The organism is Pseudarthrobacter sp. P1 (assembly GCF_050156935.1).
In the GTDB taxonomy this organism is placed as follows: Bacteria; Actinomycetota; Actinomycetes; order Actinomycetales; family Micrococcaceae; genus Specibacter.
In genome coordinates, this window is the sequence record NZ_CP189584.1 from 3,853,172 (window position 1) to 4,083,052 (window position 229,881).

The following is a 229,881-nucleotide window of genomic DNA, read 5'->3' on the forward strand; positions in this document are numbered from 1 at the left end:
GACCTGGCCCTGGTAGACGATGTCGCCCGTGTAGGTGCCGTAGGGGTACACGCCGGAGAGGACCTTCATCAGGGTGGACTTGCCGGCGCCGTTCTCGCCGCAAATGGCGTGGATCTCCTCGGCCCGGACGGCCAGGGATACATCGGCCAAGGCCTTGACCCCGGGGAACTCCTTGGTGATCGAACGCATCTCCAGAATCACTGGGTGGCTGGACGTCATGGGGTACTTCGCCTCCAAAACTGACTTCGTTGTCTGGCGGGGTGCCGCCGGAGCTTTCGGCGCAGGTGCTGTGACTTGCACAACTCCGGGCCTGAAAAAAGTAAACGCGAGTTGGAGCGTTGGCGTCAAGTCTTGAACGCAACAACTAGATAACGAGATGATTAACTTCTGCGGATCCCCTGTTGCCGGAACACCAGCGACGCCGCGCCGAGGGCCTCGGCGCGGTCGCCCATGGAGGACATCACCAGCGTGGTGCTTTCGCCCACCACAGGCACCGTGTGGCGGAGCAGGCCGCGCCGGATCGGGTCCAGGAAGATGTCGCCCAGCTCGGCCAATGGGCCGCCGACGACTATGACTTCGGGGTTGATCAGGTTGGCCACATTGCCGATGGCGCGCCCAATGGCCATGCCGGCGTCCTCGATGACCCGCAGGGTCGCCGAGTCCCGCGCCAGCGCCTGGGCGACGATCTCGGTGGTGCCGATGGGTTCGGGGGCGCCCCGGCTGAGCAGCTCGATCATGATCGCCGTCGTCGCCACGGTCTCCAGGCAGCCGCGGTTTCCGCAGCGGCAGACCAGGCCGTGTTCATTGATGGTGGCGTGGCCGATTTCCCCCGTCACGCCGACGAAGCCGTAGTACGGAGCGCCATTGAGGATCAGCCCGGCCCCGATGCCGCTGCCGATCTTGAGGAACATTAGATTGCCGACCCCCGCGTGGGGTCCCCAGGTCACCTGGGCCAGTGCACCCAAATTGGCGTCATTGTCCACGAAAACCGGAAGATCCAGCGCCTCTTCCAATCTGTCCAGCAGGTTGATGCCCACCCATTCGGGCAGGATGGCGCCCTGGACAACCGTGCCGGTGCGGCTGTCGATGGGCCCGGGAATTCCGGCACCCGCTCCGACAATGGACCGGCGCGGAATCTTCGCTTCCACCAGCAACCGTTCCAACAGGGCGGCGGCGGTGCTGATGCCCTCCTCGGCATGGTGCCCGAGGGGGAGTGGCGCGGATTCCTCGGCGACGATTTGGTGCCCAATGTTCGCCAGCACCACGCGGACGTGGGTGCGGCCGAAGTCGATGCCGATGGCAACGGCACCCTGGGTGTTCAAGGTGATCGACAGGGCGCGGCGCCCCGAACTGGTGGTGGGGCGCACCGTCACGAGGTCATCGGTGGCCATGCTCTTGACGATGTTGGACACGGTGGCCGTGGACAGGCCCGTGATGCGCGAGAGTTCGGCCTGGGTGGCGGGGCCGCCGGTGGCCAAGGCTTCGGTGATGCGTGCCCGGTTGAGCTGCCGAAGCGCCGATTGCGATCCGGGTTTCCCGAGTGAGATCTTCTTCGCGGATGAGACGTCGGTGGCCATAGAAAGTACATTGCACTAGTAGGTGGCTTGTCGTCAATAAGTTAACGCAAGCTGGACGCCTTGTGACCCACCGATTGACCCCAATTGCCTGGCGCGGGCGGCCGGCCTCCGGGGTCCAAGCCAGGGCCGGCGCCAGGGTCAGGCGGAGGTGTGGATTGCCCTGTGTTCGGCCGCGAGGGCGACGTAGCGGCTGGCGTTGCTGCGCACGCCGTCGATCTCTTCCGGGCCCAGGGCGCGGCGCACCTTGGCCGGGACCCCCGCCACCAGGGAACCGGGCGGAATGATGGAACCCTCCAGGACCACTGCGCCGCCAGCCACCAGCGATCCGGCGCCGATGACGGCACCGTTCATCACCGTGGCGCCCATGCCGATCAGGCAGTCGTCCTCCACGGTGCAGCCGTGGACCACGGCCCCGTGCCCCACGCTGACCCCGTTGCCGACGGTGGTGGGGAAGCCGGGGTCCGCATGCAGCACCACATTGTCCTGGAGGTTGGTGCCGGTGCCGACGCGGATGGCGGCGGTGTCGGCCCGGACCACCACGCCGTAGAAGGCGCTCGAGTCAGCGCCCAGCACCACATCGCCGATGAGGGTGGCGTTGGGCGCGAGGAAGGTGGTGGGGTCAACGGCGGGGGTGTGGTCCCCGAAGGGGATCTGCAGGCTCATGCACCGATCCTAGCGCCGGCGCCCGCTCCGGTCTGCGGGTCCCTCAACCCTTTACTTGAAGACGACGGTGCGGGTGCCGTCCAGCAGCACCCGGTGCTCGGCGTGCCACTGCACGGCCTGGGCCAGCGTGCGCGCCTCCACGTCGCGGCCCATGGCAACGAACTGCTCGGCCGAATGGCCGTGGTCCACGCGGATCACTTCCTGCTCGATGATGGGCCCCTCATCCAGGGCGGCGGTGACGTAGTGGGCGGTGGCGCCGATGATCTTCACGCCGCGGGCATGGGCCTGGTGGTACGGCTTGGCGCCCTTGAAGGAGGGCAGGAAGGAGTGGTGGATGTTGATGGCCTTGCCGGCCAGGTCGGTGCAGAGCGAATCCGAGAGCACCTGCATGTAGCGGGCCAGGACCACGAGTTCGACGTCGTGCTCCTCCACGAGTTCGCGCAGCGCGTCCTCCGCCTCCTGCTTCGTCGCGGGGGTGACGGGGATGTAGTAGAACGGGATGCTGTAGAACGCCGCCAGCTCGGCCAGGTCCTTGTGGTTGGAGACGATCGCGGGGATCTCGATGGGCAGCGTGCCCGAACGCTGCAGGAACAGCAGGTCGTTGAGGCAGTGCGCGGCCTTGGAGGCCAGGATCAGCGTGCGCACCGGCGCACCGGCGCGGTGCAGTTCCCACTTGAGCCCAAAGGCAGCGGCCACCGGCTCCAGGTGCGCGCGCAACTGGGTGAACGTCGTCGCCGTCTCCACCGCCACGCGCATGAAGAAGGTCCCGGTGGCGGGGTTCCCGTACTGCTGGGAATCGGTGATGTTGCAGCCGGCCTCCAGCAGCGATCCGGAGACGGCATGGACGATCCCGGGCCGGTCCGCGCAGGAGAGGGTCAGGACAAATCCGGTGGGGGCTGGGGCAGCTGCGTTCTCGATCACCCGCCCAACGTTACCGGGGGCCGGCCGGTCACTGCGCCCGCGGGGGCTGTAATAGAGTTAAAGGCGTTGCAACTGGCGTTAGGTGGGACACCACCGGGGAGCAGCACCAGGGAAGACCACGGATCGTACGCCTGGGCCGAGGGTCGCACAAGGAACTGTTGGACAGCCGCATTACGGCGTGTTGTCGCGCGCTGTGAAGGGCAGCCGTCCAACCGATAGCCTGACAAGTAGTAGTTTCAAAACCCCATCCAGGAGTCTGTAGTGTCTGCTAACCCCACCCAAACTGTGACCAATCTTCCGCTCGCAGAGCTGGATCCGGAAATTGCCGCCGTGCTGCGCGACGAGCTCGGCCGCCAGCGCGGAACCCTTGAAATGATCGCCTCGGAGAACTTCGCGCCCCGCGCCGTGCTCGAGGCCCAGGGCTCCGTGCTGACCAACAAGTACGCCGAGGGCTACCCGGGCCGCCGCTACTACGGCGGCTGCGAGTTCGTCGACGTCGCCGAGAACCTCGCCATCGAGCGGGTCAAGGCCCTCTTCGGCGCCGAGTACGCCAACGTCCAGCCGCACTCCGGCGCCCAGGCCAACGCCGCAGCGCTCGCCGCCATGATCACCCCCGGCGACAAGATCCTGGGCCTGTCCCTGGCCCACGGTGGCCACCTGACCCACGGCATGAAGCTGAACTTCTCCGGCAAGCTCTACAACGTCGCCGCCTACCAGGTGGAGCAGGACAACTTCCGCATCGACATGGACAAGCTGCGCGAGCAGGCCATCGCCGAGAAGCCCCAGGTCATCATCGCCGGCTGGTCCGCCTACCCGCGCCACCTGGACTTCGCCGCCTTCCGCTCCATCGCCGACGAGGTGGGGGCGCTGCTCTGGACCGACATGGCACACTTCGCCGGCCTGGTCGCCGCGGGCCTGCACCCGTCCCCGGTCCCGTACTCCGACGTCGTCACCTCCACGGTGCACAAGACGCTGGCCGGCCCGCGCTCCGGTGTGATCCTGGCCAAGCAGGAATGGGCCAAGAAGCTCAACTCCGCCGTCTTCCCGGGACAGCAGGGCGGCCCGCTCATGCACGTCATCGCCGCCAAGGCCGTGGCCTTCAAGGTTGCCGGTTCCGAGGAATTCAAGGAGCGCCAGGAGCGTGTCCTGGAAGGCGCCAAGATCATCGCCGAGCGCCTTAACGCCGCCGATGTTGCCGAGGCCGGCGTGTCCGTGCTGACCGGTGGCACCGATGTGCACCTGGTGCTCGTTGACCTGCGCAACTCCGCCCTGGACGGCCAGCAGGCCGAGGACCTCCTGCACTCCGTGGGCATCACCGTCAACCGCAACGCGGTGCCGTTCGACCCGCGCCCGCCGATGGTCACCTCCGGCCTGCGCATCGGCACCCCCGCCCTGGCCACCCGTGGCTTCGGTGCCGCGGAGTTCACCGAAGTTGCCGAGATCATCGCCGCCGCACTGAAGGCCGGTGCCGCCACCGACGTCGAGGCCCTGCGTGCCCGCGTGGACAAGCTGGCCAGCGACTTCGAGCTGTACCCCGGCCAGGAGCAGTGGTAGCCAGCATGTCTGAACCAACCATTGCGCAGGTTCTTGACGGCAAGGCCACAGCCGCTGCCATCAAGGCCGAGCTCAAGGAGCGCGTGGCGGTCCTGGCCGCCCGTGGAGTCACCCCCGGACTGGGAACCATCCTGGTAGGGGAGGACCCCGGCTCCAAGTGGTATGTGGGCGGCAAGCACAAGGACTGCGCCGAGGTGGGCATCACGTCCATCCGCCGCGACCTGCCCGAGGCCACCACGCAGGATGAACTTCTGGCGGTCATCGCCGAGCTCAATGCCAACGCGGAGTGCACGGGCTACATTGTCCAGCTGCCGCTGCCGGCGCACATTGACCAGAACGTGGTGCTCGAAGCCATGGACCCGGACAAGGATGCCGACGGACTGCACCCGATGAACCTGGGCCGCCTGGTGGCCAACGTCAACAAGCCGATGGCGTCCCCGCTGCCGTGCACGCCCAAGGGCTGTGTGGTGCTGCTGGAACGCCACGGGATCTCCCTGGCCGGCAAGCGCGTCCTGGTGGTCGGCCGCGGCGTGACCATCGGCCGCCCGATCGGGCTGCTGCTGACCCGCCGCGACATCAACGCCACGGTCATCCTGGCCCACACGGGCACCCGGGACCTGGCGGCGGAACTGCGCCAGGCCGACGTCGTGATCGCCGCGGCCGGCCAGGCGCACATGATCAAGGCGGCGGACCTGAAGCCGGGCGCCATTGTGCTCGACGTCGGCGTCTCCCGCGTCGACGATGGCAACGGCAAGGCCGTGGTCACCGGTGACGTGGAGCCCGCGGCCGCCGAGGTCGCCAGCTGGCTCTCGCCCAACCCGGGCGGCGTGGGTCCGATGACCCGCGCGATGCTGCTGGCCAACGTCGTCGAATCCGCCGAACGGGCCGCCGGCCTCTAGCCAGACTGCATCTGTGTGACAGCAAACGTCCCCATGACGCGTCATGGGGACGTTTGCTGTCACACAGTTGTCTCTACTCCCCGGGGAGTAGGCCCTCGTGCGCTGGAGAGGGGACGCGCGACGGCGGCGGGCGGGGTTACGCTGGCGTCCATGAGACGTCCGCGGCACGGCCCGCCCACCTACCTGGTGGCAGTCCTGGTGGCCATCATCGCCCTGGTGGGGACCCGTTTTGCCGCAGTCCACCAGCCGGGCGCCGAGCGCCTGGACCTGCTGGCCTACGCGCTGCTGTTGGCCGGCCCCGCACTGCTGCTGCTGCGCCGCCGGGCGCCGGAGGCCATGCTGGCCGGATCGCTGCTGGTCACGGGGCTGTACTTTGCCCGCGGCTACCCCTGGGGCCCGGTGGTGCTGGCCCTGGGGCTGGCCATTCTCTTTGCCTCCGCCGCCGGGCGCCGGGCCTTCACCTGGTCCGCCGCCGGTGCCGCAGTGTTGGCGGTGGCCGCCGCGGGGGTCCTGGCGGGCAGCGAAACCGCCGCCGTCCGGGCCGCCGCCGTCTGCGCGTGGCTGGTGGTCCTGGTGCTGCTGGGCGAGGGCGTGCGGGTGCGCCGGGAGCGGATGGCCGAGTTCCACCGCCGCCGGTTGGAGCACGAGCAGCGCTCCCGGGACGAGTACCGGCTGGCACTGGCCCGCGACATCCACGACGTCGTCGCCCACTCGCTCTCCTCCATCAACGTCCAGGCCGCCGTGGCCCTGCACCTGGCCGAGCGCGATCCCTCGGCCCTGAAACCGGCGCTGGAGGCCATCAAGACCGCCAGCAAGGATTCCCTCGACGAGGTGCGCCAGCTTCTGGGCGTGCTCCGGGAGGAGGCACCGCTGACCCCGTCGCTGCGGCTGGAACGGATCCCCGCGCTGGTGGCCGAGGCCCGGCGCGGCGGCATGGAGGTCTCGCTGGAGCGGACGGGCACGCCGGCCGGGCTCACCGAAGCGCAGGAGGGCGCCGTGTACCGAGTGGTCCAGGAAGCCCTGACCAACGCCGTGCGGCATTCGGGCGCGGCCCACGTGCGCGTTCGGCTGGTCCGCACGAAGCAGGGGTTGCGCGTGGACATCGACGACGACGGCGCCGGGCTGGGCGCGGCGGTCGAGGGCAACGGGCTGCGCGGCATGCGCGAACGGGCGGCGGGCGCCGGCGGCACGCTGGAGCTGCTCGCGCTCGATCCCGGCACGGGGGTGCGCCTGCACATCCCGCTGCCGGCCGGAATGCCGGGCGGAACACACGGAGGACCATCATGATCCGGATCCTGCTGGCGGATGACCAGACCCTGATCCGTGCCGGCTTCAAGGCCCTCCTGGACGCCGAGCCGGACATGGAGGTGGTGGCCCAGTGCGGCACCGGCCAGGACGCCGTCGCCTTGGCCCGGACGCACCGTCCCGACGTCGTCCTGATGGACATCCGGATGCCCGGCGGCGACGGGCTGCAGGCCAGCACGGCCATCCTGGCGGACCCGGCGCTGGCCGGCACCCGGATCATCATCCTGACCACCTTTGAGCTGGACGAGTACATCCTGGCCGCGGTCCGGGCCGGTGCCTCCGGCTTCCTGGTCAAGGACACCGAACCGGCCGAACTCATCCGCGCCATCAAGGTGGTGCACGACGGCGATGCCCTGCTCAGCCCGTCCGTGACCCGGCGGATGATGGCCGCGATGGCCGTGGCCACCGTGCGGCCGTTCACGGAGGGACCCCCGCCGCCCGGGCTGGCGGAGATCACCGGCCGCGAGCGCGAGGTGCTGGCGCTGGTGGGGGAGGGCCTGAACAACGCCGAGATCGCCGCGCGGCTGTTCATCACCCCGCTGACGGCCAAGACCCACGTCAGCCGGATCATGACCAAGCTGGCCGTGCGGGACAGGGCCCAGCTGGTGGTGCTGGCCTACGAGTCGGGGCTGGTGCGCCCGCGCTGGAACCCCTGAGGCGCTGGAACCCCTGACGCACTGGAACGGTGCAGCAGCAGGGCCTCCCGGGGGAGTAGCCCGGTCTTGGCAAGTGACTCCCGGCGGCGGACGCGGTTCCGGCGGCACAAGCCTCTACTGGAGATGTGGCCGAGAGCCGGCCCATATCGAAAGGTACGGAAAAGACCATGTTGACCACCATCACCGCATTGTCGGCCGGCAGCGCGCAGGCGCTTGCCCACGGACCCATGGGCTACGGCTGGCCGGGCCCCTGGTTCCTGCTGTTTCCACTGTTCTGGCTGATCATCATCGGCTTGTTTCTCTTCTTCGGCCGGCGCGGCTGGCGGCGCAACCACGAGTGGCACCAGAACCAGGGTGCCGAATCCGTGCTGCGCGAACGCTACGCCCGGGGCGAGATCGACGAGACCGAGTACCGCGCACGGCTGGAAGTGCTCCGCGCGGACCACAAGAAATAGCCCCGCGCTCCACCTACGTCCCGCAGACCTGAATCTGTGCGACAGTAGTTGTCCTTCTGGGGCCCCAGAGCGACAACTACTGTCGCACAGATGAAGTGGGAAATGGATTAGGGAAACCCCTTCTAGGAATCGAAGGCTTGTACTAGCCTAGTCCGGGTGTCCCTCCAAACCCGCGGATCCGCCGCCCCGCCCTATGTCATCTCGGCCCACAACCTGACCAAGCGCTATGGGGACTTCACCGCCGTCGACAACATTTCCTTTGACGTCCCGGCGGGGGAGTCCTTTGGCCTGCTGGGGCCCAACGGCGCCGGCAAATCCACCACCATGCGGATGATCGGCGGCGTCTCCCAGCGCTCCGGCGGCACGCTGAGCATCATGGGACTGGATCCGGAACAGCACGGCCCGGAGGTGCGCGCCCATCTGGGCGTGGTGCCGCAGCAGGACAACCTGGACGAGGAGCTCAAGGTCCGGGACAACCTGATCGTGTACGGGCGCTACTTCGGCCTGCCGATGAGCTATTTGCGGTCCAAGGCGGACGAGCTGCTGGAGTTTGCGCAGCTGACCGAGAAGGCCAACGCCAAAGTGGACGACCTCTCCGGCGGCATGAAGCGGCGCCTGACGATCGCGCGCTCTTTGGTGAACGATCCCAAGATCCTGCTGCTGGACGAGCCCACCACGGGCCTGGACCCGCAGGCGCGCCACATCCTCTGGGACCGGCTGTTCCGGCTCAAGGAGGCGGGCACCACGCTGATCCTCACCACGCACTACATGGACGAGGCCGAGCAGCTCTGCGACAGGCTCGTGGTGGTGGACAAGGGCAAGATCATGGCCGAGGGCTCCCCGGCGGCGCTGATCCGCCAGTACTCCACCCGCGAGGTGCTGGAGCTGCGCTTCGGCTCGGATCGCAACGCCACGGTGGCCGGGGAGCTCGGCGGGATCGGCGAGCGCGTGGAGACGCTGCCGGACCGGGTGCTGATCTACACCGGCGACGGCGAACGCGCCCTGGAGCGCGTCACCGAGCGCGGGCTCGCGCCGCTGACCTCGCTGGTGCGGCGCTCCTCGCTGGAGGACGTCTTCCTGCGCCTGACCGGAAGGAGCCTCGTTGACTAGCGTCCCGCGCCCCGCGGGCACCGGCGCCCCGGGCACCGGCACCCCGGACGGTGCGGCACCCGGGGCCGCTGTCGTCCTTCCCGTCCCGCTGACCCCGGCGGAATCCGCCGCCCGGGCCCGCCGGCTGGGCTCCTGGTACTTCGCCGAGCACACCCTGAAGGTGATGCGCGCCTATGCGGTGAGCGTGCTGCTGTACAGCATCGGCACGCCGCTGGCCTACCTCTTTGCCATGGGGGTGGGGATGGCGGCGCTGATCAACGCCAACGGCGCCGGATCCTTCGGCGGCGTCGGCTACCTGGCCTTCCTGGCGCCGGCGCTGGTGGCCTCCGCGGCCATGATGAGCGCCACCGGGGAATTCATGTTCCCCATCATGGATGGCTTCAAATGGCGCCGGACGTTTTACGGTCCGCACGCCTCCCCGCTCGCGCCCGGGCAGATTGCCGGCGGCCACATCATCGGGGTGACCATCCGCATCCTGGTGCCCACGGCCATTTATTTTGGCATTGTTGTGCTTTTTGGCGCCGCGCCGGGTCCATGGGCCTGGCTGAGCATCTTCACCGCCACGCTGTGTGCGCTCGCGTTCGGCCTGCCGCTGATGGCGTACGTGTCCACGCTGGCCAAGGACTCGGGCCAGTTTGCCGCCGTCCAGCGCTTTCTAGTCACCCCGCTGTTCCTGTTTTCCGGCACGTTCTTTCCGCTGGCCACGCTGCCCTGGTTCCTGCAGTGGATCGGCTGGCTGAGCCCGCTGTGGCACGCCACCGAGCTGGGCCGCGTGCTCAGCTACGGCTACGCCGAGCCCCTCTGGCTGAGCCTGCTGCACCTGGCCTACATGCTCGCGACGTCGGTGGCCGGCGCGGTGCTGGCCCGGCGGATCTTTGCCCGGAGAATGGGAGCATGAGCGCCGTGCAGACGTCCCAGGCGCAGCTGCGGGAGGGGTCTACCCGGCGCAGGCCGCTGGCCGGGCTGTACTCCGGCAATGCGCGGGCCGTGATTTCCCGTGGTCTGATGGCCACCAAGAGCACCAACGCGCTGGTGATGCTCAGCGGCTTCTTCGAGCCGGTGCTGTTCCTGCTCTCGATGGGGATCGGGCTGGGCGCGCTGGTGGGTTCCGTGGCGGGGCCCGACGGCGCCCCGATCAGCTATGCGGCCTACATCGCCCCGGCGCTGTTGGCCACCTCCGCGATGAACGGGGCAGTCTACGACTCCACCTGGAACGTCTTCTTCAAGATGAACTTCGCCAAGCTGTACCAAGGCATGCTCTACACCTCCCTGGGCCCGCTGGACGTGGCGCTGGGGGAGATCTTCCTGGCCCTGCTGCGCGGGCTGCTCTACGCCACCGGCTTCACCGCCGTCATGGGGATGATGGGACTGATCACCACGCCCTGGGCGCTGCTGATGATCCCGGCCTCGGTGGTGATCGCCTTCGGCTTTGCCAGCTTCGGGATGGCCATCACCTCGTTCATGAAGACGTTCCAGCAGATGGACTGGATCAACTTCGTGATGCTGCCGATGTTCCTGTTCTCCGCTACGTTCTATCCGCTCACCGTCTACCCCGGTCCCATCCAGTGGCTCATCCAGGCGATGCCACTGTGGCATGGGGTGGAACTGCTGCGCGGGCTCAGCGCCGGGATCCTCAGCCTGGGCATGCTCGGCCACGTGGCGTACTACGCCGTGATGATCGTGCTGGGCCTGGTGCTGACCACGGCGCGGCTGCGGAAATTGTTCCTGAAGTAGGGCGTTCGCCGCTGGTGGAAGCGCGTTGCGGGCGGCCCTGCGTTTGAGAGAATGGGGCCATGACTTCTCTTGGCACCGGCAAATCCTCCAAGCCCGCACGCTTCACCGGACTGGGCACCCTGGTCCTGGCCGTGGTGTTCCTGGTGGCGCTGGTTCTGGCCGCCAACAACAACTCGGTGCTGGGCTGGTTCATCGCCGTCGTGGCCCTGGGCTGGCTGGCGTTGTCCACGTTCGTCTACATCGGCGTGCACAAGGCCGCGCGCTTCGGTGCCGAGCAGGTGCGCCTGGCACAGGCCCAGCTGGCCCAGGCCAGCAGTGCCGCGGCCCCGGCTGGGCAGGGCACCACGCTGATCGACGACGGTGCCGCGTCGGTCCGCGACCTCAAGCTGGACCACAGCTTCAAGATCATCCAGGTCCAGGCGGGCGTCATCGCCGAGCAGCTGGGCAAGGACGCCGGCATGGTGGACCGTGCCCTGGAGACCATCCAGATCACCGCACACAATGGCCGCGGCATGATCAAAAAGGACGGCGACGCGCCCGGCACGGGAGAAACGCCGCGCAACGACGGCGGCGAGACCATCGCCGGCGTCGTCATCGACTAGCGTTGGCTGGTGTGCTGGCACGCCCGGCACAAGAGTTTGGCCCGGCCCGGCGTCCTCCCGACGGGCACGGATGGCGCGTGGCAACACGGTAAGGTGGAACAGGTGAGCATGGCTACCCAGAACGGTCATTTGCGGATTGCATCCGTCAACGTCAACGGCATTCGCGCCGCCTACAAGCGCGGCATGGCCCAGTGGCTTGCGGCGCGCGACGTCGACATCCTGTGCCTGCAGGAGGTCCGGGCGCCCGATGCCATCGTGCACGAGTTCCTGGGCGAGGACTGGCACATCCTGCACGCCGAGGCCGAGGCCAAGGGCCGTGCCGGCGCCGCCATCGCCACCCGCAAGGACCGCCTGCAGCCCACCGCCACCCGGGTGGGCATCGGCGAGGACTACTTCGCCACCTCCGGCCGCTGGGTCGAGGCGGACTATCTGGTCAAGAACGGCGACGGCGCCGCCAAGACCCTCACAGTGGTCAGCGCCTATGTGCACTCCGGCGAGGTGGACACGCCCAAACAGGTGGACAAGTACCGCTTCCTGGACACCATGGCCACCCGCCTGCCCGCGATGGCCGCGGCGAGCGACTATGCCCTGGTGGTGGGCGACCTCAACGTCGGCCACACCACCTTGGACATCAAGAACTGGAAGGGCAACGTCAAGCGCGCCGGCTTCCTGCCCGAGGAACGTGCCTACTTCGACCGCTTCTTTGGCGAGGAGATCGGCTACATGGATGTCGCCCGCCAGCTGGCCGGCGAGGTCGAGGGGCCGTACACCTGGTGGTCCTGGCGCGGAGCGGCGTTCGACAACAACACCGGTTGGCGCATCGACTACCACATGGCCAACCCGGCGCTGGCCGGCGCCGCCGTGTCCGCCGTCGTCGACCGGGCCGAGACCTGGGACACCCGCTTCTCCGACCACGCCCCGCTGGTGGTCGACTACCGGTTGTCGCCGGCCAATTAGCCACCGTCTTTTCCACCTCCTGACTGAAAGCACCCTTCCATGACTGCCGCACGCCAACGGATCCTCTCCGGAGCCAAGCCCACCGCCGATTCCCTGCACCTGGGAAACTACATTGGCGCGGTGCGGCAGTGGGTGGGCATGCAGGAGTCATACGATGCCGTGTTCTTCATCCCGGACATGCACGCCATCACGGTGGACTTCGACCCGGCCGCCCTGGCCACCCGGACCCGGACCGTCGCGGCGCAGTACATTGCCGCCGGCATCGATCCGGAAAAGGCCATCTTCTTTGTGCAGTCCCATGTGCCCGAGCACGCCGAGCTGGCCTGGGCGCTGAACTGCATCACCGGCTACGGCGAGGCCGCCCGGATGACCCAGTTCAAGGACAAGACCGCCAAGACCGGCTCCGACGCCGCCACGCTGGGGCTCTTTGCCTACCCGACGCTGATGGCCGCGGACATCCTGCTCTACCAGGCCGACCTGGTGCCGGTGGGCGAGGACCAGCGCCAGCACCTGGAGCTGACGCGCACCCTGGCGCACCGCTTCAACACCCGCTTCGGCGAGACCTTCACCGTGCCCGAGGCCACCATCTTGAAGGAAACGGCCAAGATCTACGATCTGCAGAACCCCACGGCCAAGATGTCCAAGACCGGGGAATCGCCCAACGGCATCATCCAGTTGCTGGAAGACCCCAAGATCGCGGCCAAGCGGATCAAGTCAGCGGTGACCGACGCCGGCACCGAGATCCGCTTCGACGCCGAGGCCAAGCCGGGCGTGTCCAACCTGCTCACCATCTACTCCACGCTGACCGGCCGCTCCATCGCCGAGCTGGAGGAGGCCTACGTGGGCAAGATGTACGGGCACCTGAAGGTGGACCTGGCCGAGGTCATGGTGGACTTCGTGACCCCGCTCCGGGACCGGACCAACGAGCTCATGGCGGACCCGGCCGAGCTGGACAGGCTGCTGGCCCGCGGCGCCGAGCGCGCCCGCACCATTGCCTCCGCCACCATGGACAACGTCTATGCCAAGATGGGCTTCCTGGCCCGGCCCGGCAGCCGCTAAAGCCCATGTGCACCGACGCCAGCACCACCCCAACACCCCGGACCGCCGACGGCGGTACGGTGTGCGTTGGCGTGGTGGTGGCGCTCGAGGAGCCGCTCGCCAGCGAGATCACCGCGTGGCGGCTCTCGTTCGGGGACGCGATGGCGGCCGTGATCCCGGCGCACATCACGTTGGTCACCACCACCCCGGCCGACGGGTGGGACGACACCACCGAGCACGTCCGGGCCGTGGCCCGCACGCAGCGGCCCTTCACGGTGACCCTGCGCGGCACCGAATCCTTCCGGCCCGTCTCCCCGGTGGTGTACCTGAAGGTGGAGGACGGCTACCAGGAGTGCGTGGAGCTGCACACCAGACTGCAGGCCGGCCCGCTGGCCCGGGACCTGCCCTTCGAGTTCCACCCGCACATCACTGTGGCCCACGACATCTCCGAGGCGGGGATGGATCTGGCCCAGCGCAAGCTCAAGGATTACCGCGCAGAATTCCGTGTCACGGGCATGGGGCTGTACGAGCATGATAGTTCTGGGGTATGGCAATTGAAGGAAGAGCTTAGCTTTGGCGGCGCGGATCAGGCCCCCGGCAGGGACGGCATCAATGCCGGCACCGACGGCACAGGCCCCGGCACCGACTGACCAGGCCCCGGCACCGACTGACCGGGCCGGGCTTCGCCGCGGCGTGCTGGCCAAACAGCGCGCCTACGGCCGGGCCCGCCGCGCCGCGGACGGCGCAGGCGGCGCAAGCGGCGCCGGCCTGGGCGGCCGCCTGGCCAAGGGAATGGCCTGGTGGGAATTCCAATCCGCCCGGGCCAACACAGTGCGCCCGCTGCGCGCCCTCAACCACTACAACCTGCGCCTCGGCCCACTGCTGGCCTCGGGCATTGGCATGGCCATGTTCTTCTCCATCACCTCGCTGCTGACCACCGGATTCTCCGTGGCGGCGCTGGCGCTGCGCACCAACCAGCGGCTGCTGGACGCCGTGGTCTCCAACATTTCCACCACCGTTCCCGGCCTGCTGGCCGTGGGTGGGCGGGAGGGGCTGGTGGATCCGGCCAGCCTGCTCGACCCGGCCGGGCTGGGCTGGACGGCCGCCATCGCACTCGCCGTGGGCGTGGTGGCCTCGATGGGCTGGATCGGTGCGGTGCGCGACGGGCTGCGGTCCATGTTCGGGCTGGCGCCGCTGCGGCGCAATCCGTTCGTGGCCAAGGCGGTGGACCTCGGTGTCCTGCTCCTGCTCGCCGTGGCGCTGCTGCTCAGCGCCGCCCTCACGCTGCTGCTGGGCGTGGCCCTTGACACGGTGGCGGAGCTGGCGGGGTTCGACGGCGGTGCGGCCGCGCCGCTGGGCTACGGGCTGGGCGTCCTGGCCGCCGCGGTGCTGAACTGGTGCACCGCCGCCATCCTGTTTTCCCTGGCGGCGCGGCTGGAGATCTCCCGGGCCGCCTTTTGGCAGGCCACGGGGCTGGCGGGGGCCGCGGCCACCGTCCTGCAGCTGCTCAGCGGCCTGTTGTTGGCCCGCGCCGGCGCCAACCCGGTGCTGGCCCCATTCGCCGTCGTCATCGGCCTGCTGCTCTGGTTCAACTTCCTCAGCCAGGCCTATCTGGGCGCGGCCGCCTGGGCCGCCGTCGGGGAGTCGGACGCCGCGGCCCTGGCACACAGCCGTCCCCGCCCCGGGCGGGCCCGGACCATCGCGCGCTAGCCAGCCAACTGTGGCGCGGTAGTTGCTCGAATGAGGCGTCATTCGAGCAACTACCGCGCCACAGTGATTAAACGACGACGGCGCCGGAGGCGGAGGAATCCTCCGCCTCCGGCGCCGTCGTACTCTTTGCCCAGTTGCGTACTAGATGCGGCGGCTGAGGATGGCCTGCTTGACCTCGGCGATGGCCTGGGTCACCTGGATGCCGCGGGGGCATGCTTCGGTGCAGTTGAAGGTGGTCCGGCAGCGCCAGACGCCTTCCTTGTCGTTGAGGATCTCCAGGCGCATGTCGCCGGCATCATCGCGGGAATCGAAGATGAAGCGGTGGGCGTTCACGATGGCGGCCGGGCCGAAGTACTGGCCGTCGGTCCAGAACACCGGGCAGGAGGAGGTGCAGGCGGCGCAGAGGATGCACTTGGTGGTGTCATCGAAGCGTTCGCGCTGCTCGGCGGACTGCAGTCGTTCCTTCGTGGGCTCGTGGCCCTTGTTGATCAGGAACGGCATGATCTCGCGGTAGGACTGGAAGAAGGGCTCCATGTCGACGATGAGGTCCTTCTCGACCGGCAGACCCTTGATGGGCTCGACGGTGATCGGCTTCTTCGTGTCCAGATCCTTCAGCAGCGTCTTGCAGGCCAGACGGTTGCGGCCGTTGATGCGCATGGCATCGGAGCCGCACACGCCGTGGGCGCAGGAGCGTCGGAAGGACAGCGAACCGTCGTGGTCCCACTTGATCTTGTGCAGGGCATCCAGGACACGGTCCGTGCCGTACATGGTCAGCTCGTAGTCCTCCCACTTGGCTTCCTCGGAAACCTCGGGGTTGTACCGGCGCACGCGCAAGGTGATGTTGAACGTGGGGATCTCGCCGCCACCGCCGCCAAGGTGGGCGGGCAGCTCAATCTTCGACGCCGGCTCGGGAGCAGTTTCTGCTGTTTCCACGGGGCTCATTAGTACTTCCTCACCATCGGCTCGTAGCGCGTAAAGACAACGGGCTTGGTGCCCAAACGGATGCCGGCGACGTTCTCCGCGGAACCGGCGGCTGTCACCGCATCATCCTTGTAGGCCATGGAATGCTTCATGAACTTCGCATCGTCGCGGTCCGGGAAGTCCTCGCGGTAGTGGCCGCCACGCGACTCCTCGCGGTGCAGGGCGGCAACTGTCATGACCTTGGCCAGTTCCAGCAGGAAGCCCAGTTCAACGGCCTCCAGCAGGTCCAGGTTGAAGCGCTTGCCCTTGTCCTGGACGGTGATGCGGGTGTAGCGCTCCTCGAGGGAGGCAATGTCGCCCAGCACCTGGTTCAGGGAGTCGGCCGTGCGGAACACCTGCATGTTGGCATCCATGGTGTCCTGCAGCTCCTTGCGGATGGCAGCGACCTTCTCACCGCCGTCGGAGGTGCGCACGTGCTCCAGCAGGGCGTTGGTGTAGTTCTCGGGATCCTCGGGCAGCTCGACGTAGTCCGCGCCCAGGGCGTACTCGGCGGCGGCAATGCCGGCGCGCTTGCCAAAGACGTTGATGTCCAGCAGCGAGTTGGTGCCCAGGCGGTTGGAGCCGTGCACCGACACGCAGGCCACCTCGCCGGCCGCGAACAGGCCCGGGATCACCGTGTCGTTGTCCTGGAGGACCTCGGTGGTGATGTTGGTGGGGATGCCGCCCATGGCGTAGTGCGCCGTCGGGAAGACCGGGACCGGCTCCGTGTACGGCTCCACACCCAGGTAGGTGCGGGCGAACTCGGTGATGTCCGGGAGCTTGGCGTCGATGTGCGCCGGCTCCAGGTGCGTGAGGTCGAGCAGGACATAGTCCTTGTTCGGACCGCAGCCGCGGCCTTCGCGGACCTCGTTCGCCATGGAACGGGCCACGATGTCGCGCGGGGCCAGGTCCTTGATGGTGGGGGCGTAGCGCTCCATGAAGCGCTCACCCTCGGAGTTGCGCAGGATCGCGCCCTCGCCGCGGGCGGCCTCGGAGAGCAGGATGCCCAGGCCGGCCAGACCGGTCGGGTGGAACTGGAAGAACTCCATGTCTTCCAGGGGGATGCCGCGGCGGAAGGCGATGCCCATGCCGTCACCGGTGAGGGTGTGGGCGTTGGAGGTGGTCTTGAAGACCTTGCCGGCTCCACCGGAGGCGAAGATGACGCTCTTGGCCTGGAAGACATGCAGCTCGCCGGAGGCGAGGTCGTAGGAGACGACGCCGGCCACGCGCTTTTGCAGGTAGGTGGTGCCGTCCTCGCGGGTGGCCTCTTCCTCGACGGTGAGGAGGTCCAACACGTAGTACTCGTTGTAGAACTCGACCTGGTGCTTGACGCAGTTTTGGTACAAGGTCTGCAGGATCATGTGGCCGGTGCGGTCCGCGGCGTAGCAGGCGCGGCGCACGGGCGCCTTGCCGTGGTCGCGGGTGTGGCCACCGAAGCGGCGCTGGTCGATGCGGCCTTCGGGCGTGCGGTTGAACGGCAGGCCCATCTTCTCCAGGTCCAGCACGGCGTCGATGGCCTCCTTGGCCATCACCTCCGCGGCGTCCTGGTCCACCAGGTAGTCGCCACCCTTGACGGTGTCAAAGGTGTGCCACTCCCAGTTGTCTTCCTCCACGTTCGCCAGCGCGGCGCACATGCCACCCTGGGCTGCGCCGGTGTGTGAACGGGTGGGGTAGAGCTTGGTCAATACAGCTGTGCGTGCGCGCTGGCCGGACTCGATGGCGGCACGCATGCCTGCGCCACCGGCCCCGACGATCACGACGTCGTATTTATGGACCTGCATACTGGATGCTCTTTCTCTCAAACTGCTCAAAAAAACTGTGGTTGCCTCGGGGGGGCTACGGTGCCTGGCAGAATCCGCCCGGCAGCGGGACGCCGCTGGCGTCCAGGGGGCACGGATCAAAGGTGAAGATCACCAGGGTGCCCAGGACAATGATCACGGCGGAGGCGATGTAGAGCACCGTCTTGAGCGTCATGCGGGTGCCGTCGCGCTCGGCGTAGTCATTGATGATGGTGCGCACGCCGTTGGTGCCGTGCAGGATGGCCAGCCAGAGCATGGCCAGGTCCCAGACCTGCCAGAAGGGGCTGGCCCACTTGCCGGCCACAAAGCCGAAGTCGATGGCATGGATGCCGTCGCCCACCATGAGGTTCACGAACAGGTGGCCGAAGATCAGCACCACCAGCACGACGCCGGAGAGGCGCATGAACAGCCAGGCGGCCATCTCGAAGTTGGAGCCCGAGCCCTTGTTGCGGTTGTACTTGACCTTGCCGCTGCGAGGTGCGGCGATGGAGTTGGCGCTCATGGCTAGTGCCCCCCTGTGATTGCAGAAAAGACAATGGAGAGGTGGCGGATCAGGAAGGGCACCATGGTCAGGGCCCAGAGGATCAGGACGCCCCAGAGCATCTGGCGCTGGTACTTGGGACCGCTCTTCCAGAAGTCGACCGCGATGATGCGCAGGCCGTTGAAGGCGTGGAAGACGATGGCCGCCACCAGGCCGGCCTCGCCCAATCCCATGACGGGGTTTTTATATGCCCCAATAACTGCTGTGTACGCCTCGGGGGACACGCGCACCAATGAGGTGTCCAGGACGTGCACCAACAAGAAAAAGAAAATCACTACACCGGTAACTCGGTGTCCCACCCAGGACCACATGCCTTCTCGGCCGCGGTACAGAGTGCCAGCTGGTTTTGTCGGCACTGAATAAACCTTCCTGCATCGTTGTGGCGCTAGCGTGGTTCCACGCAGTGGTTACGGACACAACGAGAGCACTCGTAGCTCAAGCCTAAACTTAGGCTTCGCTCACAGCATATTCAACTTAGGCGCTCCTTTCTCCGTGGGGCGGGTCACATCGGTGCAAATCCGCCCTATATTCCGCTGCATAGAGGGCCTAAAAGTTGGGCGGAAACGCCCGTGCCGGACGGAATGGAGGCCGGCGCCGGCGCCGCTGGTGAGGTGCCCCACGCCGCACGCGGACACAAGGTCCGGCCCGGTGTGTCCATTGGATAGAGTGGAAATGATGAATACTCAAGCAGCAGGATCTGCGCACACTCCCGAGGCCACCCCCCTGGAACGTTTCTACGCGGTCATTCCCGCCGGCGGAGTGGGCACGCGGCTGTGGCCACTGTCCCGGGCGGCCGCCCCCAAATTCCTGCACGATCTGACCAATTCCGGCAGCACACTGTTGCGCGCCACCTACGACCGGCTGGAACCGCTGGCCCATGAGCGCATCCTGATGGTCACCGGTGAGGCCCACAAAGAGGCCGTCTGCCGCCAGCTGCCCGAGGTCAAGGACACCGATCTGGTGCTCGAAAGCGAGCCGAAGGATTCCGCCGCCGCCATTGGCCTGGCCGCCGCCATCCTCTACCAGCGCGACCCGGAGATCATCATGGGCTCCTTTGCCGCCGACCAGGTGATCAGCCCCGACACCGCCTTCCAGGCCGCCGTCCGCGAGGCCATCTACACCGCGGCCACCGGCAAGATCGTCACCATCGGGATCAAGCCCACCCACCCCTCCACCGGGTTCGGCTACATCCGCACGGGCGAGCCGCTGGCCGTCGACGGCGCGCCGAGCGCACACGCCGTCGTCGAATTTGTCGAAAAGCCCAGCCTGGCCGTGGCCGAGGAATACCTGGCCAGCGGCCAATACAACTGGAACGCCGGCATGTTCGTGGCCCCGGTGGCCCTGCTGCTCAAGCACTTCTCGGCCAACGAACCCGAGCTCTACGCCGGTCTGGTGAAGATTGCCCAGGCCTGGGACACCCCGGAGCGCGACGTTGTCATGGCCGCCATCTGGCCGTCGCTGCCCAAGATCGCCATCGACTACGCGGTGGCCGAGCCCGCCGCCGACGCCGGCGATGTGGCAGTCATCCCCGGCACCTTCAGCTGGGACGACGTCGGAGACTTCGCCGCCATCGGCCGGCTGAACAGCGCCAGCGAGGTCGACGACGTCACGGTCCTGGGCGAGGGCGCGCGCGTCTTCACCGAGTCCGCCTCCGGCATCGTGGTCAGCGACACCAAGCGCGTCATCGCCCTGATCGGCATCCAGGACGTTGTCATTGTGGACACCCCGGACGCCCTGCTGGTGACCACCACCGCGCACGCCCAGCGCGTGAAGGCCGCCGTCGACCACCTCAAGGCCAAGGGCGAAACGGACGTACTGTAGCCCCTTTGCGGCAGGCACCGGCATTGGCGGCGTAACCGCGGGCCACCAATACCGGCCCGCGGCCGCTTCCTCGCTAAAGTTTGGTGTGTGCGAAATTACTCACAGGAATCCGAGCCCACCCGCCTGATTGGCCCCTGGCTGGAGCCCTTGCTGGCGGAGATGATCGAGTTCCGCCGGGATCTGCATGCCCATCCGGAGCTGTCGTTCCAGGAGTACCGGACCACCACCAAGATCTACGACCGGCTGGTGGATGCCGGGCTGAAGCCGCGCCGCCTCGAGGGCACGGGCGTCATTGTCGACGTCGGCGATGGTCCGATCGCCACCGCGCTGCGCGGGGACATCGACGCCCTGCCGATCATCGAGGAGACCGGGCTGCCCTACGCCTCGCGCAACCACGGCGTGACGCACGGCTGTGGCCACGACATCCACACGGCGGCCATGATGGGCATCGCCCTGGTGCTGGCAGCGATGCATGAGGATGCGCCGCTGGGCGCCACCATCCGGATCATTTTCCAGCCCGCCGAGGAGACCATGCCCGGCGGCGCGCTGTCCTGCATTGAGCAGGGGGCGTTGGAGGGCGTGCCGCGCATCATGGCCCTGCACTGCGATCCGCGCGTGGAGGTCGGCAAGATCGGCACCCGCATCGGCCCGATCACCAGCGCCTCGGACACCATCCGGATCGAGCTGTCCGGCCGCGGCGGCCACACCTCCCGGCCGCACCTGACCGAGGACCTGGTCTTCGCGCTGGCGCAGATCGCGATCAACGTCCCCGCCGTGCTCTCCCGCCGCGTGGATGTGCGCAGCGGCGTCTCCATGGTTTGGGGCCAGATCAGCGCCGGCTCCGCCCCGAATGCCATTCCGGGCAGCGGCGCCATGGCCGGCACCATGCGCTGCCTGGACCGCGATGCCTGGCACGCCGCCGGCGAACTCCTGGACGATGTGGTCCAGCAGGTGGCAGCGCCCTATGGCGTCGACGTCCATCTCGAGCACATCCGCGGCGTGCCGCCGGTGGTCAACTCCGAGCACGAGACGGCACTGATCGAGGCGGCGGCCCGCGCCGAACTGGGCGACAACGCCGTCGTGCTGGCCCCCCAGTCCATGGGCGGTGAGGACTTCGCCTGGTTCATGCAGGACATCCCCGGTGCGCTGATGCGCCTGGGCACGCATGTGCCCGGCGGGGAGGAATACGACCTGCACCGCGGCGACTACATCGTGGACGAACGTGCCCTGGCCCACGGCATCAAGGTCCTCGGCGCCGCCGCCCTGCGCGCTATCCGCGACGTCTAGCCCAACCCTGAAACCCAACTGGGGCGCTGTAACTGCACGGAATCCGCGGATTCCGTGCAGTTACAGCGCCCCAGTTGGGTTTTCTTTTGGGATGTAAGTTGTGCGCAATCTAATTGTGGGCTACAGTTGATCCATGACTGAACGGCAGGCTCTGAAAAAGCAGGTGTGCTTTGCGCTGTATTCGGCCTCGCGCGCCGCCACGGCGGTGTACCGGCCGCTGCTGGAGCAGCTGGGCGTGACCTATCCGCAGTACCTGGTGCTGATGCTGCTGTGGGAGGGCGACGGCGCCGCCGTCGGCGAGCTGGGGGAGGCCCTGGGCCTTGACTCCGGCACGCTGTCCCCGCTGCTGAAGCGGATGGAGGCCGCCGGGCTCCTGGAGCGCCGCCGCAGCGCGGCCGACGAGCGCCGGGTGGAAATCCACCTGACGGCCGACGGCGCCGCCCTGCGTGCGCGGGCCACCTCCGTGCCGTCGGCGCTGGCCGACGCAGCCGGACTGTCCCCGGACGAGCTGGCCGCATTCAACGCCACCCTGGCCAAGGTCACCGCGGCGCTGCACAGCGCCGCCGGCCACTAGACACGGCGCCGGCACCACATCGTCCCGGCACGCACCACCGTGCCCCGCCGGGTTTCCCAACCACTGTCTGACCAACCAAAGGAAGACTCATGAAGGTTCTCTACACCGCCACGGCCACCGCCACCGGCGACGGCCGCGACGGCACCGCCCGCAGCAGCGACGGCAAGCTGGCCGTCACGCTGGCCTCGCCCACCGAGCTCGGCGGCGACGGCCACGGCACCAACCCGGAGCAGCTCTTCGCCGCCGGCTACGCGGCCTGCTTCCACTCCGCCCTGCGCGTGGTGGCACGCCGCGCCAAGGCCGACGTCTCCGGCTCCACCGTCACGGCCGAGGTTGACCTCGGGGCGAATGCCACCGGCGGCTACGGCATCGGCGTCCGGATGGACATCGCCCTGCCGGCCCTGGACGGCACCGCTGCCGAAGCGCTGATCGAGGCCGCGCACCAGGTGTGCCCGTACTCCAACGCCACGCGCGGCAACATCGACGTCCAGCTCAACCTGGTGGGGGCAGCCGCATGAGCTCCGTTTCCAGCACCCTGCCCACCAGCACCCGCGAGATCCAGCTCGCCTCGCGCCCGCACGGCTGGCCCGTGCCGGAGGACTTCCGGCTGGCCGAATCCACCCTGCCCGAGCTGGCCGAGGGGCAGATCCTGGTCCGCAACGTGGCCATGAGCGTTGACCCGTACATGCGCGGCCGGATGAACGACACAAAGTCCTACAGCGCGCCGTTCGCCCTCGACGCCCCGCTCGACGGCGGTGCCGTGGGCGAGGTCATCGCCTCCCGCAGCCCCGAACGCGTCGTTGGCGACGTCGTCGTGCATTCCCTGGGCTGGCGCGACTACGCCGTGCTGCCGGCCGCGGCGAGCACCAAGGTCGACCCCACGCTGGCCGCACCCACCGCCTTCCTCGGCGCCCTGGGCATGACGGGACTGACGGCGTACGCCGGCCTGACCCAGGTGGCGGCCTTCAAATCCGGGGACACCGTGTTCGTCTCCGGTGCCGCCGGTGCCGTGGGCTCGCTGGTGGGCCAGATCGCCAAGAACCTCGGCGCCGCCCGGGTGATCGGCAGCGCCGGCTCGCCCGAGAAGGTGGAACGGCTGCTGGAGCTCGGCTTCGATGCCGCCTTCAACTACCACGACGGCGCCGCCAAGGACCTGCTCCAGGCGGCGCTGGGGGAGAGCGAGGGCATCGACGTCTACTTCGACAACGTCGGCGGCGAGCAGTTGGAGGCGGCCATTGGGCTGATGAACCGCCACGGCCGGATCGCCATGTGCGGTGCCATCAGCCAGTACAACAGCACCGAGGCCCCGGTCGGACCCCGGAACCTGGCGGCGGCGATCGGCAAGCAGCTGACGCTGCGCGGGTTCCTGGTGGGCTCCTACCAGCAGCTGGCCCCGGAGTTCTCGGCGGCGATGGCCGGCTGGCTGGCCGCGGGGATCATCACCTTCGACGAGACGGTGGTCCACGGGCTGGAAAACGCCCCGGCGGCCTTCATCGACCTGCTGCGCGGGGCCAACACCGGCAAGATGATCCTCACCCTGGGCTGACCGGGCGCGCCGGCCCCGGTCCAGGGGCCGGCGCAACGGGGGCCGGGGCATGGCCAGGTGGCCGCGCCCCGGCCCCCGTTGCGCCGCACTGTGTAACGAATTTCCAACGATAGACCTGTGATGCTAGCAACTGCCTACCAGCGGGTAGCAGCTGCGATGAGGGTGTTTCTATCGTCACGACCCGTCGAGGCATCGTGGCCCTGGCCGGGCCGCTCCTGGCTGCGGGCGTCTAGCTCTGTCTTTGGAGGAACCTTGAAGAACTCTCTGCGCAGCAACGCCAAGCGCGGCGCCACCCTAGGAACCATCGCCCTCGGCGCAACCGCTCTGCTGCTCAGCGGCTGTGGCGCCCCGCCTGCGCCGACGGGTTCGGGCACGGGCACGGCGAGCAGCTACCTCGGCTGCATCGTCTCGGACTCCGGTGGATTCGACGACCAGTCCTTCAACCAGTCCTCCTACGAGGGCCTGAAGAAGACCGTCACGGACCTGGGCATCCAGATGAAGCAGGCCGAGTCCAGCTCCACGGCCGACTTTGAGCCCAACCTGAACCAGATGGCCAATGCCGGCTGCAACCTCACCTTCACCGTGGGCTTCCTGCTCGCCGACGCCACCACCAAGGTGGCCACCGCCGATCCCAAGGCGCACTTCGCCATCATTGACGACAACTCCATCAAGCTGCCCAACGTCAAGCCCGTTGTCTACGACACGGCCCAGGCCGCGTTCATGGCCGGCTATGTGGCCGCGTCGCAGTCCAAGACCGGCAAGGTGGGCACCTTCGGTGGCGTCAACATCCCCACCGTGACCATCTTCATGGACGGTTTTGCCGACGGCGTGGCCTACTTCAACAAGCAGAAGGGCGCTTCCGTCCAGGTGCTGGGCTGGGACAAGGCGAGCCAGCAGGGCGTCTTCACCAACACCTTTGAGGTGGTCCAGGAAGGCACCAAGGCCACCAACAACCTGATCGGCGACGGCGCCGACGTCGTCATGCCGGTGGCCGGTCCGCTGGGCAAGGGAGCTGGCGACGCCGTGCTGGCCGCCAACGCCGCGGGCAAGTCCGTCAAGCTGGTCTGGGTCGACTCCGACGGCTTCCTGACCGCCCCGGCCTACAAGTCGGTCCTGCTGACCTCCGTCATCAAGACCATGGGCGAGGCCGTGGAAACCATCGTCAAGGACGACAAGGCCGGCAAGTTCGATCCCGCCCCCTACATCGGCACCCTGGCGAACGACGGCGTGCAGCTGGCACCGTTCCACGATCTTGACGCCTCCGTCAGCGCCGACACCAAGGCCGAGCTGGACACCATCAAGAAGGACATCATCTCCGGTGCACTGAAGGTCGAATCGGCAGCCAGCCCCAAATAGCGTCGGCGATTGCGCTCTGCGTCGCTGAACCGTGCGCCGCCCCTGCAGCCACACTGCGGGGGCGGCGCATGGCGGTTTAGGGCATATTTGTCCGCCGCACTCTGCTCCCCGGACGATCGTCACGCTAGGCTGACCGCACAGCCAGCATGACGGCGTCCGACACTTTCAAACAAGACGGGTTGATCTCTTGAAACTGGAACTCAAGGGCATCACCAAGAGCTTTGGCGCTCTGGTGGCCAACGACCACATTGACCTGGTGGTTGAATCGGGTGAAATCCATTCCCTGCTCGGCGAAAACGGCGCCGGCAAATCCACCCTGATGAACGTCCTGTACGGCCTCTACCAGCCCACCTCCGGTGAAATCCTCATCGACGGTACACCGCTCAAGCTCAGCGGCCCCTCCGATGCCATGGCCGCCGGCATTGGCATGGTGCACCAGCACTTAATGCTGGTGCCCGTCTTCACCGTGGCCGAGAACGTGGCCCTGGGCGGGGAGGCGGTGAAGTTTGGCGGTGTCCTGGACCTGGAGCAGACCCGGCGGAAGATCCGCGACATCTCCGCCCGCTACGGGTTCCACGTGGATCCGGACGCCCTGGTGGAGGACCTCCCCGTGGGCGTGCAGCAGCGCGTGGAAATCATCAAGGCGCTGGTGCGCAACGCCAAGATCCTGATCCTGGATGAGCCCACCGCCGTGCTCACCCCGCAGGAAACGGACGAGCTCATGGACATCATGGGCCAGCTCAAGGCCGCCGGCACCTCGATCGTGTTCATTTCGCACAAGCTGCGCGAGGTCAAGGCCGTCAGCGACCGCATCACGGTGATCCGCCGCGGCAAGGTGGTGGGCAGTGCGGAACCGTCCGCCTCCACCACCGACTTGGCCGCCATGATGGTGGGCCGCGCGGTCAGCCTGACCTTGGACAAGGCCGACGCCGTCCCCGGCGAGGCCACCTTCAAGGTGGCCAACCTGACGGTTTCCAACGACGCCGGAGCGGCGCTGGTGGACGATCTCACCTTCGCCGTGGCCAAGGGCGAGATCCTCGCCGTGGCCGGTGTGCAGGGCAATGGCCAGACGGAACTGACGGAGGCGGTGCTGGGGCTGCACAAGCATGTGCAGGGCTCCATCACCCTCGAGGGCAAGGAACTGGTGGGTAAGGGCGTGCGCGCCGTGCTCGACGCCGGCGTCGGCTTTGTGCCCGAGGACCGGCAGGTGGACGGCCTGGTGGAGAGCTTCTCCAACGCCGAAAACCTGGTCCTTGACCTGTACGGCACGAAGGAGTTTTCCTGCCGCGGCACCCTGAACCGGGCCGCCATCGCCAGGAACGCCGAGGCCAAGGTGGCCGAATTCGATGTCCGCACCCAGTCCGCGCAGGACCAGGTGGGCACCCTGTCCGGCGGAAACCAGCAAAAGGTGGTGCTGGCCCGCGAGCTCTCCCGGCCGCTGAAGCTCTTCATCGCCTCCCAGCCCACCCGCGGGGTGGACGTGGGGTCCATCGAGTTCCTGCACAAACGCATCGTGGCCGAGCGCGACGCCGGCACCCCCGTCATCATCGTCTCCACCGAACTGGACGAGGTGCTGGAACTGGCGGACCGCATCGCCGTGCTCTACGCGGGGAAGCTGATGGGCATTGTCCCCGGCAAGTCCTCGCGGGAGCTGCTGGGCCTGATGATGGCCGGGCTGAATGCCGACGACGCCGCCGCCCACCTCGCCGCGGCGGATACCCCCGCCGCAGGTGGGACCAGCACAGAGCGGGACCCAAGCACTGAAGAAGGAGAACCCGCATGAGCGGCGTGGATGTCAAGGAGGCGGCCAAGGCGCCCGGGCCCGAGCGGGAGGGCCGGCGGATTGTCCGCGAGATCATGAGCGGCAGCGCTGTGGTCTCGGTGCTCGCCGTCGTGGTTGCCCTGGTCATTGGCGGATTGCTGATCGCCTTCACCGATGTGCGCGTCACCGCGGCGTCGGGGTACTTTTTTGGCCGGCCGGGAGACTTCTTCTCGGCCGCCTGGGAGGCGGTCTCGCAGGCGTACGGCGCCCTGTGGCGGGGCGCCACCTACGATCCCACGGCGCGCAACTGGCTGGGCCAGCTGGGCATCTTCGAGACCCTGACCTTTGCCACGCCGTTGATCCTGTCCGGACTGGCCGTCACCCTGGCGTTCCGGGCGGGGCTGTTCAACATTGGCGCCAAGGGCCAGATCATCATGGGTGCGGTCTTTGCCGGCGCCGTGGGCTTCGGCATGGATCTGCCCCCGGTCATCCACCTGCTGGCTGTCATCATCGCCGGCGCGGTGGGCGGCGCCATTTGGGGCGGCATTGCCGGTGCGCTCAAGGCCAAGACCGGCGCGCACGAGGTCATCGTGACCATCATGCTCAACTACATTGCCGCCTCGCTGGTGCTGTACCTGCTCAAGAACCAGCTCAAGGCCCCGGGCAGCACCAACCCGATCAGCCCGCCCATGCACGATTCCGCGCTGTTCCCGCTGCTGCTTGGCCCGAACTTCCGGCTGCATGCCGGCTTTATCCTGGCGGTACTGGCGGTGCTGGCCGTGGCCTGGCTGCTCAACCGCTCCACGCTGGGCTTTGAGTTCCGTGCCATCGGTGCCAACCCCAGCGCCGCCCAGACCGCCGGCATGCTGGTCTCCCGCGGCTACATCCTGGTCATGCTCATCTCCGGTGCACTCTCCGGACTCGCCGGCGTTGCCCAACTGTCCGGAACCTCAAAGTCGCTTGATGCCGACATTGCCGGGAGCATCGGCTTTGATGCCATCACCGTGGCACTGCTGGGCCGGTCCACCCCCTGGGGGACGTTCTTCGCCGCCCTGCTCTTTGGTGCCTTCAAGGCCGGCGGCACCTCGATGGCCGTCAACGCCAACGTCTCCATCGACATCGTCCTGGTGGTCCAGTCGCTGATCGTGCTGTTCATCGCCGCGCCGCCGCTCATCCGGGCCATGTTCCGGATCAAGACCGCCAAGACTGAAGGAGCACGCGCATGAGCGCCCCAACAGTGGAAAAGGCCATCTCCACGGACCAGCTGGCCGTGCGCAGTTGGCGTGTGCCCATCCTGCTCGGTGTCCTGGCCGCGTTCGCCGTCCTGGTCTTTGGCATCCTGGGCCCCGACGGGCACGCCACGTTCCGCCTCTCCCAGGACAACGACGCCTGGCAGGTGCCCAACCTGGTGCTGCCGGTGAAGGTGTCCGGCTGGATCGCCGCCCTGGCGTACGCGGCCCTTGCCGTGCAGGTGTACCTGCAGACGAAGAACATCGGGCGCCCGGCCAAATGGGTCACCATGGCGTTCACGGTGGTGTTTGTCATTGGCCTGCTGGTGTGGATCATCGGCGGCACCAAAACCCAGAACATCACGGTGGTGGGATTGTTCACCGGCGCCATGCTGATCACCACGCCGCTGGTGTTCGGCTCGCTCTCGGGCGTGCTGGGCGAGCGGGCCGGCGTGGTGAACATTGCCATCGAAGGCCAGCTGCTGGCCGGTGCCTTCACCGCCGCCCTGGTCTCCTCGATGACCAACAACGCCTTCGCCGGACTGCTGGCGGCCGCCGTCGCCGGTGTCCTGGTGGCCGCCCTGCTGGCGGTCTTCAGCATCAAGTACCTGGTCAACCAGATCATCGTGGGCGTGGTGCTCAATGTGCTGGTCTCCGGCCTGACCGGCTTCCTGTTCGAGAAGATCATGAAGACGAAGGTCAACGGGGCCACCATCTACAACCAGCCGGCGCATCTGCCGGACCTGCCCATCCCGCTGCTGGTGCTGGTGGTAGGCATCTGGTACGGACTGTTCCGCACCCGCTGGGGGCTGCGCGTGCGCGCGGTGGGCGAGCACCCCAAGGCCGCCGACACCGTGGGCATCAACGTCAACCGGACCCGGTTCCTGAACGTGCTCGCCGGCGGCGCCGTCGCCGGCATCGGCGGGGCATCCTTCACCCTGGTGGCCGTGAGCAGCTTCAGCAGGGACATGACCGGCGGCCTGGGCTTCATCGCCCTGGCGGCATTGATCTTTGGCCGCTGGAACCCGATCGGCGCGGCCCTGGCGGCCCTGCTGTTCGGTGTCGCCGGCAACCTGCAAAGCATCCTCTCCCTCGCCGGCACCCCGATCGACGGGCAGTTCCTGGCCATGCTGCCGTATGCGCTGACCATTCTGGCCGTCTCCGGCTTTGTCGGGCGGGCCAAGGCCCCGGCCGCCGACGGCGAACCCTACGTGAAGGGCTGACGCCATGGCAGAGGTTGATTGGGAGCTGTTGGCGCGGCACGCGCAGGATGCCATGGGGCGCGCCTACGCACCCTATTCCTCCTTCCCCGTGGGGGCCGCGGCGCTGCTGGACGACGGGCGGATCGTCAGCGGCTGCAATGTGGAGAACGCCAGCTACGGGCTGACCCTGTGCGCCGAGTGCACGATGGTCGGTGCGCTGCAGATGGGCGGCGGCGGCAAGATTGCCGCCTTCTACTGCGTGGACGGCGCCGGCGCGGTGCTGATGCCGTGCGGGCGCTGCCGCCAGCTGCTGTATGAATTCCGCGCGCCGGGCATGGTCCTGATGACCAGCCACGGGGTGCGGACCATGGACGAGGTGCTGCCCGATGCCTTCGGTCCCGAACACTTGTAAGGACAATCCATGAGCGCTCCGGCAGAACAGTTCGACGCCGTGGACATGATCCGCACCAAGCGCGACCACGGCACCTTCAGCCAGGCCCAGATCGACTGGACCATCGACGCCTACACCCGCGGCGCCATTGCGGACGAGCAGATGGCCGCGCTGAACATGGCCATCCTGCTCAACGGCATGACCCGGCAGGAGATCTCCTGGTGGACCTCGGCCATGATCAATTCGGGGGAGCGGATGGACTTCTCGTCCCTGCGCACCCCGGCGGGCGCGGCCATGGCCACCACGGACAAGCACTCCACCGGCGGGGTGGGGGACAAGATCACCCTGCCGCTGGCGCCCCTGGTGGCGGTGTTCGGTGTCGCCGTCCCGCAACTCTCGGGCCGCGGGCTGGGCCACACCGGCGGCACGCTGGACAAGCTGGAGTCCATCCCCGGCTGGCGCGCGGACCTCAGCAATGCCCAGATGATGCGCCAGCTCGGCGAGGTGGGTGCGGTGATATGCGCCGCCGGGTCCTCGCTGGCGCCGGCGGACAAGAAGCTCTACGCCCTGCGCGACGTCACCGGAACCGTGGAGGCGATCCCGCTGATCGCCTCCTCGATCATGAGCAAGAAGATTGCCGAGGGCACGGGGGCCCTGGTGCTGGATGTGAAGGTCGGCTCCGGTGCCTTCATGAAGGATGCGGAACAGGCCCGCGAGCTCGCCCGGACCATGGTCGCGCTGGGCACCGACGCCGGCGTGAACACCGTGGCGCTGCTGACCAACATGGACACCCCGCTGGGGCTCACTGCCGGCAACGCCATCGAGGTGGCGGAATCGGTGGAGGTGCTCGCCGGCGGCGGCCCGGCCGACGTCGTCGAACTCACCGTGGCGCTGGCGCAGGAGATGCTGGCTGCGGCCGGCGTGCACGATGCCGACCCCGCCGCCGCGCTGCGCGACGGCCGGGCGATGGACGTGTGGAAGCGGATGATCTCCGCCCAGGGCGGCGATCCGGAGGCGGCGCTGCCCGTGGCACGGGAATCCGAAACCATCTACGCCCCCGCCGACGGCGTGTTGGTGGGCCTGGATGCGCTGGCCGTGGGCGTGGCCGCCTGGCGGCTGGGGGCCGGCCGGGCCCGCAAGGAGGATGTGGTCCAGGCCGGGGCGGGGGTGCAGATGCATGCCAAGCCCGGCGCCCTGGTCCGCGCGGGGGAGCCGCTGATGACGCTGCTGACGGACACCCCGGAGAAGTTCGCCCGGGCCAAGGAGGCGCTGGAGCATGCCGCCACCATCGCCCCGGAGGGCTCGCGGCCGGCCCAGCGGCTGATCATCGACCGCATCGCCTGAACCGCACGGTCTGGAATCCGGAATGTGACGTCGGCGCCGGCCCCGCTGGGGACCGGCGCCGCCGTCATACCAGGGGTGGACACGGGCCGTCCAATGATCGGCCGCGGGGGTGATGGTGCCGGTGCGGGGCGCATGGGACACTGATATTGACATCGGCCCCAGGAGAGGAATCGTCCCACGTGGACTTCTTTCACATCATGCATCAGCTCAACGAGTTGATCACCCACTCCGCCAATCAGTGGTGGGTTGTTCCGATGGTCACGCTCTTCTGCCTGATCGATGGATTCTTCCTCTTCCTTCCCAGCGAGACGGCCATTGTGGCCCTGTCCGCCATCTCCATCCAGAACGGCCTGCCCAACGTGTGGCTGCTGCTGCTTGGCGGTGCCGTGGGGGCCATCCTCGGCGACAACATCGCCTACTTCATGGGCCGCAAGCTCGGCACCACCCGCTTCAAATGGATGCGGCGCCCCCGTGCCGCGAAGGCCTTCGACTGGGCCAAACACGAGCTGAACAAACGCGGCGCGGTGCTGGTCTTTACGGCCCGTTACATCCCCGTGGGGCGCATCGCGGTGAACTTCACCGCCGGGGCCACCGGGTTCTCCTGGCGCCGGTTCTTTGTGCTGGACTTCATCGCCGCCTTCACCTGGTCGGCCTACGGCGTGGCCATTGGCAGCCTGTCCGGCAGCTTCCACTTCCTGCACGACAACCCGCTGACGGGCATTGGCATTGCCATTGTGTTCGCCATCGTCATGGGTTTCGCGGTGGACCACGCGATGAAATGGCTGCACGGCTGGCTGGACCGCCGGGCCCGCGGCCGCGTCGCACTGGCGGCGCCGGCGGCACTGCCCGTCTCCGCCGGCCTTGCCACCGGCGGGCCGGATGCCAGCGCCGATTCCTCCGCGGGACCCTCCGCGGGGAACTAGCGCCGCTGCGGGTGCGTCCCTAGAGTGGGGGTTGTGACTGAACTTTCCACTGAATCCGCGCCCACGTCCATCGATTTCCGTGCCTTGCCGAAGGTGTCCCTGCACGACCACCTGGACGGCGGCCTGCGCCCGTCCACCATCATTGAACTGGCCGCAGCGGCCGGCCACGAGCTGCCCGCCACCGAGCCGGAGGCGCTGCGCCAGTGGTTCCAGGAGTCGGCCGACTCGGGCTCGCTGGTGCGCTACCTGGAGACCTTCGACCACACCATCGCCGTCATGCAGACCCGCGAGGGACTGGCCCGTGTGGCCCGGGAATTCGTGGAGGACCTGGCCGACGACGGCGTCATCTACGGCGAGGTGCGCTGGGCACCGGAACAGCACCTCACCCAGGGCCTGAGCTTGGATGAGGCCGTCGAGGCCGTCCAGGCGGGCATCGAGGAGGGCATCGCGGCGGTGGAGGAGTCCGGCCGGCACATCCAGGTGGGCCAGCTCATCACGGCCATGCGCCACGCGGACCGCGGCCAGGAGATCGCGGAGTTGGCCGTCCGCCACCGCGACAAGGGTGCCGTCGGCTTCGACATTGCCGGCGCCGAGGACGGCTTCCTGGCCTCCCGCTTCAAGGACGCCTTCACCTACCTGGCCGAGAACAACTTCCCGGCCACCGTCCACGCGGGGGAGGCCGCCGGACTGGAGAGCATCCAGGACGCGCTGGTGCACGGCCGCGCGCTGCGCCTGGGCCACGGCGTGCGCATCGCCGAGGACATTGTGGTCGAGGATGAGGATCAGGACGGCGAGTCGGTGCACATGGTTACCCTCGGCACGCTGGCCTCCTGGGTCCGCGACCGCGCCATCGCGCTGGAGCTCTGCCCGTCCTCCAACCTGCAGACCGGGGCCATCGCCGGCTTTGGCGACACAGTGGAGGACCACCCGTTCGACCTGCTCTACCAGACGGGCTTCCGCGTCACGGTGAACACCGACAACCGGCTGATGAGCGGCGTGACGCTCTCCGGCGAGTTCGAGTTGCTGGCAGACACCTTCGGCTACGACCTGGAGGACTTCCTGGAACTGACGCTGAACGCCGTCGAGGCCGCTTTCATCCCGCTCGAGGCCCGCGAGGCCCTGGCGGACTACATCGCGGACGTGTACGGGGACTTCCTCGAGGGCGATGAGCCCGAGGCCTAGTCCGGCCGCCGCGGCCCCGGGGGCAGCCACCCCCGGGGCCGCGGTGGACCGTCTGGTCCAGGTGGTGGCGGCGCTGCGCGAGCACTGCGCGTGGACCGCGGCGTTGACCCACGAATCCCTGCTGGCCTACCTGATCGAGGAGGCCTACGAACTCACCGAGGTGGTGGAGGACGGGGCCGGAGCCCCCGACGCCGGCGAACTCAAGGGCGAGCTGGCGGACATCCTGTACCAGGTGCTGCTGCATGCCCGGCTGCAGGAGGAGGCCGGCACTTTCGCACTGGCTGATGTGGCGGAGCACCTGCGGGCCAAACTCATCCGCCGCAACTCCCACGTTTTCCGCCCCGACGGCACGCTGCGGGAGAGTTTTCCGGAGAGCATCGCGGAAATCGAGCGCAGCTACGCCGCCGCCAAATCCGCCGAACGGGGCGTCCCCGCAGCGGACGCCGCGCTGGCGGACACCCGGGCGTCCGTTTTTGGTACGCTGCCGGCCGCCATGCCCGCGCTGGCGCTGGCCGCCAAGACCCTGGAACGGGCCGGACTGGCCGGACTGGACGATGGATTCGGCGCCGCTGGAACTGCCGCCCTTGCGACAGGCACCGGCGCTGCCGGCCCTGCCATCGCCGGCACGGCCACGGGCACCGCCGGCGCTGCTGGCGTTCCGGTCGGTAGGACGCCGCAAACCGAGGCCGAGCTCGGCGAGCTGCTGTTCGCCGTCGTCCGCTCCGCCCGGGCCCACGGGCTCGACGCCGAGCGCGCCCTGCGCACCGCCGTCCGCCAATTCCACACCGGGGACGGCTGACCGGGTTTCCCGGGCGGGGAAACGATTGCGACGCCGGTTCCCGTCCAGGACGGCGCCACGGTTGCATCCTGAACGGGAAACGGCGTCCCCGGGGACCGGGCACCTACTCCGAGAGCAGCTTGTAGATGGTGCGGCGGGCCTCGTCCAGGGCCGCCGTGGCCGTGCGGAGCTGGTCCTCGGTGCCGTCGGCGCTGATCTGGTGCACGGCGCCCATCAGCTTGCCGATGCTGGCTCGCAGGTCCGCGCCGGCGCCGGCCTCCTGGCTCACACCCGCCCAGACCTGGGCCATTTCCTCCGGATGCGTGGCCACGTACTCGCGGCCGGCGTCGGTGAGGCCAAACTCGGTCCGCCGGCCCTCGCCGGAGGCCTCGATCAGCCCATCGGCCTGCAGGGCGGCCAGCGCCGGGTAGATCGAGCCCGGGCTGGGCCGCCAGGCGCCGTCGGTGTGGATGGCGATGGCCTTGATCAGCCCGTAGCCGTTGTAGGAATGCTGGGCCAGCAGGGACAGGATGGCGCTGCGGACATTGCCCTTGCGGACGCGGCCCGCCGGGCCAAAGATGCCGAAGCCGGGGCCAAATCCCGGGCCGAAGCCGCCGCCGAAACCGGGACCGAAGCCTTGGCCGAAGCCGCCGCCGAAACCGCGGGAGCCACGGCCGCGGCCATGCGCAGCGCGCGGCCCCTCGTCGCCGGGGCCGTCAAAGGATCCCTCGCCGCCGGGCATCCGGGGGTCGTGGTGCCGGCGCCCGGCCGGACCGTCCGGACCGCGTCCGCGGGAGCGGGAGGTTGGATCAAAGGTGTTCATGGTGGTTCCTTCTTCGGGGAATTCGGGTGGCGATTGCCGGGTGCCGATCGGCGGGAAGAGGTGGGCGGAACTCTCACGCCGGCGCGATCCCCTGGGGTCGGTGACCCACTCGCGCTTTACTATCGCGATATGTCAACGATATATCGCTATCTTTCGGAGCGTCAATACCCCCGGGCGGAAAGTCGCAAAAGCGGCCCTGCAGCGCCGACCCGCTAGTCTTAAGGGGACAGCGAGGTCACCCTTCATCCGCTAGACAGCTCAGATTAGGAGCCATTCGTGGCCATTATTGACGCCATTCACGCACGTGAAATCCTTGATTCCCGCGGCAACCCGACGGTTGAGGTCGAGGTCGGACTCAGCGACGGTTCCGTTGGCCGTGCAGCAGTACCCTCCGGCGCCTCCACGGGTGCCTTTGAAGCAGTGGAGCGCCGCGACGGCGAGAAGGACCGCTACCAGGGCAAGGGTGTCCTGCAGGCCGTCGACGCCGTCATCGACACCATCGCCCCGGCCCTGATCGGCTTCGAGGCCACGGACCAGCGCCTGATCGACGCCACCATGCTCGAGCTCGACGGCACCGCCAACAAGTCCGTGCTGGGCGCCAACGCCATCCTGGGCGTCTCCCTGGCCGTGGCCAGCGCCGCCGCCACCTCGGCCGACCTGCCGCTGTACCGCTACCTCGGCGGCCCCAACGCCCACGTGCTGCCCGTGCCGCTGATGAACATCCTCAACGGTGGCTCCCACGCCGACTCCGACGTCGACATCCAGGAATTCATGGTTGTTCCGCTCGGTGCCTCCACCTTCTCCGAGGGCCTGCGCTGGGGCGTTGAGGTCTACCACAACCTCAAGTCCGTCCTGCAGGAAAAGGGCCTCTCCACCGGCCTGGGCGACGAGGGCGGCTTCGCCCCGAACCTGCCCTCCAACCGCGCGGCACTGGACCTCATCACCGAGGCCATCAAGCGCGCCGGCTACACCCCGGGCAAGGACATCGCCCTGGCCCTGGACGTTGCCTCCTCCGAGTTCTACAAGGACGGTGCCTACCAGTTCGAGGGCAAGGCCCTCTCCGCCGCCGAGATGAGCGCCTACTACGCCGAGCTCGTTGCCGACTACCCGCTGGTCTCCATCGAGGACCCGCTGGACGAGGACGACTGGGAAGGCTGGAAGACCCTCACCGACGCCATCGGCGACAAGGTCCAGCTCGTGGGCGATGACCTCTTCGTCACCAACCCGGAGCGCCTGCAGCGCGGCATCGACGCCAAGACGGCCAACTCGCTGCTGGTGAAGGTCAACCAGATCGGCTCGCTGACCGAGACCCTGGACGCCGTGTCCATGGCCCAGCGCGCCGGCTACACCACCATCACCTCGCACCGCTCCGGCGAGACCGAGGACACCACCATCGCGGACATCTGCGTGGCCACCAACGCCGGCCAGATCAAGACCGGTGCCCCGGCCCGCTCCGAGCGCGTGGCCAAGTACAACCAGCTGCTGCGCATCGAGGAAGAGCTCGACGACGCCGCACGCTACGCCGGTTTGAGCGCCTTCCCGCGTTTCACCGCCAAGTAAGCGCCACCGACTGGCTAAGGTGAAAGGTACACCTTAGCCAGTCACCGGTACGGCCCCCGCCCTCCCGGGCGGGGAGCCGCACCAGCGCACCACCCAGGAGAACCATGGCCACCCGCCGCCCCAGGATGCCCCGGGCACAGCAAGCCGCCGGGACGGAAGAGGGCCACGCCGGAACGGCCCCGGCGCAGCCTGACGCAAGCATCGCCGCCCCCGGTGCCCGTGGCCGCACCCCCAAGCCCGACGCTGGCAATCCACCCGCCGGCAATCCACCCGCCGGCAATCCCGACGCCGCAGCCGCCCGGCGCGCGGCTGCCCGGACCGCCGGCGCCACGGGCACCAGGACCTCTCCGGGCACGACCGCCCGCACCCGCTTCGGCTGGGCCAGGAACGCCGCCAAGGGCGCCGGTGGGCATGGCTCCGTCGAGTCCGGCCCGGTTCCGGTCCCCGCACGGGCGTTCTCCGGACGCCTGCTGGCCCTCGCCGTCGTGCTGGTGACCATCACCGTCCTGCTCGCGCCGGCCGTGCACACGTTTCTGCAGCAGCGGGCGGAAATTTCGGCCCTGAAGGCGGACATTGCGGCCCGCGAGAAGGTGCAGTCCGATCTCACCACCCAGCTGGGCCGCTGGGATGATCCGGCCTATGTCAAGCAGCAGGCCCGCGAACGGGTCAACATGATGATGCCGGGGGAGACCGGCTACTGGGTCTACGACGGCTCGGGCGGATCGGCCACGCCGGAGAACTCCGAGCCCACGGACGGGGCGGCCGGGACCGGGGCCGGCCAAAGCCCGGGCGGCACCAGCCTGCCGTGGGTGGACGGGCTCTGGGAATCCATCAAACGGTCCGCCGCACCCTAAGAACCCGCAGTGACAGAAGACCACGAAGAATTGACACCAGAAGGAAGGACGCCGGTGAGCACATCAGCATCCCCAGCAACACCGGGCCGCGAGCCCTCCCAACATGACCTGGACACCCTCAGCCGCCAGTTGAACCGCCCGGTCCGCGATGTGGTGGAAATCCCCGCCCGCTGCGTCTGCGGCAACCCGCTGGTGGCCGCCACGGCTCCGCGGCTGAGCAACGGGATCCCGTTCCCCACCACGTACTACCTGACGCACCCGGTCATCACCGCCGCCGTCTCCCGGCTCGAGGCGGCCGGGATGATGAACGAGATGACCGAGAGGCTGGGCACCGACGATGCCCTCGCCGCCGCCTACGCCGGCGCCCACGAGGCCTACCTGCGGGCCCGCCGCGAGATCGGCGAGCGTGCCGGCACCGGTCCCGTGCCGGAGATCGACGGCATCTCCGCCGGCGGCATGCCCACGCGCGTGAAGTGCCTGCATGTGCTGGTGGGCCATGCCCTGGCCGCCGGCCCCGGCGTCAACCCGCTGGGCGACGAGGCCATCGAGGCCATCGGCGAGTGGTGGACGCGGGAGCGCTGCTACTGCGCAGGTGCCTGGGATGACACGGCTCCGGTTCCGGACAAGGACCTCAGCCGGCACGTCAAGCACCTGAACCAGACCCAGTCCTGATCGAACCGGCCCCGGCCGCCGGCAGGCCCGACCCTTACCGGGCCCCATTTTTACAAGGAGCACCATGCGCGTTGCAGCCATCGACTGCGGAACCAACTCCATCCGTCTGCTCATTGCCGACCGGCGTGAGGGGCGGTTGGTGGATGTGCACCGTGAAATGCGCGTGGTGCGCCTCGGTGCGGGAGTGGATGCCACGGGCATGCTGGCCCCGGAGGCGCTGGAGCGCACCTTTGCGGCCACGGACGACTATGCGGAGCTGATCCGCCGCCACGGGGCCGAAAAGGTGCGCTTTGTGGCCACCAGCGCCACGCGCGATGCCGGCAACCGGGACGTGTTTGTCGACGGCATCCGGGCCCGGCTGGGCGTGGAGCCGGAGGTGGTCAGCGGCGCCGAGGAGGCCGGACTGTCCTTCGCCGGTGCCGCCAGCGTGCTCCCGGGCATGGACTCCGCGTCCGTGCTGGTGGTGGACCTGGGCGGCGGCAGCACCGAATTTGTGCTCGGCACCGGCGCCGGCGTCACGGCGGCCATCAGCACCGACATGGGCTGCGTACGCTTCACCGAACGGCACCTGCGTTCGGATCCGCCCACCGCGGCTCAGATCGACGCCGCCCGGGCCGAGGTGGATGCCCACCTGGACGCCGTGCTGGGCACCGTCCCGCTGGGCTCCGCGGACCGCGTGGTGGGCGTGGCGGGGTCCATCACCACCATCACGGCCCAGGCGCTGGGACTGGCCGCCTACGATCCCGCACGGATCCACGGCGCCACCCTGGACACCGCGGCAGTGGCCGCGGCCTGCACCGAGTTGCTGTCAATGAGCCGCGCCGAGCGCGCCGCCCTGGGCTTCATGCACCCGGGCCGCGTGGACGTCATTGGTGCCGGCGCGCTGATCTGGCGCACCGTGCTGGAACGGCTGGGCGAGCTGACCGCCGGCCGTGTGGCCGAGGCCACCGCCAGCGAACACGACATTCTGGATGGCATCGCGCTGGGGATCGAGTCCTGATGCCCGCGCTCCCTAGGCGGCGCCGGTCCGCCGCGGCCGCGCTGCTGGCCCTGCTGCTGGCCGCCGGCACGTTGGCCGGAGCCCTCGGCGGGGCTCCCGCGGCGCACGCCGACGACATCCGCAACCGCGAGTACTGGCTGGACGCCTACGGCATCACCAAGGCCTGGCAGGTCTCCAAGGGTGCCGGCGTCACGGTGGCCGTGATCGACAGCGGTGTGGATGCCTCCCACCCGGACCTCGCGGGCGCCGTCGCCGGCGGCACGGACCTTTCCGGTGCCGGCGGCAGCAGCGGGGAGAAGGGCGTCGGCGCCGAGCCGGAGCACGGCACCCTCGTGGCCACGATGCTGGCCGGCCGCGGCCACGGCACGCCGAGCCCCTCGCCCGCGCCGGCCGAGTCCGCGGGTGCCGGGCCCGACGGCGTCGTCGGCGTGGCCCCGGAGGCCCAGCTGCTGTCGGCCTCCGTCTGGCTGGGCAGCCCCAACCCCGGCGGCAAGAGCATCGACGAACAGATCCCCGCCGCGGTGCGCTGGGCCGTGGACAACGGGGCCAAGGTCATCAACATGTCCCTGGGCAGCAGCTCCACCTCCTGGCCGCAGAGCTGGGACGATGCCTTCCTCTACGCCGAGCAAAAGGACGTAGTGATTGTCGCCGCGGCCGGAAACCGCAAGACGGGCAGCGAGCAGGTGGGCGCCCCGGCGACCATCCCGGGCGTGCTGGCCGTGGGCGGGCTGGACGCCGACGGCAACGCCAGCCAGGATTCCTCCAGCCAGGGCATCAGCATCGGCGTCAGCGCCCCGGCCGAGAATCTGGCCGGCGGACTCCCCGGCGGCGGCTATGCGCGCTGGAGCGGCACCAGCGGTGCGGCCCCGATCGTGGCCGGCGTGGCCGCCTTGATCCGCTCGAAGTACCCCGAGATGTCTGCTGCCCAGGTCATCAACCGGATCATCAGCACGGCCAAGCCGGCCGGGGACCCCATCCCGAATGCCATCTACGGCTACGGCAAGCTCGATGCCGAGGCTGCCGTGTCGGCCAACGTCCCCCTGGTCACGGCCAACCCGCTGGGCAGCATGGCCACCTGGATCACCATCCACCGGCGGGGCGGGGCGGAGAGCCCGGCGGCCACCGACGCACCGCACACCAGCGCCCCGGCGGCCGAGGCCCAGCCCACGTTGGCGGACCCCACGGTGCCCGCCGCGCTGGCCGCCGCAGACCTGGACAGCCGGCTCCCGATGGTACTGGTCCTCGGTTTCTTGGCACTGCTGCTGGCCATCGCCGGCGGCGGCGCCATCCACCTGCTGGTGGCGCGCCGGCGGCCCGCTCCGGAGGGCCCGGCCACCGGCATGGTGCCTGCCATACCTGCCACCGGAACGGAGCCGCCGCGCATACACCATCACAAGCATTTGGACCGCGGAAAGTAGCGCTGTTGCGGTCCGGGAGGTCACATGGCGGGCGCTAGTGAATGTTTTCACAAACTCTTGTACGATTAAGCCATGGCACTCACACCCAAGTATCAGGATCGTCCGCGAGTTCTCGTAGTCGGCGGCGGCTACGTCGGCCTCTACGTTGCACTGAAGCTGCAGAAGAAGATCGCGAATTCCGGCGGCATCGTCACTCTCGTTGACCCCCTGCCGTACATGACGTACCAGCCGTTCCTGCCCGAGGTTGCCGGTGGCAACATCGAGGCACGCCACGCCGTCGTCTCGCACCGCAAGCACCTCAAGCACACCGAGCTCATCCAGGGCCGTGTCACCAGCATCGACCACGCCAACCGGACCGCCGTGATTGCCCCGGCCGACGGTGGCGAGAACTTCGAGCTGCCCTACTTCGACGTCGTCATGGCCGCCGGTGCCGTCACCCGCACCTTCCCGATCAAGGGCCTGGCCGAGAACGGCATCGGCCTGAAGACCATCGAAGAGGCCGTTGCGCTGCGCAACCAGGTCCTCTCCCGCATCGAGGCCGCCGCGTCCGAGGCCGACCCGGCCCTGCGCAAGCGCGCCCTGACGTTCGTCGTCGTCGGCGGCGGCTTTGCCGGCATCGAGACCATCACCGAGCTCGAGGACATGGCCCGCGCCGCCGTCAAGTTCAACGGCCGCGTCGACGCCTCCGAACTGCGCTTCGTGCTGGTCGAGGCCATGGGCCGGATCATGCCCGAGGTCACCGAGAAGCAGGCCGAGTGGGTTGTCGAGCACCTGCGCAGCCGCAACATCGAGGTCCTGCTGAACACCTCGCTGGCCAACGCGGAGAACAACCACCTCCAGCTGATCAACATGGCCGACAAGTCCTCCGCCGGCGAGTTCGACGTCGACACCCTCATCTGGTGCGCCGGCGTCATGGCCAACCCGATGGTCCGCTCCACGGACTTCCCGATCGAGGCCCGCGGCCGCGTCCAGACCGGCGCCGACCTGCGCATCACCGGCGAGTTCGGCCCGATCGAGAACGCCTGGGCCGCCGGCGACGTCGCCGCCGTGCCGGACCTCACCGGTGGCCTGCCGGACGGCACCTGCGTGCCCAACGCCCAGCACGCCCTGCGCCAGGCCAAGCGCCTTGCCAAGAACCTGTGGGCCAGCCGCTTCAACAAGCCGCTGGTTGACTACAAGCACGCCAACCTCGGTGCCGTTGCCGGCTTCGGCCAGTGGAAGGGTGTCGCCAAGATCCTGGGCATCCACCTCAAGGGCTGGCCGGCCTGGGTCGCGCACCGCGGCTACCACGGCCTGGCCATGCCCACCGTGGAGCGCAAGTTCCGCGTCCTGATGGACTGGTTCGTGGCGCTGTTCGCCGGCCGCGACACCACCCAGCTGATCGACCTGGACCAGCCGCGCGCCGCCTTCGTGGCCGCAGCCACCCCGGCCCCGAAGCCCGCGGCCGCCCCGGCGCCCGCCGTCGAGGCCAAGGCGTCCGTCTCGGCCGACGCCAAGTAGCACCGCCGCTTCCTCCAAGCGCCCGACGGCGCCCGTCCCCTTTGCCGGGGGCGGGCGCCGTCGTGTTTCGGCCGTGGAACTTTCCGCGCACACCGCTTTTCCGGCCCGCCGCCGGTCTTTCCTGCGGGGGCGCCCGCGCCTACTGTTGTTCCATGATCGTCCGCCATGAGCAGCCCGCAGACCGTCCGCGCATCTTTGAACTGGTGGCCGAGGCCTTCGCCGCCCCGGCCGGCAGCGGCGCGGACGGGGCCGCCGGCGGCGCGGGGGAGCCGGCGGAGGTGGGGCTGCTGGCTCAGCTCTTTGACGGCGCGGACTACCTGCCCGCACTGTCCCTGGTGGCCGAACGCGACGGCCGCGTGGACGGGCACGTCATCTGCACCCGCGGCTGGATCGACGGCTTCCGGGCCGTGGGGCTGGGGCCGCTGGCGGTCAGCCCCGACGCCCAGCGCGAGGGCGTGGGCATCGCGCTGATGGAGGCCGTCATCGCCGGGGCCGAGGCCGAGGGGGAGCCGGCCATCCTGCTGCTGGGCAGCACGGAGTACTATCCGCGGTTTGGCTTTGTGCCGGCGTCCTCGCTGGGCATCCAGGCTCCGGATCTGGCCTGGGGCGAGAACTTCATGGCGCTGCCGCTGGCCTCCTTCCACTCCGGCATCCGCGGCCCCTTCCGCTATGCGGCACCGTTCAACAACCTCTGACGCATTTTCCGCACTATCGTGCCTCTGACGTAGTCTTGACTAGCGATCCGCGCCTTGGGGCCGGCGCGCCCCAGTAGCCCAATGGCAGAGGCACCAGACTTAAAATCTGTTCAGTCAGGGTTCGAGTCCCTGCTGGGGCACCACCGGAAGGGCGGCGGCCTACCCCGCGCTGATGGCGTTCTTCACCGCCGCGGCATAGCCCAGGCTTTGGCCCAGGGCGTTGGGGTGGAGGTTGCCGAAGTACGTTGGGTCGGAACCGAAGTTGATCCACTGGGCCGCCGACGGGTAGCCATGCCCAGCGAAGGTTCCCGTCACATCGATGAACGTGGCACCGTCGGCGTCAGCGGTTCTGGCCAGGACGAGGTTGAGCCGGTCCGTGGCCGTGTTGACGGCGTTGGCTGCCTGCACCAGCGATTCCGGATAGCCCAGGGCGGCCATGGTGGCAGGTTCAAACAGGTGTGGGTAGCCCACCACAATGATCCTGGCGTGCTTGGCCTGCCCCCTGATGGAGTCAAACAACGCGGTGAGCTTGCCGGGCAGCGCCGCCATCGACACTTCCGCGGCCTGGAGCGCACTCTGGCACGCCACAGTGGCCGGATCCGGCAGACAGGCCGCGGTGACCAGGCCCGAGCCGACGTCGTTGCCTCCCACCGTGAGGGTGGCAACGTCAGTTGCCGGGGACATCGAGGGAACCTGCGTGGCCTGGACATCGGCGGTTGTGGCCCCGAAGCAGCCCAGGTTTCCGCGGAGCTGGACGCCCAGAGCGGCGGCGTCCACCGGGGCATACGCCTGCGGACTGCGCCGGCACAGCCCCGCTTCGTTGCCGGCCCCGGACCCTGCGGTAAAGGAGTCCCCCAGCGCGGTGTATTTGACCGAATTGGCCGCAGCGGCAGGCGATTTTCCGTTGCCGCTGGTGCTGGCAGCCGTGGCCGGTGCCGCAACGGCACCGGCCACGAGCCCCATCGATACTGCGGCGACGGCACCAAGGCGGGCCGCGCGTCCCCTCAGGGACCAAGAGTTCGTTGTCATGGGCCCACGGTACAGTGGACGTGTCCCGGCGGATAGGATACGGCGCCACCATTTCCGGCCAGGGAACCAAACGTGGACACTGTTCGTCTACTTGTTAGGGTAAAGAACATCACTTGCCCCCTAATCTGGAGGACTTGCATCATGGCCAACGGTGGAAACCCGGTATTTGCCAACAATAAATATTTCAAGGACCAGCCCGGCCCGCACGGCCAGCTGGCAAACCAGGGGTATTTGGGCGCGGGGACGTCCACCATGGGGTCCCAGGCGCAGCTCTCGTCCCAGCAGCTCCAGGACCTCTACAACGCCCCGTCGGCGGGTCCGGCCCAGACCGGCCGGATGACCTTTGACGATGTCATCATGAAGACGGTTGCCACGCTGGCCCTGGTGCTGGTGGGCGCCGCGGCTGGATGGATCGTGCCGATCCTGACCATTCCGGGCATGATCGTGGGCCTGGTGCTGGGCCTGGTGAACTCCTTCAAGAAGCAGCCGTCCCCGGCCCTGATCCTGGTCTACGCGGCCGCCGAGGGCATGTTCCTGGGCGGGCTGAGCCGGTCGCTGGAATCGGTCTACCCGGGCATCGTGGTGCAGGCCGTGCTGGGCACGCTGTCCGTCTTTGCCGTCACGCTGGTGCTGTTCAAGAGCGGCAAGCTCCGTGCCACCCCGAAGGCCACCAAGTTCTTCATGATCGCCCTGGGCGGCTACGCGGTGTTCTCGCTGATCAACTTCGGCCTGATGGTCTTCAACGTCACCAACAGCCCCTGGGGCGTCAACTCGATGGACATCCCGGGCACCAACATCCCGTTCGGCCTGATCCTGGGCCTGCTGGCCATCGGCCTGGCCGCCTTCTCCCTGGTGATGGACTTCACCTCCATCGCCCAAGGCGTGCAGAACGGCCTGCCGGCCAAGTACTCCTGGACGGCGGCGTTCGGCCTGACCGTGACGCTGGTCTGGCTGTACATCGAGATCATCCGGTTGATCGCGATCCTGCGCGGCAACGACTAGCACGGCCAAACGCACCAGATCAAAAACTGAGGCGCAGCAACTGCACGGAATCCGCGGATTCTCTGCAGTTGCTGCGCCTCAGTTGGTTCCACAACTCGCAGGCTCGTTGCGGGGCCCGCGCAACCGTGGGCCCACTCAGTTGGTTCCGCTACGCGAGGCGGCGGGCGCCGTCGGCGGGGGAGACCGCGAAGATGTCCGGGGCCGTGAATCCGGCGGACGCGAAGGCCGCTGTGACGGCGGCGCGCACGGCTGCCTCGGCCGCGGCCGGGATGAGCGCGATGGCCGAGCCGCCGAAGCCGCCGCCGGTCATCCGGGCGCCCAGGGCGCCGTGGGCCATGGCGGTGTCCACGGCCAGGTCCAGCTCCGGGCAGGAGATCTCGAAGTCGTCCCGCATGGAGGCGTGGCTGGCCAGCAGCAGCGCACCGATGGCGGCGGGGCCGCCGTCGTCGAGCACCGCCACCGTCTGGAGCACACGGGCGTCCTCGGTGACGATGTGCCGCACGCGGCGGAAGGTCTCGGGGTCGAGCAGGCCGGCGGCTTCGGCCAGGTCCTCGTCGTCGACGTCGCGCAGGGCCGCGACCCCCAGCACCTCGGCACCGAGTTCGCAGGAGGCGCGGCGGGCCGCGTAGCCGCCGGTGGCGTGGGCGTGGCTGACCTTGGTGTCGACGACGAGCACCAGCAGGGACGCGGCGGCGAGGTCCAGCGGCACCAGCTTGGCCTCCTGCGTGCGGCAGTCCAGGAACACGGCATGGCCGTCGGTGGCGAGCAGCGAAGCGGACTGGTCAAGGATGCCCGTGGGGGCGCCCACCACCTCGTTCTCGGCGCGCTGGCCCACCAGCACCAGCTCCTCGGCGGAGAGCCCGGCGTCCAGGAGATCGTTGAAGGCGGTGGCCACGGCGCACTCGATGGCGGCGGAGGAGGACAGCCCGGCCCCGGTGGGGACGGTGGAGTCCAGGTACAGGTCGAAGCCGCCCACGGCCACGCCCTGCTGGCGCAGCACCCACACCACGCCCAGCGGGTAGGCGGTCCAGCCGGACATGGCCTCGTGCGAGAGCGTGTCCAGGTCCACGGTGGCCACGCCCTGGTCGCCGTAGCTGGAGAGGAGCCGGGCGGTGCTGTCGCCGCGGAGCCGGATGGCCACATTGGCCGTGCGGTCGATGGCGAAGGGCAGCACAAAGCCCTCGTTGTAGTCGGTGTGCTCGCCGATGAGGTTCACCCGGCCCGGGGCGGTCCAGATACCGTCGGGGGCCGCTCCGAAGTGGTCGGTGAAGGCGGCGGTGAGTTCGGCGGGGGTCAGGGCGGTGCTCATGCGGTGAGGACTTTCTGTGCGGCGGAGGTCCGGCGCAGCACGGCGGCCGTCTGCTCCGGGGTGGTGTCGTTGATAAAGGCGCCCATCGCGGCCTCGGAGCCGGCCAGGAACTTCAGCTTGTCCGCGGCCCGGCGCGGGGAGGTCAGCTGCAGGTGCAGCCGGCCGGCCGGGCGGTAGAAGGCATCCACCGGGGCCTGGTGCCAGGCGGCGATGTACGGGGTGGGGGTGTCGTAGAGGTTGTCCAGCCGGCGCAGCAGGTCCAGGTACATGGTTGCCAGCTCGTCGCGCTCCTCGCCGGTCAGCGCGGCAATGTCCGCCACGTGGCGGTGCGGGGTCAGGTGGATTTCCAGCGGCATGTGCGCGGCAAAGGGCACATAGGCGCTGAAGTTCTCGCCCTCAAGGATCATCCGGTCCCCGCTGCTGCGTTCGGCGTCGAGGATGGACCCGGCCAGCGTGGCGGTTCCGTCGGCGCCGTCGTAGAACGTCCGGGCGGCCTGGGCCATCACCATCGCGCGCGGGGTGATGTACGGGTAGGCGTAGATCTGCCCATGCGGGTGGTGCAGGGTGACGCCGATCTCCTGGCCGCGGTTCTCGAACGGGAACACCTGCTTGATGCCCTCGATGGCACTCAATGCCTCGGTCCGGTGGGCCCAGGCGTCAATGACGGTCCGGGCGCGTTGGTCCGAAAGCGTGGCGAAGGAGCCGGTGTGCTCGGATTCGAAGGCCACCACCTCGCAGCGGCCAAAGGCGGTGCCGTGCGTGCCCCACACCGGGTGTTCGGGTGCCGGTCCGGTGGCCGGACCCAGCGACGGGAAGCGGTTTTCAAAGACGGCGACGTCGTAGTCGGCGCCGGGGATCTCGGAGAGGTTGCCGCCGGTGGTGGGGCACAGCGGGCACTGGTCCGCCGGGGGCAGATAGGTGCGGCTCTGCCGGTGCGCGGCGACGGCCACCCAGTCCCCGGTCAGGGCGTCGAAGCGGATCTGCCCGGTGTCGGCCACCGAGCGCGGCTCCAACGGGCGGGTGTCCGCGGCGCTGTGGTCCTTGGCGGCGCCGTCGTCGAAGTAGATCAATTCACGGCCATCGGCCAGCTTGGTGCTGGTTGCTGTGGTCATCGGGCTTGTCCGCCAATCAGGGTCGGGAGGGGCACCGGGGCCGGGGCCACCACAAGGTGGCTTACCAGCGGCCGGAACAGGGCCAGCGTGGAGGCGTCCACGCCGTCGTCGGTAATGATCGTGTCCACGTCGGCGAGCGGCGCCACGGAGGCCAGCGAGCGGACATTGAACTTGCTGTGGTCCGCCAGCACCACCAGCAGGCTCGTGGCGTGCACAAACGCGCTGTTGGTGTCCGCCTCCTGCAGATTGGGGCTGGTCAGTCCGCGCGCGGCGTCGATGCCGTGCACGCCCATGAAGCAGATGTCAGTGTTCAGCCGCTCGATCGAGGCCCGGGCCACGGGGCCCACCAGCGCCTCCGACGGCGTGCGCTCGCCGCCGGTGACGATCACGGTGGTCCCGGCCTCGCCCTGGTGTTGGTGCAGGACCTCCGCCACCTTCAGGGAGTTGGTCACCACTGTGAGGTTGTCGATCTGGTGCAGCAGCGTGGCCAGATGGTACGTGGTGGTGCCGCCGGTCAGGGCAACTGTCATGCCCGGTTCCAGCAGGACCAGGGCGGCCGCGGCGATGGCGGTCTTGGCCTCGGGCTCGCGGCCGGCGTTGGAGATGAAGCCGGGCTCGACGGCGCTGAGCCGGGCCAGCCGGGTGGCCCCGCCGTGGATCTTGCGCGCCAGCCCGGAGGTGTCCAGGGCCTCGATGTCGCGGCGGACGGTCATTTCGCTGACCCCGAGCGCGGTGGCCAGTTCCGCCACGCGGACGGCCTCATGGTGCTGGAGTTCCCTCAGGATGCGGGACTGGCGCTCGGGTGCCAACATGTCGATCTCCCTCTCTGGCCGGCTCCCGCGGGCGGCGGCGGCCGGCTCCACAGGGTATCAAATTCGAATAGTTTCAAACAAAATATAACAGGAGGGGGGGTGCGGCGCCAGTGTTTGCCCGGGATTGGCCGATGCTGCCGTTCCGGACGGCAGCAATCGTCCGCTGGGCGGACCATGCACGGAGGGGCGGGCCAAAAGTTGTACCGTGGTGGCATGGAAACCGCCTCACCCGCCACCGCCCTGCCCTGCGCCACCGGCGCCCAGTACACCCTGGCCCGCGGCGGTGCCACCGCCACGATCGTCTCCCTGGCCGCCGGCCTGCGCTCGTTTGCCCGCGACGGCGTGGCCCTGACCGAGAGCTATGCGGACCGCGAGATTGCCCCGGGCGCGACGGGCATCACGCTGGCGCCCTTCGCCAACCGGGTGGACGGCGGCCGCTGGCTGCTCCACGGTGCCCCGCAGCAGCTGGACATCACCGAGGTTCCCCGGCACAACGCCATCCACGGCCTGCTGCGCAACGCCCCGTACGCGGCGCTGGAGTCCTCGGAGCACCACGTGCTGCTGGAGGCCGCCATCCACCCGCAGCACGGCTACCCGTTCCTGCTCCGGCACCGCGTGCGCTACACCCTCACGGAGGCGCTGGAACTGGCGGTGGAGCAGACGCTCATCAACGATTCCGCCGAGCCGGCGCCCTTTGTGCTCGGCGCGCACCCCTACCTGCGGCTGGCCGGAGTGCCCACGGCCGAGCTCACCGTCACGATCCCGGCGTCGGCCACGCTCACGGCCAATGACCGGCTGATCCCCACCGGCACGGTGCCCGTCTCCGGCGACACCGACCTGCGCGCCGGGCGCCGGGCGGGCTCGCTGGCGCTGGACAGCTCGTTCACGGCGCTGGCGTACGACGGCGGGCTCGCCACCAGCACGCTCACGGCACCCGACGGGCGCGCCGTGTGGCTCTGGCAGGACGAGAGCGCCCCCTATGTGCACGTCTTCATCACCGACCAGTTCCCCGGGCGGGACTGCGCCGTCGCGGTGGAGCCGATGACCGGCCCGGCCAACGCCTTCAACTCCGGCGAGGGCCTGCGCTGGCTGGCGCCGGGCGAGGCGGCCACCATGCGCTGGGGGATCGGCGCCCGCCTCTGACGCGCCCAGACGCGCCCAGGGGCGCCCCTGGCCCGCCTCTGGGGCACCCCGGGGTACCCCGCGGTGCGGTCCCGTGCGCCCTCATGCTGGACCCGGTTTCAGTATTTTTCCGTGGTGGGGAATCATTGACACATGAAACTCGCCTCTGATCGGAACGCTCCAGCGCCCACCGACGACGGAGCGGACGTGCCCTACGGCCTGCGCGTTGCCGCGGCCTGGGCCTGGCGCCTGGGGCTGGTTCTGCTGGTGGGCGGCGGCATCCTGTGGCTGCTGGGCAAGGTCAGCCTGCTTGTCATCCCCATCATGGTGGCCGCGCTGCTGGCGGGCCTGCTGCGTCCGATGGTGAACTGGCTGGTGCGCCGCGGCCTGCACCGCGGCCTGGCCGTTGCCATCATCGAGCTGGGCGTGCTGGCCGGCGTGGTCGGTGCGCTGTTCCTGGTGGGCCGTCAAATGGTGGCCGGCTTCGGGGACCTGCGCGAGGAGGCGCTGGGCGGTCTGGACCAGGTGCTGCGCTGGCTCTCCGAGGGCCCGCTGCAGCTGAGCGCGGACCAGATCAGCGTCTATGTCAACGACGCCATCGATGCCCTGCAGAAGAACAGCAGCTCCATCCTCAGCAGCGCCCTGACCTTTGGCACCAGCGCCGGCCACTTTGCCGCCGGGCTGCTGCTGACCCTGTTCATCCTGATCTTCTTCCTGCTGGAGGGGGAGCGCATCTGGACCTTCCTGGTCGGCCTGCTGCCGAGGAAGGCACGCCGCGCCGTCGACGGGGCCGGCCACCGCGGCTGGGGCTCCATGGTCAACTACGTGCGCATCCAACTCTTTGTCGCTTGCGTCGATGCCGTCGGCATTGGTGCCGGTGCCGCCATCATCGGCGTCCCGCTGGCCCTGCCGCTGGCCATCCTGGTGCTGCTGGGCTCCTTCATTCCCGTCATCGGTGCCCTGGTCACGGGCGTCGTGGCCGTACTGCTGGCCCTGGTGGCCAACGGCTGGGTCAACGCGCTGATCATGCTGGCCATTGTGCTGGCCGTCCAGCAGGCCGAGAGCCACCTGCTCCAGCCGCTCGTGATGGGCCGGGCCGTGTCCCTGCACCCGGTGGCCGTGATCCTGGCCGTGGCCGCCGGCTCGGGCATCGCGGGCATCCCGGGGGCGCTCTTCGCCGTGCCGCTGCTGGCCGTTGCCAATGCGGCCATCCGCTACATTGCCGCCCGCGGCTGGGAGGAGCCGCTCGACGCCGCCCCCCTGCCGATGGGCCTGCGCCCCACCGGCGCCCCGTCGCCCTCCCCCGAACCTGCCGGTCCTTCCGGATCCGTGCAGCAGTCCAACCAGAAAGAGACCACCTAAGTGAATGCCCTCAGTGAACTCCCCGTAACGCTCCACGACGTCGAGGCAGCCGCGGAGCTGCTGGTGGGCATTACCGCGGTGACCCCCATTGAGAGTTCGCGGGCACTGGGTGCAATCTGCGGGGGCGAGGTCTTCTTCAAGTGCGAAAACCTGCAGCGCGCCGGCTCCTTCAAGGTCCGCGGTGCCTACGTCCGCATGGCCAAGCTGACTGCCGAAGAGCGCGCCCGCGGCGTGGTGGCGGCCTCGGCCGGAAACCACGCCCAGGGTGTTGCCGTCGCGGCCAAGAGTCTGGGCATCAAGGCCCGCATCTACATGCCCCTCGGCGTGGCCCTGCCCAAGCTGGCCGCCACCCGCAGCCACGGCGCCGAGGTGGTGCTGCACGGGCACAATGTGGACGAGTCCCTGGCCGAGGCGCAGCGCTTCGCCGACGAGTCGGGCGCCGTGTTTGTGCACCCTTTCGACAACGTGGACGTGGTGGCCGGGCAGGGCACCGTCGGCCTGGAAATCCTGGACCAGATCCCCAACGTGGACACCGTCCTGATGGGCGTGGGCGGCGGTGGCCTGCTGGCCGGTGTCGCGGTGGCCATCAAGACCCGGGCCAAGGAGCTGGGCCGGGAGATCCGAATCATCGGTGTGCAGGCGGAAAACGCCGCCGCCTACCCGCCCTCGCTGGCCGCCGACGCCCTGGTGCCGCTGAAGAAGGTTTCCACCATGGCCGACGGCATTGCCGTGGGCCGCCCGGGACAGCTGCCGTTCTCCATCATCCGCGAGCTGGTGGACGACGTCGTCACGGTCAGCGAGGATGCCCTGGCCCGCGCCCTGGTGTTCATGCTCGAGCGCGCCAAGCTGGTGGTGGAGCCCGCCGGCGCCGTCGGCGTCGCAGCCCTGATGGAGGGCAAGATCGAGAACCCCGGCACGACGGCGGTGATCCTCTCCGGCGGCAACATCGACCCCATGCTGATGCTCAAGGTGATCCAGCGCGGTCTGGCCGCCGCGGGCCGGTTCATGACCGTGCGGATGATGCTGGACGACCGTCCGGGCTCGCTGGCCACCATCTCGCGGATCATCGCCGAGAACGATGCCAACGTCACGGGCGTGGACCACACCCGCGTGGGCGGCTCCATCTCGATGGGCGACGTCTCCATCACGGTGAACCTGGAGACCAAGGGGCACGAGCACTGCGAGCTGGTGCTCACCGCGCTGCGCGCCGAGGGCTTCCAGCCGATCGTGGTGCACTAGACACAACTGGGGCGCAGCAACTGCTGGAAATCCGCGGATTTCATGCAGTTGCTGCGCCCCAGTTGCTCCCACAACTCGCGAGCTCGTTGAGGGGCCCGCGCAGTTGGGTTGGGCAGTGGTTCTAGCCTGTGTACGGCTTGGCGGAGATGATCTCCACCGGGATCTCGCGGCCGTTGGGGGCCGTGTAGCGCAGGACGTCGCCGGCCTTGTGGCCCTGGATGGCGGCACCCAGCGGGGACTTCTCGGAGAAGACGTCCAGGTCGGTGTCGCCGGCCACCTCGCGGCTGCCGAGCAGGAACGTGGTCTCGTCCCCGGCGATGGTGGCGACCACCAGCATGCCCGGCTCCACGATGCCGTCGTCGGCCGGGGCCTCGCCCACGTGGGCGTCGCGCAGCAGCGCTGTCAGCTGGCGGATGCGGGCCTCGATCTTGCCCTGCTCGTCCTTGGCCGCGTGGTAGCCGCCGTTTTCCTTCAGGTCGCCCTCGGAGCGCGCCTGTTCGATCTTCTTCACGATCTCGGCGCGGCCGGGGCCGGAGAGGTGTTCCAGTTCGATCGTCAGGCGATCGAAGGCTTCCTGGGTGAGCCAGGCAGCGGGGGCGCTGTTCGTGGTAGACACTCGGTTCTCCTTGAGAGGTACTGACAAGCAAAGACCCCGCCGGGGCGGCTGCTGGAGCCTACCAAGCGGGGCGAAGGTATTAGACCAGTGTAAGCAACAACGGCGGTTATCCCAACACTGGGGCGGCGCCGGGGCCGCGCACCGCTACGGCGCCGTGGCCAGCCAGCAGTTGTCGATGACTCCCGTGACGGCGGGGGAGTCGGTGCGGACCATGGCCCGTGCCGCCGTCGTGCGGCCGTTGTTGGTGCCCTCGCCGGTGCCGTTGGGGCCGATGGTGACCACGTCCCAGCCCACCACCGCATAGGCATCGTTCATGGCCTTGACGGCGCAGCGCGCCGTGGCACCGGGGTCCTTGGTGACCTGCAGGTCCACCTCGGTCAGCGTGCCGTCCACCACCGAATAGCCCACCAGTTTGCTGTCGACCGGGGGGGTTCCGCGGCCCAGGGCCAGCCAGGCCACAAAGGCCAGCACCAGCACGGCGCCAACGGCCGCCAGGACGGTTTTTGCTTTCCTGGACAGTGCCCGCTTGGGCGTGCCGTAGCGATTGGCTACGCTGGTAGTTGCTGGGGAATCGGAAGCAGTCACAGAAGTCCACTTTGGTCGTGGTGCGGCGCCGGATGTGCCGCGGTGTTCTTTTGATCCGCACACGGCGGATCCGGACTTCTCCAGTTTATCGTTCATTTTTTGTTGCGGATGTCTTCATCCAGATCGGAAGGTAAGCCCGATGGCCGTCAATGAGGGGCTCCCGGACGGGGGCCTGCGCCTGCTTGCTGTGCACGCCCATCCCGATGATGAGGCGTCCAAGGGTGCCGCCACCATGGCCAGCTATGTGGCGGCCGGCATCGGCGTGATGGTGGCCACCTGCACCGGTGGCGAGCGCGGCGGCATCCAAAACCCCGCGATGGAGGGCGATCCGCACTCCGCCCGCGACATGGGTGGGGCCCGCCGGCTGGAGATGGCCCGCGCCGCCGCGACCCTGGGCATCGAGCACCGCTGGCTCGGCTTCACCGATTCCGGCCTGCCGGAGGGAGACCCGCTGCCGCCGCTGCCGGCCGGCTGCTTTGCGCTGACGCCGCTGGAGATTGCCGCGGAGCCGCTGGTGCGCCTGGTGCGCCGCTACAAACCGCAGGTGATCGTCTCCTACGACGAGAACGGCGGCTATCCGCACCCCGACCACATCATGGCCCACAAGGTGGCGGTGGAGGCCTTCAACGCCGCGGGGGATCCGGAAAGGTACCCGGGCACCGGGGAGCCGTGGGCGCCGTCGAAGCTCTACTATGACCTTGCCTTCAACCCGCAGCGCTTCCGGGCCCTGCACTTTGCACTCGAGGCCGCGGGCATCCAGTCGCCCTATGCGGAGCGGTTGGCGGCGTGGCTGGAGCACGACGCCGACGGCAACATCCCGCCCATCAGTGGCCATCCGACCACCACGCAGGTGGATTGCGGGGACTACTTCGAACACCGCGAGGCAGCGCTGCGCGCCCATGCCACCCAGGTGGACCCGGAGGGCTTCTTCTTCGCCGTCTCCGCCGAGCTGCAGCGCACGGTGTGGCCCTGGGAGGACTACTCGCTGATCGAGTCCCGGGTGGAGACCGCCATGCCCGAACACGACCTCTTCGCTGGCCTACGATAGATAGTGGTGTGCCCGGATCCGTTCCGGGCACCCCGCAGCGCCTGCCAAGAGGGAATTTCCTGCCACGGGGATAAACGAAAGATTGACTGTGCATTCAACGATTTTGCAGTTCGCCACCGCCACGCCGTCGGATGACGGCACGCTGCGCCCCGGGCTGGATCCGGACCAGGTGAGCCCGGGATTCCTGGGCTTCATCATCACCTTCTCCATCGTGGTCGTCATGTTTTTCCTGATCCGCGACATGGTCAAGCGCATCCGCCGCGTGCGGTACCGCGAGCAGGTCCAGGTGGGCGGCAGCCACGGCCCGGACGCCGAGGACCTTGACGAGGCCACGGGCAACCCGCCGAACGACGACGGCGCCAACGGTGCCGGTGCGGGCGATGGAACCGGACCCGCAAAGCGCGGCTGAGCGCGGTAACCTGCTGGCCGGCGAGCCGTCGGCCTATCTGCGCCAGCATGCGCACAATCCCGTGCACTGGCGCCCGTTTTCCGCCGCCGCCTTTGCGGCCGCGGCGCAGCGCGACGTCCCGGTGTTCCTGTCGATTGGCTATGCGGCCTGCCACTGGTGCCACGTCATGGCGCACGAGTCCTTTGAGGACGGCTCCGTCGCCGAGTACCTGAACGCGCATTTCGTCGCGGTGAAGGTGGACCGCGAGGAACGCCCCGATGTGGACGCCGTCTACATGGCCGCCACCCAGGCCATCAGTGGCCAGGGTGGCTGGCCGATGAGCGTCTTCCTGGCCCCCGACGGCCGGGCCTTCCACGCCGGCACCTACTTCCCGCCGTCGCCGCAGCCCGGGCGGCCCTCCTTCCGCCAGGTGCTCGAGGCCGTGGTGGAGGCCTGGACACAGCGCCGGGACCAGGTGGAGGAGAGCGCCGGCGCCCTGGCCGGGATGCTGGGGAGTGCCGCGGCGGCTCCGGTGGTGACGGTGGCCGCCGGCGGGTTTCCCGTCGACGCCGGCGTGCTGGCCGGCGCCGTGGTTGGCCTGGCCACCGCCGAGGACCCGCACCACGGCGGTTTTGGCGGCGCCCCCAAGTTCCCGCCGACGCCGGCCCTGGCGTTCCTGCTCCGGCACGCCGCCGGCGCCTGGTCCGGCTCCAGCAGCGGGACCGCCCGCCGGCTGGCCGCCGGCACGCTGTCCGCGATGGCCAACTCCGCCCTCTACGACCAGCTCGGCGGCGGCTTCGCCAGGTATTCGGTCACGGCGGACTGGTCGCTGCCGCACTTTGAAAAGATGCTCTACGACAACGCCGGGCTGCTGCGCGCCTACGCCCATTGGCTCAGGCTCCCCGCGGCGGCGGACTTGGGGCACGCGGACTTCGGGCACGCGGATGCCCGCCGGGTGGTGGCCGGCACGGCGGAATGGCTGCTGGCGGCCCTGCGGCTGGAGGGCGGCGCCTTTGCCTCCTCGCTGGACGCGGACACCGTGGTGGACGGCGAGCACCGCGAGGGCGCCACATATCTGTGGACGGCCGGGGAACTTGAAGCCGTGGCCGCCACGGCCGGGCTTCCCGGCGAGGGCCGCTGGGCCGCCCGGCTGATGAACGTGCCGGCCGCCGGGGCAGCCGTCTTGGCCGACGACGCCGGGGCCGGGGAGGGTGCGCCGCTGCACCCCGGCCGCTCCCTCGATGCCGCCGAGCGCCGCCGCTGGGACGCGCTGGCCCCGGCCCTGCGGGCGCACCGCGCGGCGCGGCCGCAGCCGGCCCGCGACGAGAAGGTGGTGGCCGGCTGGAACGGCATGGCCATCGGCGCCCTGGCCGAGGCCTCCACCATGCTGGAGGATCCCGCCCTGCTGGCGGCCGCCGTCGCCGCCGCGGATTATCTGTGGCGGGTCCATTGGGACGGCACGGTGCTGCGCCGGGTCTCGCACGATGGTGCGGCCCGCGGCATCGCCGGCCTGCTGGAGGACTATGCCTGCTGCGCCGAGGGTTTCCTGGCGCTCTATTCGGCGACGGCGGACGGGCGCTGGTATGCCCGGGCCGAAATCCTGCTGGACGCCGCCGATGCCAGGTTTGCGGCCGGCGGCGTGCTCCGCTCGGCCCCGGACGAGGCCGGTCCGCTGCACAACGCGGCGGGCGGAGCACTGGAGGCGGACCCCTTTGACGACGCCACCGCCAGCGCCGCCTCGGTCTTTGCCCAGGCCCTGGTGTCGTACGCGGCGTACAGCGGCTCCACCCGGCACCGGGCGATGGCCGAGGGCATCGTCTCCGGGGTGCCGGCGCTGGCCCGCCGCGCCCCGCGCGTGGCCGGCGGCGCGCTGTCCGTGGCCGAGGCCCTGCTGGCCGGCCCGCTCGAGGTGGCAGTGCTGGGCCCGGACACGCCCACCACCCGGGCCCTGGTCCGCGCAGCTGCGTTGTCGCCGTCGCCCGGGCTGGTCCTGGCCGTCGGCTGGACGGACTCCGGGGCAGCTGACGAGGCTGCCGCGCCACCGCTGCTGGCGGGCCGGGGTCCCGCGCCCGACGGCGGTCCGCTCGCCTACGTCTGCCGGGGCATGGTGTGCCGGCGCCCCGTGGGAACCGTGGCGGACTTGCTGGCGGAGCTGAAGGCCGGACCTGCCGACTAGGACCGCCTCAGCGTTCGCGGCCCCGTGGTGGATGTGTACTGCCGTGTCGCTGCTGCTGTGGCCTGCCCGTGGCGGGGCGGTAGCATCCGGGGATGAAGGAAACCACAACTGACCGCGACGCCCATGGCCGGCTCCTGGCTGACCGCGGAGTCTGGCGCCAGGCCACCACCATCGAGGCTGCCGGGGAACTGACAGCACGGTGGCTTGAGGGACAGAGCCACTACCAGCCCGGTACATTCGCTGCGTCCTTTGATGAGGAAACCGGGCCCATTGCCGCGGAGCTGGCAGCGATCAACCGGAACGGGTTTTTCACCAAGGAATCCCAACCGGGCCTGCGGACCGATGCTGGAACGGCGCAGCGCGGGTACGTCACCGGCTATTGCAGCGCAGCAACGGCGTCCCGCCTGCTGGAACTCTCAACCCGTGGCGAGCTCGTCACGGTGGGCCACGCGCCGGGCGAGACGAACAGGTCCTCCATCCCCGTGACGATCCGCGACGGCGAAGTGGCCACTGTCCTCGGTTCCAGTGAGAGTCCCGTTGAAGCCGCCCAATTCCAGGACTGGTCGGACGAAACGAACGAAACGCTGGCCCTGGCGCTTGCCGATTCCTGGTACGTCGAAATCTTCGACCCGGTGTGGGGCAGGAAGGACCAGCTCCTGCCGGCCGTCCTCGAAGCGCTGAAGCATTCCGGCACAGTCGGCTAGGACGGGCGCTGGTGCAGGACAGCTATCACGATGGCGGCATAGTGCGCGGCGAAGCCGGCAAGGGTGAAGGCATGGAAGAGCTCGTGGAAGCCGAAGTGCGCCCGGCTGAAGTTGGGCCGTTTGATGCCGTAGATGAGGGCCCCGGCAATGTACAACACGCCGCCCAGGACGATGAGCACCGTGGCCGGGACGCTGGCGGCCCAGAACTGCGGCAGGAAGAACAACGCCGCCAGGCCCAGCAGCACGTAGACCGGGACATAGAGCCAGCGCGGTGCCGCCACCCAGAGGACCCGGAAGGCGATGCCGGCCACGGCCCCGCACCAGATCAGCCAGAGCAGCAGCTCCGCCGTCGGGGTGGGCAGCAGCATCGCCGACAACGGGGTATAGGAGCCGGCGATGACCAGCATGATGTTGGCATGGTCGGCGCGCTTGAGCAGCATCTTGGTGCGTGGGGCCCAGTTGCCGCGGTGGTACAGCGCGCTGGTGCCGAACAGCAGCACACCGGTGGCGGCATAGATGGCCGAGGACACCTTGCCCGTGGTGGTGGGGGCGAGCAGGACCAGCAGCACGCCGCCCAGCAGGGCAAGCGGCGTGGCTCCGGCGTGCAGCCATCCCCGCCAGCTGGGCTTGGCCTCGGGCTGCGCGGTGGCACTCATAGAGGCATCCTAGCGGGTAACGTAGAGCGGGTAGACACAGTGTGGCCGTTCGGCCCTGACCCATGGAAGCCGGGTGACCGTGATGGCGCTTTCCTCTTCGCCCGTGAAGCTGCCCGGACTCCTGTATGGCTATTACGAGCGCCGGCTGGCCCGCGCCCTGGAGCATGACAAGGTCCCCAACCACATCGGGGTCATGGTGGACGGCAACCGCCGCTGGGCCAGGCAGTTCAACGCCCCCACCCGGCAGGGCCACCAGGCAGGCGCGGACAAGATCCTCGAGTTCCTGGGCTGGTGCCAGGAGCTGGGCATCAAGGTGGTCACGCTCTACATGCTCTCCACGGACAATATGGGCCGCTCCAGCGAGGAACTGGACGAGCTCATGGCCATCATCGCCCACACGCTGGACGTGCTGGACGCCGACGCCGACATCAGCGTCCACGCCATGGGGGCCCCGGAGCTGCTGCCGGACTACCTGGCCCACCGCCTCTCCACCCTGACGGCCCGCGTCCCGGCCCAGGAGCGCATCCATGTCAACCTGGCCATCGGCTACGGTGGGCGCCGGGAGATTGTCGACGCCGTCTCCGAGCTGCTGCTTGAGGCCGACGCCCAGGGCCGCACGATGGCCGAGGTGGCCGGCACCCTGACCGTCGATGACATCTCCCGCTTCCTGTACACCCGCGGCCAGCCGGACCCGGACCTGGTCATCCGCACCTCCGGTGAACAGCGCCTCTCCGGCTTCCTGATGTGGCAGAGCGCCTACAGCGAGTTCTACTTCTGCGAGGCCCTCTGGCCGGCCTTCCGCAAGATCGATTTCCTGCGCGCGCTGCGCGACTTTGCCGGCCGCAGCCGCCGGTTCGGCACGTAGAAACAGCCGGTGCGACACCATCCCCGCCGCGAAATAGCCCTTGCCTGTGGACTGGCCGCGGTGGCGGGCCTGGTCGATGCCGTTGGCTTCATACATCTGGGCGGTTTTTTCGTCTCCTTCATGAGCGGCAACTCGACCCGTGCCGGTGCCCAGCTGGCGCAAGGGTCCGTCCACGGTTTCGTCCTGGCCTTTGGGCTCGTTGCCGCCTTCCTGGCCGGGGTCCTCTGCGCGTCGCTGCTGCGCAGGCGGGTGCCGCGGCTCAAGCGCATGGCCGTCCTGTCCCTGGTGGCGATCGTCCTGGTGCTCGCCGTGGTGATGTTCGACGCCGGGCTGTGGGTGCCGCTCGTTCCGCCCATGATGGCTTTTGCCATGGGCGCGGAGAACGTGGTCTTTGAACGCGGCGGCGAAGTCAGCATTGGGCTCACGTACATGACGGGGACTTTGGTCAAGCTGGGGCAGGGGCTCGCCGCGGCCCTCGCCGGCGGGGAAAAGTGGGGATGGCTCCGCTACTTTCTGCTCTGGGCGGCCCTGTCGGCCGGCAGCGTGATGGGCGGTTTTGGCTACCACCTGCTTGGCCTTGACGCCCTCTGGGTGGCGGTTGCGGGGGTTGGGCTGGCGATGCTGGTGCAGCATCGGATCGCCGCCACGGACTGAGGCCTGGGGCGGCGGCGGTGCGCCGCCGAGTCTTCACTCGGCGTTAACCGACACGCCAGGCGTGGATGGCGGCACGGTGAAATCCACAGGCGTAGCGTGGGCAGTATCGGAGGGCACCAAGCCTTCCGGTCGGGAGGCCAGCTTTGACGCACAGACCGTGCACCAGGGAGCGGGGGCCGCGCGCGGCCTCCGGGCCGCCCGTCCCCACCCTATTGATGCCGGGTGCGAGCACCCGGGGCTGGAGTCGATGTGGCAAAGAATCTCAAGACCGGCGGATCCGCGGCAGCCAACACCACGCGCAGCTACGTGGTGGACACCTCGGTGCTGCTCTCCGATCCGCGGGCCATTCTGCACTTCGCCGAACACGAGGTGATTGTGCCGGTGGTGGTCATCACCGAGCTCGAGGGCAAGCGCCACGATCCTGAACTGGGCTACTTCGCCCGCAAGGCCCTGCGCCTGCTGGACGATCTGCGGGTGGAGCACGGTGGCCTCGACCACCCCATCCCGCTCGGGACCGACGGCGGAACCCTGACGGTGGAATTGAACCACGTGTCATCGGACGTGCTGCCGGCGGGGTTCCGCGACGGCGGCAACGACAGCCGCATCCTGGCCGTGGCCAAGAACCTGGCCAACGAGGGCCGCAACGTCACGGTGGTCTCCAAGGACCTGCCGATGCGCGTGAAGGCCTCCGCGATGGGCCTGGCCGCGGACGAGTACCGCAACGAACTGGTCAAGGATTCCGGCTGGACCGGAGTGGCCGAGGTCGATGTCACCGAAGAGGAGATCCAGGGCCTCTACAACCACGAGCCGGTGTTCGTCCCGGCCGCCGCCGAACTGCCCACCAACACCGGTCTGGTGCTCCTCTCCAACCGGGGCTCCGCCCTGGGCCGGGTGGGGGCCGACAAGTCGGTGCGCCTGGTCAAGGGGGACAGGGAGATCTTTGGCCTGCACGGCCGATCGGCCGAACAGCGCCTGGCCCTGGACCTGCTGATGGACCCCGAGGTGGGCATCGTCTCCCTCGGCGGCCGCGCGGGCACGGGCAAGTCCGCGCTGGCCCTGTGTGCGGGGCTGGAGGCCGTGCTGGAGCGCAACGAGCACCGCAAGGTGGTGGTCTTCCGCCCGCTCTACGCCGTCGGCGGCCAGGAGCTGGGCTACCTGCCCGGCTCCGAGAGCGAAAAGATGAACCCGTGGGCCCAGGCGGTCTTCGACACGCTCGGCGCGCTGGTCTCGCAGGCCGTGATCGAGGAGGTCATGGACCGGGGCATGCTGGAGGTCCTGCCGCTGACCCACATCCGCGGCCGCTCGCTGCACGATTCCTTCGTGATCGTGGACGAGGCCCAGTCGCTGGAGAAGAACGTGCTGCTGACGGTGATGAGCCGGATCGGGCAGAACTCCAAGATCGTGCTGACCCACGACGTCGCCCAGCGCGACAACCTGCGCGTGGGCCGTCACGACGGCATTGCCGCCGTCGTCGAAACGCTCAAGGGGCACCCGCTCTTTGGCCACGTGACCCTCACCCGCTCGGAGCGCTCGCCGATCGCGGCCCTGGTCACGGAGCTGCTGGAGGGCGCCGAGATCTAGCACCGGGAGTGCGCTAGGCGTCCGGGCCCACATCCCACGGGATGTGGGCCCGGACGTCCGTCAGGCCAAAGCTGGTCCCCAGGAAGAGGTCGTCGAGCATGTACTCGTCGACGCCGGCGATCACCAGCCAGTGGCCGGCGCCGGCACTGTCCCCGTCCAGGGACTCGCTGGCCACGCAGACGCCCGTGCCGGCGTCGATCCGCACCAACGTGCGCCCGGGATAGAGCAGGGGGTGGCCGGCGCTGGCCGGGCGGTAGGTGGCATTCGGTGTGGCGATGGTTTCCCAGGCCGGGCGCCCCTCGTGCTCCACCACCGTGATGGGACCGGGCTCGGCCACATTGGCGAAGGGGAAGTCCATCGGCACCGGGGCGTTGCCGGCCAGCTCCACCGGATCCAGCAGGGCCGCGAAGCGCGGCGTGCCGAACACCGGGTCCCCGTAGGCGGCCTCGGGGCGGCGCCTGACCAGGCCGTCGCCGTCGTACACCGGCGTCACTAGGTGCGGCGGCAGGTACCAGGGCTTGCGGTTGCCGCTGATGAACAGCCCGTCCCGGGAATCGTTGATCTCGGTGCTGCTCTGCAGCAACGTGCCGTCCAGCAGCTCCACGCGCAGCGCGCCGGGGCGGCGCAGCCAGCAGGCCACCGGCGGCGGGTTCTGGCCGGCATCGGCGGCGGCCGGGCGCCGGTGCAGCCGGAAGCGCAGGCTCTGCCATTTCCACGGCGAGGACCTGCACAAGTTACGCCACTGCGTTGCGGTGGGTTCCATGTCCACACTTTACGCCGCGTTCCCGGGGCCGATCCGATTCTGACGTAGCATCACAGCCATGATCATGCGCATGGGCGAGTTGTGGGGGACCAGCATTCCGGCCTATCTGGCGGTGCTGGCGGCGCTGTGTTTTTTCCTGCCGGTGTCGGTGCGGCTGAGCATCATCGACATCCGGACCCACAGGCTGCCCAACCGGCTGGTCTTCCCCAGCTTTGTGGCGGCCGCCGTCCTGTTGTTGGCGGCGGGGCTGTTCCTGCTCGACGGCTCCACAATGCTGCGCACTGTGCTCGGCTTCGCGGCGATGTTTGGCCTCTATGTGCTCCTGCGGCTGGTCTACCCCGCCGGCATGGGCCTGGGCGATGTGAAGCTGTCGGCCGTGCTGGGGCTGTACCTGGGCTTCGCGGGCTGGCCGGCGGTGCTGGCGGGCACGGTCGGGGCGTTCCTGCTAGGCGGGGTGTGGGGCTTGGTGCTGCTGGCCACCCGGCGGGGCAACGGCGAGACCCAGATCGCTTTCGGCCCCTTCATGATCGCCGCCGCCTGGGGCGCCCTGCTGCTGGTGCCCTGATCCCGTGGAACCAACCGCATAGGCTTGTGCCATGCCTGCACCCGACTTTGTCCTGAACCTCCGCGCCAAGATCGGCCACGACCCGCTCTGGCTGCCCGGGGTGAAGGGCGTCGTGTTCGACGACGCCGGCCGCGTCCTGCTGGGCCAGCGGGCCGACACGGGCGAATGGGCGCTCATCACCGGGATGCTGGAACCGGGGGAGGAGCCCGCCCCCGGGTTGCTGCGGGAAATCTTCGAGGAGACGGCGGTGGTGGCCGAGGTGGAGGGCCTGGTCGCCGTCGACGTCGTCGGCCCGGTGGAGTTCCCGAACGGGGACGTGTGCGATTTCCTGAGCATCGTCTTCCGCTGCCGGTATGTTGGCGGGCAGACCCGGGTGAACGACGACGAATCCCTGGCCGTGGGCTGGTTCGCCCTCGATGCGCTGCCGCCGCTGCGCCCCGGGCACCGCAAGAGCATCGACCAGGCGCTCGCCTTCGAGGGCACCACGCACTTCGCCCGGGCCTGAATGCAACTGTGGCGCAGCATTTGCTCGTTTCAGACGTTATTCGAGCAAGTGCTGCGCCACAGTTGGGTGGGACTAGACGGAGGCCTTGTCCTTGCCGGCGGCCAGCTGGGCCGCTTCCAGGGCCTCGGCCTCTTCGCCGCCAATGGCCTCGCCGCGGGCTACCATGCCGGCCGTATCGGAGAGCGGGATGACCTTCATCGTCAGGGCCAGCACCAGGGCGATGACCATGAACGGGATCAGGTACCAGAACACCGGTGCCAGCGAATCGGCATAGGCGGTGATGATGCCGTTCTTGATCGCGGCCGGAAGCTGGGCCAGCATCTGCGGATCCAGCGTTGCCGTGGAGTTCTGCGCCTGCTCGGCATTGGCGCCGGCACCGGTGAAGACACCCTTGAGGGACTCCGAGAGCCGTGAGGTGAACATGGCACCGAAGATGGCCACGCCCAGGGCCGAACCCACCTCGCGGAAGTAGTTGTTGGTGCTGGTCGCGGTGCCGATCTGCTCCGCGGGCACGGAGTTCTGGACCACCAGGACCACCACCTGCATGATGAAGCCCAGGCCGGCGCCGAAGACGAACAGCTGGGCGCAGATGACCCAGACGGGGGTCTCCGCGGTCAGGGACGTCATCCACAGCATGGTGGCGATGGTCAGCACGGCGCCGATGATCGGGAAGATCTTGTACTTGCCGGTCTTGGACATCATGATGCCGGAGTAGATGGACGTACCCATCAGGCCCACCATCATGGGCAGCATCAGCAGGCCGGATTCGGCCGCCGAGGTGCCGGAGGACATCTGCAGGAACGTCGGGACGAACGCCAGGGCGGCGAACATGCCCATGCCCAGCACAAAGCCGATGGCGGTGGAGTTGATGAAGATCGGGTTCTTGAACAGCGACAGCGGGATGATCGGGTCCTCGGCCTTGCGTTCGGCCAGGATGAAGCCGACGACGGCGGCCAGCAGCAGGGCGCCAAAGGCCCAGGTCTGCCAGGCGCCCCAGCCGAAGTCCTTCTTGCCGCCAAAGTCGGTGAAGAAGATCAGTGCCGTGGTGGCGGTGGAGAGCAGCACCACGCCGGGGATGTCGATGCGCTTGGTGGCCTTCTTGTTCGGCAGGGTCAGCGTGAAGTAGGCGATGGCGAAGGCGATGATGCCGACGGGGATGTTGATGTAGAAGGCCCATTCCCAGGTCAGGTGGTCCACAAAGTAGCCGCCCAGCAGCGGGCCGGCGACGGCGGAGAGGCCGAAGATGGCGCCGAGCGGGCCCATGTACTTGCCGCGCTCATTGGCCGGCACTATGTCGGCAATGATGGCCTGGGAGAGGATCATCAGACCGCCGCCGCCAAGGCCCTGCAGGGAGCGGAACACCACGAAGCCCCAGAAATCCGTGGCAAAGGCACAGCCCACCGATGCCAGGGTGAACAGGGCGATGGCGAACAGGAACAGATTGCGCCGGCCCAGCACGTCGCCGAACTTGCCGTAGATGGGCATCACGATGGTGGTGGCCAGCAGGTAGGCGGTGGTGATCCAGGTCTGGTGCTCGACGCCGCCGAGCTTGCCCACGATGGTGGGCATGGCGGTGGAGACGATGGTCTGGTCGAGGCTGGAGAGGAGCATTCCCGCGATCAGCGCAGAGAAAATGATCCAGATCCGCCGTTTGGTCAGCAGCAGCGGTTGGGCCGCGGTCGCGGTACTCATGGAGTTCCTTCGGTGGAGGTGAACGGGAGGGAAAAGAGGCCTTGCGCTGCCGTGATGTAGCCGCTCATGATGGCGCGGTAGCTGAGGGTGTTTGATTCGGAGAAGAACTTCTCACTGGTTTTGCGTGAGATCACGCCAAAAAGCGTGGTGACCATGACCGCCGCCGGGTGGTCGGCGGGCAGCCCCTCGCGCTGGGCAATGAGGGCGGCAAACTCGGCCTCGCGGCCTTCGGCTGTGCCCATCATTTTCAGCAGCAGCTGGGGCTCCACCTTGATGACGGCCACCAGTTCCGCCACCTCGGCCTTGTCGAAGTCGCCGTGTTCGGCCACCGAACAGGTCACCTCGAACAGGTCCTGGAGCAGATTGGCCGAGAGCACGCCGCCGGCCGCCGTGGAGGACTTGTCGGCTCCGGTGAGGAAGGCCTGGAGCTGCTCGTCAGGGAAATCGTCCAGCATGTGCCCGATGATGGCGTCTTCCTTGCTGGGGAAGTAGTTGAAGAAGGTCCGGCGGGAAATGCCAACCTCCTCGCACAACGCCTCGATGGTGAAGCCGGCCAGGCCGGAACGCGCCGTGAAGCGGCGGGCCGTGGCGGTGATGGCGGCGCGCGTCGCGGCACGCTTGCGCTCGCGCAGTCCACTGCCGCCGTCGATCTTTGCACTTTCAGTCACAAAGTAAAAGTTTGCACTATTTAATCAAGAGTGCAAACTTAAGTGTGGGTGACGTTTGTCACTGACGCAGAAAGCCCGCGGCCCGTCCCCAAGGTGGGGACGGGCCGCGGGCTTTCGATGCCTGCGCCGGGCCGGGTCTGCGCCCCGGAGGCCTTGGTGCTACTGGGGCGGGCGCGTCATGGACATGACGTCCAGGGCGGTGTCCAGCTGCTCCTCGGTGACCTCGCCGCGCTCCAGGAAGCCCAGGGCGATGACCGTCTCGCGGATGGTCAGGCCCTCCTTGACCGCGTGCTTGGCGATCTTGGCGGCGTTCTCGTAGCCGATGTACTTGTTCAGCGGCGTCACGATCGAGGGGGAGGCCTCGGCCAGGAAGCGGGCGCGCTCGACGTTGGCGGTCAGGCCGTCGATCATCTTGTCGGCCATCACGCGGGAGGTGTTGGCCAGCAGGCGGATGGACTCCAGCAGGTTGGCGGCCATCACCGGGATGCCGACGTTCAGCTCGAAGGCGCCGTTGGTGGAGGACAGGGCAATGGTGGTGTCATTGCCGATCACCTGGGCGGCGACCATGATGGCTGCCTCGCAGATGACCGGGTTGACCTTGCCCGGCATGATGGAGGAGCCCGGCTGCAGGTCCGGGATCGCGATCTCGCCCAGGCCCGTATTGGGGCCCGAGCCCATCCAGCGCAGATCGTTGTTGATCTTCATGAACGAGTAGGCGATGTTGCGCAGCTGGCCGGAGGCCTCGATCAGGCCGTCGCGGTTGGCCTGGGCCTCGAAGTGGTTGCGCGCCTCGGTCAGCGGCAGGCCGGTGTCGGCGGCCAGCAGGGCGATCACGCGCTGCGGGAAGCCGGCCGGGGTGTTGATGCCGGTGCCGACGGCGGTGCCGCCGAGGGGGACCTCTGCCACGCGCGGCAGGGAGGCGTTGATGCGCTCGATGCCGTAGCGGACCTGGGCGGCGTAGCCGCCGAACTCCTGGCCGAGGGTGACGGGGGTGGCGTCCATGAGGTGCGTGCGGCCGGACTTCACCACTGTGGCGAACTCGGCTGCCTTGCGCTCCAGCGAGGCCGCGAGGTAATCCAGCGCGGGGATCAGGTCATTGATCAGCGCGGAGGTGGCGGCCACGTGGACGGAGGTCGGGAAGACGTCGTTGGAGGACTGCGAGGCGTTCACGTGGTCGTTCGGGTGGACGCGCTTCTCGCTCCCGGCTTCGGCGAGGGCCTCGTTGGCCAGCGAGGCGATGACCTCGTTGGTGTTCATGTTCGAGGACGTTCCGGAACCGGTCTGGAAGATGTCGATCGGGAAGTCGCCGTCGTAGTCGCCCCCGGCGACCAGGTCCGCAGCGGCCTCAATGGCGCGGGCGAGCTCGCCGTCGAGCACTCCCAGCTCCGCGTTGGCGGTGGCGGCTGCCTTCTTGATGCGGGCGAGGGCCTCGATGTGGGCGCGCTCGAGCGTGGTGCCGGAGATCGGGAAGTTCTCCACGGCGCGCTGCGTCTGGGCGCTGTAGCGGGCATTGACCGGAACCCGGACCTCACCCATCGTGTCGTGTTCGATCCGGAACTCTTGTGCGGTGGCCGCGGCAATGTCAGTCATGATTTCTACCATAACGCCGGTGCGCGCCAGTGCAGAAACCGGGCGGGAAAACCTATTCGGGCGTCACGGCGCCGATGTGCGAGACCAGGTCCGCCCGGCCCTCGATGAGCCGGTAGGTCAGGCCGACGACGGCGGCCTTCCGGGCGGCGACGGCGTTGGCAATGATGGGGGAGTTCTCCACCAGCCGGGACACCGTCTGCTTCACGTGCTCCTCCACCATGTCGTTGACGTCCTCGTGCTCGTGGCGCAGCGAGGTCAGGACCGAGGGCGTGATCCGCTCCACCAGGTCGCGGATGAAGCCGACGGGCATCTCGCCGGTGGCGACGGCGGCCTTGGTGGCCGTCACGGCGCCGCAGCTGTCGTGGCCCAGGACCACAATCAACGGCACGCCCAGGTTGCTGACGCTGTATTCCAGCGAGCCCAGCACCGTGTTGTCGATGACGTGGCCGGCGGTGCGGACCACGAAGGCGTCGCCCAGGCCCAGGTCAAAGATGATCTCCGCGGCCAGGCGGGAATCCGAACAGCCGAAGATGACGGCGAAGGGGTTCTGCTCGTTGGCCAGCGAGGACCGGCGCGGGGCGTCCTGGTTGGGGTGCGAGGAGGTGCCTGCCACGAACCGGGCATTGCCGTCCATCAATTTCTCCCAGGCCTGGGCCGGAGTCAGTGCATGTGCCAAGGGGCCGCTCATTTCCCGGCTCCAGCGGAGCCGACGGTGGTCATGGTCGCCTTGGCCAGGACGTCAAATTCGTCCAGGCTGGCGCCGCCGGTCAAGATTACGGTGGTGCCGTCCGCAACGGTGGCGATCAGGCTCTTGTCGCTGCCGGCCTTGTCGCGCAGCTGCCACGAGGTGCCGGCCACCGTGCGCTCACCTGTCACCGGGGCCTCCTTCGCCTGCTGGAACAGCCAGGTGGGGTTTGCCGCGGACGTCTGCTTCAGGGAGATGAAGGCCATCTTGGGCGTCACGTAGCCGACGTCCCAAAAGGCCAGGGTGTCCGCTCCGGCGCTCCTCCAGCGTGCGTAGTTCACGCTCCAGCCCTCGGGCAGCACCGGGGCTGCGGGCAAAAAACCCGCGGCGTCCTTCGCCTGTCCCGCCACCTCGGAGACCACCACCGGCTGGCGGTACGATCCCTCTTTCTGCTGTGCGTTAAGAAAAACTACGGGGACCACCACGGCCAGCGAGACCGCCAGGGCCATGATCATGCCGATGACCGAGGCATTGGCGCGCTTGGCCGCCGCGGCCGCAATCACGGGCTTGACCGGTGCGGGTGCGGCGGAGGGTTCCTGCCGGGGTGCCTCGGTGGAGGTTCCGGTTTCTGGTGTATGGCTCACCTATCCATGATCCCGCATCCCGGGACCGATCACACCATGGCGGAGGTCACATCTCATCCGCGGAGGGCGCCGACCTATAATCGAACCAGTAGGAAAGCGCACCCCCAAGGGATGAACGTGGGAACGCCCATGGCCCTGCCAACTCGATGATGAGGAATTCAGTGACCGAGAACACATCTGATGTACAGTACTCCACACTTTCCCCGGCACTGGCCGTCGGCGACGACGAGCCGGACCGCAACCTCGCGCTGGAACTGGTCCGTGTCACCGAGGCGGCAGCCATCGCCGGTGGGCACTGGGTCGGCTTCGGTGACAAGAACAAGGCCGACGGCGCGGCCGTTGACGCCATGCGTTCGCTCCTGTCCACCGTCCACTTCAACGGCGTCGTGGTGATCGGCGAGGGCGAAAAGGACGAGGCCCCCATGTTGTTCAACGGCGAACACGTCGGCGACGGCACCGGCCCGGAGTGCGATGTGGCAGTCGACCCGATCGATGGCACCCGCCTGACCGCCCTGGGCATCAACAACGCCCTGGCCGTGCTGGCCGTGGCCGAGCGCGGCAGCATGTACGACCCCTCCGCCGTCTTCTACATGGAGAAGCTGGTCACCGGGCCCGAGGCCGCCGACATGGTGGACCTGCGCCTGCCGGTCAAGCAGAACCTGCACCTGATCGCCAAGGCCAAGGGCGTCAAGGTCAACCAGCTCACCGTCATGGTGCTCGAGCGCGACCGCCACCGCTCGCTGGTGCAGCAGATCCGCGACGCCGGCGCCCGCACCAAGATGATCATGGACGGCGATGTTGCCGGCGCCATCGCCGCGGCCCGTTCGGGCACCGGCGTGGATGCGCTGATGGGCATCGGCGGCACCCCCGAGGGCATCGTGGCCGCTTGTGCCATCAAGACCCTGGGCGGCGTCATCCAGGGCCGCCTGTGGCCCTCCAGCGACGACGAGAAGCAGAAGGCGCTCGACGCCGGCCACGACCTGGACCGCGTGCTCTCCACCAATGACCTGGTCACCAGCGACAACTGCTACTTTGCCGCCACCGGCATCACCGACGGCGACCTGCTGCGCGGCGTGCGCTACGACAAGGGACGCGTCCTGACGCAGTCCATCGTGATGCGCTCCAAGTCGGGCACCATCCGCTTCGTCGAGGGCGAGCACCAGGCCCAGAAGTGGGAGCAGTACGCCCGCGTCTCCTAACCCCCGCTGGTCGAGCTTGTCGCGACCCCGTGGCTGGGTCCGGCGGCAGTCCGCCATTTTTCCGCCGGCTGGGACCCCAGGCCGCAGGCGGCCTCAGGTCCCTTGATGCCGGCTACGAAAAATGACGGCCCCGCCGCCTCGGTAGCCAACGCACGCCAACGGCCCTGCCGCCCCGGTGACTCTGCCACCGGGGCGGCAGGGCCGCGTTTGTTTCCCGGGCCGTCGCATTGCCGCCTCTGGGCCGCGGTTTGGTGGCACTTGTTGGCCCGATAGGGTTAGGGCATGACTTTGAGCGTTGAGCAGTGCACTGACCGGGCGCGTTGGGATGGGGCCGTGGAGGCCACCCACGGGCACCCCCTCCAGCTGTGGGGATGGGGCCAGACGAAGGCCAACCATGGCTGGAAGGTGGAGCGCGTGCTGGTCACCGAGGCCGGCGCCATCGTCGGGCTGGCCCAGGTGCTGCTGCGCACGCTGCCGTTCCCGTTCAAGTCGCTGGCCTACATTCCGCGCGGCCCGCAGGCGCCGGCGGAGCGGATCACCGAGGTGCTTGACGCCGTCGCCGGCTACGTCAAGGGCGCCCACGGCTCCGTGGTGCTCAGCGTGGAACCGGACTGGGAGGCCGGCGACGCCGGATCGCCCGTGCAGGCGCTGGAGGCCGCGGGCTTCGTGCACAGCGAGAACCAGATCCTGATCCCGCGCACGCTGATCCTGGACCTGGCCCAGACCCCGGACGAGCTCCTGGCCGCGATGCACAAGAAGCACCGGCAGAACATCCGCAAGGCCACCCGCGATGACCTCGACTACCGCGTCGTGGCGCGCAGCGAACTCCCGGAGGTCATGGCGATCTACCGCGCCACGGCCGAGCGCGCGGGCTTTGGCCTGCACGAGGACGCCTACTACGCCGAGGTGCACGACAACTACGGTGCTGCCTCCGAGATCCACGGCGCCTACTTCGAGGGCCGCCTGGTGGCCTTCCTGTGGCACGTGGCCAGCGCCACGACGTCGTTCGAGATCTACTCCGGTGCCACGGTGGAGGGCCAGAAGCTCAACGTCAACTACGCCCTGAAGTGGTTCTCCATCCAGCGCATGCAGGAGCGCGGCGTGCTCCGCTACGACCTGGACGGCCTGCTGAACGACGGCATCTCCGAGTTCAAGAAGATGTTTGGCAAGCACGAGAACCTGCTGGTGGGCAGCTGGGACAAGCCGCTTTCCCCGCTCTACCCGCTGTACACCAAAGCGCTGCCGCTGGCCAAGAAGGTGCTGCGGAAGATCCGCGGCCTGCTCAAGCGCTAGTGGTGTGTCTCCGAAATAGTTAATGACTTTGGGTTTAGGCTGGGATCATGTCGAATCCAGCACCCGCCCTGGCCCTTACCGACGCCCAGCGCACCGTCCTGGAAGCGCTGGCCGCATCCCAGGTGGCCTCCCACCGGGAGGTGCAGCGGGCGCAGGTTCTGCTGATGGCCGCCGAGGGCCTGGCCAACGAGTGGATCGCCCGGGTGGTGGGCATCACCCCGGGCACGGTGCGCTCCTGGCGTACCCGCTTCGCCGAGGAAGGCCTGACCAAGCTCGGGAAGGTGCGTGGCGGGCGGGGACGCAAACCGGTGATCCCGCAGTCGACGATCGACGAAATCGTTGAGCTGACACAGAACTCAAAGCCTGAGGGACACACGCATTGGTCGGTGCGCACCATGGCCGCGAAGACCGGGGTCTCCCCGGCGCAGGTGCAACGCATCTGGTCTGCCCGCGGGTTGAAACCGCATCTGGTGAAGACCTTCAAACTCTCCACGGACCCGAAGTTCGAGGAAAAGCTCATCGACGTGTGCGGACTGTATTTGAACCCACCGGAGAACGCGATCGTGTTCTGCATGGACGAGAAGACCTCCATCCAGGCCCTGGACCGCTCCCAGCCGTCGTTGCCGATGACCAGGGGGCGGGCCGGGACGATGACCCACGACTACAAGCGCAACGGAACCACCACGCTCTTCGCGGCCCTGGAGGTCGCAACCGGAAAGGTCATCGGCTCCTGCGTTCCCAAGCACCGCCACGATGAATTCCTGGTGTTCCTGAAAACCATTGAAAAGGAAGTCCCGGCCGGCCTTCAGATCCACCTGGTCATCGACAACTACGCGACGCACAAGCATGCGAACGTGAAGGCGTGGCTGGCCAAACACCCACGGTTCCACCTGCATTTCACCCCGACCTCATCCTCGTGGTTGAACCTGGTGGAGCGGTGGTTCAGGGAGTTGACGGAGAAGGCGCTACGCCGTGGGGTCTTTCATTCAGTGCCTGATTTGATTGCGAAGATCGAGGAATACATCGAGGTGAACAATGCCGACCCGAAGCCTTTGGTGTGGACCGCGGATGCGGAGTCGATCCTGGAAAAAGTGGCTCGTGGCCGGGTTGCGCTCCAAGCCGTCAAGCAAAACTGAGACACTACACTAGCTCTGCGCCGACACCGGTTTTAACCAGGAAGGGACCGCCCGCGGGCGGTCCCTTCCTTCGTTGGTTTCGTTGGTGCGGGCGCCTAGGCTTCCTGCAGCCCGGACACGGTGACGGCGAAGACGACGGCGGTGCCGGCCTCGCCGCCCGGGCCCGGGGTGTGCGGGTGCACCAGGACGGGCTCTTCCGAGGACGGCACAAAGACGCTGCCGCCGCGGTCCAGCACCATGTCCCCGCGCGGGGAATCGAGCAGCACGGATCCGGCCACCGCGAGCACCAGCAGTGGCCCGTTCTGGGCCAGCGGCACGGGCTCCGCGCCGGGGGCCAGCTCGATGCGCTGGAGCTGGAACTCCGCAAAGGGCGGCGCCCAGATCTGCTGGCCCAGCTCCGTCTCCGCCGCGTCGAGCAGCGGAACGGGCAGGGCCTGGAAATCGACGGTGGCCAGCAGCTCGGGCACATCCACATGCTTGGGCGTCAGCCCGCCGCGCAGCACATTGTCGCTGGAGGCCATGACCTCCACGCCCAGTCCGTGCAGGTAGGCGTGGACATTGCCGGGGGCCAGGTACATGGCCTCGCCGGGCTTGAGCGAGACCCGGTTCAGCAGCAGCGAGAGGAGCACGCCCGGATCCCCGGGGTAGGCGCCGTTGAGGTTGACGAGGGTGGACAGCTCGGTTTGGTACGGGGCCATCGGTGCACCGGAGCGAAGGAGCGTGGCGGTCGCGGCGACGGCTGCGGACACATCCGGGCCGCCCGCGATCAGGCACTGGAAGGCAGCCCGGATCGCCGCTGGTTCATCGGCACCGGAGAGGTCCTCGATGACATCCGCCAGGACCGGGGGGATGGTTTCGGCCACCAGCTCAAAGGCGGCGGCAAGATGGGCAAAAATGGCCCGGGACTGCTGGGCGCCCCGGAAGCCGCAGAGCGCCTCAAAATCGGTCAGCGCAAAGAGCAGCTCCGGCTTGTGGTTGTCGTCCTTGTAGTTCCGGTGGGGCGCCGTGCGGTCGACGCCGGCGGCCTCCTCGGCGGCGAAGGCCTCCCGGGCCCGCGCCAGGGTGGGGTGCACCTGCAACGAGAGGGGGGTCTCGGCGGCCAGCACCTTGGCCAGGAAGGGCAGCCGGTCGCCAAAGGCCGCACGGCTGGCACCCCCGAGCATGCCCTCGGGGTCGGCGGAAATGAGGGCATCCAGCGCCAAGGTGCCGCCGTCGGGCAGCTGCGCCAGGGACGGTGAATCGGGGTGGGCACCAAGCCAGAGCTCGGCCTCGGGGCCGCCGGAGGGTTCCGTGCCCAGCAAGGAGGAAATTGCGTGGGTGGAACCCCAGGCATAGGGGCGGAGCGTATTGGTGAGGGAAAACATGTACCGTCCTTGCGGGGAATGAATGTAAACCGTGGTGCAAAAACTAGCCGGCGGTGCAGCTGCCATTGTTGGCGAGCAGTGCTTCCAGCGTTGCATCATCGCCGTTGACTGCCAGTTGCTGCAGGTAGTCCTCGGAGACGTCCGGAGCCGGTGCGGCGGGGGCGGGAGGTGTGGTGGGCGCCGCAGGGGTGCCGGCTGCCGTTCCCGTGTCCGCCGCCGTGCCCGGTGCCGCCGGGGCGGGAGGTGCAGCCGGGGTGCCGGAGGCGGCATCGATGAGTGCCTTGACCCGGCTGTGGATGACATTGAAGTCCGGGTAGGTGGAGAAGTTCAGGTCAAAGTCCGGCGGACCGATGGTGAGGCGCTCCAGCGGGTGCGCCTTGCTCTTGAGTGCCAGGGAGACAAAGCTGCCCAACTGGCCGGCTGGCAGGTCGGACTCGATGACTTTCTGGCCGGCGGAGGCGAGGGCATCGAACTTGGTCAGCACCGTGGCGGGGTCCATCTGCTTGAGCAGGGCGGCCTGGATGCACTGCTGGCGCTGGCTGCGCGCATATTCGAGCACCCACTGGCGCGAGCGGGCATACCAGAGCGCATGGTAGCCATCGAGGGTCTGTTCACCCGGGGCAATCCAGCCGGTGGGCGGCAGGTGGTTGCCGTTGCCGTAGACGTCGTCGCCGCTGATGGGCACCCAGCCGCCGGCATTGATCTTCACCCCGCCGAGCGCATCGATCAGCTCGGAGAAGCCTGCCATGTCGATGAGCACATAGCCTTGGATCTCAAGCCCCAGAGTGCCGCCGGCGGCGTCCATCATGGCCTCGGCACCCGGATCTGCTGCCTTGGGGTAGAGGTCCGCGTGGTTGTTGGTGACGTCGGTGTAGAGGAAGTTGATGATGCAGTTGTCACCGCAGTTGTAGCCGTCGGGGTAGACGCTGTGCAGCGGCGAATTCGCCGAGAACTGGGCGTTCTGCAGGTTGCGGGGGATGCTGATGGTCACGGCGGCGCCGGTCTTGGCGTCCACGCTGACCACGATGATGCTGTCCGGCCGGCGGCCGGTGCGGTCGGCGCCGGCGTCCCCGCCCATGATCAGGAAGTTGTAGCGACCATCCACCGGTGTCATGTTCGGGCCACCGGCGCTGAAGATGGAATTGATGGCGTTGCGGCCGGAGTTGACCAGGTAGGCCGTGTAGCCCAGGGAACCGCTCGTGAGCACCATCAGCACCGCCAGAGTGCCGCCGACGACGGCGCGCATGCCCGGCGCCAACAGCACCGGGCGGATGATCCGCAGCGTGTTGATGAACATCGTGGCCCAGCCCAGCGCCACCGCGGCCAGCAGCACGATGGCCAGCAGCGAGGAAAGCGGGTTGGTGAACAGGTTCAGCAGTGCCTCGCGGTCCACGATGGCCAGCACGACGGCGGCCGCCAGCGCCAGCCAGCAAGCCAGTGTGGTACGCAGCGCCAGCCGGCCCAGCCGCCGGTCGCCGGCCACGATCTGGGCGCTGCCGGGCACCAGCAGGGTCATGAACAGCAGCACAAAGGCCCGCTTGGTCCGCATCGGCGCGGGGGCCGATTGCGGGAAGCACACGGGGTCGGTCAGGAGCGGTGGCCTGTCCGACGCCTGGGAAACCTTGGGACTGCTGATGCTCACGGGTGCGCCTAGCCGACCTCTGCCGAGGTCCCGGTGGCCGGCACGGTCTGGGGGAAGACCTGGGCCACCTTGGCCCGCAGCGAGGCGCCCTTGGCGCTGGCGGTGTCGTTCAGGCCCTGGGCGAAGTCCGCCAGCCGGGCGCCCAGCGAGGCCGCGAGTCCATCGGTGCCGGAGGCCAGGATGCGCACGGCCAGCAGGCCGGCGTTGCGGGCCCCGCCGATGGAGACGGTGGCCACCGGGACGCCGGCGGGCATCTGGACGATGGAGAGCAGGGAGTCCATGCCGTCGAGCGTCTTCAGCGGCACGGGAACCCCAATGACGGGAAGCGTGGTCACGGAGGCGAGCATGCCCGGCAGGTGGGCGGCGCCGCCGGCGCCGGCGATGATGACGCGGATACCGCGGTCTGCGGCCGCCTGGCCGTAGGAGATCATTTCCGTGGGCATCCGGTGCGCGGAAACGACGTCGGCCTCAAAGGGGATGCCGAACTCGGCCAGCGCCTCGGCGGCGGCCTCCATGACGGGCCAATCGGAATCGGACCCCATGACAATGCCCACAATCGGGCCGGTGCTCTGGCTGCTCATCGCTGCCCCTCCCGGGTGCTGGTGCTGGCGGCGGGGGCGGCCCCGTCGCGGATGATGGAGGCCACTGTGGTGGCGCGGGCGCGGACGTCGTCCACGGTGTCCCCGGCACTGCCCACTACGTTGACGTGGCCAATCTTGCGGCCCGGGCGCACGGACTTGCCGTAGCTGTGCACCTTGACGGTGGGCTCCGCGGCGAGGGCCGCGGGGTAGGCGCTGAACAGGTCCGCATTGGCCCCGCCCAGGAAGTTCTTCATGACCACGATGTCCCCGAGTGCGCCGGTGGCGCCCAGCGGCAGGTCCAGTACGGCGCGCAGGTGCTGCTCGAACTGGCCGGTGACGGATCCGTCCATGGTCCAGTGCCCGGTGTTGTGCGGGCGCATGGCGAGCTCGTTGACCAGGTAGCCGGCGCCGGCGCCGGGCGTCTCGAAGAGCTCCGCGGCCATGACGCCGGTGACGCCGAAGGCCTCGGCAATGCGCAGCGCGGCGGCCTCGGCCGCGGCCTCGACATCGGCCGGCAGGCCCGGGGCCGGGGCAATGACCTCATCGCACACGCCGTCGACCTGGATGGACTCGGCCACCGGCCAGGCCTTGGCCTCGCCGCCCGGGGTGCGGGCCACCAGCGCGGAAAGTTCGCGGCTGAAAGCCACCTTGGCCTCCACCAGCAGCGGCGACATGGCGGTGAACCAGTCGGCCGCAGCGGCGGCCTCGGCGGCGTCGTCGAGCATCTTCACGCCCTTGCCGTCGTAGCCGCCGCGCGGCATCTTCAGCACCACCGGCCAGCCGTTGGCATCGCCAAAGGCCACAATGTCCGCCACGGAGGACACCGCGGCCCAGGCCGGGTTGGGCAGGCCGAGCTTGGCGATGGCCGCCCGCATGACCAGCTTGTCCTGGGCATTGATGAGGGCATCCGGGCGCGGCTGGACATTGACGCCCTCCGCGATCAGGGTCTGCAGATGCTCGGTGGGCACATGCTCGTGGTCGAAGGTCAAGACGTCCACACCCCGGGCAAAGCGGCGCAGCGTGTCCAGATCCCGGTAGTCGCCCACCGGTGCCTGGGCCACGGCGGAGACCGCTGAAACGTCGGGGGCTTCCGCCAGGACACGGAGTTCAAAACCAAGGGCTACGGCGGCAGGGGCCATCATGCGGGCCAGCTGCCCGCCGCCAACAACGCCGATTACAGGAAAAGTCACAGCCCAAGACTACCGAACAGCGGGCCAAGGACCGGGGCCTGCGGGCCATTGGCGGCCAGATTGCAGGAAGTTCGCACCGGGCGTCCAGACTTCCGGCCTAGAATTGGATGTTGGCCGATATCTCTGGCCGGAATGCCGTAGACCCACCGTGGAGGAAAATTGTTGCAGACAGTCATGGCCCGAGCACGCGGCCTTGCAGGACTGTTTTGGCGCGAAGTCGCCAAATTCGGTGTGGTCGGCGGTGTTGCTTTCGTCATCGACACGAGCATCTACCTGTGGCTCCTCAGCGGCCCCATGGGCGGGCACCCCACGCGGGCCAAGATCATCTCCGCAGTTGTTGCCACCCTGTTCTCCTGGGTGGCAAACCGCTACTGGACCTTCCGGCACCGCCGCCGCGCCAACGTTGTGCGCGAGGTGGTCCTCTTTGCCGTGATGAACGGCGTGGGCATCGCCATCGCCGCCGGCTGCGTCTATGTTTCGCACTGGATGCTCGGCTACACCTCCGCCTATGCGGACTTTGTCGCCGGCTCCGTGGTGGGACTGGTGCTGGGCACCATCTTCCGCTTCTTTGCCTACCGCTTCTGGGTCTTCACCGAGGAGCTCGACGCCGATCCGGCATTCGCCCACGACCACGAGATCCTCCAGGACAGGGCGCCCCGCGAGGACAAGGCGCCGCTCGAGGACTTGAAGCCCCGCTAGGAGAGGGCACCCCGCTAGCCTTTGGTGATCCGTTCGGATTCCACCAGACGCTCGGTGGCCTCGACGTCCGGGTGCAGCAGCACGATGGAACCGCCGGCCGCCCAGCTGCCCAGCGCCGCGCGCAACACGGCATCCAGCCCGTCCTGTGCGCGCAGCAGGACCCGGCCGGCGCCGGCGTCGAGCGCATAGGACCCCAGCAGATCCGCATAGCTGGTGTGCCCGTCCGCGGTGGCCACGGCCAGTGTGTGCCCATCGGGCTCCGAGAATGCGGTGAATACATCCCCGTGCGCCCGCACGTCCGAGGCATAGTCCAGTGCGCCGTCGGGCAGTTCGCCCAACCAGCGCATCTGCAGGGCCGGCAGCGCCACGGCGGCCACCAGCGCACCCTGGGCCCCGGGCGCCTGGACGGCGTCCTCGGGCGTGGCCGTTGCCACGACGTCGGCGGGCAGCCCGGCGCCCAGATCCACCGTGGCGCCGGCGGCCCAGCCGGCCAGCGCCCAGCACAGGCTGCGCCAGTGCGGCGGCAGATCCAGCCTGATGACCGAGCCGGGCTCCACGTCCAGCTCGTCGCAGAGCAGGTTGGCGGTCTTGGCGACCCAGTTGTCCAGCACCTTGCCGGAGAGTTCCACGCGCTCTCCCGAGGGCCCATACCAGGTGAGCCGGGGCGAGGTGGGGTCTACCTTGCGCAGGGCGGCGAGCAGTTCGGCGGGGGAGGAGGGTGCGGTAGCCATACACAGAATCCTCCCACCTTGCGGGCCCGACGCGTCCGCTTGTGATCCTCGCCACTGTGACGTGGCACTCTGTCATCAATGTGACAGGCTTCTCGCCTGAATTCTCAGGGAATTTTCAGGCAAGGGTGCGTTCCGGGCCGGATTGTGACGGTGCCGACACCAAATTGCGCGGCGTGGCGCGGCGCGGCGCGCGGGGGAATGCTGGATATGATCCCGGCCCGCTTGACCAATCGTGTCTTACACCTATGTAATTAGGTGCACGACGGGCCATCACGGCTCTCGCTCCGGGCGGTCGTTGGAAAACGGACAGGCCGGAGCGAAAACATTCAGGAGGACGTTATGGGGAAAGCTGAGCTGAGTGTAGATTTTCTGGCCGGCGATTCGCGGGTGGCTGAAGCGGCTTCGGCCCATCTTCGCGCCCGTGGCGTGCCAGCGGACTGGTATGTGGATCCAGCGGATCCCGATGCAGCCCAGTCCTATAACCGCAGTGCCCAGGAAACCCTGGAGGAGGCGGCCACGGCATTCCTCGCTGCCCATGAGGCTGCCGGCATAGGCGCGGAGGACGACGATGTCCTGGATCCGCCCATGGAGCTGTTGGCTCTCGCGCCCGCGCCGATGGCCATCCCGGTCTGGATTGGCTTGCGCCCGGGCAATGATGATTTCTCAGACGAAGGGGAACTGGGCTGGCAGACCGATGCGCTGTGTGCGCAGACGGATCCCGAGGCCTTCTTCCCCGAAAAGGGCGGTTCCACCCGGGACGCCAAGAAGGTGTGCGGTGCGTGCAACGTCCGTGCCCAGTGCCTGGAGTACGCGCTCTCGAATGACGAGCGTTTTGGGATTTGGGGCGGATTGTCCGAGCGTGAACGCCGCCGGCTACGGAAGCGAGCGGTCTAATTCTTGATGCAGTAAAAGTTACTGCCATTGTCATTGCGCACAACGGCAGCAGCTATCTTCCCCGAGTCCTTGCGGCCCTGTCCGCACAAACCCGCCCCGCGGACAAGGTGGTGGCGGTGGACACCGGCTCCAGCGATGGATCGCTGGAACTGCTGGAGAGGGCACTGGGCAAGGGCCGGGTGCCCAGCCTGCCGGGTTTGCGCGGTGGTTTCGGCGCGGCAGTGGCCGCCGCCGTGGCGCACTCCGGCGCATCCGCGGGCGACGGCGAATGGCTGTGGCTGCTGCATGACGACGCCGCCCCCGCCCCGGATGCCCTGGCCGAGCTGCTCAGCGCGGTCGAGCGCGCCCCGTCGGTGACAGTGGCCGGCTGCAAGCAGCTGGACTGGGACGAGCCGCGCCGTCTGGTGGATGTTGGCCTGTCCGCGAGCCGCTGGGCCGACCGTGTGGCATTGATCGACCTGGACGAGCAGGACCAGGGCCAGTACGACACCCGCAGCGACATGTTTGCCGTCAATTCCGCCGGCATGCTGGTGCGCCGTGACGTCTGGGACCAGCTGGGCGGCTTTGACCCCGCCCTGCCCGGTGCCGGCGACGATCTTGATTTCTGCTGGCGCAACCGGCTGGCCGGCCACCGCGTGGTGGTGGTGCCCGCGGCACGGATGTTCCATGTGGCCCACCGGCCCCATGCCCTGGGCACCGCCGCGGCCGCCCACAAGGCCGCCGTGCACCTGCGCCTGAAGCATTCACCCTGGTGGCAGCAGCCGTTCCAGGCCGCGGGAGCCTTCCTCGGCGGGCTGTTCCGCTTCGTGGCCTCGCTGTTGCTCAAGGAGCCCGGCCACGGTTTGTCCATGCTGGTGGCCAGCTGCGCCGCTCTGTTGCGCCCCGGTGCCGTGGCCCGCGGACGGGCCCAGGCGGCCCGCACCCGGGTCCACCCGCGCTCGGTCATCAGGGGGCTGCAGACCCGGCGCCGGGACATCTGGTCGCACCGCCGCTCGGTTGCCGAGGCCCACGCGGCCGGCGCCGGGCCGGACGGCGGTGCCGGGTCCCTGGCCCCGCACGACGGCGCCCCGCACGACGGCGCCCCGCACGATGCAACCCTGCCGGCCGAGCCCAGTGGCGATGCCCACGACGACTTCGCGGCCCTGGCCACCCGCTCCCGCATTTCCGCCGCCGCCGGCGGGGCCGCCGTCGTGATTGCCCTGCTCGTGGTGGCGCTGGCGGCCCTGGGCCGGTTCACGACTGCCTCCGCCGTGGCCGGCGGCGCCCTGCTTCCGCTCTCCGCGGACATGGGTGTCATCCTTTCGCACGCCACCGGCTGGTGGGTCTCCCTCGGCGCCGGCCTGCCCGGGCATGGTGACCCCTTTGGCCTGGTGCTGTGGCTGCTGGCCGGCGCCGGCCTGGGCAATGGTTCGATCGCGGTGGCCTGGCTGCTGGTGCTGGCGCTGCCGCTGGCCGGATTGGGCGCCTGGCTTGCCGCCGGTGCCCTGACCCGGCGCGGCGCACCGCGCGCGGCCGCCGCCCTGCTGTGGGCCGGTGCCCCCGTGCTCCTCGTCTCCCTCAACCAGGGCCGGCTCGGTGCCCTGTTGGCCCACGTGGTGCTCCCGTGGGTGGTGCTGGGGCTCATCCGCGCCGCGGGTGCCGCGGCCCCGGTCCCCGGTTCGCCCGCCAAGCCCGGCACCCAGGGCGTTCCGTCCTGGACCGCTGCGGCCGCGGCGGGACTGGGCCTGGCCATCGTGACGGCCTCCGCGCCGAGCCTGTTGGTTGTCGCCGCCGTCGGCGTGCTGCTGGCCACTGTGCTGCTGGGCCGGCGCAGCAAAACGCTCTGGTGGTCCCTGCTGCCCAGCCTGGCGCTGGCGGCCCCGATGGTGTTTTCCGCACTCGATAACCCCCGCGCGCTGCTGGGCGATCCCGGCGTGCCCTTGGCCGGCGCCACGGCGCCGCTGTGGCAGCAGCTGCTGGGCTATCCGCTGGAACTCGGTGCCGGATCCGGCATCGCCGCGCTGGATGGCTTTGGCCCGTCCGGCATCTGGTGGTCGCTGGCCGCGCTGGTGCTCATTGGCGGCCCCGTGCTGCTGCTGGCCGTGCTGGCCCTGGTGCTGCCCACGCGCAGCCCGGCCCTGGTCCGAGGCCTGTGGCTGATGGCCGTGCTGGGGCTCGTTGGCGGGTACTTCAGCTCCTTCGCCGCCACCGCCCTGGCCGCCGACGCCCTGCTGACCCCGTTCAGCGGACCGTTCGTCTCCGTGGTGTTCCTGGCCCTGGTCTGCGCCGCCGTGCTGGGAATCGACGCCCTGATGGCCCGTGCCGCCTCCGCCGGGGGGACCACGGGGCGCCGCCGGCCCACCCGTGCCGCCGCGGCCCTGCTCGGTGCGCTGCTGCTGCTCTCACCGCTGGCCAGCCTGGCCATGTGGAGCGTGCAGGCCCATTCCTCGGGTGCCGTTGCACCGGGTGCCTTTGGCGCTCCGATGCTCATTGCGCCCAGCCTGCCCAGCACGCTGCCGGCCACCGCCGCCGACCGCGGCAATGGGCCAGAGGCCAGCCGGACGTTGGTGCTGAGCCTGAACGCCGATTCCTCCGTGAACGCGGCCCTGATGCGCGGCGCCGGAACCACCCTCGACTCCCTCTCCACCATTGCCTCCGCCGCCGGCATCCAGGGCGCGCCGGGCAAGGAGACCCTGCGGCCCGTCGACCCGGCCACGGCCGTGGTCCGCGACGCCGTTGCCGCCATCATGGCCGGCTCCGGTGTGGATCCCCGCCCCGGCCTGACCGAGCTGGGCGTTGGCTTCGTGGTGCTGCAGCGCGGCGATACGGCCGCGGAGCTGCTGGCCGGCCAGATCGAGGCCGTGCCCGGCCTGGCGACCGTGGGGCCGACCGACGCCGGCTGGCTGTGGCGTGTTACGCCGCTGGCCGCCGTCGGCACCGAGACCATCTCCCGCATCCGCCTGGTGGATGCCCGGGGTGCCGTCACAGCATTCCTGCCGTCCGATGGCCTGGGTTCCACGTCCGTCGTGCCGGCCGGCCCCGCCGGGCGCTCGGTGCTGTTGGCCGAGCGTGCCGATGCGGGCTGGTCCGCCCGGCTGGACGGCCGGAAGATCGAACCGAACGGCACGGGTTGGGCACAGTCCTTCGCGCTGCCGGAGGCCGGGGGAACCCTGGAGATCCGCTACGACCAGCCCTGGGGCTGGGCCTTCGATGCGGCCGCCGCCGTGGTGCTGGGGCTGACGGTCCTGCTGGCCATTCCCACCCGGACCCGGACCCGGCGCCGCCGCCCGCCGGCCCGCCGGGTGCCTGCCGCCGCGCAGCCCGCGCTGGCGCCCGCACCGGCGCCCGCACCGGCGCCCGCACCGGCGCCCGCGCCGGATCAGGAACCCGCACCGGCGGACATCAACACTTTGCAGAAGGCAGGCGACCGTGGCTGACACAGCGCGCGATGACAGCGGCACCGGCCCCGGCGCCGCATCCACCAGCGGCCGGCGCCCGCCGCGCCGGAAACGGGTGTGGCTCAGCGTGGCCGCCGGTGCCGGCACGGCGATCCTTGCCGGTGCCGTCGTGGCCGGCTCGGTGCTGGTGCCGGCGGTCTCCGCCGCGGGCACTGCCGAGCTGCCCCCCACCGTGCTGCCCGTGGGCCAGAACGTGGCCGTCTGCCCGGGTCCCACCCAGCTGCTGACCGGCTCCGACGCGGGGACCGACCCGCAGTTCAGCCCGGATTCGTCGACGGCCAGTTCCACCGTCTCCGCCCTGCTGCTGGGCAGCGCCGGCGGCTCCTTTGGCGCCGGCGTCGTGGCCCCGCTGGCCGGGGGTGCCCCGCTGGCCACTCTCTCCGCGGGCACCACGTCCACGTCAACCGCCACGGCCCAGCCCGAGGGCGGCTGGACGGCGAAGGTGGCCGGTCCGCTGTCCGCCGTGGCGCCCAGTGTGCTGCTGGCCGATCCCGCCCAGAACCGCCGTGCCCCGGCGGCCGCCGTGTTCGCCGCCAAGAACGATGACGGCGATCTGCGCGGCCTGGCCGCCGCAGCCTGCCAAACCCCCGGCAACGATCTCTGGATCGCCGGCGCCAGCACCACTGTGGGCCGCACCGCGGTGCTGAACATTTCCAACGCCTCCCAGACGCCGGCCACCGTCAGCCTTGACCTCTTCACCACCAGCGGCCCCCTCCAGGCCGCCGGAGCCAAGGGCCTGCTGGTGGCCCCGGGCAGCACCCGTGCCGTGGTGCTGGCCGGCCTGGCCGCCGGCGAGGAGCAACTGTCCCTGCACCTGAAGAGCACCGGCGGTCCGGTGGCGGCCTTTGTCCAGCAATCGGTGCTGCGCGGGCTCACCCCCGGCGGGGTCGAATTCCTGGCGCCGGCGAACGCACCGGCGCTGCGCCAAGTGGTGCCGGGCGTGCGGCTGGGGGATCCGGGGCTTGCCGGCCGGATCAGCGGCCAGAGCGGTTACGCCGACGCCGCGCCGTCGCTGCAGGTCACTGTGCCCGGGGCCAAGGATGCGGTTGTGCAGGTCAAGGTCCTTGGTGCCACGGGCCAGCAGGCGCTGCCCAACGGCGGTGTGTTCACGGCCCGGGCCGGTGCCGCCACAGCCCTTGACCTCTCCGGCCTGCCGGCGGGGGACTACACGCTGGACATCAGCGCGGACGCCTCCTTCACCGCTTCGGCCAAGGTGTCCGCGGCCAGCAAGGAGGGCGAGCCCGTCGATGTGGCCTTCACCGCCGCGGCGGCGAGGCTGGGTGATGGCCAGCTGCTGGTCCTGCCGCGCGGCCTGGACTCCAAGCTGACGTTCGCGGCGCCAGCGGGCCAGGCCAAGGTCAACCTCACGCCCGTCTCCGCCGGGGGCGCAGCGCTGTCGCCGAAGACCATCGACGTCGACGGCGGCAAGACCGTCACCGTGGACCCGCGGGATGTGGCAGGGGGCCCCGTGGCAGCGTTTGTGCTCTCGGCCACCGGCGATTCCGTCTATGGCGCACAGCTTGTCTCCAGTTCAGGCTCGATGGTCTCCGTGCTGGGCATTCCCCGCGAGGGCGCCTCGGCCCAGACGCTCAAGGTCCTGCTCGGCTACTAGGGTGTGTCTCCTAATCAGTGGTTTTGCGGTTTGGCATGATTGATGGGTGCCTTCTCGCTATTCCGTGTTGTCCGATGCCCAGTGGGAGTCCATTGCCCCGTTGATGCCCGATTCGTCGGGGAAACCGGGCCGACCCTTCAACGACCACCGGCTGATGACCGAGGGCATCATCTACCGCTACCGGGCAGGGATCCCATGGCGTGATCTCCCTGCCTATTTCGGGTCGTGGAAGACCGTGTGGAAGCACCACCGCCGCAACGCCGCCAACGGGACCTGGGACAAGGTCCTGGCGGCGTTGCTGACCCGCGCGGACACGGCCGGGCTGATCAACTGGGAGGTCTCGATCGACTCCACGGTCAACCGTGCCCACCAGCACGGCACGAACCTGCCCCGCCACACAGGGGGACCTGTCGAATTACAGGAATCTGCTCGACGAGCCTGAGGACCATGCCATCGGCCGGTCCCGCGGCGGGCTGACCACCAAGATCCACGCCCTGGTGGATGGCAACATGCGTCCCCTGGTCCTGCTGCTGGGGCCGGGCCAGGGCGGGGACTCGCCGATGTTTGAGAACCTCATGGAGGCCCTGAAGGTAGAAAGGCCCGGTCCCGGCCGGGCCCGCACCCGCCCGGACCGGGCCATGGCCGACAAGGCCTATTCCTCCAAAGCAATCCGGGCGTACCTGCGCGGGCGGGGCATCGAGTGCGTTATCCCGGAAAAGGACGACCAGAAGGCCAACCGGAAACGCAAGGGCTCCGCCGGGGGACGCCCCGTCAGATACGACAGGGACGCCTACAAACGGCGCAATGTGGTCGAGCGCAGCTTCAACACCCTCAAGCAATGGCGGTCCCTGGCCACCCGCTACGACAAACTGGCCCTCACCTACCGCTCAGCGGCCGTCCTGCACGCCGTCGTCATCTGGAGCGCCGCATTGGGAGACACGCCCTAGTCCCCACCCGCCCCCTAACCTCGCTCCGTCCCCAGCCGCTCCCACTGCTCGCAAGCTCGCAGCGGGTCCCTCTCGGCAGTGGGCCCACGGCCAGGGAACCCTGCAGGCGTGGGCCCAGCCTAGTGGCCGCGGAACTTGCGGTAGAGCGGATCCACGGCTTCCGGGGACATGTTCAGCAGTCCCGCCACCTGTTCGATGATGACCTCGTGGACCAGATCCCGCAGCTGCCCGGGCGTGTCCACGAGGGACTCCACCGGACGGCGGAAAATGGTGACGCTGGCCGGGCCTTCGGGCCCGGCGGCGCCGTAGCGGCCCAGCGGGACCCGTTCCGAGGTGCCCATCAGGGACTCGAGGGCGTCGGGGATTTCCTCCACCAGGAACTCGGTATCGGCCAGGCCATCGGGCCACAGCTCGGACAGCCGCTCCGCCGAATCCACCACCAGGGCGTCAAACTTTTCGCTGCGCGTCTGCGACCCCGGCAGGGCCGGGAGCATGAGCTCGCCGCGCATGCCCCGGCCGTGCCGGTTGCGCCGCCGGGCGCGGAACCCCTTGGTGGGCACCCCCGATGGGGGGACGCCGTCGGGGAACTGGGCGTCCAATGAGACCGTGAATCCTGGCTCTGACGGCTGCGTGTTCATATCCAAAGACTCTATGCCCCGCGCGGCGTGCCTGCAGCAATGGCGGCGGGTTGGCTGCTGTTTGCGGGGAGGGGCGGGTAATCTTGTCAATCGTGGGAAATATACGCCAGTGTTCGCGATCAGCCTGCCGGGAACCGGCTGTGGCGACGTTGACCTATGTCTACGCGGACTCCACTGCTGTGCTCGGTCCGCTGGCCACCTATGCCGAACCGCATTGTTACGATTTGTGCGCCACCCATGCCGGCCGGCTGACCGTCCCGCTGGGGTGGGAGGTCCTGCGGCTGGCCATGCCCTCCACGCCGCCGGCCCCCGGGCCCGACGATCTCCTGGCGCTGGCCGACGCCGTCCGGGAGGCAGCTAACAACGCCCCGGATTCGCCCCTGCTCCAGCGTGAAACCAAGGCCACGCTGGAACCACCGGCCGGAATCCCGGCACAGCCGGGCGCCCTGCCCACCCGGCGCAGCCACCTGCGCATCCTGCGCGACTGACCCGCTTACTTCCACAGTTCTTCCAAGGAGCCCCATGCCGAACATCACCGAGGACCTTCTGGCCGTTTTGCGCTGCCCCGTGACAGGGTCCACGCTTGTGCAGGACGGCGATGTCCTTGTCAGCACCGCGAACGGCCCCGGCGGGGAACCGCTGCGCTACGCGGTGGCCGACGGCATTCCGTTGCTGCTGCGCCCCGGCCAGCACGGTGGCGCGCCCGTTGGGGACGCTACCCCCTAGCTTCCAGCCCTACCGAAGGATCGTGCGATGACCACAAACGCCCCGTTTGACTTTAAGATTGCCGATATTTCCCTGGCCGCCGCCGGGCGCCACCAGATCCGCCTGGCCGAGCATGAAATGCCGGGACTGATGAGCCTGCGGGCAGAATTCGGCCCCAGCCAGCCGCTGAAGGGCGCCCGGATCGCCGGGTCGCTGCACATGACCGTGCAGACGGCGGTGCTGATCGAGACGCTGACGGCGCTGGGGGCCGAGGTCCGCTGGGCCTCCTGCAACATCTTCTCCACCCAGGACGAGGCGGCGGCAGCCGTCGTCGTCGGCAAGGGCACCCCGGCGGACCCGCAGGGCGTCCCCGTCTTCGCCTGGAAGGGCGAGACGCTTGAGGAATACTGGTGGACGGCGCAGCAGATCCTCACCTGGCCCGGTGCCGCGGAGAACCCCGCTTTGGGCCCGAACATGATCCTCGACGACGGCGGCGACGCCACTATGTTGGTGCACAAGGGCGTGGAGTTCGAGGCCGCCGGCGCCGTGCCGGCCACGGCCGCGGACGAATCCGAGGAGGGACGCATCTTCCTTGACGTGCTGCGCGCCTCCCTCGCCGAAGACCCGCAGAAGTGGACGCGCATCGGCGGGCAGATCCTGGGCGTCACCGAGGAGACCACCACCGGCGTGCACCGCCTGTACCAGCTGGCTGAAGCCGGCACGCTGCTCTTCCCGGCGATCAACGTCAACGATTCCGTCACCAAGAGCAAGTTCGACAACAAGTACGGCATCCGGCACTCGCTGCCGGACGGCATCAACCGCGCCACTGACGTCCTGATGGGCGGCAAGGTCGCCGTCGTCTGCGGCTACGGCGACGTCGGCAAGGGCGCGGCCGAGGCGCTGCGCGGCCAGGGCTCGCGGGTGATCGTGACCGAAATCGACCCCATCTGCGCCCTGCAGGCCGCGATGGACGGCTACCAGGTGGCCAAGCTGGAATCGGTGCTGGCCAGCGGGGACATCTTCATCACCACCACCGGCGGCAAGGGCATCATCATGGCCGAGCACATGCTGGGCATGAAGAACAAGGCCATCGTGGGCAACATCGGCCACTTCGACAACGAGATGGACATGGCCGGCCTGGCCGCCGTGCCGGGCGTTGTGAAGGTCGAGATCAAGCCGCAGGTGCACGAGTGGGTCTTTGACGCCGGCACCGATGCCGAGCGCTCCATCATCGTGCTCTCCGAGGGCCGCCTGCTGAACCTGGGCAACGCCACCGGCCATCCGTCCTTCGTGATGAGCAATTCCTTCGCCAACCAGACCATCGCGCAGCTCGAAATCTTCACCAAGCACGGCTCGGGGGAGTACCAGAAGCAGGTCTACGTGCTGCCGAAGATCCTGGACGAGAAGGTGGCACGGCTGCACCTGGATGCCCTGGGCATCGAGCTCACGGAGCTGTCCAAGGAGCAGGCCGAGTATCTTGACCTGGACGTGGCCGGCCCGTACAAGCCGGACCACTACCGCTACTAGGGAACGGACCCGGCTGGGATGGATGTAGCGGGGATGGACGCAACGAGTCCGGCCGGGTCGGCCGGCACCACCGGGGCGGGGCGCTGGAGCACGGCGAGCGCCTTGGCCCGCTGCCTGCTGGCCTCCAACCCGGGCCCGATGACGCTGGACGGGACCAACAGCTATGCCCTGGCCGCGCCCGGCTCAGCCTCCGTGGTGCTGGTCGACCCGGGTCCGCTGGAGGAGGACCACCTGGTGGCCCTGGCGGCGTCGGGCACGGTGGAACTGGTGCTTCTCACCCACCACCACCTGGACCACACCGCCGGCAGCGCCCGCCTCCATGCCCTCACAGGCGCTCCGGTGCGCGCCGCGGACCCTGCCTTCTGCCTCGGCGGGGAGCCGCTGGCGGCGGGGGAGTGGATCGAGGCCGCAGGCCTTCGGATCCAGGTCCTCGCCACGCCCGGACACACTGGGGATTCGCTGTGCTTTTGGCTGCCCGGCGACGGCCCGGCCGGTGCGGTGCTGACCGGGGACACTGTGCTGGGCCGCGGCAGCTCCATCATCGCCCACCCGGACGGGAACGTGGCCGACTACCTCCACTCGTTGTCCGTGCTGGCCGGGTTCACCGGCGCCGCGGGACTTCCCGCGCACGGTCCCGTGCTGGCCGACGTCGCACTGGCGGCGCAGGCGTACCGCACCCACCGGCTCGAGAGGCTGGACGAGGTCCGGGCGGCCCTGGCCACGCTGGGCCCGGACGCTTCGGCCCAGGCCGCGGCCGACGTCGTCTATGCCGATGTGCCGGCGGCCCTGCGCCCGGCGGCACTTGCCTCCATGGCCGCCCAGCTGGAATATCTGCGCCGCTAGCGTTGGCGTCCGGCAGTCGGGGCGACCGGTGCCATGGCGTAAAATGAAGTGGCGGCCAACATGGCCGCGAGCAGGTGCCAAGGGATGGCAACACCGTGGGGAGAGCAGTGCAGGAGTCACAAGCAGTGCAGGGTTCAGAAGTGGTCAAACGCAGCCGCAAGGGCTTGAAGATCTGGCTGGTTTCGATCGTGTGCGCACTGATCGCAGCGGGCGGAGTGGGTGCCGCGACAGCGGGCAACTGGAACGGTTCGGCATCGACGGCGGTTTCCCCCGCGCCTTCGTCCACCACCGCCACGCCCAGCGCCACCCCCAAGCCGGCGCTGCCCGTTTCCGTGGCGGTGCTGCCCGCCGACGGCGCCACCGGAGTGAACCCCTCCGCCCCGGTGTCCGTTACGGCCACCAACGGCACCCTCTCCAACGTCGTCCTGACGGACAAGACCTCCGGCTCCGCCGTCGATGGCTCCCTCAGCGCCGACGGCGGCAGCTGGAGCGCCACCGGCAGCATTGGCTTCAACGCCTCCTACGCCCTGTCCTACGCCGTCAAGGACGGCGCCGGGACCATCGAGCACAAGACCAGCACCTTTGCCACCGTGCCGGCCAGCCACGAGGCCGACGCCGCCCTGTACCCCTCCGGCGCCCACAAAGTCGGCGTCGGACAGCCCATCCAGATCACCTTCTCGGAGCCGGTGGTGAACAAGGAGGCGGTGGAGAAGGCCATCTCCATCACCACCTCCACCGGCCAGGTGGGTGCCTTCCGCTGGTACTCGGACACGATGGTCCGCTTCCGCGCCGAGACCTTCTGGACCGCCAACAGCACCATCACCGTGGACATGAAGCTCTTCGGAGTTGACTTCGGCAACGGCCAGATCGGCAACTTCAACAAGACCGCCACCATCCCCATCGGGGACAAGGTGGAAATGGTGGCCGACGCCGCCAACTACGTGGCCGACGTCTACATCAACGACGTCCTGGCCCAGCACTTCCTGGTCACCATGGGCGACGAGCGCTTCCCGTCCGCCTCCGGCTACCTGGTGGTCCTGAACGACAAGCAGCGCTACGCCCACTTCGTGGCCTCCACCATCGGCCTGCAGCCGGGCGATCCGGCCAACTACGGCGAAGTGGACGTGGAATACGCCACGCGGCTGACGCCCAGCGGCGAGTTCATCCACCAGGCCACCGATTCCGCCGTCCCGTACATCGGGCAGCTGAACCTCTCGCACGGCTGCATCGGCATGGACGCCGCCGGCGCGTCGTGGGTCTTCGGGAACATGGGCATGGGTGACCTGGTCCGGGTCATCAACAGCCCCAACTACACCATTGCCCCCACCGACGGCTTTGGCGACTGGAACATCCCGTTCGCGGAGTACGCCTCGCGCTGACCGGTGCTGCACCCGGGCACCGCCCGCCGGCGGGGTGCGGCCTACTCGCCGGAGAACGGCATCCGGTAGAGCCGCCGGCCCAGATTGTCCGCACGTTCCTGCGCCGCCGTGAGGCTGCGCCGGTCGCGGTCGCGGCGCTCGGAGGTGATGGCCGCCAGGAAGGCTGCCGCAAGGGTGCCCGACGGCGGCGGGGGCGAGACGAACGCCGCGGCCTCCGTGGCCAGCGCCGCGGCCAGGGCATCGCGCGAGGGCGGCGTCATCTGGCTGCCTTGGCGCAGCAATTGGGCGATGCGCCGTGACAGTCCATCGGGCATCCGCCCCATGTCCGCCAGGACGGCCCAGCGCTGCAGATGCTCCGGCGTCTGAACCACCAGCGGTTCCGGTGCCGGCACCCGCTCGCGCACCGCATACGTGCCGGCCAGCATGTCGCCCAACCGCTTGGAGCGGTCGTTGAAGATGCTGGCCAGGAAGGCGACCGAGCCGAGCATCATATAGATCTCAAACACGCCCAGCAGGCCGCGGATCAGTGCATGCCGGAAGCGGATGGCTCCGCCGTCGTCGCGCACAATCCGCAGGCCCATGGCGAACTTTCCCAGCGACTTGCCCCGGCTCACCGTCTCCACGGCCACCGGCACGCCCACGAACAGCAGCACCAGCACCACCAGCACCAGGACCTGCCCGGCGGCGGCATCGAACAGGTCAGGCACCGCGCCCAGGCCCAGGACCAGGAGCAGCCCCACCAGCAAGGTGGCCACCATGTCGATCAGCGCGCCGACGGCGCGGGCGGCAAAGGAGGCAGGGCGCAGCACCAGCGTGACGGCTTCCCCGGTGATGATGGCGCTCATGGCTAAAGTGTAGCCAGCACCCTGGCGGGCTGGCGGTCCGGCCCGCCTGGCCTGTCTGGCTTGGCCTGGCCGGGGCCCCGCTGCCCAGGGGTTAAGCTGGGCACGTGGATCTGGACGCCTTCTCCGACGTACACGCACCGCAGTGGAAGCGCCTGGATGCGCTGGCCGCCCAGCGGAGCCTTTCCGGCGCCGAGGCGGACGAGCTCCTGCGGCTGTACCAGAGCACCTCCGGGCACCTGTCCCTGGTCCTCTCCGTCGCCCAGGAGGGGGCGCTCTCGGCCTCGCTGTCGGGGACGCTGGCCCGCGCCCGGACCCGCTTCACCGGCGCCAAGTCCAATGCCTTTGCCGATCTGGCCCGCTTCTTTGCCATCTCGCTGCCCGCCGCCTTCTACCGGCTGCGCTGGCTGACCCTGTCCGTCGGGGCGGCGTTCACCGTGCTGGCGCTGCTCTTTGGCGTCTGGGCCGGCGGCAATCCGGAGGTGCTGGCGGCCCTGGGTGGCGATCTGCGCCTCAAGCAGCTGGTGGAGCACGACTTCGTGGACTACTACTCCAACAATCCGGCGGCGTCTTTTGCCAGCCAGGTGTGGACCCACAATGCCTGGATCGCCGCCATGTGCGTGGCGCTGGGCATCACAGGGGTTTTTGTCCCCTACATCATCTTCTCCAATGCCCAAGGCGTGGGGATCACCGGCGGGGTGATGTTTGCCTACGACCGCGGTGACGTCTTCTTCAGCTACATCCTCCCGCACGGGCTGATGGAACTCACGGCGGTCTTCATTGCCGCCGCGGCCGGGCTGAGGATCTTCTACGCCTGGGTCCGGCCAGGCCCGCACAGCCGGCTGGACGCCTTGGCCATGGAAGGCCGTGCGCTGGTGACGGTGGCCGTGGGCCTGGTGTTTGTCCTGCTGGCCTCCGGGCTGGTGGAGGGGTTCGTGACGCCGAGCGGACTGCCGGTCTGGGCCAAGGTCTCCATCGGTGCGCTGGTGTTGGCCGCCTATTGGACCTACACGCTGGTGCTGGGCGGGCGGGCCTATCGGGCAGGGGAACGCGGGGATCTGGATGCCGACGACGCCGGTGCCGTCGCCGTTGCGAGCTAGTCCATGACAACTTGGTTACGGGCCGGGGTGGCACGCCCCGCGTGCCGGCGCCGCCGGGTACGCTACGCAAGTGAGTGAGAACCAGACGCCAGGCCCCGAGACCAACAAGAAGGCTGCCCCGCGCCGTGCGGATCTGCCCACCACCGATCTTGCCGCGGCGCTGGCCGCAGCGGAGCACGGCGACGAGCCCGCGTTCGATTGGATGACGCCCGCTGCCGGGCAGCCGTCGGATGCCACTGGTGCGGACGGCGCATCCGCTGGGCCCGCCCCGGCGGATGCCGCGGGCGCCGCCCCGGATCTTGTCCCGGCGGATGCCGCGGGCGCCGCCCCGGATCTTGTCCCGGCGGACGCCGCGGGCCCTGCCCAGGATCTTGCCCCGGCGGACGCCGCGGGCCCTGCCCAGGATCTTGCCCCGGCGGACGCCGCGGGCCCTGCCCAGGATCTTGCCCCGGCGGACGCCGCGGGCCCTGAACCCACCCGGACGGACCTGGCCGACGACGACGGCCGCGAGCCGCCGATGCGCCCGGCGCGGACGCTTCCCGCCCAGCTGGCACTTGACCCCGAGCTGGACGATTTCGGCAGCCCTTCCACGCACAGCGCCGCCGCACCCAGCACCGCCGGGGCCTCCGGGACCGACGACGCGGGGGTGTTCAACGAGCCGTTGCCCACCAGCATGCTGCAGATCCGCCCGCCCCAGGAGGAAGTGGATGCCCGATCGGCCGAACGCGACCTCGCCGCGGCATCCAAGCCGGTGCTCCCGCGCGTCATGCAGGTTCTGCTGGCCGTGTTCTATCCCGTGGTCCTGCTGGTCGCGGCCATCCGGCTGGTCAATACGCCCCTGTTCCTCTGGGCGGAGTACCACCGGCCCGGATTCCCGGCCGATTCCTTTGGCTTCAGCACCGAGGACCGCATGACGTACGGTTCGTACGCCGTCGACTACCTGGTGAACTTTGCCGGTCCGCGCTACCTTGGCGGTCTGGTCAACGCCGCTGGAAAGCCGCTCTTTGCAACCGGCGAAGTCACCCACATGGCCGACGTAAAGTCGGTCATCTCGATGGCCTTCATCGTCGGGGCCGTTCTGGCCATCGGCATGGTCATCGCCATCATCTACCTGCTGCGCCGCAGCACGGGCGGTGTGCGCCGCGGGCTCTTTGCCGGCTCGGTGGCGACATTGGTCCTGGTCATCGCACTCGGGGTGTTGGCCTTCATGGGTTGGGAGACGTTCTTCTCCGACTTCCACCAGATCTTCTTCAAGGAAGGCACGTGGACCTTCTACCTCGATGACACACTGATCCGCCTCTTCCCGGGCCAGTTCTGGGAGGACGCCGGGCTCGTGATTGGCGTTGTGATGCTGGTGGCTTCCACGCTGACCATGGCGCTGACCTGGCCCACCAAGGGCCGCCGCAACGCCTCCAGTCGGTCGGCCCGCGCCGGCCGCCGGGCTGCAGCCGCCGTGTAGTGCTTGGCTTCGGCCAACCTGGCACCGTCCGCCGGGTTCGGTGGTCGAGCGGGGGCCCACCGCCGCAAGGCACGGAGCATCCATCCATGACGCACAATTGCATCCATGACCCCGTTTCCCGTCCAGGACATGACCACTACGGCGTCCTGGACGGGAAACGGCGTCAGCGAGGCCGGGGACACCACCGGGAGTCAGGGATTCGGCGGCGCTTCGCCCAGTCAGGCCACGTCAGTGGCCCGCAGACCGCACCGTCTGCCTAGATCCAGCTGGGCATCCACATGTGGTTCTTCCAGTCCTCGTACGGGATCAATTCCGCCGTCCAGATGGGGTAGAAGTACGCGCTCACCGCCAGGACCAGCACCAGAAAGATGCCTACCCAGAGGGCGCCCTGTTGGCGGCGCCACGGAGGGTCGGTGGTTTTGCCCAGCACGAGTCCAAGCACCATGACCAGGGCCAGAATCAGGAACGGCTCATAGGCAATGGCGTAGAAGAAGAAGATGGTCCGGTTCGGGTAGAGCAGCCATGGCAGGTACCCGGCGGCAAAACCGGCCAGAATGGCCCCGGCACGCCAGTCGCGCCTGGCAATCCAGAAGACCACAAGGAACAAGATGGCCGCGGCGGCGGACCACCAGATGATGGGGTTGCCCACCGAAGAGACCACCGCGGCGCAGCTGTCCACGGTGCAGCCGCGCTCGCCGTTCTTCGGGTAGTCGGTGTAGAAGGAGGTGGGGCGGCCCATGACAAACCAGGACCAGGCGTTGGCCTTGTAGGGGTGGTCGGACCCCAACCCGGTGTGGAACGAGTACGCAGTGGAGTGGTAGTGCCAGAGCGAGCGCAACGAATCCGGCACCCAGGACCATGGCCCGCCGGGATTGGTGGCGGCCCATTGGCGGTCGTAGGCATCGGAGGACATGAACCAGCCGGTCCAGCTGGCCAGGTACGTGGCAGAGGCGACCGGGACCAGGGACACGAACGCGAGTACACCGTCCTTGACGATGGCACCGGCCACCCAGAACTTGATGCCGGCAATGCGCCGGGAACTCATGTCCCACAGCACCGTCAGGATGCCGAAGGCCGCCAGATAGAACAGGCCGGACCATTTGGTGCCGATGCACAGGCCAAGGGTGATGCCGGCCACCAGCCGCCAGGGCCTGAAGCCCAGCCACGGGCCATAGAGCAGTGCACCCCGGGGCACCCGTCCGTTGGCGCCGCGGGTGGCCAGGGCAGCCAACCGGGTGGCCAGCCGCCGTCGTCCATCATCACGGTCCAGCAGCAGGGCCCCAAAGGAGGCCAGTGCCCAAAACATGACAAAGATGTCCAGCAGGGAGGTGCGCGACTGCACAATGGCATGGCCGTCGACGGCGAACAGCAGACCGGCCACTGCGCCAAGAATCGTGGAGCGGAACATCTTTTGGGCGATCAGCGCGATCATCAGGATGGAGAGTGTGCCCACCAGCGCGGCCGTGAAGCGCCAGCCGAAAGTGCTGGACGGGCCAAAGAGCCACATGCCAAAGGCGATCATCCACTTGCCCACGGGTGGGTGGACCACATATTCGGCGGAGTTCTCGAGGGCGCTGAAATCGCCTGTGACAAACTTCTCGTTCGCCTTCTCCGCCCAATTGCGCTCGTACCCGCTCTGCAGATAGGAGTAGGCGTCCTTGATGTAATAGGTCTCGTCGAACACGAGGGAGCCCGGTTCCCCGAGCCGGACGAAGCGCAGCACGCCGCCGATGGCGGCCGTGAGCAGCGGTGCCAGCCAGAACCAGAGCCGCAACGACACCGGGGTGTCCCGCCATGAGGACCTGGCTCCCTGCAGCCGGAGCTTCAGGGCCGGGGCGGTGAAGGCCTCAGCCGGGTCTTTGAGCCAGCGTGCAGCGGGCGGGGTGCCCAGCGGCGGCGCGAGGGCCGGGGCTGAGGAGTCGGTCACATTCGGGCTCACCTTGCCAATGCTACCCAGTGTGGCTGTGCCCGCCGTGCCCGCGCGGGCCGGTGGCGCCACTACGCTTGGGATATGGACAACGAGGACTGGCAAGACGCCCAGAGCGAAGATGCAGTGGCCGCAGACGCCGACACGAATGGCGAGGGCCTTTCGACGGACGCTGTGGACGAGCCGTTTGTGGCTGGCTCGGTCAAGGCGATGTCCGGGACGGGCGGCTGCATCGTGCTCGCGGCGACGCCGATCGGCAACATGGGCGATGCCTCGGCCCGGCTCATTGAGTGGCTTGGCGCGGCGGACATTGTGGCGGCCGAGGACACCCGGCGCCTGCACCGTCTGGTGACAGCCCTGGGCGTCACGGTCACCGGCCGGGTGGTCAGTTACCACGAACACAACGAAGCCGCCCGCACCGCCGACCTGCTGGAGCAGGTCCAATCCGGCAAGACGCTGCTGATGGTCACCGACGCCGGCATGCCCGCCGTCTCCGACCCCGGCTACCGCCTGGTGGAGGCCGCCGTGGCCGCAGGGGTGCGCGTCACAGCCGCCCCCGGCCCGTCCGCGGTGCTGACGGCGCTGGCACTCTCCGGCCTGCCGACGGACCGCTTTTGCTTTGAGGGGTTCCTGCCCCGGAAATCGGGGGAGCGGTCCGGCCGGCTGGCCGAACTGGCCGCCGAGCGCCGCACCATGGTGTTCTTCGAGGCGCCGCACCGCCTTGAAGTCATGCTGCGCGCCCTCGACCATGCCTTCGGCCCGGACCGCCGCGCGGCCGTGGCCCGCGAACTCACCAAGACCTATGAGGAAGTGCTGCGCGGACCGCTGCGTGAGCTCCTCGAATGGGCCGAAGCCACCGAGATCCGCGGCGAAATCGCCGTCGTCGTGGCCGGTGCCCCCGCCGCTGCACCGTCCAAGCCCGAGGACCACGTCGCCGCTGTCAACGAGCTGGTGGGCCAGGGGGTCCGGCTCAAGGAGGCCGTCGCCCTCGTTGCACAGGAAGTGCGCGTCAGCAAGCGCGAGCTCTACAGCGCAGTCCTGGCCGCGCGGTAAAGCCGCTGACGGCGCCAGCGGCGCGCTGTGCATCTGCACAGTGAAAGGCCCGTCCAGTAGTGCGCGCATGCGTAGACACCCTGCCTCGCCCAGAACTACCGTGAAGGGCAGAACAACCCACAGGGCCCGCCCGCATTTGCAGGACGCCCATGCCGCGACGAAGGAGTCATCATGACTGTCACCACCGCCACCGAACTGCAGGAGCGCGAGCGCACCCTGCTGGCCAGCATTCCGACGGGGCTGCTTATCAACGGTGAATGGCGTGCCGCCGCATCCGGCAAGACCTTCGACGTCGAGGACCCGGCCACGGGCGAGGTGCTCCTGTCCATCGCCGACGCCGGCCCCGAGGACGGCAAGGCCGCCCTGGACGCCGCCGTTGCCGCGCAGGATTCCTGGGCTGCCACGGCCCCGCGCGAGCGTGCGGAGATCCTGCGCCGCGCGTTCGACATGGTCATTGCCCGTGCCGACGACTTCGCCCTGCTGATGACCCTGGAAATGGGCAAGCCGCTGGCCGAGGCCCGCGGCGAGGTCACCTACGGCGCCGAGTTCCTGCGCTGGTTCTCCGAGGAGGCCGTGCGCTCCTTCGGCCGCTACTCCTCCTCCCCGGAGGGCACCACCCGCCTGCTGGTGCAGAAGAAGCCGGTGGGCCCGTGCCTGCTGATCACCCCCTGGAACTTCCCGCTGGCCATGGCCACGCGCAAGATCGCCCCCGCGGTGGCCGCCGGCTGCACCATGGTGCTCAAGCCCGCCAACCTGACGCCGCTGACCAGCCAGCTGTTCGCCCAGGTCATGCTGGATGCCGGCCTGCCCGCCGGCGTGCTGAACGTCATCGCCACCTCCACTGCCGGCGAGGTGACGGGGCCGCTGATCCAGGACACGCGCCTGCGCAAGCTCTCCTTCACCGGCTCCACCACTGTGGGCCGCCGCCTGCTGGCCGATGCCTCCACCAACGTGCTGCGCACTTCCATGGAGCTCGGCGGCAACGCCCCGTTCCTGGTCTTCGAGGACGCCGACATGGACGCCGCCGTCGAGGGCGCCATGGCCGCCAAGCTGCGCAACATGGGCGAGGCTTGCACCGCCGCCAACCGCTTCATCGTCCACGAGTCCGTGGCCGACGAGTTTGCCGAGAAGTTCGCCGCGAAGATGGCCGCCATGACCACCGGCCGCGGCACCGAGCCCAGCACCAAGGTCGGTCCGCTGATCGATGCCAAGAGCCGCGCCAAGGTCCACTCCCTGGTTGCCGACGCCCTGGCCGACGGCGCCACAGCCGTCACGGGCGGCGCACCGGTGGACGGTCCCGGTTACTTCTACCAGCCCACCGTCCTGAAGGGCGTGGAGCCCGGTGCCCGGATCCTTTCCGAGGAGATCTTCGGCCCGGTGGCCCCGATCGTGACGTTCAAGAGCGAGGACGAGGCAGTCGCCCTGGCCAACGACACCGAGTACGGACTGGCTTCCTACGTGTTCACCAAGGACCTCAACCGCGGCCTGCGCATGGCCGAGCGGATCGAGGTGGGCATGATGGGCCTGAACGCGGGCGTCATCTCCAACGCCGCCGCTCCGTTTGGCGGCGTGAAGCAGTCCGGCCTGGGCCGCGAAGGCAGCCTGGAGGGCATTTCCGAGTACCAGTACACCCAGTACATCGGCATGCCGTCGCCGCACAATATGTAGCACGAGGCCTCCCGCCACAGGATGCACGCAGCCACACCTTAACCGCGCCCCTTCGCAGGGCGCGGTTTTGGTTTAACGCAGGATACGGCGCTCCCGGGCCCCCGCGGGCGGGGCAGCCGGCGGGGAAAGGGGCGGGGAAGCGGGCGGCGCGGGCAGGGCGCGGGACCGGTTGAACAACGACGGCGGCGCCAGCACGGCGCGCCAGCGCACCGGAGCGCTCGCCCGGCGGGCGCAGGCGGCACGGACGGCGGCCAGCGCCGGTTCGAGCGCCGCGCCCGGTGCCGGACCGCCCGGCGGGCCGTACTGCGCCCGCTCGCAGGCATCGAGCAGCGTGGCCACGGCCGCCGCTGTGGTGGCGGGGGATTCCGCGGCCCGCGGCCCGCCGCCGTGGGTGCCCGCCGCGGGGGCCAGCACCTCGCTGGCCAGCACCTCGCTGGCCAGCAGCCGGGCGGCCAGGGTGCGTGGCGTGTCGGCCGGGTCCAGGCGGAAGCCGTAGTCGACGGCGGTGTCCGCCAATTCCTGCCACGCCGCCACTCCCGGCGGCGCGGACCCGCCGCCGGCCCGGCGCAGGATGGCCAGCCGGCGGCGCCGCCGCGCTGTGCGCAGCAGCCACGGTGCCGCGCACAGCGCCAGGGCGGCCAGCGAGCCGCCCGCTGCCCCGGTGGCCAGCCAGAAGGCCCCGCCGTCCTCCGCCGTGCCGGCGCCGGGGCCGGCCTGGGGGCTGGCCGCCGGAGTGGAAGTTGCTCCCGGTAGCGCAATCCCGGGGTTCAGGGAATCGTCATTGTTCTGTGCGGGGGACCCGGGGGCGGTCTGGTCGCGGGCATAGGTGGGCACCGCCCCGCGCGAGGGCGTGGGCTCGAAGGGCACCCAGCCCAGGCCCTCGAAGTAGAGCTCCGGCCAGGCATGGGCGTCGTGGCCGTCCACCATGTATTGGTTCAATTCCGCGCCGTTGACGGTGACCTGCTTGCCCGTGGGGCGCCCCGGCGCGTAGCCCACGGCGATCCGGGCGGGGATGCCGGCCTCGCGGGCCATGATCGCCATCGCCGCGGAGAAATGGATGCAGTAGCCGCTCTTCACCTGGAGGAACCTGGCCACGACGTCAATGCCGCTGCCGTCATAGCCCTCGCGCAGCGGGGTCTGCTCGCTGTAGGTGAAGGCCGGTCCACGCAGATAGTCCTGGATGGCCATGGCCTTGTCGTACAGGGTGGGGGCCGTGCCGGTGACGGCCAGGGACGTCTCTTTGATGAGGTCGGGCGTACCCGGCGGAATGGCCCGGAACAGCGGGTCCAGGCTGGAGCGCGGCGGGATGTCGACGGCGGAGAGGGCCTCCCGGCTCAGCTGGGGCATGACCGAGACGGTGGTGTAGTCCTGCCCGAGCGAGGTGGTGTCCAGGGCCAAAACCGTCAGGGTTTCCGGATCCCAGGTCCAGCGGCCGGAGAGCCCGTTGACGCGCTGCGGGGCGTACGGCAGTGGCAGCCAGGGGCTGGAAAAATCGGGGGAGCTGATCTGCGTGGTGGTGGTGATGGTGGGCACGCCGGGGGCGCTGGCGTACGGGTCGAAGATGCTGCCGGGGCCCAGCCTGCGGTTGTCGTTGCGCAGCGCAGGGCCCCACGACGCCCCGCTGAAGTCCTCCAGTGTGCTGGAGCGCAGGTAGAGCGGAGTGAAGGCATCGGTGGCGTAGAAGAGCTGGCCGCCCCCGGAGGGGCTGCGCAGGTCGTTCCCCAACGTCACCATCGGGTTCACCCCGCTGACTTGGCCAAACGCCGTCAGCCTGGCCCCCTGCGGGAACGTGCCGGCGGTGAAACCCGGAATGAGGGCCGGCACCACCAGCAGAGCGGCCACGGCGGCGCCACCGAGCCCCAGCGCGCGGCGCACCTGGCTGGCGGGGGCGCTGGCGCCGGCCGGCCGGAACGTCCCGTGCGGGGCGTACCACTGGGCCAGCCCCAGCACCAGCAGGTAGCCGGCGCCGGCGGCGGCGAACGCGGGCAGGCCAATGCTGTCCGGCTTGAACAGGGCCGGCACAAAGACCACGCCCAGCAGTGCCACGCCGCTGATGGCGGGGAAAGCCAGCGACACGGCCAGCAGATCCATCAGCAGGGCCAGCAGCCCCAGCCCGGTGCAGCAGAGCAGGAGCAGCCCGGGCTCCGCCGGCAGGGGAACCGAACCGCCCAGGACCAGATCCGAGGTGTCGCGGAGCAGCGGCGCCAGCACCTCAAACGTCCGCCGGCTGGGCAGCACACCAAGGTGGGCGGTGTCGCGGAAGAACTGGAACACCAAGGACATGGCCAGCACGGCCGCACCGGCCACGGGGACCAGCACGGGCGGCAGCCGCAGGCTCCTGGCCAGGGCCGTGGTCCCGAGGACGGCGGCCACGGTCAGGAAGGACTGCGGGAACCAGCCCCAGCCCAACAACACCCCGTTGATGGACAGTGCGGCGCCCATGATGGCGGCGAGGATGCCGCCGGACAGCGCCCACGGTCCGGCGCCGACCCGGGTGCGGGCCGCTCCGGCGCGGACGCGCCCGCGGGCGCTCACGGGAGCACCCACGGCCGGAGGCCATCAGCACGCCCACCGGCACGGCCATCGGCACGCCCAGCAGCATGGCCACCGACCCCGGAAGAAGCCTCCTGGGCCATGGCCCACACCTCGGCCAGCTCTGCCTGGGGCGAGACCGCCAGGGCATGCCAGCCGGCGCGCCGCAGCACCGCCACCGATTCCCCGGCCCGCGCCGGGTGCTCGCACACCAGGATCGCCACCGCGCCCTCGCCGTGCTCGGCCACCGGGGCCAGTGCTGTTGCCTCGGCCGGGCCGAGCTGGCCCAGCAGGGCCACCACCGGCCCGCGCCGGCGGGTGTGGGAGAGCTTCTGGGCCAAGGGCTCGCCGGCCACGGGCAGCTGCCGGCCGGAGCCGGCCACCGGCGGGTGGACCAGCTCGAGCGCCGCCAGGGACGCGGCGATGGCCGCCAGCCCGGCGGATCCTTCAAAGACCTCCTCGTGCCGGGACGGTGCCGAGCGGGAGTGCAGGAAGCCCGGCTGGGCGTAGGCATCGAGCACCCGCACCGAATAGTTCCGCTCGATCAGGTGCGTGCAGATGGACATGGCGGCCACCACCGCCCATTCAAAGGCCTCGCTGGTGGCCAATTCGGGGTGGACCGCGTCGTGCCCGGCCAGGCCGAAGACCCCGGACAGGCCGCCGGCAAAGGAGCCGGTGCGCTGGTCAAGGACCAGGGTGGCCTCCGGCGTGGTCACGGATTCCTCCTGGCGCACCATCAGCTGCCCATGCCGGGCGGTGGCCGGCCAGTGCACCCGCCGCAACGGGTCCCCGTACCGGTACTCGCGCGTCATCACGTCGTCGTCGCTCGGGTTGGCCCGCTGGCGGGTGGCCGTCATGCCGTCCAGTCCCAGGCCGCCGGTCAGCGAGCTGGTGCCCAGGGCGACGGCGGCCGGGGCCACTGTCAGCAGCGACCCGGCATCGACGTCCTGGCGCAGGATGGTCAGGTTGAAGGGGTCCGAAAACTCGGCGCTCGCGGGGCCGATGCGGAACTGGCCGCGCTGGGCCGAGACCAGATGGTACGCGTAGCGGCTGGGGCCGTCTCCACTGCCGCGGCTGGGATACAGAAAGGTGGGTGCCGGGCCGAAGCGGGCCGGCAGCTTCTCGCGCATTTCAATCCGGCCGCCGCCGTGCCGGCTGCCCTGCACGGACAGGCCCACCGTCGTCGTCGTGCCGGCCTCCACCAGATCGGGGGCAAAGGTGCGCGCGATCCTAAAGCCCGGGCGCAGCAGCCGCAGCCCGGCGGCGGCCAGCAGCGGCAGCAGCAGCAAGAAGATGCCCAGCGTGAGGAGATCGCGCCGGCCCATCACCTGCGCACACAGCAGCGCCAGCAGCCCGGCGGCCAACATGGCCCAGCCCCGGGGGCGGAAGAACCTGTGCGGCAGCCAGCTGGCCACGGGCTACCGCCGGCCGGGAGAGGTGCCGTTGCGGCCGGCCGGACCTGCCGCCACCGGCAGCCCCGCGACCAGCTCGGCCACCACGGAGGCGGCGGTGGCACCGGCGCTGGCGGCCCGCCGGTCCACGATGATCCGGTGCGCCAGCACCGGTTCGGCCAAGGCGCGGATGTCGTCGGGGAGCACGAAGTCCCGCCCCGCCAAGGTGGCATGGGCCTTGGCCGCCCGCAGCAGCTGCAGCAGCGCGCGCGGGCTGGCGCCCAGGCGCAGGTGCTTGCTCTCGCGGCTGGCCCGGCCCAGCGCCACGGTGTATTCCTTGACGGCCGAGGAGACGAAGGTTGATTGGACCAGGGCAATCATCGCTGCCACCTGAGCGGCGGTCGCCACCGGCACCACGGCATCCAGCGGCGAGACGGACTGGTGGGTGGAGAGCATGGCCATTTCCGCCGCCGCATCCGGATAGCCCATGGAGATGCGGGCCATGAACCGGTCGCGCTGGGCCTCCGGCAGCGGGTAGGTGCCCTCCATTTCAATGGGGTTCTGCGTGGCCACCACCATGAAGGGCTCGCGCAGATGGTGCGAGGTGCCATCCACCGTGACCTGGTGCTCCTCCATGCACTCCAGCAGCGCAGACTGCGTCTTGGCCGAGGCCCGGTTGATCTCGTCGCCGATGACGATGTTGGCAAACACGGCGCCGGGGCGGAACTCGAAGCTGGCGGTGGACTGGTTGTAGATGGAGACGCCCGTGACGTCGGAGGGCAGCAGATCCGGGGTGAACTGGATGCGGCTGGTGCTGCAGTCGATGGTCCGGGCCAGGGTCTTGGCCAGCATCGTCTTGCCCACGCCCGGGACATCCTCCACCAGCAGGTGGCCCTGGGCCAGCAGCACCGTCAAGGCAAGTTCCGCGGCCTCGGCCTTGCCGTCGATGACGGTGTTCACGGCGGCCAGGATGCGCGCGCTGATCTGGCCAAAGTGTTCGCGGCCCATGCCGGACATGGTGTTGGTTGCAGCCCTGAGGGCTGTGCTGTCCTGTGGTTCCATCGGTGGCCTTTCGCGCGCGGCGGACGGGTCCGTGGCGGCACGCTCCGCCCCACCCCGGACCAGCGGGTTGTGACCCACGTTACTAGCATTTCCCCGCAGGGGTGCCTGTGGCGGCCGTGGCGGCTCGCTACAGTGGATGGCTATGTGCAGCCACCAGATTCCCCGCCCATACCGCCGCGATGAATCCCCGCATTTCCCGCCGGCCCCCGAGCCGCTGCCCGTGCCGGTGTACGACAACCACACGCACTTTGACCTGCCGGATTCCGACGGCGTGGCGGCGCATGTGGCGCTGAAGGATGCACTGGATGCAGCCGAGGCCGTGGGTGTGGCCGGCGCCGTCCAGGTGGGCTGCGACCTGGCGACCTCGCGCTTCACCGCGGCCGCCGTCGACCTTGATCCGCGCCTGCTCGGCGCCGTGGCGATCCACCCCAACGACGCCCCGGATCTGGCCCGTGCCGGCGCCCTCGAGGCCGCCCTGGCGGAGATCGACGCGCTGGCCGCACATCCGCGCATCCGCGCCATCGGCGAGACCGGGCTGGACTATTTCCGCACCGGCGCCGACGGCGTGGCGGACCAGCACCATTCCTTCCGCCGGCACATCGAAATTGCCGCCCGGCGCTCGCTGGCGCTGCAGATCCACGACCGTGATGCCCACGATGACGTGGTGGCCGTGCTGGGCACCGAACGCCTCCCGGAAAAGGTGGTGTTCCATTGCTTCTCCGGCGATGCGAAACTGGCCCGGATCTGCAACGACAACGGCTGGTACATGTCCTTCGCCGGAACCGTGACCTTCAAAAATGCGCAGAATCTGCGCGAGGCCCTGCTGGTGGCCGATCCGGCACTGGTCCTGGTGGAAACGGATGCGCCATATCTCACACCGCACCCGCACCGTGGCCGCCCCAATGCGAGCTACATGGTGCCCTACACCGTGCGTTCGATGGCGGCGCTGCTGGGCCGTGAGCTGGCGGATCTGGGCGCCCAATTGAACGCGAATACACTCGCCGTCTACGGCTCCTGGGACTAGCGCGGGGCGGTCTGTCAAGACCCTGCCTAGCGGTTTTTGGGGCCGGTTTCCAGTTGACGCGCCGTTACCAACCCTTGTCTTAATGGTCACGATTAGGTTACGCTGAGGAACTATTAGCCGGGGTCGGGGAAGGCCAACGGATAATTTCACTGGCATGCGCGCACCGTTTTTGGCGGCTTGCGCCGGCATTGCCACGTGTGGCGGCGCACGTGCCGGCCCGCGGACCATGGATCATCTCCTGGGATCGCCGCGGCCGAATCGCGCGCAATTCCCCGTGCCCGGATGCTCTAGTAGTTACGGGTTCAAGTGAACAACTTCTTCACAACGGATGGCAGGCCGAGTCTGGCGAAGATCGGCACCCAGGCAGTGGTCCTGGTTGCATTGGTTCTGGGGCTGGTGGCTTTCATTGGCGCCAACAAGTCCGTCACCGTTCTGGTGGATGGACAGGCACACTCGGTGCAAACATTCGGTGGCTCCGTCGGGGAGGTTCTGTCCCGGGCCAGCGTCGACGTCAAGTCCGCTGACGAGGTCAGCCCCGCACTTGGCTCCACAGTGGAGAACGGGACGGTCATCACCGTCAACACGTCCAAGCAGATCAAAGTCAATCTCGACGGGGCCAAGACTGTGGTCCAGACCACCACCGCCAAGGTGGGGGAGCTGGTCAACCAGCTCGGCATCTCGGCCAACGCCTCCATTTCACGGCCCGTGGACATGACGCTGGCCAGCTCCGACGTCATCGACATCACCACCCCCAAGACGGTCAAGATCCTGGCCGACGGCAAGAGCGTTGACTCCACGACGACGGCGGGAACCGTCCAGGAAGTGCTCTCCGCCGCCGGCATCACGGTGGGCGCCAACGACATGCTCTCCCAGCCCGCCGACGCCACGGTGGTGACCAACATGGTCATCAAGGTGTCCCGTGTGGCTGCCGGTGGCACCGATTCCGTGACCACCGCCGTGCCGTTCACCACGGAGAAGACGGTGGACCCGGCCCTGTTCAAGGACCAGGCGAAGACCACCAAAGCCGGTGTGGCCGGCACAGTGGTGACCAGCTACGCCGTCGTCAGCATTGACGGCCGCGAGGTCAGCCGGACCGAGACCGAGAAGAAGGTCACGGCCGAGCCTGTGGCCGAGCAGATCACGGTGGGCGGCAAGGACCGCCCCGTAGCCGCCCCGGCCGGTGGCAACACCGGCGCCACGCCTCCCGCCACGGCGAATGACGCCATGTGGGACCGGATCGCCGCGTGTGAGTCCGGCGGCAACTGGTCCATCAACAGCGGCAACGGCTACTACGGCGGCCTGCAGTTCGACATCGGCTCCTGGATGGCCAACGGTGGCGGAACCTACGCCCCGCGCGCCGACCTTGCCAGCCGCGCCCAGCAGATCGCCGTCGCCAACACCTACTACGCCAAGGCCGGCCTGGGCCCGTGGGGCTGTGCCCACGCCGCCGGTTAGGAATAGTCGCTACGATTGGCTGGTGACTGAACCCCAATCCACCCCCACGCCCCAAGCGCTTCTTGGCGCCACCGAAATCCGCCGGTTGGCCGAGGAGATTGGCGTGCGGCCCACCAAGACCCTGGGCCAGAACTTTGTGATCGACGGCAACACGATCCGCCGGATCGTGGCCGCGGCCAGGGTCGACCCCCAGGAGACGGTGCTGGAGGTCGGCCCCGGGCTGGGCTCGCTGACGCTGGGCCTGCTCGACGCCGCCGCGCACGTGGTGGCGGTGGAGATCGACCCCGTGCTGGCCGCCAAGCTGCCCAGCACCATTGCCGACTTCCGGCCGGAGAAGGCCGCCAACCTGGACGTGGTGCTCGCCGATGCCATGCGCGTCACCGAGCTGCCCCGGGTCCCCACCGCACTGGTGGCCAATCTGCCGTACAACGTGGCCGTGCCCGTGGTGCTGCACCTGCTGGAGCGCTTCCCGTCGCTGCAGCACGGATTGGTGATGGTCCAGGACGAGGTTGCTGACCGGATGGCCGCGGGCCCCGGCTCCAAGACCTACGGCGTCCCCTCGGTCAAGGCGGCCTGGTACTCGCAGATGCGCAAGGCCGGCGTGATCGGCATGAACGTCTTCTGGCCCGCACCGAAGATCTCTTCCGGGCTGGTCGGTTTCACCCGGCACGAGCCGCCGGTGACCCGGGCCAGCCGCGAAGAGGTCTTTGCCGTGATCGACGCCGCCTTTGCCCAGCGCCGCAAGACCCTGCGCGCCGCCCTGGCCGGTTGGGCCGGCAGCCCGGCCGAGGCGGAGCGCTGCCTGCGCGAGGCGGGGGTTGACCCCAGCGCCCGCGGTGAAGTGATCGATGTGGCCGCCTTTGCCCGGATTGCCGAGGCCAAGATCCCCCTGACGGCGTAGCGGCGGCGTAGCTTGGATGCCATGAGCACCTCCGCCGCCGGCGCGCGCACCGTCCGGGTCAAGGCCCCGGGCAAGATCAACGTCTCCTTCCGTGCCGGTCCGCTGCGCCCGGACGGCTACCATTCGGTGGCGAGCCTGTACCTGGCCGTGTCGCTGTACGAGGAAATCACCGCCACCTCCAAACCTGGCACCGCGCCGTCGGACATCACGCTCAGCATCAACTCCAACTCCGTCCCGGGCCTGGCCGCCGGCGTCCCGCTGGACGGCCGGAACCTGGTGGTCAAGGCCGCCACCCTGCTGGCGGAGGTCAGCGAGCGGGCCTGCGGCGTGCACCTGGACATCACCAAGCGCGTCCCCGTGTCCGGTGGCATGGGCGGCGGGTCGGCCGACGCCGCCGCCACCCTGCTGGCCTGCGATGCGCTCTGGAACAGCGGGCTCTCCCGCGAGGAGCTCTCCCACCTGGCCGCCGAACTCGGCGCCGATGTGCCCTTCGGCCTGCTCGGCGGCGCCGCGATCGGGCTCGGGGTGGGGGACCGGCTCAACCCGGCGCTGGCCCCGGCCGCGCTGCATTGGGTGCTGGTCCAGGCTGACTTCGGGCTGTCCACACCGGCGGTCTTCGGTGCCCTGGACCGGCTGCGCGCGGCCTCCGGTGCCGACCCGGCGGTGCCCGAGGCGGTGGACCCCGCCGTGCTGTCCGCGCTGCGCGCCTCCGACGCCCCCGCGCTGGCCAAGGCCCTGGTGAACGACCTCCAACCGGCCTCCATTTCGCTGGCCCCGCAGCTGGCGGACGTCCTGGCCGACGGCGTGCGCCTGGGTGCGTTGGCCGGCGTCGTCTCCGGCTCGGGACCCACCGTGGCCATGCTGGCCGCGGACGAGGACCACGCGCTGGAGCTGGCCGCGCGGCTGGCTGGCGCCGGCTACAACGCGCTGGCGGTGCACGGTCCGGTGCACGGGGCCAAGATCGTCTCGGACATCAGGCATTAAGGCCGTCCCGGGGCGCGGGGTACGATGGAACGCCCCCAATTTTTAGTGAAAGCAGTCCACTGTGGCCCACCTTTTGGGCGGAGAAAACCTCTCCGTCGCCTTTGCAACCCGCACCGTCCTCGATGGGGTGACGCTGGGCCTGGAAGAGGGCGACCGCATTGGCATTGTGGGCCGCAACGGTGACGGCAAGTCCACCCTGATGCGCCTGCTGGCCGGGCGCCAAACCTCCGATTCGGGCCGGGTGACGGTCCGCGGCGGCGTCACGGTGGGCTACCTGGACCAATCCGATGTCCTGGACGCGGACCTGACCGTGGGCGAGGCCATCGTGGGCGACGCCGCCGACCACGAGTGGGCCTCCAACCCCAAGATCCGCGAGGTCATGGGCGGGCTGGTGGGCGAGGTCGATTGGCACGCCAACGTCCACGCGCTCTCCGGCGGGCAGAAGCGCCGTGTGGCGCTGGCCAAGCTGCTGATCGGCGACGACGACGTCATTATGCTCGACGAGCCCACCAACCACCTCGACGTGGAGGGTGTGGCCTGGCTGGCCCGGCACCTGAAGGCCCGTTGGCGCGCCAACGAGGGTGCGTTCGTCGTCGTCACCCACGACCGCTGGTTCCTCGACGAGGTCTGCAGCCGGACGTGGGAGGTCCACGATGCCATGGTGGACATGTTCGACGGCGGATACGCCGCCTACGTGCTGGCCCGGGCCGAGCGCGACCGCTCGGCCTCGGTGATGGAGAGCAAGCGCGTCCAGCTGGTCAAGAAGGAGCTGGCCTGGCTGCGCCGCGGCGCCCCGGCCCGCACGGCCAAGCCGAAGTTCCGCATCGAGGCCGCCAACGACCTCATTGCCGACGTCCCGGAGCCCCGCGACAGCGTCTCGCTGAGCAAGATGGCCACCGCGCGCCTGGGCAAGGACGTGCTGGACCTGGAAAACGTCTCGCTCGCCTACACCGCGGAGGACGGCAGTTCCAAGGAACTCTTCAACAACATCACCCTGCGCCTGGCACCGGGGGAGCGGCTGGGCCTGGTGGGCGTCAACGGCGCCGGCAAGACCACCCTGCTGCGCCTGCTCAACGGCGAAATCGCCCCCACCTCCGGCAAGGTCAAGCGCGGCAAGACCGTCCAGACCGCTGTGCTCAGCCAGGAGGTCACGGAGCTCGACGACGTCCTGGAGCTGCGCGTGCTGGAGGTCATCGAACGCGAGAAGCGCAGCTTTGCCGTGGGCGGGCGCGAGCTCACCGCGGGCCAGCTGGTGGAGCAGCTGGGCTTCACCAAGGAAAAGCAATGGACCCTGGTCAAGGACCTCTCCGGCGGCGAGCGCCGGCGGCTGCAGCTGTTGCGGCTGCTGGTGGGCGAGCCGAACGTGCTGATGCTCGATGAGCCCACCAACGACTTGGACACCGACACGCTGGCCGCCGTCGAGGACGTGCTGGACGGCTGGCCCGGCACGCTGGTGGTGGTCAGCCACGACCGTTACCTGCTCGAACGCGCCACCGACCACCAGATGGCGCTCTTGGGCGATGGCAAGATCCGCGGCCTGCCCCTGGGTGTGGACCAGTACCTGGAACTGCGCGAGGCCACCCTTTCCGGGCAGTCCTCGACGCCGTCGGGGTCTCCGGCGGGAGCGTCCTCCGGTGCGGCCGGCACCGCATCCGGTCCCACCGAGGCGCAGAAGCGCGATGCCCGCAAAGATCTGAACCGGATTGAGCGCCAGCTCGGCAAGCTCGCCCAGCAGGAAACCAAGCTGCATGCGCAGATGGAGTCCAAGGTGGGCGACTACGAGGCGCTGGGCGAGCTCAACCGCAAGCTCGCGGACGTCGCGGGGGAGAAGGAAGAGCTCGAGATGGAGTGGCTCGAGGCCTCCGAAATCCTCGAGTAGCGGCCCTGCCCGTACCGTCCTGCGCAGCGTTGGCCGCTGGCGCTGCGCAGGAGCAGCTCCTGCGCATGGTTGCGCGTTAACCCTGCGCAGAACGGTACGTTTCCAGTGCCGCGCGCACCCACCCCAGCATCACCTCGGGATGGAACAGCACCATGGCGCCCGTGATCCGCAGGGTGGGGATGCCGCGGATGACCAGCACATTGCCGCGCCGGAGGTCCTCCTCAAATGCTTTCGCGTTGTTGTGGTAGGCCTCCCCGTCCAGTTCGATCCCCAAAATGCCTTCGACCATCAGGTCCAAATGCCCCATGCCGCGCACCGCTACCTGGCTGTGGACGCTGTAGCCGGCACGGCGCAAGTGGTAGCGGGCCACTGTCTCGATGATGGACATTGACTGTGGATCCAGCATGTCCAGAATGCGCCGGCCCGCGGCACCGCCGAGGCCGGTAAACGCCGCCCGCAGGGTGGAAATGCTGGTTTCCTTCAGGACGACGGCGGATTCCACCACCGCCAGCGCTTCGACTTCCGTACCGCAGCGGATGCACTGCCGCAGCACGTCCAGAAGTCCCAGCGGCCCTTTGTGGCGGTGCACCACGCAGCCGGGCACCGAGCGGCCATGTGCAACGGCAATGTGGGGTGTCTCGGGGTCCCTGATGCACCAGAGGCCACGGGCTGCCGCCACGCTGAAACAGGCTTTGACTCCTTGGTGTGTGGCCAAATGGATGGCCATCGGGTCGGCACCGGGCAGTGCATAATAAACCCCATGGCCGGCCAAGACCACGCGGCCCTCGGCCACAGCCGCAGCCAGACGGCGGCGGGATACGCCCGCTGCCAACAGATCCATGCGGCGTGCGGCAGCGCCAAGTGACTGCAGAACGCTTAGTGTCGGGTCAAACGTGGTGCTCCCAAAGGTTGCCATGCACCACATCGTGCTGCCACAGCGGCGGCGGTCGGGGCCTTGCCGCCGCGGTTGGGGGCCGCAACCCCCGCCAGCTGCCCTGTGCAGGGCAGCTGGCGGACCCTCCTGCGCGGCGTTGGCGGCCAACTGTGCGCAGGAGCAGCTCCTGCGCACAGTTGGAGCTCAGCGCTGCGCAGGACGGCCCGGAGCGGGCCACGCAACCGGGCCAATCGGGCCAAATCGCGGCCAAGTCGCGGCCAAATCGTGGCCAAGTCGCGCGAGGGCGGGGCCGCGTGGCACACTTGGTACTCGTGCGAACGTCCTTGGGCGTGGCACGGTCCGCCCTGGTGTAATGGCAGCACCCCAGCCTTTGGAGCTGTGGAGTATAGGTTCGAGTCCTATGGGCGGAACACGGGTGGGGGCCGAGTGCAGGTAACATTGGCATAGCCCTTGCTCAGTTAAATCACGGACCTTGTCCGGGTAGGAGTGCCACTTAGTGAGCCCCCAAGACGCCAGTTCCGCCACCTCCGCATCCGCCCAGCCAGCCGCCGTCGTGGTGCTGGCCGCCGGAGCCGGAACCCGGATGAAGTCCCGGACCCCCAAAATCCTGCATGAACTCGGCGGCATCTCCATGGTCGGCCACGCGCTGGCAGCGGCCCGCGGGCTCGCCCCGGAGCGGTTGGCCGTGGTGGTCCGCCATGAGCGCGACCTCGTCGCCGCCCACCTTGCCGCGCTGGACGCCTCCGCACTGATCGTTGACCAGGACGAGGTTCCCGGCACCGGGCGCGCGGTCCAGGCCGCGCTGGACGCCCTGGACGCCGAGGCCCCCGTGGCCGGCACGGTGGTGGTCACCTACGGCGATGTGCCGCTGCTGACCACGGAACTGCTCGAAGAGCTGGTGGCCACGCACGAGGGGGACGCCAACGCCGTGACGGTGCTCACCGCCGTGCTGGCGGACGCCGCCGGGTATGGCCGCATCCTGCGCGAAGCCGACGGCACCGTGGCCGGCATCCGCGAGCACAAGGACGCCACCGACGCCGAGCGTGAAATCCGCGAAATCAACTCCGGCATCTACGCCTTCGACGCCGCCGTGCTGCGCACCGCGCTGGGCCAGGTCACCGTCAACAACGCCCAGGGCGAGATGTACCTGACGGACGTCCTCTCCATCGCCCGGGCCGCCGGGGGCCGCGTGGCCGCCGTCGTGACCGAGGACCGCTGGCAGGTGGAGGGCGCCAACGACCGCGTCCAGCTGGCTGCCCTGGGCGCCGAGCACAACCGCCGCACCGTGGAGGGGTGGATGCGCGCCGGCGTGACGGTCGTGGATCCCGCCACCACCTGGATCGACTCCACAGTGGTCCTGGCGGAGGATGTCACCATCCTGCCCGGCACCCAGCTGCACGGCGCCACCACCGTGGCGCGCGACGCCGTCGTCGGGCCGGACAGCTCGCTCACCGACGTGGCGATCGGTGAGGGCGCCCACGTCACGCGCACGCACGGCTCCGGCGCGATCATCGGCGAGGGGGCCAGCGTGGGACCGTTCACCTACCTGCGGGCCGGCACCGTGCTGGGTGCGGACGGGAAGATCGGCGCCTTCTACGAGACCAAGAACGTCACCATCGGCCGCGGCTCCAAGCTCTCGCACCTCGGCTACGCGGGGGACGCGGAGATCGGCGAGGACACCAACATCGGTTGCGGCAACATCACCGCCAACTACGACGGCGTGAACAAGCACCGGACCAAGATCGGCTCGGGCGTGCGGACGGGGTCGAACACCGTCTTCGTGGCACCCGTCGAGATCGGCGACGGCGCCTACTCCGGCGCCGGGGCCGTCATCCGCAAGGACGTTCCAGCCGGCGCCCTGACGCTCAACGTCGCCGCCCAGCGCAACGTCCCCGGCTGGGTCGAGGCCAACCGGCCCGGATCCATCTCGGCCGAGCTGGCCCAGGCTTCGGCCACCGCGGACATCTCCGGCGCCTGACGCCCACCTCCGCAATCCCCTCCTTACCAGCCCGCAGCACAGCACACAGCGAGAAAGTGATCCCATGAGCGAACTCAGCCATAACGTCGACAAGAAATTGGTGTTGGCGTCCGGCCGCGCGCACCCCGAACTGGCGGAGGAGGTGGCCAGGGAGCTCGAAACCGAGCTGCTGCCGATGTCCGCCTACGATTTCGCCAATGGTGAGATCTACGTTCGTTCCCCTGAAAGCGTCCGCGGCAAGGACGTCTTCATCATCCAGTCGCACCCGGCGCCGCTGAACAACTGGCTCATGGAACAGCTGATCATGTGCGACTCCTTCAAGCGTGCCTCGGCCCGCCGGATCACTGTGGTCTCCCCGTTTTACCCGTATGCCCGCCAAGACAAGAAGGGCCGCGGCCGCGAGCCCATCTCGGCGCGCCTGGTGGCGGACCTCTACAAGACCTCCGGCGCGGACCGCATCATGAGCGTTGACCTGCACACCGCGCAGATCCAGGGCTTCTTCGACGGCCCCGTGGACCACCTGTTCGCCATCCCGCTGCTGGCCGACTACATCCGCACCCGCGTCGAGGCCGACAACATCACGGTGGTCTCCCCGGACACCGGCCGCGTCCGCGTGGCCGAGCAGTGGGCCGAGCGCCTGGGCGGCGCCCCGTTGGCCTTCGTGCACAAGTCCCGCGACCTCACCGTGCCCAACCAGGCCGTCTCCAAGACGGTGGTGGGCCAGATCGAGGGCCGCACCTGCGTGCTGATCGATGACATGATCGACACCGGTGGAACCATCGCCGGCGCCGTGCGCGTGCTCAAGGACGCCGGGGCCAAGGATGTCATCATCGCCGCCACGCACGCCGTGTTCTCCGACCCGGCCGCCCAGCGCCTGGCCGAGTGCGGCGCCCGCGAAGTGGTGGTCACCAACACGCTGCCGATCCCGGCCGCCAAGCGCTTCAGCACCCTGACGGTGCTCTCGATCGCCCCGCTGATCGCCCGGGCCATCAAGGAGGTCTTCGAGGACGGCTCCGTGACGAGCCTCTTCGACGGCCAGGCCTGACGCCAGGCAATTGCTGAACCAGCCCCCGCGGTCCCTGTGGACGGCGGGGGCTGGTATCGTTAAAAGCGAAACCTTGGCGAGGGAGTGCCGCACCACGCGGCGTTCCGTCATCGACTGGGTCTGCAACTCCTTCACGGCAACGTGGCGGTTCGTGGCCAGGCCTCAAGTCCAAAGCCGAATCCCACCCCCTGAAGGAGTTTTTCCATGACTGACATCAAGCTTGCCGCTGAACTGCGCACCGAATTCGGCAAGGGCGCTGCCCGCCGCGCCCGCCGCGCCAACCAGATCCCCGCCGTCATCTACGGCCACGGCGAAGAGCCCATCCACATCGTTCTGCCGGAGCGCGAGACCACCCGCGCCGTGCGTGCCTCCAACGCCCTGCTGACCCTGAACGTTGCCGGCGAAGAGCACCTCGCCCTGGTCAAGGACATCCAGCGCGACCCGCTGCTGCAGATCATCGAGCACATCGACCTGCTGACCGTCGTCAAGGGCGAAAAGGTCACCGTTGAGATCCCCGTCGTCCTCGTGGGCGAAGCCGCTTCCGGCACCGTTGTGAGCCAGGAAGCCAACCACATCTCCCTCGAGGCCGAGGCCACCCACGTGCCGGTTCACGTTGAGGTTTCCATCGAGGGCCGCAAGGCCGGCGAGCGCATCCACGCTTCCGACCTGGTGCTGCCGACCGGCTCCACCCTGCTGGCCGACGCCGAGACCCTGATCGTGAACTTCAACGAGGCCGCTGCTGTCGCCGAAGAAGCTGCTGCAGAGTAGTCTCCACCTTGATGGGCAACACCTGGCTTGTAGTCGGGCTCGGGAATCCCGGGCCCGGCTACAGCCGCAACAGACACAATATTGGCTACATGGTGGTCGAGGAGCTGGCATCGCGCGTGGGCTCCTCCTTCAAGACCCACAAGGCCCGCGCCCTGGTGGCCGAGGGCCGGTTGGGCATTGGCGGCCCCAAACTCATTCTGGCGAAGTCGCTGACCTTCATGAACCTTACGGGTGGCCCGACGGCGGCGCTGGCCAAGTTCTTCGACGTCGACGCGGACCATGTCATAGCCGTCCATGACGAGATCGACATCCCGTTCGACACCATCAAACTCAAGCTTGGCGGCGGCGAGGGCGGCCACAACGGCCTGCGCGACATGTCCAAGACACTGGGCACCAAGGACTACTACCGCGTCCGCGCCGGCGTCGGGCGGCCTCCGGGGCGCCAGGATGCTGCCGACCACGTGTTGAAGGATTTTTCCGCTCCGGAGGCCAAGGAACTGCCCTTCCTCATCGGCGATGCCGCGGACGCCACCGAGCTGCTGATCACCGATGGACTGGTGGCAGCGCAGCAGAAATTCCACGGACAGGTGCGCTAGCCGTCGCCGAGTGACACGGCGCAGCTCCCTACTGGCGGGGCCATGATGGCGGTATGGTGAAATGTACGCACATTCCAGCCGCTTGACCGTGTCCGGGGGTAATTAGTGAGCGGGTCCCTCGACGGAGCAGAACGCATACCGGCAGACGCCATCGACGTGCGGGGCGAGCCCCACCCGATGGGTGCGGCTGCCAGGGCGCGATGGTCGTCGGTGGTCCGCCAGGACGCGGTGGACGCCGTGGCGGCGCAGCTGGGCTCCGGGGTCGTCGAGGGCGTCGTCATCAGCGGCGGCGCCGGCACCGGAAAGACCACGCTCGCCCGCGCCGTCGAACGGCGGTTGGTCCGTAAGAACCGAACCCTGCACCTCTACGGAAAAGTGGCCAGCGCGGCCGTTCCGTTCGGCCAGCTAGACTTCCTGCTGGCCCGGTTGGCGCCCGAGGCGATGGCCTCGCCCGGGGCAATTGTCAGTGCCATCAGCGAGCTGATCCGCACCGACGCCGCCGGCAAGCCCACGCTGGTCGTGGTCGACGACCTCCCCGCCATGGACGACATGAGCACCGCCGTCCTGATGCACCTGATGCTGGGCGGCCATGCCAAGGTGCTGGTGCTGGTGCGCCAGCTGGGTGATCTGCCCGAGGATCTGGCCTGGCGGTTGAAGGACCACATGATGGCCCATGTGCACCTGCCGGACTTCTCCCGCCCCGAGGTGCTGGAGCTGCTCACCGGGACGCTGGGCCACACCGTCTCGGCCACGGCTGTGAGCGGCCTCCATGCCGCCAGCCACGGCAATCCGCTGGTGCTCCAGGCCATGGTGACCGAGCAGCTGCGCTCGGACAACCTGCACCTGAACGAGAACGTCTGGGCCCTGCGCGGCCCTGTCACAGTGGCCTCGGCCGATGCCCTCGCCGAGCTCGTCCAGGCCCGGCTGGCGCGCGAACCCGCCGGTGTGCGCGAGGCCCTGGAGGAGATGGCCATCCTGCGCCGGAGCCCGCTGGCGGTGCTGGCGGACCTGTGGGGTCCGGAGATGATGGCCTGGCTTGAGGAATCCGGGTATCTGGCCATTGAACGCAACGACAGGCGCTGGGTGTCGCTGGCGGACGACTACCTCGGCACAGTGCTTTTGGGCTGGATGGACGAGACCCGGCGGCGGGCGTTGCATCGGCGCATTTCCGCCATGGTGGGGCCCGACCCGGGCAGTCTGGCCATGGAGGATCTGCTGACGTTTGCGCTGTGGACCATCGACGGCGGCGGCCCGCTTGACCCGGCCGTGGCGCTGGAGGCCGCCCGGTTGGCCCTTGGCCTGTTCGACCCGTCCTTGGCGCTGCGCTGCGCCGGGACCATCACGCCCGCGGATCCGCAGTGGGTGGCGGCGTGCCAGCAGCGCAGCTGGGCGCACCTGGTGCTCGCCGATCCACGGGCCGCCCTGGCCGCCCTCCGCGAGGCGAGCGCCGAGCAGCTGGCTGCGGTCAGCGCCGTCGACTACGGCGCCTACATGGTCCAACTGTGCAGGGTGTTGCTGTACCTGCCGGAGGGAACCGGCCTGATCGAGCAGGCCCTGGCCGGGGCGGAGGAGGCCATGGCGGCACGCGCCGGCGACGGCGGTGATCTGCGCGACGGCGCGGACCAGCTCAAGCTGGCCGGTTATGCCCTCAAGGTCCACCAGGGCGAGTTCGCCGAGGTCGTCGATGGCCTGGAAAAGGCCTACCTGTCCGGCACCGACCATGGTTTCCGGCTCAATTGCGGCGCCCTGCTCTCGGTGGCCTGGGCCATGACGGGCCGCGAACTGGACGCCGTCACGCTGTCCCTGGACGTGGCGGCCGAGGCCGACGCGGCGGGCATCGCGCTGAGCATGCGCGCCGAGTGCCGCGAGGGCCTCTACCTGGGGCGGCTGTTCTCGGGGGATTGGCGCGCCTGCACGTCCGCCCTGCGCCAGGTGCTGGACGAGGTCCCGGGCGCCATGCGGTATGGCGGTGGTGCCGCCGAACTGGCCCTGGGCGTGGGCTACCTCTACGCCGGCCACGGCAAGCTGGCGCTGGGCCTGCTGCACGGGGCCAAGGCACAGCTCGATGTCCGCGACAACCTGCCGGACTCCGCGTTCGCCGACTCCGCCCTCGCCTTCGCCTATGCCCAGCTCGGCGACGCCGCCGCGGCCCGGCGCCATCTGGACCTGGCCGCCGAGTGCAGCCCGCCGCGGGAATGGGTGGTGAGGTCGATGGCCGAGTTCTGCAACCTGATGGCCCGGCGCTGGCTCCAGGAGCCCGGGGCCAAGCAGAAACTCATCGAATCCGCCCGGGTAGACCTCGCCAAGGGCAGGATCACGGCGGCCTCGACGTCCCTGTTTGGCGCCACCGTCCACGGCACGGACGAGGAATTTGCCCTGCTTGAGGAGATCAGCGCCCGGCGGCAGGGCGGCATGGCCCGCATCAATGTCCTGATGGCCTCCGGCAGCCGGACCAAGAACGCCGCGACCCTGCTGGAAGCGGCCGATGCCGCCCGCGCCCTGGGGCTGGATGCGGTGGAGTCGCGGGCCCTGGTGCTGGCGACGGACATTGACAGAGGGGTGCATCCAGGTGCCGGCTGGCGCGAGGCCCAGGCCCGGCTGGAGGAGCTGGCCGCCACCTTGCCGCTGCTGCCGCTCGCGCCGCACACGCACGGGCCGGAGCTGACCGGCCGTGAACGCCAGATTGCCAAGATGGCCGGCGAGGGTCTGAGCAACCGCGACATCGCGGCCGCCCTGGATGTCTCCGTGCGCACCATTGAGGGGCACCTCTACCAAATATTCACGAAACTGGGGATTTCATCCAGGAGCGACATCGATGGACCCCAGCGATTCTGAATCCGGCAGCGCCCGGGCCATGCCCGGGTTGGCTGCGCCGCGCGAGCCGTGGATCGACCACAATGCCGTGGTGGCCACCATCGAGGGCATGCTCGAGGGGGCCGAATGCCGGGCGGTCTTTGTCCTGGCGGACTATGGGCTGGGCGCTTCGTCCCTGCTGGCCCGGCTGGGCGAGCGGGCCCCAACCGGAACCACTGTGCTTGCCGTCCATGCCACACCTGCCCTGGCCGCCGTGCCCTATGGCGCACTGGCCCCCTATTTGGCGGACGTCCGGGGCGGCAACCTGACCCGGGTGCTGGTGCTCCGTGCCCTCTGGGAGCGGCTGGGCCCGGCGGCGGCCGCGCACCGCCCGGCCCTGGTCCTCGTTGACGACGCCCAGGTGCTCGATGACGCCTCGGCCGAGATCATCACCGAACTGGTCCGCGCCGAGTGGGCCAAGGTGGTGGCCACCAGCAAACCCCGGCCGGGACTGCCGGACCCGCTGGTCCGGCTGTGGGATGAGGGATGGGCCGAGCGTTTTGACCTGCAGCCGCTCGGGCCGGCCCAGGTGCATGAATTGTGCACGCTGGTGCTGGGCGGGACGGTGATGGCCAGCACCAGCAGGAGTTTGTGGGCGGCCTCCGGCGGGAATCCGCTGATGGTCAAGACACTGCTCGCGGAGTTCCGCCGCAGCGGTGCCTTGCTCCAGCGCAACGGCGTCTGGCTGCTGACCTCCGCGGGGTACGGCGGGACGCCGCTGGAGGCGGCCGATGTGGTTGCCATGCAATTGCGCCGGCTCAGCGCCCCGGCCCGCGAGGTGCTGAACCTGATTGCGCTCGCCGAACCGGTCGAACAGGCCCAGGTGGTGTCCCTGTTGGGCGAGGAGCCACTGGCCGAACTTCTGGACGAACGGCTGGTGCAGCGCGGCGGCCGCACGGGGACCGCCCTGGGCCTGGTCAACCCGCTGTATGGCGCGGTCCTGCGCCGCACCGTACCCGCCTCCCGCTCCATGGACCTGCACCGGCGGTTTCTGGCCACCATGGTGGTGCACCCCGACGAACCTGCGGCGCTGCTGCGCTTTGTGGCGTGGTCGCTGGAGTGCGGCACCGACGTTGAGGACGCCCTGCTGGTGCGCGCAGCGGAGCTGGCGTGCAAAATCTTCCGCAACGAAACGGCCCTGCGCATCGCCGCCGCCGTGCGGGATCCGGCGTTGAACGGCCGGCGGGCTGCGATCATGGCACGGGCACACTTCAACATGGGCCACTACGCCCAGGCTGCCGAATTGCTGGAACCTGCCGCGGGGCACGTGCCGGACCTTGACTCGATGATGTTCCATTCCCTGCTGCGGGCCGCCGTCCGCACCGCGCTGGGGCATCCGGTGGCGGACATCAGCGCCGATGCCGCAGCGCTGCGGGCCTGGGGACAGCACGAATCCCAGCGCGCCCGGGATGCCGGCGATGAGGCCGCGGCGGCGCAGGCGTTGGCGGCCACGGCCACCCGCAGCTCCGTCCTTGACCTGCTGGCCGCTTCGATGACGGGGGACTACGCCACGATGGGCCCGCTGGCGGAGAAACTGCTGGCTGCGGCTCCGGCCGAACCGGGGCAGGGCCAGTTGTTGACCCGCGCACTGGTCCTGGCGCTCGACGCCGAACGGCAGTGCGCGATGGGCCGGCCGTTGGCCGGGGTGGCACGCGCGATGGAGGCCTTCGCGATTGTCCAGCCGGAGGGGCAAAGCGTCTTCTTCCTGCCCGAGTTCATTTTGGTCCGCCATCTTGCCTGCTGCCTCAGCGCCGGGGAATGGGCCGCGGCCCAGACCTTGATGGACGAGTACTTCCTGTCCTCGGGCGCGGCGATGGTGTCCTTCAGCGGCTCCATCCACGTCGGCATCGGGTACATGGCCGTGCGGCAGGGCAACCTGGCCCGGGCGCAACCGATCCTCATGGCAGGGTTGGAAGCGCTGCGCGAAAGCGATCCGGAACAGATGATGTCCCTATGTGCGGCCCTGGCCTTCTATGCCGCGGCCGCCCTGGGACAGCGCGAGACGGCCGAATCGCTGATGGCCGAATACCTGGACTGGACCAAGGCCGGGATGTATCTGGTGACCTCCAATGCCCGGGACTACTTCAATGCGGGGCTGGAACTGCTGCGTGGGGACGGCAGCGGGATTGCCGCATTGCTGGCCAGCGCCGATGCCGCGGCGGTCCAGCATGCCGCCTTCCTGGAATTGCATGCGTTGGAACTGGCCGTGGGCCTGGGCGAGAGGAGCCGGCTGGAGCGGTTCACCGAGCTGGCCGGCCGCACCGAGGGCGGCTGGGCCGCGGCCCTGGCAAAATACGGCTGGGCCCTGCAGGCGGGGGATGTGCCGCACTATCTGCGCGCCGGCGACGCCCTGCGCGAGGCCGGCATCTACGGTGCCGCGGTGCCCTGCTACGAGGGGGCGCTGGCCCTGATGGGCCGCAACCACGACCGCGAAATGGTGCCTCGTGTGCGCGAGCTGCTGGCGCAGTGCCGTGAAGCCACCGGGGCCGACTGGGACGGGGCCGAGGATGCGGCGCCGCGCCCCGCATCCGCGCTGCTCACGCGGCGCGAACGCGAGGTGGTGGACCTGGTGCTGGCGGGGTTGGGTGACAAGGAAATCGCCGGGGCACTGCATCTTTCGGTCCGCACGGTCGAGGGACACTTGTACCGCTGCTACACCAAATTGGGTATTACGGCACGCGGCCAGCTGGCCGCTGCCGTCGAATCCCGGGGGCAGCAGGTCTGATCTGGGCGTGGACTGACGCATTTCCACGTAGTGCTGTCCGCAAAAACGAGTAGTAGGTACTCGTGTCAGGGGAAAACACTCTCGCTACCGTGGACTCACAGTCAGAAGCATGAATGCAAAGGTCTCAGCCATGTTGCAACCAGTCTGGAGTTCGGCACCGGGGATCGATTCGCGGCAGCGTGGGTGGCTGCCGTGAAGTCCGTCGAGGTGCATTGGCCCTTCACCGGCCATGCCACGGCAGTGGGGCAGATTGCCCAGTCACTCCGGGGGGTCGACGCGCCCCCGGGTCCAGGGTCCGCGGGTGTCCTCCTGAGCGGCCCCTCAGGTGTGGGCAAGACGTATTTGGCCAACCAGGCGCTCAAGGAACTGCGGGCGGAGCTGCTGGTGATGGGGCTGCGGGTCAGCCCGGCACTGGCGACCCAGCCCTACGGCGCCCTGACGGTGCTGTTGAGCGAGCTGGATCCGGAAACCATCAACCACCCGGTCCATGTGCTGGCAGGGCTGATGGCATTGCTCCAGGAGCGGGCCGCGGGCCGCGGCATCTGCCTCTACGTGGACAATGCCAGTGAACTGGACGAATTGTCCGCCGTCGTCATGGCCCAGCTCGCCCGGTCCGGAACCGTCCGTTTGCTGCTCACCTGCGCCGATGCCGTCCATCTGCCGCGCGAACTTGCGGATCTGGCCAAGGACGGACTGGTCCGTGAGTTCACCGTGGCGCCGCTGGGCTTCGCGGAGGCCCTGGCGTGGATGCAGGCCGGGCTGGGGGCCACGGTGTCCCGGCAGGTGGCCCGCGTGCTCTGGACTTCCAGCGGGGGCAATCCCTTGTTCCTGCGCACCCTGGCCGGCACCCTGCACGAGGCAGGGGCCATGCTGCTGCGCGACGGCGTCTGGGTGCTCGCGGAGGAAAAGCTGCAGCACGGATCCCCGGCGATGGAACTCTTCGCCACCACGCTGGCACGGCTGGACCCGCCCGGGCGGCGCGTGGTGGAGATTGTGGCCCTCGCGGAGGCGCTGCCGCTGGGCGCGCTGCTGGCGGTGGCCGGGGCGCAGGAGGTGGATGGGCTGGAGGAGGCAGGCCTGCTGCGCATCGATGCCGCGAAGTCGGTCCATCTGGACAACCAGCTGTTCGCCGCCACCGTCCGTGCCCATGTGCCCGAGGGCCGCAGCAACGAGCTCCGGCTCCAGGTTCTGGCCGCTGCGGACGGCACCGCTGCCCGGGGTGTGCCCGGCGTGCACGAGGTGGAGCTGGCCTGTGCACGCTGGACGCTGGATTGCGGCGCACCGCTGGGCCGGGACACGGCCCTGGCGGCGGCCCGGCTGGCCAACAACAACCTCGATGCCCGGCTGGCCCTGCGCCTGGTGGAGACCATCGGAGCCGGCGCCGACACGGCGGTGGCCACGGAACGGATCCGGGCCCTGATGACGCTCGGACGGCCCACGGAGGCACTGTCCGTGCTGCGCTCCTACCAGGCCCTCCAACATCCGGAGCCCGGCCTGGCCGACTGGGCGGGGCTGATGCTGGCCGAGACGTCCGTGCTGCTGACCCGGCCCGATGGCTGGCCGGCGGCCGCAGCCATCCTGGCGAAGGTTCGTGGCGAACTCTACCCCTCGGCGGGGGATCCCACGGTGGTGCCGGAGGGGGCCGACGCCGGACTCCTGCGCGAGGCGCTGGTGCTCGCCGAAGCCGGTGCGGCGGCCTGGACGGGGGCGGGGACGCCGGAGCTGGTGCAGTCATTGGAAGCGTTCTACGCGGATTCGGCCGCCCACGCCCCGTGCTTCCGCCTGCTGGCCGGCAGCCATCTGTGCCAGTTGCTGGCGGTCCAGGGTGCCGCCGTCGCCGCCGGCACCCTGGCGGACACCCTGCTGGCCCGGTACAACCCACCGCTGGTGCCCGTGGAGGTCATGCTGGCCGCCCATGGGCGCATCTACTACAGCTATCTGCTGGCCGGCCGCTGGGACGAGGCCGCGGCGCTGATGCGCCGGGATGAGGAATCCCTGGACACGGCATCGCTCTTTGACCTATACAACTCCACCGAGCTGCCACAGGCCGTGCTGGTGGCGCTGCGCGGCTGGGGTCCGGAGTGCCTGGCCCTGCTGGAACCGGCCATCAGCCAGTTGAAGGTGCACGATGCCGGCGGCGCCCTGGGCCTGGCCCATGCGGCCTATGCCTACGCCTGCGCCACCAGCGGACGGCCGGCCGAGGCCATGGAGCATCTGGCGGCCAAGGAGCGGTACACCGGCACCGGCGAGTGGGTGGTGGAACGGCTGGGCGCCTATTTCTGCCTGATGGCCCGGGGCAAGGCCCTCGGCGCGGACGGCCCCGCACGCGAGCTGCGGGAACTGGCCGCCGAGGACGCCGCCGCGGGCCGCGGCAGCGCCGCAGTGGTGTCGCTGAGCCTGGCCATCCGGCTGGGGAGCACGGATGCCGCGGGGGAGCTGCTGGAGCTGCTGGAGCGGGCCGGCGGGTACGACGGCGGCTATGCCCAGGTCTGCGCCGCATACGCCCGCGGGCTGCTGGAGCAGGACCCGGCGCAGCTGGCCCAGGCCGCGGCCCAGGCGGTGCAACTGGGCAACGACGGCTTCGCCATTGACGCGGCGGAGGCGGCCCTGGCGCTGGCCCCCGGAGTCTTGGAGAAGAACAGGATCCGCCGGCTGCGGGCCCTGCTGGAGGGCGCCCGGCGCCGTGCCGGGGGCACCCATCCCGGCGCAGCGGCGGCCCTCCCGTTGACCCGTCGCGAAATCCAGATCGGCACGCTTGCCGCCGTCGGGTCCGCCAACAAGGACATTGCCCGGACCCTGCACATCTCCGTGCGGACCGTCGAGGGCCACCTGTACCAAATCTTTTCGAAGTTGCGGATCGCCGAGCGTTCGGAACTGTCCTTTGCGCTCGGAGTAGCGGGGGAGGACCAATGACAACGGAAACCACTGTGGCCGGGGCGCTGCTGGGACGCGAGGGGGTGGCCGCGGCGGTGCTGGACACGCTGCTGGACACCGACGGCCACGGCGCCCTGGTGCTGGGCGAGGCGGGGATGGGCAAGACGGCCCTGGTCCGGCATGTGCTGGCCCAGGCCGGCGGGCGCATCCGCCCGTTCTACACCTTCGCCTCCCCGGCGCTGGCCTCCGTCCCCTACGGCGCGCTGGCCCCGCTGCTGACGGGCCTGACCCCCGGCCTGACGGGCACCCCGACGGCGGTGGTGCGTGCCCTGATGGCGACCCTGCGCGGCGGTGAGCGCGACGGCGCCCCGGCCGTGGTGGTGGTGGACGACGCCCAGTACCTGGACGACGCCAGCGCCGCGGCCATAGCCGCCCTGGCCGCTGCCGGGGCGGCGAAGCTGGTCTTCCTGTGCCGGACCTTTCCGCCGCCGCCGGCCGAGCTGGTGCAGATGTCGGCGGACGGCCTGCTGGAGCGCTTTGAGCTTGAGCCGCTGGATGCGGCCCAGTCGGAGCAGCTGTGCCGAAGCATCCTGGGCTCTCCCGTGATGCCCAGCGCCGCGGCCCTGCTGGGCCGGACCGCCGGCGGAAACCCGATGTATCTGCGCGAACTTCTGGACCATGCCCGCGGCACGGGTGCGCTCCTGCAGCGCAACGAACTCTGGCTGTTGGTGGCCGAGCCTGCCGGGTTCACCCTGCGCCTGCGGGACCTGGTCCGCAACCAGGTCTTGTTGCTGAGCGTGGCCCAGCGTGATGCGCTGGAGGCCATTGCCCTGGCCGAATCGATCGAGCTGGCCGTGTTGCAGCGCTGTGTGGAGAGCTCCGCGGTGGACCATCTGGAGGAGGCACAGTTCATCCAGGTGGCCGCCGATGCCGGACGCACCGTCCGCCTGGTCCAGCCGCTGGTGGGGGAGGTCATCCGCTCGCTGGTGCCCACGGCACGCAGCATGGCCATCCGGCGCCGGATCATCTCGATGATGGATGCGCGCCCCGCCACCACCGGCGGGCTGCTGCGCTACGTGGATTGGGCACTGGAGTGGGGCGTGCAGATCCCCGATGAGGACATCCTGGCCGCGGCGGTGGTCGGCAACCGGCTGTTCCTGCCGGACTTTGTCGACGCCGCGGCCAGTGCTGTCAGCGATCCGGCGCTGGCCGGGGCCGCGAAAGTCGAGCTGGCCCGGGCGCATATGTGCCGCGGCGACGATCGTTCGGCCGCGGCGGCCCTGGCCTCGGTGGTGGAGACGGACGGCCGTCCCGCCACGGTCCGGGCCGCGGCCCTGCTGCGCGGCACCATCGCCCTGCGCTTGGGGCGCGGGCAGGTGGCGGTGGCCGCCGTTGCCGAGGCGTGGTCGGCGGCGGTGCCGCGTCTGCTGGCCGCCGGTGCCCTGGACGCGGCCGGCGCCGACCACCACCTGGTGGGCTGCCGGCTGCTGGCCATCCAGGCCGCCCATGCCGGCGGGGACTACCACGGTGCCGAGGCGGAGCTGAGATCCCTGTGGGAGGGCGCGCGGGGTGACGCCGAGAACCGCATCCTGGCCGGGGCCCTGTTGGCCGAGGTGCTGGCTGTCACCGGCCGGCCGCTGACAGCTATCCAGGTGGTCAATGACGCCCTGGACCTGCTGGGCTCCGGTGGCGAAACGCTGGCCCACCACAGCGAATTTGTGCTCCGCCGCTACCTGTTGGCCCTGCTCAACGCCGGCGAATTCGAGGTCCGGGCCCGGTACGTGGAGTCGTTCGTGGAGAGCCAGCACGCGTCCCTGCTCTACTATGGCGGATCCTTCCACCTGGCGCAGGGGCTCGGCGACCTGGCCCAGGGGAACATTGCCGCCGCGCTGGGACTGCTGGGTGCCGCGGTGGAGGGGCTGCGGGAGTCCGATCCCGGCAACGACCTGCCCATGGCGCTGGCCGCGGCGGCATATGCGGCGGCGACGCTGGGCCAGCTGGATGCTGCGGCGGCGTATGTCCAAGGCTTTGCGGCCTGCGATCCGGCGCGCGGGCGGCTCACCGCCGTGCTCTCCAGCGCCTACGCCGCGGCCGCCCGCGCCGTGCTGCCGGGCCACCCCGCGGCGGCCGCCGAGCTGCTGGAGCTGGCCACGGAGGCCGGGGACTGCGGCGCCGTGGCGGCCGAAATGGACATCCTGACGTTGGCCATCCATGCCGGGGACACCTCCGTAGCGCCGCGGCTGGCCGAACTGGCCGCCGGGAGCGAGGGCCGGGCGGCGGAATTCTCGCTCGCGTTTGCCACGGCGCTGACGGCCCGCGACGCAGCCGCCCTGATGCGTCTGGGCGACGACGCCGCCACCGAGGGCAGGGACCTTCCGGCCGCCAAATGTGCGGCGGCGGCCGTGGCCATCCTGGAACGGCGCGGGGACCGTGGCCGCATCCACGACGCCGTCCGTGCGCTCAAGCGGCGCACCGCGGCACTGGGCCATCTGGGCGAGGCGGCCGCCTCCAGCGCCGCGGACGGGGCCGGGGCCGTCGTGCGCTTGACGCGCCGCGAGGCGGAGATCGCCGAACTGGTCCACCGGGGCGCCAGCAACCGCGACATCGCCGTCGAGCTCTCCCTGTCCCTGCGGACGGTGGAGGGCCACCTGTACCGGATGTTTGCCAAGCTGGGCATCGCCCACCGGGATGAGCTGGCCGGGGGCGCCTACGACGTCTGGCAGCACTGAGGGGGACGGGCCATCGCGTGGGTCCGGCGCAAGTTGCGCCGGGCCCACACGGCTGTCCGCGGGCTGATGCCGGCGCTTCCAAGTATCCATGCGAGTAGTGCGTGGTCCAGGAGCGCGTACCGCACTCTATCTGCGTGGAATCCCCGGACAAAGACGGGTAGAAGCCACTCGCGTCATTGCAGCGGGCCATCCTTACGCTGAGGTTGTTGGTTGAAATCGGCCGGCAGGGGTTGAAGTTGGGTCTCTTTTGATGCATGTACGAGCTGGCTCAAAGCTCATTCAATATAAGGGCCGCCACCAGGCGGTTGGGTTCGCGCCAATGGCGCGCACCCCCTCAAACGAGCCGGCGGCCACGCTTTATGGACCTTCTGAGACCGAGGTTCCACAGCGGCGCCGCCGGCTCCTTGTCTGCGTCGAAGCATCGTTATTAAGGGAGGAGAGACGCTCATGGCACCGAATACTAGGATCAAGGCCCGCAAGGCGGGGTTGATGGCAAGCCCGCCCGTGCACGCCGGCATTGAACCCATGGGGTGGGCTGAAGAGGACGGCATTTCCCAGACGACGCGAACAGCGCACGGCTCGGGTTTCAGTTTTGACGTGGCCATTGTGGGATTGGGCTATGTCGGCCTGCCCACGGCCCTGGCCATCAACGCCTCCGGCCGCAAGGTGGTCGGATTGGACGTCTCGGAAGGCCGGTTGGCCACCATCCGCTCGCAGCAGGCGGACCTGCTGGGGTCGGACAGGGCCCGCCTGGGCGCTGCCCTGGAGGACCCCAACTTCGTGATCAGCACGGACCTGTCCCTGCTGGCCAAGGCCGCCGCGGTGATCGTCTGCGTCCCCACCCCGGTGGACCCGTACCTGGTGCCCGACCTGGGCATCCTGCGCGCGGCGTGCGCCTCGGTGGTTGAGTTCGCCGTGCCGGGGCAGCTGCTCATGCTGACCTCGACCACCTACGTGGGCAGCACCCGCGACATGCTGGCGCTGCCGCTGGCGGCCCGCGGCCTGGTGCCCGGCAAGAATGTGTTCGTGGCGTTCTCGCCCGAGCGGATCAACCCCGGCGTGGATGAGTACTCCCATGAGGACGTGCCGCGGGTGGTGGGAGGCGTGACGGAGGCCTGCGGCCGGGCCGCCGCGGAACTGCTGCAGGCCAGCACCAAGCTGGTCCACGTGGTGCCCAGCGCCGATGCGGCGGAGATGACCAAACTGGTGGAGAACACCTTCCGTGCCGTCAACATCGCCCTGGCCAACGAGTTCGCGGACATCTGCCAGGCGATGCACATCGAGGTCATGGATGTCATCAATGCCGCGGCAACCAAGCCGTACGGCTTCATGCCGTTCATCCCCGGCCCCGGCGTGGGCGGACACTGCATTCCCTGCGATCCGCACTACCTGCTCTGGCAGCTGCGCAAGGCCCGGCTGGCCACGCCCGTCATCGAAAGCGCCATGGCCGGCATCGCCGCCCGGCCGCACCAGGTGGTGGAGCGGGCCCGCCGGATCCTCTCGGACCGTGACCACGGCATCAGCGCCGCGCGGGTGCTGATTGTGGGAGTGGCCTACAAGCCCGATGTCGAGGACCTGCGCGAATCGCCGGCCCTGGAGATCATCGAGGCGTTGCGGTCCGAGGACGCCCAGGTGGCGTACTACGACCACTGGTGCCCCACGGCACCGGACGGAAGCGGTGGACAGTTGTCCTCGCTGGAGGACCCGGCCGCCTGGAAGCCGGATCTGGTCATCGTGCACACCCGGCACACCGGCGTCGACCTGAGCTGGCTTGACGACGTGCCAGTGGTGCTCGACACCACCTACAGGCTGCCCAACGCAGCCAACCTGATCCGGCTGTAGCCAGCCGGGGTGCGAGAAGGAGACAACCATGAAAAGTGCAATCACCGGAGGGGCCGGCTTCATCGGCAGCCACCTGGTTGAGCATTTGCTGGCGGCTGGGGACGACGTAGCGGTTCTGGACAACCTCTCCACCGGCCGAATCGAAAATCTGGCGCCCGTGCTCAAGAATCCCCGCTTCACCTTCACGGAGGGGAACATTCTGGACAGGCGCGCCGTGGACTCGCTGGTGCGCGGCGCGGACCGGGTCTTCCACTTGGCCGCCGCGGTGGGCGTGAACCTCATTGTGGAGCACCCGCTTGAGAGCCTGCGCACCAACATCCACGGCACGGAGGTGGTGCTGGACGCCGTGCTCGACGCCGGGGCCAGCCTGCTGCTGGCCTCCACCAGCGAGGTCTACGGCAAGAACGCCTCCGACAGCCTGAACGAGGAATCGGACAGGATCCTCGGGTCCGCCCTGAAGTCCCGCTGGACCTACGCCGCGGCCAAGGGCATCGACGAGGCCTTTGCCCATTCGTACTGGCGCGAGTTTGGCCTGCACGTGGCGATCGTGCGGCTCTTCAACACCGTGGGGCCGCGGCAGCGCGGCCGGTACGGCATGGTGGTGCCCCGGCTGATCCGCCAGGCCCTGTCCGGGGAACCGGTGACGGTCTACGGCGACGGCCTGCAGACGCGCTGCTTCTCCTATGTCGGGGACATCGTCCCGGCCATCACCCGCATCTCCGCGGAACCTGCGGCCTACGGCAACGCCTACAACCTTGGCGGCAGCCACGAGATCTCCATCATGACGTTGGCCCAGCGGATCGTCGAGCTGTTGGAAAGCCCCAGCACGATCACGCTGGTGCCCTACGAGGAGGCCTATGCTGAGGGCTATGAGGACATGCGCCGCCGGGTGCCCGACAACTCCCGCTCGCGGGCGCTGGTGGGGTTCGAGCCCAAGACCACACTGGATGAGATCATTCTCAATGTGGCGGCCGAGTTCCGGCTCGGCGCCGGAGGGCGGGCGTCACAGCCCCGTGCGGCCGCCGTGGCCGCCGGGTAGGACTGGCGTGTCCAGCGGAGAAAAAGGCCGCCGGCCCTGGGTGCAGGGTGCGGCGGCATCCGTTGTGGCGGTGCTGGCGCTCGCCGCCTGCGGGCCGGGGCCCGCGCCGACACCGTCGCTCACCACGGCCGCCGGAAAGTATCCGTGGCACACCGGCATCGTCTCCACCACCTTCTGGGTGGGGGAGGTCTTCGACGCCAAGGCCTCGGACGGCTCCCAGGTGTATTCCACCTACGACGGGCAATGGGAGAGCAGCTACGGTGGCTGCGACGGCGTATTGTCACCCGCCTGCGAGACGGAGAAGCGCACGGCGGCCAACGGCTTCATGCCCTCGTCCATGACCCCGAAGGAAAACCCCTTCTACCTGGATCTGCCGTTCGATGACATCAACGATCCCAAGGCCTTTGCCCAGCGGGCCACGGTGGTGCCCTGGGCCAACGAGGCGGCCTACGCCCGGCAGGCCACGGAGCGCAGCGTCAGCTACATGAAGAACAGGTGGGTGCGGATACGGCTGGGATCGGCCGTCTGCTACGGCCAGATCGAGGACGCCGGGCCGGGCCAGTACCACGACGCGGCCTATGTGTTCGGCTCCGACGATGCGCGCCCGGCGAACAAGAACTTCAACGGTGCCGGCATGGATGTCTCGCCGGCCCTGAACGGCTGCCTCGGCTTCAAGGAGCTGAACGGGCAGGACGACAAGGTCGACTGGCAATTTGTGGACCGGGCCGATGTGCCGGACGGTCCCTGGCTGAAAATCGTGACGACCAGCCCCGTCCGGCAGTGAGCCACGCAGTGATCCAGGAGTGAGCCACGGAGTGGACGCCGAGGCAGGCCCACCTACCGCATGCTGCCCCTGAGGGCGCCGCCGAGCACGCTGCTGAAGGCGCCGGCCGGGTCCGGGGCGCCGGAGCAGACATGGCTGGCGCCGCCGCTGCCGCTGGCTGGGGCTCCCGTGCAGGGACCGTCCCGGTTCAGCGACCACATGGAGACGCGGGCCGTGCCGCGGGCCAGCGCAAAGGCATGCAGGGCGGCGGCCGCGTCCAGGCCGAAGAGATCGCCGGGCACATCGTTGGCCCCGACCATCGGCGTGAGCCCGATCTTGGCCCAGACCGCCGGGGAGTCCAGGCTCTTGCCGAGGCGCTGGTAGATGATGCTCAGCTGGGACTGGGCGGCGGTGGCCGCCGATTCGGAGGCCTGCGCCATGGTCTGGCTGGGGCTCCGGCTGGCTCCGTAGTTCATGGTCATCAGGTTCACGCCGGACAGCTCCACACCGGCCTCGATCATCGCTGAGACGGCGGTGGTGCCCTCGTCCGTGAGCCCCCGCGGTGAGACGGGCAGCGTCAGCCAGACGCCCAGCGGGTGGCCCGCAGCGGCCCGTTCGCGCTGCAGGGCGGCCACCACTGCCGCCCGGCGGAAACTGGCGCCCAGATCAACCAAATTGGCCGCCTCGATGTCGAAATCCACCACGCTCAGCGCATAGCGCTGGACCACCTCGCGGTAGGCCGCCAGCAGCCGGTCCGGATCGGTGCAGGCATTGGCCAGCTCGGTGTTCACGGATCCACCGAAGGACACCGCGGCGTCTCCGCCGTGCCCGCGGAGGGTCTGGATGCGGCTCTGGAGGCCCAGCTGGGCCTGCGCATCGTCCAGGCTGTAGTCCAGCCCCCAGCGCGGTGTGCAGGGATCGCCGGCATCGGCCACGACGAAGGCCAGCACCACGTTCTTGTGGGCGTCGTCCACCGGCTCGTCAAAGGCGTAGGCCGGCAGCACCGTCACGTCCACGTAGCCGGCAAACCATGCGCCGGCCTTGATGGCGGCGTCCCGCTGGATGATCCAGACGGACAGGGCCGCAAGTGCCAGCACGAGCACCGCGGCGATGGCGCCGCGGATCCGCCGCTTGTGCCGCCGCTCCTGCAGATCCGGCCCGGGCAGCGGCCCAAAGCGTTGGTGCTGGAGGCGCAGCTGGCGCCGGCCCAGCGGCGCACCGGGGGACTGGCTGTCTGCGCTGATGCCAATCACCCCCTGCACTCTCGTGCCGTGCGCCGTCGGGACGGTCCATGTGTGGGCATTCTATGCCCACGGGTGCGCCGAGTGGGCGCTGCGGAGTTTGCGAGTAGCGGACCAAGTAGTGGCAAGTGGTGCAGCGCCCGCCTCCGGGCCCGCGGCCGAAAAGACGGGTAGGGCATACTCGTGTGGGGTGCGGACCGGCTCCCTACGCTGTGGTTATCAGTCGGTGGCAAGCTGCCGGGGGAGAAAACGGGTCTCGTAGTGGATATTCAGTGTTCGTGGGCATCTGGAGGTGCTGTATTTGAGCTTGCCCGGGCCGTTAGGCCCGTGGCGCACAAGCGGGGACCGGTGACGAATAAGCCTTTGAGACCAAGGCTTTCCCCCAGTCGTCACCGGTCCCTTGTACGTGCGGCGGGAGGGTCGGCATGAACAATAGCCAGGACCGAACCGGACGTGCGCCCCGCGCACGGCTGGCCGACCTCTTCCACGCCGGTCCGCACCGGACCCAGCTGCTGCGCACCCGGCGCGCGGCGGCCGGATGGTTTTCCGCCATGGCCCTGGTGGCCGCCGGCGCGGCCCTGATGCCGCCGATGGGATCCACGGCCCTGGCCGAAGCGCCCGACGCCGGGCCCACCGCCGTCGCCCGCGCCACCCGCACCCCGCCCCCGGGGACGCCGCTGACCAGTGTGAGCCTGACCTTTGACGAGGGCAGCAACGACCAGCTGGCCGCCGCCGCCATCCTGGACAAATACGCCCTGCACGGCACGTTCTTTCTCAACAGCGGATTCGTCGGGCAGCCGGGCTACATGACCCGCCCCGACATCCAGCAGCTGGCCACGGACGGTCACGAGATCGGCGGCCACACGCTGTCGCTGGCCGATCTGGCCTCGATGCCGCCGGACGAAGCCGTGCGGCAAGTCTGCAACGACAGGGTCAATCTGGCCGCCTGGGGGTTCAAGGCCACCTCCTTCTCCTACTCGTTCCCCACCATTACCGCGGAAACCGAGGCCATCGTGGCCGGCTGCGGCTACAACAGTGCCCGGGGAATGGGCACTGTGGCCACCGCCGTGGACTGCTCCGGCTGTGCGCCGGCCGAGGCGGCGCGCCCGGCGGACCTGTTCAACACCCGTGCCACCTCCGAGGTCGGTGCCGCCTGGTCCCTGGCGGATCTGAAGGCCTCCGTGTCCAACGCCGAGGTGGCGGGCGGCTGGCTGCAATTGGTGTTCCACGCGGTGGACGACGCCGGGGGCTCACGCTCCGTGACGCCGGCGGTCTTTGACGCCTTCTGCGCCTGGCTGGCCGATTTGACCACGGGGGGCGCCACCTTTGTCCGCACCGTCCACGAGGTGGTGGGCGGGGTGGCCCAGCCCGTGGTGGCGGGGCCCGTCCCCGCGCCGGCAGCCCCGGGGGAGAACGCGCTGGCCAACCCCGGGCTGGAAACACCCGGCCAATGGGGACTGCCGCAATGCTGGCGGATGTCGCCCTACGGTGCCAATTCGCCCACCTTCACCATCGTTCCCGGGCACAATGGCGGCACGGCCGCCCGGCTTGAGATGGCCGGCTACAAGAACGGCGATGCCAAGGTGCTGCCCGCCCTCGACCTGGGCGCCTGCGCACCGACGGTGCTGCCCGGCCACAGTTATGACCTCAGCGCCTGGTACACCGCCACTGAATCCACCCAATTCGAGCTCTACTTCCGCCGGGCCGACGGCAGCTGGACCTACTGGACGGCCAGCCCGTGGCTGGCCCCGGCGGACACCTTCAGCCAGGCCCGCTGGCGCACGCCGCCCGTGCCGGCCGACGCGGTCGCCCTCAGCTTTGGCCTGAACTTGTTCGACAACGGCACTTTGACCACAGACGACTACTTCATGACCGATGCCGCCACCACGGCATCTGCCACCACGGCACCGCACTAGGAGCCTACGGAATCCCGCACACCCCTAACGACGAACCGAGCTGAAACTATGAAGACCACACCCGAAAGCGAGCCGGGGCGCACCCGGGTCCTGCAACTATTGCGGGCGGGGGCGACGGCGTTGGTCGTCTTCGCGCTCGCGGCCGGGACCGCCGTCGTGGCGGCGCCACCGGCCCAGGCGGCACTTCCACCGACGGTCGTCTCCTTGAGTTTCGACGACGGCAATGCCGACCAGCTGGCCGCCGCCAACACCCTGACCCAGCTCGGGCTCAAGGGCACGTTCTACATCACCTCCGGGTTCGTCAACAACCCCGGCTACCTGACGGTGGCCAACCTCAACACGATGAAGAGTGCCGGGCATGAAATTGGCGGCCACACGGTCACCCACCCCGACCTCACCACGCTGCCCGCCGATGAGGCCACCCGGCAGATCTGCAACGACCGCGTCAATCTGTCCAAGTGGGGCTTCACCACCACCAGCTTTGCCTACCCCTTCGCCGCGGAAAACGCCGCCGTGCAGACCATCGCGAAGAACTGCGGCTACAACAGCGCCCGCGGCCTGGGCGACATCCAGACCCGCTTCGGCTGCCAGGGCTGCGCACTCGCCGAGACCATCCCGCCGGCCAACCCCTACATGATCCAGGCCCCCGACGAGGTGGACAACACCTGGACGCTGGCGGACCTGCAAAGCGTGGTGACCAAGGCAGAGCCCGCCGGCGGATGGATTGAACTCACCTTCCACCACATTGCCGCCACCAGTGCCGACCCGCTGAACATCACCCCCACCCTGTTCAGCCAATTTGCCAAGTGGCTCAAGGCACGGCCCACCACCACCTCGGTCAAGACCGTCAACCAGGTGATCGGCGGAACCGCCAAGGCCCTGGTGAATGGTCCGCCGGTGCCGCCGCAGGGGACGGGCAACCTGGTCCGCAACCCCGGCCTTGAGACGTTGGTGGGGGGCGTGCCGCAATGCTGGCAGGCCGGAGCCTACGGAACCAACACCTACGCCTTCACCCGGGTCACGCCCGGGCACACCGGGACCAGCGCGGAAAAACTGGTGATGACCGGCTACCAGAACGGCGATGCCAAATGGCTGCCGGCCCTTGACCTGGGCGGCTGTTCGCCCACGGCCACCCCGGGGCACACCTACCAGCTCGGCGCCTGGTACACCTCGAATGTATCCACCCAGTTCGTGCTGTACTACAGGACCGGCCTGGGATCGTGGACCTATTGGACCTCAAGCCCCTGGTTTGGTGCGTCCAGCTCGTACACCAAGGCCACCTGGACCACCCCGGCGCTGCCCGCCGGGGCCTCGGGGATCAGCTTCGGCCTGAACCTGTTCGCCAACGGCACCCTCACGACGGATGACTATGAGATGTTCGACGTCGCCACGCTGCCTCCACCTCCGCCGCCGGCACCGGGAACCAACCTGGTGAAGAACGCCAGCCTTGAAACGGCCGGCGGCGCCACACCGCAGTGCTTCCAGACCGCCGGGTTCGGCACCAACACCGCCGCCTACTCCACCGTGGCGTCCTCGCACACGGGCACCAAGGCCGAGCAGCTGGTGGTGAGCGCCTACACCTCCGGTGACGCGAAGCTGCTGCCCACCATGGACACCGGTGCCTGCGCCCCACCGGCGATAGCGGGCCACACCTATTCGCTGCGGGTCTGGTACACCTCCACCACATCAACACAATTTGCCCTCTACTACCGCAACGCGGCAGGTGCCTGGGTGTACTGGACGTCCAGCCCGTGGCTTGCGGCCACGGCAACGTACACGCAGGCCGTCTTCACCACCCCTGCCCTGCCGGCAGGAGCCACGGCCATCAGCTTCGGGCTCAACCTCTTCGCCACGGGCACCCTGAAGACCGATGACTACGCGATGTATGACACCGTAGGAGCCCCGAAGCCATGATCCTCTTCTATATCGTGCTGGTGCTGGGATTAAGCACCGTGTTCTGGACGGTGGCCGGCCTGATGCGGCTGGCCACCGAGCAATGCGTGCGGGCCGTTGCCGCGGTGCGGCAGTTCAAGGTGCACCATGCCGGCACCCTGAACCCGTTCCGCTCCGTGGGCGACTACCTGGATGTTCCGCTGGCGGAAAAGCCCTTCCTGACGCCGGAGGAAATGGCCCGCCACCGGTCCCGCGGCATGCGGATCAAGCCGTGGTCCGTGGCGGTGCTGATTGCCGCCCACAACGAGGCCATGGTCATCACCGAGACCATCCGCACCGTGGCGGTGCTGGTGCCGCTGCACAACATCCACGTCATCGACGACAAATCCACGGACGAGACGGCGTCCATCGCCCGGGCGGCCGGTGTGCGCGTCCTCGAACTGGAACGCAACAAGGGCAAGGCCGGGGCGCTGGCGGCGGGCATCGAGTATTTTGAGCTCTGCCGCCGGTTCAAGGTGGTGATGGTGCTCGACGCCGACACACGGCCGACGCCCGACTACCTGACCACGGGGCTGCCGCTCTTTGACGACCCCAGCGTCGTGGCCGTGGCCGGCCGGGCCAAATCCATCATGGATCCGCCCGCGCCCACCTGGCTGGGCCGGTTCCTGGTCAACTACCGCGAACGGCTCTACATCGTGGTCCAGCTGCTGCTCAAGTACGGGCAGGCCGCGCGCGGTGCCAACGTCGTCTCCATCGTGCCGGGCTTCGCCAGCATGTACCGGACCACGGCGCTGGAGAAGATCAACATCCTGGCCTTGGGGCTGGTGATCGAGGATTTCAACATGACCTTTGAGGTCCATGCGCAGAAGTTGGGGCGGATCGCCTTCCACCCGGGCGCCGCCGTCGCCTACACCCAGGATCCGGACACCTTTGCCGACTACATCAGGCAGGTGCGGCGCTGGCAGCTGGGTTTCTGGCAGACGGTGCGCCGGCACAAGGGACAGTTGTCTAGGTTCTGGCTGGTGCTGGGCATCTACATTGTTGAGCTGGTGGCCAGCTCGCTGTTCTTCGTGCTGCTCATCCCGGCGTTCCTGCTCTCACTGGTGGCCGCGGCGGCCGTCGCGGCCGGCGACCACAACACGGGGCTGGCCATCGTCGCCGGGTTCCTGCGGCCGCAGGATGTGCTGATCGGGGTCTTCCTGCCGGATCTGCTGCTCACGCTTCTGGCGGTGTTCTCGCTGCGCAAACCGTCCCTGCTGCTGATGGCGCCGCTGTTCCCGTTCATGCGGATTGTGGACGCGGCCATTTGCCTGCGGGCCCTGCCGGCGGCGTTCTCCGCCACGTCTTCCGGCGCCTGGACCAGCCCCACCAGACGGGTCCAGCGCAGCACAGTGTGAAGCTGGCTTAAAAGCCTGCGGGGCGGAACCGTTGCCGGTTCCGCCCCGCAGGGTGTTAAGGGATCAAATCCCCAGTGGTGCTAGGGCGTGTCTCCCAATGCGGCGCTCCAGATGACGACGGCGTGCAGGACGGCCGCTGAGCGGTAGGTGAGGGCCAGTTTGTCGTAGCGGGTGGCCAGGGACCGCCATTGCTTGAGGGTGTTGAAGCTGCGCTCGACCACATTGCGCCGTTTGTAGGCGTCCCTGTCGTATCTGACGGGGCGTCCCCCGGCGGAGCCCTTGCGTTTCCGGTTGGCCTTCTGGTCGTCCTTTTCCGGGATAACGCACTCGATGCCCCGCCCGCGCAGGTACGCCCGGATTGCTTTGGAGGAATAGGCCTTGTCGGCCATGGCCCGGTCCGGGCGGGTGCGGGCCCGGCCGGGACCGGGCCTTTCTACCTTCAGGGCCTCCATGAGGTTCTCAAACATCGGCGAGTCCCCGCCCTGGCCCGGCCCCAGCAGCAGGACCAGGGGACGCATGTTGCCATCCACCAGGGCGTGGATCTTGGTGGTCAGCCCGCCGCGGGACCGGCCGATGGCATGGTCCTCAGGCTCGTCGAGCAGATTCCTGTAATTCGACAGGTCCCCCTGTGTGGCGGGGCAGGTTCGTGCCGTGCTGGTGGGCACGGTTGACCGTGGAGTCGATCGAGACCTCCCAGTTGATCAGCCCGGCCGTGTCCGCGCGGGTCAGCAACGCCGCCAGGACCTTGTCCCAGGTCCCGTTGGCGGCGTTGCGGCGGTGGTGCTTCCACACGGTCTTCCACGACCCGAAATAGGCAGGGAGATCACGCCATGGGATCCCTGCCCGGTAGCGGTAGATGATGCCCTCGGTCATCAGCCGGTGGTCGTTGAAGGGTCGGCCCGGTTTCCCCGACGAATCGGGCATCAACGGGGCAATGGACTCCCACTGGGCATCGGACAACACGGAATAGCGAGAAGGCACCCATCAATCATGCCAAACCGCAAAACCACTGATTAGGAGACACACCCTAGCTCCTGACGGTGCTAGTTCTTCACGCCGGAGGTGGTCACGACGTTCAGCCACGGACCGGCCGGAACATTGGCGCGGTCCACGAAACGCCAGGAGACGTGGTCGTTGCTGCCGTCCAGCTCGGCAAATCCGAGGCAGCCGTTCAGTGCCGGGGAGACGTCGGCGCCGGCGCCCTGGGACGCATCGGCCGAGAACTGCTTGTTCGCCGGGCGGGCGTTGTTGCTGCCGAAGACGTAGCCGGCATCGTGGTAGAGCGCGCCGCTGGAGGGCCCCGCGTCCTGGATCTGGCCGTAGCAGGTCTTGCCGTTGGGGCCGGTCAGCTGGACCCAACGGTTCTTCATGTAGCTGTACGCGCCGTTCGTGCAGTTGTCCTTGCCGGTGGCGGCGTTGTCCGCCTTGGCCCACGGGATGGTCGAGCAGCGGGTGGCGAAGGCGGTCGGGTCGTTCAGGTCATCGTAGGGCAGGTCCAGATAGAACGGGTTCTCCAAGGGCTTGGGCGCGGTCTTGGGGAAGTAGCCGTTGGAGGCATCGCGGCGCTCGGTGGTGCACTTGAAGCTGTTGCCGGAGCCGGTGGCGACGCCATCGCAGCCACCGACAATGCTGCCGGCGCAACCGTCGGCAGTGGAGGGGACGGTGCCCTTGTTGATGCCGGTGTGGGCGAAGGCCCACTGGCTGCTGTACGTGGAGCAGACCTGCGAACCGTCAGCGAGGCTGGCGTTGAAGATCTCGCCCACCCAGAAGGTGGTGCTGACAATGTTGGTGTGCAGCGGGTAGTTGCCCGCGGCCGGGGCCGGCACGGGAGCCAACGCCAACGCCGGGGGAGCCGGGGCAGGAGCCGGCTTGGCGGCCGGGGCCGGGGCAGCGGGTGCCGGTGCGGGAGCGGCAGGAGCTGCCGTCGACGGCTTGGCGGCGGCCGTGGGCGTGGCCGACGGCTTGGCGGCGGAGGTGGTCTTGGTCGCGGTCGCCGAGGGCTGGGCCGGGGTGGGCGTCGCGGTCGGCTTGTCGCAATTCTTCCGGTGGGAATCCCAGCGGCAGTTGTTGGACGCGTTGGATGAGTGGGACGGGTTGGCAGCGTTGGCAGCGGAAATGGTGGCCATTCCGCCGAATACCAGGACAAACACGGTGATGAGCACAGTGCTGAGACGTTTCATGGTTTATAAGCAAATCTGTTTGGGGGCATGGGCATGCAAGGCACACGGAAACAGTGGAGACCTGCCTCGCCGACAACCGGTCAGCCGTGATGGCTTCGGTTGCGTCATGTCGGTGCACCACCGGGCCCTCGAAGGCCCGTTGCCGCACGGTTTTCTCCCCAGAAGATGCCGGCATCGGTGGTGCTACTGGAAGCAATCCTACATTAATCACGTTTGGGTAACGGAAGCCGGTCGAGCCTAAACTGGTGGTAGGCACCCAACCAGCCACGAATTTCCTGTGGATGTTGCGGGCACATTAAGGAGCATCACACGTGGACGCCGTACATGATTCCGGACCCTTGGACAACGCCCAGGTGCGCCGGATCCGCAACGATTTTCCGGTCCTGGGGCAGCAGATGTCCGGGCGCGACCTGGTCTATCTGGACTCCGGCGCCACCTCGCAAAACCCGGTCAGCGTCATGGAATCCGAGCAGGAATTCTACGAACGACGCAACGCCGCGGTGCACCGCGGTGCCCACTCGCTGGCCACCGATGCCACCGAGGCCTTCGAGGATGCCCGTTCCACGGTGGCCAAATTTGTCGGGGCCAACGACGACGAGCTCATTTGGACCTCCAACGCCACCTCGGGGCTGAATCTGCTGGCGTACTCCTTCTCCAACGCCAGCACCGGCGACCTTGGTGCCGGCGCCGCGCGCTTTGCCCTGGGCCCGGGGGATGAGGTGGTGGTCACCGAGATGGAGCACCACGCCAACCTGATCCCGTGGCAGGAACTGTGCCGGCGCACGGGGGCGGCGCTGAAATACATCCCCATCGACGACGACGGCGCCCTCCGGCTGGAGGAAGCCGCCGCCCTGATCGGCCCGCGGACCAGGGTCCTGGCCTTCACCCATGCCTCCAACGTGCTCGGCGCCATCAACCCCGTGCCGGTGCTGGTCGCCATGGCCCGCGAGGTGGGTGCGCTGGTGGTGCTGGATGCCTGCCAGAGCGCCCCGCACCTGCCGCTGGATGTGAAGGCCCTGGATGTGGACTTTGCTGTCTTCTCCGGCCACAAGATGCTGGCCCCCACCGGCATCGGCGCCGTCTACGGCCGCTCGGAGCTGCTCAACGCGATGCCGCCGTTTTTGACCGGCGGATCGATGATCACCACCGTCACCATGGAGCGCGCCCAATACCTGGACGCCCCGGCCCGCTTCGAGGCCGGCACCCAGCCCGTATCCCAGGCCGTGGCGTTGGCTGCAGCCGTGAACTATCTCGACGAGACGGGGATGGACCGCATCCACGCCTGGGAGGCCAGCCTGGGCCAGCGCCTGGTGGCCGGGTTGGCCGCCATTGACGGTGTCCGGGTGCTGGGCCCCAAGGCGGGCGTGGAGCGCACGGGGCTGGCCGCCTTTGACGTGGCCGGCGTGCACGCGCACGACGTCGGGCAGTACCTGGACGCCGCGGGCATCGCGGTGCGGGTGGGGCACCACTGCGCCCAGCCGCTGCACCGCCGCCTGGGGCTGAGCGCCTCCACCCGCGCCAGCACCTACCTCTACAACACCACCGACGACGTCGATGCCCTGCTGGAGGCGGTGGCGCAGATCCGCCCCTACTTCCGCGTCGACGCCGGAACCCACGCCGGAACAGGAAAGTGAGCCCCATGCAACACAACAGCGCCATGGACGCGATGTACCAGGAGATCATCCTGGACCACGCCAAGCTCCGCAGCGGCTCGGACCTGTCCGCGGAGGCCGCGGCGGAGAACTCCTATACGCCCGGCTGCGGCCAGGTCCACCAGCTCAATCCGGTCTGCGGGGATGAGATCACCCTGCGCCTGAGCGTGGACGGCAACACCGTGGAGTCGATCCACTGGCTCGGCGAAGGGTGTTCCATCTCGATGGCCTCGGCGTCCATCCTGGCCGAGCTGGCCACGGGCATGCCCGTGCAGGAACTGCGCGACACCATTGACCAGTTCCGCGAGGTGATGCGCTCCCGGGGTGCCCTGGCCGCCGACGAAGAGGTGCTCGGCGACGCCGCCGCGCTGGGCGGGGTGTCCAGATTCCCCGCCCGGGTCAAATGTGCCATGTTGGCGTGGGTGGCCGCCGAGGGAGCGCTGGCCCAGGCGAGCACTCCCGCATCGGCGGATTAGGGGAGGACCGCCACCATCAGCATGAAGCTGGTGAGGATCCCCACGATCGCCACGGCGAGGTAGGACTGCCACACCGCGGGTTTCGTGAAGCGGTGGCTTCCGTGCCATACCCGTTCAAGATTGTTCGCGTCCATACCCACCACGCTAGACCTGCCCTCCGACACGTCCTAGCGTGGTGCGTACTGCACTTGCCGCGCAGCATACTCTAATCCGCCCCGCACTTACTCGTCCCCTACGCAGGTCCTTCCGGCCGCGTGGAGATCCGATGCCCTATTGGGTCAACTGGTACCCGATGCCGCGAACCGTTTTGATCCACCGCGGCGAGCGGGGGTCGTCACCGAGCTTCCGGCGCAGATTGGCCATGTGCACTTCGATGGTTCGTTCGTCCGAGTCGTTGATGTAGCTGCCCACGTCATACGCTTCACCGCGCAGGTGGCGCACAAGATCGGCCTTGGAACGGACCAGCTTGCCGCTTTCCATCATGGCCAGCAGCAGGTCGAATTCAGTGCGGGTCAGGTCCATTTCCGTCCCGTCAAGCTCCGCGGTGCGGGTGGCCCAGTTGAGGGACAGCCCGGAGTGGACCACGGGTTGGTGCTGACCGGCTTCCGGAACGCTCGCCACGCCGGGAGCAATACCCTCAACCGGAGCTAAGCCAACAGCCGGAGAGGAACCGACAACCGCGCCGGCACGCACAGGGTCGCCCGGGGAAACCCGGGGACGGCGGAGCATGGCGCCCACACGGGCGCGGAGTTCGCGGGGGCGGAAGGGCTTGGTCAGGTAGTCGTCGGCCCCGGTCTCAAGGCCCAGGAGAGTGTCCAGTTCGTCGGCCCGTGCCGTGAGCATGATGACGTAGCAGTCACTGAAGAGCCGGATGCGGCGGGCCACTTCAAAACCGTCGATGTCCGGCAGGCCAAGGTCAAGGGTGACCACCGATGGACTGTGGTCACGCACGGCCGCGACCCCCGCCGCTCCGTTGCTTACCGTGTGGACCTCAAAACCGGACTGGTCCAGAACCACTTTGATAAGTTCACGAATATCCTGGTCGTCCTCAATAACCACGGCAACACGAGAACTGTCCATAACTACCCTCACCACAAAGAGACCTGCTGCCCATAATTGGCAGGAATTGACGCACACAACCGCACGCATTTGAACAGTATGACATCATCATTGTCTACGGCCCTGAGCATTGTCCGGAGCCCCTATAGGCCTCAATGAAATTCCGCGCCACAAGCAGTCCGTCGGCGCGCGTCCCAAGATGGAAGTTCCTTGACTGAAACCGCAGCTGACAGACTGATTCGCCGTCATTTTTACGAGCGCTCTTTGCGCGCCAAGGTAATTCTCACCCAAGCGCCGCTCAGCATGACAGTCATCTTGATGGTGGCCCATGCCGCGGCCATCTACCCAAGTGTTTTTGCTGATCCCATCTTCGCCATGGGCCTGTGGATGCATGCCGCCATCCTGGTCCTGTGCGTTGCAGTCCCGTGGGACAGGCTCCCGCATCCCACCTTTCTGGTCATTCCGTACCTGGATTTTGTGGCTGTTGGCTTTACCCGCCAGGGCAGCCTGCAATACGCAACGTCGGCCGGATTGCTGATGCTCTTTCCCGTCTTTTGGCTCTCGGCCTCCGGCCTGGCCCGCAAGACGGCAATTGCCAGCAGCGCTCTGGGCACTCTGCTCATCGTGTGGACGCCCCTTTTTGTTTCCTCTGCCCCGCTGAGTGTGGAGCTCTTGGCCAAGCCGCTGCTCTTTCCCTTCATGATGGCCGGGTTTGCCGTTGCGGTGGTGACCTTGACGTTGAGCATGGACTGCCAGCGCCAGCGGGTCATGGCCAAGGACAACCAACTGCGCGCCGCCCTGAATGCCAGCCGCCACCGCGAACAGCTTCTTGCCACCGTCCTGGACACGGTTGCCGTGGGCCTGGTGGTGGTGGACGCCCACGGACATGACCAGTTGATAAATTCCACCCAGCAGGCCGTCCACCGTTTGGCCGTTCCGGAGCATCTGGCGGATCCAGAGGAGAAGGACCTGCTGGTCTTTGCAAGGGACAAAGCTACCCCGCTGGGCGCCGAGGAGCGTCCCGTCCGCCGCGCTGTCAAGGGCGAATCCTTTACCAATTACCAGATCTGGATCGGCTCCGGGGACAAGGCCCGGGCATTTTCAACCACGGCGCGCACCATGAAGGACGACGACGGCAGCTACGATGGCGCCGTCGTCGCGTTCCATGACAACACGGACATGCTTGCCGCCCTGGCCGCCAAGGATGATTTTGTTGCCAACGTCTCCCACGAGTTCCGCACCCCCTTGACGTCCATCCAGGGCTACCTGGGCCTCGCCCTGGATGAACCGGAGCTTCTTCCCGGGCCTCTGGTGAAGTACCTGGAGGTGGCCGAGCGCAACGCCGAACGGTTGAGCGGGCTGGTCTCCGATCTGCTCACCACGGATTCCCTGACGGTGGAGAGATCGCTGACCGACGTGGCTGGCCTGATCGTGGACAGCCTGGCATCGGCGAGCCCGGCCGCGGCAATCAATGATGTGCAACTGGTGCACCAAGCGCTTTCAAGCATTCCTGCCGTGGTGGATCCCGTTCGGATCGGCCAGGTGCTGGACAACCTCGTGTCGAACGCCATCAAGTACTCGCCCGACGGCGGAACGGTCACCGTGCGTGCCTGGGCCGACGGCGGCGACCTCCTGTGCGAGGTGGAAGACACCGGCATGGGCATGAACAGCACCGAGCAGGCAGAGGCGTTCAAGAAGTTCTTCCGCGCCGAACCGGCCCTGCAGCGTTCCATTCCCGGCCTCGGCCTCGGCCTTCGGATCACCAGGTCAATCGTCGCCAAGCACGGCGGAACCATTGGCATCCGCAGTGAACGCAATGTAGGCACCACCATGAGGATTGTCCTGCCGGGCTGCGTACCCCAACCGGCCGAAGCCTAGTCACCCATCGAATCGCTCCAGAAGTAGTAGCGGACCACCTTGTAGGTGGGGTCCCCGGCGATGGAACCGTTCATCGGCTGGATCCGGAAGGTGTAGTCGCCGTAGTACGGCGCAGACACGTCCCCGGGATTGACCGGATTTCCGTAGGCATTGCGGGCCGCCTGCGGGAACGTCAGGGTGGTTGAGCGGCTGCTGGTGGTGAATTCCGTGCCGTAGCTGGAAGTCTTGGACTTCACGGTGACCACATAGCTGGTGGTGCCGGCTGCTGCCGGCCAGTTGACCGCGATGGTGGACGTGGTGGCGCCCCGCACTGCGGGCTGCGCGGTGGGGCTGGCGGTGCCCAGCGGCGACGGCCCGGGGGAGGCGTAGTAGCAGTTGGTGGAGTCGTTCTGCGCGTATGCGTAGCTCCTGTAAACAGCGTCCCCGGTATTGCCGCCGTTGGTGGGCTGGATGCGGAGGATGTAAAGGCCATAGGCAGCCGGAAGGTTGCGCACCAGCGTAAACGTCGCGGAGGCAGCCGTAACGGATTGGCTGGAGATGTAGGAATAGCCCGTGCCCGCAAAGGACAACGTCACTGTGTAAGCCGTTGAATTGGCCGCCGCGGGCCACATGAAGATAAAGTCCGAATCCTTTTCATGCAGTGACGCCTGGTTCTTCACCGACGCGCACGTAATCTTGTTTGCGTTGATGGCGCCCGGCCGCACGGCGAGCACCGGGGCGGCCACCACATTTCCGGACAACGGCGGCGGTGTGGGTGCGGAGCCGGCCGTGATGGCGATGGTTGCCGTGGCGCTCTGCTGCCAGTTGGCCACGGCGGCAGCAGTCCCGCCGCCGACAATCACTGTCACCACAAACGCCACCACGGATGCCTTGAACCCCGGCAGGACACGGAGCCGCTGCACCCACCCCCGAGCGTTGTGGTTCACTTCCGGAACACGGACCGGGGGTGTCTGGCGTTTCATGGATTGCGTCTCCGCTTGGCTATCGCTACGAACAAGAACAGGACACCGGAGAAGGCCAACAGCTGAGTGGGCCGCTGGTCGTTGCCCACCACATTACTTTGCAGAGCCCTGCTCATTTCCAGGTTTCCCTGGTGGCCGACGCCGGATGGCTCGCTGGGCGTGCTGCAAGCGGAGACGGCCGCACCGCCGCCCAGCCCCTGCACAAGGAAGATCAGTTCGACGCCGGCCGATTCACGCCGTGTTGCGTTGGTGGCCGCCAATACCAATCCGAGGGCAAGGTCTATCCGCAGCGTCTCGCCTGCAGCCAGCACCCAGCCCTGAAGAACATTCCGGCACTGTCCGGGACCCGCCAGTGGCACAGTGACGGCGGCATGGCCTGGCGACCCGGCCAGGAGCTCCAGGGAATTGGTCAGGACGGCGCTTCCCGCACCCGATCTCACGGCAAGGTCGAAAGCCGCCGGATCGGCGCCGGCATTGCGGACCCAGACGGTCCCGGGCCGGGTTTCCCCGGGCACCAGCCCTGCAAGATCCGGGAAGACGGCCGGTTCCTGGCTGCTGGTGAAGTGAATGCCGTCGCTGCTCAATTGCATGGCCGGTCCGTCGTCGGCAGCGGCAGGCGTCGCCGCCAGGCCGGCCAGTACCGCCGTCAGGATGCCTCCGGCCAGCACGGCCGCCGTTTGCCGGAGGTGGACCTTTGTGCGCCGGCCTGGCCGGACGGGGTTCATGGCGTTGGTCCGGATTCCTTCTTGGAGTCCTTCTTTGCCCGGACACCCTGGATGGTGCTGAAGGCGCCAAAGCCAATCAAGCCGGCCGCCACAATGGGGATGATCATGCCACGGTTCGTTTGGCCCACGGTGTTGGCCACGAATCCTACAAAGGGAACGGCGTAAAGCAGTTTGCCCCTGACCTGTGGTGCGTGAACGGGTTCGGCGTCGGCCAGGGAGTTGTTGTCACCCTTGGTGGCGAACACCTGCTCCCCGGACTGCGTAGTTCCCACCGAGATGATCCGGTGGCTGATCACCGCTGGCTTGCCGGACTCGATTTGGTACGTGATGATGTCCCCCACCCGTAGATCGGCAAAAGGCGTGGGCTTGACCACCAGGAACGTTCCGGGCGCATATTTCGGAGCCATGGAATTGGTCAAGACAGTGTAGGTCTGGGAGCCGGTGGCAAGCGGAGCCACCACCAGGACCAAGGCAGCCAGAGCCGCAACAATGAACAACAGGAACCCCACGCTGCGGCCCATCAGTCGCAGCCAAGGACGTGCCGTGGTGGGGGCGGTCTCCGCGGTGGCGGACTCGGCCGCAATGGTGGCTGTCGTGGTGGCGGTCATGGCGTTTCTTTTCTATTGCTGTGTGACGACGATGGGAATGGTGACACCGGCGGTGCTCCCTGCCAGGCCGGCAGGTGTGGCCGCGCTGAGGGTGACTTGGAAGCAAAACACCCCGGTAGCGCCCTTGGCGATATTCAGGGCAGGGAGGTCGGTGGTGAGCGCCGAGGTGTACAGGGCGGCACTGGAACACTGGTCCAGGGCCGCTGCGGCCGCTGCCTTGACGCTCAAGTAGCCCGCCAGCCCGCTTCCGTTATCGGTTTTGCCGGGCGTGGAGCCGATGGCGGCCCGGATGGTGAAGTCCCCGCCGGCGTTGGTGACGTTTCCCAGCTGGACCCCGGCGTAGGCGGCCTGTCCGGGGACGACGACGCCGGCTGGCGTCGTCGTGAGTGCGATGGCGGCGGCAGCCCCGTCAGAGAGCGTCATGTCGGTGGTGTTGTTGGTCTGGGTGTCGGTCAGGCTGACCCGGAAGTCCGCTGCCTGTACGGTTCCTGCATTGGCACTGACCGCATTGTTCCAGAGGGCGTAGCTGCCCTGAACGGCCAGGAGCCCAAGGAGGACTGCGGCCAGGACCAGGCCGGCCGCCTTCATCATTCGGGAACTACGCATGACATCTCCGCACGGGGTGGTGGTGCGCCGGCCATGGCCGGCACACCACCGGGGTCTTCGAACGGTGGCTCGGCCGTTCCCGTTTGGGGTCCGGCTGCCTCGGCTACAGAGCGTTTGCGGTGGCGGGTGCCTGCTGCACCAGCGCGTCTGCGGTGGCGGGTGCCTGCTGCACCAGCGCGTAGCCGATGCCGCCGAGGTTGTAGCTTGCGTTGGTCGCGGTGCGGCCGGTGGTGGACGTCTTGAACGTGAAGGTGGTGGACGCTTTCACCAGGCCTGAGTCGGCCGGGGCCAGCACGTCCGTGGGGAGAACCTGGGGACCGCTGGAGGTGAGCTTGGTCAGCGTTGTGGCACCAACAACCACGGAGCTGCCGAAGGGCGCCGTAGTGCTGTCGGCCCCGCCGCTGGTGACAGCCAGTTTGGCCTTCATCAGGTCACCCGTCAGCGTCACAGTCACATCCTGCGCGTAGGTCAGGACATCACCGGGAACCACCTTGTAGGTGGAAATGTCGGCGATGACGGTGCCGGCCGCGTTGGTCCACTTGCCGTTGCTGGCTACCAGGTTCAGATCACCCGAAACCACCGAACCCATCGTTGCGCTCTGTGCCTGGTTCCAGGTAGCCAGCGTTCCGCCGCCGCCTACCAGGAGGATGACGCCTACGCCGGTTGCAATTGCGCCTTTGACCATCTTGTTCATTGTGAGACCCTTGTTCAAGTTTTTCCCGGCGGTTTTCCTGCCGATGGGTCTAACTATCCGGCACGCTTCTCATGAAATGGCGCGCAAAATCTGGAAGATCCGCGGAAGAATGGCGCAAGAATTCCTCAATGCTCAAGATCGTTATGGAACCTCAAGATTCCGGCAGGATACGGTCAATTTCGCCTGGAATCCGGCCGTTTGTTGCTGACGCGGAACTACAGTTGAGCTCTAAAAGTCGGTACGGGACGGAGGGAAAACACGTCATGACACATCGGCGCCCCCCGTTGGTGAGTTTGGCCCAGCTGCATTCCCTGGAGGACTCACTCGGCGGCGAAACCGCGCTGTGCCGTGGCTTTGTCAGCAACTATGTAGACATGTGGGCCGGCCGGTTTCAGAGGTTGTCCGATGCCGTGCAGGCGGAAGATCTGGATGACGCCATGGATGCGGCCCTGAGCGTGTGCACGTCAAGCCACATGGTGGGTGCAGTGCGTCTGGAAAAGCAGACAGACGAGCTGATCCAGTTCCTGCGCCAAGGCAGCCTTCCCAGGGCATGCCAGGTGCTGCCCTCCTTGGGGCAGTGCGGACAGCAGACAGCGGCCAAATTATTGGAAAGCTACGTTAGACGCAGCTAAAGCCGCTTCCGGCCGCCCCGCCCCTCTGGTCGAGCGGAGCCGAGACCCCCTACCCCGCCACCCGCACAAGTCCCAGCACGGCGTCGCGGAGCTCCACCATGGTGGGGGCGTCCACGGCCTCGGCGTTCAGGCGCAGGAACGGCTCGGTGTTGGAGGCGCGCAGGTTGAACCACCAGTCGCCGTTGTCGGCGGCGAACGTCAGCCCGTCCATCTCGTCCACGCTCACGCCCTCGCGCGCGTAGGCCGCGCGGACGCGGCCCACGGCGGCGGGGACATCGGCCAGCTTGGAGTTGATCTCGCCGGAGGAGATGTAGGGCTCGTATTCGCGGCCGAGCCCGGACAGCGGGCCGTCCTGCTCGCCCAGGGCGGCCAGGACGTGCATGGCGGCCAGCATGCCGGTGTCCGCGTTGTAGAAGTCGCGGAAGTAGTAGTGCGCGGAGTGCTCGCCGCCAAAGACGGCGCCCTCCTCGGCCATGACGGCCTTGATGAAGGAGTGGCCCACACGGGTGCGGACCGGGCGGCCGCCATCGGCGGTGACCAGCTCCGGCACGGCGCGGGAGGTGATCAGGTTGTGGATGACCACGGGGGTCTCCTCGCCGGCGGCCTTCGCCCGGGCGATCTCGCGCCGGGCCACCAGGGCCGTCACGGCGGAGGGGGAGAGGGGGGCGCCGAGCTCGTCGATGACAAAGCAGCGGTCCGCGTCGCCGTCGAACGCCAGGCCGATGTCCGCGCCATGGGCGACGACGGCGGCCTGGAGGTCGCGCAGGTTTTCCGGTTCCAGCGGGTTGGCCGGGTGGTTCGGGAAGGAACCGTCGAGCTCGAAGTAGAGCGGCACGATCTCCAACGGCAGGGCCGGGAGCAGCGTGCCGCCCAGCACGGCGGGGGTGGTCATGCCGGCCATGCCGTTGCCGGCGTCCACGACGATCTTCAGCGGGCGGGAGCCGGAGAGGTCCACCAGGGAGCGCAGGTACTGCGCGTAGTCCTTCAACACGTCGTGCACGCCGATCGCCCCGGGGCGGATGCCCGCAGCCTCCGTGTCGGGGAGACCCTCGTCGAGGTAGGTCTGGGCCAGGGCCCGGATGTCCTCCAGCCCGGTCTCGGAGGACAGCGGCACGGCACCGGCCTTGGCCATCTTGATGCCGTTGTACTCGGCCGGGTTGTGGCTGGCGGTGAAGACCACGCCGGCGGCGTCCATCGAGCCGCAGGCGAAGTAGAGCTCATCGGTGGAGATCAAATCCAGCAGCACCACCTCCGCGCCGCGGGCGGTGGCGCCGGCGGCAAAGCCGCGGCGAAGTCGGGGAGGAGGGGCGCATGTCCCCGCCCACCAGCACGCGCTCCCCGGACAGCCCCAGGACATCCACGAAGGCGGCACCCACCGCCTTGACCGAGGTGGCGGTGATGGTTTCGCCCACGATGCCGCGGACGTCATAGGCCTTGAAGGATTCCGAAAGGTCAATGGTGGTGTTCTCTGTGGTAATCACTAATTCATAATACGTGCCAAAATACGAATACCTCTGCAATAGCCGTCATAAAACAAAGCCCCGGTTAACGGATTGTTTCCGTTAACCGGGGCTTCATGTTTCCAAGCGAATGGAGGCGCTATTCGCGGATGGTGTCGATGTGGGTGCGGTACCACGGGACGGTGTTGCGGATGCCGTCCTCCAGGTTGATGCTGGACCGCCAGCCGGCTTCCGCCAGCTTGGAGACGTCCAGCAGCTTCTGGGGCGTGCCGTCCGGCTTGGACGTGTCCCAATCCATTTCACCGGTGTAGCCGACGGCGTCAGCCACAATGCCGGCCAGTTCCTTGATGGTGACATCGGTGCCGGTGCCCACGTTGACCTGGTCGGGACCGTCGTAGTTTTCCATCAGGTGCAGGCAGGCAGCGGCCATGTCATCGACGTGCAGGAACTCGCGGCGGGGATCGCCCGTGCCCCAATTCGTCACCAATTCCGTCCCGTTCTTGACAGCCTCGTCATAGCGGCGGATTAGCGCCGGGAGGACGTGCGAGCCGGTGGGGGAGAAGTTGTCTCCGGGGCCGTACAGGTTGGTGGGCATCGCGGAAATCCACGGCAGCCCGTATTGGCGGCGGACCGCCTGGATCTGCAGGATGCCGGCAATCTTGGCAATGGCGTAGGCATCGTTGGTCGGTTCCAGATGCCCCGTCAGCAGGGAGTCTTCCCGGATGGGCTGCTCCGCCAGCTTGGGGTAGATGCAGGAGGAGCCCAGGAACAGCAGCCGTTCCACACCGTGTTCGCGGGCCGCGTCCAGGACGTTGACCTGGATGCGCAGGTTGTCGCTGAGGAAGTCCACCGGGAAGGTGCTGTTGGCCAGGATCCCGCCCACCTTTGCGGCGGCAAGGACCACGTAGCGCGGCTTGGCCTCGGCGAAGAACGCGAAGGTGGCGTCGCGGTCCTTGAGGTCCAGCTCGGCGGAGGTCCGGCCCACCAGGTTGGTGAAGCCGTTCTCCTCGAGCCGGCGCCAGATGCCGGAACCGACCAGCCCGCGGTGGCCGGCCACGTAGAACGTTGCGTCGCGGTCCAGCGGACCGGGTGTGAAGTCAACGTCCATGGCTAGGCGTTCCAGCTGGCCAGGTCAACGGCGTCAACCCAGTGGTTGCCGGAGTGCTTCAGAGCCTGGATGTCGGCGTCCACCATGATGCGGGCCAGTTCCGGCGTCTCCACGGTGGTCTTCCAGCCCAGCTTCGCGTGGGCCTTGGAGGGATCGCCGATCAGGGCGTCCACTTCGGTGGGCCGCAGGTAGCGCTCGTCGAACTTGACGTGGTTCTCCCAGTTCAGGCCAACGTGGTCGAAGGCAACCTGCAGGAAGTCCTTGACCGTGTAGCCCACGCCGGTGGCCAGCACAAAGTCCTCGGGCTCGTCGGCCTGGAGCATGCGCCACATGCCTTCGACGTACTCTGCCGCATAGCCCCAGTCACGGACGGCATCCAGGTTGCCCATGTAGAGCTCGTTCTGCTTGCCAGCCTTGATGGCGGCCACGGCACGGGTGATCTTGCGGGTCACGAAGGTCTCGCCACGCCGGGGGGACTCGTGGTTGAACAGGATGCCGTTGACGGCGTACATACCGTAGGCCTCGCGGTAGTTCTTGGTGATCCAGTAGCTGTAGACCTTGGCGGCACCGTAGGGGGAGCGTGGGTAGAACGGGGTGTCCTCGCCCTGCGGCGGCGGCGTGGCACCGAACATTTCGGAGGTGGAGGCCTGGTAGAACTTTGTCTTGATTCCGGACATCCGCACTGCTTCCAGCAGACGGACGGTGCCCACGCCGGTGGTGTCGGCCGTGTGCTCCGGCTCGTCGAAGGACACCCGGACGTGGGACTGTGCGGCCAGGTTGTAGACCTCGTCGGGGTTGATTTCCGCCAGCAGAGTCACCAGACGTGCGCCGTCACTCAGGTCGCCGTAGTGCAGGAACAGCTTGGCCGACGGATCATGGGCGTCAACGTAGAGGTGATCGATCCGTGCGGTGTTGAACGTAGAGGCCCGGCGGATGAGGCCGTGGACTTCGTAACCCTTCTTGAGCAGCAGCTCTGCCAAGTAGGAGCCGTCCTGGCCTGTAATTCCTGTAATCAAAGCGCGCTTGGTCAACGCAGATCCCCCTGGTGGTAGTCGCGCGCGGTCATTCGCGCAAGGACAAGTTTAGTCACGACAAACATAGTGCATGGGACTCCATTCGGGCCCTTCATGTCGGCCGGGCTTCATCTAGTGCTTTGACCGGAAAGGTTGCCCGGGTTGGGAACGTGCCACTCTGGTGGCGTGGCTGATCGTGTGAAAGTGCGCCGGCTCAGTCCGGCAGAAGGTCAACGGCTGCAGCGGATCGTGCGTCGTGGCGAGCCGAAACAGGTCTGGAGCATGGTCCGGTGGCGGCGGGCGACAGATCGTTCTTGCCTCGGCGGGCGGGAATTCGGTTCCGGTCACCGCCCGTCTGCTCGCCGCCGACGAGGACACCGTCCGGGCGGTGATCCGCCGCTTCAACGAGATCGGGTTGGACTGCCTGGACCCTGAGCGGGCGGGAGGCCGTCCCCGCCTGCTCGGTTCCGGCGACGAGGACTTCGTTGCCGCGACGGCCAGCACCCGCCCGCGGAAGCTGGGGGCACCGTTCACCCGGCGGTCGATCCGGAAGCTGGCCGGGTATTTGGGCGAACGCCCGGACCGGCCGGTCCGGATTGGCCGCGAGGCCCTGCGTATCCTGCCGCACCGGCACCGCATCACGTTCCAGCACACCAAGACCTGGAAGGACTCCACCGACCCGGACCGTGAAGCCAAGCTCGAGAGGATCGAGGACGTGCCCGGACACCATCCCGAGAGCGTCTTCGCCATCGACGAATTCGGTCCGCTGGGCATCCGGCCCACCGGCGGGACCGGGTGGGCCCGGCAGGGCCGGCCCGACCGGTTGCCGGCGACCTACCACCGCACCGAGGGTGTGACGTATTTCCACGGCTGCTACCCGGTGGGAGCTGACACCTTGTGGGGCATCAACCACCGGCACGAGGGCGCCGTGAACAGCCTTGCCGCCCTCAAAAAGCATCCGGGCGGCGTGCCCCGATGGGCAAACGGTGCGGTTCTGGCACGAATTTCGTGAATCGGTTGTGGTCGCGGTCATGAGAGCAGGACTCTCTGCCTGAGGAGCTGGAGGCCCGCCCGGCCGAACATCTGACGTTTGATCATTTTGATCGAAGTTGATGTGTCCTTCAACGACGCCGGAGCTGTAGGGCAGTGTCAGCCCGGCGATGACCGCGTCCCGGTCACTGTCGATACCGTTGGCGAAGGAGTGCAGGCTAGGCAGGGTGTCGGTGCAGGCCTTGCCCAGCCAGCCCCGGAGCCGGTCGCCGTGCAGCTCGGTGAGCATGGCGGCGAATCCGCGTACATGCGCGGTGGTGGACTCCAGCTCCGGGCAGTTGGCCAGTATGGCTCTGAGCCGGTCCCGCTCGTTCTTGCCCAGCGTGTCGGGATCAGTCATGATCCAGCCGGCCACTTGCCGTACTGTCGGCGGCGCAGGGCCCGGCGAGGGGACGATTCCGGTGGCGCGGAGCGTGCGCAGGTAGACCAATACCGTGCCATAGCTGCCCCGGTAGCCCCTCGTAGTGATCTGCCGGTGCAATTCGGCGGTGCTGGCCGGGCCTTCGCTCAACCGCTGGTGCAGGTAGGGCTTGTAGACATCGAGGATCGTCCTCCGGCAGGCCCAGAACGCGCTCAGCGTGTTCGCGCTGTCGGCGCGCGCATACTTGCGCACCGTGTTGTAGGCCAGGCCAAGCTCACGGGCGGCTGCCTGCATGCTGTTTCCCTGTCCGAGGAGCTCGTGCACACGCCGGTAGCGCCCGAGCGTCCACTGGGAAAGGACATGGCTGGCGGCGTGGGCGTCGGCGGCATCCTCGCCGAGCTCTCTGGGAGGCTTTTGACAGTCATCGGGGACTTGCTGCGCGGCGGGGCCGGGCAGGCACCACCGGTGCCGGGCGACTTCCTTTTCCACGTGCTCTCCCGGGTTGTGCCACAGGTGCCAGCGGTCGGCGGCCTGCACCGCTTCCGGCGCTCCGGCGCGGGCGCCCTGGCGCGTGGGCGCCGGCCCGGTCGCGGCAGATGACCTGCGCGCCAGGGTGCTCACCCTGCCAGCCGGCGAATGTGCTGGACTGCCGGTCCGGCAACAGGTCAACGGGACGGCGGGAGCCGCAGTCCACCAGGACCGTGCCGTAGACCTCGCGTTTGCGCAGCGCGAAGTCGTCCACCCCCAGCACGCTTGGCGCGCCGGCCGGAGTGGGGCGGGCAGCAGCAGCACCAGACGGAGCAGGGCCGTCCTGCTCGCCGTGGCGCCCAGGACGGCGGTGGGCCAGGCCCGGCCCGCCCGGCCAGGGCCAGGCCGACAGCCTGGAGCACCTTCACCAGTACCGGGGTGCGCCGCCCATAGTGGGTAGTCATGCTTGTGACCTGCTCGGAGAAAGTACGCCGGGGGCAGTCCGCCCCGTCGCAGAACAGGCGCCGCACCGACAACCCGGTGGCCACCGGCTGCCCGCCCACGGCGGTATCCGCGATCAGGCGCCGGTAGCGGCTATGCGCCCGCTGCGACAACATCCCGCAGTCCGGGCACAGGAACGAACTGTCCACGCGGGTCCGGGCCGACACCCTCACCGTCCCCTCCACCCGGCGCACCTGCTCGACCAGCACCCTGTCCCAATGCGGGAACACCACCCGCAGCAATTCCACACACTCTCGCAACGATCCCACCGCAGCGCCAATCCGTCACCATTCACGAAATTCGTGCCAGAACCAACGGTGCAGGTGGTCCTGGACGCTCCTCTCGGCCCATGGCACCCCGGGGATCCGCCGCTGGGCCGCGGCCCATGCCGTCGAGCTGTGCAATACCGCGACTTACGCGTCCGGGGCGAACCCGACCGGGGCGCACGTCGGGGTGCTGCGCCAGTTCACCCTGGCCAACTCCAACCACCCCGACCATGTGGTGCAGACCCGGCGGCTGCGCGGGCACCTGCGCTGGCGCAAAGCCCACGCCCGCCATCCCGACGTTTTGAGGCCCAGCGCCGCGAACGCGCCCGGGCCCGCAGCGAAAAGGGCCACCGCTGGGGCCTGCACGACAGCGCACAGGCGGCATGAGCCAACACCGCCAACGTTTCAAGCCACCGCCATAGCCCGGATTTTTCATGATGGCCAGAGTGACGGCCGGATCCGGGTTTGATTCCCGGCCAGCCTGATTTTTGGGTTTCGGGGCGCGCTCGATGGGCCTGGTGTCGCTGGGTGGGCGTCGGTTCCACGGTGTCCGAAGGCCCGTGGTCGGTGGTGGCAGAGGCCGGCGGAGGGTTTTTCAGACCAGCATCGGGGCCTGTTTCCGGAGGCTGGAGTCCAAACCGGCGATGGCTTCCCGGAGAACGGTGGTCGTGCCGGCTTCGGGGGGCCTTGTCGGGGATCAGCAGCCAGGTCCGGTGGGCCCTGGTGGTGAGTTTCCCGACGGCGGCGTAGAGCCGGTACCGCCACCGTTTCACATCCCACCCGCGGGCAGGGTGCCTGGTGAGCAGGGCAGTGAGTTGCAGCCAGGAGATGAGGTCATGGCGAGGGCTGCCAGGATCTCCCCGGTGCCGTGGCCAGCGCCGTCGTCGACGCTGGCAACAAAGGGGGCGAACCCGTAGTCGAAGCGGTCCGGCTTGGCCACGGTGCGCCCCATGAACCATGAGATGGTCGCGTTCGAGGCAACCGTGCCGAACACGCCGGCACCGGCGCGCAGGACGTCGAGATCGGAGACGTGGTCGCCGCCGGCGAGCATCACCGCCAACGAGCCCAGGATCGTGCCGGGCCGGTGCCGGGCACTGGTGGGGACGAACTGGCCTAGCCGGTCCTGGCACACGTCGCGGAACCCCAGCGCGTCAACGAACGAGGTGACCACGTCCAGTCCGGCGTGGGAGAGAAGCGCCTGGCCGGTCGTGGCGACGGGAAGGGCAGGGAAAACTCGGTATTCTTGGACCTCAGATAGGTGCTTCTTTCAGCCGGTGGAACAGTGCGTCAACAACACTATTTTCCCGGCTGGGAAACACCTTTCGTCGGTTAAACACACCCCGCAGGCGCCACCCTCATGAAACCCACAGGCTCCGGCTTGAATGTATAGTTCGGCTTGTTAGCTATCAAACGGCCAGTATGATGGCTACGGCTGGAACTGATTGCATGACAGGGCGAAGTAGCGGTCTTGGTTATACTGATCAAGTTGATTGCGAGCAACGACTCTAATTTATAAAGAACTGAAGGTTTACAATTGGCTAATCGAGAACGATTTTCAATTCGACATCGTATTGGGAGCATCAATTTTATCAGCGCGTCACCGCGTGACGCTGCCGGGGGATTAATTGAACTGGCCCTAGATCCAAATGTGACTTCAGCCCATGTCCATTTGGCAAACGCCTACACAATTGCCTTGGCTGATATGGATGAAGGATATCGTAATGCATTGTCCGATCAGGCGCTGAACTTTCCTGATGGCAAGCCGCTGGGTTGGGCATCGCGAATCAAAGGTCACAAGACACCGCTAATTCAAGTTCGTGGACCCCAGCTTTTCTTGGACGTCATGGAATTAGGTCTTGAGCGAAATGTGCGTCATTTCCTCCTGGGCTCAACACCACAAGTCCTGTCATTGCTGGAGACCAATTTGAAAAAAATGTTTCCGGATATTGAAATAGTTGGAACAATAAGTCCGCCATTCCGTAAGCTGTCAGAAAATGAGTTGGAAATACAGGACCGAGAAATCCGGGAATCCGGTGCTCATATTGTGTGGGTAGGGCTTGGGACTCCAAAACAAGATTTCGAAGTTTTGCGTCTTGCTGGCACCGTGGCTGCTGTTTCGGTAGCAATCGGTGCCGCGTTCGATTTTTCCGCCGGAACGCTGCCGCAAGCGCCCGCGTGGATGCGTGCTGTAGGACTCGAATGGTTCTTTCGACTCATCAAGGAACCAAGGCGTCTCTGGCGCAGATATCTCATTGGAAACCTGCAATTCATAAGGTCAACTTTCTTTCGAAAGGGCAGTAAGGAATGATTAATCAAAGTCGAATCGATAATATTCTTTTGTATAGTTGAAAGAGATTTCTAAATATTCTGATCGGCGACAACTTTTTTAACATTTTCACCTAGATCTTAGATTCAATCGGATGATGAATTTGTGCGGTCATTTATTTTACGCGCCCTTATATCCGAAATTGCTTGATCCGTTCTTGATTCAAATGCGACTTACCAGAATAATTTGAGATCGAAAGAATATCGGCAATTTGTGATGCGTTCCGCATCAAGATATCGGACTTGTCGTTTCCAAGTGTGGTGGATGATTTTGTCCGGTAGGTGCGGCGGCCAGGGCCGATGCCAGGGCGTATGAAAAGTTGTTTAGGTGGTAGTGAGACCGGCGAGGTTGAGGGCGCGGTGCGGGTAGTTGCGGGCCCCTCGGGTTGCCCTGTCGAGATTTGTTTCTCCGTGGAGCTGCAGGATGGTGATGGGGATGTTGCGCAGGGAGGCCATGACGCGGGGTGCGTTGCCCTTTAGGATCTGGCTGAGGTCCCTGGCGGTACGTGACGTCCCGGCGCCAGTTGAGCCCGTTTTCGATGGCCCAGTGGCCACGTGCCAGGGCGTCGATGTGGGCCGGCCTTCCGGCAACCGAGTCCAGTGAGGTGACGCTGTAGACGGTCTCGGCCGACCATTTCCGGGCCCCGAGGGGACGGGACTTGCGGGTGATCCGGCCTGCTCGGGCGGCGTGCAGGAAGTTGATCCCATTGGCCAGGCTGACGCACTTGATGGTGTGTTCAATCTCGTGTCCGTTGGCGGTCTTTCCGGTCTCAGGACTCCGGTCATGGCGATTTAATGCTTTTAGGATTGAGCCCGGTTTTTGATGGTGTATTTGAGGATGAGATCGGTGCCGGGGTAGCGGGTTTCGGTGGCGGTGAGGTGCTCGCACAACTCGGCGGCGGCCGCGGTCTTGGCCTTGGTTGGCAGCGGATCCAGTCTGATGGTGAGGTGGCCGGGGGTGGTGGGGTCGATGTCGCCGGACTGGTTGAACAGTTGGCGCATGAGGGTGTGGGCTTCCTGGGTGGCGCGCCGGTAGCCGGTGTTGGTGCGGATCTCCCTCGCGATGGTCATCGCGGTGTTGTAGGCGGCCATCCGGATGCCGGTATGGATCAGCTTCACCTCGGTATCCAGGACCTGCTGGCCCGGGTTCAGTTCTCCGAGGCGGAGCGTGGCAGGGATTCCCTTGTGGGCCTTCTCGGCGGCGATCAGCGCGTTCTCCGCTTCCCGGAGCGGTGCCATGGCCTGGTTGTGCATGGCACTGGTGACCGTGACGATCAGTTCCTTGCTTCCTTCTGGCGGGGTTTTCAGCTCCAACAGGTTGATATCGGCGATGGCGGCGGCCTCGGCATGGGCATTCCTGGCGGCAACGACTTTTTGGTACGCCTTGGCCTTGGCCAGGTTCGGCACCATCCGGTCCTCGTCGTCCTCGGTGCTGGCGTAGGAGTCGTGGGAGTCAAGGTCGAAGTGCATGCGGGCGTAACGGAACTGGTTCTCCTGACGCCACCGATTCCCCATCCGATACACCACCTCCCCGGCGGGAAGGCCGCGATCGGTGGTGAGGATGTGGATTTGCCTCGTGCCCCCGCCGGTGGTGGCCACAACCCGGCTGAGCTGGCGGATCTGGAAGACCTCCCCGGTCGTCCTGGTGGCGTTCAGGGGAAGGTCAACGAGCGTGTCAGCCACTTTCCAGGTCTTCTCTTCACCATGATCGTGGGTGTGGGACACCTCGGCGAACAGCTCTTCCTTGATGTCTTCCGTGGCGCCTTTGCGCCAGGTCAGCACATCAAAACCCGAAGCGTCCATGTGTTTGAACAAGGCCGGTGACCGGCCGCCGCGGTCAAAACCAACCAGCACCCGCCGCTCGTCACCCACCGCTATACGTAGTTCGGGTAGGAGGTCGCGCAGTTCCGCGGCAAGGGATGCACCGGGGGCGGCCATGACGACGAACACGGGGGCGCCGTGGGCGCCGGTGACCCAGGTTTCCTCGGTCGCAGGGACCGGGAACTTCAACCTCGTGGAGTACCGCTTTCCGATCTTCTTGCGTCCCTGGTAGGCGCGCACATGCCCGTCAACATAGAGGACCGCGGCCAGGTTGTCCCCGCCCGGGCCCGTGCCGGCCAGGTGGTGGGCGGCCAGGGCGGCGATCAGTTCGGCGGCTTTGCCCGTCTCGGCGAGGTGGCTGATCCGGCGGCGGATGGTTTTCACTTCCGGGGCCCGGTCCAATCCCAACACCCGCCCAAGTTCTTCCGGGTCAAAACGCGTCGCGCCCTCGGCCCGGGCTTCCCCGGCCAAGGCCCGGAGCACGCTATCGATCAGGATCGTTTCCAGGCCGTAGAAACCATTCGGCAAGGACCCGTAGACATCCTTCGCGCAGGAGAGCAGGCCGGTGGTTTCCAAGGCGGGGAAGGCCAAGAACAGCCCGGCATGCCGGATGTGTGCTGCCGGGGCAAACACCGGGACCGCGCACCCGGGCAAGCCGGCGGCGGCACGCTCCGCAGCGCGGGGTGCCGGGGCCGGCCGGAGCGGCAGTTCAGGCTGCTGTGCTGGTGTTGGTTCCTGGGTTTCAGGTTCACCGGCGGCGGGTGTTTCCGCGGCGTTGGCGCCCTGCCCGGCAACGAGTTTCAGGGCGCGGCGGACACTGAACTCGGAGACTCCCACCGTCTCGCCGATGGTCCGCAGTGACTGGTTTTGTGCGCGTAGGGCCACGATGCGCTCGATCGTGGCAGTGACCAGCTGGGAGGGGCGCTTGGGGCCTTTCTTCTCCGCCACCAGGGCGGTAACACCACCGGTGGCTGCCAGCTGGACCCATTTCCACACCGCCACCGAGGAAACTCCGAAAGCTGCCGCGATCTGCGCCTGCGAGGCCGCGCCCAGACGCACCAATTTCACTGCCGCCCACCGGCGTGCCGCAGCATCTTCGGCATCCCACACGTCACAGAGCTGCCCGCGGATATAGACTTCCCCGCCCCGGTCGTTCTCCACCAAGGACACCGCCAAGCCCACCGGCACGGCAACAGGATCCATCGCCACCGGCAGGGGACGTTGAGCAGTCATGAAAACCATCATTTCACCCCTCGATAGACGATAAAATACTAACTCTGTTTTATCGCAAAACAGGTAAAATTAACATCCCCCAAGCCGCTCAAAACCCCCGAAAGTCAACGAACTTCCAAACCCGCCACCAGACCATGACCGGAGCCCTGGGGCTTGTGTCCGGCCCTGACGCGGTTCCACGGCAGGGAGCGCAGCTGGTCGTGGAGCTTCTTGGGCTGGTTGGCCTCCGCGCTGCGCACGTAATGGGCGCCGCGCCCGTGCAGGTAGTGGGCGTGCTCGCGCTGCGAGTGGAGGGCGTCGGCCGTGATGGTGACGCACTTCAGGTTCTTGATGCCGTCCATCAGGGGCTTGAAATGGGTGATCTCGTTGTGTTTCTCGGCAATGTTCTGCTGCGCGCCGCCGCCGTTCTTGGCGCCGCGGACCTCTTTCCCATCACTGGCCCCCGCCGTCACCGTCGTGGCTGCCTGGGCCCAGGCGCCGGCAAGGCGGTCCAGCAGGTCCGCATCGAGTCGTTCAAGGGCGCGGCCCAGCGTGGTCGCATGTGGGGTGCCGATGCCCGGGGTGGCGAGCTGGCCCAATGCCGTATCTGCCGCCCATTCGGCCATCTCCACCAGCGACGTTGCCCAAGCCAGGGCTGAGCCACACCATGATGACCAGCAGGTGCGCGAAACGGTGTCTGACTCCGCGTTTCCGGCGAGGACCCTACGTGTCAGGGTTGGGTGAGGCCAGCAGCTCACAGCAACTTCGTCTAATTCGTAGGGCGAGAACCAGGATCACCACTGATGTCTATCTCCACAATTTCCCCGCCGCGGGAGAATGGGTCCATGAGCAATATTGGCCCCAGATCCGGTGGCCCGACCCCTCGTAGGTCGTTCACGCCGGCACAAAAATTGGCGTACTTGGATGCCTACCAGCGGGCCTGTGACGACGGCACCGGCGGCGGGGCATACCTGCGCGCCGAGGGCCTGTATTCCTCGCGGATCACCGAGTGGCGCAAGCTCCGCGACGCCGGCGTCCTCGAGGGCAAAAAGCCTGGCGAGAAGATCGGCAAGCCCACTGCTGAGCAGGCGGAAATCGGGCGTCTGCGTCGGCAGCTGGAGGTGAGTGAACGCAAGCTGGCACGGACTGAGGCTGCGTTGTCCATCATGGAAAAAGCACGACAGCTTTTGGAGGACATCTCCGAGAGCGCGGAGCAGCAGCCCTGGTACAGGAAACCCTGATGGGCGCCTATACCGCCCTGACCCGGGCGGACATCCCCACCCGGGAAGCAGCCGTGATTGCCGGTGTCTCCAGGGCCACGGCGACCCGCAAACCCCGGACACCGGCGGCAGATCCCGCGCCGGCCCCGGCCCCGGCAAACAAGCTCTCAGCGGCCGAGCGCGCCCACATCCTGGCCACCGCGAACTCGGAGCGGTTCGTGGACCTGCCGCCGGTGCAGATCTACGCCCGACTCCTGGATGAAGGCATCTATTTGTGCTCAATCTCCACGTTCTACCGCGTCCTGGAAGAGAACCGGCAGGTCAAGGAACGCCGCCGACAGGCACGCCACCCGGCCCGGGCCATCCCCGAGCTGGTCGCGACCGCCCCCGGACAGGTCTACTCCTGTTATGCCGAGGTTCTCGTTATGCCGATATTGGTGCCAGAATCCCGGGTTCTTGCGGCGGCCGGGGCTCGCCTGTCGGCATAATCATCGGATCATGATCGACTTGTTTCCCATTCTTTCAAGAGACAAGGAAACAGCGTCATGGTGCACGTCAGTGGTCCATTGGAAACGTACGTCGAGGGGTTCGAATCTGAGTTGATCCGGCTGGGATTTGTTCCTATCTCAAGGGACGCCCAGCTGCGCCTGATGGCGCATTTGAGCAGCTGGCTCAACACCAAAGGCCTAGTCGTATCGCATCTCACGGTGGAGCTCGTTGAGTTGTTCATCCTTGAGCGGCGGGCATCGCATACCGCGCTCTTCACCCACCGCGCCCTGCGCCCGCTGCTGAACTGGTTAGTCACATCGGGAACGATCACCGCGGACGTAGCTGCGCCACGGGCAGTCCAGGATTCAGTGTTGCTGGTCCGATTCGAGGAATACCTACGCAGTGAGCGGCGGCTGAAAGAGATTTCCGTCCAGGCGCAAGTGTCCCGGGTGCGCCGGTTCCTCAACGGCTACACCCCACCAGGAGGCGTGGCCACACTGAGCGCGGGTGATGTCACCCGGGCTCTGCTGGGCGAGGGTGAAGGCAGGAAGCCGGTTTCGGTGAAAAAATTCGGCTACGTGTTGCGCTCGTTCCTGCGCTTCTGCTTCCTGGTCGGTGTGATGGACCAGGACCTGACGGGGGCGACCCTGGCGGTCAGGTTGCCGCAGCCCTCGCTACTGCCGATTGGCGTGAGTCCGGAGAAGATCCAGTGCCTGATCAGTGGGTGTGACAGGAACACCGCAGTAGGGAAACGTGAATATGCGGTGATTATCATGCTCGCGCGTTTGGGCCTGCGCGCCGGTGAAGTGGCTGGGCTACGCCTGGATGACATCGACTGGCGTCATGGTGAATTCCTGGTCCGCGGCAAAGGGGCCAAAGACGAACGGCTACCACTGCCTGCCGAGGTGGGGGAGGCTGTGGTCGATTATCTGCTCCATGCCCGCCCGGCAATGCCGGATCTGCCTGAGGTGTTCTGCACGGTCAAAGCCCCCTGGCGCCGACTCAGTTCTCCCGCCGTATGGGCGATCGTCAACCGCGCCTGCACACGTGCTGGCATGGAGCCTTTTGGTCCTCACAGGCTGCGACATTCATTGGGTGAAGCGATGGTTGGTGCCCACGTGCCACTGGCCGCGATCGGTCAGGTCCTTCGTCACGATGACCCGGCCACCACCACAAATTACGCTCGCGTCGATGTAACCAGGCTGCGCACCTTGGCCCAGCCCTGGCCGGAGGACGGGAGCCAGCCATGAACAGGTGGGAGGAACAGGTGGCCGACTATCTGCGGTTGCGCCGCCAATTAGGGGCTACCCTTGCAGGGGCCGAGCACCTCTTGGGTCAGTACACGACCCATCTGAGCGCTGAAGGCATCACGACGATCACCACCGCCAATGCCGTCACATGGGCAGATAACCCACCCGAGGGGACGAAAAATCCCGCGGCCCGAGCGTCAAGAAGACTCACGGCCGTGCGAGGGTTCGCCACCTACATGCATGCACTGGACCCCACCCATGAGGTCCCGGCCCAGGGAATCTTCACCAGCCCGGTCCGCCGATCGGCACCGCATATCTATACCAGCGCCGAAACCTCCGCTCTGATTGAAGCCGCGGGGCTCCTGGCCCTCGAGGATCGGGCACGCACCTACCCCACGCTGTTTGGATTGCTCGCCGCCACCGGGCTCAGGGTCGGTGAAGCACTGGGCATGGACCGCGATGACGCTGACCTTAACGCCGGAATATTGGTGGTCAGTAGCGGTAAGTCCCGGCATCCTCGATTGGTGCCACTGCATGAGAGCACCACTGCCGCCTTGGTGCGGTATGCCTCATGGCGCAATGAATATGAGCAACGGTCGCGTGCTGATAGTTCACCGTTTTTCATCAACCGTGACGGGGAACGATTGCGATACCACAGTGCATTGAAAGCCTTCTATCAGGCAACCACTGCAGCCGGGATACATACCCATCGGCTCCATCCCAGAATGCATGATCTGAGGCACGCCTTTGCCGTGAACACTTTGCTGGGTTGGTATCGCGAAGGAGTCGACGTCGCGGCCATGATGCCTGCCTTATCGACCTATCTGGGGCACACCGACCCGGCCAACACCTACTGGTACCTGAGCGCAGTCCCTGAACTATTGGCTTACGCGGCCGCCCGGCTCACCACTGCCGACACTCGAAGGCAGGATACGCCATGACTTCCCTTGCCCCGTTGCTGCAGGCCTTCTTCACCGATCGGCTGATGACCCAGCGCCAAGCCAGCCCGAACACGATTGCCTCCTACCGGGATACCTTCAAACTGCTGCTTGCCCACGTTCAGGACCAGACGGGCAAGACGCCCTCGGTGTTAGCGATCAGTGACCTGGACGCAGGCACCATTACCGGGTTCCTCACCTATCTGGAAACGGTTCGGGGAAACAGCATCCGCACCAGAAACGCCCGCTTTGCCGGGATCCATTCGCTGTTCACCTATGCCGCATTGCGCCATCCAGAGCATGCAGCGGTGATCCAGCGGGTTCTGGCGATTCCGACCGCGAGAATCCAACGCAACATTGTCTCTTGGCTCGAACAGGGCGAAGCCGACGCATTGTTGGCAGCTTGCAACCAAGAGAGCAGAACCGGGCGGCGCGACCATGCCCTATTCAGCCTGGCGATCCAGACAGGGCTACGCGTCAGTGAACTGATCGGGCTGAACATAGTGGACATCCATGCCGGAACCGGTCCACACGTCCATTGCCTGGGCAAGGGCCGCAAGGAACGCCGGACTCCCTTGCTACCACCTGTGTTGGTGATCCTGGGTAGTTGGATCGAGGAACACGGCGGTCCCGCCGATGCCCCGTTATTCACGACTACGACCGGGCGCCGACTCAGTCGGGACGCGATCGAACAGCGAATCCGCGTCACGGTGACTACCGCAGCGGCCTCGTGCCCATCCCTGAATGGCAAGCGGGTAACCGCTCATACACTGCGACATACTTCAGCGATGAGACTGCTCCAAGCCGGCGTTGACACCACTGTAATCGCACTGTGCCTAGGAGGGCGCTGAACAAGGGGCAATTCGGGGCCGCGGGTTTGGCTGTCGCACCTTTCCGGGGCCTTTGGCGGCCCGCTGGGGGTCTCCTTTCTGATCGCCGGAGATCTGGTTCGTGATTTTTGCGGGCCTTGTACCTCCGTTCGTGGCTCCCCGCGGCTGGGATTTGGCCCAGGACCGGGGTGGGGGCCCTTTCCGGGTCTTATCCCAGGGCCCAGGCCCCGTTGTGGCGGGTGAGGCCCAGTTTCAGGAGTCGCCGGAGGTTCAGCGCGGCGGTGCGGACCTGCAGCCAGGCGTTGTTCTTTTCCACGCCCCGGTATCTCAGGGCCCGGTTGCCTCCGGCGACCAGCCAGCCGATGGACCGTTCCACCAGGGGCCGGTGGGCCCGGTAGTCGTGCCGGAACCCGGGCTCGAGGGCGGCGGCCCGGTGGGCGCGCTGGCGGGCGTGGTGGACGGTGATGACGACCTTGCGCCCGCCCTTGGCCGTGGTGCATTTCTCCCGCAGCGGGCAGGCCTTGCAGGCGGTGCCGAAGTTCACGTTGCCTCTGGCGCTGATGGTGCGCACCTCACCTTTGGGGCAGGTGAGCGTGTTCTTTGCTTCGTCGTGGGTGAAGTCGTCCAGGTCGTAGCCGCCGGGCACTGCCGGGCGCAGCGGCCTGGGCTTGACCAGCCCCTGGTGCCCGGCCCCGTCGAGGTGTTCGAGCATGGGCCCGGAGCCGTAGGCCGAATCGCCAAGCATTTGGTAGTCAACCTCCGTATCCTTCATGGTCGGATCGGCGGCGGCCAGCCCGATTCCGGCCTCCGCGTCGCTGGAACCGGGGCCGGCGGCCCGGGTCATCACGGCGCTGGTGTAGAGCCCGGTTTCCGGTTCGGCAATGATGTGTCCCTTGAACCCGTCCATCATCACCGAGCGGGACTTGTGCGCGTGCCTGGCCTCGGGATCCACGATGGAGACCATCCGGTCCCGGGCGACCTTCCGGGCGATCCGCCACCGCCCGTCGGTGCCGTCGGAACCCTCGGCCGGCTCCACGTCCTGGCCCGAAACCAACGCCAGCAGCACGTAGGCCTGCGCCTGCGGCGAGTCTTCTTCCAGGGTGTCGGGATCCACCGCGCCAAGCAGGGCCAGGGCGTCGGTGACCAGCCCCGAGACCAGGGCGTCCTTCGCTTCCTTGTCGTCCCAGGCGATGTCCGGCTTGCCCACGTGCGAGTAATCGTAGGAGGTGGCATGGACCGCCATGAGCGTGGCCCCGTGCTCCATGGCCCTGCCGAAACGGCGGATCACGGCAATCAGCTGGGTGATGGTGTCCTGCCGGGCCACCGCATCGGCGAACACGGTCGAATCCACCGCCCGGCGGTGCCGGCCGGTGAGGACACCGGTCGCGGTGATGACCTGGGCGACGGCTTCGGTGATGCGGTGCGGGTTGCTGCTGCCGCGCAGGCGGTTGCGCCAATGCACCAGCGCCGTGGGATGGAACGCGGTCTCGGTCAGCCCGTACCCGCAGGCGGCCTTCCACCGCAGGTCAAAGGTCAAGGCTTCGGCGGCGGCCCGGTCCGAGAGACCCTCCAGGGCCTGCAGGACCAGGACGGTGCCGATGACCGCGGCCGGGATCGAGGGCCTGCCCCGGGTGGAGGGAAACAGGTCCTCCATCATCGAGTCCGGGAAAAGCTCCGAGCGGTGCCCGGCCAGAAACGCGTAGGCACTCCCCGGGGCCAACAGCTCCCCGGCCAGCGCCTCCACATCCAAATACCCGCGCTGGGCCTCTTCAATTCCTTGCATGCATCCAGTCTTAAGGACCAGGACCCGAAGTCCAGCAGGCGCGCCTTAAACCACCCAAATTGTTCAGCACAGTCCTAGGTCACGAGCAGATTTCCACAACCAACATTTACATCCATGCCGACATGACTCTCAAAGAGAACGCGATCGCGAAAGTGGCCCCGCCTGCGGCAGCTGCCGCAGGCCGCTACCGGCCTTCGGACTCCGTCATGGCCTTCCTTGAGGCGCTCTGATTATGCCGATAGTTAGGTCCCAACCGCCGCAAGAACCCGGGATTCTGGCACCAATATCGGCATAACGAGAACCTCGGCATAACACGTGCTATGCCGATATCGGCATAGCACGTGGGATATCACCAAGCTTGCCGGCCCCGTCAGGGGAAAGTATTTCGACTGCTACATGATGGTGGACATCCATTCGAGGTTCATCGTCGGAGCGCACGTGCACGCCACCGAATCCGGGGTGTTGGCCGTGGAAATGATGAAGGAAATCTTTCGAATCCATGGCGTCCCGCAGGTCGTGCACGCGGACCGGGGCACCTCCATGACGTCCAAGACAGTCGCCGCACTGCTCTCGGACCTGGAGGTCACCCGGTCCCATTCACGGCCCCGCGTCAGCAACGATAACCCGTACAGTGAGGCCTGGTTCAAGTCGCTGAAGTTCGCTCCCGTGTTCCCGGAACGCTTCGGTTCCCTGACCGACGCCAGGGTCTTCATGGACTCCTTCGTCGAGGGGTACAACCACACCCATTGCCATACCGGAATCGGGCTTAACACCCCGGCAGACGTCCACTACGGACTGGCCGCCGGCAAAGTCCTTGAACGCGCGAAAACCTTGGCCGCCGCACGGGCAAAAACACCCGAACGATTCACCACAAATAGCGACCCCAAAATCCTTGCCATCCCCGACACTGCCTGGATCAACAAACCAGCCGAGAAAAACGACACAAAAGTAGCCGCCTAACTCCCACTGGCCTCATTCACCTTGACAAATTCCGGGATTGGGCAGTCCCTCACAAGGCGGCAAGGACTGTGCCGGGATCAACTTCCACCCTGCCCGGCGAGGCGAATCCGTCGATGAACACGGCAAGGTGAGAAGATGGCATGCGAGAACTCCTGACAATCCAGCGGCTTAGCCCGGATTTTTCATCGGACGGCGGTCGGGGCGTTGGGTGCGGGTTTTGCCGTCCCGGCGGGCTGAATCGGATTTCGGGTGTGGCTGATGGACCCGGGGGCGCCGGGCTGTGCGCGGGCTTCCACTGTTCCCGTTGGTGTTCTTCTTTCCTGCTCGTTGGTTGACGGGGGGTTGCGGTGTCAGGCCCGCAGGAGGACCGCGGGGCGGTTCGCGGCTGCGGCGATCCGTTCAATGGCTTCGAGCAGGGCGCTGATCAGGGGTTGCTCCGGCGCGGCGGCGGGCAGCAGCAGGTGGTTCCGGCGGGCGCGGGTGATGATTTTCCCGGCGGTGGCGAAGAGCCGGTAGCGCCAGCGTTTGATGTCCCAGCCCCGTGCTTTGTGGCCGTCGGGCAGGGCGGTGAGCTGGAGCCAGGAGACCAGGTTCGCGGCCAGGACCGCGAGGTTGGCCCAGGCCTGGTTGGCAGCGAAATCGAAGAAGGGGAGCTTTCCGAGCCCGGTGTTCTTTAGGGTTTTGATGCGGTTCTCGGCCCGGCCGCGGGCCCGGTGCCGGGCATCCAGAAAAGGTCCGTGCCAGCGCGGGGAGTTCGTCAGAAACGCTGTCACACGGTGACCGTCGATGTCGAGCAGGGTCGGTGTCGCGCCGGGGTGCAGCGGTTCGGCGCGCAGGAAGATCTTCGTCCCCGGCGGGTAGTCATCGAGCGGGATCACCTGCGTGGCGTTGATGACCCAGGCGTCATCGCGTTCGACCCCGTCCTGGTCCAGGGCCGGTTGCCAGTATTTCTTGTCGTTGATCCAGTCGATCATGTGGGCCTTGCCGACCGGCACCGGGTACGAGGCGGAGAACTGCACGCCCCGCGAATGCAGGTACCAGAGGAACTTCCGGGACGCGCCGGCGCTGTCGGTGCGGACCAGGATCTTCTCCCCGTCCAGTTCCCCGGTCCCACCGTAGAGGGAGTCGGGCAGGACGGCGATGGCGGCCTCGAAGATGCGGATGTGGTCCTCGGCGTTGTTCGCCGTGGCCCCGCCGTGACGCAACAGTACCGCGAGTTCCTCCCCGGTGCCGCTGCCGGCACCGTAATCGAGGCTGGCGGTGAACGGGGCGAATCCGAACCCGCCCTTGTAGTTTCCGGTGGCCTGTTCCTTGTCCGAGTGCGAGGTCACCAAGGTGGCGTCGAGGTCGATGAGCAGCGGGTCCGCGGCCGTCGCCTTCACCGCCGGGCTGCGGTCTCCTGCGGCTTCCCATGCCCGGGTCCGCAGTTCCTTGGCCAGGGTCGAAAAGCCGTAATCGAAGACGTCCGGGTTCTTCACGGTGCGTTCGAAGAACCGGGAGACTGTTGCGTTCGAGGGCACGTTGCCGAACACGCCGGGCTGGGCGCGCAGGATGTCCAGGTCCGAGGCGTGCTCGCCGCCGGCGGCGAGCATCACCGCCAGCGACCCGAGCAGCCTCCCGGGCCGGTGTGAGGCCATCGCGGGGACGAACTGCCCGAGCCGGTCCTCGCACAGGTCCCGGAACCCGAGGGCGTCGATGAATGAGGTCAGGATCCGTCCCCCGGCATGGGAGACCAGCGACTGGCCGGTGAAAGTGACCGGGAGGGACGGGAAGACCTTGGTAGGCTGATGCATCGAAAAGGTGCTCCTTCAAGACACGGAAATAACGGCGTAGACACCCCTATTTTCCCTTGTCAGAGCACCTTTTCGTGTCTTAAACACACCCCTCAGCCCAACCCTGATGAAAACCCCGGGTTAGATACCATCTGGCTTAACAGGAGTTCTCAGCCTTTGACAGCCGCTTCCAGTTCTTCTCACATCTAAGACGCGGCCCACTCACAAAAGACCTTACAGTCGCCCAGATGTTAGCCCTATCCGGATATGCCAAAGGTTTCGTCATAGCTTGTGCTGATGAGACCCTTGGACTTGGCATAGGTGACGAGTGCTTGAAAGTCCGCGACTGTCCAGTCCTCGGGTGCGGTTGGAACGCCCGTCGTTAGGGAATGGAAGACGAAATGAATCGTATTTCCAAACGTGACCGCGCGATCAATGTACGCTTTAGCATCGCTGAGCGGCCGAGTCTGCGTGATGTAATAGCACGACGGGTCACTGGGATCGAAAACACCAGGAACAATGGTGTTAAACATTGGGCTGACCTTTCTGCGCGTGAGAAAATAGCGGGCGGCCATCTTATCTTTAAGCGCGTCCCAAACGCCACCAGGCCAAACCCAGTGAGAGATTCCACGCAGAAAGTTATTCACCTGTGCCCATTCACGGGCTGCTCTGAATACATTCTCGGCGGCTGAGTCTGTCATCAGCGGGATTTGGGATGTGTGGTGCGCAATAAATTCCCAGCCGGCACTGTAAACCTCGTTGTACTGTGCCACACTCATCCTGTTGGGGCCGCCCACATTGTTGTGCTCGACTGCGATCGTACCTACGTAACCGGCGGCACTGAGTATGGGGAAAGCCAGCGAATACTGATCGGAGCGGCCGTCGTCGAATGCCCAAATGACACGTGGTGTTCCGTCGCCCTGGATGACTCGCGGTTCAGCGAATTCGAGTGTGGCCGACTGTCCGCTGGCCGGGAAAGCTTTGATCTGAAGTTCGTTGCACCAGTTCATGTCAGCGCCTGGATCGCCATATCTGGCGAAGAAAGCGGCCGGAATGACCATGTCGTACCATTGACCTACTGGAACGGGGCTTGTCCCGGTGTCGGTGTGAAAAGTCTTGGGTCGAGAATATGGTCCGGTTACAAGAGTGACCTGCAAAGACTGGAGGTTCAGGGTAACCACTCAGGTGGTTTTGGCGATTGACGGCGCGCCTCGTTGACATGATCGAGGTTGGGTTCAGGCTGTTGTTGTGTCCGGGGATCCGTCGTATACAGAATTGCTCGATCAGCTTGCGTCGTTGCGGTTGGTGGTCGCGGAGCAGTCGCGCCTGATCGAGGCACTGCGGGTGGAGAACGCCGAGCTGCGGGCCCGGTTGGGCCAGTCGCCACGGAATTCCTCCAAGCCCCCGAGCAGTGAAGGTTATGAGAAGCCTGGCCCGCGTTCGCGCCGGCAACAAACCGATCGGTCTCCGGGCGGCCAGCCTGGCCACAAGGGCCACACCCTCAAACAGGTCACGGCCCCGGATGAGGTTTTGATCCATGTCCCGGCGGTGTGTGGCGTGTGCGGGGAGTCATTGGCGGGGGCACCGGTGGCCTCCAGTGAATCCCGGCAGGTCTTTGACCTGCCCCCGATCACGGTGTGGATCACCGAGCACCGGATCCGGCACCTGCGGTGTTCGTGTGGGCACGTGACGATGGCGGATGTTCCGGCTGGGGTCGGTGCGCCGGCGCAGTACGGGCCCCGGGTCCGGGCCCTGGGCGTCTACCTGCTCACCGTCCAGCACCTGCCGCTGAAGCGCACCGCCGAATTGATAAGTGATCTGGTCGGGGCACCGGTCAGCCAGGGATCCCTGGTCAGCTGGCAGGCGGAGGCGGCCGCTGGCCTGGACGGGTTCGATGAGGCCCTGGTCCGGGGATTGTCTGCGGCGGACGTGCTTGGTGCCGATGAGACGGGGATCCGGGTGGACGGGAAACTGGTCTGGGTGCATGCGGCCCGCACCGAGACACTGACCCGGTACACGGTTTCCCCCAAGCGCGGATACGCGGCGATGGAGGAAGCCGGCGTGCTGACGGCTCTGGCACCGGGTACGGTGCTGGTCACGGATTTCTTCGCACCCTACTGGCGCCTGGATGTCACCCATGCGGTGTGCGGGGCCCATTTGGGACGTGAGCTGGTGGCAGCGTCCGAAGTGCCCGGGCAGGAAGGCTGGGCCGTGCCCATTGAGCGGTTGCTGGAGGAGATCAATCGTGTCGCCCACCGTGCCCGGGAGGCTGGCGGGACCGGCTTCGCCGCGGCCCTGGTGGCAAAGTACCAGCGAAGATACGAAGCCCTCATCAAGGCCGGGTGGGCGGCAAACCCCGAGTTCTTCCCGGGCAAGCACGCCACGAAACGGCCCAAACACGTGAACCTGCTCGACCGCCTCGACGGCCATCGCGAGGAGGTGCTGCGCTTCGCCACCGACCTGCGGGTCCCCTTCACCAACAACGGCTCCGAGCGTGACATCCGGCCCCTGAAGATCAAGATGAAGGTCTCCGGCGGGCTGCGCACCATGGCCGGCGCCGAAGCGTTCTGCCGGCTGCGCTCCTACTTCTCCACCGCCGCCAAACAAGGCCAATCAGCGTTCGCCGCGATGACCACGCTCCACAACGGCAACCCCTGGCAACCCGCCATTAGCTAAACCGGCCCCTCGCTCACGAAACCAGCTGAGCAGTTACGGTTCAGGTTCCGTTTGATTCGGATGGCAACGCCGCCGCCTTTGCGCACAGTGAATGTAATAGAGGCCCCAACGACAGCCGGACCACCGACAGCCGTAACCAGCTTCATACGTTTGGGCTCGTCAGGGTCGTCTGTTTCAACGGTCAGCGTGCAGCCTCCCTCAATGCGCGTCCAAGAGTCCAGATCGTCCCAGTTTCGTAGTGGTATGCCGCGGCGGCGAGCCCCAAAGAGTGCCGAGTCTACGGTGGCCGACGTTGTGAGTGGTGTCGCTATGTTAGGTGCCGCGTGAGCCGGGCCGGCATTCTGAATTGCCAGCACAGCAGCCCCCGTGCTCGTTGACAATACTGCTCCGAGATTCAAAAGTGATCGACGACTGAATGCCTGTCCGAATGTCTTGATAGCCACTTCTACCTCCAGGATTGTTCCCTGCGTTGACTCCTCGAGGCTATTGACATGGTTTGGCCGATACACGAGTGGCTAGCACTTGAATATCGAACTTGTGAGTACTCAGTTCTAGGAACCACAATTCCAAGTAGCCGTCAGACATCCGCCGAGTACTTAGTTCCAGGAGCCACAATTCCAAGTAGTCGTCAGGCTAGGGCTAGCCGCAATGCCGGGGAGATAGGAACTGCAGATAAACAAGTAGCGGTTCGGGTCTGGGGCGGTGTTAGATGTGGCATGGCCATGGCCATGCCCGTGGAGACCGAGCAGGCGCTGGCGGCGAAGTTTGAGGCGTTCTTTCCGCATCTGGACGAGCGGCAGCGACGACTCACCCTGGGTGCCGAGGCACGGACGCTCGGGCGTGGCGGGATACGGGCGGTGGCCCGGGCCGCTGGGGTCGCGGAGAACACGGTGTCGCGTGGGGTATCCGATCTGGGGCCGGCAAGGAACCGCTGGGGCGGACACGGCGGTTTGGCGGAGGCCGTAAGCGGTTGTCGGATCTGGATTCCGGGCTGCTGCCGGCTTTGCTGGTGCTGGTGGAGCCGGATGAGCGGGGCGACCCGATGTCGCCGCTGCGCTGGACGACGAAGTCGACCCGCGCCCTGGCTGCGGAGTTGACCGCGCAGGGTCACCGGGTCGGCGCGGACACGGTCACGGTCGCTGACCTGTTACGCCAGGAGGGATTCAGTCTGCAGGCCAACACCAAGACCATCGAGGGCAGGCAGCACCCGGACCCAGGGCTTTTGACCGGACGATTTAGTCTATGGGAGCTGGTTCCGTCGATTTGATGGTGTAGCGCAGGACCAGGTCGGTGCCGGGGTAGCGGGTTTCAGTGCTGGTGAGGTGTTCGCGGAGTTCCGCGATCGCCGCCGTGGCCCGCCTGGTGGGGAGCGGGTCGAGCCGGATGGTCAGGTGGCCGGGGACGGTGTTGTCGATGTCACCGCTGCTGGTGAGTGCTTGCCGGAGAAGGGTGTGGGCTTCCTGGGCGGCGCGGGCGTATCCGGTGTTCGTGCGCACTTCCCGGGCCAGGGCCATCATGGTGTTGAACGCGACCATCCGGATTGCATGCGTGAGCAGTTTCGTCTGTGTGTCCAGGACCTACTGTCCAGGGCGAGTTCGCCGAGCGGCAATCTGGCCGGGATGTTCCGGTGGGTTTGTTCGGCGGCCTCAAGCGCGGTCTCCGCGGCGAACAGCGGTGCGGTGGCGGCGTTGTGCATGGCATTGGTGACCGTGATGTCTCCGGTCCCGGTGTGAGGAGTCTTCATTGCCAGCATGGTGGCGTCGGTGTCTGCGAGGACCTGGCGGCGGTGGGCCCGGGTGGCCAACACTTTTTGATATGCGGTCTTTTTAGCAGGGTTCGGCACGGGACCGTTCCAGGTCGTCGTCCCCGCTGGCATAGGCGTCGTGGGAGTCCAGGTCGAAGTGGATCCGGGCGGAGCGGAACTGGTTCTCCTGCCGCCGCCGGGATCCCATCCGGTGGATCACCTCCCCGGCGCCCATGTGGTGGTTGGTGGTGAGGATGTGGATCTGGCGCGTGCCCCCCGCCGCGGGCGGGCACGATCCGGCTGACTTGGCGCATCGCAAACACTTCCCCGGTCGTGGCGGTGGCCGCCAGGGGCAGCTCGACCAGGGTGTCTGCCGCCGCCCAGGTGCGGGTTTCCCCATGCTCGTCAACATGGGTGACGGGGTGGAAGCTGTCTTCCGGGATCTGTGGTGCGTGGCCTTTGCGCTAGGTCAGCACATCAAAACCGTGCCCCTGCATGTGGTGGAAGAGGGCCGCGGACCATCCACCGCGGTCAAAGCAGACCAGCACCGCCCTCTCGTCCCCGATAATGTCCCGCAAGGTGGGCAGCAGGGTGCGCAGTTCCTTGGTCAGGGCAGTCCCGGGCGCTGCCATCACCATGAACACCGGGGCGCCGTGGGAGTCGGGGACCCATGTCTCCTCCGTGGCCGGGGTCGGGAACTTCAACCGTGTTGAGTGGACCTTCCCGATCTTCTTCCGTCCTTGGTAGGCGCGCACATGCCCGTCAACGTACAGCACGGCCGCCAAGTGCGGATGTGGCTGCCCAGGACGGCCGTTTCCGTTGATCATTTCCATCTGATCCAACTCGCCAACCAGGTCCTCACCGAGGTCCGCCAGCACCTCTCCCAGCAGGTGCGGGGCCGGCGCGGCCGGGCTGTGGATCCGGCGTGGACGCACCGGATGCTGCTCCTGCGTGCCGGTGCGACGCTCTCCGACAAGGCGGCCCCCGGCTCGACGGTGTCTTCATCATGGACGATCCGACCGGCAGGCTCAAGGCCGCCTGGGAGGTGAAGGAGCAGCTCCGGTACCTGCTGCGCACCGGATCCCTGGCGGACGCCACGGTCGCGAAGGACCACCTTGAGCAGCTCGTGAAGGAATCCAATCAGGCTGAGACGACCAGGCTCTGGCGCACGGTCTGCCGGTGGTGGAAGGAAATCGGGGTCCTCATCGTCACCGGCGCCACCACCGGAAAGGTCGAAGCCAACAACACCAGTATCAAGCACATCAAACGGACCGGCCGCGGCTTCATCAATGGCGCGAATTACACGGCACGCATTATGCCCAGAAGCGCCGCCAGAACGACGGCAGATCATTGATCGCAATAGTGGATTTCACCATGAACCACGAAGAGCCACTAAAACCCCACAACCGAAATCTCACCATGTCCCGGAGTCCTGAGCCCTGCCTCACGCGGAAACACCGGAAAATCAACGAACCCGCCAAACCGTCGGCTGCACCGACGCGTCAGGAATCCTGAGTCCTGGAGGACGGGCCGTGGCTGGCCAATTTACGAAATGGCCAAAAGTTGTTGAATGCTTGGAAGACAAAGCCAAAATTTCGAATACTCTTATCCAAGATGAATCTCGTTATCCGTGGAGAAAACACCGTCCCGGGTAACATGATCAATATAAAACTGGCATAGCAAAGTCTCTTAATGACACCCACGGGTGAAGTCATTGTACGTGAATCACGGAACACTGAGTGCAATACTCTTCCGTTATTGAAGTAGCGATTGACGAGCCAAAATACAGAGCGTCGAGAAATATCAACTGGCTCAAATACCTCAGCCTCATCACACCAGATGATTTCCTTCCCACTCTTCGTAATACGATACGTGAAGTCAGTATCCTCGCCCCCACGCATAGGCCAATCAATATTGAAATCTATGTTCACAATACGGTCAAGTTTGAGCAGAAGATTACCAGCTCCGGCCGTATCCATGCGATTTCCCGTCAATCGCCGAGCCCTAATATGGAGAGGGAGCTCTCCATCAGGTAGTCCAATGGGAGAGACCGGACCAGTAACTCCTGCGCAATCATACGCGATTGCGGTATCCAAAAGAAGACGAAGCCAATCGATGGAAACAATTTCATCATCGTCGACAAATACAATATAGTCAAACCCCAAGCGACGTGCAAGCAAAAGTAGTTCTTGGCGCCCCGGAGCGATGGCTCCCTTCCGGAGGTGAATTCTGCGTAAATCTTCACCATGACCATATTCTTGAACTGAGGGAAAAAGATCATTATCCCCGATCAATATTGTCACAGAATGATCGACACTTTTAATGGAATCAATTACGCTCGAAACACAAAGAGCAAGCTGTTTCTCCCGTCGGTAGGTTAGGATTGCAATCACTATTTTCGATGGCATTCTGCTCCTTAGATTGTCCTTGAAGTTTATGAATTAGAAGTACCCAGTCTTGAGCTGGATTATGGCGTTAGCCGCACGACTTGAGACGGTGCTTTGCTGTCGGTCCGGAGCACCCAAATTGAAATCAGCGCGGTAATGATCGCCGTCAGCGCGAATCCGGCGGCAGCAACGAATGGAACATTAGAGAGTGCAGCAAAACAAATAATGGCGATCTGAATTGGAATGACAAATACACGAGTCTTGTTAAGGCGCGTCGTCAGTCCAACCACTCTAGCCGCAACACCGGTTCCCAATACAACGCCATTAAAGGCTAATGCCAGTCCGCACGCAATAATCACGGGAGAAATTCCACTTCCGGCGGCCCCAACGATATGAACCAAAATTGTTGAAGCAGAGACCTTAATATTCAAAACAATTACCAAGGCGATTACCCCAAAAAAGGAAATCGACGCCAAGATCCAACCCGACTTGATACCGGAACGCGTAATTTCACTGACAGTCGAGTCCTGCTTTTGACCCAATCGTCTGAGGATTTGCGGTGATATCCCCGCATGGATTATCGACATAGGTCCCAGCATCGTTTGGGCCAGTCGAATTTCTCCCACTGTCTGTATCGAAGATAATCCAGCCAGCAAAAGCAAAAGAATTTGCTGGACAATTGAACCCATAGAGACTTCTGCTAAAAATGGTAGCGATCGTTGTTTATGTTGCACGGCATATTTTGGGGATGGCAAAGGGGGCATCATTCTCAAGCCAGTGAACCCAACAATACATGAAAATATCACTCCCGTTGTGTATATCCCCATACTTACTGCCGGGTCATTGGCAACAATTGCAGCAATCACCAGCCCGCTCAAAGTCACCAGTTGACAGACTAGCGATAGCCAGCTTTTGTCGGCGTGCAGTAATAGGACTCGTACTGTGTCAAGGACCAGTACTGCGGGTACAGCCAGCCAATACAGCATAACTGTTGTTTGTTCGGCACCCATTAACCATATGACGGGACCGAGGACTGCCGCGGAAAGTATTGGAAATAGTAATGCCGTGGCAGTAGCAGATTTTCGTTCCTCACTCCGAGCACCACGGGATGCCCAAACATCGAGGCTTAAAGACCTGGCAACTGTAAGGGCGATGAGTAGGATCGACTGCAGCACCGCCACCGTACCGACAAGATGCGTGCCACCCGTCTTGGCCAATGTGGTCATCAAAAGGAAAGAGATGATACTTGAAGTCGCTTGATCAAGGATGAACGTTCCCGAGCGGATTGATCTCAACACTGACTGACCTCGCGTAATTGTGTGACGAGATTCTCCCGGGATGCATCAATTGTGAAACCTTTACAAAATCGCTCATAGGATTTCCGCCGGAGCTCGATCAGCCTTCCAGGGGAATCTGCCACTTCAAGTATTTCCATAATTGATTCGGCACTCAAAGACGGAAGAATAATGCCTGAATCGCCAACTATATCGGCAAGCGTGCCTCCAACTGTGCAAACAACAGGGGTGCCAACTGACATCGCCTCAATTGCAACCCGACCGAAGGGCTCTGCCCACACAGACGGCACAATAGCAAGGGCACTCGATTTTACGAGGTCCGAAACCACTTCCTGGTCCTGAGACCCTATCCATTTGAGGTTCGGATTAAGCCCACAATAGTCCAGTACTTTCTCCCTGAGAGGCCCGTCACCGACAATTGTCAGTTTGAGGGAATTGGAGTGGGCCGGCCACTCAGAGAGGAGGTTTAGGATACCTTTTTCTTTGGTGAGGCGTCCTACATATATGGCGCCTTCGCCGGGGGCGAAAGATGGTGTCGGAGGATTAAACAGGAAGTTCGGACGAGTATTAATTCTGTCAGCTGGTATTCCATTGCGGATCATGAGGTCGCGCGTCTTATTACTCGTCGCAAGATAGCGATGTCTATTCCAACGGAGAACTATCAAACGATTTATGAATGCGGAAAGGAATGTGACCAGGCTCTGCACCGAACTATTGTTGTAGCAGCCATTCTTGATACACGAGAAGGGAAAAATCTGACTACCACACTCAATGCAAGCTCCATCATTGTCCAATTTCGCGGATGGGCAAACAAGGCGATAGTTACGCACGGCCTGAAGAACCGGGATTCCCAAGATTCGAGCCGCCGCGATAGGGGAGCTTGAAAGTCCCGGCCAAAGGTTATTTGCATACACGAAGGCAGGTTTCTCCCGACTTATCGTTCGAAATACGGCCAGAAAATTCTTCACGCTAAAGACTGATTCAAGAGCGGAAAGTGGACCGTGAGTCATTCCCTCGTTGTCAACCATAAGTCGAGTGATACGAAAGCCTAAACTTTCAATCAACTGAGACTCTGCCTCAAAGCTGTTTTCCTCACCGCCGGGTTGCCTATAATTCGCATGCAACATTAGGACATTCCTCAAGCGATCACTCTGTTGCACAGTCATACCAGTCCCGGATGTCTTTGATGAGGCCATCAAATTCGAACATTTGCAATGAACCAACGGCATGAGGTTCGGTGGCGAGTATCGCAGAAGCTACAGCGTCAACGCTAGCAGTCTGACTCTGAACAACGACTCCACACGACGCCTGCTCGACTAGTTCTGCCGGTCCGCCGTGTGACCAGGTCACGACTGGCGTTCCGACGGCTATCGACTCGGCTGCGGACCAGCCGGCGGCATCATGAGTGGAAAGAAGCAGCGAACATCGAACCGCCGAGAGAATCTCGAGTACCTTTTTTCGTTCGACATGACCGTGAAATAGCGCCCTACCTCCAAGGCCAAGGTCTGCTGCCTTTTCCTCTAGCTGCAACCTCATTGGCCCATCGCCGACTATATGAATAGTCCAGTCATTTAGGCAATCCGTGGCTAAAGCCTCCAGCGCGATATGGACGCCTTTCATTTCTATAAGTCGTCCCACAATAGCAACAGACTTGGCATCTCTTTCAGACACATTCGATTCTGGCGTTGTCATCTCCAATACACAATTCGCTCGTATTTGAGTGCCATTAACATGTCGGTACTGCCGGGCTGTATCTCGATTCTGAGCTAATACCAGCGATACATTGAGCCGAGCCCAAATTCTGGTCCAAGCTCTCACTGCATTGGTGACAACTGATCGAAGTCTTTCTTTTTGACGAAGTCTTCGTGAATAAAGATGCGCCAATCCCTTGGGAAGCCCAGTCGTTCCTCCCACGGGACCCCAAATGAGTGGGGTATTATGGAGTTTTGGAGAGGGCAACCAATCTGTAGCATACGTGACATGATGGACTAGGTCGACTCGCAGCTGTTTATTGATTTCGATCATTCTACGCTGAGCAAATATTAGCCATTTGACGTAGGAGACCTGCGGTCGCTTCGAATTGTGTCTAATAGGAATTTCGTGAACAGTTACGCCGGCTTCAAGAAGGCGATGCCTGGTTTCCTGGTCAAGTGGCCGGGTGACAAGTTCAATTTGGAATGACCTGCTGGCGGCAAGGGTCCACAGGTATCCTGCCCCCGGCTCACTTCCTTCGCCAAACTTGCAAGCATATGCCGAAATTATTACTCTCTTCATAAATCATTCCTCACTGTAGCCCGATCCGGGCAGAATAATATCCACATTAGGAACCACGTGAGACCAAAGAAAAGCGTTGATTCCGTGAGATCCATAACAAAGTAGAGGGTTGCATAGCCAATAATCCACGGGAGTCGACCATCATTGGAACCAAACTTTATTGCTCGATAGAATATGAGCCAGAGGCCTAGCATGACAGAGACTATGCCGATGTATCCTATTTGAATGCGAAGATCGAGCAGGCCGTTGTGCGCGCTGCCGGGGATAAATGTCAAAGCCGTTGAAATAATGTTGCCAATTCCACCGTCAGTCTGCCATACAGTTCCAAAGCCCCAACCGAGAGTTGGCCGCTGATTCGAAAATTCATCCACAAGATCCCACAACACAGTGCGTCCAGTGAGTGTAGGATCCCGAGAGACATATTGAGCAGCTATCGGCCCAACTATTGGTATCGAAATTGACACAAACAAATAGCCAGAGAGCCAGGCAAGGGAGAAAATTCTCGGGAACTTGATTTTTAACTTTGAAAAAGAAACAATGAAAGTTGCTACTGTTGCCAGAGTCGCAGCAACAAATGCAGTTTGGCTATCTGATTGGAACATGATCCAAGAACAAGATGCTGCTACTGTCAACCAACCGAGCCTTGCTTTGCCGGTGCTTTTCATACTAAGAAAAATGCAGAATAGGAGTTCGATTGCGGCAACACGGCCGAATGAATTTTTATTTAGGAAGATTCCGCGCCATGCTATTGCTCTGTCATCGTGATCTATGCCGTACTGCGGCAAGAGTACGACTGTTACCAAGGAAACGAAAATTAGAAAACCGAGTGTCTTGCTTGCTGTCGATATTCTTTGCTCAAGTGTCAGATCACGTGATACTGCCATGGCCAAAATTCCGAAGATGATCAAGACAACAGCAACGTTTATGGTTTTTCTGCCGTCTATGGACCATATGAAACTTAGGACTGGCATTGCGCAGAGGAGAACAAGTGGTGCTGCATTAAGCCAGTTGGCTACTCTTGAGTACGTTGGCGACATGAAATGCGTCACCATTAGCCAACTTGCTATGATTAGAGGCGCCAATGCAAAAGTTGATCCGCCGCCGCTTGGTATAAAGACTTGAAAAGCGCCGCTGCTGCCGATGAGTACCACAATAAGAGATAATCTTGCGGTGAAGGGACCTCGAATTGATCCAACCGATTTGGAAGCAAGCAGTCTTGGTTTGGCGGAAAGCGGGTTTATTATTTCGGCACGCAATTTTTTATCGAACCGATTTTTATATTTATTTTCGAGGCTAGATTCACTCATTTTCATCGAATTGGAAGATTCAAATTACTCATCCTTCTGGGTTGCCTAAGAAACCGCTAATCCGCCATCGCGCTGTCTAAAAGCTGTCTGGACTCCGCCGAGCATATTTGCCGACAGGACTCATTATATCTTGTTGAGGTGGACCAAGATAATCTTCGTGCTTGTGTTCCGTTCTCTCGAAGTACGTCGGTGTTGGGTCCAAGTCGCTTGGATGTGCCATCCGCAGTCGTCCGGACGCTACTGGCATGAATCGGGACCCTGGCTGTCTAATGAGCGAATCCATGATCATTCTGAAGTTTTCTCACACTTGTTGCCACGAGTTACCGTCTAGGCTTCGTTCGCGGATTTTCGTGTTGGCCCTCGTGGGCTGATATGACGTGGAGGGCAATGTTCGTGGCCGGAGCCAGCGGCCTTGGGCAAATCACGGGGTCAGTTCACGGCTTGCGCCAATCGTGGTTGCCGTGGACAGTAGTGAAGCCTGTGCAATTACGGCGGGTGGGGGCGTTCATATTTAGCCGATGGATGCCTTGGACCATGTAAGTGGTCCTGTGATTGGTTAGTGTGTCTGGTTCAAAGAAAACAACACGTCCCCATTTTCGCAACTGTATGGGACAAGCTCAGGTAACCTGAGCGGAGTTCCGAAACAGGAGGTGCACCGCACTCTCAGCAGTCCATAAGCCGACCACCTGAAGATTCATGGAGGCCAATTTCGACCCACCGACATCCCATCCATCCGATCTTAGATTGAATGGATGGGATGAAAAGCTTGGGCCCAATGATTATTCCCTCACTCATCGAGACATGAAATTGTCTCAACTCTCCACAAATCGTGGAGTGGTCATCAACAGGTGGTGGTCCGTAAACGGCGGAGTATAGGAAGAAGGCTCGGAACCATTGGGTTCCGAGCCTTCTCGTTTCAGATGTGGGGCTTAGGCGTCAGCATTCTGGCGACTGCGACGACGGGAAACCACAACAGTTGCGGCGCCGGCAGCCAATGCGCCGGCACCAACCAAGGACCAGACCAGGACACTAGTATCAAAACCCGTTGAGGCCAGATCATTGTTGGAATCATCCGCGACGGCTCCATTGCCGGACGTTCCCGTGCCGGAGCCGTTGTCTCCCGTAGCAGCTACAACTCGGACAACCTGGGACGCGGTGACCCCGGAAATATCGCCCGTTGCGGTCAATGTGTAAGTACCGGTGTCTGTGAGGGTTATGTTTGTCGAGAAGCTGCCATCGGCCGCTGCCGTGGCCTTTGTGACGATGTCAGCAGATTTGATGATCATCGGGACGGACATGGAGGCTCCACCGTGGCCGCCCACCACTCCAGCGGCCGTCGGCCCGCCAAAGACGACAGTGATGGTGATTGATTCACCCGGAGTGAACCCGGAAGCGCTGAACACTACGGAGCCTCCAGGCGTGACGGTCCCGGAGGAAACGGTGGATGACGGCGGCGCAGGGTACGGCGCGGCCTGCGCGGATGCAACACCCGCGGACAAAGTGAGCATGCCGGCAAGGGTGATCGCGGCGAGTGATTTCTTCATGGCAGTTCCCCATATTTCTGACGTAGTCGATGTGGCCGCTAGTGCCCCCAGTGAGACTGCGATCCAATAGCAGAGTATCAGTGGATATCCATCATGGATAATGAGGCGCGGAAATGTTACACAACGAATATTTGCGCGACCTTAGAGCGACGGTGATGTACATCACTTGTCGGTATTGCTCGAAGAACAGGCTGACGCCGCCTGCTGCGGCAAGACGACTTCTTTTACATTCTGAACAGTAGGAGTCACTTTTAGTTCGGGTGGACTCGACTGGACAACCTTGGAGAAATCGATTTCCACGGTTGTGCTCTGTCCAGGAGCTAAGTCCACCCGCACTACGCCCACTGGACGATCCGCGTGCTTGTACGATCCGAGACCCACCGTTGTTCCGTCGACGCGGGCTTGTTGCACCCGAGCCAGGGTGGGGCCATAGGCGACGATGTTTGTCGCAATATGTCCCGGCTCGACACCGAATGTGCCGGCGCCCGTTACGTAGGCCGGCAATGATGTTGCGGCATCCGATGGGGCCATATTGATCAGCGTGATCCTAGTCGTGTACTGCGCATAGCCTCCACTGTTGCAACGCTGCACCAGCTGGACAGTCCGTTTGACGTAAAAGTCCATTTTTGCGCCGGTGCCGTCATTGAAATACACGGCGAAACCGGCTGGCGCAACGCTGGGGCCGGAAATCGCTCCACCGATGGATTGCGACACCAGAATTTGCTGTTCTGCTGGATGCGCGGACCAGACGAGCACCCTGCCCTCTTTGACGCCTGCGCCGAGTTGCTTCACGAGGTCCTCGCTTGATCCCTTGCCCGCGGCTACGGCGTCAAATACTTGCTTGGCCACCTCGGCAAAATAGGCGTCCTGCTGTGCAGGAACCTTTATTTTGGAATAGACATCCGAAAGGAGTGTCGTGACGGTATTCTCCACCGTGAGCCTGCTTGAGAGGCCCGCGGCAGTGGCCGCATCGGAGAGCGACGACGAAACATCCACTGGACCGGTGGCCTGGAGGATCATCGATAGGACCACAGGATCCAGTGAAATGACGCCATCGATGCTCTGGCCCGGGTTACGTTGTTGCCACATGGCCTGGGCTGTTCTGGCCGCCGTGGGGAAGTCCGGAGTCAGGTTGACGTCCTGCATGTACATCCCCAGGCGGTCGGTATAGATGGTTTCCTGGGCTCCATCGACTTTGATTGTTGGGCTAAAACGACCAAGGTCATTGGCGGTGCCTTGCCCTACCAACTTGATCTTGCCGTTGTCCGCTTGGATGACAGCCAGTGCCCCGGGAATGCCGCCGGTTGCTCGGATTTCCGCATTGTTTTGAACAAGGAGCAAGTAGTTCCGTGGGCCGTCTGCTCCCATCATGGAAGGGACCAACTGGGCGGCGCTCGAAGCCGTATTGAGAATCTGCCGTACGTCATTCAGCTGCGCTTTGGCCGTGTTCAGTGGCGTAGCAATTTGGGGAAGCAACGCACTCGAATCGATGTCAGCCAGCCGATCATAGGAGAGCTGCACTGTGTTGGCCGCGGCCATGACGCTGGGTGTTGCCTTCTTCAGCGGATCAAGGCTGATGGCACCGTTCGCGGGTACCAGGGTCTTCCAGTCCAGGGAGCCAAGGGTGCCAACCATGGGTGCTGCGGCCAGATTGACGATATCGTCCGCAGTGATGGCAACCTCGGATGTCGCGGAAAGATCGCGACCAATCCACGGCAGCGAACTGGCAGCCTTCCACACCGGGTCAGTGCTGGCCGAGCGGGCGCTCGCTGTGTGTTCCTTGAGTGACTCCAAGGTAACCGACGCCGCTGCAGAGTCATTTGACACCAGATCGGCCTGAAGCTGGGGGAGAAGGTGTGTGGTGGCATCAAGATGGTCTTTGATCTGCCCAGCACGGAATCCAATCCATGCAGTGGAACCAACGGCAATCAGCAGGAAAAAGGCTCCAGCGCTGAGGAAGAGGACCCGAACTCGGCGCTGTGAACTGCGCTTGTCCGGCTGCCGAGTCCGTCGACGTTGAGCTGGTTGAGCTGAATCCATGGACGGTTCTTCACTGGACATTCTTAGGGACGCCCGAGCCCACGGTAAGTCCAGCCGGCAGCCCGCCACTTGGCCGGGTCGAGTACATTGCGTCCATCAAGTATTCGGGTGGCGGCTACTTGGCTGGCGAGAATGTGGGGATCCAGGTCCCGGTATTCCTTCCACTCCGTTAGGAGCAGCACAGCGTCAGCATTGCTCACGCAGGAGTCCAGAGAGCCATCAAAGTTGAGCTCCGGAAACCGCTTGGCTGCATTGGCAAGAGCCTCTGGGTCGGTAACGGTGACCACAGCCCCTTGAAGCTGAAGCTGTGCGGCTACGCTCAATGCAGGAGAGTCGCGGACATCATCGCTTTCCGGTTTGAAAGCAGCTCCCAGGACAGAAATCCTCTTTCCGAGCAGACTTCCCTCGCAGAGTTCACGGGTTAGCTCGACCACCCGGGTTCGTCGCCGCATATTGATCGCATCAACTTCACGAAGGAAAGTCAGCGCCTGGTCGGCCCCTAGTTCGCCGGCGCGGGCCATAAAGGCCCGGATGTCTTTAGGCAGGCAGCCGCCGCCAAAACCGATACCAGCATTGAGGAACTTTCGTCCAATGCGGTCATCCATGCCGATAGCATCGGCAAGCAGGGTAACGTCGGCACCTGCTGCCTCGCACACTTCGGCCATGGCATTGATGAAGGAAATCTTAGTGGCCAGGAAGGAGTTTGCCGCGGCCTTGACCAGTTCTGCAGTAGCATAGTCCGCTACCAGACGAGCGGTTCCTGAACCGAGGGGCGTGGCATAGACCTCATCAAGGGCCACCACAGCGGGGTGGTCCTCCAACGCATCCGGAACCCCATAGACAAATCGGTCCGGGCTCAGCGTGTCCTTGACTGCGTGCCCCTCGCGCAGGAACTCGGGATTCCAGGCCAGGTGGGCATCCGGCTGGTGTTCCGAAACAAGTTCGGCCAGCCGGGCAGCGGTTCCAACCGGCACCGTCGACTTACCGACCACTATGTCGCCGGACTTCAGATAGGGGAGCAGACCCTCCAAAGCGGCATCGACGTAGCGCATGTCTGCACCGTTTTCGCCCTTCTTCTGGGGCGTTCCCACGCAGATGAAATGAACATCGCTTCCGGCGGCAGCCGACATGTCGGCTGTGAAGGTCAAACGGCCGGTGGACTGGACGTCGTGGAGCAATGCCTCCAAACCGGGTTCAAAGAACGGGGCCTTGGCAGCGGAAAGCTCCGCAATTTTGCGTTCGTCAACGTCGATGCCCACCACGTCATGGCCCAATTTGGCCATGCACGCCGCATGGACGGCCCCGAGGTATCCGCAACCAATAACTGAGATCTGCATAGTTGAAGCCTTTTCTTGACGATTCTGGTGTAAAGGGGTTTCAGTAAGCGCCATCACGCTTGAGTACGGCCCGCGCCGTGCGGAAAAGAATCACAAAATCGCCGGCCATCGACCAGTTTTCCACGTAATAGAGGTCCAGCCGCACCGAATCCTGCCACGACAAGTTGGACCTGCCGCTGACCTGCCACAGGCCCGTGAGGCCAGGCTTTACCAAGAGCCTGCGGCGGACGTGCTCCTCATAGGAGTCCACCTCGGACGCCAGGGGTGGACGCGGCCCCACCAGGCTCATGGAACCTGAAAGAACGTTGAGGAGTTGGGGAAGTTCGTCCAAACTGAACTTGCGCAGAAATGCCCCTGCGCGAGTCACCCGGGGATCCACTCTGAGCTTGAAGAGAATTCCGTTCCCTTCATTCAGGGCGCTAAGCTCGTCCAACCGTTCCTCGGCGTCAGTGGACATCGAACGGAACTTGTACATGATGAAGGGTTCGCCCAGAATTCCAATGCGCTGCTGCCGGAAAAACACGGGTCCGGTGCTGTCCAGCCTGATCCAGAGCGCAATCAAGAGCATCGCTGGGGAAAAGACCGCGAGCATCAGGCTCGAAGTGCAGATGTCGAACAGGCGTTTGGCAACCCGTTTGCCACCCTCCAGCTTGGGCGTGGTGACATGGATGAGCGGCAGCCCCGCAACGGGTTGTGTGTGGATTCTAGGACCGGCGATATCCGTCAAGGCCGGCGCCACGATGAGTGAAATGTTTGAGGCAGCCAATTCCCAGCCCAAGTGCCTCATGGTCATCGGATGTAGCTGGACACCGGCCGAAATGGCCACCGTGTCTGCATCCGAGCTGCGGACGGCACTCATGATGCCTTCCACGGTTGGCTCATGGCCCGCTACAGGAACACCCAAATTCGCGATGCCGCTGGAACCGTCCGGGTGGCCGGCCAAATAGGCCGCAACCGGGTTGTAACCGGCCTGTGGGTAGCGCCGGAGTGCCTCAATCAGATGGGCCGCAGCGCCAGGTCCACCCACCACGAGCAACCTAGATGAGCTGCCACCTTTGATCCGTTCAAGACCTAAATGTTGGCGCAGGATCCACCGGCCTGCCAGCAGCCCGGCCACACCGAAAGGGAAAGCGATGCCAACGTAGCCTCGGGCCAAATCGAGCTGGGCGGCATACGAAAAAATGGCAAGGAATCCAAAGAGCCACAGGCTGGAGGCAAAGACGCGTTTGTATTCATCGATGCCTGAACCGAGAACCCTGGATTCCCGGCTTCCCCAAGCCGCCAACATGAGCCACCAGATGCATGGCAGAAGTATGGTGAGCGTCACATATGAAGCAGTGAATGACCCCGCTGTGACACCGCCGCCGCTTTCTCCGCCGAAGCGGATCAGATGGGCGCCCACTACTGACCAGACAACCACCATGGCGTCCACAAAACCTATTCTGCGGACATATCTGGCGCGCCAGTTTCCCCCGGAATTCAATTGTTCCCCCTGCGAGTGTTGCCATTTGGCAAGTGTGGTGAAACAGCGCAGCGCAACTGTTCCGAGTGGTCTACGGTTTCTTTACGGGAAAATGGTTGGGCTCCGCCATTCGCTGGCCATGCAGCACCTGTTCAAACTCATGTGGTGACCCTGCGGAAGCCTTGAAAACACTATGACGGGACGGCTGCGAGGACTTCTTGGCCCGGCTGCTGCTGGCTGCGGGAACGCTGTCGTAGCTGTAGTAGCTGTAGGCGTAGGCGTCCGGCCCCTTGACAGGGACGCGGTTCAGAACAATGCCCAAAACATCCGCATTAACCAATTCGAGCGTCCCGAGAGACTTGGTCACCTCAGGTTGGCGGGCCTTGTGGCAGCCGACCACCATCACCACCCCGCCCACATGCTGAGCCAATACGGCAGCATCGGTGACAGGCAAGAGAGGCGGTGCGTCGATAACCACGGCATCAAACATCTGTTCCAGGCGGGCGATGAGTTTCTTCATGGCCTCCGATCCCAACAATTCACTGGGATTGGGCGGAATCATGCCAGACGTCAGGACGTGGAGCCCATGCTCACCCCACGGCTGAAGAAGATCCTCAACATCCGCATCGCCAACTAATGCAGTGGTGAGACCGGCATTGCCCTCAAGACCCAGGTACTCGGAGACCATCGGGCGACGAAGATCGGCATCGATCAAAGCCACCGATTGGCCTGCCTGTGCCATGGAGATGGCGAGGTTGGTGGCAGTGGTGCTCTTACCCTCACCCGGAAGGGATGAGGTGAACAACAGTGTCCTGCTGGTGTGGCTCACATGGGCAAATTGAAGGTTGGTCCGCAACTGGCGGAACGATTCCGCCCGCGGGCTCTGCACCGAGATCTGTGTGATGAGGGGGCTCTTGGTGGCATCTTGGTCAAAAGCGATGCCTCCCAGAACCGGTGCATCCGTGAGCCTGTGGATATCACTCTCGCTGCGGACGCGGTTGTCCAAGGTGGTTCGAAGGAGGGCCACACCGATGCCTAAAGCCAACCCCACGACGAGTCCCAGGGCGAGGTTGGTCTTAACGTTGGGCGCAGAGGGAATTGCAGGAGCAGTGGCCGGCGTCACCACCGAGACCCGGACGGGGGAGACCCCGCCGTCCCGTGGTTTCTCGAGCACATCCACGGCTGCAATGAGGCTATTGGCCACGGCCTGGGCAATAGCCGCAGCCTGGACCGGTGAACCATCGTCGACGGAAATAGAAAGGAGGACGGTTTTCAGGTCCGAGGATGCCTTGACCTTGGCGGCAAGCTGTTCCGCCGAAAGGTTGAGACCAAGAGTGTCAATGACGGGCTGCAATACTGTGGGCGTGGTTGCCGTCTGCACGTAGGACGCCACCCGTGCTTGGATGAACGTGTTGCCCAGGTTAAGGTCTTGGGCAGTTCCCGAAGTTTGGGTGGCCACAAAGAGCTTGGTCTCGGCAGTATAAACAGGCTTGCTAAGCACTGAGGCTGTGCCCGCGCCCAGAAGGCCGACCATGCAGAGCGCCACAATGATGATCCAGTTACGACGCAGAATGCGAAGGTATTCGCGTACTTCCAAGAGTAGGTTCCCCCGTGTTAGTGCTATTGCGGCCGCAGTTCAGGGAGGTCCCCAGATCACGGTCCGGCACGCCATTTTTCATAATTCTAGCCGTTGTGAAGTGCATTGGATTGATTTGGCCAAGTCATATGCCGTGGCTGTGCAATTGTGACGTCGCCTCCCACGACAAAAGGGTGCGAACAGCTGGCGCCAGCTGGTGGGACATCTCCTGGTAGGTGGCATCGCCACGGCCATAGGGGTCCACGACGTCGTCGTCACCGGGTGAGCCGGGAGCCCGGGAACGCAGACGTGCGGCGGGCCGCAGGGCTGCACGCCACCGCTCGGCGGGAGTGGGTGCATCAACCTGCACGCCCGGCAGCAGCCGGGCCAGCTCTCGGAGGGTGAAAGTCTTCAGAAGAAGGGACGGGGCCAGCTCCACCACCCGGCTGCGGTGCGCGCGGGTCATGGTCAGCACCAAATCTTGGTCCTTAAGGATCTGCGGCGTCAAGAGCCTGGCAGCAAAGTGCTCGGGATCAGCCCCGAAGACCCGCAGTAGGCCCTGGACCTGGGGAACCATGTTCCAATCCACCATGGCCTGGGTGCCGGCGCTGGTGATGGCAAACTGCCTCGGCGCCAATTTGTCCAGACCGGCCGCGAGCAGCCGTTCCGCCATGGGCGAGCGGCAGATGTTTCCTGTGCAGACAACCAGGATCCGGAAGGGTGCGTCAGCGGTCATGGAATGAGCCTAGGGCAGTCCGGACCCATTTGTTGAGCTCGGCATTGTAGCGATGCGCCGCTACGGCACCGGCGCCAATGATGGTGCCCAAGGTGTTGACCATGATGTCGTGCACGGAAGCTACCCGTCCGCCGAGGAAGAGGAGCTGGCCCATTTCGATAAGATTTGAAGCCACCAGCCCGACGACAATTGCCTGCCACCATTTGCCGCGTGGCAGGAGCCAGGCCGCGAGCAGACCCATCGGGATGAAAAGGAGGACGTTGGCCAATCCCTCGACGAAGCTGTAGTCGACCCACACGGGGAAACCATGGCGCTGCAATGCTGCCAGCAGGCCATTGAGTTGGCCAGACGCGGGCCGATCTACGGGCGAGGGCCAAAAGGCAATCAGGGCCAGAGCCGCCAGGTAGCCGCCAAGCAGCCAGGCTGCGGTGCGGTTGGCGAGCTGCAGGCGGCTGTGTGGGTGTTCGTTTGGCACCTTCCGAGCCTAGTGCGTGCGGCCATTATTACCGACCCGGAATTCAGGATGGTTTGCCAGTCGCATTAGCATCGGATCGGAACATCATTTTTCTCACCAAGGGGACACCCATGCGCAAGGCAGTCATTCCAGTAGCAGGGTTGGGCACACGCTTCCTGCCGGCCACCAAGGCGATGCCCAAGGAAATGCTTCCTGTGGTGGACAAACCGGCCATCCAGTATGTGGTGGAGGAAGCTGTCCGCGCCGGGATTTCCGACGTTCTGATGATCACGGGACGCAACAAGCGTGCCTTGGAGGACCACTTTGACCGGGTGCCCTTCATTGAGCAGGCTCTTGAGGTCAAGGGTGATCACGCCCGGCTGGCCGCTGTCCGTGAAGCGTCGTCGCTGGCGGACATCCACTACGTCCGACAGGGCGATCCGAAGGGACTGGGGCATGCGGTTCTTCGGGCCAAGAGCCACGTAGGCAATGAGCCCTTCGCAGTGCTCTTGGGCGATGACCTGATTGACGAGCAGGACGAGGTTCTGCGGGAGATGGCCCGGGTCCAGGCCGAGACCGGCGGTTCCGTGGTGGCCCTGATGGAGGTGGAGCCATCCCAGATCAGCGCCTATGGCTGTGCAGACGTTGTTCCCCAGACAGAGGGTGGCTATGTGCGCGTCCATGGCCTGGTGGAGAAACCCTCCGTGGACGAGGCTCCGTCAAACCTGGCCGTAATTGGCCGCTACGTGCTCCACCCGCGCGTATTTGACGTGCTGGCGGAAACCGGGGAAGGACGGGGCGGGGAAATCCAGCTCACGGACGCGCTGCAGACTCTGGCCACGGCCGAGGGTGAAGGCTCCGGGGTGTTTGGCGTGATCTTCCGTGGCCGCCGCTTTGATACCGGCGACAAACTCAGCTACCTCAAGGCCGTTTTCACCATCGCCTCCGAGCGGGAAGACCTTGGTCCTGCCCTCAACGAGTGGCTGGACACCTTCCGGTCGCCGGCAGCGCTGGTCCAGTCCTCCTAAGTTCAGCGCAGGGAGATCCGTCGACGGCGGTCGGTGCCGCCGCGGAGATCCCTGTTGAGCCGTCGGTCGCCGTGGTAGAGGATTGATTCCCAATCCACTTCCTCGGCGGTTTTGGGCACCACCACGGACGGTGCTGCCACCTTTGATTTCGGTGTGACATAGAGCCAGTTCAGAGCGCCAAGGAAGACATCCACCGCCGAGTTCCGCAGGCCGATGTACGCCCGGATGCAGCCCGCTGCCAGCACGGCATTCAGGGTGGCGAAGGCGACGTTGCCCCAGTTTCCCTGTTGGAAGTCCCGCCAGATGGTGAGCACCGAGAACGCGACGACACCGTAGGGGATCAGCACGTAGATGGCAGGTGCAGCGGTACGGTTCTTTACCTTTGGGGTGCGGACAAACGGGATCTTGTCACCTGTCAGCCCCTGCTGGAGCGATTTCAGGACGCCGGCAAGATTGACCGGCAGCAGGATGAGGTTGAATCCGTAGATCCGGAAGATGTCGCTGAACCGGTGGCCGCAATCGCGAAGGTCGATGCCCATGCACAGGAAGTATGGAAGTGCCGCCACAAAGACGGCGGGGCTGAGCAGCCGGCTGTCATAGGGGTAGGCCAGCAGGAACAGCAGCCCGACGCTGGCCCAGGTGATCGAGGCCATGTAGTTCACCCGGAGCAGCACCTCGCGGAAGAGGATCCTCTCCCGTTGGCTGCGCCGCCGGGAGAGCTGGTTCCACAGTTTGGGCAGGATTAACAGGCCACCGTTGGCCCACCGGCGCCGCTGCACCACGAGGGAACCAAAGTCTGGCGGGGTGGCGCTGTAGCTCAACCGTTCGGGGTAGTTGCTCAGGGTCCAGCCGTGCGTGCCCAGGTCAATGCTGGACTCCGTGTCCTCGATGACCGTCCGGTCCTGGATGTAGGTGCGCACCTCGAACCCACCGACGGACTCCACCTCAACAATGTCCTCCAGTGCGCACTTGCGGATGATGGCATTGGCGCCCACCCAGAAGGTGGCTCCGTAGTAGGTCATGCCCTGGTGCAGGATGTGCTGGATGTCAGTTGTTGCACCGGCGATGCGCTCGATGCGGGTGGGTGCCCCGCGAAACGACGAATACGGTGTCTGGGTCACGGCCACACGCTCGTTGCCGGCAGACTCGAGGAAGTAGACCAGCCGCAGGCAGTAGTCGCGCAGCAGCAGGGAGTCCGCATCAAGGGTCAGCAGATACATGCTGTCCGGCACCACCAGATCACCGCCGTGGGGCGCTCCGGCCGGGCGCAGCACCATCCGGCCTGCAGTCTCCTCCCTGTTCCAGCGCTTTCCCATCAGGGAGATGTACGCATTGAGGTTCATGGCCTTGTTTGCCTCATGGGACAAGCTGGCGTACTTCTTGCGTTCGAAGGTATCCAGGGTGGCATTGAAAACCCAGGTCAGGCGGAGGTAGAGCTGCTCCATCCGCTCCGGCGTGGGCGCGGTTTTTTGGGCCTTGGCGGCGTTCAGGCCCAGCAACACCAACCGCAGTTCACGGGCCAGACCCATCAGGACCAGGTCAACGAAGAACTCGTCCACATGGTCTTCCACTGCTTCGGCCTCCGCCATGGCCTCAATCCACTCGACGGCGGCCTCGTATTCGGAGATCAGGTCCGGAAGCTCCGCGGTGGAATCGGCGTCGACGTCGTGTTCCCGGCGGTTCCGGAAGGCGGCCAGTGCCGCATTGGCACGGGTCGCGGGTGTCTCCAACGCGCCGGCGATCGCTCCGGCCAAGGCCCGGGTTTCCTCCAGCCGCCGCAGCACGCCCTGGTCCGACGGAAAGGGTGGATCATCCAGCAGCAGCACCACGCGCAGGTCCGGGAATTCCTGCAGCGCCGCGGACCACAACGTGGCGCGGACTACATGCGGTTCCTCGGCGTAGGACGGGACCAATACTGTGACGGCCTCGGCGTAATTGGCAAAGTGCCCATCCAGCTCGCCACGGGGGACCCGGCGGTGTTCCTTGAAACGATGGAGGGCGCCTTGGCGGGCCACGAGGTACATCAGCGCCGAAAAAGTCAGGAAGGTTACGACGATGAGGTAGGAAAGCGACTCGAATCCGAAACGGAATCCGGAGTTCGGGTTGTCAACCAATCCTTTGAGAATGGTTGATATGATGTAAAAAATCCAGGATCCAACCGTGACCAGAATTGCCAGCCGGCCAAGCATGATCTTGCGGGCGGAGGGGGTTGGATGGACGATGGCCAACGGTTCCGAACGCCGTTCCGAGCCCCATTGCCGTCTGCGCCCCGCGGCCTGGATGCTGCCCAAGGGGAGTTGCTCCGCGTCCCCCAAGGCATCAGACGATGCAACCAACTGGTCCGTCATATTTCCCCACTGAGTGTGAATTGGGCTCCATTGACCCGATAACCGGTTGGACAGGTGGCCTGCCATAATCGGGAGCGCCTCTCGATTGCCCTTATAGTAATCGATGGCATGCTAAACCATTGGCCGTGCCGGCCGCATCGAACAGAGGGGCCATATGTCGAATCGCTTTCCGGGGCGCAAGCTGTCCTGGGTTCGGCTTTCCGTCTTGCTGCTGGTTGTAGCGGTTGCGGCAGCTGCCGGCATCGTCGGCTGGCGGACGTACGCGGACGCCCAAGCGGCGGCAGCCGCGCCGTCGGGCTTTGCCGGATACGTGGACGTTACCGCCACGCCCCGGTATGCATTTGAACAACCGGTTGGCGCCGATACCAAGTCAGTGGTCCTGTCCTTCATCGTTGCCGATGCCAAGGACGGGTGCCAGCCCTCGTGGGGGGCCGCCTACGGTCTGGATGCGGCCGCCGCGGACTTGGACCTGGACCGGCGGATTGCCCGCCTGCGGCAGCTTGGCGGCAACATCGCCGTGTCCTTCGGCGGGCTCGCCAACCACGAGCTGTCCAGTGCATGCACAGACGACGCCCGCCTGCAGAAGGCCTATGCCAGCGTGGTTGACCGTTACGATCTGGCGTCCATCGATCTGGATGTCGAAGGCGCCGCCTTGGGGGACAAGGCTGCCGTCGCACGGCAGGCGAAGGCCATGGCCAGCCTCCAGAAGGACCGCCACGCGGCAGGAAAGAACCTGGAGATCTGGCTCACCCTTCCCGTGGCGCCCACGGGGCTGACCCCTGACGGGACCTCCGCCGTCGGACAAATGCTGGCCGTCGGCGTGGAGCTGGCGGGAGTCAACATCATGACCATGGACTATGGGGCGAGCCGCGCTGCCGGGCAGTCGATGCTCCAGGCGTCCACCGCGGCCGCGGAGGCAACCCATGCGCAGTTGGGGACGGTGTATGCGGCTGCACACCAGCAATTGGGTGAGCAGACGCTGTGGCGCAAGCTGGGGTTGACCCCCATGATCGGCCAGAATGATGTTGTGGCCGACGTCTTCACCTTGGCCGACGCCCACGGGCTCAGTGTCTTTGCCCGGGACAAGGGCATCGGCCGGATGTCCATGTGGTCGCTGAACCGGGATGCCGAGTGCAGCCCCAACTACGCCAGCCTGGCGGTGGTGTCTGACGCCTGCAGCGGCATTGCCCAGGGCGATGCCAGCTTCGCTCAAGTGCTCGGTGGCGGCATGGAATTGAGGGCCACCACGGCGTCCACCCCCGCCGGGTTGTCAACCGCCACGGCCACGGCAGTGGTGGACAACCCTGCAACAAGCCCGTATCCGATCTGGTCGGCAGTGGCCACCTATGTGCAATCCGACAGGGTTGTCTGGCAGGGCAATGTCTACGAGGCCAAGTGGTGGACCAGGGCAGATGTGCCCAACGATCCGGTGCACGAGGGAGCCCAAACGCCGTGGAAGCTCATCGGCCCGGTGCTGCCGGGGGACAAGCCCAAGCCCGACGTGGTGGTTCCTGCCGGCGCCTTCCCGGACTGGTCGGCCACGACCGTCTACCACAAGGGCGACCGCGTGATGCTTGATGGGCATGTGTTCGAAGCCAAATGGTGGATCCAGGCCGACAGCCCGGAAGCCGCTCTGCAGGGAGCCACGGATTCGGGCTGGCTGAAACTCTCGAATGACGAGATCACCCTGCTTCTTCAGGGCACAGCATCGAAGTAGAAGTCTGCAATCACCCCTTGGGGCAAACCCGCGATTGTGTGGAGGATCAGTGCGTAGTGAGGCATCGCCTTTGAGCGTCATGCGGAATTGGGCCCCGCCCTTGGCCGATCCGGCCCCCGCGTGGCAGCCGCCGGGATCACCCTGGCACCGGGCCTTTCTCGCCGTCGTCGTTCTGCTCGGCGCGGGTGCCGGTCTGTGGGCGGTGGCGGCCAGCTGGCAGGAGCTCTTTGGCGCCTGGGCCGGCCTGCTGCTGGGCCTGGGCGCCCTGGTCACCGTGTCGCCGTTCCTGGTCCAGCTGAACTCCGGCACGAACGCCGTCCACCTGGGTGTTGCGGTGTCCGTTCTGACGTTCCTGAACTATGGCCACGGCCCGGTGCTGACCCTGGCCATGTGGACAGTGGCGTCCGCGGCCTATCAGATCTTTCTGCGCCGCCCGCCCAAGTCCGCGGCGCTGTGGACCGGCGTCGACTCCCTGGCCGTGGTGGCGTTCCTGGCCACCGTGGACCTGTTTCCGAACACCCGCACGGGGGAAAGCCTTGGCGTGGTTCTGGCCATCACCGTGTACATCTCGGTTTATGTTGGACTGAGCCAGGCCAATACCGCCATGGGCACCCGCCGGACCGGTGCCCCAGGGGCCAGCCCGATCCGGTGGTCCCGCTTGGCCACAGTGTGGCTCATCAATGTGGGCTTTTCGCTCATGAGTATGGCGGCGTACAACTTCAGCACGCGCGGGATGAAGATCCCCGGAACCGACCTCCCGGCAGGCAGCGTGAGCTACCTGATCATGATCTGCCTGCTGGTGCACATCCTCACCCTGCGGGCCACGCTGCGGCAGACACGGCTCAAGCTCAACGTGGTGCTGGACGCGGCGAAGGACCTGCCGTGGCGTGAGGCGCCGGCCCCGGCCGAACGGCTGCGGACCTTCACTTCCATGGCGATTCCCGGCGAGGCCGTGGTCATCCAGGATGACCCGCCGCGCTCCGGACAGCTGGGATCGCAGATAGAGTTCCCCGACGGGCATGGGGAATACATCGTCATCACACGGACCCGCACCCTGGAGTCCTTCACGCTGCTGGAGGAACAAATACTCCACGGGCTGACCCACATGGCCAGTGCCACCCTGCGTGTCAACCACGGCATGGCGGAACTTGAAATCCAGGCAGCCACGGACGAGCTCACCGGGCTGTTGAACTACCGGGCCTTTCAGGATGCGCTGGCGGCCGCCGGGTCCCACCGCAGCAGGGACAGCGGGCTGGCCATTCTCTACATCGATGTGGATGGCATGAAAGGGATCAATGATTCGCTGGGCCACGATGCCGGCAACCGGCTGCTGGTGGTGCTCTCGCAGCGCATCCGGACCCTGCTGCGGGAGGAAGACACTGTGGCCCGCGTGGGCGGCGATGAATTCGTGGTGATTCTGTCAGCCGTGGCCGACACCAGCGATGCCGAGCGGATCCGCCAGCGGCTGGAAACCGAGATTGCCTCCCCGCTGGTCATTGCCGGGCACAAATTCAGGCCGAGTGCCAGTGTTGGCCTGGCCTGTTCGTCTCCGGGAAATGTTGCCGTCGAGGAGCTGGTCACCGCGGCGGACCGGGACATGTACCGGCGTAAAACGGAGCGCCGCGGCCAAGAGAACTCAGGTGCCGACGATCCCGCCTCGGGCGTGGCCTCCAATATCCAATCGATTGGTGGCCGGTGATGGACAACAGCGAAATCCTCAGGGAAGCCATTGCGCGCTTGTCTGCGGGGGACCTCTCGGTACGGTTTGAATCTCCCGTCCCGCACGCCGGCAGCGAGGCCATGGACGAGTTAATCTCCTCCCTGGATGGTTTGGCCCACCGGCTGGAATCCCGCAAAGAGAACGCCGAGCAGCACTACGCCCAATTGCAGGGCGAACTGGACAGGTCGCGGGCCGAGGTGGACCTGCTGGCTGGCTCGGACATGCTGACGGGCGCCAGGAACCGCCAGGCGCTGATTGCGGCCATCGCGGCGGCAACGGCCGTCCCGGACGGGAGATTGCCGGGGCCAACCCTGGTGGTGGTGGGCCTCAGCGGATTGAAGCTGGGGAATGAGAAACTGGGGCGCGCCCAAGGGGATGCGGTGCTGATTGCCGCCGCGGACACGCTGCGCGAACTCATCTCCGAAAACGATGTGATTGCGCGGTTGAGCAACTCCGAATTTGCCATCCTTGTGGACAAACGGGATCCGGAAGCGGCCTTTATCCTGGCCGTGCGGATCCTGGAAAGGCTGCACCAGTCCATCTTGGTGGGCACCAACAGGCTTTGGCTTGAGGCTTCCATCGGGATCCGGCTCGATGAGGATGCCTTGGACCCCGAGGACCAAATCAGGGATGCCATGCTGGCCATGAACTACGCCGCGGACAGGGCCCGGGGGCGGATCGAGGTGTTTGTCCCCGCCATGGTGGAAACTGCCTCCCAGCGGGTCCAAATGATTGCCGACCTGCGCCAGGCCATTGGCCACAATGGGTTGGAACTGCACTACCAGCCGGTGGTGGAGCTGGAGACGGGTGCCATCGTCGGGGCGGAGGCCCTGGTCCGGTGGGACCACCCCCGGTGGGGGCGGCTGCAGCCCGGCGTGTTCCTTCCCGCAGCCGAGGAGGGCGGCCTGTTGGTGGCCCTGGGACAGTGGGTCCTCGGCCAGGCCATCGTCCAATTGCGCCAGTGGGAACCGGATGTGGAATTGCTGTCCGGCTTCAAGCTGCACGTCAACCTCTCCCCGGGGGAACTGCAACGCCGCGAGCTGGTTCCCGAGCTGCGCAGCCTCCTGCGGGAGCATAATGTTTCCCCCGCCCGGTTGGCCCTGGAGATCACCGAAAACGCCGTGGTCACGGCCTCGGCGGAGTCCTCTCGGATCCTGGATTCCCTGCGCAAGGTGGGCGTGGGGCTGGAAATAGACGATTTCGGCACCGGCTATTCCTCGATCAGCTATCTGCGCAGCCTGCCTGTGGACACGGCCAAGATCGACATGTCGCTGATCAGGGACGTGGCCGCGGATCCCCAGCAGCGCGAGTTTGTGGCTGCCATCCTGATGCTGATCAAGGCCGCAAAGCTCGATGTTGTGGCCGAGGGCATCGAGACGTCCGAGCAGGCCGAGATGCTCCGCCTGCTCGGCTGCCGGCTGGGGCAGGGGTATTTCTTCAGCAGGCCGGTGGCTGCCGATACGATGACCGGTCTGCTGCGCCAACGCGTGGTCCCTTAGGAGCGGTCTTCCTGGAAGACGTCCGGGACGCCGTCACCGTCGTCGTCGCGCTGTTCCTGCTCCTCGATGGCGCGGTAGTGGCGGTTGCGGGCCCGCAGCACCACCGTGGCGAGCAGCGCCGACAGCAGCGAGCCGGCCAGGATCGCCACCTTGGCATGGTCGTTGTGGGCGCTGCCCTCGCCAAAGGCGAGCTCGCTGATCAACAGGGAAACGGTGAACCCGACGCCGGCCAGCAAGGCCAGCCCGGCCACGTCGATCCAGGCCAGCCCGGCATCGAGGGTGGCGCGGGTGGTCTTGGTGACCAGGTACGTGGCACCGAAGACGCCCAGCGCCTTGCCCGCCACCAGCGCCACCACGATGCCGATGGCCACGGTGTCGGTGAGGGCGGCCGACAGCCCGGCGCCGCCGCCCAGGGCGACGCCGGCGGAGAAGAAGGCGAAGAGCGGCACGGCCACACCGGCGGAGATGGGCCGGATGCGGTGTTCAAAGCGCTCGGCCAGCCCCGGGCCGTTTTCCGGCGTGCGGTCACGGCGCAGCACCGGCACGGCGAAGCCCAGCAGCACCCCCGCTACAGTGGCGTGGATGCCGGAAGCGTGCACCAGTGCCCACACCGCGAGGGCCAGGGGCAGCAGCAGGTACCAGCTGCGGATCCGCTTCTGGACCAGCAGGGTGAACACCGCCAGCGGCAGGAGGGCCAGGGCGAACAGTTCCAGGTGGAGCTCTCCGGGGTAGAAGATGGCGATGATGGCAATGGCGATCAGGTCATCCACCACGGCCAGGGTGAGCAGGAAGGTGCGCAGGGCCGAGGGCAGATGGCTGCCGATCACGGCCAGGACGGCCAGTGCGAAGGCGATGTCAGTGGCGGTGGGGATGGCCCAGCCGCGCAGCACCTCGGCTCCGGAGGAGAGGTTGACCAGCACGTAAAACAGGGCCGGCAGTAGAACGCCGCCCACCGCCGCGGCCACCGGCACCACGGCCCGGCTCGGATTGCGCAGATCCCCGGCCACGAATTCCCGCTTGAGTTCCAGCCCTGCGACAAAGAAGAAGATGGCCAGCAGGCCGTCCGCCGCCCAACCGCCCAGGCTGAGGTTCAGGTGCAGTGACTCGGGCCCCAGGGTGAAATCCCGCAGGGCAAAGTAGCTTCCCGAGGCGGGGGAGTTGGCCCAGACGAGGGCGATGACGGTGGCAAGCAGCAGGAGGGCCCCGCCGACCGTTTCCTTGCGCAGGATTTCGGTGACGCGGGCGAATTCCGGGTAGCTTCCGCGGCGGAGGATGCGGGGGCGGGGTGCAGGAGTTGCCATGAGGCGGCTCTTTTCACTGGGCGCGTGCGGACACGACAATGTCCACGCCGACCAGACTTCCCGGCACACCAATGGTTCCAGTCTACCGGTCTGGGTTCCATGGGTCAGAGCCCATGTCGGCTCGCTCGATGATGGAGGCCAGGCCCAACGGTACATAAGGCCACCTTTGCCCCACTGGGCACGCTGCTGATCGACGGCGGCAGTTCCACTTCGCTCTACACAACAACATTCAATCTCGACGGCGGGAGCGCAGCCTAATGGCAAACAGGAATCAGGTTCGCTGGGACAACGCCGCAGGCTGGACCGCCAACCCGGTACTCGCCAAAGGTGAGCCTGGCTACGAGACGGACACAAATAGGCGCAAGATAGGCGGCGGCAATACAGCATGAACGTCACTGCCCTACCAATGCTGGGTTCCTCTTTGGAAGCGTAGATTGAAAGTAAGCCGCTTCGAATGCTAGTGTAGTGTCTCAGTTTTGCTTGACGGCTTGGAGCGCAACCCGGCCACGAGCCACTTTTTCCAGGATCGACTCCGCATCCGCGGTCCACACCAAAGGCTTCGGGTCGGCATTGTTCACCTCGATGTATTCCTCGATCTTCGCAATCAAATCAGGCACTGAATGAAAGACCCCACGGCGTAGCGCCTTCTCCGTCAACTCCCTGAACCACCGCTCCACCAGGTTCAACCACGAGGATGAGGTCGGGGTGAAATGCAGGTGGAACCGTGGGTGTTTGGCCAGCCACGCCTTCACGTTCGCATGCTTGTGCGTCGCGTAGTTGTCGATGACCAGGTGGATCTGAAGGCCGGCCGGGACTTCCTTTTCAATGGTTTTCAGGAACACCAGGAATTCATCGTGGCGGTGCTTGGGAACGCAGGAGCCGATGACCTTTCCGGTTGCGACCTCCAGGGCCGCGAAGAGCGTGGTGGTTCCGTTGCGCTTGTAGTCGTGGGTCATCGTCCCGGCCCGCCCCCTGGTCATCGGCAACGACGGCTGGGAGCGGTCCAGGGCCTGGATGGAGGTCTTCTCGTCCATGCAGAACACGATCGCGTTCTCCGGTGGGTTCAAATACAGTCCGCACACGTCGATGAGCTTTTCCTCGAACTTCGGGTCCGTGGAGAGTTTGAAGGTCTTCACCAGATGCGGTTTCAACCCGCGGGCAGACCAGATGCGTTGCACCTGCGCCGGGGAGACCCCGGTCTTCGCGGCCATGGTGCGCACCGACCAATGCGTGTGTCCCTCAGGCTTTGAGTTCTGTGTCAGCTCAACGATTTCGTCGATCGTCGACTGCGGGATCACCGGTTTGCGTCCCCGCCCGCCACGCACCTTCCCGAGCTTGGTCAGGCCTTCCTCGGCGAAGCGGGTACGCCAGGAGCGCACCGTGCCCGGGGTGATGCCCACCACCCGGGCGATCCACTCGTTGGCCAGGCCCTCGGCGGCCATCAGCAGAACCTGCGCCCGCTGCACCTCCCGGTGGGAGGCCACCTGGGATGCGGCCAGCGCTTCCAGGACGGTGCGCTGGGCGTCGGTAAGGGCCAGGGCGGGTGCTGGATTCGACATGATCCCAGCCTAAACCCAAAGTCATTAACTATTTTGGAGACACACCACTAGGAGGCGGGCCGCATGCCAAGGATCCTGCGCGCGCGGCCGCCCGCGGATGCGGCCGAGGAAAAGACGGTCTGCAGGCTGGCCGGGCCCGCCACGTCCCGCCGACTGGATCCGGCACGGCCGGATCATCAGCATGGGCTGGTCCGGGCTGCGGGTCCCGGCGATCGCCGAGCAGCTGGGATGCCACGAGCAGACGGTGCGCCGGTGGCTGGTCCGGTTCAACGCCTCCGGTCTGGACGGGCTGGCCGGCTTGGGCGGGCAGGTCCGAGAGCCAATAGTCGGTCGGTGCCGGTTCGTGCCGCGGCCATTCGCAGAGCAGCCACGCCTCGGGGAGGGACCCGTCGGGGTTCAACGGGATGTCCCGGTTGGCCGGGCGGACGCGCAGGGCCAGGAACCGCGAGGCCATGGCCGCCGTCCGGTTTCCCGCGCCGGGCCCGGTGCCATGGCGCCAGGTGAGCCGGTGCAGCCGCCGGCGCCCGGCCGCCACGGCGAGATCCCGCAGTGAACCGGGCCGACCGCGGTACCGGTGGGCGGTGGTGGATCCCTTGACCGCCAGCACGTACGGGATGCCCCTGCCGGCGAGGCCCAGCCGGAACGCGGTGGTCACCCCGTAGCCGGCGTCGGCGACGAGCGCCGGCGGCACCTGCCCCCCCAACGGCCAGCTCGTCGACCATTTCCAGCGCCAGCTCCCATTTGGGGCGGTGTCTGACCGTGTCGGGGACTTTTGCCCGGAACCGCCGGTCCGCGGTCCTTTCGGCATCCGCGTTGGTGTCGGCGCAGGTATCGTCCCAGGCTTCGGGCACGAACAGCCGCCAATCCAGCGGGCAGGACGCGGCGTCCGTGGCGGCATGCACGCTGACCCCGATCTGGCAGTTGCCGATCTTCCCCAGCGTGCCCGAGTACTGCCGGGCCACGCACGGGGAGGCGGGGCCGTCCTTGGCGAACCCGGTGTCATCAACCACCCGGGCCTCCGGCCGGACCGCTGCCACCGCCAGGGCCGCGAGCCGGCGCCGGACCGGTTCCACCGCCCAGGACGAGGAGGAGATGAACTGTTGGAGCTGCTGGTAGTCGATGCCGAGGCGTTCGCCCATTGGCTGCATCGATTTGCGCCGCCCGTCCAGCATCAGCCCCTGCAGATACAGCCGGCCCTTCGCCCGCTGGCCGGTCCGGGCAAGCGGGGCAAAGACGTCCGTGGCGAAGTCCTCCAGCCCGGTCCGTACCGCCGCCAACCCGTTCACATCCATGCCATCAACGCTACGGCGACACCTAACGAAGTACTACTCGAAAGATGCGCCCTGTTTGGTCTTCCCCTCGAAGTCATGGCGCCAGTCAATAGGACGCCCAAGTAGCAAGGTCTGTCCCCGAGAGTGAATGGTGAGTAGCCCCTCAACAGTGAGGCGCGAAAGGCAGGTGAGGTGCAAGGAGAGACAGGTATTCACCACTCGTGAACCCGGTGATGTCTGCAGCTTTACTGTCTGGTATCAGAACCGACACCCGATTGGACGGCATACAGTGAGCGAACAAACTGGGCCAGCCACGGCGCCCCGCACCTCTGACTTCCCCGGAGTTAACCGGCGGTCCCTTTTCCAGCTGGGTGCTGCAGCAGCTGCCACCAGCGGCGCCTTCGCCTTCCTATCCCCAGCACCGGCAGCCTCAGCCGCCGGTTCCAGACCTGCCGTGGTGCAGTCCTTGGACGTTGAGTCATATCTCGTTCGTCCCGCCACGGCCCCACGCTTCACGAACCCGCAGCGGGCGATGCTGGCTACATTCCAGCCCGGCCACGGCTTTACCCAGTCCAGCGCTTCCAACTTCAACTACGACGACACCACGGACTACGTGCTGGGATCCCAGTCCGCGTACATCGTGACCAACGGCGCCGGAGCTACAGCCACCTTGTCGAAATCCGGTGCCGTGTCCGGCCTGAACATGACCGGCAAAGTGTTCGCCATCCTAGTCAAGGTCACCAACTCAGCCCACTTGTCCCGGCTAACCATGGTGGCCGGGTCCTCAGGCTTCGCCAAGAACTTGCAAATCCAGGTCCAGGCTTCCATCACAGGAGCCAATTCCGAGATAACACCGGAAGGACGCTGGTCATGGGTGACCCTGCCTTGGTACCCGTCCTACTCCGCCGGTGCCCCCAATAGAGCCAACATCACCGACCTACGCATTGTCGCCGTGGATGACAACACCGGGCAACTGGTCAAGGTCCAGGTGCAGGCCATCGTGGCGCAGGCCGAGCGACCCGCAGCGTTCCCCAACGGCGTCGTGTCCATCGGCCTAGACGACTGCTGGGGATCACAACACACTTACGCCACCGCCTACATGGACAAGTTCGGTTACGCGCCGACAGTGCACGCCATCGTAGATCTAGTAGGGCAGCCTGACCGCCTCACGCTCGACCACTTGCACCGTATAGAAGAATATAGCGGCGGCGAAGTCGCAGGTCATGCGTGGACTGCGGACAGCCACAACGCCGGGTTCGACGCCCTGTCCCCGGAAACCCTGGACGAAGAGCTTCGGTTAACGAAACAATGGCTAGCCCGGATTTTTCATCGGACGGCGGTCGGGGCGTTGGGTGCGGGTTTTGCCGTCCCGGCGGGCTGAATCGGATTTCGGGTGTGGCTGATGGACCCGGGGGCGCCGGGCTGTGCGCGGGCTTCCACTGTTCCCGTTGGTGTTCTTCTTTCCTGCTCGTTGGTTGACGGGGGGTTGCGGTGTCAGGCCCGCAGGAGGACCGCGGGGCGGTTCGCGGCTGCGGCGATCCGTTCAATGGCTTCGAGCAGGGCGCTGATCAGGGGTTGCTCCGGCGCGGCGGCGGGCAGCAGCAGGTGGTTCCGGCGGGCGCGGGTGATGATTTTCCCGGCGGTGGCGAAGAGCCGGTAGCGCCAGCGTTTGATGTCCCAGCCCCGTGCTTTGTGGCCGTCGGGCAGGGCGGTGAGCTGGAGCCAGGAGACCAGGTTCGCGGCCAGGACCGCGAGGTTGGCCCAGGCCTGGTTGGCAGCGAAATCGAAGAAGGGGAGCTTTCCGAGCCCGGTGTTCTTTAGGGTTTTGATGCGGTTCTCGGCCCGGCCGCGGGCCCGGTGCCGGGCATCCAGAAAAGGTCCGTGCCAGCGCGGGGAGTTCGTCAGAAACGCTGTCACACGGTGACCGTCGATGTCGAGCAGGGTCGGTGTCGCGCCGGGGTGCAGCGGTTCGGCGCGCAGGAAGATCTTCGTCCCCGGCGGGTAGTCATCGAGCGGGATCACCTGCGTGGCGTTGATGACCCAGGCGTCATCGCGTTCGACCCCGTCCTGGTCCAGGGCCGGTTGCCAGTATTTCTTGTCGTTGATCCAGTCGATCATGTGGGCCTTGCCGACCGGCACCGGGTACGAGGCGGAGAACTGCACGCCCCGCGAATGCAGGTACCAGAGGAACTTCCGGGACGCGCCGGCGCTGTCGGTGCGGACCAGGATCTTCTCCCCGTCCAGTTCCCCGGTCCCACCGTAGAGGGAGTCGGGCAGGACGGCGATGGCGGCCTCGAAGATGCGGATGTGGTCCTCGGCGTTGTTCGCCGTGGCCCCGCCGTGACGCAACAGTACCGCGAGTTCCTCCCCGGTGCCGCTGCCGGCACCGTAATCGAGGCTGGCGGTGAACGGGGCGAATCCGAACCCGCCCTTGTAGTTTCCGGTGGCCTGTTCCTTGTCCGAGTGCGAGGTCACCAAGGTGGCGTCGAGGTCGATGAGCAGCGGGTCCGCGGCCGTCGCCTTCACCGCCGGGCTGCGGTCTCCTGCGGCTTCCCATGCCCGGGTCCGCAGTTCCTTGGCCAGGGTCGAAAAGCCGTAATCGAAGACGTCCGGGTTCTTCACGGTGCGTTCGAAGAACCGGGAGACTGTTGCGTTCGAGGGCACGTTGCCGAACACGCCGGGCTGGGCGCGCAGGATGTCCAGGTCCGAGGCGTGCTCGCCGCCGGCGGCGAGCATCACCGCCAGCGACCCGAGCAGCCTCCCGGGCCGGTGTGAGGCCATCGCGGGGACGAACTGCCCGAGCCGGTCCTCGCACAGGTCCCGGAACCCGAGGGCGTCGATGAATGAGGTCAGGATCCGTCCCCCGGCATGGGAGACCAGCGACTGGCCGGTGAAAGTGACCGGGAGGGACGGGAAGACCTTGGTAGGCTGATGCATCGAAAAGGTGCTCCTTCAAGACACGGAAATAACGGCGTAGACACCCCTATTTTCCCTTGTCAGAGCACCTTTTCGTGTCTTAAACACACCCCTCAGCCCAACCCTGATGAAAACCCCGGGCTAGTGGATAACAACTTCCAAGGCCGAGACCTGTTTGCCTACCCTCTAGGGCACTTCAACGCCAGCGTTATGGACGCCACGGCAAAGTACTTCAGCTACGCCCGGACGGTAAACAGCCGGCACCTCGAAACCCTCCCGCCCGGAGGGGCTTTGACATGCCGGGCGCGGAGTATCAACAGCAGCACATCTCTGGACGACATTAAGGCACTAGTAGATCGTCGTCTCTAATATTCGGGGTATAGGTGGCGGAGCTTGGTGCGGGCGTCGCTGGTGGTGAAGTGCCAGTTCACCTGCCGCTGGTCGGCGTTGGTGCTGGCTTGCCAGGCGGCCAGTTCGTGGTTAAGTACGTCGAGGTCGTCGATGCGCCTGTCCAGGCATTGGCGGGTGAGGGCGGAGAGTTCGATCTCGGCGATGTTCAGCCAGGACCCGTGCTTGGGGGTGTGGTGGATCTCGAGTCGCTGGGCCAGGGCGTGGGCCTTGGCCGGTGCGAACGTCTCGTAGAGCGAGCCGATCGTGTGGGTGTTGAGGTTGTCCATCACCAGCACGACCTTCCCGGCGTCGGGGTAGTCGACGGTGAGCAGGCGCTCGACCTGGTGGGCCCAGTCGAGCATGGTGCGGCGGGATTGGGCGTCCACGTGCCGCCAGCCGGCCAGGGGCTCGACCCACACGAAGATCGAACACGTCCCGCACCGGACGTACTCCGAGTCCTCCTTGCGGTCGCGCCCGGGCGCGGCCGGGATCGGGTCCCGGGCGTGGGCGAGGAGCTGGTAGGGCTTCTCGTCCATGCACACCACCGGCCGATCCGGGTCGAAGGGCGTGGCGTAGATGTCCAGGACGTCTTCCATCCGGGCGGCGAACTCCCCGTTGGCGTGCGGCGGGATGGTCCAGCACTGTTTCAGGTGGGGGCGAAGTTCCGTTTTTAAGACCCGCCCGATGGTGGAGTGGTCCAGGTCGGGGATGTCCTCGATGAGCGCGACGTGCTTCTCGAGCAGGCGCAGGCTCCACCGGTCCTTGCCCTCGGGAGGGGCGGAACAGGCCAGCGCGATCAGGCGGGCTTCGACCTCGCCGGTGACGGTCGGTTCCACCGGCGGCGTGGCCCGCTTCTTCCGGGTGATCGTGGCGACGACGTCGCCGCCCCGGTCGGCGTAGGCCTTGGAGACCTTAACGACCGTGTCAACGGCAACGCCGGCCCGCTCGGCCACCACCGTCTGGGCGGGAACCGGCCCGTGGCGGCCGGGGCTGTTCTCGTCCAGCTCGAGCAGGATCCTGGCCCGGCGAACCTGCTGGGCCGGATGCGAGCCCGTGCGGGTCAGAGCCGTCAGCAGCTGCCGCTCCGCCGGGCTGAGCGCCACCGGCCGCGACTTCGTCCTGGACATCGTGGTCTCGCTCCCGGCGGGCGGTCGGGGAAGAACCCGCCAGGAACATCATCCCTCCAACTGCGCACCTTAGCCACGACGATCTACTAGTAGACCGAGCCCAGAGCAACGGGTCGTGGCTGAACCTACTCTTTCACGACATCACGACAGGCACACCCACAGACAGCGTCCAAGTGACGCAGGGCGTCTTTCAAGGCGCGATCGACTATCTCTCCGCCAAGGGCATCCCCGTCCGCACGGTTACGCAAGTGCTCAAGGGCGCTGCCACCTAGTGCTGGGTTCCTCAAAGGAGGTAAATAAAGCGGCGGCGGAGAGTCCGGGGCGGCGTGGCGGGCCGTCCCCAGATCCAGGGTTTGGCACGGGCGTTGAGCCAGGCGGTGGCCAGCCGGTTGGCCGTTTCGATCTCTTCGGGGTTGGCGAAGGACTGCCCGGCCAGGGCGGCCTGGCGGAAGATCCGCCACCAGCCCTCCTACAGGTTCAGCCAGCACGCGGCACCGGCAAAGGACTACCTGGCCGAAGCCTACGCCAAACGCTGGGAAATCGGGTCCTGCTTCGATGAACTCAAAACCCACCTGCGCGGGCCCGGGACCGTGCTGCGCTCAAGAACCCCCGACGGGGTCCTGCAGGAAATCTACGGCCACCTCTGCGTGCACTATGCCATCCGGTCCCTCATCGGCGGCGTTGCCCACCACCTCGACGAGGACCCCCTGCGGATCTCCTTCGCGCGCACCCTCCGGGCGGCCAGGCGTTCCCTCGCCGCGCGCCCGGCCTTTCCCCCTGAGCGGCTGGCCGAAGCCTTCGCCTTCTTCTGCCGGGAAATCCTCCACGACCTCCTGCCACCGCGCCGACAACGCAGCACCCGTTACCCTTTTAGCAGCCCCTTAACCGAGTAAGAATTGGGGTTGTTGGCCTGTCAGTCCCGGCATGATTAAGTCCCCCAGTCATCAATGATCCGGGGGGGTGTTGCCACCGGGTTCTGATAGGCGCCAGGGGATCGCTAATGGGGACCGGACCAGCGCAACGAATCATCGCGTAGGTCAGCCGTAACCCAAGATGCCGGGCCTTGCCGCCGCAGGACATGCCAACACCAAATTGAATGACACAAATTCTGGGAGGTTTGCGTTGATCAGAGACCATGAACTCGTCGATATCTTCATTGGTGTTGATGTTGGCAAGAGCACCCACCACGCCGTCGCCATCGACCGTGCCGGCAGGAAACTTCTCGACCGGGCACTGCCCCAGGACGAGGCAAAACTACAGGCCATCATCCGTTCGGTGGCCAAGAAAGGCACCGTGCTGCTGGTCGTGGACCAGCCCTCCACCATCGGCGCCCTGCCTGCCGCGGTGGCCCAGGCAGAAGGCATCCTGGTCGGGTACCTCCCGGGCCTGGCAATGCGGCGCATCGCGGACCTGCACCCCGGCGAGGCCAAAACCGACGCCCGGGACGCGGCCATCATTGCCGAAGCCGCCCGGTCCCTGCCGCCCACTCTGCGCTCCATTGTCGTCGCCGATGAACAGGCCGCGGAGTTGTCGATGCTGTGCGGCTTTGACGACGATCTGGCCAAGCAGGCCACAGCGACCTCCAACCGGATCCGCGGCCTACTGACACAGGTCCATCCGGCCCTGGAACGGGCCGTGGGCCCCCATCTGGACCACCCCGCCATGGCCGAACTGCTGGCCAAGTACCCGACTCCGGCCACGCTGCGCAAGGCAGGCCACGCCCGGGTCACGGCACTCCTGTCACGCCACGCGCCACGGGCAGGGAAGGGCTGGGCCGCCGAGGTGTTCACGGCGCTGGGCGAGCAGACCGTCGTGGTCGCCGGCACCAATGCCGCCGGCATCGTCCTGCCCCAGCTCGCCGCGATGCTCAAGCAGTTGCGCACCTCCCGGGAGGAGATCCTCACCCAGGTCGAGGCACTCGTGGAGGCCCACCCTCTTCACGCCGTCCTGACCTCCATTCCGGCGGTCTTGAATTCCTTGCCCGCATCATCACCGAAGTTGCGGGCAAGGAATTCAAGACCGCCGGCCACCTCGCCTCCTACGCCGGCCTGGCCCCGGTGACGTGGCGTTCCGGGACCTCGATCCGCGGCGACCACCCCTCCAAGAAGGGCACCAAGAGCCTAAAACGGGCCTTCTTCCTCTCCGCGTTCGCCGCGCTCAAGGACCCGCTCTCACGGGCGTACTACGACCGGAAACGCGCCGAAGGCAAACGGCACAACCAGGCCCTCATCGCCCTCGCACGCAGGCGCTGCGACGTCCTGTTCGCCATGCTCCGCGACGGCACGCTCTACGACGCACCGAGCCCCACGACAGTCTGAGAAGCCCCAGGCATCAGCCGGCGGCCAAACCCCGCCGGCCACCCACCCGTGCCCGACACCGGCCACACCATCTCCGCAAGAAAAACCGTCCCACCCCTTGACGAAGAACATAGGGACACCCCCCATGTCATCAAACGCAAGATGTCAGACCGGCCACTCAAACGGAAACCCAAGCCAACTTAGCTTGTTATTTAACCTTCGTGGGTGGCGCCGACTGCGATGTGTTGTCTCGTGCGGCGTGTCGATGGGACCAAGGCGGCCGTCGTCTCTGATGCTTCTTGTTATCAGGCAAGGAAGCAAATGAAACGGCGGCCGCATGATGATTATCAAGGACACAGCCCCCTCACCGCTACTCGACGGCAGTTCGCGGTATCTTGACCGGTTTCGGACCGGCCTGTACTCGTGTCTGACCCGCCGGAGTGAGGCTCTCTTCGAGCTCACCGACGCGGTCGCTTGCACCGGTTCCCCGGTGAATGATCTCGCGCACCTCTCACTCGAGGCTGAGCATCCACGTGGTCACGGCGCCCTCTACGACGCACTGAACTCCGGGGTGATCGATGCCGGCGGGCTTCGCTCACTGACCTGCACCGGAACACTCCCCAGGATCCTCGGCCCCGATGGGCGTGGGCGTCTCGTGCTGGCTGTGGACGTGTCGAACTGGCTCAGGCCGGACGCGGCCACCAGCGCGGAACGGTCATTCTGCCACACCTATGCCCGGGGACACGGTCAGGCACAAATGATCCCGGGCTGGCCATACTCTTTCGTCTGTGCCCTCGAATCAGGTGCTTCTTCGTGGACAGCCCTGCTGGATGCTGTACGGATCCGCCCTGGTGAAGATGCCACGGCGGCGACGGCCGGCCAGCTGCGCACCGTCGTCGAAGAACTCACCCGGGCAGGGCACTACCGGGAGGGCGACCCTGAGGTGCTGATCGTGATGGACGCCGGCTATGACGTCGTCCGCCTGGCCTGGCTCCTGGATGATCTGCCGGTGATCCTGATCGGCAGGCTGCGATCGGATCGGGTGTTCTACGCCCCGGCAGGCACACGCCAAGGCCCCACGAAAGGGCGTCCGCCCCGGCACGGGACGAAACTCGTGCTGCGCGATGCGGCCACCCACCCTGAACCCGCGGTCGTCACCGGCAACGACACCCCCAGGTACGGGCACGTGGAAGCCAGTGCGTTTGCGAGGATGCACCCGAAGATCGATTCCCGTGGCGGCTGGAAGGCCCATGAAGGTCAGCTGCCCGTCATGGAGGGCACCGTCGTTGGTCTCCGGGTGGAGTACCTCCCCGGTAACCGTGACCCGAAACCGGTGTGGCTGTGGGTTTCCAAGCCCGTCCCGGACAGCGGGACCGAACTCGATCACTGGTGGTCGATGGTCATCCGGCGTTTCGATCTCGAGCACACTTTCCGCTTCATGAAGCAGGCGCTGGGCTGGACCAGGCCACGCCTGCGAGACCCGGCGGCAGCTGACCGGTGGACCTGGCTCATCATCGCCGCCCACACTCAGCTCAGACTCGCCAGACCCCTGGCCGCTGATCACCGGTTGCCCTGGCAGAAACCACTTGCCACAACGATGCTGACCCCCGCGCGGGTGCGGGCAGGCTATCGGCGAATCTGTCTGACGGCAGTCCATCCCGCCAGAGAGCCGAAACCCATACGCCCTGGTCCGGGACGCCCCAAAGGACGTAAAAATCGCGTCAAAGCAGCCGTCCAACCGATCGGCAAACCCACCAAAGGTTAAATAACAAGCTAAGAGGTTGCGCCAATAGGTGGGTGCGGCGGTGAAATAGGACAGGCACAGGACCCGTTAACCACGGATTGTCTAGATTCGTCGTTTTCCAGGAGTGCCTGTGCCTGCCGTCCCATCATCCATCATCGGACCCTTCCGGGCCCCATTCGAAGCACTGACCCCGCCGGCCGCAGACACCCACCCGCTGGGATGCCACCGGCCCCGGGTGCCGGACCGGGTCGTGTTCGACAAACTGGTCCAGGTCCGCGTGCTCGGTGCCGCGTACGAGAAGATCGCCGACAGCACCTGCTCGGCCACCACCATCGGCCGCCGCAGGGACGAATGGATTGCGGTGGGGATCTTCACCGCCCTGGAGCAGACCAGCCTGGACGCCTACGACCGGCACTGCGGCCTGGAACTGGAGGACCTGGTCGTGGACGGGTGCCTGGTCAAGGCTCCCTGCGGCGGCGAGGCCGCCGGCCGGTCCCCGGCGGACCGCGGCAAACAGGGCACCAAGCGCTCCGCGCTCACCGATGGTGCGGGCATCCCGCTAGGGACGGTCGTGGCCGGGGCGAACCGCCACGACTCGCCCCTGCTGCGCCCGACCCTGGAAAGGCTGGGCCGGTTCGGGTTCCACCTGCCCCAGCGTATCCGGGTGCACCTGGATGCCGGCTACGACTCCAACGTCACCCGCGATCTGCTGGACGAGCTCGGCTGCGAGGCGCACATCGCGGCCAGAGGCGTCCCGGCACCTATCCAGAACACCGCCCGCTGGGTCGTGGAACGCACCAACTCCTGGCACAACCGGGGCTTCTTCGAAGCTGGCCATCTGCACCGAACGGCACATCCGGGTGATCGAGGCATTCATCGCCCTGGCCAACACCGTCATCATCGTCCGGAGGCTCATCCGCCAGGCCTGGACCACCCACCGCTGGGACGCACGACCCAAACGCCGGCCCTGACCTATTGGCGCAACCTCTAAGTAAACGGTATCGGGGCTAAGTGCCTTCGACCACGCGCAATAACAGCGTCTACTTCATCAGCGCATACCCGGCAAGGGAGAAGGACACGATGGCCAGCATGAACAACGCGACATAGCTGATGACTCTGTTGCGCCGTTGGCGGACCTCGCGGTTGGCGTCCCTCTGTCTGAAGTTTGTACCACTGTGCATAATGTCTCCTAGCCAAAACATGAACGGGTCACCCGGAGTCTACAATTTTCAGCTGTGTAGTGGCCTTACATTGCGTCATAGAAGCCAGTGAAATACGGCGGTGTTCTGCCGGCAACAAATAGGCAACCTAATGGTGGAAGCCGGTCAGGTCCGCGGGAACGTTTCGGACACTAGATGCAATGCCGTTTACTTATGATTTTTTGGTGTTCGCTTGAGCGGCCAGCTGGACATCTTCCGTTTGATCACGCGGGGGTAGATTCTTGGCCTGCGCGGGGGCAGGAGTTCGGCTAGGACTTCCCGGCAGAACACGGTGAAGGCCCCGGCCAGCCGCTCAGGGGGAAAGGCCGGGCGCGCGGCGAGGGAACGCCTGGCCGCCCGGAGGGTGCGCGCGAAGGAGATCCGCAGGGGGTCCTCGTCGAGGTGGTGGGCAACGCCGCCGATGAGGGACCGGATGGCATAGTGCACGCAGAGGTGGCCGTAGATTTCCTGCAGGACCCCGTCGGGGGTTCTTGAGCGCAGCACGGTCCCGGGCCCGCGCAGGTGGGTTTTGAGTTCATCGAAGCAGGACCCGATTTCCCAGCATTTGGCGTAGGACTCGGGTAAGTCCTCCGCGGGCGCGGCGGCCGGGTCCAGGATCGTGGTGATGAGGCGGAACTCGCTCACCTGCTCTCCCGTGGTGACGGTGTATTCGATGGCCCGCACCCGGATCGGGTCCGTGGTGTTCCGCCGGGCCTTGGGGCCCGCGTAGACCGTGGAAAGGTAGGAGCCGTCGGGCAGTTCCTCCAGCACGGGCAGCACGGCATTGGCCTTGACCCGCCACAGCAGGGCCGCACCGGTTGCGGCACCGTCCTTCCAGGCCGTGTAGGAGAAGAACCCGCGGTCGGCCATGGCCAGCATGTCCGCCTCCAGCCGGTGGAGCAGTCCCGGATGCAGGTCGTGCTCGGACGTGGCGAAACCGGAAACCACGGCCCCGATCACCGCGTGCGTGCCGCATTCAACCAGGCCGAGCACCCGTGCCTGCGGGTAGGCGCTCCTGGGCTCCGTCGCCGTGCCCGGCCGGCCGTACGCGCGCTCGGTGGCGGGCGTGTCCGCCAGGTCCAGGGTGGTCCCGTCCACGGACACCAGGCGCCAGTGTTTGTAGAAGCCGGGCCCGCCGGGTGCCGCGAACGGCTGGGCGGTCTCGGCGAACAGTTCGGCCATTACGGTGGAGCCCAGCCGGGTGCGGGCCTTGAAGATCGCCGCCTTCGTCGGCATCTGCCAGTGGCGGAAGCGCCCCGTGATCCATTCCATCCCGGCCAGCAGGGACCGCATGGCCTCCTCGTAGGACCCGGAGGAAAACAGCGCCAGGACATCATGTAGTAGACCATCAGCCGCGAGGGCAGCAGCCGGGTCCGCTGCTCGGCGGCCCCGGTCCGCTCAATCACCGCATCCACCACATCCGGCGGGAACACCCGCGTCAACACACCGATCGAGACGTGGTCGCTCAACCGCTCCGGACCCTCGGGCGCCACCCATCCACTGCGTGCCATCCCGAAAGATTAACAGAAGGGACCTAAGTGAACGGTATTGGGGCTAGGGGCAGGTCCAATTGGTCCAGCTGGGAACGGGCAGGTTGGGGGTCATCGGCAATGATGTTCCGCTCAACAAAGCCATGGATTATTTGCCAAATGTTCAGTTTCATGGCCCCAACCTAAGACGCCGCGGCCGAACCACACAGAGTGGTCGGATACCTGTCTTGGCAGGGGACCACTCGAGTGGAGTGCGCCGCGCTACTCGGGCAGCTTGAACTAGCTGATCAGGGCGCGGAGGCCGATGACGGCGGTGGCCAGACCCAGGATCATCGAGATGCTGACCAGCATGAAGTGCACCATCAGGAAGCGCGTGGCCTTGCCCGAGGCGTCCTTGGCGCGCGGGTCCTTCAGGACGCGGCGCAGAAAGGGCGGCCAGACGATCAGGGACCAGAGGCCTGCCAGGATCAGCAGGACGGAAAGGGCGGTGGGCAGCTGCATGGAAACTCCAGTAGTAGCGGTGCGGATCTCGGACGAAGTGGTGCAGGGTGGGCCCACGCTCGCAAGGGCCCCGGACCGAGCGCAGCGAGATTTGGGAGCGGGCGGGTGGGCCCACGGTGGCGAGGGACCCGGACCGAGCGAAGCGAGGTCAGGGAGCCGCCGGGGACTAGGCCGGGTGGTCTTCCAACCAGCCCTTGGCCAGGGTGGCCTGGATGTTCAGTGCCTTGCCGATCATGGGCTCGGCGGCGGAGGCGATCTTCGCGCCGAGGAACGGGATGGAAGACTTGACATCTCCGGAGAGCTCCACGCGGCTGTTCTCACCGTCGGCCACCAGGCGCTGCACGGCCGTGACCTCCAACGGGGCGCCGGCGACGGTGAGCTTCACGGTGGCCTCGCGGGAACCGTCGGCGGCCGGGGCGTTCCACTCCTCCAGCTGGGTCACGGTGAGGGAGGCGCCGACAAACTTGCGGGCAATGTCCGGCAGCCGGTCGGTGGGCAGGGTGCGCACGGTCTTGGTGTTGAACGCCGCAGTGGTGGGGCCGCTGACCTCGAAGGATGTCAGGTCGCCGCCGACCGTCTGGCTGGTGTGGCGGATGAAGTCCTCATCGGTGAAGACATCGGTGATCCGCTGGACGGATGCGGGCAGGGTGGTTGATGCGCTCAGCGCCATGGTTCCTCCGGTGTGGCCCGGTGTACGGGCCGGTATTGCACGTGGTGGGCAGATCTCAGGATACAAGGTGGCGCTGGGAGTGGCGGACACGCTGGACGGCGGCCCCGGACTGGCAGGTAAGCTGGGATGGTCCCGGGATTCCACGCGAATTTCGGGCTTTCGTGCTGTTTTCACGCCGCCCTCGGACGGCAGATCCCGCCAGGAGAGAGCCACCCCATGAGCCTTGATGGACTGCGCACCGCCCTTGCGGCCGACCCTTCCTTCGCCCGGGTCCGCCGCAATGCCGCCACCGCGCCCGGCCAGCGCAGCGAGGACCTGCAGTTCGGCGCCCCGGCCGGCCTGCGCCCCGTGCTGCTGGCCGAGATGGTGGACGGGCTGGCCACGCTGCCGGCCGCCAAGGGGCGCCGCCCCGTGGTGTTGGCCGTCACGGCCACCGGCCGCGAAGCCGAGGACCTGGCCGCCGCCCTGCGTTCCTACCTGCCCGCCGATGCCGTCGCGGAGTTCCCGAGCTGGGAAACGCTGCCGCACGAGAGGCTCTCGCCGCGCTCGGACACCGTGGGCCGGCGCCTGGCGGTGCTGCGCCGGCTCAGCCATCCCGAGGAGTACGCCGGCGCCACTCCGCTGGCCGTCGTCGTCGCACCCATCCGCGCCGTGCTTCAGCCGCTGGTGGCCGGGCTGGGCGAACTGGCGCCGGTGGAGGTGAAGGTGGGCGACGAGGTGCCCTTCACTCTTCTGGTGAAGCGCCTGTCGGACGCCGCCTACGCCCGCGTGGACATGGTGACGCACCGCGGCGAGTTTGCCGTCCGCGGCGGCATCCTGGACGTCTTCCCGCCCACCGAGGACCACCCCATCCGGGTGGAGTTCTTTGGCGACGAGGTCGAGTCGATGCGCTGGTTTGCCGTGGCCGACCAGCGCTCGCTGACCTCCGTCACGGGCGAGATCAAACACCCCAGCACGCTCTACGCCCCGCCCTGCCGGGAAATCCTCATCACGGCCTCGGTCATGAGCCGCGCGGCCAAACTGCGGGGGTCCATGCCCGCGGCCGAGGCGATGCTGGAGAAGATCGCCGGTGGCATCGCGGTGGAGGGCATGGAGTCCCTGGCCCCGGCGCTGGTGGATGCCATGGTGCCGCTGACCTCGCACTTCCCGGCCGGGTCCATTGCCGTGGTGATGGAACCCGAACGGGTGCGCGCCCGCGCCCACGACCTCGAATCCACCAACGAGGAGTTCCTCGAGGCCGCCTGGGCGACCGCGTCCGACGGCGGTGCGGCGCCGCTGGATCTGGCCGCGCACGGCATCGACCTCGCCGCGGCGTCGTTCAAGTCGCTGGGGGAGACCCGCGCCGCGGCGCAGGACCATGGGGTGGCCTGGTGGTCCGTCACCTCCTTCACCGCGGACGATGAGACCCTGCCCGACATCGACGTCGTGAACCTGCCCGCCCGAGAACCGCGCGGCTACCAGGGCGATGTGGCCGAGATGATGGAATTCATCGGCTCGCATGTGAAGGACCGGTGGCGGATTGTCGTGGCCACCGACGGACCCGGCCCGGCCCAGCGGTTGGCCGAGCTGTTCCACGACGCCAACATCCCCGCCGCACGGGTGGACTCGCTGGACAAGGAGCCGGAGCCGGGCATCATCGAGGTGACCACTGCCGCCGTCGGGCGTGGCTTTGTCTTCGAGGGGCTCAAACTGGGCCTGCTGACCGAGGCGGACCTGCTGGGCCGCTCCTCGGCCAGCGGCACCCGGGACATGCGCAAGATGCCCTCCAAGCGGCGCAACGCCGTGGACCCGCTACAACTGCGTGCCGGGGACTTTGTGGTCCACGAGCAGCACGGCGTGGGCAAGTTTGTGGAGCTCATCCAGCGCAAGGTGGCGGGGGTTTCGGCAAGCTCAACCAGCGGGGGTGTCGGCCTGCGCGAATATCTGGTGGTGGAATACGCGCCCTCCAAGCGCGGTGCCCCGGGGGACAGGCTCTTTGTCCCCACCGACCAGCTGGACCAGGTCACCGCCTATGTGGGCGGCGACGCCCCGGCGCTGAGCAAGATGGGCGGCTCGGACTGGGCGGCCACCAAGTCCAAGGCGCGCAAGGCCGTCAAGGAGATTGCCGGCGAGCTCATCCGGCTGTACTCGGCGCGGATGGCCAGCCGCGGGCACGCCTTCAGCCCCGACACGCCGTGGCAGCGCGAGCTGGAGGAGGCGTTCCCGTATGTGGAGACGCCGGACCAGCTGACCACCATCAACGAGGTCAAGGCGGACATGGAGAAGGAAATCCCCATGGACCGGCTGGTCTCCGGCGACGTCGGCTACGGCAAGACGGAGATCGCCGTCCGGGCGGCGTTCAAGGCGGTGCAGGACGGCAAGCAGGTGGCCGTGCTGGTGCCCACCACGCTGCTGGCCCAGCAGCACTACGAGACGTTCACCGAGCGCTTCTCCGGTTTTCCCGTGCGGGTCAAGCCGTTGAGCCGCTTCCAGAGTGCCAAGGAATCCAAGGAGACGGTCGACGGCGTGCGGACCGGCGCCGTGGACGTCATCATTGGCACGCACCGGCTGCTGTCCAAGGACTTCGAATTCAAGGATCTGGGCCTGGTGATTGTGGATGAGGAGCAGCGCTTTGGCGTGGAGCACAAGGAGGCGCTGAAGAAGATGCGCACCAATGTGGACGTCCTGGCCATGAGCGCCACCCCGATTCCGCGCACGCTGGAGATGTCCCTGACGGGCATCCGCGAAACCTCCACGCTGGCCACCCCGCCGGAGGAGCGGCACCCGGTGCTGACCTATGTGGGCGCCTACACGGACAAGCAGGCCTCCGCCGCGATCCGCCGCGAGCTGATGCGCGAGGGCCAGGTGTTTTTTGTGCACAACCGGGTCTCCTCCATCGACGCCACGGCCGCGCACCTCCAGCAGCTGGTGCCCGAGGCCCGCGTGGCCGTGGCGCATGGGCAGATGAGCGAGTCCAAGCTGGAGCAGATCATCGTGGACTTCTGGGAGAAGCGCTTTGACGTGCTGGTCTGCACCACCATCATCGAGACGGGCCTGGACATCTCCAACGCCAACACCCTGATCGTGGACCGCGCGGACAACTACGGGCTCTCCCAGCTGCACCAGCTGCGCGGGCGCGTGGGCCGCGGCCGCGAGCGGGCCTACGCCTACTTCCTCTACCCCTTCGACAAGCCATTGGGCGAGGTGGCGCTGGAACGGCTCAAGGCCGTGGCCGCGCACAACGAGCTCGGCGCCGGCATGGCGCTGGCCATGAAGGACCTGGAAATCCGCGGCGCCGGCAACCTGCTGGGCGGGGAGCAGTCCGGGCATATCCAGGGGGTGGGCTTCGACCTGTACATCCGCCTGGTGGGCGAGGCCGTGGCCGAATACCGCGGCGACGCCGAGGAGCGCCCGGCGGAGATGAAGATCGAGCTGCCGGTCAACGCGCACCTGCCGCACGACTACGTGCCGGGGGAGCGGCTGCGGCTGGAGGCCTACCGCAAGCTGGCCGCCGCCATTACGCACGAGCAGATCGACGAGGTGCTGGCGGAGCTGGTGGACCGCTACGGCGAGCCGCCGGCCGCGGCGGTGAACCTGATCGCCGTCGCGCGCTTCAAGGTCCACGCCCGCGCGGCCGGGCTGACGGATGTGGCGATGCAGGGGAACTTCATCAAGTTCGCCCCGGCGGACCTGCCCGAATCCAAGCAGATGCGCCTGGTGCGGATGTACCCCGGCTCCATGGTGAAGCCGGCCCTGGACGCCGTGCTCATCCCCAAGCCCAAGACGGCGCGGATCGGCGGGCGGGACTTGGCCGACGCCGAGGTCCTCGCCTGGGCCGAGAACGTGCTGGAAGCCATCTTCACCACGTAGCCGGCCCGGGGGCGGACCGTCCTGCGCAGCGTTGGGCACTCGCCCTGCGCAGGAGCAGCTCCTGCGCAGGGCGGGACGCCGGCGCTGCGCAGGACGGTACGCCAGCGCCCGGCCCGGGTACGCGAAAGCCCCCGGAGCCTGGCGCTCCGGGGGCTTTCGCGTGGCTGCTACCTGTGGCGGCGCGCGCCGGAGTCCGAGCGGCCCATGAACGTCTGCGGGATCCAGAACGAGAGGAAGCACAGGCCGATGGCGATGGCCCCGGGCCAGACGTTCTCCAGGCTCAGGAAGGAGAACGCGAAGAGGCCGCCGGTGAACAGGGCAAGGAAAATGATGAAGAGAATGACCGTCTGGGCCAGGTTGTTCTCTCGCTGGTATCCACCGTTGGACATGGTTCCTCCTTGCCCGGAGCCGCGGAACGGCATGCTGGGCTGGTTGCTCGGGTGGCCGGTCGCGCCGGCACGGGTTTTGCCTTCGATCTTAGTATGAACTGGTGCCCGTGCCACCATTGACGATGGCGATGCCGGAGCTGGCCCCGATGCGGGTGGCGCCGGCGTCGATCATGGCCCGCGCATCGGCGTAGGAACGCACCCCGCCGGAGGCCTTGACCCCGAGGTCCGGGCCCACCGTGGCGCGCATCAGGGCGACGTCCTCAACGGTGGCGCCGCCGCCGTTGAAGCCGGTGGAGGTCTTGACGTAGTCCGCCCCGGCCTCCACGGCCGCCTGGCAGGCCAGCACCTTGGCCTCGTCGGTGAGCAGCGAGGTCTCGATGATCACCTTCAGGATGGCATCTCCGGCGTGCACCACCTCGGCGACGGCGGCGATGTCATCCACCAGCGTGCCCTTGTCCAGGGCGCGGGCGGCGGCGATGTTGATGACCATGTCGATCTCGTCGGCGCCGTCGAGCGTGGCACCACGCGCTTCGAAGACCTTCACATCGGTGTTGGTGGCACCCAGCGGGAAGCCGATCACCGAGCATGTCAGCACGCCGGTGCCGCGCAGGGCGCGGTGCACCGTCTTGACCCACACGGGGTTCACGCAGACCGACTTGAAGTGGTACTGGGCCGCCTCGGCGCAGACCTTCAGGATCTCCTCCTCGCCGGCCTCGGGCTTGAGCAGCGTGTGGTCGATGTAGGCGGCGATTCCGGCCTGCTCGCTCATGGTGGTCCCTTCCTGTAGGAATAGTTGCTCTCATGGTGCCACATGAGCGCGCTCAAGGACCTTGAGCCGGTACCCCCGTTTCACCACCGTCTCCACCAGGGCCGCGTCCGGCAGGGCGGCGCGGAGCCGGCTGACGGTCATGTCCAGGGCGTGCGCCGCCCCGGCCAGGTCCAGCAGGCTGGCCAGGTTGTCGCGGCTGAGCACTCCGCCGCCGGCGCCCATCAGGGCCCGCATCAGCATCAGCGGGGCCGGGGCCAGGGGCACCGGTTGGCCGTCGATCCGCAGCGAGCGCCCGCGCATCTCCACCAGGCCCAGCGGGGTGCCGATGGACTGCACGTGGTTGCGCGAGAGGTGTTCGCAGACCAGCCGGATGAGCGCCCCCATCCGGTAGCGCTCGGGCACCAGGGGTTCCACGCCGGCCTCGCGCAGCGGAGCGGCCGTGACGGGCCCGACGGCGGCCGTGGCCACGCCCGTGCCGAAGGCCTCCAGCAGGTCCGGCAGCCGGCCCATGTCCGCGGCCGCGGCAAAGAGCGCCTCCACGGCGGGGGCGCTGGTGAAGACCACCACGTCCAGCTCCAGCGCGCAGGCGGCCTCGATCAGCCCGGGCAGCTTGTCCGTGCCGTCGGCCTCTTCCGGCACGGCCCAGCGGTAGGGGGCCACGGTGAGCACCGTGGCGCCGGCTGCGCGCAGCCGCTCCAGCGAGGCCGCGTCCACGTAGCCGTGCAGCTGGACGGCCACCGTCTTGCCCGCCACCCCCTCCGCGAGCAGCATGTCCACCAGCGTGGCGGTGGTTTCATCGGAGCTGATGGCGGCGTCGTTGAGCCCGGCGGCACGCACCGCGCCGCGGGCCTTGGGGCCGCGGACAAAGATCCGGCAGACCTCCAGCGCCGCGAGCAGGGATTCGCCCAGCCCGGCGGCGTCGGCGCTCTCGCACCAGCGCCGCATCCCGTAGGCGGTGGTGGCCACCAGGATGTCGGGGCGGGCGGCAATGATGGCCCGGGTGTCCTCCACCAGGGCCTGGTCCTCCTCCATCGGGGCGATCCGTAGGGCCGGGGCATGCAGCACCTGCGCGCCCCGGCGTTCCAGCGCCTCGATCAGGTCACGGGAGCGGCGGTGGGCGGTGACGCCCACGCGGAACCCGTCCAGCAGTGGCTCGCTCATGGCTTCAGCAGGGCCGCGGCCAGCGCGTCCACCTCGGCGTGGGCAGCGGCCCGGGAACCGATGTCCACCACCTCGCCGATGACCAGCACGGCCGGGTTGGAGCACAGCGCGGCGGCCTGGGCCAGGGTGCCCAGCGTGGCCACGGTGGTGCGCTGGCCGGGGCGGAAGCCGCGTTCCACCACGGCCGCCGGCATGTCGGCGCGCATCCCGGCCCGCTGCAGACCGGCAGCCAGCTGGGACAAGGTGCCCACGCCCATGAGCACCACGATGGTGCCGCCCAGGCCGGCCAGGCCCGACAACTCGGCGTCGGTGAGCGGGGCGTGGCCTGAGACCACCGTGAAGATGTGGCTGGTGCCGCGGTGCGTCACCGGGATCCCGGCGGCGCCGGGCACGGCGATGGCGCTGCTGACCCCGGGCACGACGTCCACCCGCACGCCGGCGGCGGCGCAGGCGGCCATCTCCTCCGCACCGCGGCCAAAGACAAACGGGTCCCCGCCCTTCAGGCGCACCACGCGGGCACCGGAGCGGGCGGTGGAGACCAGCAGCGCCTCGATCTCCTGCTGCAGGATCTTGTGGTGGCCCGGCGTCTTGCCGACATCCACCAGCAGTGCGCCGGGGGCCAGCTCCTCCAGCCCGGCCACCGGACCCAGCCGGTCGTAGTAGACGACGTCGGCCTCCCGCAGCGCGTCCTTGGCGCGTTCGGTGAGCAGGTCCACCGGACCCGGGCCGCCACCCACCAGGGTGACGTGGTGGCCGGGCAGGGCGGCGGGTTCGCGGACCAGCATCACCGAGTGCAGCCGGCAGGCCGCGCGCAACGGCTCCCAGCCGGCGTCGCCGTCGTCCACTGCGGCCACCAGCAGCACCTCATCGAGGGCGGAGGTGCGGAAGTGCGCCGGGCAGTCGATGGTGCTGACAACGGCACCGGCGGCGCGGTAGCGGCGCACGACGCGGCGGGCGGCGACTGCGTTGCCCGTCACCAGGACGGCGGCTCCGGCAAGGTCTGCGGTGAGTTCCATGGTGGTCCTGCTCTCTGCTTGTAAGTCGCTGATTCGGCGCGGCTACGCGCCGCTTCGGACGGGGATGGTGGTGCCGAGGCTGACCTTCTCGGCCGGGGTGGCCGGGCGGATCTGGCCGCGCTCGGGGACAAAGGCGATGGAATCGTCCGCCTCCCCGGGGGCGTTGACGAACGTCCGGAACCGGCGCAGCCGCTCGGGATCGTTCAGTGTGGCGGCCCATTCGTCCTCGTAGTTGCCCACGTGGGAGGCCATGGCCTCCTCCAGGTCCGCGGCGATGCCGAGGGAGTCGTTGACCACCACGTCCACCACATGGTCCAGCCCGCCCTGGAGCTCCTCCTGCCAGCGGGCGGTGCGCTGGAGGCGGTCGGCGGTGCGGATGTAGTACATCAGGTAGCGGTCGATGTAGCGGATGAGCGTGTCATCGTCCAGGTCCTTGGCCAGCAGCTGCGCGTGCGCCGGGGTGGCCCCGCCGTTGCCGCCGACATAGAGGTTCCAGCCGTCCGCCGTCGCGATCACGCCGACATCCTTGCCGCGGGCCTCGGCGCATTCGCGGGCACAGCCGGAGACACCCAGCTTGAGCTTGTGCGGGCTGCGCAGGCCGCGGTAGCGCAGCTCCAGGTTGATGGCCATGGCCACGGAGTCCTGCACACCGAAGCGGCACCAGGTGGAGCCGACGCAGGACTTCACCGTGCGCAGGCTCTTGCCGTAGGCCTGGCCGGATTCGAACCCGGCCTCCACCAGGATGGTCCAGATCTCCGGCAGCTGCTCCAGCCGGGCGCCGAAGAGGTCGATCCGCTGGCCGCCGGTGATCTTGGTGTACAGCCCGTAGTCCTGGGCCACCTTGGCGATGACGGCCAGCTTGTCCGGGGTGATCTCCCCGCCCGGGATGCGCGGGACCACGGAGTACGTGCCGTCCTTTTGCATGTTGGCCAGGGCGCGGTCGTTGGTGTCCTGCAGGGTGCCGCGGCCGGCGTCGAGCACGTACTCGCTGCGCTGGCTGGCGAGGATGTTGGCGATGGTCGGCTTGCAGATGTCGCAGCCGGCGCCGGTGCCGAAGCGGGCCAGGATGTCCTCGAAGTCGGACAGTTCCAGGGCCCGGACGGCCTCGAAGAGCTCCGCGCGGGACATCTCGAAGTGCTCGCAGAGGGCCTTGGAGACCTCGATGCCGCTCTTGGTGAGCTCGCCCTCCAGCAGCTTCTTCAGCAGCGGGACGCAGGATCCACAGGAGGTGCCGGCCCGGGTGCAGCCCTTCAGCTCGCCGAGTTCGCGCACCGGCTCCTGGCCATCGCAGGCACCGCAGCCGTTGATGGCGTCGCGGATGCTTCCGGCAGTGACGTTGTTGCAGGAGCACAGGGTTGCGTCATCGGGCAGCTCGGTTTCCGGGGCGTCGCCGCCGCCGGCCGCCGAAAGGAAGGCGCCGGGCTCGGCGGGCAGCTCGCGGCCCAGCAGCGGGCGCAGGCTGGTGTACGGGGAGGCGTCGCCGACGAAGATGCCGCCGAGGAGGGTCTTGGCATCGGAGGAGGTGACGATCTTCTGGTAGACGCCGCGGGCGGGGTCCGCGTAGACCACCTCGAGGCTGTGCTCGGTCTTGGCGAAGGCATCGCCAAAGCTGGCCACGTCGACGCCGGAGAGCTTGAGCTTGGTGGCGGTGTCGAAGCCGGGGAAGGTGGCGTCGCCACCGTGCAGCCGGTCCGCCACGATCTCGGCCATGGTGTTGGCCGGAGCCACCAGGCCCAGGCACATGCCGCCAAAGTTGGCCACCTCGCCAATGGCCCAGACGTTCTCAACGCCGGTGGCGCAGTCGTCGCCGATCACCACGCCGCCGCGCGGGCCGAGCTCGAAGACCTGCTCCTCGCCGTCGGCGGCACGGGCCAGCTCGTCGCGGGGCCGCACGCCGATGGCCACCACCACCAGATCGGTGGGGATGACGTTCTCGTCGGCCATCAGCACCCCGGTGACGCGGCCGGCGTCGTCGGTCTGGATGCTGGAGGGGAACACGCCGCCGCTGACGGCCAGCCCCTTGGCCTCCACCAGCCGGCCCAGCGCCTGTCCGGCACCCTGGTCCAGCTGGGTGTTCATCAGCCACGGGGAGCCATTGATCACGGTGGAGTCGGCGCCGAGCTGGGCCAGGCCGGCCGCGGCCTCCAGGCCGAGCAGCCCGCCGCCGATCACCGCAGCATTGACGGTGCGGCCCAGCTCCTCCGCCAGCCGGGCGACCTCGGCGCGCAGGAAGGTGACATCCTCCACGGTTCGGTACACGTGGCTGTGCTCGGCGCCGGGGATGGGCAGCCGGGCGGCGTCGGAGCCGGTGGCGAGCACCAGGTGGTCGTAGGGGTGGCTGGCGCCGTCGGCGGTGTGGACGGTGCGGGCCGTGGCGTCGACCTTCACGGCACGGGCGCCGGTGCGCAGTTCAAGGGCCGGGTGCTCCCACATGTCGGCCTTGCCGAGGGTGAGGTCCACATCATTGATCAGGGCCTGGCTGAGGGCCACGCGGTCGTAGGGGAGGTGCGGCTCTTCGGCCAGCACGGTGATGTTCCAGCCCTCCAGACCGCGGGCATGCATCGCTTCCACAAAACGGTGCGCGGCGGGGCCTCCGCCGGCGACGACAATCGTGCGGGGGCTGGTGGTCCACTCCATCGAACGGCTCATGGCGGCCCTTTCGTTGCGATCTGCTGTGCTCCTGTGCTCCGCCGGGGTTCCAGCGGGCTCTCGTTCCAGCCTAGAAGGGCGCCGTATCCGCACCGTTTCGCTTATGTTTCGGGGGCTTAACTTCTGTGTCACGCCGGTGTAACGGGGGCTGTGAGGCGGGTTTTACGTGCCCGACATCTGGCGAGCATCCATGGGAAACAGGGCCGTTTTAGCGTGGTCGGTGGAGACATTGTTGAGCCGGCGCACCGTGCGGGGGACCGCACCGGTGCAAGGAAAAAGGGAGAACACCATGACTGCTGTCATTGAACGCCGCGGCACGGATCCGGCCACGGATCCGGCCGGCGCGGGGGCCACCACCACGCTGGCCTGGCACCGCATCTGCCCGTTGGCGGAGCTGGAGGAGCTGTGGGGCGAGGCCGCACTGGTGGCCGGGCGGCAGATAGCCCTGTTCCGGGTGGACGCGGCCACGGTGTTTGCCGTGGACCAGGCCGACCCCGCCGCCGACGACGCCTGTGTGATGGCCCGCGGCATTGTGGGCTCGCGCGGGGCGCACCGCACCATTTCCTCCCCGCTGCACAAGGAGGTCTATGCCCTTGAGACGGGGGAGTGCCTCAGCGGCCCCGGACCCGCGCTGCCCGCTCATCCCGCCCGCGTGGTGGACGGATTCGTCGAGGTTGCCCTGTAGGACTCCGGTCCGACGCCGCACGACGCCGGTCCCCGTCCAGGACGCCGTAGTGGCGCCATCCTGGACGGGGATGGGCGTCCTGGGTGCAGTTGGGTGTCATGAGGCTCGACGGCGGCCGCTGCCTTGGGGGAGGCCGGCGTCGGAGAGGATGCGGGCCAGGACGGGCGGCTGGTTCAACTCCTTCCAATCCCAGCGGGCAAAACCGAATCCCAGGGCGCGGATGCCATCTTCACGTTTCTTTTCGGCAATCAGGCGGTCGGCCGTTGACAATCCACCGCCCCAGTCGGGCCGCACGTATTTGCCATGCCCGTCGAATTCCCCCACCAGCCGGTGGCGCGGCCAGTGGAAATCGGAGCGGGTCCGCTCCCCGTTGCCCAGCGTGAACTTGCACTGGAGCTCCGGGGCGGGGAAGCCGAGGATGTGGATGGTGGCGCGGCTGATGGACTCGCCGGCTGATTCGGCCAGATGCGTGCTGAATTCAACCACGCGCAGGGCCCGCCGGACCATGGCTGCGCTGGGCAGCTGTTCCGCCAGAGCCTGGAGTTCCGCCGGCTGGACGGGATCGCCCAGCAACGACTCGGCTGCCCAGCCCGGGCCCAAGCGCGGATCTGCGGCCGGTTCCCGCAGGGCTCGCCGGCTGGAGTCCACCACGGCGACGGCCTTGGCGAACGGCAGCCTGGCGGCGAGTTCCACAGCTGTGTGCGCCTTGGGCAGCACCAGCAGTTCGCCCAGCGGCTCGGCCTCCGCATCCAGCGGCAGCAGATGGCGCCGGATCCCGCGGGTGGACCGGCCGCCACCGGAAAACTGCGTGCGCAGATGCAGCTCGGTGGGCGTGCCCACCAGCCACAGACCCCACGCCACGGCCGCGGTTTCCAAGGCGAAGACTGGCTGGACGGCGGTGGTCCGGTTGTAGGCCAACACGCGCGTGCCGTACCTTTCACGGGCGCTGGCGGCGTCCCACTGCCCGCGCGCCACGTAGGCACCGCGGCGGATGCGGACAAGACGTCCCGCGGCGGCCTCGCGGGAGAGCCGGCGCGCGTCCTGGCCGACGGAATCAAGGTCGCTGCAGAGAATCAAGTAGGGCATGGTCATCCACCCATGCTGCCCACGACAGCCGCACCCCGGGTGCCGTTCCCGCCCGGCTGTGGACGCCGTCGTGCTCCAGCCCTACGGTGCAGGGGTCTCCACGCGCTCGTTCCTCGCTCGGTCGACCACCGGAATCCCGTGGCGCGACGGTCCACCCCGTCCAGGACACCGGAGTGGCGCCGTCCTGGACGGGGATGGGCGTCGACGGTGCAGTTGGGCGTCCTGGCTACAGCTCCAAGACGGTGCGGACGTCGGCGAGGATGGCGTCCAGCGCCGCCCGGGCACGTCCGCGGGCGGCGTCCAGGTCCGCGGGCCCGTCGACGTCGATGATGGCCTCCAGGTAGCACTTGAGCTTGGGCTCGGTGCCGCTGGGGCGGATGATCACCCGGCTGCCGTCAGCGCTCAGGTACAGCAGGCCGTCGGTGGGTGGGAGCTCGGCCGAGCCGGTGGCCAGGTCCGTGGAGTGCTCGACGGCGGAGCCGCCAAAGGACGCCGGCGGGTTGTGGCGCAGCCGTGCCATCATGTCCCCGAGCAGGGCCAGATTGTCCACGCGCACGCTCAACTGGTCGCTGGCGTGCAGCCCGTGCTCCAGCGCCATCTCGTCCAGCGTGCTGAAGAGCGTGCGGCCTCCGGCATGGGCATCGGCGGCCATTTCGGCGATGAGCAGGGCCGCGGAAATGCCGTCCTTGTCCCGGACCAGATCCGGTGCCACGCAATAGCCCAGTGCCTCCTCGTAGCCGTACACCAGACCGGGGACGCGGGCGATCCACTTGAAACCCGTGAGTGTCGTCTCGTGCCGGTAGCCGTGCGCCGCGGCAATGCGGGCCAGCAGCCGCGAGGAGACGATCGAATTTGCCATCACGCCCTCGGGCGCAAGGCCGGCAGCGGTGCGCCTGGCCACCACATGGGCGCCCAGCAGGGCCCCCACCTCGTCGCCGCGGAGCATCCGCCACTCACCGGTGGCCGGGTCGACGGCGGCGACGGCGGCGCGGTCCGCGTCGGGGTCGTTCGCCAGCACGATGTCCGCGTGCACCCGGCCCGCGGTTTCCAGCGCCAGGTCCAGGGCCCCGGGTTCCTCCGGATTGGGAAAGGACACGGTGGGGAAATTTGGGTCGGGCTCGGCCTGGGCGGTGACCAGCTCGACGTTGTTGAAGCCCGCCCCACGGAGCACGCCGCGGGCGGTTTCGCCACCCACCCCGTGCATGGGGGTCAGCACAATCTTCAGCCCGCGCGCCGGGAAGGCCTCCGGCTGGGCCAGGGCGCCGACGGCGGTGCTGTACCCCTCGACAAACCCGCCGCTGAGCACCGTCCAGCCGGCCCCGGCCAGGGCGATGCTTTCCAGCGGCCCGACGGCGGCAATCTTCGCCGCGATCAGGGCGTCGTAGGGCGCCACGATCTGTGCGCCACGGCCGGACTCCGCCACGGCCCGACCGCCGAGGTAGACCTTGTAGCCGTTGTCGGCCGGCGGGTTGTGGCTGGCCGTGACCATCACGCCGGCTTCCGCATCCAGCGCCCTGACCGCATAGGCCAGCACGGGGGTGGGGAGGGCCGCCGGCAGCAGGAACGTGTCGATGCCGGCCGCGGTGAAGATGGCTGCCGTCTCGGCGGCAAAGATGTCCGAGTTGTGGCGGGCGTCGTAGCCCACCACGGCGCGGGGCGCGTACGCGCCCTGTGCAGCCGTGGCAGCGGATTCGAGCAGGAACGCGGCGAGCCCCGCCGCCGCACGGCGCACCACCACGCGGTTCATCCGGTTGGAGCCCGGGCCCAGGGCCGCGCGCAGTCCGGCGGTGCCGAACTCCAGCGTGCCGTCGAAGGCGTCCGCCAATTCCCGCCGGGCCGCTGCGGCTTCGGCGGCCGCAGCGGTGTCGCCCCCGAAATCGTCGTCGGCGTCCAGGCCGGCCATGCCGCCGGTCCCGGCGGCGCGGGCCAGCAGTGTCCGCAGTGAAGCCGCCGTCGCCGGATCGGGGTCGGCGTCGGCCCAGCGGGCGGCGGTGTCGAACAGGGCGGCCAGGGCGCCGTCGTCGACGATCATGGCAGCAACCTAGAGCTTGGCGATGATGTCCGCGAGCAGTTTGGAGATGCGCGGACCGGCGGCGGCGCCGGCCTCCAGCACCTCCTGGTGGCTCAGCGGAACGGGGCTGATGCCGGCGGCCAGGTTGGTCACCAGCGAGATGCCGAAGACCTCCATCCCGGCGTGCCGGGCGGCGATGGCCTCCAGTGCTGTGGACATGCCCACCAGGTCCGCGCCGATCCGCTTGGCGTACTGCACCTCGGCGGGGGTCTCGTAGTGCGGGCCGGTGAACTGGGCGTAGACGCCCTCGTCCAGCGTGGGGTCCACCTCGCGGGCCAGGGCGCGCAGCCGGGAGGAGTAAAGGTCGGTGAGGTCCACGAACGTGGCACCCTCCAGGGGCGAGCTGGCGGTGAGGTTGATGTGGTCGCTGATCAGCACCGGCGTGCCGGGCGTCCACGCCGTGTTCAGTCCGCCGCAGCCGTTGGTCAGCACCAGCGTCTTGGCCCCGGCGGCGGCGGCGGTGCGCACACCGTGGACGACGGCGCGCACGCCCTTGCCCTCGTAGAAGTGGGTGCGGGCGCCCAGCACCAGGGCGCGCTTGCCGGAGGGCGTCAGCACCGAGCGGATGGTGCCCACGTGGCCCTCGACGGCGGGGGCGGAAAAGCCCGGGATGTCGGTCGAGGCCAGTGTGGCGGTGGTCTCACCGATCAGCTCGGCCGCCTCGCCCCAGCCGGAGCCGAGCACCAGGGCCACGTCATGGCGTTCGACGCCGGTGGCCTGTGCGATGTAGGCCGCGGCCGCGCGGGCCCGCTCGAAGGGATCCGCCTCCGGGGCGGCATGGCGGGAGGTGGCGCTCTCAGATGTGTTCACGAGAACAACCTACCGGCTTGGTGGCGGGGCCGCGATAGGCGAGAATGATCAATTGTGACTAGCCAACATGATCTTGCCTCGACCTTTGCCGTTCCCAGCCTCGCCATCCTGGGCGGGGGTCCGGGCGGCTATGAAGCTGCCATGGTGGCGGCGTCCCTCGGGGCGTCGGTGACGGTCATCGAGCGTGCCGGATTGGGCGGCTCGGCCGTGCTGACCGACGTCGTGCCCTCCAAGACCCTCATCGCCACCGCCGACACCATGACCCGGATGGTGGATGCTTCGGATCTGGGCGTGAAGTTCGACGTCGACGGCACCGATTGCCAGCCGTTGATGCGCGCGGACCTCAAGCAGGTCAACGAGCGCGTGCTGGAGCTGGCCAGGGAGCAGTCCGCCGACATCCGCGCGGCCCTGGAGCGCCTGGGCGTGAAGATCATCATCGGCAACGGGCGCATGCTGGATAACCGCACCATCGAGGTGGACCGCGGCGAAACCTCCGAGATCGTCAAGGCCGACGCCATCTTGCTGGCCGTGGGCGCCCACCCGCGCGAGCTGGCCACCGCCCAGCCCGACGGCGAGCGGATCCTGAACTGGGCGCAGATCTACAACCTGCAGGAACTGCCCAAGGAACTGATCGTGGTGGGCTCGGGCGTCACCGGCGCCGAGTTCGCCTCCGCCTACAACGGCCTCGGTTCCAAGGTCACCCTGATCTCCAGCCGCGACCAGGTCCTGCCCGGCGAGGACACCGACGCCGCCCAGGTGCTGGAGGACGTCTTTGAACGCCGCGGCATGACGGTGCTCTCCCGCTCCCGCGCCGAGTCCGTGGAGCGCACGGACGACGGCGTCGTCGTCACCCTCTCCGACGGCCGCACGGTCACCGGAACCCATTGCCTGGTGTGCGTGGGCTCCATTCCGAACACCACCGACATTGGCCTGGAGGCCGCGGGCGTGGCCCTGACCCCCAGCGGCCACATCAAGGTCGACGGCGTGTCGCGCACCAGCATGCACAACGTCTACGCCGCCGGTGACTGCACGGGCATTTTCGCGCTCGCCTCCGTGGCCGCCATGCAGGGCCGGATCGCGGTGGCGCACCTGTTGGGCGACGGCGTCAACCCGCTGAAGCTGACCCAGGTCTCCTCCAACATCTTCACCTCCCCGGAGATTGCCTCCGTGGGCGTCTCCGAGGCGGACGTGGCGTCGGGCAGGTACCAGGGCGATGTGGTGAAGCTTTCGCTGAACACGAACGCCCGGGCCAAGATGCGCAACTTAAAGGACGGCTTCGTGAAGATCATCGCGCACAAGGGGTCCGGCACGGTGATTGGCGGCGTCGTCGTCGGTGCCGGCGCCTCCGAGCTGATCTTCCCGATCGCGCTGGCCATCTCGCAGAAGCTGCACGTGGATGATGTGGCGAACACGTTCACGGTGTACCCGTCGCTGACCGGCTCGATCTCCGAGGCCGCCCGCCGCCTGCACGTGCACCAGTAGGGCCCCGCTTTCGGTGGTCTCGCTCCCCACCCGCTCCCAACGCTTGCAAGCTCGCGTTGGGTCCCTCGCCGGCGTGGCCCCAGGCTCGACCAGCGATGCGCTGGTTGAGCGCAGCTAAGAGAGACAGCAGGGTTCCCTGGCCGAGCGAAGCGAGGTTAGGGAAGCTGGCGAACGGGAGCCGAAACCCAGGGCCGCGGAGACCTCAGGCGCCATGGCCGTCCCCTCGCGCGCTTGGCACTGGATGGCGCCCGTTTCGACGGTGTTGGCGCTGGCGCCGATATTCGTGCCAGGTCAAAAACACGATGAGGATGTCAAAGACCGTCAGGATGGCCAGTCCGGCCGTTGGGGCCAGAACGATTTTGTACCCCTGGTAGGCGATGAAAGCGATCAGGACGGCAATCATCCAGGGTAGGCCCAGAGTTTGTTGCGCAGCAGCGCAATGACCAGGACAACCTTGACCAGCCCATGGACGAGAAGATAGACGGCACCGAACAGCACGGCGCTGCCCGTCAGCCCCGCGGCGCTGTGCAGCAGGTACGAAGCGATGAAGTCATGGGGGTCTTCGGAGAGTTCGTGCTGGGTCAGCAC

General features: G+C 67.1%; 193 protein-coding genes, 2 tRNA genes, 10 pseudogenes and 1 riboswitch (2 of these 206 only partly in view). Of the genes and pseudogenes, 116 read left to right on the plus strand and 89 right to left on the minus strand.

Annotated elements, in window-relative coordinates; genetic code table 11:
* The 4 genes from mmsA to purU form a co-directional block, all read right to left on the minus strand.
* A protein-coding gene (mmsA, locus tag ACQCSX_RS18090) for a multiple monosaccharide ABC transporter ATP-binding protein (protein ID WP_427016617.1) crosses the window boundary here: on the minus strand, window positions 1-219 show its 5' end (the start). It extends 1,326 nt beyond the left edge of the window; only the first 219 of its 1,545 coding nucleotides appear in the window; its start codon is at window positions 217-219; its stop codon lies beyond the left edge, outside the window.
* 161 nt (window positions 220-380) lie between these two features.
* Window positions 381-1,577 carry an ROK family transcriptional regulator gene (locus ACQCSX_RS18095; RefSeq protein WP_427016618.1) on the minus strand — a complete coding sequence of 399 codons (1,197 nt, stop codon included), beginning with the start codon at window positions 1,575-1,577 and terminating at the stop codon, window positions 381-383.
* 138 nt (window positions 1,578-1,715) lie between these two features.
* Complete coding sequence (locus ACQCSX_RS18100) at window positions 1,716-2,240, minus strand: gamma carbonic anhydrase family protein (protein ID WP_427016619.1); 525 nt, start codon at window positions 2,238-2,240, stop codon at window positions 1,716-1,718.
* 51 nt (window positions 2,241-2,291) lie between these two features.
* Complete coding sequence (gene purU, locus ACQCSX_RS18105) at window positions 2,292-3,161, minus strand: formyltetrahydrofolate deformylase (RefSeq protein WP_427016620.1); 870 nt, start codon at window positions 3,159-3,161, stop codon at window positions 2,292-2,294.
* 58 nt (window positions 3,162-3,219) lie between these two features.
* Window positions 3,220-3,305, plus strand: a riboswitch (ZMP/ZTP riboswitch).
* Window positions 3,306-3,422: 117 nt separating this feature from the next.
* On the opposite strand from purU, the gene glyA reads away from it, so the two are divergent.
* The 13 genes from glyA (at window position 3,423) to ACQCSX_RS18170 (ending at window position 15,181) form a co-directional block, all read left to right on the plus strand.
* Window positions 3,423-4,715, plus strand: a complete 1,293-nt coding sequence (glyA, locus tag ACQCSX_RS18110; protein WP_427016621.1) for a serine hydroxymethyltransferase — start codon at window positions 3,423-3,425, stop codon at window positions 4,713-4,715.
* Between the two features lie 5 nt (window positions 4,716-4,720).
* Entirely contained in the window at window positions 4,721-5,614 is an 894-nt protein-coding gene (locus ACQCSX_RS18115) for a bifunctional methylenetetrahydrofolate dehydrogenase/methenyltetrahydrofolate cyclohydrolase (protein ID WP_427016622.1), read from the plus strand.
* A 150-nt stretch (window positions 5,615-5,764) separates the two neighbouring features.
* On the plus strand, window positions 5,765-6,901 hold the full coding sequence (locus tag ACQCSX_RS18120) for a sensor histidine kinase (protein ID WP_427016623.1): 1,137 nt from the start codon (window positions 5,765-5,767) through the stop codon (window positions 6,899-6,901).
* Window positions 6,898-7,575, plus strand: coding sequence for a response regulator (locus ACQCSX_RS18125; protein WP_427016624.1), 678 nt, complete (start codon window positions 6,898-6,900; stop codon window positions 7,573-7,575). Before ACQCSX_RS18120 ends, ACQCSX_RS18125 begins: the two co-directional genes overlap by 4 nt.
* 167 nt (window positions 7,576-7,742) lie before the next feature.
* Complete coding sequence (locus ACQCSX_RS18130; protein WP_427016625.1) at window positions 7,743-8,030, plus strand: SHOCT domain-containing protein; 288 nt, start codon at window positions 7,743-7,745, stop codon at window positions 8,028-8,030.
* 156 nt (window positions 8,031-8,186) lie between these two features.
* Window positions 8,187-9,140 (plus strand): ABC transporter ATP-binding protein, encoded by a 954-nt coding sequence (locus tag ACQCSX_RS18135; RefSeq protein WP_427016626.1) that lies wholly within the window; start codon window positions 8,187-8,189, stop codon window positions 9,138-9,140.
* On the plus strand, window positions 9,133-10,038 hold the full coding sequence (locus tag ACQCSX_RS18140) for an ABC transporter permease (protein WP_427016627.1): 906 nt from the start codon (window positions 9,133-9,135) through the stop codon (window positions 10,036-10,038). Before ACQCSX_RS18135 ends, ACQCSX_RS18140 begins: the two co-directional genes overlap by 8 nt.
* Window positions 10,035-10,874: an ABC transporter permease gene (locus ACQCSX_RS18145; protein ID WP_427016628.1), complete on the plus strand. Its 840-nt coding sequence runs from the start codon at window positions 10,035-10,037 to the stop codon at window positions 10,872-10,874. The genes ACQCSX_RS18140 and ACQCSX_RS18145 overlap by 4 nt, the downstream gene beginning before the upstream one ends.
* 59 nt (window positions 10,875-10,933) lie before the next feature.
* Window positions 10,934-11,476, plus strand: coding sequence for a hypothetical protein (locus ACQCSX_RS18150; protein ID WP_427016629.1), 543 nt, complete (start codon window positions 10,934-10,936; stop codon window positions 11,474-11,476).
* A 108-nt stretch (window positions 11,477-11,584) separates the two neighbouring features.
* Window positions 11,585-12,433 carry an exodeoxyribonuclease III gene (locus tag ACQCSX_RS18155; RefSeq protein WP_427019093.1) on the plus strand — a complete coding sequence of 283 codons (849 nt, stop codon included), beginning with the start codon at window positions 11,585-11,587 and terminating at the stop codon, window positions 12,431-12,433.
* A gap of 39 nt (window positions 12,434-12,472) precedes the next feature.
* A complete protein-coding gene (gene trpS / locus ACQCSX_RS18160; protein ID WP_427016630.1) occupies window positions 12,473-13,492 on the plus strand; it encodes a tryptophan--tRNA ligase in 1,020 nt (339 codons plus the stop codon).
* A gap of 5 nt (window positions 13,493-13,497) precedes the next feature.
* A complete protein-coding gene (locus tag ACQCSX_RS18165) occupies window positions 13,498-14,121 on the plus strand; it encodes a 2'-5' RNA ligase family protein (protein WP_427016631.1) in 624 nt (207 codons plus the stop codon).
* Window positions 14,084-15,181, plus strand: coding sequence for a YhjD/YihY/BrkB family envelope integrity protein (locus ACQCSX_RS18170; RefSeq protein WP_427016632.1), 1,098 nt, complete (start codon window positions 14,084-14,086; stop codon window positions 15,179-15,181). The genes ACQCSX_RS18165 and ACQCSX_RS18170 overlap by 38 nt, the downstream gene beginning before the upstream one ends.
* A gap of 141 nt (window positions 15,182-15,322) precedes the next feature.
* On the opposite strand, the gene ACQCSX_RS18175 is transcribed toward ACQCSX_RS18170, so the two are convergent.
* From ACQCSX_RS18175 to sdhC, 4 genes are read right to left on the minus strand one after another with little or no spacing between them, the layout of a single operon-like run.
* Window positions 15,323-16,123, minus strand: coding sequence for a succinate dehydrogenase iron-sulfur subunit (locus ACQCSX_RS18175; protein WP_427016633.1), 801 nt, complete (start codon window positions 16,121-16,123; stop codon window positions 15,323-15,325).
* Window positions 16,123-17,922, minus strand: coding sequence for a succinate dehydrogenase flavoprotein subunit (sdhA, locus tag ACQCSX_RS18180; protein ID WP_427016634.1), 1,800 nt, complete (start codon window positions 17,920-17,922; stop codon window positions 16,123-16,125). The genes ACQCSX_RS18175 and sdhA overlap by 1 nt, the downstream gene beginning before the upstream one ends.
* Before the next feature lie 55 nt (window positions 17,923-17,977).
* Complete coding sequence (locus tag ACQCSX_RS18185) at window positions 17,978-18,442, minus strand: succinate dehydrogenase hydrophobic membrane anchor subunit (RefSeq protein ID WP_427016635.1); 465 nt, start codon at window positions 18,440-18,442, stop codon at window positions 17,978-17,980.
* A 2-nt stretch (window positions 18,443-18,444) separates the two neighbouring features.
* Window positions 18,445-18,837 carry a succinate dehydrogenase, cytochrome b556 subunit gene (sdhC, locus tag ACQCSX_RS18190; RefSeq protein WP_427016636.1) on the minus strand — a complete coding sequence of 131 codons (393 nt, stop codon included), beginning with the start codon at window positions 18,835-18,837 and terminating at the stop codon, window positions 18,445-18,447.
* A 319-nt stretch (window positions 18,838-19,156) separates the two neighbouring features.
* On the opposite strand from sdhC, the gene ACQCSX_RS18195 reads away from it, so the two are divergent.
* From ACQCSX_RS18195 to ACQCSX_RS18260, 14 genes are all read left to right on the plus strand, one after another.
* On the plus strand, window positions 19,157-20,302 hold the full coding sequence (locus ACQCSX_RS18195) for a mannose-1-phosphate guanylyltransferase (protein WP_427016637.1): 1,146 nt from the start codon (window positions 19,157-19,159) through the stop codon (window positions 20,300-20,302).
* 87 nt (window positions 20,303-20,389) lie between these two features.
* Window positions 20,390-21,589, plus strand: coding sequence for an amidohydrolase (locus tag ACQCSX_RS18200; RefSeq protein WP_427016638.1), 1,200 nt, complete (start codon window positions 20,390-20,392; stop codon window positions 21,587-21,589).
* Window positions 21,590-21,722: 133 nt separating this feature from the next.
* Window positions 21,723-22,163: a MarR family winged helix-turn-helix transcriptional regulator gene (locus ACQCSX_RS18205; protein ID WP_427016639.1), complete on the plus strand. Its 441-nt coding sequence runs from the start codon at window positions 21,723-21,725 to the stop codon at window positions 22,161-22,163.
* An 89-nt stretch (window positions 22,164-22,252) separates the two neighbouring features.
* Window positions 22,253-22,681 (plus strand): organic hydroperoxide resistance protein, encoded by a 429-nt coding sequence (locus tag ACQCSX_RS18210; RefSeq protein ID WP_427016640.1) that lies wholly within the window; start codon window positions 22,253-22,255, stop codon window positions 22,679-22,681.
* Window positions 22,678-23,709 carry an NADP-dependent oxidoreductase gene (locus ACQCSX_RS18215; RefSeq protein WP_427016641.1) on the plus strand — a complete coding sequence of 344 codons (1,032 nt, stop codon included), beginning with the start codon at window positions 22,678-22,680 and terminating at the stop codon, window positions 23,707-23,709. The genes ACQCSX_RS18210 and ACQCSX_RS18215 overlap by 4 nt, the downstream gene beginning before the upstream one ends.
* Before the next feature lie 252 nt (window positions 23,710-23,961).
* Entirely contained in the window at window positions 23,962-25,065 is a 1,104-nt protein-coding gene (locus tag ACQCSX_RS18220; protein WP_427016642.1) for a BMP family lipoprotein, read from the plus strand.
* A 187-nt stretch (window positions 25,066-25,252) separates the two neighbouring features.
* Complete coding sequence (locus tag ACQCSX_RS18225; protein ID WP_427016643.1) at window positions 25,253-26,848, plus strand: ABC transporter ATP-binding protein; 1,596 nt, start codon at window positions 25,253-25,255, stop codon at window positions 26,846-26,848.
* Window positions 26,845-28,053: an ABC transporter permease gene (locus ACQCSX_RS18230; protein ID WP_427016644.1), complete on the plus strand. Its 1,209-nt coding sequence runs from the start codon at window positions 26,845-26,847 to the stop codon at window positions 28,051-28,053. The genes ACQCSX_RS18225 and ACQCSX_RS18230 overlap by 4 nt, the downstream gene beginning before the upstream one ends.
* Window positions 28,050-29,279 (plus strand): ABC transporter permease, encoded by a 1,230-nt coding sequence (locus ACQCSX_RS18235; RefSeq protein ID WP_427016645.1) that lies wholly within the window; start codon window positions 28,050-28,052, stop codon window positions 29,277-29,279. Before ACQCSX_RS18230 ends, ACQCSX_RS18235 begins: the two co-directional genes overlap by 4 nt.
* A gap of 4 nt (window positions 29,280-29,283) precedes the next feature.
* Entirely contained in the window at window positions 29,284-29,670 is a 387-nt protein-coding gene (locus ACQCSX_RS18240) for a cytidine deaminase (RefSeq protein WP_427016646.1), read from the plus strand.
* A 9-nt stretch (window positions 29,671-29,679) separates the two neighbouring features.
* Window positions 29,680-30,993 carry a thymidine phosphorylase gene (locus ACQCSX_RS18245; protein WP_427016647.1) on the plus strand — a complete coding sequence of 438 codons (1,314 nt, stop codon included), beginning with the start codon at window positions 29,680-29,682 and terminating at the stop codon, window positions 30,991-30,993.
* 197 nt (window positions 30,994-31,190) lie between these two features.
* Entirely contained in the window at window positions 31,191-31,916 is a 726-nt protein-coding gene (locus ACQCSX_RS18250; RefSeq protein WP_427016648.1) for a DedA family protein, read from the plus strand.
* 33 nt (window positions 31,917-31,949) lie between these two features.
* Window positions 31,950-33,098, plus strand: coding sequence for an adenosine deaminase (locus tag ACQCSX_RS18255; protein WP_427016649.1), 1,149 nt, complete (start codon window positions 31,950-31,952; stop codon window positions 33,096-33,098).
* Window positions 33,082-33,897, plus strand: a complete 816-nt coding sequence (locus tag ACQCSX_RS18260) for a MazG nucleotide pyrophosphohydrolase domain-containing protein (RefSeq protein WP_427016650.1) — start codon at window positions 33,082-33,084, stop codon at window positions 33,895-33,897. The genes ACQCSX_RS18255 and ACQCSX_RS18260 overlap by 17 nt, the downstream gene beginning before the upstream one ends.
* Window positions 33,898-34,000: 103 nt before the next feature.
* Here the strand turns inward: ACQCSX_RS18260 and ACQCSX_RS18265 are convergent, their stop codons facing one another.
* Complete coding sequence (locus ACQCSX_RS18265; protein ID WP_427019094.1) at window positions 34,001-34,618, minus strand: PadR family transcriptional regulator; 618 nt, start codon at window positions 34,616-34,618, stop codon at window positions 34,001-34,003.
* A gap of 357 nt (window positions 34,619-34,975) precedes the next feature.
* Between ACQCSX_RS18265 and eno the strand changes: the two genes are divergently transcribed.
* The 8 genes from eno (at window position 34,976) to ACQCSX_RS18305 (ending at window position 42,541) form a co-directional block, all read left to right on the plus strand.
* Entirely contained in the window at window positions 34,976-36,259 is a 1,284-nt protein-coding gene (gene eno / locus ACQCSX_RS18270) for a phosphopyruvate hydratase (protein WP_427016651.1), read from the plus strand.
* A gap of 104 nt (window positions 36,260-36,363) precedes the next feature.
* Window positions 36,364-37,113 (plus strand): FtsB family cell division protein, encoded by a 750-nt coding sequence (locus tag ACQCSX_RS18275; protein WP_427016652.1) that lies wholly within the window; start codon window positions 36,364-36,366, stop codon window positions 37,111-37,113.
* Between the two features lie 54 nt (window positions 37,114-37,167).
* Window positions 37,168-37,785, plus strand: coding sequence for a DUF501 domain-containing protein (locus ACQCSX_RS18280; RefSeq protein WP_427016653.1), 618 nt, complete (start codon window positions 37,168-37,170; stop codon window positions 37,783-37,785).
* Between the two features lie 64 nt (window positions 37,786-37,849).
* Entirely contained in the window at window positions 37,850-38,785 is a 936-nt protein-coding gene (locus tag ACQCSX_RS18285; RefSeq protein WP_427016654.1) for an exopolyphosphatase, read from the plus strand.
* Window positions 38,785-40,203 carry a S8 family peptidase gene (locus ACQCSX_RS18290; RefSeq protein WP_427016655.1) on the plus strand — a complete coding sequence of 473 codons (1,419 nt, stop codon included), beginning with the start codon at window positions 38,785-38,787 and terminating at the stop codon, window positions 40,201-40,203. The genes ACQCSX_RS18285 and ACQCSX_RS18290 overlap by 1 nt, the downstream gene beginning before the upstream one ends.
* 72 nt (window positions 40,204-40,275) lie before the next feature.
* Window positions 40,276-41,703 (plus strand): NAD(P)/FAD-dependent oxidoreductase, encoded by a 1,428-nt coding sequence (locus ACQCSX_RS18295; protein WP_427016656.1) that lies wholly within the window; start codon window positions 40,276-40,278, stop codon window positions 41,701-41,703.
* Window positions 41,704-41,855: 152 nt separating this feature from the next.
* Window positions 41,856-42,398: a GNAT family N-acetyltransferase gene (locus ACQCSX_RS18300; RefSeq protein WP_427016657.1), complete on the plus strand. Its 543-nt coding sequence runs from the start codon at window positions 41,856-41,858 to the stop codon at window positions 42,396-42,398.
* Between the two features lie 67 nt (window positions 42,399-42,465).
* Window positions 42,466-42,541 (plus strand) — tRNA-Leu (locus ACQCSX_RS18305).
* A gap of 16 nt (window positions 42,542-42,557) precedes the next feature.
* Here the strand turns inward: ACQCSX_RS18305 and ACQCSX_RS18310 are convergent.
* The gene (locus ACQCSX_RS18310) at window positions 42,558-43,427 is read right to left on the minus strand and encodes an SGNH/GDSL hydrolase family protein (protein WP_427016658.1); all 870 of its coding nucleotides are present in this window, start codon (window positions 43,425-43,427) and stop codon (window positions 42,558-42,560) included.
* Window positions 43,428-43,568: 141 nt separating this feature from the next.
* On the opposite strand from ACQCSX_RS18310, the gene ACQCSX_RS18315 reads away from it, so the two are divergent.
* Complete coding sequence (locus ACQCSX_RS18315; RefSeq protein WP_427016659.1) at window positions 43,569-44,429, plus strand: Bax inhibitor-1/YccA family protein; 861 nt, start codon at window positions 43,569-43,571, stop codon at window positions 44,427-44,429.
* Window positions 44,430-44,577: 148 nt separating this feature from the next.
* On the opposite strand, the gene galK is transcribed toward ACQCSX_RS18315, so the two are convergent.
* Genes galK through ACQCSX_RS18330 form a run of 3 tightly spaced genes read right to left on the minus strand, consistent with a single transcriptional unit; the run spans window position 44,578 to window position 47,662 of the window.
* Window positions 44,578-45,738 carry a galactokinase gene (gene galK, locus ACQCSX_RS18320; RefSeq protein WP_427016660.1) on the minus strand — a complete coding sequence of 387 codons (1,161 nt, stop codon included), beginning with the start codon at window positions 45,736-45,738 and terminating at the stop codon, window positions 44,578-44,580.
* Window positions 45,735-46,850 carry a galactose-1-phosphate uridylyltransferase gene (gene galT, locus ACQCSX_RS18325; protein ID WP_427016661.1) on the minus strand — a complete coding sequence of 372 codons (1,116 nt, stop codon included), beginning with the start codon at window positions 46,848-46,850 and terminating at the stop codon, window positions 45,735-45,737. Before galT ends, galK begins: the two co-directional genes overlap by 4 nt.
* Window positions 46,847-47,662, minus strand: a complete 816-nt coding sequence (locus ACQCSX_RS18330) for a DeoR/GlpR family DNA-binding transcription regulator (protein ID WP_427016662.1) — start codon at window positions 47,660-47,662, stop codon at window positions 46,847-46,849. Before ACQCSX_RS18330 ends, galT begins: the two co-directional genes overlap by 4 nt.
* 213 nt (window positions 47,663-47,875) lie before the next feature.
* Between ACQCSX_RS18330 and ACQCSX_RS18335 the strand changes: the two genes are divergently transcribed.
* The 3 genes from ACQCSX_RS18335 (at window position 47,876) to ilvA (ending at window position 51,385) form a co-directional block, all read left to right on the plus strand.
* Window positions 47,876-48,805 (plus strand): aldose 1-epimerase family protein, encoded by a 930-nt coding sequence (locus ACQCSX_RS18335; protein ID WP_427016663.1) that lies wholly within the window; start codon window positions 47,876-47,878, stop codon window positions 48,803-48,805.
* 132 nt (window positions 48,806-48,937) lie between these two features.
* Complete coding sequence (locus ACQCSX_RS18340) at window positions 48,938-50,146, plus strand: AI-2E family transporter (RefSeq protein WP_427016664.1); 1,209 nt, start codon at window positions 48,938-48,940, stop codon at window positions 50,144-50,146.
* Window positions 50,147-51,385, plus strand: a complete 1,239-nt coding sequence (ilvA, locus tag ACQCSX_RS18345) for a threonine ammonia-lyase (protein WP_427016665.1) — start codon at window positions 50,147-50,149, stop codon at window positions 51,383-51,385.
* Between the two features lie 121 nt (window positions 51,386-51,506).
* Here ilvA and greA read toward each other — a convergent pair whose 3' ends face one another.
* Window positions 51,507-52,001: a transcription elongation factor GreA gene (greA, locus tag ACQCSX_RS18350; protein ID WP_427016666.1), complete on the minus strand. Its 495-nt coding sequence runs from the start codon at window positions 51,999-52,001 to the stop codon at window positions 51,507-51,509.
* 144 nt (window positions 52,002-52,145) lie between these two features.
* Complete coding sequence (locus ACQCSX_RS18355; protein WP_427016667.1) at window positions 52,146-52,586, minus strand: DUF4307 domain-containing protein; 441 nt, start codon at window positions 52,584-52,586, stop codon at window positions 52,146-52,148.
* Window positions 52,587-52,725: 139 nt separating this feature from the next.
* Between ACQCSX_RS18355 and mca the strand changes: the two genes are divergently transcribed.
* The 4 genes from mca to ACQCSX_RS18375 all read left to right on the plus strand — a co-directional run bounded on the left by mca (window position 52,726) and on the right by ACQCSX_RS18375 (window position 56,902).
* Window positions 52,726-53,634: a mycothiol conjugate amidase Mca gene (gene mca, locus ACQCSX_RS18360; RefSeq protein WP_427016668.1), complete on the plus strand. Its 909-nt coding sequence runs from the start codon at window positions 52,726-52,728 to the stop codon at window positions 53,632-53,634.
* A gap of 88 nt (window positions 53,635-53,722) precedes the next feature.
* Window positions 53,723-54,043, plus strand: coding sequence for a hypothetical protein (locus tag ACQCSX_RS18365; RefSeq protein ID WP_427016669.1), 321 nt, complete (start codon window positions 53,723-53,725; stop codon window positions 54,041-54,043).
* Complete coding sequence (locus ACQCSX_RS18370; RefSeq protein ID WP_427016670.1) at window positions 54,015-56,198, plus strand: thioredoxin domain-containing protein; 2,184 nt, start codon at window positions 54,015-54,017, stop codon at window positions 56,196-56,198. Before ACQCSX_RS18365 ends, ACQCSX_RS18370 begins: the two co-directional genes overlap by 29 nt.
* Window positions 56,199-56,290: 92 nt before the next feature.
* Entirely contained in the window at window positions 56,291-56,902 is a 612-nt protein-coding gene (locus tag ACQCSX_RS18375) for a DUF6919 domain-containing protein (RefSeq protein ID WP_427016671.1), read from the plus strand.
* Here the strand turns inward: ACQCSX_RS18375 and trhA are convergent.
* Window positions 56,899-57,558 (minus strand): PAQR family membrane homeostasis protein TrhA, encoded by a 660-nt coding sequence (gene trhA / locus ACQCSX_RS18380; protein WP_427016672.1) that lies wholly within the window; start codon window positions 57,556-57,558, stop codon window positions 56,899-56,901. The genes ACQCSX_RS18375 and trhA overlap by 4 nt on opposite strands.
* An 82-nt stretch (window positions 57,559-57,640) precedes the next feature.
* On the opposite strand from trhA, the gene ACQCSX_RS18385 reads away from it, so the two are divergent.
* The 3 genes from ACQCSX_RS18385 to ACQCSX_RS18395 all read left to right on the plus strand — a co-directional run bounded on the left by ACQCSX_RS18385 (window position 57,641) and on the right by ACQCSX_RS18395 (window position 60,658).
* Entirely contained in the window at window positions 57,641-58,423 is a 783-nt protein-coding gene (locus tag ACQCSX_RS18385) for an isoprenyl transferase (RefSeq protein WP_427016673.1), read from the plus strand.
* A gap of 9 nt (window positions 58,424-58,432) precedes the next feature.
* Window positions 58,433-59,077: a YoaK family protein gene (locus ACQCSX_RS18390; RefSeq protein WP_427016674.1), complete on the plus strand. Its 645-nt coding sequence runs from the start codon at window positions 58,433-58,435 to the stop codon at window positions 59,075-59,077.
* A 249-nt stretch (window positions 59,078-59,326) separates the two neighbouring features.
* Window positions 59,327-60,658: a PhoH family protein gene (locus ACQCSX_RS18395; RefSeq protein ID WP_427016675.1), complete on the plus strand. Its 1,332-nt coding sequence runs from the start codon at window positions 59,327-59,329 to the stop codon at window positions 60,656-60,658.
* Window positions 60,659-60,671: 13 nt separating this feature from the next.
* Here the strand turns inward: ACQCSX_RS18395 and ACQCSX_RS18400 are convergent, their stop codons facing one another.
* On the minus strand, window positions 60,672-61,421 hold the full coding sequence (locus tag ACQCSX_RS18400) for a hypothetical protein (protein ID WP_427016676.1): 750 nt from the start codon (window positions 61,419-61,421) through the stop codon (window positions 60,672-60,674).
* Window positions 61,422-61,479: 58 nt separating this feature from the next.
* Between ACQCSX_RS18400 and ACQCSX_RS18405 the strand changes: the two genes are divergently transcribed.
* Window positions 61,480-61,986, plus strand: coding sequence for a prepilin peptidase (locus ACQCSX_RS18405; RefSeq protein ID WP_427016677.1), 507 nt, complete (start codon window positions 61,480-61,482; stop codon window positions 61,984-61,986).
* A gap of 31 nt (window positions 61,987-62,017) precedes the next feature.
* Window positions 62,018-62,491, plus strand: coding sequence for an NUDIX hydrolase (locus tag ACQCSX_RS18410; protein WP_427016678.1), 474 nt, complete (start codon window positions 62,018-62,020; stop codon window positions 62,489-62,491).
* A gap of 72 nt (window positions 62,492-62,563) precedes the next feature.
* Here ACQCSX_RS18410 and ACQCSX_RS18415 read toward each other — a convergent pair whose 3' ends face one another.
* The 5 genes from ACQCSX_RS18415 to ACQCSX_RS18435 form a co-directional block, all read right to left on the minus strand.
* Window positions 62,564-64,183 (minus strand): MDR family MFS transporter, encoded by a 1,620-nt coding sequence (locus tag ACQCSX_RS18415; RefSeq protein WP_427016679.1) that lies wholly within the window; start codon window positions 64,181-64,183, stop codon window positions 62,564-62,566.
* Window positions 64,180-64,851, minus strand: a complete 672-nt coding sequence (locus ACQCSX_RS18420; protein WP_427016680.1) for a TetR/AcrR family transcriptional regulator — start codon at window positions 64,849-64,851, stop codon at window positions 64,180-64,182. The genes ACQCSX_RS18415 and ACQCSX_RS18420 overlap by 4 nt, the downstream gene beginning before the upstream one ends.
* A gap of 159 nt (window positions 64,852-65,010) precedes the next feature.
* Window positions 65,011-66,441: a class II fumarate hydratase gene (locus tag ACQCSX_RS18425; RefSeq protein WP_427016681.1), complete on the minus strand. Its 1,431-nt coding sequence runs from the start codon at window positions 66,439-66,441 to the stop codon at window positions 65,011-65,013.
* A 52-nt stretch (window positions 66,442-66,493) separates the two neighbouring features.
* Entirely contained in the window at window positions 66,494-67,117 is a 624-nt protein-coding gene (locus ACQCSX_RS18430; protein WP_427016682.1) for a carbonic anhydrase, read from the minus strand.
* An 8-nt stretch (window positions 67,118-67,125) separates the two neighbouring features.
* Window positions 67,126-67,770 carry a DUF4245 domain-containing protein gene (locus tag ACQCSX_RS18435; RefSeq protein ID WP_427016683.1) on the minus strand — a complete coding sequence of 215 codons (645 nt, stop codon included), beginning with the start codon at window positions 67,768-67,770 and terminating at the stop codon, window positions 67,126-67,128.
* A gap of 149 nt (window positions 67,771-67,919) precedes the next feature.
* Here ACQCSX_RS18435 and glpX point away from each other — a divergent pair, with 149 nt between their 5' ends.
* From glpX to ACQCSX_RS18450, 3 genes are all read left to right on the plus strand, one after another.
* Complete coding sequence (gene glpX, locus ACQCSX_RS18440) at window positions 67,920-68,969, plus strand: class II fructose-bisphosphatase (RefSeq protein ID WP_427016684.1); 1,050 nt, start codon at window positions 67,920-67,922, stop codon at window positions 68,967-68,969.
* Between the two features lie 282 nt (window positions 68,970-69,251).
* A complete protein-coding gene (locus ACQCSX_RS18445) occupies window positions 69,252-70,262 on the plus strand; it encodes a lipid II:glycine glycyltransferase FemX (RefSeq protein WP_427016685.1) in 1,011 nt (336 codons plus the stop codon).
* 47 nt (window positions 70,263-70,309) lie between these two features.
* Entirely contained in the window at window positions 70,310-71,398 is a 1,089-nt protein-coding gene (locus ACQCSX_RS18450) for an IS630 family transposase (protein ID WP_427015746.1), read from the plus strand.
* Between the two features lie 95 nt (window positions 71,399-71,493).
* On the opposite strand, the gene manA is transcribed toward ACQCSX_RS18450, so the two are convergent.
* The 4 genes from manA to ACQCSX_RS18470 all read right to left on the minus strand — a co-directional run bounded on the left by manA (window position 71,494) and on the right by ACQCSX_RS18470 (window position 76,175).
* The gene (gene manA / locus ACQCSX_RS18455; protein ID WP_427016686.1) at window positions 71,494-72,762 is read right to left on the minus strand and encodes a mannose-6-phosphate isomerase, class I; all 1,269 of its coding nucleotides are present in this window, start codon (window positions 72,760-72,762) and stop codon (window positions 71,494-71,496) included.
* A 43-nt stretch (window positions 72,763-72,805) separates the two neighbouring features.
* Entirely contained in the window at window positions 72,806-74,311 is a 1,506-nt protein-coding gene (locus tag ACQCSX_RS18460) for an LCP family protein (protein ID WP_427019095.1), read from the minus strand.
* Window positions 74,312-74,412: 101 nt separating this feature from the next.
* Window positions 74,413-74,985 (minus strand): 5-(carboxyamino)imidazole ribonucleotide mutase, encoded by a 573-nt coding sequence (purE, locus tag ACQCSX_RS18465; RefSeq protein WP_427016687.1) that lies wholly within the window; start codon window positions 74,983-74,985, stop codon window positions 74,413-74,415.
* Window positions 74,982-76,175, minus strand: a complete 1,194-nt coding sequence (locus ACQCSX_RS18470; protein WP_427016688.1) for a 5-(carboxyamino)imidazole ribonucleotide synthase — start codon at window positions 76,173-76,175, stop codon at window positions 74,982-74,984. The genes purE and ACQCSX_RS18470 overlap by 4 nt, the downstream gene beginning before the upstream one ends.
* 174 nt (window positions 76,176-76,349) lie before the next feature.
* Here ACQCSX_RS18470 and ACQCSX_RS18475 point away from each other — a divergent pair, with 174 nt between their 5' ends.
* Window positions 76,350-76,874: a GtrA family protein gene (locus ACQCSX_RS18475; protein WP_427016689.1), complete on the plus strand. Its 525-nt coding sequence runs from the start codon at window positions 76,350-76,352 to the stop codon at window positions 76,872-76,874.
* A gap of 14 nt (window positions 76,875-76,888) precedes the next feature.
* Here the strand turns inward: ACQCSX_RS18475 and ACQCSX_RS18480 are convergent, their stop codons facing one another.
* A complete protein-coding gene (locus tag ACQCSX_RS18480) occupies window positions 76,889-77,605 on the minus strand; it encodes a TIGR03089 family protein (protein WP_427016690.1) in 717 nt (238 codons plus the stop codon).
* Window positions 77,606-77,944: 339 nt separating this feature from the next.
* Between ACQCSX_RS18480 and ACQCSX_RS18485 the strand changes: the two genes are divergently transcribed.
* The 4 genes from ACQCSX_RS18485 (at window position 77,945) to ACQCSX_RS18500 (ending at window position 84,495) form a co-directional block, all read left to right on the plus strand.
* Window positions 77,945-78,499 carry a WhiB family transcriptional regulator gene (locus tag ACQCSX_RS18485; protein ID WP_427016691.1) on the plus strand — a complete coding sequence of 185 codons (555 nt, stop codon included), beginning with the start codon at window positions 77,945-77,947 and terminating at the stop codon, window positions 78,497-78,499.
* A gap of 26 nt (window positions 78,500-78,525) precedes the next feature.
* Window positions 78,526-81,915, plus strand: a complete 3,390-nt coding sequence (locus ACQCSX_RS18490) for a glycosyltransferase (protein ID WP_427019096.1) — start codon at window positions 78,526-78,528, stop codon at window positions 81,913-81,915.
* Entirely contained in the window at window positions 81,908-83,548 is a 1,641-nt protein-coding gene (locus tag ACQCSX_RS18495; RefSeq protein WP_427016692.1) for a DUF5719 family protein, read from the plus strand. Before ACQCSX_RS18490 ends, ACQCSX_RS18495 begins: the two co-directional genes overlap by 8 nt.
* 103 nt (window positions 83,549-83,651) lie before the next feature.
* Window positions 83,652-84,495 (plus strand): IS5 family transposase gene (locus tag ACQCSX_RS18500; protein ID WP_427018933.1). Its coding sequence is split into 2 segments (ribosomal slippage): window positions 83,652-83,957 and window positions 83,959-84,495, totalling 843 coding nucleotides; the frame shifts between segments, so codons are not numbered across the junction.
* 119 nt (window positions 84,496-84,614) lie between these two features.
* Here the strand turns inward: ACQCSX_RS18500 and ACQCSX_RS18505 are convergent.
* Complete coding sequence (locus ACQCSX_RS18505) at window positions 84,615-85,133, minus strand: metallopeptidase family protein (protein ID WP_427016693.1); 519 nt, start codon at window positions 85,131-85,133, stop codon at window positions 84,615-84,617.
* 92 nt (window positions 85,134-85,225) lie between these two features.
* Between ACQCSX_RS18505 and ACQCSX_RS18510 the strand changes: the two genes are divergently transcribed.
* From ACQCSX_RS18510 to ACQCSX_RS18530, 5 genes are all read left to right on the plus strand, one after another.
* Window positions 85,226-85,621 (plus strand): DUF3499 domain-containing protein, encoded by a 396-nt coding sequence (locus ACQCSX_RS18510; protein ID WP_427016694.1) that lies wholly within the window; start codon window positions 85,226-85,228, stop codon window positions 85,619-85,621.
* Between the two features lie 34 nt (window positions 85,622-85,655).
* A complete protein-coding gene (locus ACQCSX_RS18515; RefSeq protein ID WP_427016695.1) occupies window positions 85,656-85,859 on the plus strand; it encodes a hypothetical protein in 204 nt (67 codons plus the stop codon).
* A gap of 27 nt (window positions 85,860-85,886) precedes the next feature.
* Window positions 85,887-87,365, plus strand: a complete 1,479-nt coding sequence (gene ahcY, locus ACQCSX_RS18520; protein ID WP_427016696.1) for an adenosylhomocysteinase — start codon at window positions 85,887-85,889, stop codon at window positions 87,363-87,365.
* Between the two features lie 33 nt (window positions 87,366-87,398).
* Window positions 87,399-88,208: an MBL fold metallo-hydrolase gene (locus tag ACQCSX_RS18525; RefSeq protein ID WP_427016697.1), complete on the plus strand. Its 810-nt coding sequence runs from the start codon at window positions 87,399-87,401 to the stop codon at window positions 88,206-88,208.
* 125 nt (window positions 88,209-88,333) lie between these two features.
* Window positions 88,334-89,587 (plus strand): Ig-like domain-containing protein, encoded by a 1,254-nt coding sequence (locus tag ACQCSX_RS18530; RefSeq protein WP_427016698.1) that lies wholly within the window; start codon window positions 88,334-88,336, stop codon window positions 89,585-89,587.
* Between the two features lie 41 nt (window positions 89,588-89,628).
* Here the strand turns inward: ACQCSX_RS18530 and ACQCSX_RS18535 are convergent, their stop codons facing one another.
* Entirely contained in the window at window positions 89,629-90,432 is an 804-nt protein-coding gene (locus ACQCSX_RS18535) for an RDD family protein (RefSeq protein ID WP_427016699.1), read from the minus strand.
* Between the two features lie 104 nt (window positions 90,433-90,536).
* Here ACQCSX_RS18535 and ACQCSX_RS18540 point away from each other — a divergent pair, with 104 nt between their 5' ends.
* Together ACQCSX_RS18540 and ACQCSX_RS18545 are read left to right on the plus strand one after the other, a co-directional pair.
* Window positions 90,537-91,529 carry a stage II sporulation protein M gene (locus ACQCSX_RS18540; protein WP_427016700.1) on the plus strand — a complete coding sequence of 331 codons (993 nt, stop codon included), beginning with the start codon at window positions 90,537-90,539 and terminating at the stop codon, window positions 91,527-91,529.
* A gap of 70 nt (window positions 91,530-91,599) precedes the next feature.
* Window positions 91,600-92,988 carry a TIGR01906 family membrane protein gene (locus tag ACQCSX_RS18545; RefSeq protein WP_427016701.1) on the plus strand — a complete coding sequence of 463 codons (1,389 nt, stop codon included), beginning with the start codon at window positions 91,600-91,602 and terminating at the stop codon, window positions 92,986-92,988.
* Between the two features lie 256 nt (window positions 92,989-93,244).
* Here ACQCSX_RS18545 and ACQCSX_RS18550 read toward each other — a convergent pair whose 3' ends face one another.
* Complete coding sequence (locus tag ACQCSX_RS18550; protein ID WP_427016702.1) at window positions 93,245-94,927, minus strand: dolichyl-phosphate-mannose--protein mannosyltransferase; 1,683 nt, start codon at window positions 94,925-94,927, stop codon at window positions 93,245-93,247.
* Window positions 94,928-95,125: 198 nt separating this feature from the next.
* Between ACQCSX_RS18550 and rsmI the strand changes: the two genes are divergently transcribed.
* Window positions 95,126-95,968: a 16S rRNA (cytidine(1402)-2'-O)-methyltransferase gene (rsmI, locus tag ACQCSX_RS18555; RefSeq protein ID WP_427019097.1), complete on the plus strand. Its 843-nt coding sequence runs from the start codon at window positions 95,126-95,128 to the stop codon at window positions 95,966-95,968.
* Window positions 95,969-96,139: 171 nt separating this feature from the next.
* Window positions 96,140-97,636 carry an NAD-dependent succinate-semialdehyde dehydrogenase gene (locus ACQCSX_RS18560; RefSeq protein WP_427016703.1) on the plus strand — a complete coding sequence of 499 codons (1,497 nt, stop codon included), beginning with the start codon at window positions 96,140-96,142 and terminating at the stop codon, window positions 97,634-97,636.
* A gap of 72 nt (window positions 97,637-97,708) precedes the next feature.
* On the opposite strand, the gene ACQCSX_RS18565 is transcribed toward ACQCSX_RS18560, so the two are convergent.
* Genes ACQCSX_RS18565 through ACQCSX_RS18575 form a run of 3 tightly spaced genes read right to left on the minus strand, consistent with a single transcriptional unit; the run spans window position 97,709 to window position 102,621 of the window.
* Window positions 97,709-100,171, minus strand: a complete 2,463-nt coding sequence (locus ACQCSX_RS18565; RefSeq protein WP_427016704.1) for a transglutaminaseTgpA domain-containing protein — start codon at window positions 100,169-100,171, stop codon at window positions 97,709-97,711.
* Complete coding sequence (locus ACQCSX_RS18570; RefSeq protein ID WP_427016705.1) at window positions 100,168-101,583, minus strand: DUF58 domain-containing protein; 1,416 nt, start codon at window positions 101,581-101,583, stop codon at window positions 100,168-100,170. The genes ACQCSX_RS18565 and ACQCSX_RS18570 overlap by 4 nt, the downstream gene beginning before the upstream one ends.
* Window positions 101,584-101,586: 3 nt before the next feature.
* Window positions 101,587-102,621, minus strand: coding sequence for an AAA family ATPase (locus ACQCSX_RS18575; protein ID WP_427016706.1), 1,035 nt, complete (start codon window positions 102,619-102,621; stop codon window positions 101,587-101,589).
* Window positions 102,622-102,763: 142 nt separating this feature from the next.
* On the opposite strand from ACQCSX_RS18575, the gene ACQCSX_RS18580 reads away from it, so the two are divergent.
* The 5 genes from ACQCSX_RS18580 to ACQCSX_RS18600 all read left to right on the plus strand — a co-directional run bounded on the left by ACQCSX_RS18580 (window position 102,764) and on the right by ACQCSX_RS18600 (window position 108,864).
* On the plus strand, window positions 102,764-103,645 hold the full coding sequence (locus tag ACQCSX_RS18580) for a TatD family hydrolase (RefSeq protein ID WP_427016707.1): 882 nt from the start codon (window positions 102,764-102,766) through the stop codon (window positions 103,643-103,645).
* 306 nt (window positions 103,646-103,951) lie between these two features.
* Window positions 103,952-105,100 carry a transglycosylase family protein gene (locus tag ACQCSX_RS18585; RefSeq protein ID WP_427016708.1) on the plus strand — a complete coding sequence of 383 codons (1,149 nt, stop codon included), beginning with the start codon at window positions 103,952-103,954 and terminating at the stop codon, window positions 105,098-105,100.
* A gap of 22 nt (window positions 105,101-105,122) precedes the next feature.
* Window positions 105,123-106,001 carry a 16S rRNA (adenine(1518)-N(6)/adenine(1519)-N(6))-dimethyltransferase RsmA gene (rsmA, locus tag ACQCSX_RS18590; protein WP_427016709.1) on the plus strand — a complete coding sequence of 293 codons (879 nt, stop codon included), beginning with the start codon at window positions 105,123-105,125 and terminating at the stop codon, window positions 105,999-106,001.
* Between the two features lie 21 nt (window positions 106,002-106,022).
* On the plus strand, window positions 106,023-106,985 hold the full coding sequence (locus ACQCSX_RS18595; RefSeq protein WP_427016710.1) for a 4-(cytidine 5'-diphospho)-2-C-methyl-D-erythritol kinase: 963 nt from the start codon (window positions 106,023-106,025) through the stop codon (window positions 106,983-106,985).
* Between the two features lie 61 nt (window positions 106,986-107,046).
* On the plus strand, window positions 107,047-108,864 hold the full coding sequence (locus tag ACQCSX_RS18600; protein ID WP_427016711.1) for an ABC-F family ATP-binding cassette domain-containing protein: 1,818 nt from the start codon (window positions 107,047-107,049) through the stop codon (window positions 108,862-108,864).
* 76 nt (window positions 108,865-108,940) lie between these two features.
* Here the strand turns inward: ACQCSX_RS18600 and ACQCSX_RS18605 are convergent, their stop codons facing one another.
* Window positions 108,941-109,780, minus strand: a complete 840-nt coding sequence (locus ACQCSX_RS18605) for an endonuclease domain-containing protein (RefSeq protein WP_427016712.1) — start codon at window positions 109,778-109,780, stop codon at window positions 108,941-108,943.
* 317 nt (window positions 109,781-110,097) lie between these two features.
* Here ACQCSX_RS18605 and ACQCSX_RS18610 point away from each other — a divergent pair.
* The 12 genes from ACQCSX_RS18610 (at window position 110,098) to ACQCSX_RS18665 (ending at window position 128,992) form a co-directional block, all read left to right on the plus strand.
* Window positions 110,098-110,169 (plus strand) — tRNA-Gln (locus tag ACQCSX_RS18610).
* An 86-nt stretch (window positions 110,170-110,255) separates the two neighbouring features.
* Window positions 110,256-111,737: a bifunctional UDP-N-acetylglucosamine diphosphorylase/glucosamine-1-phosphate N-acetyltransferase GlmU gene (glmU, locus tag ACQCSX_RS18615; RefSeq protein ID WP_427016713.1), complete on the plus strand. Its 1,482-nt coding sequence runs from the start codon at window positions 110,256-110,258 to the stop codon at window positions 111,735-111,737.
* A gap of 64 nt (window positions 111,738-111,801) precedes the next feature.
* A complete protein-coding gene (locus ACQCSX_RS18620) occupies window positions 111,802-112,782 on the plus strand; it encodes a ribose-phosphate diphosphokinase (RefSeq protein WP_427016714.1) in 981 nt (326 codons plus the stop codon).
* A 204-nt stretch (window positions 112,783-112,986) separates the two neighbouring features.
* Window positions 112,987-113,550 carry a 50S ribosomal protein L25/general stress protein Ctc gene (locus ACQCSX_RS18625; protein WP_427016715.1) on the plus strand — a complete coding sequence of 188 codons (564 nt, stop codon included), beginning with the start codon at window positions 112,987-112,989 and terminating at the stop codon, window positions 113,548-113,550.
* Window positions 113,551-113,561: 11 nt separating this feature from the next.
* Window positions 113,562-114,146: an aminoacyl-tRNA hydrolase gene (gene pth, locus ACQCSX_RS18630; protein ID WP_427016716.1), complete on the plus strand. Its 585-nt coding sequence runs from the start codon at window positions 113,562-113,564 to the stop codon at window positions 114,144-114,146.
* A 105-nt stretch (window positions 114,147-114,251) separates the two neighbouring features.
* A complete protein-coding gene (locus ACQCSX_RS18635) occupies window positions 114,252-116,981 on the plus strand; it encodes a LuxR C-terminal-related transcriptional regulator (protein ID WP_427016717.1) in 2,730 nt (909 codons plus the stop codon).
* Window positions 116,962-119,724 carry a LuxR C-terminal-related transcriptional regulator gene (locus ACQCSX_RS18640; RefSeq protein ID WP_427016718.1) on the plus strand — a complete coding sequence of 921 codons (2,763 nt, stop codon included), beginning with the start codon at window positions 116,962-116,964 and terminating at the stop codon, window positions 119,722-119,724. Before ACQCSX_RS18635 ends, ACQCSX_RS18640 begins: the two co-directional genes overlap by 20 nt.
* A 192-nt stretch (window positions 119,725-119,916) precedes the next feature.
* A complete protein-coding gene (locus ACQCSX_RS18645) occupies window positions 119,917-122,637 on the plus strand; it encodes a LuxR C-terminal-related transcriptional regulator (RefSeq protein ID WP_427016719.1) in 2,721 nt (906 codons plus the stop codon).
* Window positions 122,634-125,327: a LuxR C-terminal-related transcriptional regulator gene (locus tag ACQCSX_RS18650; RefSeq protein ID WP_427016720.1), complete on the plus strand. Its 2,694-nt coding sequence runs from the start codon at window positions 122,634-122,636 to the stop codon at window positions 125,325-125,327. The genes ACQCSX_RS18645 and ACQCSX_RS18650 overlap by 4 nt, the downstream gene beginning before the upstream one ends.
* 447 nt (window positions 125,328-125,774) lie before the next feature.
* Entirely contained in the window at window positions 125,775-127,169 is a 1,395-nt protein-coding gene (locus tag ACQCSX_RS18655; RefSeq protein WP_427016721.1) for a nucleotide sugar dehydrogenase, read from the plus strand.
* A 28-nt stretch (window positions 127,170-127,197) separates the two neighbouring features.
* Window positions 127,198-128,208, plus strand: coding sequence for a dTDP-glucose 4,6-dehydratase (locus ACQCSX_RS18660; RefSeq protein WP_427016722.1), 1,011 nt, complete (start codon window positions 127,198-127,200; stop codon window positions 128,206-128,208).
* A 7-nt stretch (window positions 128,209-128,215) separates the two neighbouring features.
* A complete protein-coding gene (locus tag ACQCSX_RS18665; RefSeq protein ID WP_427016723.1) occupies window positions 128,216-128,992 on the plus strand; it encodes a hypothetical protein in 777 nt (258 codons plus the stop codon).
* A 53-nt stretch (window positions 128,993-129,045) separates the two neighbouring features.
* Here the strand turns inward: ACQCSX_RS18665 and ACQCSX_RS18670 are convergent, their stop codons facing one another.
* Entirely contained in the window at window positions 129,046-130,224 is a 1,179-nt protein-coding gene (locus ACQCSX_RS18670) for a chitinase (protein WP_427016724.1), read from the minus strand.
* Between the two features lie 413 nt (window positions 130,225-130,637).
* Here ACQCSX_RS18670 and ACQCSX_RS18675 point away from each other — a divergent pair, with 413 nt between their 5' ends.
* The 3 genes from ACQCSX_RS18675 to ACQCSX_RS18685 are packed head-to-tail and all read left to right on the plus strand — an operon-like array spanning window position 130,638 to window position 135,418.
* Window positions 130,638-132,128, plus strand: a complete 1,491-nt coding sequence (locus ACQCSX_RS18675; protein WP_427016725.1) for a polysaccharide deacetylase family protein — start codon at window positions 130,638-130,640, stop codon at window positions 132,126-132,128.
* Window positions 132,129-132,176: 48 nt separating this feature from the next.
* Window positions 132,177-134,042, plus strand: a complete 1,866-nt coding sequence (locus ACQCSX_RS18680) for a polysaccharide deacetylase family protein (protein WP_427016726.1) — start codon at window positions 132,177-132,179, stop codon at window positions 134,040-134,042.
* Window positions 134,039-135,418, plus strand: a complete 1,380-nt coding sequence (locus tag ACQCSX_RS18685; RefSeq protein ID WP_427016727.1) for a glycosyltransferase family 2 protein — start codon at window positions 134,039-134,041, stop codon at window positions 135,416-135,418. Before ACQCSX_RS18680 ends, ACQCSX_RS18685 begins: the two co-directional genes overlap by 4 nt.
* An 80-nt stretch (window positions 135,419-135,498) precedes the next feature.
* Here ACQCSX_RS18685 and ACQCSX_RS18690 read toward each other — a convergent pair.
* A protein-coding gene (locus ACQCSX_RS18690; protein ID WP_427018933.1) for an IS5 family transposase occupies window positions 135,499-136,342 on the minus strand; the annotation gives its coding sequence in 2 pieces (ribosomal slippage) (window positions 135,499-136,035 and window positions 136,037-136,342; 843 coding nt in all).
* A gap of 119 nt (window positions 136,343-136,461) precedes the next feature.
* Window positions 136,462-137,598: a hypothetical protein gene (locus tag ACQCSX_RS18695; protein WP_427016728.1), complete on the minus strand. Its 1,137-nt coding sequence runs from the start codon at window positions 137,596-137,598 to the stop codon at window positions 136,462-136,464.
* Between the two features lie 311 nt (window positions 137,599-137,909).
* Between ACQCSX_RS18695 and ACQCSX_RS18700 the strand changes: the two genes are divergently transcribed.
* Together ACQCSX_RS18700 and sufU are read left to right on the plus strand one after the other, a co-directional pair.
* Window positions 137,910-139,232 (plus strand): aminotransferase class V-fold PLP-dependent enzyme, encoded by a 1,323-nt coding sequence (locus tag ACQCSX_RS18700; protein ID WP_427016729.1) that lies wholly within the window; start codon window positions 137,910-137,912, stop codon window positions 139,230-139,232.
* 5 nt (window positions 139,233-139,237) lie between these two features.
* Window positions 139,238-139,726 carry a Fe-S cluster assembly sulfur transfer protein SufU gene (gene sufU, locus ACQCSX_RS18705; protein ID WP_427016730.1) on the plus strand — a complete coding sequence of 163 codons (489 nt, stop codon included), beginning with the start codon at window positions 139,238-139,240 and terminating at the stop codon, window positions 139,724-139,726.
* On the opposite strand, the gene ACQCSX_RS18710 is transcribed toward sufU, so the two are convergent.
* Together ACQCSX_RS18710 and ACQCSX_RS18715 are read right to left on the minus strand one after the other, a co-directional pair.
* Window positions 139,723-139,860, minus strand: coding sequence for a hypothetical protein (locus ACQCSX_RS18710; protein ID WP_427016731.1), 138 nt, complete (start codon window positions 139,858-139,860; stop codon window positions 139,723-139,725). The two genes, sufU and ACQCSX_RS18710, sit on opposite strands and share 4 nt — an antisense overlap.
* A gap of 136 nt (window positions 139,861-139,996) precedes the next feature.
* Window positions 139,997-140,806 carry a response regulator transcription factor gene (locus tag ACQCSX_RS18715; protein ID WP_427016732.1) on the minus strand — a complete coding sequence of 270 codons (810 nt, stop codon included), beginning with the start codon at window positions 140,804-140,806 and terminating at the stop codon, window positions 139,997-139,999.
* A gap of 282 nt (window positions 140,807-141,088) precedes the next feature.
* On the opposite strand from ACQCSX_RS18715, the gene ACQCSX_RS18720 reads away from it, so the two are divergent.
* Window positions 141,089-142,663: a sensor histidine kinase gene (locus ACQCSX_RS18720; RefSeq protein WP_427016733.1), complete on the plus strand. Its 1,575-nt coding sequence runs from the start codon at window positions 141,089-141,091 to the stop codon at window positions 142,661-142,663.
* On the opposite strand, the gene ACQCSX_RS18725 is transcribed toward ACQCSX_RS18720, so the two are convergent.
* The 5 genes from ACQCSX_RS18725 to ACQCSX_RS18745 form a co-directional block, all read right to left on the minus strand.
* Window positions 142,660-143,565: a hypothetical protein gene (locus ACQCSX_RS18725; RefSeq protein WP_427016734.1), complete on the minus strand. Its 906-nt coding sequence runs from the start codon at window positions 143,563-143,565 to the stop codon at window positions 142,660-142,662. The genes ACQCSX_RS18720 and ACQCSX_RS18725 overlap by 4 nt on opposite strands.
* Window positions 143,566-143,621: 56 nt before the next feature.
* Complete coding sequence (locus ACQCSX_RS18730; RefSeq protein ID WP_427016735.1) at window positions 143,622-144,350, minus strand: hypothetical protein; 729 nt, start codon at window positions 144,348-144,350, stop codon at window positions 143,622-143,624.
* Window positions 144,347-144,958, minus strand: coding sequence for a signal peptidase I (locus tag ACQCSX_RS18735; RefSeq protein WP_427016736.1), 612 nt, complete (start codon window positions 144,956-144,958; stop codon window positions 144,347-144,349). Before ACQCSX_RS18735 ends, ACQCSX_RS18730 begins: the two co-directional genes overlap by 4 nt.
* A 12-nt stretch (window positions 144,959-144,970) precedes the next feature.
* Window positions 144,971-145,564, minus strand: coding sequence for a hypothetical protein (locus ACQCSX_RS18740; protein WP_427016737.1), 594 nt, complete (start codon window positions 145,562-145,564; stop codon window positions 144,971-144,973).
* A gap of 103 nt (window positions 145,565-145,667) precedes the next feature.
* A complete protein-coding gene (locus ACQCSX_RS18745) occupies window positions 145,668-146,249 on the minus strand; it encodes an alternate-type signal peptide domain-containing protein (protein WP_427016738.1) in 582 nt (193 codons plus the stop codon).
* Between ACQCSX_RS18745 and ACQCSX_RS18750 the strand changes: the two genes are divergently transcribed.
* Together ACQCSX_RS18750 and ACQCSX_RS18755 are read left to right on the plus strand one after the other, a co-directional pair.
* The gene (locus ACQCSX_RS18750; protein ID WP_427016739.1) at window positions 146,242-146,466 is read left to right on the plus strand and encodes a hypothetical protein; all 225 of its coding nucleotides are present in this window, start codon (window positions 146,242-146,244) and stop codon (window positions 146,464-146,466) included. The two genes, ACQCSX_RS18745 and ACQCSX_RS18750, sit on opposite strands and share 8 nt — an antisense overlap.
* Window positions 146,467-146,551: 85 nt before the next feature.
* Window positions 146,552-146,890 (plus strand): hypothetical protein, encoded by a 339-nt coding sequence (locus ACQCSX_RS18755; protein ID WP_427016740.1) that lies wholly within the window; start codon window positions 146,552-146,554, stop codon window positions 146,888-146,890.
* A gap of 49 nt (window positions 146,891-146,939) precedes the next feature.
* Here ACQCSX_RS18755 and ACQCSX_RS18760 read toward each other — a convergent pair.
* The 3 genes and pseudogenes from ACQCSX_RS18760 to gmd form a co-directional block, all read right to left on the minus strand.
* Window positions 146,940-148,368: pseudogene (locus tag ACQCSX_RS18760) on the minus strand (phosphomannomutase/phosphoglucomutase).
* Window positions 148,369-148,489: 121 nt separating this feature from the next.
* Complete coding sequence (locus ACQCSX_RS18765; protein WP_427016741.1) at window positions 148,490-149,458, minus strand: GDP-L-fucose synthase family protein; 969 nt, start codon at window positions 149,456-149,458, stop codon at window positions 148,490-148,492.
* A 2-nt stretch (window positions 149,459-149,460) separates the two neighbouring features.
* Window positions 149,461-150,489 carry a GDP-mannose 4,6-dehydratase gene (gmd, locus tag ACQCSX_RS18770; RefSeq protein ID WP_427016742.1) on the minus strand — a complete coding sequence of 343 codons (1,029 nt, stop codon included), beginning with the start codon at window positions 150,487-150,489 and terminating at the stop codon, window positions 149,461-149,463.
* A gap of 238 nt (window positions 150,490-150,727) precedes the next feature.
* Between gmd and ACQCSX_RS18775 the strand changes: the two genes are divergently transcribed.
* A complete protein-coding gene (locus ACQCSX_RS18775) occupies window positions 150,728-151,483 on the plus strand; it encodes a helix-turn-helix domain-containing protein (RefSeq protein ID WP_427016743.1) in 756 nt (251 codons plus the stop codon).
* Window positions 151,484-152,547: 1,064 nt separating this feature from the next.
* Here the strand turns inward: ACQCSX_RS18775 and ACQCSX_RS18780 are convergent.
* The gene (locus ACQCSX_RS18780) at window positions 152,548-153,120 is read right to left on the minus strand and encodes a transposase family protein (RefSeq protein ID WP_427016744.1); all 573 of its coding nucleotides are present in this window, start codon (window positions 153,118-153,120) and stop codon (window positions 152,548-152,550) included.
* An 808-nt stretch (window positions 153,121-153,928) separates the two neighbouring features.
* Window positions 153,929-154,354: pseudogene (locus ACQCSX_RS18785) on the minus strand (IS1380 family transposase); the annotation flags it as partial.
* 297 nt (window positions 154,355-154,651) lie between these two features.
* On the opposite strand from ACQCSX_RS18785, the gene ACQCSX_RS18790 reads away from it, so the two are divergent.
* Window positions 154,652-155,425, plus strand: coding sequence for a WecB/TagA/CpsF family glycosyltransferase (locus ACQCSX_RS18790; RefSeq protein WP_427016745.1), 774 nt, complete (start codon window positions 154,652-154,654; stop codon window positions 155,423-155,425).
* A gap of 818 nt (window positions 155,426-156,243) precedes the next feature.
* Here the strand turns inward: ACQCSX_RS18790 and ACQCSX_RS18795 are convergent.
* Both ACQCSX_RS18795 and ACQCSX_RS18800 read right to left on the minus strand, forming a co-directional pair.
* Entirely contained in the window at window positions 156,244-158,496 is a 2,253-nt protein-coding gene (locus tag ACQCSX_RS18795; protein ID WP_427016419.1) for a putative transposase, read from the minus strand.
* A gap of 104 nt (window positions 158,497-158,600) precedes the next feature.
* Window positions 158,601-159,101 (minus strand): hypothetical protein, encoded by a 501-nt coding sequence (locus tag ACQCSX_RS18800; RefSeq protein ID WP_427016746.1) that lies wholly within the window; start codon window positions 159,099-159,101, stop codon window positions 158,601-158,603.
* A 294-nt stretch (window positions 159,102-159,395) separates the two neighbouring features.
* On the opposite strand from ACQCSX_RS18800, the gene ACQCSX_RS18805 reads away from it, so the two are divergent.
* The 5 genes from ACQCSX_RS18805 to ACQCSX_RS18825 are packed head-to-tail and all read left to right on the plus strand — an operon-like array spanning window position 159,396 to window position 163,223.
* A complete protein-coding gene (locus ACQCSX_RS18805) occupies window positions 159,396-159,716 on the plus strand; it encodes a hypothetical protein (protein WP_427016747.1) in 321 nt (106 codons plus the stop codon).
* Window positions 159,716-160,183 carry a hypothetical protein gene (locus tag ACQCSX_RS18810; protein ID WP_427016748.1) on the plus strand — a complete coding sequence of 156 codons (468 nt, stop codon included), beginning with the start codon at window positions 159,716-159,718 and terminating at the stop codon, window positions 160,181-160,183. The genes ACQCSX_RS18805 and ACQCSX_RS18810 overlap by 1 nt, the downstream gene beginning before the upstream one ends.
* Before the next feature lie 57 nt (window positions 160,184-160,240).
* Entirely contained in the window at window positions 160,241-161,434 is a 1,194-nt protein-coding gene (locus tag ACQCSX_RS18815) for a site-specific integrase (protein ID WP_427016749.1), read from the plus strand.
* Between the two features lie 17 nt (window positions 161,435-161,451).
* On the plus strand, window positions 161,452-162,375 hold the full coding sequence (locus ACQCSX_RS18820; protein ID WP_427016750.1) for a tyrosine-type recombinase/integrase: 924 nt from the start codon (window positions 161,452-161,454) through the stop codon (window positions 162,373-162,375).
* Window positions 162,372-163,223 carry a tyrosine-type recombinase/integrase gene (locus tag ACQCSX_RS18825; RefSeq protein WP_427016751.1) on the plus strand — a complete coding sequence of 284 codons (852 nt, stop codon included), beginning with the start codon at window positions 162,372-162,374 and terminating at the stop codon, window positions 163,221-163,223. The genes ACQCSX_RS18820 and ACQCSX_RS18825 overlap by 4 nt, the downstream gene beginning before the upstream one ends.
* Window positions 163,224-163,410: 187 nt before the next feature.
* Here ACQCSX_RS18825 and ACQCSX_RS18830 read toward each other — a convergent pair whose 3' ends face one another.
* Entirely contained in the window at window positions 163,411-164,985 is a 1,575-nt protein-coding gene (locus ACQCSX_RS18830; RefSeq protein WP_427015623.1) for an IS1182 family transposase, read from the minus strand.
* A gap of 339 nt (window positions 164,986-165,324) precedes the next feature.
* Here ACQCSX_RS18830 and ACQCSX_RS18835 point away from each other — a divergent pair.
* A pseudogene (locus ACQCSX_RS18835) lies at window positions 165,325-165,945 on the plus strand (transposase); the annotation flags it as partial.
* A 350-nt stretch (window positions 165,946-166,295) separates the two neighbouring features.
* Here the strand turns inward: ACQCSX_RS18835 and ACQCSX_RS18840 are convergent.
* Together ACQCSX_RS18840 and ACQCSX_RS18845 are read right to left on the minus strand one after the other, a co-directional pair.
* A complete protein-coding gene (locus tag ACQCSX_RS18840) occupies window positions 166,296-167,738 on the minus strand; it encodes an IS1380 family transposase (protein WP_427015697.1) in 1,443 nt (480 codons plus the stop codon).
* Between the two features lie 236 nt (window positions 167,739-167,974).
* Window positions 167,975-168,778: a polysaccharide deacetylase family protein gene (locus tag ACQCSX_RS18845; protein WP_427016752.1), complete on the minus strand. Its 804-nt coding sequence runs from the start codon at window positions 168,776-168,778 to the stop codon at window positions 167,975-167,977.
* 214 nt (window positions 168,779-168,992) lie between these two features.
* Here ACQCSX_RS18845 and tnpC point away from each other — a divergent pair, with 214 nt between their 5' ends.
* Both tnpC and ACQCSX_RS18855 read left to right on the plus strand, forming a co-directional pair.
* Window positions 168,993-170,393: an IS66 family transposase gene (tnpC, locus tag ACQCSX_RS18850; RefSeq protein ID WP_427016753.1), complete on the plus strand. Its 1,401-nt coding sequence runs from the start codon at window positions 168,993-168,995 to the stop codon at window positions 170,391-170,393.
* Between the two features lie 722 nt (window positions 170,394-171,115).
* Window positions 171,116-171,606, plus strand: a pseudogene (locus tag ACQCSX_RS18855) (ISAzo13-like element transposase-related protein); the annotation flags it as partial.
* A 22-nt stretch (window positions 171,607-171,628) separates the two neighbouring features.
* Here ACQCSX_RS18855 and ACQCSX_RS18860 read toward each other — a convergent pair.
* From ACQCSX_RS18860 to ACQCSX_RS18870, 3 genes are all read right to left on the minus strand, one after another.
* Window positions 171,629-171,967 carry a putative transposase gene (locus ACQCSX_RS18860; protein ID WP_427019098.1) on the minus strand — a complete coding sequence of 113 codons (339 nt, stop codon included), beginning with the start codon at window positions 171,965-171,967 and terminating at the stop codon, window positions 171,629-171,631.
* Between the two features lie 252 nt (window positions 171,968-172,219).
* On the minus strand, window positions 172,220-172,372 hold the full coding sequence (locus tag ACQCSX_RS18865) for a hypothetical protein (RefSeq protein ID WP_427016754.1): 153 nt from the start codon (window positions 172,370-172,372) through the stop codon (window positions 172,220-172,222).
* 229 nt (window positions 172,373-172,601) lie between these two features.
* Window positions 172,602-173,072 carry a putative transposase gene (locus ACQCSX_RS18870; protein ID WP_427016755.1) on the minus strand — a complete coding sequence of 157 codons (471 nt, stop codon included), beginning with the start codon at window positions 173,070-173,072 and terminating at the stop codon, window positions 172,602-172,604.
* Between ACQCSX_RS18870 and ACQCSX_RS18875 the strand changes: the two genes are divergently transcribed.
* Both ACQCSX_RS18875 and ACQCSX_RS18880 read left to right on the plus strand, forming a co-directional pair.
* Entirely contained in the window at window positions 172,974-173,186 is a 213-nt protein-coding gene (locus ACQCSX_RS18875) for a hypothetical protein (RefSeq protein WP_427019099.1), read from the plus strand. The two genes, ACQCSX_RS18870 and ACQCSX_RS18875, sit on opposite strands and share 99 nt — an antisense overlap.
* Entirely contained in the window at window positions 173,144-173,491 is a 348-nt protein-coding gene (locus ACQCSX_RS18880) for a transposase (RefSeq protein WP_427016756.1), read from the plus strand. The genes ACQCSX_RS18875 and ACQCSX_RS18880 overlap by 43 nt, the downstream gene beginning before the upstream one ends.
* Before the next feature lie 148 nt (window positions 173,492-173,639).
* On the opposite strand, the gene ACQCSX_RS18885 is transcribed toward ACQCSX_RS18880, so the two are convergent.
* The 12 genes from ACQCSX_RS18885 to ACQCSX_RS18940 form a co-directional block, all read right to left on the minus strand.
* Entirely contained in the window at window positions 173,640-174,545 is a 906-nt protein-coding gene (locus ACQCSX_RS18885; protein ID WP_427016757.1) for a glycosyltransferase family 2 protein, read from the minus strand.
* A gap of 59 nt (window positions 174,546-174,604) precedes the next feature.
* Entirely contained in the window at window positions 174,605-175,822 is a 1,218-nt protein-coding gene (locus ACQCSX_RS18890; RefSeq protein ID WP_427016758.1) for a hypothetical protein, read from the minus strand.
* The gene (locus ACQCSX_RS18895) at window positions 175,816-176,946 is read right to left on the minus strand and encodes a glycosyltransferase family 4 protein (RefSeq protein ID WP_427016759.1); all 1,131 of its coding nucleotides are present in this window, start codon (window positions 176,944-176,946) and stop codon (window positions 175,816-175,818) included. Before ACQCSX_RS18895 ends, ACQCSX_RS18890 begins: the two co-directional genes overlap by 7 nt.
* 19 nt (window positions 176,947-176,965) lie before the next feature.
* Window positions 176,966-177,511: a glycosyltransferase gene (locus tag ACQCSX_RS18900; protein WP_427019100.1), complete on the minus strand. Its 546-nt coding sequence runs from the start codon at window positions 177,509-177,511 to the stop codon at window positions 176,966-176,968.
* Window positions 177,512-178,089: 578 nt separating this feature from the next.
* Window positions 178,090-179,400 carry an O-antigen ligase family protein gene (locus tag ACQCSX_RS18905; RefSeq protein ID WP_427016760.1) on the minus strand — a complete coding sequence of 437 codons (1,311 nt, stop codon included), beginning with the start codon at window positions 179,398-179,400 and terminating at the stop codon, window positions 178,090-178,092.
* 929 nt (window positions 179,401-180,329) lie between these two features.
* Window positions 180,330-180,944, minus strand: coding sequence for an LPXTG cell wall anchor domain-containing protein (locus ACQCSX_RS18910; protein WP_427016761.1), 615 nt, complete (start codon window positions 180,942-180,944; stop codon window positions 180,330-180,332).
* A gap of 162 nt (window positions 180,945-181,106) precedes the next feature.
* The gene (locus ACQCSX_RS18915) at window positions 181,107-183,005 is read right to left on the minus strand and encodes a DUF4012 domain-containing protein (protein ID WP_427016762.1); all 1,899 of its coding nucleotides are present in this window, start codon (window positions 183,003-183,005) and stop codon (window positions 181,107-181,109) included.
* Window positions 183,006-183,007: 2 nt separating this feature from the next.
* A complete protein-coding gene (locus ACQCSX_RS18920) occupies window positions 183,008-184,321 on the minus strand; it encodes a UDP-glucose dehydrogenase family protein (RefSeq protein WP_427016763.1) in 1,314 nt (437 codons plus the stop codon).
* Window positions 184,322-184,361: 40 nt separating this feature from the next.
* On the minus strand, window positions 184,362-185,744 hold the full coding sequence (locus ACQCSX_RS18925; RefSeq protein ID WP_427019101.1) for a sugar transferase: 1,383 nt from the start codon (window positions 185,742-185,744) through the stop codon (window positions 184,362-184,364).
* Window positions 185,745-185,874: 130 nt separating this feature from the next.
* Window positions 185,875-187,380: a polysaccharide biosynthesis tyrosine autokinase gene (locus tag ACQCSX_RS18930; protein ID WP_427016764.1), complete on the minus strand. Its 1,506-nt coding sequence runs from the start codon at window positions 187,378-187,380 to the stop codon at window positions 185,875-185,877.
* Between the two features lie 124 nt (window positions 187,381-187,504).
* Window positions 187,505-188,095 (minus strand): low molecular weight phosphatase family protein, encoded by a 591-nt coding sequence (locus tag ACQCSX_RS18935; RefSeq protein ID WP_427016765.1) that lies wholly within the window; start codon window positions 188,093-188,095, stop codon window positions 187,505-187,507.
* Complete coding sequence (locus ACQCSX_RS18940) at window positions 188,085-188,570, minus strand: VanZ family protein (RefSeq protein WP_427016766.1); 486 nt, start codon at window positions 188,568-188,570, stop codon at window positions 188,085-188,087. The genes ACQCSX_RS18935 and ACQCSX_RS18940 overlap by 11 nt, the downstream gene beginning before the upstream one ends.
* A 110-nt stretch (window positions 188,571-188,680) precedes the next feature.
* Between ACQCSX_RS18940 and galU the strand changes: the two genes are divergently transcribed.
* Window positions 188,681-189,577 (plus strand): UTP--glucose-1-phosphate uridylyltransferase GalU, encoded by an 897-nt coding sequence (gene galU / locus ACQCSX_RS18945; RefSeq protein WP_427016767.1) that lies wholly within the window; start codon window positions 188,681-188,683, stop codon window positions 189,575-189,577.
* Window positions 189,578-189,579: 2 nt separating this feature from the next.
* Here galU and ACQCSX_RS18950 read toward each other — a convergent pair whose 3' ends face one another.
* The gene (locus ACQCSX_RS18950) at window positions 189,580-191,925 is read right to left on the minus strand and encodes a glycosyltransferase family 2 protein (RefSeq protein ID WP_427016768.1); all 2,346 of its coding nucleotides are present in this window, start codon (window positions 191,923-191,925) and stop codon (window positions 189,580-189,582) included.
* A 154-nt stretch (window positions 191,926-192,079) separates the two neighbouring features.
* Here ACQCSX_RS18950 and ACQCSX_RS18955 point away from each other — a divergent pair, with 154 nt between their 5' ends.
* The 3 genes from ACQCSX_RS18955 to ACQCSX_RS18965 all read left to right on the plus strand — a co-directional run bounded on the left by ACQCSX_RS18955 (window position 192,080) and on the right by ACQCSX_RS18965 (window position 196,861).
* Window positions 192,080-193,642: a chitinase gene (locus ACQCSX_RS18955; RefSeq protein ID WP_427016769.1), complete on the plus strand. Its 1,563-nt coding sequence runs from the start codon at window positions 192,080-192,082 to the stop codon at window positions 193,640-193,642.
* Window positions 193,643-193,721: 79 nt separating this feature from the next.
* Complete coding sequence (locus ACQCSX_RS18960) at window positions 193,722-195,341, plus strand: GGDEF domain-containing protein (RefSeq protein ID WP_427019102.1); 1,620 nt, start codon at window positions 193,722-193,724, stop codon at window positions 195,339-195,341.
* Window positions 195,341-196,861 carry a putative bifunctional diguanylate cyclase/phosphodiesterase gene (locus tag ACQCSX_RS18965; protein WP_427016770.1) on the plus strand — a complete coding sequence of 507 codons (1,521 nt, stop codon included), beginning with the start codon at window positions 195,341-195,343 and terminating at the stop codon, window positions 196,859-196,861. The genes ACQCSX_RS18960 and ACQCSX_RS18965 overlap by 1 nt, the downstream gene beginning before the upstream one ends.
* Here ACQCSX_RS18965 and nhaA read toward each other — a convergent pair.
* Entirely contained in the window at window positions 196,858-198,162 is a 1,305-nt protein-coding gene (gene nhaA, locus ACQCSX_RS18970) for a Na+/H+ antiporter NhaA (protein ID WP_427016771.1), read from the minus strand. The genes ACQCSX_RS18965 and nhaA overlap by 4 nt on opposite strands.
* 257 nt (window positions 198,163-198,419) lie before the next feature.
* Between nhaA and ACQCSX_RS18975 the strand changes: the two genes are divergently transcribed.
* A complete protein-coding gene (locus tag ACQCSX_RS18975; RefSeq protein WP_427016772.1) occupies window positions 198,420-198,551 on the plus strand; it encodes a hypothetical protein in 132 nt (43 codons plus the stop codon).
* 81 nt (window positions 198,552-198,632) lie between these two features.
* On the opposite strand, the gene ACQCSX_RS18980 is transcribed toward ACQCSX_RS18975, so the two are convergent.
* Window positions 198,633-199,721 (minus strand): IS630 family transposase, encoded by a 1,089-nt coding sequence (locus tag ACQCSX_RS18980; protein WP_427015746.1) that lies wholly within the window; start codon window positions 199,719-199,721, stop codon window positions 198,633-198,635.
* Between the two features lie 181 nt (window positions 199,722-199,902).
* Here ACQCSX_RS18980 and ACQCSX_RS18985 point away from each other — a divergent pair.
* Window positions 199,903-199,968 (plus strand): annotated as a pseudogene (locus tag ACQCSX_RS18985) (hypothetical protein); the annotation flags it as partial.
* Window positions 199,969-200,025: 57 nt separating this feature from the next.
* On the opposite strand, the pseudogene ACQCSX_RS18990 reads toward ACQCSX_RS18985, so the two are convergent.
* Window positions 200,026-201,013 (minus strand): annotated as a pseudogene (locus ACQCSX_RS18990) (IS701 family transposase); the annotation flags it as partial.
* A gap of 445 nt (window positions 201,014-201,458) precedes the next feature.
* Here ACQCSX_RS18990 and ACQCSX_RS18995 point away from each other — a divergent pair.
* On the plus strand, window positions 201,459-202,373 hold the full coding sequence (locus ACQCSX_RS18995; RefSeq protein WP_427016773.1) for a hypothetical protein: 915 nt from the start codon (window positions 201,459-201,461) through the stop codon (window positions 202,371-202,373).
* Between the two features lie 113 nt (window positions 202,374-202,486).
* On the opposite strand, the gene ACQCSX_RS19000 is transcribed toward ACQCSX_RS18995, so the two are convergent.
* Both ACQCSX_RS19000 and ACQCSX_RS19005 read right to left on the minus strand, forming a co-directional pair.
* Window positions 202,487-203,929 carry an IS1380 family transposase gene (locus tag ACQCSX_RS19000; RefSeq protein ID WP_427015697.1) on the minus strand — a complete coding sequence of 481 codons (1,443 nt, stop codon included), beginning with the start codon at window positions 203,927-203,929 and terminating at the stop codon, window positions 202,487-202,489.
* A gap of 344 nt (window positions 203,930-204,273) precedes the next feature.
* Window positions 204,274-205,425, minus strand: coding sequence for an IS630 family transposase (locus ACQCSX_RS19005; RefSeq protein WP_427016774.1), 1,152 nt, complete (start codon window positions 205,423-205,425; stop codon window positions 204,274-204,276).
* A gap of 509 nt (window positions 205,426-205,934) precedes the next feature.
* Here ACQCSX_RS19005 and ACQCSX_RS19010 point away from each other — a divergent pair.
* The 4 genes and pseudogenes from ACQCSX_RS19010 to ACQCSX_RS19025 form a co-directional block, all read left to right on the plus strand.
* Window positions 205,935-206,204: pseudogene (locus tag ACQCSX_RS19010) on the plus strand (IS4 family transposase); the annotation flags it as partial.
* A 274-nt stretch (window positions 206,205-206,478) separates the two neighbouring features.
* A pseudogene (locus ACQCSX_RS19015) lies at window positions 206,479-207,743 on the plus strand (IS110 family transposase).
* A gap of 316 nt (window positions 207,744-208,059) precedes the next feature.
* Window positions 208,060-209,487 carry an NF041680 family putative transposase gene (locus ACQCSX_RS19020; RefSeq protein WP_427016775.1) on the plus strand — a complete coding sequence of 476 codons (1,428 nt, stop codon included), beginning with the start codon at window positions 208,060-208,062 and terminating at the stop codon, window positions 209,485-209,487.
* 109 nt (window positions 209,488-209,596) lie between these two features.
* A pseudogene (locus ACQCSX_RS19025) lies at window positions 209,597-210,437 on the plus strand (IS5 family transposase).
* 69 nt (window positions 210,438-210,506) lie between these two features.
* Here ACQCSX_RS19025 and ACQCSX_RS19030 read toward each other — a convergent pair.
* From ACQCSX_RS19030 to ACQCSX_RS19045, 4 genes and pseudogenes are all read right to left on the minus strand, one after another.
* Window positions 210,507-210,647, minus strand: coding sequence for a hypothetical protein (locus ACQCSX_RS19030; RefSeq protein ID WP_427016776.1), 141 nt, complete (start codon window positions 210,645-210,647; stop codon window positions 210,507-210,509).
* A gap of 333 nt (window positions 210,648-210,980) precedes the next feature.
* Window positions 210,981-212,176 (minus strand): annotated as a pseudogene (locus ACQCSX_RS19035) (IS4 family transposase); the annotation flags it as partial.
* A 258-nt stretch (window positions 212,177-212,434) separates the two neighbouring features.
* Window positions 212,435-212,656, minus strand: coding sequence for an SCO4848 family membrane protein (locus ACQCSX_RS19040; RefSeq protein ID WP_427016777.1), 222 nt, complete (start codon window positions 212,654-212,656; stop codon window positions 212,435-212,437).
* Between the two features lie 166 nt (window positions 212,657-212,822).
* Window positions 212,823-213,326 (minus strand): DUF2505 domain-containing protein, encoded by a 504-nt coding sequence (locus ACQCSX_RS19045; protein WP_427016778.1) that lies wholly within the window; start codon window positions 213,324-213,326, stop codon window positions 212,823-212,825.
* A gap of 216 nt (window positions 213,327-213,542) precedes the next feature.
* On the opposite strand from ACQCSX_RS19045, the gene mfd reads away from it, so the two are divergent.
* A complete protein-coding gene (gene mfd, locus ACQCSX_RS19050) occupies window positions 213,543-217,175 on the plus strand; it encodes a transcription-repair coupling factor (protein ID WP_427016779.1) in 3,633 nt (1,210 codons plus the stop codon).
* A 167-nt stretch (window positions 217,176-217,342) separates the two neighbouring features.
* Here the strand turns inward: mfd and ACQCSX_RS19055 are convergent, their stop codons facing one another.
* The 5 genes from ACQCSX_RS19055 to nirB all read right to left on the minus strand — a co-directional run bounded on the left by ACQCSX_RS19055 (window position 217,343) and on the right by nirB (window position 223,159).
* Complete coding sequence (locus tag ACQCSX_RS19055; protein ID WP_427016780.1) at window positions 217,343-217,564, minus strand: hypothetical protein; 222 nt, start codon at window positions 217,562-217,564, stop codon at window positions 217,343-217,345.
* 88 nt (window positions 217,565-217,652) lie between these two features.
* Window positions 217,653-218,333 carry a deoxyribose-phosphate aldolase gene (gene deoC / locus ACQCSX_RS19060; RefSeq protein WP_427016781.1) on the minus strand — a complete coding sequence of 227 codons (681 nt, stop codon included), beginning with the start codon at window positions 218,331-218,333 and terminating at the stop codon, window positions 217,653-217,655.
* 30 nt (window positions 218,334-218,363) lie between these two features.
* Window positions 218,364-219,494, minus strand: coding sequence for a uroporphyrinogen-III synthase (locus ACQCSX_RS19065; protein ID WP_427016782.1), 1,131 nt, complete (start codon window positions 219,492-219,494; stop codon window positions 218,364-218,366).
* The gene (gene cobA, locus ACQCSX_RS19070; RefSeq protein WP_427016783.1) at window positions 219,491-220,510 is read right to left on the minus strand and encodes a uroporphyrinogen-III C-methyltransferase; all 1,020 of its coding nucleotides are present in this window, start codon (window positions 220,508-220,510) and stop codon (window positions 219,491-219,493) included. Before cobA ends, ACQCSX_RS19065 begins: the two co-directional genes overlap by 4 nt.
* Window positions 220,511-220,552: 42 nt before the next feature.
* A complete protein-coding gene (nirB, locus tag ACQCSX_RS19075) occupies window positions 220,553-223,159 on the minus strand; it encodes a nitrite reductase large subunit NirB (RefSeq protein WP_427016784.1) in 2,607 nt (868 codons plus the stop codon).
* A 289-nt stretch (window positions 223,160-223,448) separates the two neighbouring features.
* Here nirB and nirD point away from each other — a divergent pair, with 289 nt between their 5' ends.
* A complete protein-coding gene (gene nirD / locus ACQCSX_RS19080) occupies window positions 223,449-223,844 on the plus strand; it encodes a nitrite reductase small subunit NirD (protein WP_427016785.1) in 396 nt (131 codons plus the stop codon).
* Window positions 223,845-223,940: 96 nt separating this feature from the next.
* Here the strand turns inward: nirD and ACQCSX_RS19085 are convergent, their stop codons facing one another.
* From ACQCSX_RS19085 to ACQCSX_RS19095, 3 genes are all read right to left on the minus strand, one after another.
* Window positions 223,941-224,930 (minus strand): hypothetical protein, encoded by a 990-nt coding sequence (locus tag ACQCSX_RS19085; protein ID WP_427016786.1) that lies wholly within the window; start codon window positions 224,928-224,930, stop codon window positions 223,941-223,943.
* A gap of 226 nt (window positions 224,931-225,156) precedes the next feature.
* Window positions 225,157-226,962, minus strand: a complete 1,806-nt coding sequence (locus ACQCSX_RS19090; protein ID WP_427016787.1) for a phospho-sugar mutase — start codon at window positions 226,960-226,962, stop codon at window positions 225,157-225,159.
* Window positions 226,963-226,971: 9 nt separating this feature from the next.
* A complete protein-coding gene (locus ACQCSX_RS19095) occupies window positions 226,972-227,811 on the minus strand; it encodes a purine-nucleoside phosphorylase (RefSeq protein ID WP_427016788.1) in 840 nt (279 codons plus the stop codon).
* A gap of 54 nt (window positions 227,812-227,865) precedes the next feature.
* Between ACQCSX_RS19095 and ACQCSX_RS19100 the strand changes: the two genes are divergently transcribed.
* Window positions 227,866-229,293, plus strand: a complete 1,428-nt coding sequence (locus ACQCSX_RS19100; RefSeq protein WP_427016789.1) for an NAD(P)H-quinone dehydrogenase — start codon at window positions 227,866-227,868, stop codon at window positions 229,291-229,293.
* 202 nt (window positions 229,294-229,495) lie between these two features.
* Here the strand turns inward: ACQCSX_RS19100 and ACQCSX_RS19105 are convergent, their stop codons facing one another.
* Together ACQCSX_RS19105 and ACQCSX_RS19110 are read right to left on the minus strand one after the other, a co-directional pair.
* Window positions 229,496-229,696, minus strand: a complete 201-nt coding sequence (locus tag ACQCSX_RS19105; protein WP_427016790.1) for a hypothetical protein — start codon at window positions 229,694-229,696, stop codon at window positions 229,496-229,498.
* Window positions 229,693-229,881 carry the 3' portion of a DUF2127 domain-containing protein gene (locus ACQCSX_RS19110; protein WP_427016791.1) on the minus strand. It continues 144 nt past the right edge of the window, so only the last 189 of its 333 coding nucleotides appear in the window; its start codon lies off the right edge, out of view — the gene reads right to left on this strand; the stop codon is at window positions 229,693-229,695. The genes ACQCSX_RS19105 and ACQCSX_RS19110 overlap by 4 nt, the downstream gene beginning before the upstream one ends.

Coding starts and splice junctions, on each gene's coding strand:
- ACQCSX_RS18720 (WP_427016733.1), top strand. CDS start 141,089: ATGACAGTCATCTTGATGGTGGCCCATGCCGCGGCCATCTACCCAAGT.
- ACQCSX_RS18170 (WP_427016632.1), top strand. CDS start 14,084: ATGCCGGCACCGACGGCACAGGCCCCGGCACCGACTGACCAGGCCCCG.
- ACQCSX_RS18650 (WP_427016720.1), top strand. CDS start 122,634: ATGACAACGGAAACCACTGTGGCCGGGGCGCTGCTGGGACGCGAGGGG.
- ACQCSX_RS18155 (WP_427019093.1), top strand. CDS start 11,585: ATGGCTACCCAGAACGGTCATTTGCGGATTGCATCCGTCAACGTCAAC.
- ACQCSX_RS18165 (WP_427016631.1), top strand. CDS start 13,498: ATGTGCACCGACGCCAGCACCACCCCAACACCCCGGACCGCCGACGGC.
- ACQCSX_RS18235 (WP_427016645.1), top strand. CDS start 28,050: ATGAGCGCCCCAACAGTGGAAAAGGCCATCTCCACGGACCAGCTGGCC.
- ACQCSX_RS18955 (WP_427016769.1), top strand. CDS start 192,080: ATGTCGAATCGCTTTCCGGGGCGCAAGCTGTCCTGGGTTCGGCTTTCC.
- ACQCSX_RS18410 (WP_427016678.1), top strand. CDS start 62,018: ATGCCTGCACCCGACTTTGTCCTGAACCTCCGCGCCAAGATCGGCCAC.
- ACQCSX_RS18975 (WP_427016772.1), top strand. CDS start 198,420: ATGGCAAACAGGAATCAGGTTCGCTGGGACAACGCCGCAGGCTGGACC.
- ACQCSX_RS18535 (WP_427016699.1), bottom strand. CDS start 90,432: ATGAGCGCCATCATCACCGGGGAAGCCGTCACGCTGGTGCTGCGCCCT.
- ACQCSX_RS18120 (WP_427016623.1), top strand. CDS start 5,765: ATGAGACGTCCGCGGCACGGCCCGCCCACCTACCTGGTGGCAGTCCTG.
- ACQCSX_RS19045 (WP_427016778.1), bottom strand. CDS start 213,326: ATGGCGCTGAGCGCATCAACCACCCTGCCCGCATCCGTCCAGCGGATC.
- pth (WP_427016716.1), top strand. CDS start 113,562: ATGGGCAACACCTGGCTTGTAGTCGGGCTCGGGAATCCCGGGCCCGGC.
- ACQCSX_RS18715 (WP_427016732.1), bottom strand. CDS start 140,806: ATGGACAGTTCTCGTGTTGCCGTGGTTATTGAGGACGACCAGGATATT.
- purE (WP_427016687.1), bottom strand. CDS start 74,985: ATGAGCAGCCAGAGCACCGGCCCGATTGTGGGCATTGTCATGGGGTCC.
- ACQCSX_RS18095 (WP_427016618.1), bottom strand. CDS start 1,577: ATGGCCACCGACGTCTCATCCGCGAAGAAGATCTCACTCGGGAAACCC.
- ACQCSX_RS18125 (WP_427016624.1), top strand. CDS start 6,898: ATGATCCGGATCCTGCTGGCGGATGACCAGACCCTGATCCGTGCCGGC.
- ACQCSX_RS18415 (WP_427016679.1), bottom strand. CDS start 64,183: ATGAGTACCGCGACCGCGGCCCAACCGCTGCTGCTGACCAAACGGCGG.
- ACQCSX_RS18915 (WP_427016762.1), bottom strand. CDS start 183,005: ATGTCCAGTGAAGAACCGTCCATGGATTCAGCTCAACCAGCTCAACGT.
- ACQCSX_RS18275 (WP_427016652.1), top strand. CDS start 36,364: ATGGCCACCCGCCGCCCCAGGATGCCCCGGGCACAGCAAGCCGCCGGG.
- ACQCSX_RS18910 (WP_427016761.1), bottom strand. CDS start 180,944: ATGAAGAAATCACTCGCCGCGATCACCCTTGCCGGCATGCTCACTTTG.
- ACQCSX_RS18925 (WP_427019101.1), bottom strand. CDS start 185,744: ATGGTGGTTGTCTGGTCAGTAGTGGGCGCCCATCTGATCCGCTTCGGC.
- ACQCSX_RS18620 (WP_427016714.1), top strand. CDS start 111,802: ATGAGCGAACTCAGCCATAACGTCGACAAGAAATTGGTGTTGGCGTCC.
- ACQCSX_RS18370 (WP_427016670.1), top strand. CDS start 54,015: ATGGAACCGGACCCGCAAAGCGCGGCTGAGCGCGGTAACCTGCTGGCC.
- ACQCSX_RS18310 (WP_427016658.1), bottom strand. CDS start 43,427: ATGACAACGAACTCTTGGTCCCTGAGGGGACGCGCGGCCCGCCTTGGT.
- ACQCSX_RS18210 (WP_427016640.1), top strand. CDS start 22,253: ATGAAGGTTCTCTACACCGCCACGGCCACCGCCACCGGCGACGGCCGC.
- ACQCSX_RS18195 (WP_427016637.1), top strand. CDS start 19,157: ATGAATACTCAAGCAGCAGGATCTGCGCACACTCCCGAGGCCACCCCC.
- trhA (WP_427016672.1), bottom strand. CDS start 57,558: ATGAGTGCCACCGCGCAGCCCGAGGCCAAGCCCAGCTGGCGGGGATGG.
- ACQCSX_RS18230 (WP_427016644.1), top strand. CDS start 26,845: ATGAGCGGCGTGGATGTCAAGGAGGCGGCCAAGGCGCCCGGGCCCGAG.
- ACQCSX_RS18375 (WP_427016671.1), top strand. CDS start 56,291: ATGAAGGAAACCACAACTGACCGCGACGCCCATGGCCGGCTCCTGGCT.
- ACQCSX_RS18265 (WP_427019094.1), bottom strand. CDS start 34,618: ATGCCCGGCGGCGAGGGATCCTTTGACGGCCCCGGCGACGAGGGGCCG.
- ACQCSX_RS18400 (WP_427016676.1), bottom strand. CDS start 61,421: ATGGAACCCACCGCAACGCAGTGGCGTAACTTGTGCAGGTCCTCGCCG.
- ACQCSX_RS18950 (WP_427016768.1), bottom strand. CDS start 191,925: ATGACGGACCAGTTGGTTGCATCGTCTGATGCCTTGGGGGACGCGGAG.
- ACQCSX_RS18685 (WP_427016727.1), top strand. CDS start 134,039: ATGATCCTCTTCTATATCGTGCTGGTGCTGGGATTAAGCACCGTGTTC.
- rsmI (WP_427019097.1), top strand. CDS start 95,126: ATGTCCGGGACGGGCGGCTGCATCGTGCTCGCGGCGACGCCGATCGGC.
- ACQCSX_RS18740 (WP_427016737.1), bottom strand. CDS start 145,564: ATGCGTAGTTCCCGAATGATGAAGGCGGCCGGCCTGGTCCTGGCCGCA.
- sdhA (WP_427016634.1), bottom strand. CDS start 17,922: ATGCAGGTCCATAAATACGACGTCGTGATCGTCGGGGCCGGTGGCGCA.
- ACQCSX_RS18290 (WP_427016655.1), top strand. CDS start 38,785: ATGCCCGCGCTCCCTAGGCGGCGCCGGTCCGCCGCGGCCGCGCTGCTG.
- ACQCSX_RS18675 (WP_427016725.1), top strand. CDS start 130,638: ATGAACAATAGCCAGGACCGAACCGGACGTGCGCCCCGCGCACGGCTG.
- ACQCSX_RS18810 (WP_427016748.1), top strand. CDS start 159,716: ATGGGCGCCTATACCGCCCTGACCCGGGCGGACATCCCCACCCGGGAA.
- ACQCSX_RS18445 (WP_427016685.1), top strand. CDS start 69,252: ATGACTTTGAGCGTTGAGCAGTGCACTGACCGGGCGCGTTGGGATGGG.
- ACQCSX_RS18660 (WP_427016722.1), top strand. CDS start 127,198: ATGAAAAGTGCAATCACCGGAGGGGCCGGCTTCATCGGCAGCCACCTG.
- ACQCSX_RS18460 (WP_427019095.1), bottom strand. CDS start 74,311: ATGCGGACCAAGCGGGCCTTTGTGCTGCTGTTCATGACCCTGCTGGTG.
- ACQCSX_RS18625 (WP_427016715.1), top strand. CDS start 112,987: ATGACTGACATCAAGCTTGCCGCTGAACTGCGCACCGAATTCGGCAAG.
- deoC (WP_427016781.1), bottom strand. CDS start 218,333: ATGAGCGAGCAGGCCGGAATCGCCGCCTACATCGACCACACGCTGCTC.
- ACQCSX_RS18450 (WP_427015746.1), top strand. CDS start 70,310: ATGTCGAATCCAGCACCCGCCCTGGCCCTTACCGACGCCCAGCGCACC.
- cobA (WP_427016783.1), bottom strand. CDS start 220,510: ATGGAACTCACCGCAGACCTTGCCGGAGCCGCCGTCCTGGTGACGGGC.
- ACQCSX_RS18900 (WP_427019100.1), bottom strand. CDS start 177,511: ATGACAACGCCAGAATCGAATGTGTCTGAAAGAGATGCCAAGTCTGTT.
- mfd (WP_427016779.1), top strand. CDS start 213,543: ATGAGCCTTGATGGACTGCGCACCGCCCTTGCGGCCGACCCTTCCTTC.
- galU (WP_427016767.1), top strand. CDS start 188,681: ATGCGCAAGGCAGTCATTCCAGTAGCAGGGTTGGGCACACGCTTCCTG.
- sufU (WP_427016730.1), top strand. CDS start 139,238: ATGCAACACAACAGCGCCATGGACGCGATGTACCAGGAGATCATCCTG.
- ACQCSX_RS18920 (WP_427016763.1), bottom strand. CDS start 184,321: ATGCAGATCTCAGTTATTGGTTGCGGATACCTCGGGGCCGTCCATGCG.
- ACQCSX_RS18640 (WP_427016718.1), top strand. CDS start 116,962: ATGGACCCCAGCGATTCTGAATCCGGCAGCGCCCGGGCCATGCCCGGG.
- ACQCSX_RS18240 (WP_427016646.1), top strand. CDS start 29,284: ATGGCAGAGGTTGATTGGGAGCTGTTGGCGCGGCACGCGCAGGATGCC.
- ACQCSX_RS18815 (WP_427016749.1), top strand. CDS start 160,241: ATGGTGCACGTCAGTGGTCCATTGGAAACGTACGTCGAGGGGTTCGAA.
- ACQCSX_RS18560 (WP_427016703.1), top strand. CDS start 96,140: ATGACTGTCACCACCGCCACCGAACTGCAGGAGCGCGAGCGCACCCTG.
- ahcY (WP_427016696.1), top strand. CDS start 85,887: ATGACCACAAACGCCCCGTTTGACTTTAAGATTGCCGATATTTCCCTG.
- ACQCSX_RS18965 (WP_427016770.1), top strand. CDS start 195,341: ATGGACAACAGCGAAATCCTCAGGGAAGCCATTGCGCGCTTGTCTGCG.
- ACQCSX_RS18730 (WP_427016735.1), bottom strand. CDS start 144,350: ATGAACCCCGTCCGGCCAGGCCGGCGCACAAAGGTCCACCTCCGGCAA.
- ACQCSX_RS18215 (WP_427016641.1), top strand. CDS start 22,678: ATGAGCTCCGTTTCCAGCACCCTGCCCACCAGCACCCGCGAGATCCAG.
- ACQCSX_RS18885 (WP_427016757.1), bottom strand. CDS start 174,545: ATGCCATCGAAAATAGTGATTGCAATCCTAACCTACCGACGGGAGAAA.
- ACQCSX_RS18845 (WP_427016752.1), bottom strand. CDS start 168,778: ATGGTCATTCCGGCCGCTTTCTTCGCCAGATATGGCGATCCAGGCGCT.
- ACQCSX_RS18260 (WP_427016650.1), top strand. CDS start 33,082: ATGAGCCCGAGGCCTAGTCCGGCCGCCGCGGCCCCGGGGGCAGCCACC.
- ACQCSX_RS18960 (WP_427019102.1), top strand. CDS start 193,722: ATGCGGAATTGGGCCCCGCCCTTGGCCGATCCGGCCCCCGCGTGGCAG.
- ACQCSX_RS18695 (WP_427016728.1), bottom strand. CDS start 137,598: ATGAAACGTCTCAGCACTGTGCTCATCACCGTGTTTGTCCTGGTATTC.
- ACQCSX_RS18575 (WP_427016706.1), bottom strand. CDS start 102,621: ATGGAACCACAGGACAGCACAGCCCTCAGGGCTGCAACCAACACCATG.
- ACQCSX_RS18115 (WP_427016622.1), top strand. CDS start 4,721: ATGTCTGAACCAACCATTGCGCAGGTTCTTGACGGCAAGGCCACAGCC.
- ACQCSX_RS18515 (WP_427016695.1), top strand. CDS start 85,656: ATGCCGAACATCACCGAGGACCTTCTGGCCGTTTTGCGCTGCCCCGTG.
- ACQCSX_RS19005 (WP_427016774.1), bottom strand. CDS start 205,425: ATGTCCAGGACGAAGTCGCGGCCGGTGGCGCTCAGCCCGGCGGAGCGG.
- ACQCSX_RS18825 (WP_427016751.1), top strand. CDS start 162,372: ATGACTTCCCTTGCCCCGTTGCTGCAGGCCTTCTTCACCGATCGGCTG.
- ACQCSX_RS18505 (WP_427016693.1), bottom strand. CDS start 85,133: ATGAACACGCAGCCGTCAGAGCCAGGATTCACGGTCTCATTGGACGCC.
- ACQCSX_RS18895 (WP_427016759.1), bottom strand. CDS start 176,946: ATGTTGCATGCGAATTATAGGCAACCCGGCGGTGAGGAAAACAGCTTT.
- glpX (WP_427016684.1), top strand. CDS start 67,920: ATGAGGAATTCAGTGACCGAGAACACATCTGATGTACAGTACTCCACA.
- ACQCSX_RS18145 (WP_427016628.1), top strand. CDS start 10,035: ATGAGCGCCGTGCAGACGTCCCAGGCGCAGCTGCGGGAGGGGTCTACC.
- nirB (WP_427016784.1), bottom strand. CDS start 223,159: ATGAGCCGTTCGATGGAGTGGACCACCAGCCCCCGCACGATTGTCGTC.
- ACQCSX_RS19105 (WP_427016790.1), bottom strand. CDS start 229,696: ATGATTGCCGTCCTGATCGCTTTCATCGCCTACCAGGGGTACAAAATC.
- ACQCSX_RS18475 (WP_427016689.1), top strand. CDS start 76,350: ATGGCCCGAGCACGCGGCCTTGCAGGACTGTTTTGGCGCGAAGTCGCC.
- ACQCSX_RS19065 (WP_427016782.1), bottom strand. CDS start 219,494: ATGAGCGAGCCACTGCTGGACGGGTTCCGCGTGGGCGTCACCGCCCAC.
- ACQCSX_RS18905 (WP_427016760.1), bottom strand. CDS start 179,400: ATGAGTGAATCTAGCCTCGAAAATAAATATAAAAATCGGTTCGATAAA.
- ACQCSX_RS18335 (WP_427016663.1), top strand. CDS start 47,876: ATGGAAACCGCCTCACCCGCCACCGCCCTGCCCTGCGCCACCGGCGCC.
- ACQCSX_RS18735 (WP_427016736.1), bottom strand. CDS start 144,958: ATGACCGCCACCACGACAGCCACCATTGCGGCCGAGTCCGCCACCGCG.
- ACQCSX_RS18840 (WP_427015697.1), bottom strand. CDS start 167,738: ATGCATCAGCCTACCAAGGTCTTCCCGTCCCTCCCGGTCACTTTCACC.
- ACQCSX_RS18935 (WP_427016765.1), bottom strand. CDS start 188,095: ATGACCGCTGACGCACCCTTCCGGATCCTGGTTGTCTGCACAGGAAAC.
- ACQCSX_RS18830 (WP_427015623.1), bottom strand. CDS start 164,985: ATGCAAGGAATTGAAGAGGCCCAGCGCGGGTATTTGGATGTGGAGGCG.
- ACQCSX_RS18525 (WP_427016697.1), top strand. CDS start 87,399: ATGGACGCAACGAGTCCGGCCGGGTCGGCCGGCACCACCGGGGCGGGG.
- ACQCSX_RS18745 (WP_427016738.1), bottom strand. CDS start 146,249: ATGGTCAAAGGCGCAATTGCAACCGGCGTAGGCGTCATCCTCCTGGTA.
- ACQCSX_RS19055 (WP_427016780.1), bottom strand. CDS start 217,564: ATGTCCAACGGTGGATACCAGCGAGAGAACAACCTGGCCCAGACGGTC.
- ACQCSX_RS18205 (WP_427016639.1), top strand. CDS start 21,723: ATGACTGAACGGCAGGCTCTGAAAAAGCAGGTGTGCTTTGCGCTGTAT.
- ACQCSX_RS18580 (WP_427016707.1), top strand. CDS start 102,764: ATGTGCAGCCACCAGATTCCCCGCCCATACCGCCGCGATGAATCCCCG.
- ACQCSX_RS18340 (WP_427016664.1), top strand. CDS start 48,938: ATGAAACTCGCCTCTGATCGGAACGCTCCAGCGCCCACCGACGACGGA.
- ACQCSX_RS19085 (WP_427016786.1), bottom strand. CDS start 224,930: ATGCCCTACTTGATTCTCTGCAGCGACCTTGATTCCGTCGGCCAGGAC.
- ACQCSX_RS18485 (WP_427016691.1), top strand. CDS start 77,945: ATGGGGAAAGCTGAGCTGAGTGTAGATTTTCTGGCCGGCGATTCGCGG.
- ACQCSX_RS19030 (WP_427016776.1), bottom strand. CDS start 210,647: ATGCACAGTGGTACAAACTTCAGACAGAGGGACGCCAACCGCGAGGTC.
- ACQCSX_RS19020 (WP_427016775.1), top strand. CDS start 208,060: ATGATGATTATCAAGGACACAGCCCCCTCACCGCTACTCGACGGCAGT.
- manA (WP_427016686.1), bottom strand. CDS start 72,762: ATGTTTTCCCTCACCAATACGCTCCGCCCCTATGCCTGGGGTTCCACC.
- ACQCSX_RS18185 (WP_427016635.1), bottom strand. CDS start 18,442: ATGAGCGCCAACTCCATCGCCGCACCTCGCAGCGGCAAGGTCAAGTAC.
- ACQCSX_RS18765 (WP_427016741.1), bottom strand. CDS start 149,458: ATGGACGTTGACTTCACACCCGGTCCGCTGGACCGCGACGCAACGTTC.
- ACQCSX_RS18800 (WP_427016746.1), bottom strand. CDS start 159,101: ATGGCCGAATGGGCGGCAGATACGGCATTGGGCCAGCTCGCCACCCCG.
- ACQCSX_RS18385 (WP_427016673.1), top strand. CDS start 57,641: ATGGCGCTTTCCTCTTCGCCCGTGAAGCTGCCCGGACTCCTGTATGGC.
- ACQCSX_RS19000 (WP_427015697.1), bottom strand. CDS start 203,929: ATGCATCAGCCTACCAAGGTCTTCCCGTCCCTCCCGGTCACTTTCACC.
- ACQCSX_RS18295 (WP_427016656.1), top strand. CDS start 40,276: ATGGCACTCACACCCAAGTATCAGGATCGTCCGCGAGTTCTCGTAGTC.
- ACQCSX_RS18405 (WP_427016677.1), top strand. CDS start 61,480: ATGATCATGCGCATGGGCGAGTTGTGGGGGACCAGCATTCCGGCCTAT.
- trpS (WP_427016630.1), top strand. CDS start 12,473: ATGACTGCCGCACGCCAACGGATCCTCTCCGGAGCCAAGCCCACCGCC.
- ACQCSX_RS18865 (WP_427016754.1), bottom strand. CDS start 172,372: ATGGGCGCCGGGGAGGTGATCCACCGGATGGGATCCCGGCGGCGGCAG.
- ACQCSX_RS18710 (WP_427016731.1), bottom strand. CDS start 139,860: ATGGACGCGAACAATCTTGAACGGGTATGGCACGGAAGCCACCGCTTC.
- ACQCSX_RS18480 (WP_427016690.1), bottom strand. CDS start 77,605: ATGGCTACCGCACCCTCCTCCCCCGCCGAACTGCTCGCCGCCCTGCGC.
- ACQCSX_RS18680 (WP_427016726.1), top strand. CDS start 132,177: ATGAAGACCACACCCGAAAGCGAGCCGGGGCGCACCCGGGTCCTGCAA.
- ACQCSX_RS18100 (WP_427016619.1), bottom strand. CDS start 2,240: ATGAGCCTGCAGATCCCCTTCGGGGACCACACCCCCGCCGTTGACCCC.
- ACQCSX_RS18595 (WP_427016710.1), top strand. CDS start 106,023: ATGAGCACCTCCGCCGCCGGCGCGCGCACCGTCCGGGTCAAGGCCCCG.
- ACQCSX_RS18150 (WP_427016629.1), top strand. CDS start 10,934: ATGACTTCTCTTGGCACCGGCAAATCCTCCAAGCCCGCACGCTTCACC.
- ACQCSX_RS18605 (WP_427016712.1), bottom strand. CDS start 109,780: ATGGCAACCTTTGGGAGCACCACGTTTGACCCGACACTAAGCGTTCTG.
- ACQCSX_RS18130 (WP_427016625.1), top strand. CDS start 7,743: ATGTTGACCACCATCACCGCATTGTCGGCCGGCAGCGCGCAGGCGCTT.
- ACQCSX_RS19040 (WP_427016777.1), bottom strand. CDS start 212,656: ATGCAGCTGCCCACCGCCCTTTCCGTCCTGCTGATCCTGGCAGGCCTC.
- ACQCSX_RS18315 (WP_427016659.1), top strand. CDS start 43,569: ATGGCCAACGGTGGAAACCCGGTATTTGCCAACAATAAATATTTCAAG.
- ACQCSX_RS18300 (WP_427016657.1), top strand. CDS start 41,856: ATGATCGTCCGCCATGAGCAGCCCGCAGACCGTCCGCGCATCTTTGAA.
- ACQCSX_RS18330 (WP_427016662.1), bottom strand. CDS start 47,662: ATGTTGGCACCCGAGCGCCAGTCCCGCATCCTGAGGGAACTCCAGCAC.
- ACQCSX_RS18980 (WP_427015746.1), bottom strand. CDS start 199,721: ATGTCGAATCCAGCACCCGCCCTGGCCCTTACCGACGCCCAGCGCACC.
- ACQCSX_RS18795 (WP_427016419.1), bottom strand. CDS start 158,496: ATGACTGCTCAACGTCCCCTGCCGGTGGCGATGGATCCTGTTGCCGTG.
- ACQCSX_RS18880 (WP_427016756.1), top strand. CDS start 173,144: ATGGACGATCCGACCGGCAGGCTCAAGGCCGCCTGGGAGGTGAAGGAG.
- ACQCSX_RS18250 (WP_427016648.1), top strand. CDS start 31,191: ATGCATCAGCTCAACGAGTTGATCACCCACTCCGCCAATCAGTGGTGG.
- ACQCSX_RS18655 (WP_427016721.1), top strand. CDS start 125,775: ATGGCACCGAATACTAGGATCAAGGCCCGCAAGGCGGGGTTGATGGCA.
- nhaA (WP_427016771.1), bottom strand. CDS start 198,162: ATGGCAACTCCTGCACCCCGCCCCCGCATCCTCCGCCGCGGAAGCTAC.
- ACQCSX_RS18285 (WP_427016654.1), top strand. CDS start 37,850: ATGCGCGTTGCAGCCATCGACTGCGGAACCAACTCCATCCGTCTGCTC.
- ACQCSX_RS18245 (WP_427016647.1), top strand. CDS start 29,680: ATGAGCGCTCCGGCAGAACAGTTCGACGCCGTGGACATGATCCGCACC.
- nirD (WP_427016785.1), top strand. CDS start 223,449: ATGACTGCTGTCATTGAACGCCGCGGCACGGATCCGGCCACGGATCCG.
- ACQCSX_RS18425 (WP_427016681.1), bottom strand. CDS start 66,441: ATGACTGACATTGCCGCGGCCACCGCACAAGAGTTCCGGATCGAACAC.
- galT (WP_427016661.1), bottom strand. CDS start 46,850: ATGACCACAGCAACCAGCACCAAGCTGGCCGATGGCCGTGAATTGATC.
- mca (WP_427016668.1), top strand. CDS start 52,726: ATGGCCGTCAATGAGGGGCTCCCGGACGGGGGCCTGCGCCTGCTTGCT.
- ACQCSX_RS19090 (WP_427016787.1), bottom strand. CDS start 226,962: ATGATCGTCGACGACGGCGCCCTGGCCGCCCTGTTCGACACCGCCGCC.
- galK (WP_427016660.1), bottom strand. CDS start 45,738: ATGAGCACCGCCCTGACCCCCGCCGAACTCACCGCCGCCTTCACCGAC.
- ACQCSX_RS18175 (WP_427016633.1), bottom strand. CDS start 16,123: ATGAGCCCCGTGGAAACAGCAGAAACTGCTCCCGAGCCGGCGTCGAAG.